At 40.0% G+C, this 230686-nt stretch carries 190 protein-coding genes, 1 other RNA gene and 6 pseudogenes (1 of these 197 running past the window's edge); 101 read left to right on the top strand and 96 right to left on the bottom strand.

Annotated features, from left to right (window positions below):
* Window positions 1-1271 carry the 3' portion of an McrB family protein gene (locus tag ACE1CI_RS06340; protein ID WP_413263767.1) on the top strand. 319 nt of this gene lie to the left of the window's left edge, so only the last 1271 of its 1590 coding nucleotides appear in the window; its start codon lies beyond the left edge, outside the window; it ends in the stop codon at window positions 1269-1271.
* Window positions 1268-2449, top strand: a complete 1182-nt coding sequence (locus ACE1CI_RS06345; protein WP_413263768.1) for an McrC family protein — start codon at window positions 1268-1270, stop codon at window positions 2447-2449. The genes ACE1CI_RS06340 and ACE1CI_RS06345 overlap by 4 nt, the downstream gene beginning before the upstream one ends.
* A 65-nt stretch (window positions 2450-2514) precedes the next feature.
* On the opposite strand, the gene ACE1CI_RS06350 is transcribed toward ACE1CI_RS06345, so the two are convergent.
* From ACE1CI_RS06350 to ACE1CI_RS06385, 8 genes are read right to left on the bottom strand one after another with little or no spacing between them, the layout of a single operon-like run.
* Entirely contained in the window at window positions 2515-2901 is a 387-nt protein-coding gene (locus ACE1CI_RS06350) for a hypothetical protein (RefSeq protein ID WP_413263769.1), read from the bottom strand.
* A 12-nt stretch (window positions 2902-2913) separates the two neighbouring features.
* Window positions 2914-3264: a papain fold toxin domain-containing protein gene (locus ACE1CI_RS06355; RefSeq protein WP_413263770.1), complete on the bottom strand. Its 351-nt coding sequence runs from the start codon at window positions 3262-3264 to the stop codon at window positions 2914-2916.
* A 60-nt stretch (window positions 3265-3324) separates the two neighbouring features.
* The gene (locus ACE1CI_RS06360; protein ID WP_413263771.1) at window positions 3325-3711 is read right to left on the bottom strand and encodes a hypothetical protein; all 387 of its coding nucleotides are present in this window, start codon (window positions 3709-3711) and stop codon (window positions 3325-3327) included.
* A gap of 14 nt (window positions 3712-3725) precedes the next feature.
* Complete coding sequence (locus ACE1CI_RS06365) at window positions 3726-4103, bottom strand: papain fold toxin domain-containing protein (RefSeq protein ID WP_413263796.1); 378 nt, start codon at window positions 4101-4103, stop codon at window positions 3726-3728.
* 33 nt (window positions 4104-4136) lie between these two features.
* Window positions 4137-4520, bottom strand: a complete 384-nt coding sequence (locus tag ACE1CI_RS06370; protein WP_496615277.1) for a hypothetical protein — start codon at window positions 4518-4520, stop codon at window positions 4137-4139.
* Window positions 4521-4531: 11 nt separating this feature from the next.
* Window positions 4532-4882 (bottom strand): papain fold toxin domain-containing protein, encoded by a 351-nt coding sequence (locus tag ACE1CI_RS06375; protein ID WP_413263773.1) that lies wholly within the window; start codon window positions 4880-4882, stop codon window positions 4532-4534.
* Between the two features lie 48 nt (window positions 4883-4930).
* A complete protein-coding gene (locus ACE1CI_RS06380) occupies window positions 4931-5191 on the bottom strand; it encodes a hypothetical protein (RefSeq protein WP_413263774.1) in 261 nt (86 codons plus the stop codon).
* An 11-nt stretch (window positions 5192-5202) separates the two neighbouring features.
* The gene (locus ACE1CI_RS06385; RefSeq protein ID WP_413263775.1) at window positions 5203-5592 is read right to left on the bottom strand and encodes a DUF6883 domain-containing protein; all 390 of its coding nucleotides are present in this window, start codon (window positions 5590-5592) and stop codon (window positions 5203-5205) included.
* 134 nt (window positions 5593-5726) lie between these two features.
* On the opposite strand from ACE1CI_RS06385, the gene ACE1CI_RS06390 reads away from it, so the two are divergent.
* Window positions 5727-7427, top strand: coding sequence for an AAA family ATPase (locus ACE1CI_RS06390; protein ID WP_413263776.1), 1701 nt, complete (start codon window positions 5727-5729; stop codon window positions 7425-7427).
* Window positions 7393-8646 (top strand): McrC family protein, encoded by a 1254-nt coding sequence (locus ACE1CI_RS06395; protein WP_413263777.1) that lies wholly within the window; start codon window positions 7393-7395, stop codon window positions 8644-8646. The genes ACE1CI_RS06390 and ACE1CI_RS06395 overlap by 35 nt, the downstream gene beginning before the upstream one ends.
* Window positions 8647-8764: 118 nt before the next feature.
* Here the strand turns inward: ACE1CI_RS06395 and ACE1CI_RS06400 are convergent, their stop codons facing one another.
* The 4 genes from ACE1CI_RS06400 to ACE1CI_RS06415 form a co-directional block, all read right to left on the bottom strand.
* Entirely contained in the window at window positions 8765-9025 is a 261-nt protein-coding gene (locus tag ACE1CI_RS06400; protein ID WP_413263778.1) for a hypothetical protein, read from the bottom strand.
* Window positions 9026-9068: 43 nt separating this feature from the next.
* Entirely contained in the window at window positions 9069-9977 is a 909-nt protein-coding gene (locus ACE1CI_RS06405) for an RpnC/YadD family protein (protein ID WP_413263779.1), read from the bottom strand.
* Between the two features lie 116 nt (window positions 9978-10093).
* Window positions 10094-10639: a Uma2 family endonuclease gene (locus ACE1CI_RS06410; protein ID WP_413263780.1), complete on the bottom strand. Its 546-nt coding sequence runs from the start codon at window positions 10637-10639 to the stop codon at window positions 10094-10096.
* 89 nt (window positions 10640-10728) lie between these two features.
* A complete protein-coding gene (locus tag ACE1CI_RS06415) occupies window positions 10729-11145 on the bottom strand; it encodes a Fur family transcriptional regulator (protein ID WP_413263781.1) in 417 nt (138 codons plus the stop codon).
* 146 nt (window positions 11146-11291) lie between these two features.
* Here ACE1CI_RS06415 and purS point away from each other — a divergent pair, with 146 nt between their 5' ends.
* The 3 genes from purS (at window position 11292) to ACE1CI_RS06430 (ending at window position 14686) form a co-directional block, all read left to right on the top strand.
* Window positions 11292-11567, top strand: a complete 276-nt coding sequence (purS, locus tag ACE1CI_RS06420) for a phosphoribosylformylglycinamidine synthase subunit PurS (protein ID WP_413263782.1) — start codon at window positions 11292-11294, stop codon at window positions 11565-11567.
* Window positions 11564-12235 (top strand): phosphoribosylformylglycinamidine synthase subunit PurQ, encoded by a 672-nt coding sequence (gene purQ, locus ACE1CI_RS06425; protein WP_413263783.1) that lies wholly within the window; start codon window positions 11564-11566, stop codon window positions 12233-12235. Before purS ends, purQ begins: the two co-directional genes overlap by 4 nt.
* Window positions 12236-12397: 162 nt before the next feature.
* Window positions 12398-14686, top strand: a complete 2289-nt coding sequence (locus ACE1CI_RS06430) for an ABC transporter substrate-binding protein (RefSeq protein WP_496615278.1) — start codon at window positions 12398-12400, stop codon at window positions 14684-14686.
* A gap of 20 nt (window positions 14687-14706) precedes the next feature.
* On the opposite strand, the gene ACE1CI_RS06435 is transcribed toward ACE1CI_RS06430, so the two are convergent.
* A complete protein-coding gene (locus ACE1CI_RS06435; RefSeq protein WP_413263785.1) occupies window positions 14707-15543 on the bottom strand; it encodes an Rpn family recombination-promoting nuclease/putative transposase in 837 nt (278 codons plus the stop codon).
* Between the two features lie 140 nt (window positions 15544-15683).
* On the opposite strand from ACE1CI_RS06435, the gene ACE1CI_RS06440 reads away from it, so the two are divergent.
* Together ACE1CI_RS06440 and ACE1CI_RS06445 are read left to right on the top strand one after the other, a co-directional pair.
* Window positions 15684-16391, top strand: a complete 708-nt coding sequence (locus ACE1CI_RS06440; protein WP_413263786.1) for a tetratricopeptide repeat protein — start codon at window positions 15684-15686, stop codon at window positions 16389-16391.
* Between the two features lie 373 nt (window positions 16392-16764).
* Window positions 16765-17151 (top strand): DUF5362 family protein, encoded by a 387-nt coding sequence (locus tag ACE1CI_RS06445; RefSeq protein WP_413263787.1) that lies wholly within the window; start codon window positions 16765-16767, stop codon window positions 17149-17151.
* Between the two features lie 111 nt (window positions 17152-17262).
* Here ACE1CI_RS06445 and ACE1CI_RS06450 read toward each other — a convergent pair whose 3' ends face one another.
* Window positions 17263-17844 carry a DUF4126 domain-containing protein gene (locus tag ACE1CI_RS06450; RefSeq protein ID WP_413263788.1) on the bottom strand — a complete coding sequence of 194 codons (582 nt, stop codon included), beginning with the start codon at window positions 17842-17844 and terminating at the stop codon, window positions 17263-17265.
* A gap of 265 nt (window positions 17845-18109) precedes the next feature.
* Between ACE1CI_RS06450 and ACE1CI_RS06455 the strand changes: the two genes are divergently transcribed.
* From ACE1CI_RS06455 to cheB, 8 genes are all read left to right on the top strand, one after another.
* A complete protein-coding gene (locus ACE1CI_RS06455) occupies window positions 18110-18406 on the top strand; it encodes a hypothetical protein (protein WP_413263789.1) in 297 nt (98 codons plus the stop codon).
* Between the two features lie 414 nt (window positions 18407-18820).
* Window positions 18821-20455: a CheR family methyltransferase gene (locus ACE1CI_RS06460; RefSeq protein WP_413263790.1), complete on the top strand. Its 1635-nt coding sequence runs from the start codon at window positions 18821-18823 to the stop codon at window positions 20453-20455.
* 354 nt (window positions 20456-20809) lie between these two features.
* Window positions 20810-21865, top strand: coding sequence for a chemotaxis protein CheW (locus ACE1CI_RS06465; protein WP_413263791.1), 1056 nt, complete (start codon window positions 20810-20812; stop codon window positions 21863-21865).
* A gap of 4 nt (window positions 21866-21869) precedes the next feature.
* Window positions 21870-23336 (top strand): methyl-accepting chemotaxis protein, encoded by a 1467-nt coding sequence (locus tag ACE1CI_RS06470; protein ID WP_413263792.1) that lies wholly within the window; start codon window positions 21870-21872, stop codon window positions 23334-23336.
* Between the two features lie 131 nt (window positions 23337-23467).
* On the top strand, window positions 23468-24871 hold the full coding sequence (locus tag ACE1CI_RS06475; RefSeq protein WP_413263793.1) for a CHASE3 domain-containing protein: 1404 nt from the start codon (window positions 23468-23470) through the stop codon (window positions 24869-24871).
* A gap of 137 nt (window positions 24872-25008) precedes the next feature.
* Window positions 25009-27531 carry a hybrid sensor histidine kinase/response regulator gene (locus ACE1CI_RS06480; protein WP_413263794.1) on the top strand — a complete coding sequence of 841 codons (2523 nt, stop codon included), beginning with the start codon at window positions 25009-25011 and terminating at the stop codon, window positions 27529-27531.
* Window positions 27532-27574: 43 nt separating this feature from the next.
* Window positions 27575-27739 carry a hypothetical protein gene (locus tag ACE1CI_RS06485; protein WP_496615279.1) on the top strand — a complete coding sequence of 55 codons (165 nt, stop codon included), beginning with the start codon at window positions 27575-27577 and terminating at the stop codon, window positions 27737-27739.
* 26 nt (window positions 27740-27765) lie between these two features.
* Window positions 27766-28911: a chemotaxis-specific protein-glutamate methyltransferase CheB gene (cheB, locus tag ACE1CI_RS06490; protein ID WP_413264386.1), complete on the top strand. Its 1146-nt coding sequence runs from the start codon at window positions 27766-27768 to the stop codon at window positions 28909-28911.
* Between the two features lie 360 nt (window positions 28912-29271).
* Here the strand turns inward: cheB and ACE1CI_RS06495 are convergent, their stop codons facing one another.
* From ACE1CI_RS06495 to ACE1CI_RS06505, 3 genes are read right to left on the bottom strand one after another with little or no spacing between them, the layout of a single operon-like run.
* Window positions 29272-31485 (bottom strand): Piwi domain-containing protein, encoded by a 2214-nt coding sequence (locus ACE1CI_RS06495; RefSeq protein WP_413264384.1) that lies wholly within the window; start codon window positions 31483-31485, stop codon window positions 29272-29274.
* Window positions 31482-32303, bottom strand: a complete 822-nt coding sequence (locus ACE1CI_RS06500; RefSeq protein ID WP_413264383.1) for a PD-(D/E)XK nuclease family protein — start codon at window positions 32301-32303, stop codon at window positions 31482-31484. Before ACE1CI_RS06500 ends, ACE1CI_RS06495 begins: the two co-directional genes overlap by 4 nt.
* Window positions 32304-32307: 4 nt before the next feature.
* Window positions 32308-32913: a methylmalonic aciduria and homocystinuria type D protein gene (locus tag ACE1CI_RS06505; protein WP_413264382.1), complete on the bottom strand. Its 606-nt coding sequence runs from the start codon at window positions 32911-32913 to the stop codon at window positions 32308-32310.
* Window positions 32914-33047: 134 nt separating this feature from the next.
* On the opposite strand from ACE1CI_RS06505, the gene ACE1CI_RS06510 reads away from it, so the two are divergent.
* The 4 genes from ACE1CI_RS06510 to ACE1CI_RS06525 all read left to right on the top strand — a co-directional run bounded on the left by ACE1CI_RS06510 (window position 33048) and on the right by ACE1CI_RS06525 (window position 35381).
* The gene (locus ACE1CI_RS06510; RefSeq protein ID WP_413264381.1) at window positions 33048-33398 is read left to right on the top strand and encodes a helix-turn-helix domain-containing protein; all 351 of its coding nucleotides are present in this window, start codon (window positions 33048-33050) and stop codon (window positions 33396-33398) included.
* 8 nt (window positions 33399-33406) lie between these two features.
* Window positions 33407-34057, top strand: coding sequence for an ImmA/IrrE family metallo-endopeptidase (locus ACE1CI_RS06515; RefSeq protein WP_413264385.1), 651 nt, complete (start codon window positions 33407-33409; stop codon window positions 34055-34057).
* 23 nt (window positions 34058-34080) lie between these two features.
* Window positions 34081-34905: an Rpn family recombination-promoting nuclease/putative transposase gene (locus ACE1CI_RS06520; protein ID WP_413264380.1), complete on the top strand. Its 825-nt coding sequence runs from the start codon at window positions 34081-34083 to the stop codon at window positions 34903-34905.
* Window positions 34906-35114: 209 nt separating this feature from the next.
* On the top strand, window positions 35115-35381 hold the full coding sequence (locus ACE1CI_RS06525; RefSeq protein ID WP_413264379.1) for a ribbon-helix-helix domain-containing protein: 267 nt from the start codon (window positions 35115-35117) through the stop codon (window positions 35379-35381).
* A gap of 172 nt (window positions 35382-35553) precedes the next feature.
* Here the strand turns inward: ACE1CI_RS06525 and ACE1CI_RS06530 are convergent, their stop codons facing one another.
* Both ACE1CI_RS06530 and smc read right to left on the bottom strand, forming a co-directional pair.
* On the bottom strand, window positions 35554-36546 hold the full coding sequence (locus tag ACE1CI_RS06530; RefSeq protein ID WP_413264378.1) for a PRC-barrel domain-containing protein: 993 nt from the start codon (window positions 36544-36546) through the stop codon (window positions 35554-35556).
* Between the two features lie 61 nt (window positions 36547-36607).
* The gene (smc, locus tag ACE1CI_RS06535) at window positions 36608-40273 is read right to left on the bottom strand and encodes a chromosome segregation protein SMC (protein WP_413264377.1); all 3666 of its coding nucleotides are present in this window, start codon (window positions 40271-40273) and stop codon (window positions 36608-36610) included.
* A gap of 349 nt (window positions 40274-40622) precedes the next feature.
* Between smc and ACE1CI_RS06540 the strand changes: the two genes are divergently transcribed.
* On the top strand, window positions 40623-41771 hold the full coding sequence (locus ACE1CI_RS06540) for a CAP domain-containing protein (protein ID WP_413264376.1): 1149 nt from the start codon (window positions 40623-40625) through the stop codon (window positions 41769-41771).
* Between the two features lie 122 nt (window positions 41772-41893).
* Here the strand turns inward: ACE1CI_RS06540 and ACE1CI_RS06545 are convergent, their stop codons facing one another.
* Together ACE1CI_RS06545 and petN are read right to left on the bottom strand one after the other, a co-directional pair.
* A complete protein-coding gene (locus ACE1CI_RS06545) occupies window positions 41894-42046 on the bottom strand; it encodes a hypothetical protein (protein WP_413264375.1) in 153 nt (50 codons plus the stop codon).
* 4 nt (window positions 42047-42050) lie between these two features.
* Window positions 42051-42140 carry a cytochrome b6-f complex subunit PetN gene (gene petN, locus ACE1CI_RS06550; RefSeq protein ID WP_413264374.1) on the bottom strand — a complete coding sequence of 30 codons (90 nt, stop codon included), beginning with the start codon at window positions 42138-42140 and terminating at the stop codon, window positions 42051-42053.
* Between the two features lie 75 nt (window positions 42141-42215).
* Between petN and ACE1CI_RS06555 the strand changes: the two genes are divergently transcribed.
* Window positions 42216-42653, top strand: coding sequence for a hypothetical protein (locus tag ACE1CI_RS06555; protein ID WP_413264373.1), 438 nt, complete (start codon window positions 42216-42218; stop codon window positions 42651-42653).
* Between the two features lie 119 nt (window positions 42654-42772).
* On the opposite strand, the gene ACE1CI_RS06560 is transcribed toward ACE1CI_RS06555, so the two are convergent.
* Complete coding sequence (locus ACE1CI_RS06560; RefSeq protein ID WP_413266867.1) at window positions 42773-43444, bottom strand: SDR family oxidoreductase; 672 nt, start codon at window positions 43442-43444, stop codon at window positions 42773-42775.
* Window positions 43445-43551: 107 nt separating this feature from the next.
* Here ACE1CI_RS06560 and crcB (ACE1CI_RS06565) point away from each other — a divergent pair, with 107 nt between their 5' ends.
* Complete coding sequence (gene crcB / locus ACE1CI_RS06565; protein WP_413266868.1) at window positions 43552-43953, top strand: fluoride efflux transporter CrcB; 402 nt, start codon at window positions 43552-43554, stop codon at window positions 43951-43953.
* 51 nt (window positions 43954-44004) lie between these two features.
* Window positions 44005-44424 carry a fluoride efflux transporter CrcB gene (gene crcB, locus ACE1CI_RS06570; RefSeq protein WP_413266869.1) on the top strand — a complete coding sequence of 140 codons (420 nt, stop codon included), beginning with the start codon at window positions 44005-44007 and terminating at the stop codon, window positions 44422-44424.
* A 70-nt stretch (window positions 44425-44494) separates the two neighbouring features.
* Here crcB (ACE1CI_RS06570) and ACE1CI_RS06575 read toward each other — a convergent pair whose 3' ends face one another.
* Entirely contained in the window at window positions 44495-45547 is a 1053-nt protein-coding gene (locus ACE1CI_RS06575; protein WP_413266870.1) for a mevalonate kinase family protein, read from the bottom strand.
* Between the two features lie 325 nt (window positions 45548-45872).
* Between ACE1CI_RS06575 and ACE1CI_RS06580 the strand changes: the two genes are divergently transcribed.
* Together ACE1CI_RS06580 and ACE1CI_RS06585 are read left to right on the top strand one after the other, a co-directional pair.
* Window positions 45873-46886 carry an aromatic ring-hydroxylating oxygenase subunit alpha gene (locus tag ACE1CI_RS06580; RefSeq protein ID WP_413266873.1) on the top strand — a complete coding sequence of 338 codons (1014 nt, stop codon included), beginning with the start codon at window positions 45873-45875 and terminating at the stop codon, window positions 46884-46886.
* Between the two features lie 177 nt (window positions 46887-47063).
* Entirely contained in the window at window positions 47064-47885 is an 822-nt protein-coding gene (locus tag ACE1CI_RS06585; protein ID WP_496615280.1) for a squalene/phytoene synthase family protein, read from the top strand.
* A gap of 294 nt (window positions 47886-48179) precedes the next feature.
* On the opposite strand, the pseudogene ACE1CI_RS06590 reads toward ACE1CI_RS06585, so the two are convergent.
* The 3 genes and pseudogenes from ACE1CI_RS06590 to ACE1CI_RS06600 form a co-directional block, all read right to left on the bottom strand.
* A pseudogene (locus ACE1CI_RS06590) lies at window positions 48180-48797 on the bottom strand (RNA-guided endonuclease InsQ/TnpB family protein); the annotation flags it as partial.
* A 94-nt stretch (window positions 48798-48891) separates the two neighbouring features.
* The gene (gene ltrA, locus ACE1CI_RS06595; protein WP_496615598.1) at window positions 48892-50703 is read right to left on the bottom strand and encodes a group II intron reverse transcriptase/maturase; all 1812 of its coding nucleotides are present in this window, start codon (window positions 50701-50703) and stop codon (window positions 48892-48894) included.
* Between the two features lie 600 nt (window positions 50704-51303).
* Window positions 51304-51840, bottom strand: a pseudogene (locus ACE1CI_RS06600) (nuclease/transposase family protein); the annotation flags it as partial.
* Between the two features lie 80 nt (window positions 51841-51920).
* Here ACE1CI_RS06600 and ACE1CI_RS06605 point away from each other — a divergent pair.
* The 3 genes from ACE1CI_RS06605 (at window position 51921) to ACE1CI_RS06615 (ending at window position 56095) form a co-directional block, all read left to right on the top strand.
* Window positions 51921-53579, top strand: coding sequence for a B12-binding domain-containing radical SAM protein (locus ACE1CI_RS06605; RefSeq protein WP_413265996.1), 1659 nt, complete (start codon window positions 51921-51923; stop codon window positions 53577-53579).
* Between the two features lie 32 nt (window positions 53580-53611).
* Window positions 53612-54625: a lysylphosphatidylglycerol synthase transmembrane domain-containing protein gene (locus tag ACE1CI_RS06610; protein ID WP_413265995.1), complete on the top strand. Its 1014-nt coding sequence runs from the start codon at window positions 53612-53614 to the stop codon at window positions 54623-54625.
* 420 nt (window positions 54626-55045) lie between these two features.
* Window positions 55046-56095: a lysylphosphatidylglycerol synthase domain-containing protein gene (locus tag ACE1CI_RS06615; protein ID WP_496615281.1), complete on the top strand. Its 1050-nt coding sequence runs from the start codon at window positions 55046-55048 to the stop codon at window positions 56093-56095.
* A 137-nt stretch (window positions 56096-56232) separates the two neighbouring features.
* On the opposite strand, the gene hpnH is transcribed toward ACE1CI_RS06615, so the two are convergent.
* Genes hpnH through ACE1CI_RS06630 form a run of 3 tightly spaced genes read right to left on the bottom strand, consistent with a single transcriptional unit; the run spans window position 56233 to window position 60885 of the window.
* Entirely contained in the window at window positions 56233-57249 is a 1017-nt protein-coding gene (gene hpnH, locus ACE1CI_RS06620; protein ID WP_496615282.1) for an adenosyl-hopene transferase HpnH, read from the bottom strand.
* A gap of 18 nt (window positions 57250-57267) precedes the next feature.
* Window positions 57268-58275 carry a hopanoid-associated sugar epimerase gene (gene hpnA / locus ACE1CI_RS06625; protein ID WP_413265992.1) on the bottom strand — a complete coding sequence of 336 codons (1008 nt, stop codon included), beginning with the start codon at window positions 58273-58275 and terminating at the stop codon, window positions 57268-57270.
* A gap of 3 nt (window positions 58276-58278) precedes the next feature.
* A complete protein-coding gene (locus ACE1CI_RS06630; RefSeq protein ID WP_413265991.1) occupies window positions 58279-60885 on the bottom strand; it encodes an efflux RND transporter permease subunit in 2607 nt (868 codons plus the stop codon).
* A 152-nt stretch (window positions 60886-61037) separates the two neighbouring features.
* Here ACE1CI_RS06630 and ACE1CI_RS06635 point away from each other — a divergent pair, with 152 nt between their 5' ends.
* From ACE1CI_RS06635 to ACE1CI_RS06650, 4 genes are all read left to right on the top strand, one after another.
* Window positions 61038-61862, top strand: coding sequence for a ferritin-like domain-containing protein (locus ACE1CI_RS06635; protein ID WP_413265990.1), 825 nt, complete (start codon window positions 61038-61040; stop codon window positions 61860-61862).
* Between the two features lie 76 nt (window positions 61863-61938).
* Entirely contained in the window at window positions 61939-62553 is a 615-nt protein-coding gene (locus tag ACE1CI_RS06640) for a phosphorylase family protein (protein WP_496615283.1), read from the top strand.
* Between the two features lie 63 nt (window positions 62554-62616).
* On the top strand, window positions 62617-63372 hold the full coding sequence (locus tag ACE1CI_RS06645) for a DUF4058 family protein (RefSeq protein ID WP_413265988.1): 756 nt from the start codon (window positions 62617-62619) through the stop codon (window positions 63370-63372).
* Between the two features lie 54 nt (window positions 63373-63426).
* Window positions 63427-64044 (top strand): type I restriction endonuclease, encoded by a 618-nt coding sequence (locus tag ACE1CI_RS06650; RefSeq protein ID WP_413265987.1) that lies wholly within the window; start codon window positions 63427-63429, stop codon window positions 64042-64044.
* A 38-nt stretch (window positions 64045-64082) separates the two neighbouring features.
* On the opposite strand, the gene ACE1CI_RS06655 is transcribed toward ACE1CI_RS06650, so the two are convergent.
* The 3 genes from ACE1CI_RS06655 to ACE1CI_RS06665 all read right to left on the bottom strand — a co-directional run bounded on the left by ACE1CI_RS06655 (window position 64083) and on the right by ACE1CI_RS06665 (window position 70473).
* A complete protein-coding gene (locus ACE1CI_RS06655; protein WP_413265986.1) occupies window positions 64083-65261 on the bottom strand; it encodes a glycosyltransferase in 1179 nt (392 codons plus the stop codon).
* Window positions 65262-65362: 101 nt separating this feature from the next.
* Window positions 65363-69664 (bottom strand): two-partner secretion domain-containing protein, encoded by a 4302-nt coding sequence (locus ACE1CI_RS06660; protein ID WP_496615284.1) that lies wholly within the window; start codon window positions 69662-69664, stop codon window positions 65363-65365.
* 536 nt (window positions 69665-70200) lie between these two features.
* The gene (locus ACE1CI_RS06665; protein ID WP_413267220.1) at window positions 70201-70473 is read right to left on the bottom strand and encodes a GlsB/YeaQ/YmgE family stress response membrane protein; all 273 of its coding nucleotides are present in this window, start codon (window positions 70471-70473) and stop codon (window positions 70201-70203) included.
* A gap of 241 nt (window positions 70474-70714) precedes the next feature.
* Here ACE1CI_RS06665 and shc point away from each other — a divergent pair, with 241 nt between their 5' ends.
* Window positions 70715-72631 (top strand): squalene--hopene cyclase, encoded by a 1917-nt coding sequence (gene shc, locus ACE1CI_RS06670; protein WP_413267221.1) that lies wholly within the window; start codon window positions 70715-70717, stop codon window positions 72629-72631.
* Between the two features lie 108 nt (window positions 72632-72739).
* Here shc and ACE1CI_RS06675 read toward each other — a convergent pair whose 3' ends face one another.
* The 6 genes from ACE1CI_RS06675 to ACE1CI_RS06700 all read right to left on the bottom strand — a co-directional run bounded on the left by ACE1CI_RS06675 (window position 72740) and on the right by ACE1CI_RS06700 (window position 80730).
* Window positions 72740-72919, bottom strand: coding sequence for a DUF2949 domain-containing protein (locus tag ACE1CI_RS06675; protein ID WP_413267222.1), 180 nt, complete (start codon window positions 72917-72919; stop codon window positions 72740-72742).
* Between the two features lie 144 nt (window positions 72920-73063).
* Complete coding sequence (locus ACE1CI_RS06680; protein ID WP_413267223.1) at window positions 73064-73489, bottom strand: DUF1824 family protein; 426 nt, start codon at window positions 73487-73489, stop codon at window positions 73064-73066.
* Between the two features lie 98 nt (window positions 73490-73587).
* Window positions 73588-75099: a hydroxysqualene dehydroxylase gene (locus ACE1CI_RS06685; protein ID WP_413266610.1), complete on the bottom strand. Its 1512-nt coding sequence runs from the start codon at window positions 75097-75099 to the stop codon at window positions 73588-73590.
* 73 nt (window positions 75100-75172) lie between these two features.
* Window positions 75173-75694, bottom strand: a complete 522-nt coding sequence (locus ACE1CI_RS06690; RefSeq protein ID WP_413266609.1) for a DUF1499 domain-containing protein — start codon at window positions 75692-75694, stop codon at window positions 75173-75175.
* A gap of 378 nt (window positions 75695-76072) precedes the next feature.
* Complete coding sequence (locus ACE1CI_RS06695) at window positions 76073-77533, bottom strand: polysaccharide deacetylase family protein (RefSeq protein ID WP_413265415.1); 1461 nt, start codon at window positions 77531-77533, stop codon at window positions 76073-76075.
* Between the two features lie 92 nt (window positions 77534-77625).
* Window positions 77626-80730 carry a PAS domain S-box protein gene (locus tag ACE1CI_RS06700; protein WP_413265414.1) on the bottom strand — a complete coding sequence of 1035 codons (3105 nt, stop codon included), beginning with the start codon at window positions 80728-80730 and terminating at the stop codon, window positions 77626-77628.
* A 384-nt stretch (window positions 80731-81114) separates the two neighbouring features.
* On the opposite strand from ACE1CI_RS06700, the gene ACE1CI_RS06705 reads away from it, so the two are divergent.
* Entirely contained in the window at window positions 81115-82491 is a 1377-nt protein-coding gene (locus ACE1CI_RS06705) for a cytochrome P450 (protein ID WP_413265413.1), read from the top strand.
* A 165-nt stretch (window positions 82492-82656) separates the two neighbouring features.
* Window positions 82657-83514: an ATP-grasp domain-containing protein gene (locus ACE1CI_RS06710; protein ID WP_413265412.1), complete on the top strand. Its 858-nt coding sequence runs from the start codon at window positions 82657-82659 to the stop codon at window positions 83512-83514.
* 120 nt (window positions 83515-83634) lie between these two features.
* Here ACE1CI_RS06710 and ACE1CI_RS06715 read toward each other — a convergent pair whose 3' ends face one another.
* A complete protein-coding gene (locus tag ACE1CI_RS06715; protein WP_413265411.1) occupies window positions 83635-86271 on the bottom strand; it encodes a methyltransferase domain-containing protein in 2637 nt (878 codons plus the stop codon).
* Window positions 86272-86398: 127 nt separating this feature from the next.
* On the opposite strand from ACE1CI_RS06715, the gene ACE1CI_RS06720 reads away from it, so the two are divergent.
* The 15 genes from ACE1CI_RS06720 to ACE1CI_RS06790 all read left to right on the top strand — a co-directional run bounded on the left by ACE1CI_RS06720 (window position 86399) and on the right by ACE1CI_RS06790 (window position 104958).
* Window positions 86399-86590 carry a hypothetical protein gene (locus tag ACE1CI_RS06720; protein ID WP_413265410.1) on the top strand — a complete coding sequence of 64 codons (192 nt, stop codon included), beginning with the start codon at window positions 86399-86401 and terminating at the stop codon, window positions 86588-86590.
* 47 nt (window positions 86591-86637) lie between these two features.
* A complete protein-coding gene (locus tag ACE1CI_RS06725; protein ID WP_413265409.1) occupies window positions 86638-86823 on the top strand; it encodes a hypothetical protein in 186 nt (61 codons plus the stop codon).
* A 10-nt stretch (window positions 86824-86833) separates the two neighbouring features.
* On the top strand, window positions 86834-87637 hold the full coding sequence (locus ACE1CI_RS06730) for a peptidylprolyl isomerase (protein WP_496615599.1): 804 nt from the start codon (window positions 86834-86836) through the stop codon (window positions 87635-87637).
* Between the two features lie 322 nt (window positions 87638-87959).
* Window positions 87960-90986, top strand: coding sequence for a peptidase domain-containing ABC transporter (locus tag ACE1CI_RS06735; protein ID WP_413265408.1), 3027 nt, complete (start codon window positions 87960-87962; stop codon window positions 90984-90986).
* A gap of 109 nt (window positions 90987-91095) precedes the next feature.
* Window positions 91096-93000, top strand: coding sequence for a beta-barrel domain-containing protein (locus ACE1CI_RS06740; RefSeq protein WP_413265407.1), 1905 nt, complete (start codon window positions 91096-91098; stop codon window positions 92998-93000).
* 192 nt (window positions 93001-93192) lie between these two features.
* Window positions 93193-95769 carry a hypothetical protein gene (locus ACE1CI_RS06745; protein ID WP_413265406.1) on the top strand — a complete coding sequence of 859 codons (2577 nt, stop codon included), beginning with the start codon at window positions 93193-93195 and terminating at the stop codon, window positions 95767-95769.
* Between the two features lie 38 nt (window positions 95770-95807).
* Entirely contained in the window at window positions 95808-97613 is a 1806-nt protein-coding gene (locus ACE1CI_RS06750) for a hypothetical protein (RefSeq protein ID WP_413265405.1), read from the top strand.
* A gap of 223 nt (window positions 97614-97836) precedes the next feature.
* The gene (locus tag ACE1CI_RS06755; RefSeq protein ID WP_413265404.1) at window positions 97837-97959 is read left to right on the top strand and encodes a hypothetical protein; all 123 of its coding nucleotides are present in this window, start codon (window positions 97837-97839) and stop codon (window positions 97957-97959) included.
* Window positions 97956-98501 carry a dTDP-4-dehydrorhamnose 3,5-epimerase gene (rfbC, locus tag ACE1CI_RS06760; RefSeq protein ID WP_413265403.1) on the top strand — a complete coding sequence of 182 codons (546 nt, stop codon included), beginning with the start codon at window positions 97956-97958 and terminating at the stop codon, window positions 98499-98501. Before ACE1CI_RS06755 ends, rfbC begins: the two co-directional genes overlap by 4 nt.
* A complete protein-coding gene (gene rfbD / locus ACE1CI_RS06765) occupies window positions 98498-99376 on the top strand; it encodes a dTDP-4-dehydrorhamnose reductase (RefSeq protein ID WP_413265402.1) in 879 nt (292 codons plus the stop codon). Before rfbC ends, rfbD begins: the two co-directional genes overlap by 4 nt.
* Window positions 99377-99379: 3 nt before the next feature.
* On the top strand, window positions 99380-100456 hold the full coding sequence (locus tag ACE1CI_RS06770; RefSeq protein ID WP_413265401.1) for a glucose-1-phosphate thymidylyltransferase: 1077 nt from the start codon (window positions 99380-99382) through the stop codon (window positions 100454-100456).
* Window positions 100453-101298: a glycosyltransferase family 2 protein gene (locus ACE1CI_RS06775; protein ID WP_413265400.1), complete on the top strand. Its 846-nt coding sequence runs from the start codon at window positions 100453-100455 to the stop codon at window positions 101296-101298. The genes ACE1CI_RS06770 and ACE1CI_RS06775 overlap by 4 nt, the downstream gene beginning before the upstream one ends.
* A gap of 37 nt (window positions 101299-101335) precedes the next feature.
* Entirely contained in the window at window positions 101336-102373 is a 1038-nt protein-coding gene (locus ACE1CI_RS06780; protein WP_459564084.1) for a glycosyltransferase family 4 protein, read from the top strand.
* A gap of 60 nt (window positions 102374-102433) precedes the next feature.
* The gene (locus tag ACE1CI_RS06785; protein WP_413265398.1) at window positions 102434-102814 is read left to right on the top strand and encodes a hypothetical protein; all 381 of its coding nucleotides are present in this window, start codon (window positions 102434-102436) and stop codon (window positions 102812-102814) included.
* Window positions 102815-102819: 5 nt separating this feature from the next.
* The gene (locus ACE1CI_RS06790; RefSeq protein ID WP_413265397.1) at window positions 102820-104958 is read left to right on the top strand and encodes a caspase, EACC1-associated type; all 2139 of its coding nucleotides are present in this window, start codon (window positions 102820-102822) and stop codon (window positions 104956-104958) included.
* Window positions 104959-105203: 245 nt separating this feature from the next.
* Here the strand turns inward: ACE1CI_RS06790 and ACE1CI_RS06795 are convergent, their stop codons facing one another.
* Window positions 105204-105605 carry an endonuclease domain-containing protein gene (locus ACE1CI_RS06795; protein WP_413265396.1) on the bottom strand — a complete coding sequence of 134 codons (402 nt, stop codon included), beginning with the start codon at window positions 105603-105605 and terminating at the stop codon, window positions 105204-105206.
* Between the two features lie 911 nt (window positions 105606-106516).
* Here ACE1CI_RS06795 and ACE1CI_RS06800 point away from each other — a divergent pair.
* Entirely contained in the window at window positions 106517-107593 is a 1077-nt protein-coding gene (locus tag ACE1CI_RS06800; RefSeq protein WP_413265395.1) for a formylglycine-generating enzyme family protein, read from the top strand.
* Between the two features lie 19 nt (window positions 107594-107612).
* Here the strand turns inward: ACE1CI_RS06800 and ACE1CI_RS06805 are convergent, their stop codons facing one another.
* The 7 genes from ACE1CI_RS06805 to ACE1CI_RS06835 all read right to left on the bottom strand — a co-directional run bounded on the left by ACE1CI_RS06805 (window position 107613) and on the right by ACE1CI_RS06835 (window position 114862).
* Window positions 107613-107807, bottom strand: a complete 195-nt coding sequence (locus tag ACE1CI_RS06805) for a hypothetical protein (protein ID WP_413265394.1) — start codon at window positions 107805-107807, stop codon at window positions 107613-107615.
* Window positions 107804-108472, bottom strand: a complete 669-nt coding sequence (locus ACE1CI_RS06810; protein ID WP_413265393.1) for an OmpA/MotB family protein — start codon at window positions 108470-108472, stop codon at window positions 107804-107806. The genes ACE1CI_RS06805 and ACE1CI_RS06810 overlap by 4 nt, the downstream gene beginning before the upstream one ends.
* Before the next feature lie 2 nt (window positions 108473-108474).
* Window positions 108475-110709, bottom strand: a complete 2235-nt coding sequence (locus ACE1CI_RS06815) for a hypothetical protein (protein ID WP_413265392.1) — start codon at window positions 110707-110709, stop codon at window positions 108475-108477.
* Between the two features lie 18 nt (window positions 110710-110727).
* Complete coding sequence (locus ACE1CI_RS06820) at window positions 110728-111054, bottom strand: hypothetical protein (protein ID WP_413265391.1); 327 nt, start codon at window positions 111052-111054, stop codon at window positions 110728-110730.
* A 335-nt stretch (window positions 111055-111389) separates the two neighbouring features.
* Entirely contained in the window at window positions 111390-111950 is a 561-nt protein-coding gene (locus ACE1CI_RS06825; RefSeq protein WP_413265390.1) for a Uma2 family endonuclease, read from the bottom strand.
* Between the two features lie 139 nt (window positions 111951-112089).
* Complete coding sequence (locus tag ACE1CI_RS06830; RefSeq protein WP_413265389.1) at window positions 112090-113304, bottom strand: DUF790 family protein; 1215 nt, start codon at window positions 113302-113304, stop codon at window positions 112090-112092.
* Window positions 113234-114862, bottom strand: coding sequence for a DEAD/DEAH box helicase family protein (locus ACE1CI_RS06835; RefSeq protein ID WP_496615286.1), 1629 nt, complete (start codon window positions 114860-114862; stop codon window positions 113234-113236). The genes ACE1CI_RS06830 and ACE1CI_RS06835 overlap by 71 nt, the downstream gene beginning before the upstream one ends.
* Before the next feature lie 108 nt (window positions 114863-114970).
* Between ACE1CI_RS06835 and ACE1CI_RS06840 the strand changes: the two genes are divergently transcribed.
* Window positions 114971-115381, top strand: coding sequence for a hypothetical protein (locus ACE1CI_RS06840; protein WP_413265387.1), 411 nt, complete (start codon window positions 114971-114973; stop codon window positions 115379-115381).
* Here ACE1CI_RS06840 and ACE1CI_RS06845 read toward each other — a convergent pair.
* Window positions 115368-115538 (bottom strand): hypothetical protein, encoded by a 171-nt coding sequence (locus tag ACE1CI_RS06845; RefSeq protein WP_413265386.1) that lies wholly within the window; start codon window positions 115536-115538, stop codon window positions 115368-115370. The two genes, ACE1CI_RS06840 and ACE1CI_RS06845, sit on opposite strands and share 14 nt — an antisense overlap.
* Before the next feature lie 83 nt (window positions 115539-115621).
* Between ACE1CI_RS06845 and ACE1CI_RS06850 the strand changes: the two genes are divergently transcribed.
* On the top strand, window positions 115622-116401 hold the full coding sequence (locus tag ACE1CI_RS06850) for an ABC transporter ATP-binding protein (protein WP_413265385.1): 780 nt from the start codon (window positions 115622-115624) through the stop codon (window positions 116399-116401).
* A 202-nt stretch (window positions 116402-116603) separates the two neighbouring features.
* Here ACE1CI_RS06850 and ACE1CI_RS06855 read toward each other — a convergent pair whose 3' ends face one another.
* The 3 genes from ACE1CI_RS06855 to ACE1CI_RS06865 form a co-directional block, all read right to left on the bottom strand.
* Window positions 116604-116858, bottom strand: coding sequence for a hypothetical protein (locus tag ACE1CI_RS06855; RefSeq protein WP_413265384.1), 255 nt, complete (start codon window positions 116856-116858; stop codon window positions 116604-116606).
* A 198-nt stretch (window positions 116859-117056) separates the two neighbouring features.
* Window positions 117057-117665 carry a DUF1802 family protein gene (locus tag ACE1CI_RS06860; protein ID WP_413265383.1) on the bottom strand — a complete coding sequence of 203 codons (609 nt, stop codon included), beginning with the start codon at window positions 117663-117665 and terminating at the stop codon, window positions 117057-117059.
* A 32-nt stretch (window positions 117666-117697) separates the two neighbouring features.
* On the bottom strand, window positions 117698-117994 hold the full coding sequence (locus tag ACE1CI_RS06865) for a hypothetical protein (RefSeq protein WP_413265382.1): 297 nt from the start codon (window positions 117992-117994) through the stop codon (window positions 117698-117700).
* A 170-nt stretch (window positions 117995-118164) separates the two neighbouring features.
* Between ACE1CI_RS06865 and ACE1CI_RS06870 the strand changes: the two are divergent.
* Window positions 118165-118650, top strand: a pseudogene (locus ACE1CI_RS06870) (aldo/keto reductase); the annotation flags it as partial.
* A 138-nt stretch (window positions 118651-118788) separates the two neighbouring features.
* On the opposite strand, the gene ACE1CI_RS06875 reads toward ACE1CI_RS06870, so the two are convergent.
* Together ACE1CI_RS06875 and lipB are read right to left on the bottom strand one after the other, a co-directional pair.
* Entirely contained in the window at window positions 118789-119148 is a 360-nt protein-coding gene (locus tag ACE1CI_RS06875; RefSeq protein ID WP_413265381.1) for an endonuclease/exonuclease/phosphatase family protein, read from the bottom strand.
* A gap of 99 nt (window positions 119149-119247) precedes the next feature.
* A complete protein-coding gene (gene lipB, locus ACE1CI_RS06880; RefSeq protein WP_459564083.1) occupies window positions 119248-119952 on the bottom strand; it encodes a lipoyl(octanoyl) transferase LipB in 705 nt (234 codons plus the stop codon).
* 515 nt (window positions 119953-120467) lie between these two features.
* On the opposite strand from lipB, the gene hpf reads away from it, so the two are divergent.
* Entirely contained in the window at window positions 120468-121109 is a 642-nt protein-coding gene (gene hpf, locus ACE1CI_RS06885) for a ribosome hibernation-promoting factor, HPF/YfiA family (RefSeq protein ID WP_413265380.1), read from the top strand.
* A gap of 208 nt (window positions 121110-121317) precedes the next feature.
* On the opposite strand, the gene ACE1CI_RS06890 is transcribed toward hpf, so the two are convergent.
* From ACE1CI_RS06890 to ACE1CI_RS06920, 7 genes are all read right to left on the bottom strand, one after another.
* Window positions 121318-122472, bottom strand: a complete 1155-nt coding sequence (locus ACE1CI_RS06890) for a glycosyltransferase family 4 protein (protein WP_413265379.1) — start codon at window positions 122470-122472, stop codon at window positions 121318-121320.
* Between the two features lie 183 nt (window positions 122473-122655).
* Window positions 122656-124308, bottom strand: a complete 1653-nt coding sequence (locus tag ACE1CI_RS06895; protein WP_413265378.1) for an MFS transporter — start codon at window positions 124306-124308, stop codon at window positions 122656-122658.
* A 6-nt stretch (window positions 124309-124314) separates the two neighbouring features.
* Entirely contained in the window at window positions 124315-125235 is a 921-nt protein-coding gene (gene recO, locus ACE1CI_RS06900) for a DNA repair protein RecO (protein ID WP_496615287.1), read from the bottom strand.
* Window positions 125236-125551: 316 nt separating this feature from the next.
* Window positions 125552-126232 (bottom strand): deoxyribose-phosphate aldolase, encoded by a 681-nt coding sequence (gene deoC / locus ACE1CI_RS06905; RefSeq protein WP_496615288.1) that lies wholly within the window; start codon window positions 126230-126232, stop codon window positions 125552-125554.
* Window positions 126233-126651: 419 nt separating this feature from the next.
* The gene (locus ACE1CI_RS06910) at window positions 126652-127971 is read right to left on the bottom strand and encodes a DNA cytosine methyltransferase (protein ID WP_413261729.1); all 1320 of its coding nucleotides are present in this window, start codon (window positions 127969-127971) and stop codon (window positions 126652-126654) included.
* 349 nt (window positions 127972-128320) lie between these two features.
* Window positions 128321-129145, bottom strand: a complete 825-nt coding sequence (locus tag ACE1CI_RS06915; protein ID WP_496615289.1) for a metal ABC transporter solute-binding protein, Zn/Mn family — start codon at window positions 129143-129145, stop codon at window positions 128321-128323.
* A 37-nt stretch (window positions 129146-129182) separates the two neighbouring features.
* On the bottom strand, window positions 129183-129317 hold the full coding sequence (locus ACE1CI_RS06920; RefSeq protein ID WP_496615290.1) for a hypothetical protein: 135 nt from the start codon (window positions 129315-129317) through the stop codon (window positions 129183-129185).
* 89 nt (window positions 129318-129406) lie between these two features.
* Between ACE1CI_RS06920 and ACE1CI_RS06925 the strand changes: the two genes are divergently transcribed.
* From ACE1CI_RS06925 to ACE1CI_RS06935, 3 genes are read left to right on the top strand one after another with little or no spacing between them, the layout of a single operon-like run.
* Complete coding sequence (locus ACE1CI_RS06925; RefSeq protein ID WP_413261727.1) at window positions 129407-130204, top strand: metal ABC transporter ATP-binding protein; 798 nt, start codon at window positions 129407-129409, stop codon at window positions 130202-130204.
* A 52-nt stretch (window positions 130205-130256) separates the two neighbouring features.
* Window positions 130257-131144, top strand: a complete 888-nt coding sequence (locus ACE1CI_RS06930; protein WP_413261726.1) for a metal ABC transporter permease — start codon at window positions 130257-130259, stop codon at window positions 131142-131144.
* A 31-nt stretch (window positions 131145-131175) separates the two neighbouring features.
* Window positions 131176-132159, top strand: a complete 984-nt coding sequence (locus tag ACE1CI_RS06935; protein ID WP_413261725.1) for an alpha/beta hydrolase family protein — start codon at window positions 131176-131178, stop codon at window positions 132157-132159.
* Between the two features lie 112 nt (window positions 132160-132271).
* Here the strand turns inward: ACE1CI_RS06935 and ACE1CI_RS06940 are convergent, their stop codons facing one another.
* The 3 genes from ACE1CI_RS06940 to ACE1CI_RS06950 all read right to left on the bottom strand — a co-directional run bounded on the left by ACE1CI_RS06940 (window position 132272) and on the right by ACE1CI_RS06950 (window position 133430).
* A complete protein-coding gene (locus tag ACE1CI_RS06940) occupies window positions 132272-132577 on the bottom strand; it encodes a type II toxin-antitoxin system RelE/ParE family toxin (protein WP_413261724.1) in 306 nt (101 codons plus the stop codon).
* Window positions 132574-132804, bottom strand: a complete 231-nt coding sequence (locus ACE1CI_RS06945) for an addiction module protein (RefSeq protein ID WP_413261723.1) — start codon at window positions 132802-132804, stop codon at window positions 132574-132576. The genes ACE1CI_RS06940 and ACE1CI_RS06945 overlap by 4 nt, the downstream gene beginning before the upstream one ends.
* A gap of 224 nt (window positions 132805-133028) precedes the next feature.
* Window positions 133029-133430 carry a hypothetical protein gene (locus ACE1CI_RS06950; protein ID WP_413261722.1) on the bottom strand — a complete coding sequence of 134 codons (402 nt, stop codon included), beginning with the start codon at window positions 133428-133430 and terminating at the stop codon, window positions 133029-133031.
* Between the two features lie 449 nt (window positions 133431-133879).
* Here ACE1CI_RS06950 and ACE1CI_RS06955 point away from each other — a divergent pair, with 449 nt between their 5' ends.
* Window positions 133880-134809 (top strand): CHAT domain-containing protein, encoded by a 930-nt coding sequence (locus ACE1CI_RS06955; protein ID WP_413261721.1) that lies wholly within the window; start codon window positions 133880-133882, stop codon window positions 134807-134809.
* Between the two features lie 17 nt (window positions 134810-134826).
* Window positions 134827-135837 carry a hypothetical protein gene (locus ACE1CI_RS06960; protein ID WP_413261720.1) on the top strand — a complete coding sequence of 337 codons (1011 nt, stop codon included), beginning with the start codon at window positions 134827-134829 and terminating at the stop codon, window positions 135835-135837.
* Window positions 135838-135956: 119 nt separating this feature from the next.
* Here ACE1CI_RS06960 and ACE1CI_RS06965 read toward each other — a convergent pair.
* Window positions 135957-138713: pseudogene (locus tag ACE1CI_RS06965) on the bottom strand (bifunctional acetate--CoA ligase family protein/GNAT family N-acetyltransferase).
* 773 nt (window positions 138714-139486) lie between these two features.
* On the opposite strand from ACE1CI_RS06965, the gene ACE1CI_RS06970 reads away from it, so the two are divergent.
* From ACE1CI_RS06970 to ppsA, 4 genes are all read left to right on the top strand, one after another.
* Window positions 139487-140110 carry a hypothetical protein gene (locus ACE1CI_RS06970; protein ID WP_413261717.1) on the top strand — a complete coding sequence of 208 codons (624 nt, stop codon included), beginning with the start codon at window positions 139487-139489 and terminating at the stop codon, window positions 140108-140110.
* A gap of 213 nt (window positions 140111-140323) precedes the next feature.
* Entirely contained in the window at window positions 140324-140677 is a 354-nt protein-coding gene (locus ACE1CI_RS06975) for a hypothetical protein (RefSeq protein WP_413261716.1), read from the top strand.
* 3 nt (window positions 140678-140680) lie between these two features.
* The gene (locus tag ACE1CI_RS06980; protein ID WP_413261715.1) at window positions 140681-141106 is read left to right on the top strand and encodes an HNH endonuclease; all 426 of its coding nucleotides are present in this window, start codon (window positions 140681-140683) and stop codon (window positions 141104-141106) included.
* 531 nt (window positions 141107-141637) lie between these two features.
* Window positions 141638-144100: a phosphoenolpyruvate synthase gene (gene ppsA, locus ACE1CI_RS06985; protein ID WP_413261714.1), complete on the top strand. Its 2463-nt coding sequence runs from the start codon at window positions 141638-141640 to the stop codon at window positions 144098-144100.
* A gap of 198 nt (window positions 144101-144298) precedes the next feature.
* Here ppsA and ACE1CI_RS06990 read toward each other — a convergent pair whose 3' ends face one another.
* The 3 genes from ACE1CI_RS06990 to ACE1CI_RS07000 all read right to left on the bottom strand — a co-directional run bounded on the left by ACE1CI_RS06990 (window position 144299) and on the right by ACE1CI_RS07000 (window position 145932).
* Window positions 144299-144652, bottom strand: a complete 354-nt coding sequence (locus ACE1CI_RS06990) for a cupin domain-containing protein (RefSeq protein WP_496615291.1) — start codon at window positions 144650-144652, stop codon at window positions 144299-144301.
* A 15-nt stretch (window positions 144653-144667) separates the two neighbouring features.
* Entirely contained in the window at window positions 144668-145372 is a 705-nt protein-coding gene (locus ACE1CI_RS06995) for a DUF4079 domain-containing protein (protein ID WP_413261712.1), read from the bottom strand.
* 185 nt (window positions 145373-145557) lie between these two features.
* Window positions 145558-145932: a hypothetical protein gene (locus ACE1CI_RS07000; protein WP_413261711.1), complete on the bottom strand. Its 375-nt coding sequence runs from the start codon at window positions 145930-145932 to the stop codon at window positions 145558-145560.
* A gap of 110 nt (window positions 145933-146042) precedes the next feature.
* On the opposite strand from ACE1CI_RS07000, the gene ACE1CI_RS07005 reads away from it, so the two are divergent.
* The 4 genes from ACE1CI_RS07005 (at window position 146043) to ACE1CI_RS07020 (ending at window position 148635) form a co-directional block, all read left to right on the top strand.
* Window positions 146043-146951, top strand: a complete 909-nt coding sequence (locus ACE1CI_RS07005; RefSeq protein ID WP_413261710.1) for a LysR family transcriptional regulator — start codon at window positions 146043-146045, stop codon at window positions 146949-146951.
* 219 nt (window positions 146952-147170) lie between these two features.
* Window positions 147171-147680 (top strand): photosystem I reaction center protein subunit XI, encoded by a 510-nt coding sequence (locus ACE1CI_RS07010; RefSeq protein WP_413261709.1) that lies wholly within the window; start codon window positions 147171-147173, stop codon window positions 147678-147680.
* 106 nt (window positions 147681-147786) lie between these two features.
* Window positions 147787-147903 carry a photosystem I reaction center subunit VIII gene (locus tag ACE1CI_RS07015; RefSeq protein ID WP_413261708.1) on the top strand — a complete coding sequence of 39 codons (117 nt, stop codon included), beginning with the start codon at window positions 147787-147789 and terminating at the stop codon, window positions 147901-147903.
* 108 nt (window positions 147904-148011) lie between these two features.
* Window positions 148012-148635 carry a MarC family protein gene (locus ACE1CI_RS07020; protein WP_413261707.1) on the top strand — a complete coding sequence of 208 codons (624 nt, stop codon included), beginning with the start codon at window positions 148012-148014 and terminating at the stop codon, window positions 148633-148635.
* A gap of 125 nt (window positions 148636-148760) precedes the next feature.
* On the opposite strand, the gene ACE1CI_RS07025 is transcribed toward ACE1CI_RS07020, so the two are convergent.
* The 3 genes from ACE1CI_RS07025 to ACE1CI_RS07035 form a co-directional block, all read right to left on the bottom strand.
* The gene (locus ACE1CI_RS07025) at window positions 148761-149075 is read right to left on the bottom strand and encodes a hypothetical protein (RefSeq protein ID WP_496615292.1); all 315 of its coding nucleotides are present in this window, start codon (window positions 149073-149075) and stop codon (window positions 148761-148763) included.
* A gap of 279 nt (window positions 149076-149354) precedes the next feature.
* A complete protein-coding gene (locus tag ACE1CI_RS07030) occupies window positions 149355-149642 on the bottom strand; it encodes a hypothetical protein (RefSeq protein ID WP_413261705.1) in 288 nt (95 codons plus the stop codon).
* A 42-nt stretch (window positions 149643-149684) separates the two neighbouring features.
* On the bottom strand, window positions 149685-150161 hold the full coding sequence (locus ACE1CI_RS07035; protein ID WP_413261704.1) for a hypothetical protein: 477 nt from the start codon (window positions 150159-150161) through the stop codon (window positions 149685-149687).
* A gap of 142 nt (window positions 150162-150303) precedes the next feature.
* Between ACE1CI_RS07035 and ACE1CI_RS07040 the strand changes: the two genes are divergently transcribed.
* Window positions 150304-150516 (top strand): helix-turn-helix domain-containing protein, encoded by a 213-nt coding sequence (locus tag ACE1CI_RS07040; RefSeq protein ID WP_413261703.1) that lies wholly within the window; start codon window positions 150304-150306, stop codon window positions 150514-150516.
* Window positions 150517-150531: 15 nt separating this feature from the next.
* Here the strand turns inward: ACE1CI_RS07040 and ACE1CI_RS07045 are convergent, their stop codons facing one another.
* The 6 genes from ACE1CI_RS07045 to psaA all read right to left on the bottom strand — a co-directional run bounded on the left by ACE1CI_RS07045 (window position 150532) and on the right by psaA (window position 157753).
* On the bottom strand, window positions 150532-151671 hold the full coding sequence (locus ACE1CI_RS07045; RefSeq protein ID WP_413261702.1) for a Holliday junction resolvase-like protein: 1140 nt from the start codon (window positions 151669-151671) through the stop codon (window positions 150532-150534).
* A gap of 82 nt (window positions 151672-151753) precedes the next feature.
* The gene (locus tag ACE1CI_RS07050; RefSeq protein WP_413261701.1) at window positions 151754-151969 is read right to left on the bottom strand and encodes a hypothetical protein; all 216 of its coding nucleotides are present in this window, start codon (window positions 151967-151969) and stop codon (window positions 151754-151756) included.
* Complete coding sequence (locus ACE1CI_RS07055) at window positions 151966-152310, bottom strand: hypothetical protein (RefSeq protein ID WP_413261700.1); 345 nt, start codon at window positions 152308-152310, stop codon at window positions 151966-151968. Before ACE1CI_RS07055 ends, ACE1CI_RS07050 begins: the two co-directional genes overlap by 4 nt.
* 32 nt (window positions 152311-152342) lie before the next feature.
* Window positions 152343-152975 carry a hypothetical protein gene (locus tag ACE1CI_RS07060; RefSeq protein ID WP_413261699.1) on the bottom strand — a complete coding sequence of 211 codons (633 nt, stop codon included), beginning with the start codon at window positions 152973-152975 and terminating at the stop codon, window positions 152343-152345.
* Window positions 152976-153142: 167 nt separating this feature from the next.
* Entirely contained in the window at window positions 153143-155368 is a 2226-nt protein-coding gene (gene psaB, locus ACE1CI_RS07065; protein ID WP_413261732.1) for a photosystem I core protein PsaB, read from the bottom strand.
* 129 nt (window positions 155369-155497) lie between these two features.
* Window positions 155498-157753 (bottom strand): photosystem I core protein PsaA, encoded by a 2256-nt coding sequence (psaA, locus tag ACE1CI_RS07070; RefSeq protein WP_413261698.1) that lies wholly within the window; start codon window positions 157751-157753, stop codon window positions 155498-155500.
* A gap of 626 nt (window positions 157754-158379) precedes the next feature.
* On the opposite strand from psaA, the gene ACE1CI_RS07075 reads away from it, so the two are divergent.
* Both ACE1CI_RS07075 and ACE1CI_RS07080 read left to right on the top strand, forming a co-directional pair.
* The gene (locus ACE1CI_RS07075; protein WP_496615600.1) at window positions 158380-160053 is read left to right on the top strand and encodes a hypothetical protein; all 1674 of its coding nucleotides are present in this window, start codon (window positions 158380-158382) and stop codon (window positions 160051-160053) included.
* A gap of 330 nt (window positions 160054-160383) precedes the next feature.
* Window positions 160384-161910, top strand: a complete 1527-nt coding sequence (locus tag ACE1CI_RS07080) for a thioredoxin-like domain-containing protein (protein WP_413261697.1) — start codon at window positions 160384-160386, stop codon at window positions 161908-161910.
* Window positions 161911-161964: 54 nt separating this feature from the next.
* Here ACE1CI_RS07080 and ACE1CI_RS07085 read toward each other — a convergent pair whose 3' ends face one another.
* The gene (locus ACE1CI_RS07085) at window positions 161965-162732 is read right to left on the bottom strand and encodes a circadian clock KaiB family protein (protein WP_459563987.1); all 768 of its coding nucleotides are present in this window, start codon (window positions 162730-162732) and stop codon (window positions 161965-161967) included.
* Window positions 162733-162811: 79 nt separating this feature from the next.
* Window positions 162812-164076: pseudogene (locus ACE1CI_RS07090) on the bottom strand (type IV pilus twitching motility protein PilT).
* Window positions 164077-165019: 943 nt separating this feature from the next.
* Here ACE1CI_RS07090 and ACE1CI_RS07095 point away from each other — a divergent pair.
* Window positions 165020-165400 (top strand): hypothetical protein, encoded by a 381-nt coding sequence (locus tag ACE1CI_RS07095; RefSeq protein WP_413261695.1) that lies wholly within the window; start codon window positions 165020-165022, stop codon window positions 165398-165400.
* A 210-nt stretch (window positions 165401-165610) separates the two neighbouring features.
* Complete coding sequence (wecB, locus tag ACE1CI_RS07100; RefSeq protein WP_413261694.1) at window positions 165611-166744, top strand: non-hydrolyzing UDP-N-acetylglucosamine 2-epimerase; 1134 nt, start codon at window positions 165611-165613, stop codon at window positions 166742-166744.
* An 18-nt stretch (window positions 166745-166762) separates the two neighbouring features.
* On the opposite strand, the gene ACE1CI_RS07105 is transcribed toward wecB, so the two are convergent.
* The 4 genes from ACE1CI_RS07105 to ACE1CI_RS07120 form a co-directional block, all read right to left on the bottom strand.
* Window positions 166763-168499 carry a pentapeptide repeat-containing protein gene (locus ACE1CI_RS07105; protein ID WP_496615294.1) on the bottom strand — a complete coding sequence of 579 codons (1737 nt, stop codon included), beginning with the start codon at window positions 168497-168499 and terminating at the stop codon, window positions 166763-166765.
* Between the two features lie 282 nt (window positions 168500-168781).
* Window positions 168782-170293 (bottom strand): hypothetical protein, encoded by a 1512-nt coding sequence (locus ACE1CI_RS07110; protein WP_413261692.1) that lies wholly within the window; start codon window positions 170291-170293, stop codon window positions 168782-168784.
* 141 nt (window positions 170294-170434) lie between these two features.
* Window positions 170435-171232 carry a TIGR03943 family putative permease subunit gene (locus ACE1CI_RS07115; RefSeq protein ID WP_413261691.1) on the bottom strand — a complete coding sequence of 266 codons (798 nt, stop codon included), beginning with the start codon at window positions 171230-171232 and terminating at the stop codon, window positions 170435-170437.
* A gap of 77 nt (window positions 171233-171309) precedes the next feature.
* The gene (locus ACE1CI_RS07120) at window positions 171310-172350 is read right to left on the bottom strand and encodes a permease (RefSeq protein ID WP_496615295.1); all 1041 of its coding nucleotides are present in this window, start codon (window positions 172348-172350) and stop codon (window positions 171310-171312) included.
* A gap of 360 nt (window positions 172351-172710) precedes the next feature.
* Between ACE1CI_RS07120 and ACE1CI_RS07125 the strand changes: the two genes are divergently transcribed.
* The 5 genes from ACE1CI_RS07125 to ACE1CI_RS07145 all read left to right on the top strand — a co-directional run bounded on the left by ACE1CI_RS07125 (window position 172711) and on the right by ACE1CI_RS07145 (window position 181186).
* Complete coding sequence (locus ACE1CI_RS07125) at window positions 172711-173187, top strand: hypothetical protein (RefSeq protein WP_413261689.1); 477 nt, start codon at window positions 172711-172713, stop codon at window positions 173185-173187.
* A 184-nt stretch (window positions 173188-173371) separates the two neighbouring features.
* On the top strand, window positions 173372-174370 hold the full coding sequence (locus tag ACE1CI_RS07130) for a diguanylate cyclase domain-containing protein (RefSeq protein WP_413261688.1): 999 nt from the start codon (window positions 173372-173374) through the stop codon (window positions 174368-174370).
* A 292-nt stretch (window positions 174371-174662) separates the two neighbouring features.
* Complete coding sequence (locus tag ACE1CI_RS07135; RefSeq protein WP_413261687.1) at window positions 174663-176009, top strand: ATP-binding protein; 1347 nt, start codon at window positions 174663-174665, stop codon at window positions 176007-176009.
* A 138-nt stretch (window positions 176010-176147) separates the two neighbouring features.
* Window positions 176148-177548, top strand: a complete 1401-nt coding sequence (locus ACE1CI_RS07140) for an ATP-binding protein (RefSeq protein ID WP_413261686.1) — start codon at window positions 176148-176150, stop codon at window positions 177546-177548.
* Window positions 177549-177823: 275 nt separating this feature from the next.
* Window positions 177824-181186: a PAS domain S-box protein gene (locus ACE1CI_RS07145; RefSeq protein ID WP_413261685.1), complete on the top strand. Its 3363-nt coding sequence runs from the start codon at window positions 177824-177826 to the stop codon at window positions 181184-181186.
* Window positions 181187-181195: 9 nt separating this feature from the next.
* On the opposite strand, the gene ACE1CI_RS07150 is transcribed toward ACE1CI_RS07145, so the two are convergent.
* Entirely contained in the window at window positions 181196-181822 is a 627-nt protein-coding gene (locus ACE1CI_RS07150) for a thiaminase II/PqqC family protein (RefSeq protein WP_496615296.1), read from the bottom strand.
* Window positions 181823-181957: 135 nt separating this feature from the next.
* Between ACE1CI_RS07150 and ACE1CI_RS07155 the strand changes: the two genes are divergently transcribed.
* A complete protein-coding gene (locus ACE1CI_RS07155) occupies window positions 181958-182347 on the top strand; it encodes a 6-pyruvoyl trahydropterin synthase family protein (RefSeq protein WP_413261683.1) in 390 nt (129 codons plus the stop codon).
* A 96-nt stretch (window positions 182348-182443) separates the two neighbouring features.
* Window positions 182444-183199, top strand: a complete 756-nt coding sequence (locus ACE1CI_RS07160; RefSeq protein WP_413261682.1) for an HAD family hydrolase — start codon at window positions 182444-182446, stop codon at window positions 183197-183199.
* A gap of 153 nt (window positions 183200-183352) precedes the next feature.
* Here the strand turns inward: ACE1CI_RS07160 and pgmB are convergent, their stop codons facing one another.
* Window positions 183353-186244 carry a beta-phosphoglucomutase gene (gene pgmB / locus ACE1CI_RS07165; RefSeq protein WP_413261681.1) on the bottom strand — a complete coding sequence of 964 codons (2892 nt, stop codon included), beginning with the start codon at window positions 186242-186244 and terminating at the stop codon, window positions 183353-183355.
* Window positions 186245-186457: 213 nt separating this feature from the next.
* A complete protein-coding gene (locus ACE1CI_RS07170; RefSeq protein ID WP_413261680.1) occupies window positions 186458-188869 on the bottom strand; it encodes a sucrose synthase in 2412 nt (803 codons plus the stop codon).
* Between the two features lie 356 nt (window positions 188870-189225).
* Between ACE1CI_RS07170 and ACE1CI_RS07175 the strand changes: the two genes are divergently transcribed.
* Together ACE1CI_RS07175 and petJ are read left to right on the top strand one after the other, a co-directional pair.
* Complete coding sequence (locus tag ACE1CI_RS07175) at window positions 189226-189849, top strand: hypothetical protein (RefSeq protein WP_413268398.1); 624 nt, start codon at window positions 189226-189228, stop codon at window positions 189847-189849.
* A gap of 40 nt (window positions 189850-189889) precedes the next feature.
* Complete coding sequence (gene petJ / locus ACE1CI_RS07180) at window positions 189890-190252, top strand: cytochrome c6 PetJ (RefSeq protein ID WP_413268397.1); 363 nt, start codon at window positions 189890-189892, stop codon at window positions 190250-190252.
* A gap of 345 nt (window positions 190253-190597) precedes the next feature.
* Here petJ and ACE1CI_RS07185 read toward each other — a convergent pair whose 3' ends face one another.
* The 3 genes from ACE1CI_RS07185 to ACE1CI_RS07195 form a co-directional block, all read right to left on the bottom strand.
* On the bottom strand, window positions 190598-191128 hold the full coding sequence (locus ACE1CI_RS07185; protein ID WP_413268396.1) for a hypothetical protein: 531 nt from the start codon (window positions 191126-191128) through the stop codon (window positions 190598-190600).
* A gap of 191 nt (window positions 191129-191319) precedes the next feature.
* Complete coding sequence (locus ACE1CI_RS07190) at window positions 191320-194334, bottom strand: DUF4912 domain-containing protein (RefSeq protein ID WP_496615297.1); 3015 nt, start codon at window positions 194332-194334, stop codon at window positions 191320-191322.
* Entirely contained in the window at window positions 194307-195371 is a 1065-nt protein-coding gene (locus ACE1CI_RS07195) for a substrate-binding domain-containing protein (RefSeq protein ID WP_496615298.1), read from the bottom strand. Before ACE1CI_RS07195 ends, ACE1CI_RS07190 begins: the two co-directional genes overlap by 28 nt.
* A gap of 450 nt (window positions 195372-195821) precedes the next feature.
* Between ACE1CI_RS07195 and ACE1CI_RS07200 the strand changes: the two genes are divergently transcribed.
* The 13 genes from ACE1CI_RS07200 (at window position 195822) to ACE1CI_RS07260 (ending at window position 217938) form a co-directional block, all read left to right on the top strand.
* Window positions 195822-196172 carry a DUF4342 domain-containing protein gene (locus ACE1CI_RS07200; RefSeq protein ID WP_413268394.1) on the top strand — a complete coding sequence of 117 codons (351 nt, stop codon included), beginning with the start codon at window positions 195822-195824 and terminating at the stop codon, window positions 196170-196172.
* A gap of 624 nt (window positions 196173-196796) precedes the next feature.
* Window positions 196797-197417: a DNA-3-methyladenine glycosylase family protein gene (locus ACE1CI_RS07205; RefSeq protein WP_413268393.1), complete on the top strand. Its 621-nt coding sequence runs from the start codon at window positions 196797-196799 to the stop codon at window positions 197415-197417.
* A gap of 454 nt (window positions 197418-197871) precedes the next feature.
* Entirely contained in the window at window positions 197872-198795 is a 924-nt protein-coding gene (locus tag ACE1CI_RS07210) for a S1C family serine protease (protein WP_413266895.1), read from the top strand.
* Between the two features lie 75 nt (window positions 198796-198870).
* Window positions 198871-199737, top strand: coding sequence for a S1C family serine protease (locus ACE1CI_RS07215; RefSeq protein ID WP_413266894.1), 867 nt, complete (start codon window positions 198871-198873; stop codon window positions 199735-199737).
* A gap of 45 nt (window positions 199738-199782) precedes the next feature.
* Window positions 199783-200379, top strand: a complete 597-nt coding sequence (locus tag ACE1CI_RS07220) for a LuxR C-terminal-related transcriptional regulator (protein ID WP_496615299.1) — start codon at window positions 199783-199785, stop codon at window positions 200377-200379.
* 245 nt (window positions 200380-200624) lie between these two features.
* The gene (locus ACE1CI_RS07225; RefSeq protein WP_413266892.1) at window positions 200625-203402 is read left to right on the top strand and encodes an ATP-binding protein; all 2778 of its coding nucleotides are present in this window, start codon (window positions 200625-200627) and stop codon (window positions 203400-203402) included.
* Window positions 203403-203420: 18 nt separating this feature from the next.
* The gene (locus ACE1CI_RS07230; protein ID WP_496615300.1) at window positions 203421-204857 is read left to right on the top strand and encodes a response regulator; all 1437 of its coding nucleotides are present in this window, start codon (window positions 203421-203423) and stop codon (window positions 204855-204857) included.
* A 48-nt stretch (window positions 204858-204905) separates the two neighbouring features.
* Window positions 204906-205304 carry a response regulator gene (locus tag ACE1CI_RS07235; RefSeq protein WP_413266890.1) on the top strand — a complete coding sequence of 133 codons (399 nt, stop codon included), beginning with the start codon at window positions 204906-204908 and terminating at the stop codon, window positions 205302-205304.
* 170 nt (window positions 205305-205474) lie between these two features.
* Entirely contained in the window at window positions 205475-207817 is a 2343-nt protein-coding gene (locus ACE1CI_RS07240; RefSeq protein WP_413266889.1) for a response regulator, read from the top strand.
* Between the two features lie 53 nt (window positions 207818-207870).
* The gene (locus ACE1CI_RS07245; protein ID WP_413266888.1) at window positions 207871-209844 is read left to right on the top strand and encodes a response regulator; all 1974 of its coding nucleotides are present in this window, start codon (window positions 207871-207873) and stop codon (window positions 209842-209844) included.
* 9 nt (window positions 209845-209853) lie between these two features.
* Window positions 209854-214311 carry a PAS domain S-box protein gene (locus ACE1CI_RS07250; protein WP_496615301.1) on the top strand — a complete coding sequence of 1486 codons (4458 nt, stop codon included), beginning with the start codon at window positions 209854-209856 and terminating at the stop codon, window positions 214309-214311.
* Window positions 214304-215836, top strand: a complete 1533-nt coding sequence (locus ACE1CI_RS07255; protein ID WP_413266886.1) for a diguanylate cyclase domain-containing protein — start codon at window positions 214304-214306, stop codon at window positions 215834-215836. The genes ACE1CI_RS07250 and ACE1CI_RS07255 overlap by 8 nt, the downstream gene beginning before the upstream one ends.
* An 83-nt stretch (window positions 215837-215919) precedes the next feature.
* Entirely contained in the window at window positions 215920-217938 is a 2019-nt protein-coding gene (locus ACE1CI_RS07260) for an adenylate/guanylate cyclase domain-containing protein (RefSeq protein WP_413266885.1), read from the top strand.
* Between the two features lie 2 nt (window positions 217939-217940).
* Here the strand turns inward: ACE1CI_RS07260 and ACE1CI_RS07265 are convergent, their stop codons facing one another.
* Together ACE1CI_RS07265 and ACE1CI_RS07270 are read right to left on the bottom strand one after the other, a co-directional pair.
* The gene (locus tag ACE1CI_RS07265; RefSeq protein ID WP_413266884.1) at window positions 217941-218132 is read right to left on the bottom strand and encodes a QAALIT motif small membrane protein; all 192 of its coding nucleotides are present in this window, start codon (window positions 218130-218132) and stop codon (window positions 217941-217943) included.
* Window positions 218133-218363: 231 nt separating this feature from the next.
* Window positions 218364-219143 carry a pentapeptide repeat-containing protein gene (locus ACE1CI_RS07270; protein WP_496615302.1) on the bottom strand — a complete coding sequence of 260 codons (780 nt, stop codon included), beginning with the start codon at window positions 219141-219143 and terminating at the stop codon, window positions 218364-218366.
* A 169-nt stretch (window positions 219144-219312) separates the two neighbouring features.
* Between ACE1CI_RS07270 and ACE1CI_RS07275 the strand changes: the two are divergent.
* Window positions 219313-220148 (top strand): annotated as a pseudogene (locus ACE1CI_RS07275) (metallophosphoesterase).
* Between the two features lie 1740 nt (window positions 220149-221888).
* Here the strand turns inward: ACE1CI_RS07275 and ACE1CI_RS07280 are convergent.
* From ACE1CI_RS07280 to ACE1CI_RS07295, 4 genes are all read right to left on the bottom strand, one after another.
* Window positions 221889-222635 carry a hypothetical protein gene (locus tag ACE1CI_RS07280; protein ID WP_413267217.1) on the bottom strand — a complete coding sequence of 249 codons (747 nt, stop codon included), beginning with the start codon at window positions 222633-222635 and terminating at the stop codon, window positions 221889-221891.
* 242 nt (window positions 222636-222877) lie between these two features.
* Window positions 222878-223585, bottom strand: a complete 708-nt coding sequence (locus tag ACE1CI_RS07285; protein ID WP_413267216.1) for a peptidoglycan-binding domain-containing protein — start codon at window positions 223583-223585, stop codon at window positions 222878-222880.
* 44 nt (window positions 223586-223629) lie between these two features.
* Window positions 223630-224943: a M16 family metallopeptidase gene (locus tag ACE1CI_RS07290; protein WP_413267218.1), complete on the bottom strand. Its 1314-nt coding sequence runs from the start codon at window positions 224941-224943 to the stop codon at window positions 223630-223632.
* A gap of 116 nt (window positions 224944-225059) precedes the next feature.
* A complete protein-coding gene (locus ACE1CI_RS07295) occupies window positions 225060-226355 on the bottom strand; it encodes a M16 family metallopeptidase (RefSeq protein WP_459564143.1) in 1296 nt (431 codons plus the stop codon).
* 301 nt (window positions 226356-226656) lie between these two features.
* Here ACE1CI_RS07295 and ssrS point away from each other — a divergent pair.
* A non-coding RNA gene (gene ssrS, locus ACE1CI_RS07300) (6S RNA) lies at window positions 226657-226845 on the top strand.
* Between the two features lie 256 nt (window positions 226846-227101).
* Here ssrS and ACE1CI_RS07305 read toward each other — a convergent pair.
* Window positions 227102-228265 carry a 5-(carboxyamino)imidazole ribonucleotide synthase gene (locus ACE1CI_RS07305; RefSeq protein ID WP_459564142.1) on the bottom strand — a complete coding sequence of 388 codons (1164 nt, stop codon included), beginning with the start codon at window positions 228263-228265 and terminating at the stop codon, window positions 227102-227104.
* Between the two features lie 104 nt (window positions 228266-228369).
* On the opposite strand from ACE1CI_RS07305, the gene ACE1CI_RS07310 reads away from it, so the two are divergent.
* Window positions 228370-229260 (top strand): FkbM family methyltransferase, encoded by an 891-nt coding sequence (locus ACE1CI_RS07310; protein WP_413267213.1) that lies wholly within the window; start codon window positions 228370-228372, stop codon window positions 229258-229260.
* On the opposite strand, the gene ACE1CI_RS07315 is transcribed toward ACE1CI_RS07310, so the two are convergent.
* Window positions 229232-229726 carry a pentapeptide repeat-containing protein gene (locus ACE1CI_RS07315; protein ID WP_413267212.1) on the bottom strand — a complete coding sequence of 165 codons (495 nt, stop codon included), beginning with the start codon at window positions 229724-229726 and terminating at the stop codon, window positions 229232-229234. The two genes, ACE1CI_RS07310 and ACE1CI_RS07315, sit on opposite strands and share 29 nt — an antisense overlap.
* Before the next feature lie 295 nt (window positions 229727-230021).
* Between ACE1CI_RS07315 and ACE1CI_RS07320 the strand changes: the two genes are divergently transcribed.
* On the top strand, window positions 230022-230567 hold the full coding sequence (locus tag ACE1CI_RS07320) for a peptidoglycan-binding domain-containing protein (protein WP_413267211.1): 546 nt from the start codon (window positions 230022-230024) through the stop codon (window positions 230565-230567).
* Window positions 230568-230686 lie beyond the last annotated feature (119 nt).

Below are 230686 nucleotides of genomic sequence, written 5' to 3' on the forward strand. Positions count from 1 at the left end.
CAGAAAATTCTTTGCGATTATTTATTTCAATATGGAAGGATTTTCTAGAATTTGGTATCTATGGAGCTTCGGCAAACACAAAGATATTTTTTGACAACTGTGAAGAATATAAAGAAGAATTAATCAAAAATTTCCAGCGAGAATTGGAAAAAGAAACCAAAATGGTTTATGGATTTTGGAATACAGTTGGTCAATCTCGTTACACTTGGGAAGATTTGCTCAAGCAACCTAGAAAAATTGGTGAATCTGTAGATGAATTTAATGGAGTTAGCAGTTTCCTTTATGCAGCTATACATATTAATAAGCAGGAAACTATAAGACTGTCTGCCGATGAGTTGAGTAATCAAATAGCTAAAACTTTTAAACTGCTATTTCCCTTAGCTCTGCTGGCTATTTATGACGATCCAATACCAGCGCTTCACCAATACATTTATATAAACAGAAAATACCCATTGGCGGAACTAGCCGAGCATACTAGTTATGAAGAATTTGAACTAGAACGCTATATAAGAGCTATTGAACGCAAGAAGCAAGCAATTTTCTATGGCGCACCTGGAACTGGGAAAACTTTTATGGCTGAAAAACTAGCCGCTCACTTAATCGGTGAGAATGACGGTTTTTCAGAAATTGTGCAATTCCATCCAGCTTATTCATACGAGGACTTTATACAAGGGATTCGTCCACAAAGTAAAGAGGGAAAATTAAGCTATTCAATGGTGCCTGGTAGATTCCGAGAATTTTGTCAAAAAGCCAAATCTCGTAAAGGTATTTGTGTATTGATTATTGATGAAATTAACCGCGCAAATTTAGCTCAAGTATTTGGTGAATTGATGTATCTGTTAGAATACCGAGATAAAGAAATTCCTCTGGCTGGCGGTAACAGTTTTAGCATTCCTTCCAATGTCCGAATTATTGGTACAATGAACACAGCCGATCGCTCGATCGCACTTGTCGATCACGCCTTACGTCGCCGCTTCGCATTCATCGAAATTCGCCCCAATTATAATGTACTGAGGAGATATCATGAAAACAAAAATACAGGCTTTCCAGTGCAAGGCTTGATTAACGTTTTGAAAGACTTGAATTTGGCGATCGCCGATAAAAATTATCAACTCGGTATCTCTTTCTTTTTAACAGAAAGACTAGCTGAATATATTGAAGAAATCTGGAAAATGGAAATCGAACCTTATCTAGAAGAGTATTTTTTCGACAGATTGGAAACTGTAGATGAGTTTCGTTGGGATAACATTAAGCGGCAGGTGTATCTATGAGTCCATTACAATATATCGAGTTAACTGAATACAGTTCGAGAAAGTTTGAAATAACTGAAGTTGAATATGCGATCGCAGAAAGTTTGTGGCGCAATTATGAGCAACAAATTACTGTAAATTTCCCCTCACCCAAAACTGGCGGCAAGTGGCAATTGGAAGCTAAAGGATGGGTAGGACATATCATAATAAACCGAAATTTTCACCTTTCTCTGTTGCCAAAAGTCCCGTTAGTTAATCTTTTCGGAATGTTAGAGTATGCTTACAAACTCAAGAGTTTTCGCTTTTTTCAAGGAGTAATTAAAAGCGAATCTCTTGAAGAATTTTATAATCATCTTGCATATATTTTAGCCCAACGAATTCTCGATCGATGTCGCGAAGGATTCTATCGCGCTTATATGCCAAAAACAGCTAATCTCCCTTGTGTTCGCGGTTGTATAGATATGTGCCAAGCTGTCCAAAAATCTTGGCAAGTAAAGCTAAAATGTCATTATCAAGAACACACCGCTGATATTGAAGAAAACCAGATTCTCGCTTGGACACTTTTTATAATTCTTCGTAGCGGTTTAGCAGAAGAAAAACAGTTAGTAAAATTGCGACAAGCATATCGCACCTTACAAGGATTGGTAACACTAAAACCATTTAAACCAGAAGATTGTATCAGGCGAAATTATCATCGCCTCAATGAAGATTATCAACCATTACACGCTCTTTGCCGCTTCTTTTTAGAGAATACAGAGCCAACTCATGAAAAAGGCGATCGCACTATGCTACCCTTTCTAATTGACATGGCACAACTCTATGAAATCTTCGTCGTTGAATGGCTAAAAGAAAACCTGCCATCTAACCTTTGTCTAAAATTTCAGGAACGGATAAATATCGTCAATAATATAACATTTATCCCAGACATCGTTCTTTACGAAATTTCAACAGGAAAAGCCCGCTACATCCTCAATATCAAATACAAAACTCCCACTTCGCCAGCATCCGACGATCTCGCACAAGTTATCGCACAGGCTGTTTCTAAAGAATGCCAAGAAGTAATTTTAGTTTATCCCAATCCCCTCAACAACCCCTTAGATAAATTTATTGGAAACATCCGAGTTCGTAACTTAACTTTCTCCCTCAATGGCAACCTTGAAGAAGCTGGTACAACATTTTTACAGAACTTATTTTCTTGATTCTTCCAAAGGTTTGAGCAAAGAGAATATTGCTGATATTTTAGTAGAATAATTATTAATCAATCCTACGCTTTCTCGGTGTGATTGATAACGACCTTATGTGGTAAAGGACTTTCTCCATTGCGGAATTTTTCAAATAACTCAAAAAACTTCTCTAAAGCATCTCTTTCATCTGCTGAATAAAAGAGAATAATACTATCCCATCCGTGAGATGAAGTAATATTATATCTTTCTTGTATCCATTCTTGAAAATTATCGAATTCGCATTCTTGTTTTGTTCTAGGCAAACCTAGTTCCATTCGCGCTTGGCTATATCCTATTAGTAACATATTAAGACGAGTAATTGAACGCTTACCTAAATACATACCAGGTCTTTCCTTAATTCTTTCCAGCAAGTTATACAAATATTCCGTTTTTACATCCAGTTTGCTTTGAGTAACTTCTATTGTCATAAATTCTTCCTTTTAAAATTCTTCCTCTGTCACTCGAAATTGTTGATTAAAATGCAATTTCCCCTGAAATAAGAGATTAGCCATCCACTCATTCCTGGTAATTCCATCAGGATGATGGTTATCAAAAATCAGTTCTATTCCATTTATTGTAATAGCTATTCCCTCATGGCGACCATTAGTAGAAATAGCTTCTGTCGGATTACTATCATCAAAAATGAAGCAGTCTGGGCCTGTAGCCTTGCCTGTGAATAGTTTAATGCGCTTACCGTGAATACCTTGAGATAGTAAGTAATCTTTGAGTTCTAGGGTACATTCAACACATTTAAGGTTTTCGTATTTGCTGGCGATCGATCTCAGTACCAAAAGTTGTTCAGCATTAATTTGGGTAATATCTAACTCCTTTTTAAAGCTATGAGTAACATCTTACGCTTTTTCGGAGTGATTTATAACGACCTGATGTGGTACAGGACTTTCTCCATTACAGAATTTTTCAAATAACTCAAAAAACTTCTCTAAAGCCTCTCTTTCATCTGCCGAATAAAAGAGAATAATACTATCCCATCCGTGAGATGAAGTAATATTATATCTTTGCTGTATCCACTCTTGAAACCCGTTAAATTCCCCTTCTTGCTCTGTTCGAGGTAAGCCAAGTTCCATTCGAGCCATACCATATCCGTCTAACAGCATTCGCAGACGGGTAATCGAACTTTTACCTAAATACATACCCGGTCTTTGCTTAATTCTTTCCAGCAGATCGTAGAGATATTCAGTTTTGACATTTAGAATGTTTTGAGTAACTTCTGTAGTCATAAAATTATTACCTTTTAAAAAGATTCTTCTGTTATTTGAAACTGCTGACCAAATAATATCTTACTATGAAATTGCAAATTTGCCAGCCATTGATTTTTAGGCATTCCTTCTGGATGATGGTTATCAAAAATAGTTTCTATACCGTCGATCGCAATTGCAATTCCTTCATGGCGACCATTAACTGAAATAGCATCTCCTGGGATACTATCATCATAAATACGGCTGTCCCAACTTGCGCCATCACCAGTGTATAGTTTGATGCGCTTCCCATGAATACCTTGAGATATTAAGTAATCCTCGATCGCACTAGCACATTCAACACATTTAAGGTTTTCGTGTTGGCTGGCGATCGATCTTACGACTAAAAGCTGTTCAGCATTAATTTGCGTAATATCTAACTCCTTTTTAAAGCTATGAGTAACATCTTACGCTTTTTCGGAGTGATTCATAACGACCTGATGTGGTAAAGGACTTTCTCCATTACAGAATTTTTCAAATAACTCAAAAAACTTCTCTAAAGCATCTCTTTCATCTGCTGAATAAAAGAGAATAATACTATCCCATCCGTGAGACGAAGTAATGCTAAATCTTTCTTGTATCCACTCTTGAAACCCGTTAAATTCTTGTTCTTGCTCTGTTCGAGGTAAGCCTAGATCTTCTCTTGCACCCATGTATCCATCTAAAAACGATCGCAGACGAGAAATTGAACGTTTGCCTAAGTACATTCCTGGGCGTTTTTTAATTTCTTGTAACATCTCATAGAGATATTCAGACTTAACTTCTGTGATTCTCTGAAGAATTTCTGTCATAATACTTTCCTCTAAAATTCTTCTTCTGTTACTTGAAAATCTTGATCCAAATGTAGTTTACCATAAAATAACAAATTATTCATCCATTCATCTCTAGGAACTCCATTAGGGTGATGATTATCAAAAACTATTTCTACTGCGTCGATCAAAATTACAATACCTTGATGGCAACCATTTAAGGAAATAGGTTCTCCTGGGACGCTATCATCATAAATGTAGCTACTTCGACCCATAGTTGTTCCTGTGAAAAGTTTGATGCGCTTCCCATGAATACCTTGAGATATTAAGTAATCTTCGATCGCACTAGCACATTCAACACATTTAAGATTTTCGTGTTGACTGGCGATCGATCTAACTACCAAAAGTTGTTCAGCATTAATCTGAGTAATATTTAACTCCTTATTTTATTTTCAATATTGCCTAACAACATCTGGCGATTCGACAGCAGGATTTATAACTACAAATTGTTCGGGAAAAAGGATCACATTTTCGTAGTCGAAACCTCCCACCCACCTGTCATCGGGAATGGCAAGATCGACGGCATAACCTTCTTGAGGTTCTTCATAGCATTCTACTATTGTTCCTAGTATTCCTTTGGGAATGATTCTATTGTCAAAATCTACAGAAATATCTACCAAAGTTTTGATTTCATCGTATATTTTTGCTTTCATTTTGATTTATCCTATTCTTGAGAAACTTTGAGCCAGTTTGTGATTAACCTGGGAATATCTCTGTTGTTATCAATCTGCCATTTAGTGACAAGGGTTCCTTCTCCTCCATTTGGCCCTTTAATTTGTACCATTACCTGAAATCGAACTCCAAAAACACTGGATTGATCTTCGGTAGCAGGTGCGTTAGACAGACTTTGACGTAGCTGATTAATTACGTCTTGTGCAGCAGCACTACGACTCTGCGAACTTTCCATATCATATCCAATTGCTGCAAATGCCATCCACTTGCCTTTGTTCTTAGGATTATTTGGGTTCATCGAATATTCCGCAAATTTGCGCGGATCTATTTCGGCATCCTGCGCCCTTGGTAAGGGGTCGCCAGGGTTCCAATTTTGACACATACACACCACCGCACCAAAACTTACCAGGTACTATAAGCTACACTAGGTTATTGTGCATCCTATATTAATATTAGGTAAAAAAAGCACTTACTTTTTAATAGCCCTGAAGTCAGTTTAGATTTTGAGTAGCTCAAATGAATCTAGCGAATAATGATAGACCCAAAATTTTAATAAATATAGACGTAGGTAATGAAATTATACCTGAAGGATATCTGCGAATAAAAGATATTAAAGTATTGCCTGAAATGCAACAAAGAGCTTTATTTAAGAATGTCGAAGAAATTAAGCAATTGACTCCTGACGAACAACTAGATGAGCTTACTAATAAGTATTATGTAAAGCTTTACGAACAAATGCTAGAACTGAGCGAACCTCCACCAGTAACAGTTTATTTGGTAGATGAAGATCTTATTTTAGTCGATGGTTTTAATAGACTCTTAGCTAGTAAAAACGCTGGTCGTCAAAGCATTCCTGCAATTGTTATGCAAGGCACGAAAGAAGATGCTTTAAGAGTAAGTTGTAGGAGCAATGGTTTCCATAATCAAAATTTGTTAGACGAAGACAAAAGACGTTGTTTTATTACTTATTTTGATACTTTGAGTAAAGAAGAACAAAAGGATTTATGTTCACCTTCACAGAGAAACAAGCGGAAATTATCTGGAAAAAAAGTTGATGAGCAGTCATCGGACGCTGAATTAACAGGTTTATTGTATTTTACACATAATGGCAATATCAGGAGATGGTGTGAAAAAATTGAAAAAGGGGAAGAACTAACGACAATGCTTGATCCAAAAAAGAAAGACGAATCCTATATGAAAAAGTGGGTGTACTTATGGGAAAATGCTCGCGTTCCTGAATATGGTCATAACACAATGAATAAAACTTACAGCATTTCATTGGCTAAAGCAACTTGTTTTGAAAACGAAAATGAACTAGATCGATGGATACGAATTATTGAACGTAAAAAGCAAGTGATTATATACGGTCCACCAGGTACAGGTAAGACCTTCTTGGCAAAAGAGTTAGCTAAACACTTAACTGAAACTGGGGACGAGGGCAAGGGCGATCGCTGGGATATAGTACAATTTCATCCATCCTATTCTTATGAAGATTTCATCCAAGGTATTCGTCCTGAAATAGATAATAACAATTCACAAAATGAAACAAATAAAGATGAGCAATTAACAAGACAAGCTAATGGGCTAATCAAGTATAAATGGGAAAATGGTAGATTTTTGAAATTTTGTGAACCTGCTAAAGATGAGAAAAATAAGACTAAGACTTATGTTTTAATCATTGATGAAATTAACCGCGCAAATCTTTCTAGCGTATTTGGTGAATTAATGTATTTGCTTGAATATCGTGATGAAGAAATCAAACTAGCTGGCAATGGCGAACTATTTGGAATCCCGAAAAATGTTCTGATTATTGGCACTATGAATACAGCCGATCGCTCTGTCTCTCCCATAGATAATGCTCTGCGGCGACGCTTTGCATTTCTTCATCTTCCTCCAAATACTAAGATTTTGTATTCCCATTATCAGGAAACAAACTTTCCTGTAGAAAAGTTAGAAGAAGCTTTAAATTTGGTGAATAGTAAAATTACAGATGAAAACTTTAAACTTGGAGTATCTTTCTTTTTAAATCTGGGGACTAAAAATAAAGACAATAAAGACAAAAACCAAGAAGATTACATCAAAGACATTGAGGATATCTGGAAAATGGAAATAGAGCCATATCTCAAAGCTAATTCATTTATTAATAAGGAATTAAGTAAATTAACATGGGATGAAAAAATTTATGAATATTTTCCTAAACAGAACAGAAGTGATTGAGTTAACAGAGTATCAAACTATAGAGTTCCCCAAAGACAAAGATCCATTTATGGATAGGGATCGCGCCTGGAATTTATTGTGGGAGAAATACCGAAAAGAAGTAGAAGTAGAATTTCCCTCACGAAAAACAGATGGGCAATGGCAAATAAAATCAAAGGGATGGGTAGGCTATATACCATTAACTCCAGAAATTATCCTCTACTTAAAACCGAAAGTAAAAGTATCAAATATCTTTGAAATGTGGGAGTATGCTTATAATCTCAATAGCTTTCAGATTCTTGAGGGAGAAATAAATTGTCAAACTATAGAGGGTTTTTACAGCCGGATAGCTAATGTATTGGCTAAACGAATTATAGACAGAGAACGTCAAGGATTATACCGCGCTTATGTGCCAAAAACAGATTATTTAACTTTTGTTCGCGGACGAATAGATATCCAAAATGCTATTCAAAAACCTTGGAGTATTAAGCTGAAATGCCATTACGACGAACAGACAGTTGATATTGAAGATAATCAAATACTTGCTTGGACACTTGATATTATTATTCATAACAGTTTGTGGACAGAACAAGTTCCAGTTCCACCATCAGTCCGCCAAGCATATCACGCTTTACAAGGATTAGTGACGATCAAGGAATTTCAGCCAGAAGATTGTATTGGGAGAAATTACAATTATCTTAACCAAGATTATCAATTATTACATTCACTTTGCCGATTCTTTCTTGAAAGTGCAGGGCCAAGTCATCAAATAGGCGATCGCACCATGCTACCCTTTCTAATTGACATGGCAAAACTCTATGAACTTTTTGTCGCTGAATGGCTAAAACAACGGTTCAACAAATGGCTAAAACAACGGTTCAACGAACACCTTGCCAACTACTCGATTGAATCTCAAGAAGAAAAAAGCCACGGTAATATAAAATTCAAACCAGATATAGTTATCTATAATCCAGCAAAAAAACCATGTTACATACTTGATACCAAATATAAAATCCCAGATTCCATTGAATTCCGTGATGTTGCCCAAGTAATAGCCTACGCCGTATTAATCGATTGTCCTGAAGCAGTTTTGGTTTATCCAAAGCACCACAAGCAACTAGATATACAAGTTGGAAACATTCGAGTTCGTAGCTTAACCTTTTCTCTAGATGATGACAATCTCGAACAAGCTGGTTATAAATTTCTTGACCAGTTATTTCCTAACTCTGCAAAAGATTGATTTAAGTGTTAGACGGTTGGCTCATAAGTTTATTAATGAGCGATCGCTTACTTTGTGAACAATTAAGCGATCGCCTTTTGGATAGTATGAAACTTTTACAACAAGTTCAGCTTTGAATTTAGGAATTTTGTTGTTCAAATCTAGCCAAAAGTTCCTCACGGGATAATTGCAGTAGCAAAGGAGTAAATTCTTCTGGTGGTAATAATAGTAGGCGATCGATCGCAGATGAAAGTTCAGCATCTAAAGAACCAAAACGTACTCGCAACAAGTTTTCCACCACCAAACGTTCTCCTTGCTGCATTCCTTGTTGCATTCCTTGCTGTATTCCTTGCTGCATTGCTTGTTCTCGATCTTGCTGATAAAGGGGTGCTAATCTCATAATTAACTCTCGATCTTCCTCTTGAATTTAATTTGCTTTCCCATTAGGAATTTTGTGATTCAAACCTAGCAATAAGTTCCTCACGGGATAAATTAGACAATTGCAACAAGATTGTGCTTAACTCTTCTGGTGGTAATGATAGTAGGCGATCGATTACAGATAAAAGTTCTGCATCTAAAGAACCAAAACGTACTCGCAACAAGTTCTCCACCACCAAGCGTTCTCCCTCCTGAACTCCTTGCTGCATTGCTTGTTCTCGATCTTGTTGATAAAGGGGTGCTAATCTCATAATTAACTCTCGATCTTCTTCGTCTTGAACTTGAACTTGATTTGCTTGCAAGTTTCGTTGCAAGTTGTATAACAATTCTAGCGCCGCTGCACGATATGGGTTATTAACAGGAAGTGATTCTAATTCATCAATTGCCCGTTTTTGTACATTTCCTTTACCGAGAATTCTTAACCATAGTGTGTCTGTGGTGGGGGGTAATTGGTGAACTGCGATAATTGCACTCCTGAAATAGGATGGTAGAAAGTAGATCCCTGTTACCCAATCTTGATTAGGAATTGCACCAAATTGTGATAACAAATTTTCTGATGCTGTGGGGGTAATAATCCATAATCTTGGTAAGTCTGATTCTTGTAATCGAGTGTTATTTCGATTTGCTTCTCGGCGTAATTCACCTCTGACTTCTAATATTTTTAACAAACAATCGCCTATTTCTTCGTCGCTTGCTGCATTGCGATATGGTTCAAAAATGGAGATAGTTGTTGCCAATCTTCCTAGTAAACCCAAAGCTTCTGGAGGAGAGTTTTGCTGAGAGTTGGGAGCAAACCAAACATCAATTTCTCTGACTTCTCCAGCTACTCGACGGGGTGCTTGAACTACTCCATAAGGTGTTAGTAATTTCTCTAAGTAATCTTTGGCAAATTGGTCGTGAATAAATCGGGTCATTGGGTGTAGATTTTGCGGGAAACTGCCCTGTTTATTAAATATTTTATCAAGTGAGATACGCGCTTCGCGCACAATTGTGAACGCCCTTTTTTAATCCACCCTTTACTTTGTCAAGCTTACTCAAATTCCGGCGACCACAAATCAGAAATTGCTAACTCCCACCCTGGTAATAAATCGGGGATAGTTAAAACGTCACCATCACCCAAAATTACCACATCTTGACCTAAGCGATATACTTCAACAATATGCTTTTCTGGATTAATTAAAATGCCAATTCTAGTTCCCAAACTTAGAAAGTCCTCAATCTTTTTTCTTAAAGCTTTGAGACTGTCGTTAGGAGATTTTACCTCTACCATTAAATCAGGAGCTAATTCAGCAAAAGAACGAGGACTTTTCCGCAATCTTTTTGCTAAAACAAAAGACACATCAGGTGCGCGGATATCTGAATTTGGCAGAATGAAACCAGCATTAGAACCAGTTACTCGACCTAGCTTACGCGGTTTCACCCAGTTTAACAACTGAGTAGCAAATTCAAAAGCAACTTCTGCTGATTCATAACCTGATGGACTCATAACAATGATGTTCCCGTCAACTAGTTCCATGCGATAATCTGGATGTTCTGCTTGTAGTTTCTCCAAGTCTTTAATTGTTAAAGAGGACATAGAAACTCCTTTAGCGATCGAATTTTATCTATACATTTTTTACCGCTTTTTTCTTTTGGTCGCAAGTTGTAAATGTTGTTTTTAGGAACCTAAACACGATCTAAACCCAGTGGATTCTCAGCTTGCCCCGCTTCACAGATGTTGCAAAGTCCAAAAAACTCTAATGTGTGATAGAAAATCTTAAATTTGTAAGAATTGTGCAGTTGAGTTTCTAATTCTTGAACTGGACATTCATCTAATGAAATAGATATGCCACATTGTAAACAGGTGAGATGGTGTTTGTCTTGGTGAACACAGCTATAAAGTGATTCGCCGTTGGATAGCATTCTTACCTGAAGTGCGCCTTCCCGTTTCAAGGCTTCTAAAGCACGGTAAACTGTAGCCAAGCTCATGCCTTGGTTCTGATTTCGCAATTCTACATAGATATCCTGGGCGGATATTGCTCGGTTGACGTTTTGGAGAAAATTTAATATTCTTTTTTGGCTGCGTGTATGTTGTGTTTTCATTCGTATTATCCCAGTTTGAACCAGACTCCGTGCCTTTTTTCTACGCTATCTCAAATAGCTTAGTTATTAGATTAACTATCGGGAGTCGAGTACCACTCTAAAATAAAAAGGCTGGCACATTAACTATTATCGGTGAGGATAGGATAATGAAATATCATGCTCGCATCTATGTTACCCTGCGACCTTCGGTTTTAGACCCTGCTGGTGTAGCGGTGCAGTCGGGGTTGAAGCACATGGGTTATGAGAATGTGGAACAGGTGAGAATAGGAAAGTACATTGAACTAACTATCACTGCTGAGTCGGAAGATGCTGCAAAACAGCAGCTTGATATAATTTGCGATCGCTTATTAGCAAACGTAGTGATTGAAAATTATCGTTTTGAGTTAACTGAGGTTTCTACTCCTGTGGAGGCGAAAGTATGAAGTTTGGGGTGTTAGTTTTTCCGGGTTCAAATTGCGATCGCGATGTCCTCTATGTTACTCGCGATTTGCTCAAGCAACCAACTAGAATGGTTTGGCATGAAGAAACCGATATTTCCGATTTAGATGTGGTGGTAGTTCCGGGCGGTTTCAGCTACGGGGATTATTTGCGTTGTGGGGCGATCGCACGCTTCTCACCAGTAATGCAAGCTACCGTAGAACACGCAAACAAAGGTAAGTTGGTACTGGGAATTTGCAATGGTTTCCAAGTGCTAACTGAGGCGGGTTTATTACCAGGGGCGTTGGTGCGAAATCGCGATTTGCATTTTATTTGCGATCGCGTTCCCTTGCGTGTTGAACGCACAGATACAACTTGGACGCAATTTTATCAAAAAGGGGAAGTAATTACTTTGCCGATCGCTCACGGTGAAGGAAATTACTACGCCGATGCTGATACCTTGGCACGTTTAGAAGATAACGGTCAAGTATTGTTCCGTTACGAAGGTGAAAATCCCAACGGTTCTTTAAATAATATTGCTGGTATTTGCAATGAAACAGGAAATGTATTGGGAATGATGCCGCACCCAGAAAGAGCATCAGATAAAATGTTAGGAGGAACCGATGGATTGAAGTTGTTTGAAGCTTTGTTAAAAGTAGCGGTGGCAGTGTGAGTTTAGAAACCCGGTTTTTGAGAAAAACCGGGTTTCTGAATCTAGTTTAGAAACCCGGTTTCTGAATCTAATGGTTTAAAAGTTTTGTTATTATATTGACGTGATCTAATATGCACTCATTAAATTGATTAAAATTTCTTGTTCAGGTATATTTAAATTACTATGCACCCTCGGAAAATTATAGTATTTCTAAGTCTTTTAGTCTTAGCTCTAACAGCGAGTATAGGTATTGCTATTTTCAATTCGCAAAACCAAGAAAAGATAACTATTGCGATCGCTGTTCCCTCCACTAATGTCGGGGAAACAATCCAAAGAACAGGCAACTCGATGTTTAGGGGAGCACAACTTTACATAAACCAAGTAAACAAGGCTGGAGGAATTCAAGGCAAGTTGCTGGAGTTAAAACGCTATGATGACCAACACAAACTGGAAGTAGCCGAAGAGGTAGCCAAAAAAATTGTTCAATCTAAAGCGATCGCCATCATCGGTCACTCTTCGAGTACCATATCTAAAGCTGCGGGAAAAATTTATCAAGACTCTGGGATTCCAGCCATCAGTGGTTCAGCTACAGCTGATACAGTAACCGAGGGCAATGATTGGTATTTTCGCACGATTTTTGCTGACAGTTATCAGGGGAGATTTATCGCGCATTACCTGAAACAGGTGTTAGGGTATTCCAAAATTTGCCTCATCCACAGTGACGATACTTATGGTTTAGGTTTAGGTCAAACAATTGAAGCAACTTTCCGAGAATTGGGAGGAAACATCGTAACCAAATGGCAGTTAGATCCTAGCCAAAATAAAGCTACAGATGAACTCATAATTCAGCAATTAAAAAAACTCAAAGAGCTGGGTCAAGCTCCAGAAGCAGTTGTCTTTGCTACTAATCGCGATCAAGTGATAAACTTGATTGCCCAAATGACACGGCAAAATCTGAAAATCCCCCTGTTTGGCGCTGACGATCTCGGTGATATAGGTAATGAAAAAACCTTTGCCAACCTGCCTGAAGAACGTAACAATAAAGGCTTCTTTACAAACGGTTTATATGCTACAGCCCCAATCATCTATGATGTGGCTAACGATCAAGCCCAAAAACTTAGGAGAACATTTGAAGAGATTCATAAAGATGCTCCAGGTTGGTATGTTGCTTCCTATTATGATACTGCCAGCGCAGTTGTAGAAGCAATTAAGCGGACTTTATTGACGAACAAAGACCTACCCAAAACGGCTTTTACTGGCAAAAACATCAAACAAGACCGCTACTTGGTAAGAGAAGGTTTAGCTGCTATCAACAGTCCAGAAACAGCGATTCAAGGAACGAGAATATTTTACTTTGATGCTCAACGGAATGCTGTTGCTCCTATGGCAGTAGGACGCTTTGACAAAACTAATCTAGTTTCGGCTTTTATCCAACTGCAAACCATTCCAAATCTCAGGACAGTTCCCAATCTAGAAGCACAAATCAAAGCTGGGAATATCTTGCAAATAGGACAGCAATACCTGCAAAAAACTGATGTCGTTTATGTAGGTATGGATATTAATCAGGTTAGCAACCTCGACGAAAAAACCTCTACCTATTTGATGGATTGTTACCTATGGTTTAGATATAAAGGTAACGTAAATGCTGAAAAAATAGAATTCCTCAACTATGGGGTAAATCGGCTAAATTCGGGACAAAAGTTAACTTTGGATGTACCAGTACAGGCATTGCCAGAGCAGGGAGTAAAGCATAAGGTATATCGGATAAAAGCCGATTTCCATGAAGAGTTTGATTTTCACAATTACCCTTTTGATGAACAGAATTTATCGATTAGATTTCGTCACGCTAACCTCACCAGAGATAAGCTGATTTATGCGATCGACTTTGTGGGAATGCGCGATAAATCCAGTCATAAAATAACTAAGGAATGGAAACAGCAGGTTTTTAACGAAATTAGCGCTTGGATTCCGCAAAATATATCCTTTTACCAGGATACCTTAATTAATGAATCTAGCTTAGGCTATCGCGAAGTTATCGATACCAACTCCAATTTGGAATACTCCCGGTTCAATGTCGTCATCGATATCAAGCGAGACTTACTCAGCTTCAGTATTAAAAATTTACTCCCCTTGTGGTTCTTTGTAGCTGTCGCTTACGCATTATTTTTTCTTCCCTTCGAGCATTTTTCTGCCGATCTATTAATTGGTTTGCTTCTCGCCATTGTCTTTTACCATTTAAGCTTACTACAAGCTTTGCCAGATGGAGTGGGTTATGTTGTTGCCCTCGACTATGCCTTTTATATAGTTTACCTATTACTAGGTTTAGAATTACTGATAGTAATAATAGGACATAAAAAGAGTTTTCAAAACAGTGAACTCAAGCTTAGTAAATTAATCATGCTTGGAAGGATAGTTTTTCCAGGAATTATTTTAGCAGCCTGTAGCCTGTTTTACTGGCTGTATTTCTTATAAATTTGATGATTTTAGAGTATTTAGTTAACTCTTAAATTTCGCACTTCCTCCAAATTTAATCCGGTTGTTTGACTGATAGTTTGGTCATCTAATCCTACATCAATTAATCGCTTGGCAATTTCTATTGATTTTTGTTTTACTGCTTGATTAACCGCCCTTGTAATTGCATTTCGCTGATCTTGAATAAAGATTTCTCGCTTTTCTAAATCTTCCAATTCATCACGAGTTAAATTTGCTTGGTTGGCAATTGTAAAAGCTTTCTGAATTTCAGGAACTTCTCCAATTTCCTCTGGTACTGTTTCCAAACTCCTAGCAGTTCTTAGGAAATAAATCCATTTATCAGTTAGAGTTTCTAATTCATCCAAATTTTTGTTAAACTTGGGCAATTCCACAAACACTAACTCGATATCATAGATTGAATAATCAACCAAGTAATCTTGTTCTTTAAGGGCAAAGCGAGAAATCACTTTATCCCAATTAGAAAACATTTCAAAATCGGTAATTGTCAAGGCAATTACAGGATTTAAAAGGTTATAGTTTTCTCCGGTATCAAGTTGAATTGAATAAGCTTTAGCTGCATTGTACAAGATTCGTTTTTCAAAACCTTCAACGTTCAATACTTGCATTTCAATAATTACAGTTTTGTCGCCTGTGATTTGGGCTCTCACATCTAAGTAAGTATCTTTAACGCCTCTAATTTTCGGTGCTAGATAGGGGTTGAGAATTTCTAAATCTTCAATGGTGGGATTGCTGTCATAAAGCAGAGCATTTAAAAAGCTGATTAAAATATCTTTGCTTTGTTCGGAACCAAAGATTTTCTTAAAAGCGAAGTCAGTTTTGGGATTGATAAATCTCATTGTTTATCCTCAGATTTGAGCTATTATTTTGATTTTGTCACATTTATCAAGAGGGCTACTAGTGCCAAATTTGTAGATAGATATTTAGATATCGCTACCCTGCCGACTTTATTGTAGAGGTCGTTTTAGTTAAACTAATCTTGTTTGCTTCTACCGAACGGATGAAATGGGAGGTAATCGTGCGAAAATTTTGGTTATTCCCTTTGCTGTTAAGTTTGTCTCTGGTAACAATGCCTCAGTTGGCAGTGGGACAGACGCTTGAGGAGTTGTTTGAGCAAGGCGAGGCGGCTTACAAAGCGGGAAACTACTCTCAGGCGGAAAGCATTTTTAGGAGAGTGATTCAACTCGACCCCAACAATGCTCTTGCTTACAACAATCTGGGCATTGTGCTGAGAACGCAGAAGAAACTGGAAGAAGCAGTAGCCAACTATCGCCGCGCTATCCTACTCGACCCCAACGATGCTAAAGCTTACTACAATCTGGGCAATGTGCTCTATGAGCAGAAGAAACTGGAAGAAGCAGTAGCCAACTATCGCCGCGCCATCCAACTCGACCCCAACTATGCTCCTGCTTACTACAATCTGGGCGTTGTGCTGGGAAACCAGGGGAAACTCGAAGAAGCAGTAGCCAACTATCGCCGCGCCATCCAACTCGAACCCAACTATGCTCCTGCTTACTACAATCTGGGCATAGCACTTGCACAGCAAGGCAAATTAGAAGAAGCCATTGCAGAATTTAAGAAATCTATTGCTTTAGACCCCAACTTTGCCCCAGCCCAAGAAGCCCTCAAAATAGTAGAAAGCCAGCTAACATTACAGCGCAATCCATCATCACCCAACAATAGATAATGTTTATGTGATAAAAAATCTAATCTATTGAATTAGGGAAAAGCCAAAACTTCAACAAAAAAGTTGGGTAATGAGCAAATGCAGCGCTCAATCGGGCGTTTCAATTAACGTAACTTTTCTAAATCAGAAGTATAAACCGCAAAATTAAAGTCGTCATTCACCAAGCAGAAGAAAGCAAAAATCCACTATATATGGGCGCACAGATTTCCATTATTAGATAATATGTCAATAGACAAATTTTAGCAAGAGGTTTTTTGGCAACTTTAAGAACTTTAAGATAAAAACTTATTTACAAAAATAGACTTTTGGGCGATGTATTCTCGAATTGCTAAATGCCGTAAAATCTTGGTATTTATTATCTGAGGCATAACAAATGGAATCTCGTGAATACGAATTTAGTAGTTCCCAAAACGAACTGATCAAAAACCTAGCTGATAAAATGCGCTTTGTAGCCTATTTTTTGATCGCTGCTGGGGTTCTAGGTGTGATTGGCGGAATATTCAATCTACGAGTAGGCTTAGGTAGTATCATCAATGGAGTTGTTTACATCTTAATCGGCGTTTGGACTAACAACGCTTCTTCAGCTTTCCGACGCATTGTTGAAACTACTGGAAATGACATCGAAAACTTGATGGGGGCGCTGGGTGAGTTGAGAAAACTTTACACTCTGCAATACTGGCTGTTAATAATTGCTTTGATCTTTATTGCGATCTTACTAGTGTTTACTTTGGTTTTCGGACTAGCCACTGTAAGTAGATAGAGTGTTAACAATTACCAATTGAAATGAGGTCAAACAAGTATTTTTTAGGAGTCAGAATACGGATAGTGAAAATTTTTACTTCCTGTATTCTGACTTTCAATTCCCGAAACTTTACTCCGTCGTTGTCAAACTTTGCTGTTTTACCCCGCGCATTTGCCAAATCTTCGTCACAGCAACTCCCAACAACATCGCCAATAAAATAGCAGTGAATATCGGCAACAAAATTCCTAAAATTGATAAAACAACGGAAGTTGCAGTTTCAAAGGTCGCTAAAACTGGATTACCCAAACCGCCAGTTGTAGTAGTGGAAAATAACCGAGTAATATTGGTGATTCCTTCTACAATAGCAGCAGAACCACCACCTGCGATCGCAGCCACACTCCACTGAAGTACGGGGTCAAAATGAGTAAACATTGAAGCAGTAATAATTGTCCCAGTAGCTACTGCAACTGGTGTTGCTAGAGTATCTAAAAAATGATCTAACAAAGGAATATAATAGGCAGTAACTTCGATTAAAGTAGCAATAGAAAATGCTACCAAAGCTTCATAAGTACCAATCCACTCAAACCCAGGCGAAGGTACCCAAACACCTGTCAAAGCAGCAATACTCATCGCTAAAGGTGGTACAAATACCCGAAAACCACAAGCAGCACTTAAACTAATTCCTAAACAAATTCCTAACAAAATATCCATAGAATTTTTCTCTGTAATCAGTTCAATACTAAGTGATTTTAACTTAGCAAAAATTTATTTAATTTTACATCTAACTGTTGATAGACTTATGTATAACCAATAGTACTTAATTATTCTTTTATTATAAGTAAGTTAGTGATGTAGCGGCTAAATCTATGATAGCAATCTCTTCCTATTTGCTTAATAATTTAGTCCGATAGAAAGAGTAAGCGGTGATACTAAATTGGCTAAGTTCATAGAAATAATGAAACAGCGGAGACAATCTATGACTAACCAACCTAATCCTACAATGCCAGAAGATCCCAAAGAAGCTGAACCCGGAAGAGGTGCACCTGGTAACGATCATTACGGCGTACAAACCGCACAAAATACTAATGTTAATCCACCAGATGCAGAGATTCCTTCTAATGTTGATGTAGAGCAAAACGTCGAGCAATTGGAAGCATTCAGAGACCAAGAAGAAGGTAGCGATTTAGACACCACTGCTGGTTATGTTATCGATGAATCTGGACGACTGGATAACTTTGCGATCGAACCTAAGATGTACGTAGAAGAACGCTAAAATTTAATTAATTTTGGCTGGGAGACGCGAACTCAAATTCCTCTCCCAGCTTGAGTAACAGCCATTAATTGAAATACACAGTAAAATAGAAAAGTGCATCTATCGGGATGATCAAACTCACAACAGACTAATCTGGTTACTTTGCAATACTTACTTGATCTGATTTTGCTCGCGTCTTCAAAACCATGCCAAAACTAGATTTGCCTCTGTTAATATATTTTGTGTAGTCTTCCCAGTTTCCGCAAATTCTAACGAAACGACTAACTTTACAGAGAAATATAAATTTTTGACTCTCAAATCTGTAATTTCGTTAAAGAATTTAATAATACCTCTGTGATTCTTAAGTTTTTTGACTACAGTAGTCCAAATTAGAGTATAAAATATATCATGTTCATTGCCCCAAGAGTAAGTTTAATGAATGAGGCGTTAATCAATTGTTTTAGCCAATTAATTACCAGAAATACGGGTTTGCACATTAGAGAGGAGGATAAAAATACATTAACCAAAAAACTCTGGCAAAGGATAAAATATTTACGAATATCAAATCCTGAAGATTATTATCTATTTTTAGAAGCCAAGAATGAATCTAAAACTCCTCAAGGTAAATTCGGACTCGGAAATTGGTCAGCCCAACAGGAATGGAAAGAGTTAGTATGCTTACTCACTACGGGAGAAAGTTACTTTTTTCGCGATCGAGGGCAATTTAGCTTACTTAGAACTAAAATATTACCAGAAATTATAGCGGCAAAACAGCAAAACTCAGAGGTAACAGCTAATCAAAAAAAATCTCTCAGGGTTTGGAGTGCTGGCTGTTCTACAGGAGAAGAACCTTATTCCTTAGCTATTTTAATTCAAGAATTAATTCCTAACTTAGATAATTGGAATATCTTAGTTTTGGGAACAGATATTAATTATAAAGCTATTGAGAAAGCCAAACAAGGAATTTATAATCCTTGGTCTTTTCGGTTAGTAGATCCTCATTTACAAATTGATTATTTTCAAGAGCAACAAAACGAATGGCAAATAGACGATCGAATTCGTCAGATGGTGAAATTACAACAGGGAAATTTACTAACAGATAACTTTCCTGACTATAATACAGAGATTTACGATATGGATTTGATTCTCTGTCGAAACGTTTTTGTTTACTTTGAACGCCAAGCTATTACAACAGTAGTTCAAAAATTTTATGATACCCTAGTGCCTGGTGGTTACTTAATGACAGCACACACTGAGCTTTATGGTCAGAATATGGGTGAATTTCAAGTCAATGTATTACCAGAATCAGTAATTTATCAACGCAGACAAAGTAAGCAATTAGAACCTAGTGATTCTGTGCAGCAAAAGAGCATAAAAACAGATTTATATAAAAGTTATCATTCTCATCATAGCCAAATATTTAAGAGTGAAACAGCGAAATACCAAGACAAACCTGCTGTATTAAAAGAATTACCGCAGAAAATCCAATCATCTAATTTTGCTCATCATTATGCAAATTCTCCGATCGCAAAACCAACAGAAACAGTTATCAAAAATGTATCTAATTCTGTTAATCAAAATTCATCCAATAATTTGCTCAAAGAAGCAGAAATACTATTTCAAGAAGAAGCTTATATGCCAGCAATTAACAAAGCCGAACAAGTGATTGCTTGCCATCCGCAACATTTTGCTGCTCATTACTTAATGGCGCAAGCTTATGCTAATTTAGGTCAACATAGTAAAGCTGTTTATTACTGTCAGCAAGCAATAGCAATTGATTCTTTGGCAGTACAGCCTTATCATTTATTAGCGCATATTGCTGAAGAAAAACAAGACATAGAAAAAGCCAAAATATTTTTGAGAACTATTATTTATTTGGCACCTTCTTCTGTTTCAGCATATTTGGAACTTGCGGCTATTTATGAAAAAGAAGGAAATACTAATAGAGCGAAAAAAATGTTAGCAACTGCTTTGGAACTACTCAAACAGCTACCATCCTCAGCTATGGTGGAGCAACAAAGCTCTGTAACTGCTGGTGAGTTGCTAGAATACGTCAATAAACTATTGTAAGAAAAGTTAATTGCTAATTAATTAGCGGAAACATACTATCCTAATTATACTAAAAGTCAAATCAGAAAAAATAGTTAAAAATAGGGAAGATGTGCAAACTTAAAGCAAAATCTTGTTAGGGGTGCTTCTCAAAGTGACAAATCAGCAACAAGTACAGGAATAGATTGCCACTCTGGTTAACTAAGTCCAATTATTGATTAAAGTAGAAATAGAAACCAGTATTAGTTGCTGAGCTACTGCGCTAACAGTTACTAGTAATAGTGTTTCTGCTGAGTTGGCAAATTGTAAACTTATATTGGTTCAGAAATCAAACTTTTATCTCATAAATTTAGTAAAAATACAAATAGGTTAACAATGACTAATAAACCTTATCTGATCTTTAGAATAAATAGTTCCCTCTATGGAGTGGAAGCATTTTGTGTGCAAGAAATTTTCTCTTTACCTAATTTGACACCAATTGCGGAAGCACCAGCTGATATTGTTGGTGTAGTCAATCTGCGTGGGGATATTCTACCAGTATTAGACTTAAATATGCGCTTGGGTTACGAGCAATTAGGGTATAGTTTAACAGACAGTATAATTGTTTTAGAATGGCAAGAATTTCGCTTAGGAATTATTGTGAATCAAGTCCTAGAAGTTCATAATATTTCCCTGCAAGAAATGACATCTGAACTATTCTATAAACAGGATTTGGATGTAAGGGAATCGCATTTAATAGCTGGCATTGGCAAAGTAGATGCAGATATTATCATGTTGCTGAATCATGAAAAGTTACTTTGTTATTCCGAAAATTATGAATCAATTTTAGGGAAAAGAACTTTAGAAAAAGGAGAATTTACTGAGAAATTCAGCAAAAAACAATTGCTATTTTGTCCTGAAGCAACACCAGAAGAAAAAGCAATATTAAGAGAACGTGCAGAGAATTTAAGGCAACCTACTCAAAAAGAAGATTTTACCGGATTAATTCCTTTAGCTGTGGTGGGATTAAATAATGAATATTTTGGGCTTGATTTAGCAATTGTGCGAGAATTTACTGATATTCGTCAAGTTACTCCGGTTCCCTGTTGCCCTCCGCATATTGTGGGAAATATGAATTTGCGGGGAGAAATTTTGACATTAGTTGATATTCGCACTGTGTTAAATATGCCAATATTAGGGATGGAAAATAGCAATAATATTAAAGTAATGATTATTAAAATGGATGATTTAATTGCGGGGGTGACAGTTGATGAAGTGTTTGATGTAATGTATTTGCAACCGTCGCAGATTTTACCTGTACCGACAGCAGTGCATTCAGCAAATAGTGAATATTTACGAGGTACGGCTAATTACCGTGAAAAAATGATGAGTATTTTGGACTTAGCCAAAGTTTTTCAGCAAGGTGATTTAATTGTAAATGAGGAAGTGTAATTTTATGAAATTTGATAGTATGTTTGGTAATTTAAAGCTAAGAGACAGAATTATTTTAGGGTATTCTGTACCTTTACTGTTTTCAGTTGCGATCGCCAGTGCAGTCTACTACAACGTGGGAAAAGTAGAGGCACAAAATAAAAGAGAAGTTTTGGGTTATGAAATAGTCAGAAATACAGACACGATCGCTTTGAGTTTAGCCAGGATTCAAAGGGCTGGTAGAGGTCACTTATTAAAAGCAGAACCACAAAATATTATCAGCTTTCAGGAAGCAGAAGCCTCTTTTAATAAATCAGCAGAATACTTGCAAGAAAAAGTAGAAGTTCTCAAACAGAAGCAGCGATTAGAACAAGTAATGACACTGGGAAAACAGTCAATTGAATTTAATAGAAACTTAATTAATCTAGTGAGAACTGGCAGGTTAAAAGAAGCATTAGAAAGTTATAATTCGTTAAATCGGCAAGAATTAAATCGAGAAATTGAGCAAGTGTTGAGAGAATTTGAAAAAGATGAAAAATTAATTCAACAACAAAAAAATCAAGAAACTAAAGATGCCTTAAATACTTTGAATTCAGTAGTAATTATAGGTACATTATTATCGATCGCTTTGGCTATTCCTCTAGGTTTATGGATTGCTTCTCGAATTACCCAAGCAATTAATGAAAGTGTGAGTGCGATCGCCACTTCCTCCACAGAAATTGCTGCCACAATTGAAGAACAAGAACGCGCCGCTTCCCAACAAGCCTCAGCAGTTCATCAAACTACTACCACTATTGATGAATTAGGTGTATCTTCTCGCCAATCAGCCCAACAAGCAGAAATGTCAGCTAGAGGCGCACAAGAAGCATTAGAAAAAGCTGAAGAGGGAAGTTCTGCGGTGGAATTATCTTTACAAGAAATGGCAAGTTTGAAACAAAAAGTAGAAGCGATCGCCTATCAAATTCTCAACTTAAGCGAACAAACAAATCAAATCGGCAACATTTCTACTTTAGTCAGCGAATTAGCCAACCAAACTAATATGTTAGCCTTGAATGCCGCAGTGGAAGCCGTGCGTGCTGGAGAACATGGTAAAGGTTTTGGAGTTGTGGCTAGTGAAATTCGCAAATTAGCCGATGCCAGCAAACGATCTGCTGACAAAATTAATGGCTTAGTGAGTGATATTAAAAATGCCATTAACTCTACAGTAATTGTCACTAAAGAAGGTACTAAAAGTGCTGAACAAGGAGAATTAATTGCTCAAAAAACTGCCGATGCTTTTGCCAGTATTATGGCAGAAATTAACAACGTTTATGAAAGTAGCCAACAAATTTCCTTGAACGTCAAGCAGCAAGCCACAGCGATTCAACAAGTAGCGTCAGCCATGAACTCTTTAAGTACAGCTGCTATGCAAAACGCCAGTGGAATCAGTCAAACTAAACTTGGTACTCAAAAACTCAACGAAGTTGCTGTAAATCTTAAATCAGTTGTCTAATAGTTGATACTTTTCTCGCTCAAAAAGGGCATCCTGAAATTAGACTAACAGATCGGACTATCTTGCGGTAACTGAGCCAAGTTACAGGTAAAAATACCATACTTAATATCAAGGTTGCTCAGGAGAAAGAAATGCTAAAACAAATCAGGTTAGGTTTAATTGTTCCTCTGGGATTTGGCACAATTTTTATAGTTATGTTAGGAATTGGAATCGTATCTAAAATAACTATGGAAAGATTGACTAAAGCGACTGAATTAGTTGCCCATACTTATGAAGTTAAAGCCGAATTGAAACAACTAGAAAAACTGTTAGTGGATGCGGAAACAGGGCAAAGGGGATTTATCTACACAGGGTTAGCAAACTTTTTAGAACCCTATAACCAATCGAGAATATTAATTCCCCGCACTTTGGGTAATTTAAGTAAACAAATGGCAGACCCTTTGCAACAAAGAAAATTGAATACAGTTGAAGAATTAGTGCGGCAAAAAATGGATGAACTAGCAACAACTATTGTTTTAAAAAATACGAACAGAGAAAAAGAACTAAGAGCCTTGGTAGTCTCTGGTAAAGGTAAGAGAATTATGGATCAGATCAGAGCAAATATTGAGTTAATGATTAAGCAAGAAAATGCTCTGCAAGCCCAAAGAATTGAAGCCGCAAAGCAAGCAGAATTTTTAGCTCAAGTTGTTTCGATCGGTGGTACAGTAATTGCGGTGTTAATCGGTTCATTTATTGTACTTTTTATTAGTCGTCAAATTATTCAACCAATTAATCAGGTAGCTACTGCGATCGCTACTTCTAGCAATGAAATTGCCACCACAATTGTTCAGCAAGAACGTACAGCTGCTCAACAAGCAACAGCTGTTAATCAAACAACTACGACAATGGACGAATTAAATATATCCTCACAAAGATCGGCAGAACAAGCAGAAGCAGTAGCTACAGGAGCAAGGCAAATATTAAACCTAGTTGATGGTAGATACGAAGACAATTCAGGATTACATCAAATTAGTTTGAAACAGAAGATTTCTACATTAGCTGAACAAATTCTTAATTTGAGTAAACAAACTCACCAAATTGGCAGAATTTCCACTTTAGTTAGCCAATTAGCCAACCAAACTTATATGTTAGCTCTCAATGCAGCTGTAGAAGCAGTGCGTGCTGGCGAACATGGCAAAGGTTTTGGTGTTGTAGCTAGCGAAATTCGTAAATTGGCAGATCAAAGTAAACAATCAGCTGAGCAAATTAATATCATTGTCTTTGACATTCAATCAGCAACCAATTCCACAATAATCGCAGCTGACGAAGGAAAAGTAACATTAGAAGAAATTGTCGCAGTAATTAACGATGTAGTTGTTAGTACCCAACAAATCTCTTTGAATGCCAAGCAACAAGCAACTGCGATCGAACAAGTAGTTGAAGCTATGAATAACTTGAATCAAGGAGCAGCTGAAGCTGCTAGTGGAATCAGCCAAACTAAAGAAGGTACCCAAAGGTTAAATGAAGCAGCCATAAATCTGAAAAGAATAGTTTAAAGAGTAAAAAATCTGGTAGATACTAACAGAGAGAAAATTATGATTACTAAATTAAAATTACATAATCGAATGTTATTAGGCTTAGAAATTTACCTGTAACCAAACATAAATAAACAATAACAAAGGAGAAAATTATAATGTATATCGACGATGAAGAACTGAGAGTTATCTTTAAATCAGCAAGCGAAGAACATTTACAAAAATTAGAAGAAGGTTTGCTGCACTTAGAAAAAAATCCTCATGAGCAAGCAAATTTAGAAGAACTCATGCGGGAAGCACATAGTCTCAAAGGTGATGCTGGGATGTTGGGATTAAAAGATATTTCCACTCTCGCCCATCAATTAGAGCATATTTTAGGTACAATAAAACGAGATGAAGCAGAACTATCGCCTGATGTTAGCGATCGACTTTACCAAGGATTAGATGCCATTAGCCAATTAGTAGTAGAAGCAGTTACAGGCACTCCACCCCGCATTGATCCCTTCCATGTTTTAGCTTATATGATGGGAGGAAATAGCCCAAAATCTTCAGCTAATTCAACAGAAAATCAACCATCATCAGAAACAGAAACAGCAGCAGAAACTCACGAAGAAGACACCCTATCTTTAGAGCAACCAACGGAAAATTTAGCAGCAGAAACTCCAACTACTGCCACTGATGTAGATGTAATTCACCCAGAAGTAGAAGATCCGCCAACCGTTAATATTCCAAATATTACATCCTCCGTAGTTCCCCTCAACGAAATTCAAAAACTAACCTTTAGCATTTCCCCAAGTTCAGAAAACTCTCCAGAATCTCTAAAAGAAGCAACCAACAAAACTCCCGTTGAACAAACTTATCGCATTGAAAGCGTGCGAGTAGAAACTCGGCATTTAGACTCCTTAATGACTCAAGCAGGTGAACTTACAGTCACGAAAATTCGGATTAATCACAGACTAGCAGAAATTGAAGAAATCACCAATTTCTGTGAAGAATATAGCCGCATTAAATCCCAATCTTCTAGAACAACAGTCACAACTGAATCAGCACAAAACGCCTTTTTTCCCGTTGCAGCTTCTCTGTTTTCTCTGCCGCAAAGCTCCGATTTAGCACTAAAAAAAGATTCATCCAGAACTAAAGAAAATTTTCTGGAAAAGCTGGGAATGCTAGTTAACAAATTACGAAATTCTCTTTATGAAGATGTCCAAAGACTAGAAGTAATTTCTGATGAACTTTCCGATGGAATTAGAACTCTGCGACTGTTACCATTATCAACTATTTTTAGTTTATTTCCTCGCATGGTACGCGACTTAGCTAAACAACAAGGTAAAGAAATTAATTTCATTATTGAAGGAGGAGAAACTAAAGCCGATAAACGCATCATTGAAGAAATGAAAGATCCTTTGATGCACATGATTCGTAATTGTGTCGATCACGGAATTGAAACTGTAGAAGAAAGATGCCGCCTTGGTAAACCTCCCCAAGGAACAATTATATTGCGATCGAAACAAACAACAACGAATGTAGTAATAGAAGTTATCGATGATGGTAGGGGATTAGATATTGAAAAAATCAAACAAACAGCATTGAAACGCCGTGTTTATCGCGAAGAAGAACTGATCACAATGACACCATCCCAAATTCAAGCTTTAATTTTTATACCGGGATTTTCTACCCGTACATTTGTCACCGAAGTTTCGGGTAGGGGTGTAGGTTTAGATGTAGTGCGGAATAATGTAGAACATTTGAAAGGCAATATCCAAGTTGAATCTGATTTCGGAATGGGTTGTACAATTCGGATGTTGTTACCCACAACTTTAGCGACAGCGCACGTATTAATTGTTTCAGTTGATAACATTTCTTATGCAATTCCTGTGGAATATGTGATGATGGCGCGGTTAATTACACAGGAAGATATTTTTCCCATTGAAGGACAAGATACAATTCTTGTCGATTCTCAACCTATTTCAGTGACTCACTTAGCTGATTTATTAGAAATAAATCATCAGCAGGGATGGGCAACTCTGCCGCTTCAGCAAGTAGCTACAAATTCTCAACATTTGCCTTGTATTATTATTAAAGTAGGAGATGCTACTTTGGGATTAATCGTAGACGCATTACTAGATGAACAGGATGTAATGCTCAAACCCCAAGGTAAATTGCTCAAGCGGGTGCGGAATGTTTCTGGTGCGACAATTTTGGGTACTGGGGAAGTTTGTATGGTGTTAAATCCCCAAGATTTAATTAAATCTGTGCGTAAGCAAGCGGTGTCAAAAGTTGCAAGACGCTCTGTAAAATCCTTGCCTGCAACAGAACGCAAACAAGCTATTTTGTTAGTAGAAGATTCGATCGCCATTCGTACCCAAGAAAAACGTATCCTAGAAGGAGCAGGTTATGAAGTAGTAACTGCCGTCGATGGCATGGATGCACTTACCAAATTAAAATCTCGCTCTTATGATGCTATAGTCTCCGACATTCAAATGCCGAATTTAGATGGTTTATCCCTCGCCGCCAAAATTCGTCAAAATAAAGAATATAGCGAAATACCGATTATTTTGGTAACTTCCTTAGCCAGCGATGAAGATAAAAAAAGGGGTGCAGAAGCAGGTGCCAATGCCTATATTACCAAAGGCACTTTTAACCAACAGGTGTTATTAGATACGCTCAGAAGACTCGTTTAAAAGTCATTAGTCATCGGTGATTAAGTAGGTGCAAATAAATAAAATGAAAATAGTTATCTATCAATGGGGCGGGCAAGATGCCCACCCCACAAGAAAGCTGAAAATCTTGTGGGGTGGGCATCTTGCCCGCCTTTATTTTACTTTATTTAGATCTACCTACTTAGTCATGAGCAAAAAAGACCAAAAACAAATGACCAATGACGAATGACAAATGACAGATGACAAATGAACAAAATGCCAATTCGAGTTTTATTAGTTGAGGATTCACCAGTAGCATTGGTAATCTTGAAACGCATTTTAGCCGCATCTCCAGACATCGAAGTTGTGGGAACTGCTCGTCATGGTCGAGAAGCCTTAGAATTAATTCCCAAACTTCAGCCACAGGTGATTTGTACAGATTACCATATGCCACAAATGAATGGGTTAGAATTTACTGAAGAAGTAATGATACGGTTTCCTCGACCAATTTTGGTAATTAGTGCTTCTGTGCAAGCGGAAGATAGCCAAACTACTTTTAAAATGCTGAATGCGGGTGCGGTTGATGTTTTTCCGAAACCTCGATCTCCATCAATTGAAGAATATGAATTGCTCAAACAGGAGTTAATTAGCAAAATCAAAATTCTTTCTGGGGTGACTGTATTTACTAGGCATCGCCGCAATAGTAATATTACAATGCCAGTCGATCGCACTGCACACACAACCGCAGGTAATCATCAATCAATTAAGTTAGAAACTAAAACAAATTTTCCCATTTCACGACCTCCAGCAATTAATTTACCATTTCAAAATCATCATTCCAAACCTAAAATTGTCTCTATCGGTGCTTCTACAGGAGGGCCACAAGCACTCAATACTATTCTTTCTCAATTACCGATGAATTTCCCCTTACCAATCCTTTGTGTACAACATATTAGTGAGGGATTTTTGCAAGGTTTAGTAGATTGGTTGGGAACAGAATGTCAGCTACCAGTAAAAATTGCTAAATTTGGCGAAATACCTCAACCCGGAGTAGTTTATTTCCCTCCAGAAGGTAGACATTTAGAATTAGATGGTTTCGGTAGATTTCTCTGTACTAATTCGCCGCCTGTTTCTGGTCATCGTCCTTCAGTTACAGTTACTTTTAATTCTGTAGCTAAATGTTATGGTGCCGCAAATATTGCGGTTTTGTTAACAGGTATGGGGCGCGATGGTGCTGATGGAATGTTAGCGATCGCGCAAGCAGGAGGTATAACTATTGCTCAAAATGAAGCAAGTTGTGTAGTGTTTGGAATGCCGAAAGAAGCGATCGCTTTAGGTGCGGCAAAACACATTTTACCAGTGAATCAAATTGCCTCAATGTTACTCAAACAATTGAATATAGTGAATGGGGGTGGTGGGTAGGGTGCGATCGATCTTTTTTATTGAACCGCAAAGAACGCAAAGGACGCGAAGGAAGAGAAGGGAGAGAAGGGCTTTGGGGAAGTGCGTTGGCGTAGCCTGCCGTAGGCATATCGCTATTTACCCATCTTTACACGAACCTTAAATCATGATGCCCAGCAAGTTTTTTCCGGGAATTTTCCCTGTTTCCAATGCTGGCAGATTTTGATTGCTGCTCTCAGAAATACAGCTTGTGAGTTATTAGTAGGAACTGGCTCAATTTCTTTAACTACACTATTGGACAACAAATTCTTTCTTTCCGTTTTTGCTTAAATACTCTGGCTGTAATTCAATTATCATTGTGTTCCTCTTTTATTGATGTTTTTATAGCCAAAATTGGCGATCGCCCTCCATTAAACTAGGACGAATACCTTGTAATCGCAGATAAGCCATACGATCAGATCCATACAATGGCATAGGTAAACGAGGCTCTTTTAATGCACCATGATGTAGTAGTGTTAGTTTCAGCGTAGTGTTTAGAATATCTACAATTGGAACTTGATGTCCTAGCTCATGAACTGTTAAACGTATGGGACGAGCTAAACCTACTTTATAAGAAACTTTAGTTGTCACTAGAATCGCTTCACGAGATGATAAAAGAAGTGCCAATCCTTTTGATGGTGCTATCACCACTTTATCGTTCAGATTGTACAGTCGGGGAACACCAGACTTTTTACATTCCACCAAAATAAACTGAGAGTTAATTGCTTTAGCTCGCTCTACTAAATAGTTAGCTTCCTTGCCAACAAAAGAGCCATCTCGGTAAATCAGGACAGTCTTATTTTCTAATTCTGCTGCTGGTAACAATCGTTCTAACAATCTTTGGGGAATTTCTTCACCTGGTATTACTTCATCTTCTAATCGATAACGAACAAACTCCCCTTGTCTCCCATAAAGGCGCACACTTGCACAAGCATTCATCGTACCAGCTTGCCTTTTTTTAGAAACTCTGGAAATGTCCAAACCAATAAAATAGTCAGCAATTTCTAAAGGTTCAGCCAGAACGAAAGGTAAGTTTCCTAATTTTGCCAAAATTCCCGGAATTACCTGATTTAGAACATACTGATAGTTACCAGGATTACTCAAAGTATCCTCATAAATCATTTGACTAGCAATCTGACGACGCAGCAACAACGAGTAAATTTGATAATAAAAGCTACCTTCCTCTCTGTTATCAGCATAGCGATCGCTTTGAGGAAGAAATGACAAAACAATATCATGCGGTACAGCAACTAATCCATGAACAGCTTTTTCAATAGCCGCTCTTGCCTCAGTTATACTCAAATTATTGATTGACAAAGGTTGTTTAGTAATTATTTCACTCTCAAATCCATAGCTGCGAAGACGTTGCTTAACTTGCTCCAAGAACAGATTTACCTTCACATCACAAAGTTTCAACGCTGCAATTTGGATTACTCGCGATTTATCCTGATAATCATCGTGACGTTTATAAACACCTCCTTTTTTAAGACCTGTTAGTATATTACCTCTCTTTCCTTCAAAGTTATTTCCAAACAATAGAGTAGTTTCCTCAAGTGGCTTTTCTGGTTCCCAAAATAAAGATGGATGCTCAATCCTATTAATACTACGTTCTATTTCAAATCCATAAGCTTTTAAAGCATTTTTAGCTGTTGTTTTGTATTGACTTAAAAGATTTGTCCTATCTTTATGAGAAATTTTAGTTTCCTTGAGTAACTTCCCATATTCCACCTCAAATTGGTCAGCAGTGTCTGAGGTAACGCAAGGACGTAAAGCTGCCATAGCATAATAATATTGGTTTGAACTTTTACCGAATTGTACAGCAACTACAGGTTGAGCGTCAGGAGCCTCTTTTAGTGCTTGTTTACTAATAGAACCAGTGGCTTTTTCCAGCAAGTCTTTTCTATATTCCTCCATAGTTCCGACAATACCGACAATTGTGGCGTTACTACCCCGTTCAATACTTTGAACTTTCAAACCGATTAAAAGTTGTTCTGGGTTTTGCCTTTGAGGATGATTTTCATAGAAATCAGCTAAATTTTCCCGAAATACAATACTGCTAAAAACAGTTAAAGTTATAGCTGGCTGTAACTCACCTTCTAATTGAATAATTTCAGTCCAAAAATCCGGTTCTCTCCTAACTTCAACTCCTTTATCTGAGAAAACAACTGGATATGAAAATTGAGTTTTATTCAAAATCTGAACAGCCAACTGGGAAATAATCGAGGGTGTTTCTTGTGGCTGACGTACCCATTGGAATGAAAAAAAACGCTCCTGAAAACCTTCCACTTCATCTTGAATAGTTGTTAACACTTCTTTTAATTGATTTTGGCTAGGTAGGTGATTATTACTTGCTGCTAAAACCCAAAAATAAGGCTTGTGCCATATAACAACAGTTTCTGGTAGCTTTCGACTAAAATGGTAGCTTAAACGATTACCATCTTTTTGTTCAATTTCAGGAGTTAATCGAAAACACATTAATTTGAGTTGTGAGTATTTCAAAGGAAAAACTTCACTGAAAGATGTCACAGCTTGGGTGGATGAATCAGTAGCAGTCATGCTGGAACCTCAGAAACAGAAAATTTACAAATTGAACTAAATTGACAGTAGCGGCAGTTAAAGCCAGGATTGGCAGGAAAAATTTGGGCAAAGTCACCTAGATTTTTCTTGTAACGGCTTAACTCTGCTTGATGCCGTTGGGCGATTCGTGCTAACTCATTCTGAATGGCGTTAAGTTGAGCATTTGTTGCAGTAATTGGCTCAGACCATTTACTACTTTCCAAGTTATAGAATGAGGCAACAGCTTTCTTGTCTGGGTAGAGGTAGGTAGCAGCTAGAAGGTAAACAAATGCTTGTCTTCTGTCAAAATCAGATTTACCAGTTTTAAAATCTAAAATGTGTAACTTGCCGTCTGATTCAAGGAAGATGCTGTCAATAGCCGCAAACAAATTGAACCAATAATTACCATGTTTAATCTGTATCGGTTCAGGAAAACCTTCATCTCCTCGGCTCAATTTGACGATATTTTTTCCGAGTAAAATAGGATTTTTATGGTAGTTTTTGATAATTCCAATAAGTCGCTGCTGAACCTCTATTGACTCTTGGCTTAATTTTAGATTTTCTGCTATTTTTTCCACCCCATCTGAGTGTTGCAACAGTTGGATATCCTGATGAAATTCGTAAACAGCCATCTGTGCCAGCAAACCAATATGTTGAATTATGGTATCTTGCTCTAAAAGTGCTTTTACCAATGGTTCTTTCTTTTGCGCCCTCGCAAAACCACGCTTCATGTCACAGTGGTAGTGTTCTTGCCCAATAGCCGGAACAAACTGTGACCAAATATTAAAACTTGCATAGGGTAGCCAAGGTGTTTTCATAAGTTTAAACTCCTGAAATAGATAGCTGTAATTCTGTCTTTAGTGTCTTCCAACCATGCTGAGTTGCTACTTTTTTCAGTACAGGCTTGATGGTTTTTGGGGAAGCAGAAGACATTAAGATACTTGGATAAACTGCGGTTCCCCAGTTGGGATGTTCTAGTACACGACAGTTATTCTGAATTACTGGGAAACCCAAGAGTGCTTCTACCGCAGCTGTATCATCATGGCGGATTTCTCCTATGCGTGAGAGCAAAGGATAGCCAGTTCTAGGGTCAATCAAATCTGCCAAAAATCCGCGATCGCGCAAATCAAATGCCACATCAAACCCAAAGCGCATGAACTTTTCCCGAAGTCGTTCTTTTTCCCTCTCAATGTGATCTGTGCTTTCTAACATCTGGTATCGAGATTGCTGCAAGACAACGACAACCCACGAAACAGATAAATTCCAATCTGGGATGACTCGCTCCAAGTTTTGAATCATGAATGGACTTGGCTGATGAATGGAAATCTCAACTCTCTGTCCTGTTTGTGTGGTCAAATTTATCAGATTGCCTTGCTGGGTGGTGTTCATCTGCTCTACATAAAGTGTTTTGTAATCGCCTGAGTCCATATATAGCGCCTTTAATTATGTTGGCTTTTTATTCAACTCTATATATCCTATCACAGATGTTGGCTTTTTCGTCAACAAAACTTGATTTTTTCGTCAAGTCCTAGTATGATTCATGAGTAAGTAGGGAAAAAAACGTGGAACACACTTTTGGCAAGCTTATCCGTGAAGCTCGCAAGGATAAGGGCTACAGTCAACGCGAACTGTCGAAGCTGCTAGGATTGGATTTTACATACCTGTCCAAGTTAGAAAATGACCGTGCAGACTATTCACCTAAAGAGGAAGTCATTAGATCGTTAGCACGCAATTTGGATTTGGACGAAGAAGAGTTAATTTTCCTTGCTGGTCGTATCCCTCAGCGTGATGAAGATTTTCTGAAGCAGCATTATAAATTTATGCCTGCTTTGTTCCGCAGAATGCAAGAAAATCCCGAATTTGCCAACAAGATATTTCGGGAGGTTAGACAATCAGAAAATGAGGAGAACTAATGTTGGATATAGATATTATCAAGCCTTATCGCCCTATTCCTGAGCGTGAAATTGAACGTCAGGCTAATGACATTCTCAGGCGAATGCAAAAAACGCCCAAATATATTCCAAAGTGGCCTTTGGATGCTACCCGTGTGGCTGAGTTTTTGGGGCTGGATGTTGTTTGGGATAGGATACCACCCGATCCTCAAGGAAAGATAGCGGCTCGGATTTTACCTCTGGAGCGTCTGATAGAAATTAATGAAGATATTTTAGAACTGCCTAAAGGTTTTGAGGAATCAACAGTAGCCCATGAACTTGGACACTGGGTTTTTCACATCGACCAAAAAGCTGCTGGCATTTTTCAGGAAAGGTTAAAACAGGGGATTGACATAGATGTGCAGCCGTTTTTGTGTCGGGCTGTCAGTGGTCAGCTGCAAAAAATGGAGCGGCAAGCTCAACTTTTTGCCAGTTATTTACTCATGCCCCAATACATTTTAGAAGAAATGCAGATAGGAAAAGATTTAACAAAATGGCCTCACCTTTATGCAATGGCTAAAGATATTGGTGTTACTATATCTAATCTTAAAAATCGTTTAAAACAGCTAGATTGGATTATTATTCCTCCTGATTCTAAGATAATTTACTTGGGTAAATCCGCACCTTGTCGCAAAAAATAAGCTTTTCGTTATGAGGATGAACAATGAGATTCATCAATCCCAAAACCGACTTTGCCTTTAAGAAAATCTTTGGTTCTGAACAAAGCAAAGATATTTTAATCAGCTTTTTAAATGCCTTACTTTATAACGGCAATCCCACCATTGAAGATTTAGAAATACTTAACCCTTATCTAGCACCGAAAATTAGAGGTATTAAAGATACTTACTTGGATGTCAAAGCCAAAATTACAGACGACAAAACTGTAATTATCGAAATGCAAGTATTGAATGTTGAAGGTTTTGAAAAGCGCATTTTATACAACGCCGCTAAAGCTTATTCAATTCAACTGGATGCTGGAGAAAATTACAACCTTTTAAATCCTGTAATTGCTCTAACAATTACCGATTTTGAAATGTTTTCCAATTGGGATAAAGTAATTTCTCGCTTTGCCCTCAAAGAGCAAGATTACTTGGTTGATTATTCAATTTATGATATTGAGTTAGTATTTGTAGAATTGCCCAAATTTAACAAAGAATTGGCTCAGTTAGAAACCCTTACCGATAAATGGATTTATTTCCTGAAAACTGCTAGGAGTTTGTCAACTGTACCAGAAGAAATAGGGGAAATTCCCGAAATTCAAAAAGCTTTTGCAATTGCTAATCAAGCGAACTTAAGTCGTGATGAGTTGGAAGATTTAGAAAAGCGAGAAATTTACATTTACGATCAGCGCAATGCGATTACAAAGGCGGTTAATCAAAACAGACGAGAAATTGCCAAGCGATTAATTGATGTAGGATTAGACGACCAAACTATCAGTCAAACAACAGGATTAAACTTGGAGGAAGTGCGAAATTTAAGGGTTAACTAAATACTCTAGTTACATCATCCTAAATTTAACGACATATAGCGAGAGAGGTTTTATTGTGGAGAAATGCGATCGCTTTTTTTTATTGAACCGCGTTCGCGTAGCACCGCTACGCGAAGATCGCGAAGGAAGGGAAGAGAAGATCGATCGCAAATTGTAGAAAATCTTATTTAGTTTTACCATTAATTTAAGTACATAAGGGGCAAGAAGCAATGAATATTACTCTCAAGCCAGAACAAGAACAGTTTATCCAATCTCAAATTGAACGAGGAATTTTTGCTAATGCAGAAGAAGCGATCGCAGTAGCATTAAACTTATTAGAAGAACAAATCAAAAGTTACGAACAGTGGTTAAAGGAAACTCGCAAAAAAGTAGAAGTTGGACTAGCAGAACTGGAACGAGGCGAAAATTTCCCTCTAGAAATCGCGTTTGAAAGATTAGATCAAAAACTTACTAAATTATGTGAGACACAACAATAAAGCTAGGTTAACATCTGCGTTCATCTGCATTCAGATGGGTTCAAAAAAAGCCTAAAATTACCACACCAAAACTAAATAATGGTGCGTTACGCTGCGCTAACACACCCTACAAATAAACCAAAAGCGGCGACTCCCTAAAGAAACCACCGCTTACTATTAAAAACCCAAATTTTTAGTACCGTTCTTCCTCTTCGTATTCCGGCGCTTTCTTCTTCTCAGGAATATTTATCTTCGGAGCTTTGTAAGGTTTAGGCGCTTCATCATCCGCCCAAACGTCTTCCTCCTCATCATCGTAATTCCGGTTATCAAAACGTGGCGGTTCTGGTTCGGGGTAAGCTTTTTGCGCGAAAGTCCGTTGGGGTGGTTCGCTCCAATTTGCTTCTTCTAACTCTTCCTCGTAAACTGGTTCTGCTTGCGCCATTTTGCGTAAAGGTTGCGGACGCTCTGCTTCCCAGTTATCATCATCCCATTCTTGTTCGACAACAGGTTTGTTGATGCGAACTGGTTGGGGGTTAGCAGCACGCAAAGGTTCTCCTTTAGGCAACTGATTTTCTGGTCTAATAGCTACAGGAGGCGCAAATTCGTCTTCTTCCCGTTCCCAAGGTGCTCTACCAATACCCAGGCGTTCCATTACACCAACGGTTAATTGTACCAGTCTTTCTTCGGAACCTTCAAATACTATTAACCGATTTGGGCCACTGCTGACAATTTCTTCAATGGGTAACTCATAAGTACTAATTGTCTCAAAACCCGCTATGCGATCGGGAATTTGTGGTAAACCTACAGAAGCAATGATTAAAGAAGTCAGTTTACCGTCTTCAATATCAAACTTAAAACCTCTTACCTTACCTAAAGGTTCGCCTGTTTCTGTAATTACTTCACAGTTGACTAGATTACTATATGCTTCTACATCTACATCATCTTCTAGGACGCTATCATCATCTACCAAAATAACGTCACCTATTTGACGGATGCGTTCTAAAAGCATATTTCTGGGTATACCACCGATCCCAAGTATATTATCTCGTAAACTGAGCGCGACTATCTCTCGGCGATCGATATCTACCCAAAGCTGACTTACTACACCCAGGCGTTTACCCGTGTCGCGGGTAATTACCTGTGTACCTAATATTTCTGAGCGAAGGCGGATCTGATCAGATGTCATTAACTTATCCCGAATCCTGGTTAAAAATCCTTTTATAATACCAATCTTAATGAAACAAAGTTTAGTTAGGTTTGGTCGCAGTTTGCAACTTAATTCCCAAAACTTGGGTGTATGCTCCCCTTGCTTGAGTCACTCCAATTACTCTCTCTGCTGCTTTGATCATAGGGCCTTTATGACTAACCACGATAAACTGTGCTCGATCGGCCTGTTGTCTAATCATTCTAGCTAATCGTTCGACGTTTGCTCCATCTAAAAACATATCTACTTCATCAAATGAGTAAAACGGTGATGGGCGATAGCGTTGTAAGGCGAAAATAAAGCTCAATGCGGTTAAAGATTTTTCTCCTCCTGACATGGAAGCTAGTCTTTGCACTGGTTTTCCTTTAGGATGTGCTACTAAGTTGAGTCCCCCAGCAAAAGGATCTTCTGGGTTATCTAATGTTAAGCTACCATCACCTTCGGAAAGTTCGGCAAAGATTTTCTGAAAGTTCTCGTTTACTGCGTCGAATGCTTCTTTAAAAGCTCGATATCGCAAGGTTGTAAAGTTTTCAATTCGCAGTAAAAGTTCTGTACGTTCTGCTTCTAAAGTTGTTAGTTTTTCCGTTAGTTCATCTAAACGCGCTTGCGTGCGATCGTACTCTTCCAACGCTAACATATTCACAGGTTCCATCGCTTGCAACCGCTTTTGCAAACTCCGCATTTCTTTCTGCAATTCTTCTAAATTCGTATTCTCTGGTACGGTTGGCAAAGGTTCGGGTAATTCGCTTTCTTGAGTTTGTCTTTGCGTTTGGACATTTGTCAATTCTTCCCGACGTGCAACTTGAGTTTCTTGCAATTTTTGCAATTCCCATTCGGTTTGTTGTTGGGATTTTTGTAACTGACGCAATTTATTTTCCCTGGCATCTCTTGTCTTTTTCTCTTCTCCTAATTTCGCTTCAGCTTGAATCATCGCCACTCCAGTTTCGGCAATCTTAGCATTAATTTCCAAGTCTTGATTAGTTACAGTATTTAACTGTTCTTGTTGCAGATTTCTTTGGGTTTCGTATTCTGCTACTCGACGCTGAGATTCGTCAATTCTTGATTGTAAAAGTTGACTTTGATTCTCTAAATCTTTCAGTCTTTGTTCGGCATTTCGCAGATTTTGTTCCCGTTGATTGAGTTCTGCTTCCTGCACTTTAATCGTTGCTTGCATTTGTTGCCATTCGCTGTGAATTTGCGACTGTTCCAACTCGGCTAAACTTTGTCTTAATTGGGCTAAGTTCGCTTCGTTGGCGGGTAATTCAGTTTCTAAAACTTGCAAGCGAGATTTGGCACTAGCTAATTCTAAGGTATTTTTGGCGATTTGGGAGTTCAGTTGCGATCGCTGTTCGTTCAACCCATTAATTTCTCTCTTCAACTGTTCAAAATGTAACTCCTGTTCCCGGCGTTCTTGTCTCGCTTCACTTAACTGCTGAGTCAGTTGTTTAATATCTTGAGTCAGTTTCCCAATACTCTGTTCGCATCTCTCCAAAACTAACTCGATATCATGCAATCTATTCTTCAAACTGACTATTTCTACCGATTCAGTAGAATGACCTGTCCCAAAGTGTAACCCAGAATTATGACTAACACTTCCACCAGTCATCGCCCCGCTAGATTCCAACAAATCCCCATCCAAAGTTACCATACGGTATTGACCGATATATTGCCTCGCATCACTCAGGGTTTTAAATACGATCGTACTCCCAAAAACGTAAGCAAAAATATCTCGATATCGCGGTTCACATTCTATCAGATTAATCGCATAATCAATGAATCCGTTAGCATATCTTAACGCCACAATCGGCGTAACTTTTTGTGCATGGATTTTGTTCAAAGGTAAGAAGGTAACTCTTCCCGCCTTCTTCTGTTTTAATAATTCAATTCCCGCCGCCGCAATGCCGTCATCTTCAACCACTAAATGTCCTAAACGCGCACCAGCAGCAGTCTCCAAAGCTAATTGATATTCGGGAAAAGCTCTACCCAATTGAGCAACTAAACCACAAATTCCTGGCATTCCCGACTGTAAAATTAACTTAGTCGCGTAAGTTCCTTGAGCTTCTTGTTGCGCTTGTTGTTGCGCTTCTAATTTATCGAGTTGACGTTGCTTTTCTCGCTGTTCTTGAGACAGGCGTTTTTGCGTGTCTTGTTGCAGTTTTAACTCTTGTTCTGAGTAAGATAATCTCTCAGCTAACTGTTGAACTCTTGACCCAGATTCTTGTAATTGATTTTCAAAATCCACCGATCGAGATTGTTTACTTTCTAACTGCGGTGCTAGAGATTCTAAAAGTTGGGTTTGTTCTTCAACTAGTCTTTCTAAATTAGTAAAACGTTCCCTTAATTGTGCTTGTTCTGTACGTTGCGGATCGATGATTGCTAAGAGATTTTCAACTTGGCGATTTAGGGAAGTTTGTTGTAACACCCAAGCTTCTGAAGAAGATGCGATCGCACTAGCACTTTCCCGACTCTGATTAACCGCCAACTGTGCCGCATCTCGCAGCGCAACCAATCCCACCAACTCATTTCTAACAACTTCCTGCTCTTCAGAAATTCGAGCTAAATTTTGTTGATGTTGCTCAATTTCCTGCCGAGTTTCCCTTAATCGCTTTTCCGTTTCATTAAAACTTGTCGTTAATTCCGTTTGGCGTAATTGTAATTGTCGTTTTTCAGCTTCTTGAGTTGCTAAAACCGCTTGTAATGATAAAAGTTCCTCTTCACCCAAAGCTTTAACTTTGGCATTCAACTCTTCTAATTCAGCGCTAACTTCCCGAATTTGTTGATTGAGAGTTTCCAGTTGTTCAGTTAATTGGGTAGAATTGCGATCGCCTAATGCAATTTGCTCCCTTAACTGAAATTCTTGATTTCGGAGAGTTTGCCAAACTAAGACAACCTCCCACTTTTCCTTTTCCTGTAATTCTGCCCGGAGTTTCTGATACTTTTCCGCCTTAATTCTATCTTGGGAAAGGCGATCGCGCTGCGAAATCAACTCCCTTTCCACAATCCGACAACTATCTTCCCTTTCCTTAACCGATTCTAAAGTCTCCTTCGCCTGAGAAATCTTCCGATCAAAAGCAGCAACACCCGCCAACTCATCAATAATTTCCCGACGTTCCTTAGCATTCATCGAAATAATGCTAGTCACATCCCCCTGCAACACCACATTGTAACCTTCCGGGTAAACCCGCAAACGGTTCAACTGCTCGTGCAACTCCGTCAGCGTACAAGACTCGCCATTAATGAAGTAAGTCGAGGTATAACTCCCCTGCTTCGTCACCCGCAACTTCCGCGTCACACTCCACTCCTTCGGGGACTGGGAATCAGAGGTGGGGGGGTGGGGAGGTAGGGAGGTAGGGGGAGTATTTTCCCCCATCTCCCCATCTCCCCATCTCCCCATCTCCCCATCTCCCCCGCTTTCTTCCTCTGCGACAAAAAACCCAGGTTCATCGGACAAATCAAAAGTCACGGTAACGCTAGCTTCAGCAGTTCCGCGATTAGTTTGGTGATTGTGGTTAATCAAATCAGGTAAACGTTCCGCACGCATACCCTTAGAACTAGCAAGACCTAAACAAAACAGTAGCGCATCCAAAATATTCGATTTTCCCGAACCATTTGGCCCAGAAATAACCGTAAACCCCGGCAGCAGAGGGACTTGGGAAGTGCCGCCGAAGGACTTGAAGTGAGATAATTCCATGCGCTTGATATGAACCATAGACGCTGGGCGAACCAAGCATGAAAATACAACTGTATCAGCCAGTGTAGCGATTCTCAACAGGTTAGCATAGTTACCTTTCGGAAAGCCAACCTTCCTTGTTAAAAAAATTGTGCCGAATTTTCCTGTTTACTTCCAGTTCCCCTGCTCTCTAGTTTTGTCAGAGTACGTACAGTTTGGTAAAAATAAAAATTTTTGCTTCCCTACTGATATTTAGATCTTTTCTGGGAATTATAAATCTAGTGAGGATTAAACCATTGCTGTGAAAACAATCACCAGCACACTGGTATAGATTGTTATTTTACTTAGGGTACATTTGCCACTGTTTGGCACTTAAGGAGAAATTATTATGGCAGTCAATATTTACTCAAACCTACCCGGAGACGGTTTTGAATCTGAAGAAACCAAGCTTTACAATCTCATCAATGAATATCGCACCCAAAATGGACTAGCACCAATAGCAGCATCCAAAGCGTTAAGCATCGTTGCTAATCGCCATGTCCAAGATTTAGCAGAAAACATTGGTACTCTAACTCACTCTTGGAGCGATGCTGTTTACGACCCCAACAACCCTAGCACTTATTCTGCAATGTGGACAGCACCGCAACGGTTCAACACAGGGTACTCTGGTAATGGTTACGAAAATGCTTTTGGCGGTTCAGGAAATTATGTAGCAACAGCGACGGATGCGCTACAAGGTTGGAAAAACAGCCCCTCACATAATGCAGTCATCCTCAACCAAGGAATGTGGCAAAATCTTAAATGGAATGCTTTGGGCGTTGGTCTTTACAAAGGATACGCAGTTATATGGTTTGGTGAGCAAACAGACCCTACAGGAACTCCGGCGCTAACTACCGCCAGCAATCCAATTTTAGGTACCGAAGGCAATGATACGCTGTTTGGAACTATTGGCAATGATACAATTCAGGGTTTAGGAGGCAATGACCAAATTTTTGGCAGTGATGGTAACGATGTTTTGTTCGGCAATCTGGGAAATGATCTCCTCAATGGTAATTTAGGCAATGACACCCTATATGGCGGTCAGGATAGCGATAATCTTTATGGTGGTAAGGGTGAAGATGTTTTATATGGCAATTTAGGCAATGATTTCCTCTACGGCAACATCGGTAAAGATACTCTCTACGGTGGTAAAGAAAATGATATCCTTTACGGCGGTCAAGACAATGATGTTTTATTTGGTGATGTAGGTAAAGATACTCTGTTTGGTGATTTCGGTGCTGATATTCTAACTGGTGGCGAAGGAAGCGATATTTTTGGTTTGCAATTAGATAAAGGTACAGATGTAATTACTGATTTCGCTGATGGGATTGATTTTCTGGGATTAAGTGGTGGTTTAAGTTTTGCTAATCTCTCAATTACTCAGGGTACTGGAAGTGATGCGGCGAATACTTTGATTTCCAGTAATGGGCAATTGTTAGCTGTGTTGCAAGGGGTTCAATCTACTAGCATTACTCAAGCAGATTTCACTATTTTGTAAGGCAGAGGGTAGAAGGTAGAAGGCAGAAGGCGGAAGGCAGAAGGAGAAAGTCAAAATTCCCCTTGTCCCCTCTGCCCCTCTGCCCCTCTGCCCCTCTGCCCCCCTGCCCCCCTGCCGCAGTTTCAGCGACGACGAGAAGAACGTTTATCGCTGTCTTGTCGTCTGCGATCGCGCCAATCTGCTAACGTTAAGTAGATAACGCCACCAGTGACGGTAACTAGTAGCACTAAGGCTGCTACGGCGAGAACATTGTAAATAGGTATTGTTGATTCCACTTTTCTACAAACCGTTACGCGCCCAAACTACCATCGAAATTGAATAGGTAAAGAGAACTAACAGAGCAACCCAACCTAAAGAGAGAATATCCATAAGCTTTGTTTACAACCAAAAGATCGAAAATGACTCCAAGGATTATCATACTTCGTTAGTGGTGGGATCTGAACTTTGGACGACTTAAACGCAGAACGGATAGAATCTCTCAAGGCTGGTATTTGTGGCGCTTTGTCTCTGTCGCTGGCATTTAGCGTCATAACGCTGTTACATCTGTTTTTGGCAAAGCAGTTTCCGGCTGTTGCTATTTGGCAAACTCCAACAGTAATTAATCTTTTATTTAGCGGCGGAGTAGCTTTTTTAAGTGGTTTTCTCTTTGGAATCACTTACCGCTACATTATTCGCCAAGATGAAAATTCCCATCTCCAAGAAGGTGCGGTGTTATCCTTTGGGCTAGTACGAGGTTTAGCCCAAGTGGATATCGGGTTAAAGTGGGAAAATACCTTTTGGTCTTTAGGTTTTCTCTGTGTTGAAAGTCTTTTACTATTCGCTTTCGCCCGCTTTATCCTCGATTTAGCAATTTACCGTCAATGGGTTAAACCTGCAAGGTAGCTGGGGAGGTGGGGGGATGGGGGGATGGGGAGGTGGGGAGGTGGGGGGATGGGGAGATGGGGAGATGGGGAGACAGTTTGAAACTCAAAACTTTCCCAGTCCCTAGTCCCTAGTCCCTGTTAAACTATAAATTCGGTAAATTCTGGTTGTCCGTAGATCATGTTGCGATCGATCGCTGAGAGAATTCTATTATCGGCAAGTTGGGAAAATAGGCAGCGACACACTAATTTTGCTACATCAGCGCGGTGAATTGTTCCGGCAATTTTGTAGTCTTCTGTGAGTACTCCATTGCCAGTGCTGGGTTCTGATTTTAGTCCCCCTGGTCGGATAATTGTGTAAGTTAGTCCACTTTCAATTAAATGTTGTTCTGCTTTTTCTTTTTCTGCTAAAACTGCACCCAAGGTTTGCATTGCTTGGGGTGGTAAGGCAACTGCACTATTGCCAGTGCCAATTGAAGTGACTAAAATAAATTTTTGTACTCCGGCTTTGACTGCGGCATCAATGAGGTTTTTGTTACCTAAATAGTCTGCACGTTCGCCGTCTTTGGGTAAACCGCCTATTGTGCTAATTACTGCTTGAATGGTGTCGCTTTGCATTGCTTGTTCCATTGCAGTTTTGTCTAATGCGTCTCCCATGACAATTTTAACTCCCATCGCTTCCAGTTCTGGGCGAGTTGCTTCTGAACGCAGTAGTGCTTTTACTTTTTGGTTTTGTTCTGTTAAATTTATGGCAATTTCTCGTCCTACGCCGCGACTTGCCCCTGCTAGAAATATATAGGATGCTTCTGTCATGTTGGTTCCTAAAATTTATAATTGACCTTAATTATAAGGCATATTGCTTTATTATTTTTTATAAATAAATATATGTTGCTGATTTTGATTATATAAGGAGAGGTTAGTTGCTGCAAAATGTTACTTTGTCTGGTGTAATTGCGATCGCTATTGGTGCGATTCCTGGTGCTTTAACTCGCTATTATGTGACTGAATTGTGTAAAAGTGCGATCGGGAGAAACTTTCCTTACGGCACTTTTATTATCAATTTTACAGGTTGTTTACTAATCGGTTTTTTCTTCACTTTATTTCAGGGAATTCCTGGCTTTCCGCCTGAAATAGATTTGCTGATTAGAACGGGGTTTTTGGGTTCTTATACAACTTTCTCAACTTACGGATACGATACCTTATCATTGTGGCGAAATGGCAAGAATGGAGCTACCATTTTTTACTGGTTAGGTAGTGCATTTTTAGCGGTTATTGGTGTTTTAATCGGTCGTTATTTCGCGCAGCTAATCGTAGGATATTAGCACAGAAATCATCAAAGTATGTCCAATAATTTAATTACTGGGGGTTGAATCATGCAAAATAGTTTTAATCGCACGATATTAGCAATTTCTGTAGGTGCCATTCCGGGTGCAATAGGGCGCTACTTAATCGCTGAATTGACCAAAGATTTAATTGGTAAAGATTACGCTTTCTATGCCACGTTTTTTATTAATGTAACTGGTTGTTTTATCATTGCCTTGTTTTACACTTTAAACGAGAGAAAGTTTAGGAGTATTCCAATTGAATATCGATTGGCGATCGCAACTGGTTTTTGTGGTGCTTATACCACTTTTTCAACTTACGGATTAGAGACTGTTTTACAAATAGATAAAGGTGCTACAACAGTGGCTTTAATCTATTGGTTAGGCAGCATAATGTTGGGAATGGTAGCTGTAAAATTGGGCGTAATTTTAGGTAGCCTTAATTCTAATTACGAAGGATTTGATAGCTGAGGCAAAATATCATTTGCTCAGCAAACAGAAACCGGGTTTCTGCGATTTAAAGTATTTATCAAAGCGATGGCTATTTATCTTTAGTTTGGAGAGTCAAATTTAAACATGGTAAACCTAAATCTTTTTCAATAATTGACTGGGTTAATGTTCTAGCTTCGGCGCTACGAGTTAGTAATTGGGCAGTTCCATCGCCTTGAGAACCGACTCCTTTGCCACCCCAAATTAGGTTTTGAATGGGGGAATAGTTTAGTAAATTATGCAGTTTTGGCGCTTGTAATTCTGTGGGAGATGCGGGGGCGATTAGGCGATCGAATATTTCTTGCGCTTCTTTCATTAATTCCCCTATTTTTTCCGCATTTCCGGCAATTAATGCTTGCTTTGCTTGGGCGGTAATTTCTTGATTTAAAGAACCAAGGGCGCGGCGAATTCCTTGGGTAAATTCACCTTGTTCGGCACAAAATTGAGCATTCAAATCTCGGAGAATTGTCACTGTGTCTTTTCGCCCTTTCAAATCTACAATTAAATAGTAAAAGCTACCATTTAAGGGAATTGGTTCAATTTCTAATGCTTTGCCATCGAATGTAAGAAACGTTGGGATTTGTCCAAAGGCACAAATTTGATCCATTCTGCCACAACGGGAAGGTGTTAGGGTTTCGCCGCGATAAGCTAAGTCCATTTCTTGTTGTTTGGCAAGATTTAAATTATAAATTTGGTTGCAAGCTTGAGCGACTAAAACACAAATTGCGGCTGAGGATGAAAGCCCTTTTTTTAAGGGTAAATCCATGCGATAACAATCTATTTCTAATCCGTTAATTGGGTAGTTATGCAAAATTTCGTGAAAGGTTCCGGCAACGTAACTCCAGAAATTACCTTTTTTCGCTTCTGCTAATAATTGTTCTGATTCTAATGGTAAAAACAGGCTTTGTTGTTGGTTATTGGGAAGGATGGAACGAACTATTAATTGATTTTCTTGCTGACGAACACGAGCATAAATTCCTTGGTTAGTACCAACGGCTATGCAGTAACCGGGGGTTTCGCGAAACTGAGGGTAAGCACCAGCCCAGTCTGAGTGTTCGCCAAATAAGCAAAGCCTACCAGGGACAAATAAGTTTAGCTCAGACATTTGCTAGGAGGTAAAGTATAAATATAAACATAGATACCATTTATTGCCGCTAAATTTCTAGCTTTTGCCTTTTCAATTAGTTTATGACTAAATTCCACAAAACAGCATCAAGTTTTATCAAGGGCTCGAAGACACTGCCGGGAAAATACTAACGCAAGTTGCTAGTTATTTACATAAAGGTACGTTGTTGGGCTTTAGCCCTCTTAGGAAACGTGGCTTTATGAGGGCTTTAGCCCAACAACGTACAAAGAATCAGACTAATCTTATAACTAGCAACTTGGGTTACTATACTTCTGAGGAGATTTTTGCCTAGGAGTGCGATCGCATTTTTGCCACTCGTTGGCTATGTGTTGGGCGCGAGGAACAAATCCCTAATCCGGGAGATTACTTTCTGCAAGATATCGGTGGGGAAAGTTTAATTGTATTGCGTGATTCAAAACAGGAAATTCAGGCTTTTTATAATGTTTGCAGACATCGAGGAACCAGGCTTTGTGTTGAAGCAAAAGGTCATTTCGCCGGAACGATTAACTGTCCCTATCATGCTTGGGCTTATGGCTTAGATGGACAGTTAATGGTTGCGCCTTTGATGAATGAACTGGCAGATTTTTGTCGCGAAGAATACCCATTGCATCGCGTGAATGTCATTACTTGGGAAGGATTTATTTTGTTAAATTTATCCCAATCTTGCGAACCCTTTACTAGTGCTTTTGCCCCTTTAATTGGGAAATTCGGTCAATGGCATTTACCACAGCTAAGGGTAGCATATCGTATTGATTACAAGGTAAAAGCTAACTGGAAGCTGATTTTTCTAAATTACTCTGAATGCTATCATTGTCCAGTAATTCACCCTAACTTGGCGAAATTATCCCCTTACCGCAGTGGAGAGAATGATTTGTTTTCTGGGGCTTTTTTGGGAGGGTTCATGAAACTAAAGCAGTCAGGAACCAGTCTAACTATGAGTGGCGATCGCTGCGGGTTAGTTTTGGGGGAATTGAGTGGAGAAGACTTAAACCGAGTTTACTATTACTCAGTTTTTCCCAATCTGTTATTGAGTCTATTTCCTGATTATGTGATGGTGCATCGACTATTGCCGCAAAGCAAGAGTGAAACGATGATTGTTTGTGAATGGCTGTTTAGTCCAGAAAGCTTTAACCAAACTGGGTTTAATCCATCGGATGCGGTGCTGTTTTGGGATCGAGTCAATCAACAAGACTGGCAGGTGTGGGAATTGATGCAAGCTGGTGTAAGTTCTCGCGCTTACACTCCTGGGCCTTATTCTAGTGCAGAAAGTTTGCTGGCACAATTCGATCGGGAATTTCTCCGACTAATGGGACACTAAGTATAACAGGGAGTCGTATTGCGTCATCAAAACATGATTTTATTTTTCTTGAATTCCTTAATTTTCGGGCAATTCCTGCCTTTCTTTAAGAGGGTGTTTACTAACTGTCAGCTATTTGGGCTGCGTATTTTTTCGGCATTGGTTTAAACTCCATACATATTCAGAGGAGTGAACAGAATGGATTTACGTAGAGATGCTTTGGAGATTCTTAAAGAAACCAGCCGGACTTTCTACATCCCAATAAGTCGTCTACCGCTAGAACTACAAGCAGCTGTGGTTTCTGCTTATCTATGTATGCGTGCTATTGATGAGATTGAAGATCATCCAGAATTGGCAAATTCGGTCAAGGCAAGATTGTTACGCAGTATTAGTCTGAGTTTACAGGGTGCAGCTGATGGGGTGATTCCTGATGATTTTTATCAGGAGTTCCACTCTCAGGATGTTTTGCTACCAGAAGTGTCCCTGCGGGTGAAGGAATGGGCTTTGCTGGCACCAGAAAGTATTGCGCCTCGTGTTTGGGATGCTACTGCGGCTATGGCCGATCGCATGGCTTACTGGGCGGAACGCAACTGGGAAATTCACACGGAGGCGGATCTCGATCGCTATACTTTCAGTGTCGCTGGTGCTGTGGGTTTGCTGCTGTCTGATTTGTGGGCTTGGTACGATGGGACTCAGACTAACCGGAGTCATGCGATCGGTTTTGGTCGCGGTTTACAAGCTGTCAACATTCTTCGCAACTACAAGGAAGATTTGCTGCGTGGGGTAAGTTATTTTCCTAATGGCTGGACTGCTGACGATCTGCAAATCTATGCCCGTCGTAATCTCAAGCTGGCTGATGCCTACACTAGGTCTTTACCTCATGGCCCAGCTTTGGACTTTTGCCGCATTCCTCTGGCTTTAGCTTATGGCACTTTGGATGTGCTGGCTCATGGCGAAAGTAAACTGACTCGTAGCGCAGTTATGGCTCTCATTGAGCAAGTAACTGGCTCGAAAAAGTAGTTGCTAGGGAACAGGGAACAGGGACAAGGGGACAAGGGGACAGGGGGGCAGGGGGACAGGGGGGCAGGGGGACAGGGGGACAGGGGGACAAGGGGAATTTTTTTACTTTCTGCCCCTGGAGTCCCTGGAGTCCCTGGAGCCCCTGGAGCCCCTGGAGTCTACAGCAGCTAAAAGGAGAAAAAGGCGATAAACTAAAGCCATTTGCTGCTTTATGGGGCTAAAACTCTAAATAGCATCATCGCTTGTGAGGAGAAAATTTTAGGTAAGCTTACTCCGGTCTAAAGACACGGAGCTTTAGCCACAGATTTGAAATGTCGGAAAGAGAGATAATTGTCCCTCTAATTGACAACTCATGCCCGGACTTTCGGGACTGATTACAGAAGCCCCCAAAGCAGCCATAACATTAGCCGCATTTACATCAGCATCATGCTCAAACCCACAATGCCCACACTTAAAAACCTTCCCGTTGCGATACGACTTCCCTTTAACTGGGTGAATGTGATGGCAGCGAGAACAAGTTTGACTTGTGTATGCAGGTGGCACAAATACAATTTGAACTCCCGCAATATTGGCTTTGTATTGAGTGAACAACCTCAGTTGATAAAACGCCCAGTTGTTAGTCCTGCGACGTTCAGTTTTATTCCTTGGTTTTTGATTCAAGGATTCTCTGATATTGGTCAGATCTTCAAAAGCCAATGCCGCATCAAATTGTTTAGCTTCCTGAACAATTTGCTTAGAAATGTTGTGGTTCAACCACTTTTGAAATCGCTGTTCTCTCCCGGAGAGCCTTCTAAGAAGTCTTCTCGAATTCCTAGTGCGTTTGGATTGAACGTTAGCTCTAACTTTACTGTATCGATCTCGAACGCTTTGAATTTGTTTCCCACTCCACGATTTACCCGTAGAAGTAGTAGCATTAAACTCAGTGAGACTGTCACCAGTCCCACTGGTCTTCAAAACGGAACGTGAAAGTTTCCCTTCATTCCGCTCCTCTGTGATATGGTGCTTTTCACGCATACCTCATTACCCATTTATCCTCGACTTTTTCAAGTCTCCTGGTGGGCTTAGGCTCGGTACTATTGCAACCGGATTTTTTGCCCAGACTACTATCGTTGGTAGTCTTTGTGTCGTGGCAATGTCTGTGTAGAAGTTGCCAGTTATCGTATGAATCCTTTCCACCTTGCGATTTGGGGATTCTATGGTCAACTTCCATTACATCGTCTTCTCGGAATGTTAGTCCACAGCAGGTACACTTCCCTTTCTGTTTCTTCAAGAGTGTTGAAACCCTCTTGGGTATTTCAGGGCTGTTTCCCATTCTTGTACTCCAGTAAACCAGGTTTCCGTCGTATGGTGACGATTCGCCTTTAACTTTTACATGGCGCTTGATTTCGGTGGCGCTATGTTTTAGTAACCGCATTGGGTTTTTACCCTCTGACCTGGTTGCGAATACCCAATTTACGCCTCCTATTGTTTGCCAATATTTCTTTGCCACCCATCCTAATGATTTGTTTGGGTGTCGGCGTTTTGCCCAAGCGGTAAGTTTAAGGTAGGCGAGGTTGTCTAAATCTGAAAATGCCTCACTGCTTACTACGGTTGAGTAATATTTAGCCCACCCCTTGATGATGGGGTTTATTCGACTGATGAGCGCCGCTTGAGGTGCTGTCTTATGGGCTTCAATTACTTCTGCTATTTTTTTGTAATGTACCTTAATCTTCTCTTTACTTGGGGTGATGATGGTTTTAAAGCCTAGAGGTCGGTTTCCTCTTGAGGTTTTCCCAGTATGGTATTTTCCCACTGGAAACTGACGTATATTAAAACCGAGGAAGTTGAATCCTGGTTGCTCTTGCCCACATTGACTAAGGGTGTGGGCAAGCCTTGTTTTGCTTGGCTTTAATTCCAGTCCCATGCCTTTTAACCATTCAGAGATAATTTCCCTGCATCTTTGGACAACGGTTATGTCTTCGTGGAGAATCACAAAGTCATCGGCGTAACGAATAAGGTTGAGAGCTTTTCGGTTGTCTCTTTTGCCAAAACCACCTCTGGTGGGTAAAGTATCGGCAAATTCTTTTACTCGTTCTTCCATCCCGTGAAGGGCGATATTTGCCAATAGTGGAGATATGACCCCCCCCTGCGGCGTTCCCTCAGATGTATCAAGGTACTGTATATCATCCATCACTCCCGCTTTTAACCACGCTCGTATTTGTCGGCGAAGGGTGGGGAATGTATTTAATTTGTTGAGCAGTGCCTTATGGTCGATGCGGTCAAAACATTTGGCAATATCGGCATCCAGCACAAATTTAGACTTGCAGTGGATACTTTTGTAAATTGCCTCTATCGCATCATGGCATGAGCGTCCGGTTCTGAACCCGTATGAATTCGGTTCAAATCGCGCTTCCCATTCTGGCTCTAATGCCAGCTTGACTATCGCTTGCAAGGCACGGTCTTTCATTGTAGGTATACTTAGAGGTCGTTTCTCATCCGTTCCCGGTTTTGGAATCCATACTCGTCGGGTCGGGCTGACCTTAGTCCCCAGTTTTAATTCACCTGTTAGAGTCAGACGTTGCTTTGGGGTTAGACTCTTCTGCCCATCCACACCTGCCGTCTTTTTCCCTTGGTTATCTTGGGACACTCTACGAACCGATAATGCTCTTGCTGACCAGGACTTCATCAGTATCTTCTGGAGTCCACGAACTAACTTCACATCGCCACGTTGAGAGGCTTGATAGATGCGTTTTTGTAATTTAAAGACTTTACGCTCCAGCTTGCGCCAAGGTATCGCCTTCCATTCAATCATCGGAGAAAATCCCCGTGCTTTTGACATTTCCATTACTACTTGAACCTCTATCTTCCATTTCACCGTGAGTCTGTCTGCATATCCTTAGAGTTACCCAAGGCGTTCGCTTCTGACTCTATCTTTCCTACTCGCGGCATCCGGTTAGCACCTACTCAGGAAATCGACCATCCTGAGAGCATACGAGAGGTTACTTCGTTCCTGATAGACATTGTTTGAACCTTTAGAGTGACACTGTACACCGGGTTTATTGGAAGTGCATAATGGTCAGGATATCACTGCCATTTCCCTTATCCTTTGCCTTTTGGCTCCAGCGCATAAGCCTTATTTCGCTGGTTACAGCCTGACGATGTTTACCGTGTCTTCACCTTATGTTACTCATGGGTTCTTGCTCGAAGGGAACCAACTTAGGCTGTCAGTTTTACCTCCTTTCATCCCCGCTTTACGGATTGATGGCTAGTCGCTACCGTAGGGGAAGTGCTTTCACCACTGCACCTGTGGGAAAGGACTTGAGTTTTCTAGGATACTTCCTCTCACCTTCATGTCTATCAAGTTGTCAAGGTATAATTAACCTAGCGACTAATCCCCCGAATCCTTGGTATGAACTGGTTTCTAGTCAACGAATCGCACAATATCTCTTCTACCCAAATCCACACCAATAACTTTAGGTGTTTTACCTGTGGGCTCGGTAGGCAGATCGACACCAATATTAATGTAGTAGTCGCCTTGCTTGGTTTTATTGAGAGTAGCAGCAGTTGGGGACTGCCCTTTAAGCAACGCCAACTGGTAATTGCCAATACTCAACTTAAACTTAACTCGACCACACATCAAAGTAACGCCAACAGTTTGCAAGTCCTCAATATATTGAAATGTCCGAGCATCCAAACTAATAGATGTTGGTCTAAACTTGTGAACTTGTTTAACAGCTTTGGCGTTCCCAACAACCCGACGAATTGCTTGACAAACATGATTGGCTTTCAATCCTGTAGATGTTCTCACTGGTTTATAAACCAAGTGATGCAACTTAGTCGTATTCCAGCAATTTTCTGCTGTAGCTACTTCGTATATCTGATTGCAAGCATCAGCAAACCCCCGCAAAGTGCGGTCTATTTCTTGCCGCAACTCAACAGGGACTTGGAGCTTACATTTTACAGATATAATCTGCATTGTACATGGGTGTTAACTCATCCCATCATTGTAACACAAAGCCGTGCTAAAGCACGGGGTTTCAGACCCAAGGAGTTTTGATGACTGTTAAGGTCAAATCTTTTGATTCGCCTGTGCCGGAGATGACTACTGGGAGAAAGCGCTACGTTCCCCGAAATCATCGGCGTATTCTTTGTGCTTTTCCTAAGTATGCTCCTTCGTTTGGTACTTTTTATCATGCTTACCCACTTTCAGGTCGTCGGGTGAAGGCGATGATGCCTCCTCAAGGTCTTTTAATTGTGGCTGCTTACTTGCCTCAAGAGTGGGAAATTCGTTTTATTGATGAGAATGTTCGACCTATTAAAAAGTCTGATTTTCAATGGGCGGATGTGGTAGTTGTCAGTGGAATGCACATTCAACGCCAAGAGATTAATTATATAAATGAACGGGCGCATCAAGCTGGTAAAATTACGGTTGTGGGGGGGCCTTCGGTTTCTGGTTGTCCAGAATATTACCCAGATTTTGATATTCTAAATCTTGGGGAATTGGGTGATGGGACCGATCGCTTAATTGAGTATTTAGATCAATATAAGGAACGTCCAAAAAGTCAAATTCGCTTTGAGTCTAAGGAACGTTTACCTTTAAGTGAATTTCCGATTCCGGCTTATCATTTGATAGATTTAAGTAATTATTTTATGGGGGATATTCAGTTTTCAAGCGGTTGTCCTTACCGTTGCGAATTCTGTGATATTCCTGAGCTTTATGGACGCGATCCCAGGATTAAATCACCAGAACAAGTGTTGGCAGAATTAGATGCGATGTTAAAGCTGGGAAGTCCGGGGGGAATTTATTTTGTAGATGATAATTTTGTGGGCGATCGCCAGGCGTTAATGCAGTTATTACCTGCGTTAATTGACTGGCAAAAACGCAATGGTTATCCGGTACAATTTGCTTGTGAAGCTACTTTGAATTTAGCCCAAAGCCCGAAGATTTTAGAAATGATGCGACAGGCTTATTTTACTACGGTTTTTTGTGGAATTGAAACGCCCGATACCAAAGCTTTGCACTCAATTTCTAAGGTACAAAATTTGAGTATGCCGATTTTAGAGGCGGTAAAAATTTTGAATAGTTACGGCTTGGAAGTGGTATCGGGAATTATTCTGGGATTGGATACGGATACTCCTGATACGGGCGATCGCATTTTAGAATTTATCCGACTTTCTAATATTCCAGTTTTGACAATTAATTTACTTTACGCTTTGCCCAAAACTCCTTTGTGGCGCAGATTAGAGGCGGAAGGTAGATTGGTTTTTGATGAGAAACGAGAATCGAATGTTGAATTTTTAATGCCTTACGAACAAGTGGTGGAAATGTGGCGGCGCTGCATTACTACTGCTTATGAACCAGAGTTTTTATATCAAAGGTTTGCTTACAACATGGAACACACTTATCCCAATCGGATTAAAGTGCCAAATAGCCCGCAGCGTGCTTCCTCGGCAAATATTAAAAGAGGTTTATTTGCTTTGGGAAATATCCTAGTGCGCGTTGGGATATTTGGTAATTACCGAGAGACTTTTTGGAAGTTTGCCAAGCCAGCTTTAAAAGCGAAAAAAATTGAAAGTGTAATTCATGTGGGGTTAATTGCCCATCATTTAATTACCTTTGGTCAAGAGTGTGGTCAAGGTAAAGAGTCTGCTTCTTTCTATTCTCAGAAAATTCGCAAAGCGGAAATGTCACTAATCAAAATTGGTTCTCGATAATTAGCGGGAAATCTTCCCAAGGATGAAGGAAAATGAGAAAATTCACCTCTGGTATTAGAGCCGACATTCGCTGGGCAATTCTTACAGGAATCCAATTTTTATTTAGCAAAATTAAGCGATTGATTCGCTGGTTGATTTTTGGGGGAATTCTGTTTTTCTTAATAGGAATGCTGCGGAACAATTGGCAACAAGTAGCAGCAATTCGGATAGATAAAACAGGTTGGTTGTTTTTAATAAGTTCCCTAATAGTAACGATTTTAGCTCAGACTTGGGCGGGTTGGGTTTGGAGTTGGATGTTGCGGGAGTTCAAACAACCAAGAAATAGTTTATGGATGATTAATGTTTATTTGAAAACTAATATTGCCAAGTATTTACCGGGGAATGTTTGGCATTATTATGGGAGGGTGAAAAAACTCAGAGATTCGGGTGTTCCTACTTCTCCTGCTACTTTGAGTGTGTTGATTGAACCAATTTTACAAGCAGCGGCTGCGGTTTTAATGATTATTATTGGGCGGCAAATCAGTGGCTCAATTTTAGAAGAAACAAGTATTTGGAGTTGGCAATTTTTTGGCGCGATCGCAGTTTTAATGCTACTACATCCTTGGGTTCTCAATCCGATTTTGCAAATGTTGGGTAAGTTTGAAAAGCCACCTCAAGGAGCAGAAAATTTCTCTCCTTTGAGTTGGAAAATAGATAATTACCCGGTTAAACCTTTGGTAGGATCTATCGGATTTTTGAGTTTACGGGGTTTAGGTTTTTGTTTGATTTTATCGGCTTTTACTAGCTATAATTTGAGCCAATTACCCATGTTGCTGAGTGCTTTTAGTATTGCTTGGGTAACAGCTTTAGTTGTTCCGGGGGCACCGGGAGGTATTGGGGTGTTTGAAGCAACGGCGATCGCACTTTTAGCTCAACCTTTTTCCACTGCTGTCGTTTTTAGTGCCGCCGCACTTTACCGTTTGATCAGTATTATTGCTGAAACTTTAGCAGTTGGCATGGTTTGGTTAGATGAAAAGCTCAATAAATACAAAAAAGCAAATACTTAGACAATAGATTAGCAATAGGTATTATTGCTAATTGAATCCGATCGTTGCTAATTTTTAACCTAGTCTAAAGAATCTATAAAAGTTCTTGATTCTAGACAGGAATAGGTTAATCATAGAACTAGACCAGGTAACTAATTAATCATTTCTTTACCTATTGATAAAGAAGGTTAATGCTTGCTCGCTGTTGCTTAGTACTTAGTATTGGTGTGAACTAAGTAGTATTTTAGACATAATTGTTTTCTGTTCAGCTTGCCTACCTTAAGGCAGATGAACTGAGAAAAGTAATAGTTATAAATAGTTCAAGTTCAGCGAATTAAACTGAAGCAACAGCAGTTTAACCGCAAATTCTATTAAGGAAAATTAACTGTAAAATCTAAACTAGAAATTTTTTCAGATTTGTGATAAGGTCTGTTAGTTAAAGTGGCAAAAACTTCTGTAGAACTCAATTTGATTAAAATCATGAACCAAGTGTGGTCTAAAGCAAAACGTTACCTGCAATGGGTAATGTTAGGAGGAGTGCTATTTTTCTTCGCCAAAGCATTCAGCCGTCACTGGCAAGAAGTAGCAGCGATTAGAATAGATGGTTCAGGGATGCTATTTTTGGGGCTAGGTGTTACTTTGAGCTTATTAGCTTTTGCCTGGTCTGGTATAGTCTGGCATTGGACGTTAGGGGAGTTTAAGCAAAAACTTAAGCCCTTTTGGTTAGTCAAGCTTTACTTAAAAACTCATATTGCGAAATATTTACCTGGGCACGTTTGGCACTATTGTGGGAGAATTTGGGGCGTTAAGCAAGTGGGCGTACCCGGAGAAATTGCCACTATCAGCGTAATTATTGAACCTTTCTTGATGATAGCGGCGGCTTTAACGACTGCGATCGTCAGTTGTCTGATAGCGCGGGAAGGAACAAAAGATTTCCAGCATTTAAGTAATTCGGGTCTACAGATTCTTTCTTTGCTGGGTGTAATGTTAATTGTACATCCCAAGTTTTTAAATCCAGCACTGGTATTTTTGGGGAAAATTAAAGCCAAGAAAAATGGCTGCACTGGTATAGATTTGACACATTGCCGCATTCAAAGATATCCGATCAAGCTGCTAATTGCTGAATTAATTTTTGTTGCTTTTAGATGTAGCGGCTTTATCTTCACTTTCATGGCTTTACACCCAGTTGCACCTCATCAAATACCACTTTTGGTAAGTGGTTTTAGTTTAGCTTGGTTAGCAGCTTTGGTGTTACCTGGGGCACCCGGAGGCGTGGGGGTATTTGAAGCGGCGGCGATGATGATTTTGAGTAAATCATTTTCACCTGGAATTGTTTTGAGTGTGGTGGCTGTGTTCCGTTTAGTCACTATTTTAGCGGAAGCGATCGGTGCAGGTTTAGCTTATTTAGATGAACGTCGCACCAGAGAAACTTACCAATTAGCTTTAGTTGAAGAACGAGTTTTAGACAGGGAATTTGTTGGACTCAAATAAGGAAACATCCTGGTTCGTTGTGAGGACTTCAGTCCTGATTATTTAAGAATGTACGACTAAAGTCGCCACAACAAACTGTACGACTAAAGTCGTTACAACAAACTGTACGACTAAAGTCGCCACAACAAACAGTTTGACTAGATTCCGAAGACGCTGGTGATGGCACGTCCTACGTTGTTCGGCTGCATTGCGTCTACTGCTGCTGTGGGTTCATAGCCGCAATGTACCATGCAATCTTCACATTTGGGATTGCCGCTTTTGTGACCGTATTTACTCCAGTCTGTGTTGTCTAGCAGTTCTTGGAAGGTGGCGTAATGACCTTCGTTTAATAAGTAACAGGGTTTTTGCCAGCCTAAAACGCTGTAACTTGGACTTCCCCAAGGGGTGCATTCGTAATCTTTTTCCCCTGTGAGAAAGTCTAAAAATAGGGGGTTGTGGTTAAAGTTCCATTTCTTTTTCCCGGCTTTGTAGGGGGCTAAGATTTCCCGGAATAAGGCTTTTGTTTGTTCCCGTTTCAAGAAGTGTTCTTGATCTGGTGCCCATTCGTAACTGTAACCGGGAGAAATCATCATTCCGTCGATATTTAGGGTTTCGAGGAAGTCGAAAAACTCCTGCATTTCTTGAGGGTTTGCACCTTCAAAAACTGTGCTGTTTGTAGTTACCCGGAAACCTTTGGCTTTGGCGGCGTGAATGGTTTTTACTGCGGTGTCAAATACACCTTTGCGATCGACACATTTATCATGTAATTCCCGTAACCCATCTAAGTGAACGCTGAATGTTAGGTAAGGTGAAGGTTCAAATTTATCTAAGCTTTTTTCTAGTAAAATGCCGTTTGTACAAAGGTAAACGAATTTTTTCCGTTCGACTAATCCTTTAACTATTTGGTCAATTTGTGGATGTAAAAGTGGTTCTCCGCCCGGAATAGAAATTACTGGTGCGCCGCATTCTTCGGCAGCTTTGAAGCATTGTTCTGGGGTGAGGTTTTGCTTGAGAATGTCGGTTGGATGTTGAATTTTTCCGCATCCAGGACAAGCTAGATTGCAGCGAAACAGGGGCTCTAACATTAAAATTAAGGGATATTGTTTGCGCCCTTTCAATCGCTGACTTACAATATATTTGCCAACTTCAAAAGCTTGTAATAAGTTAATTGCCATTAAGTGTTTCTCTCCTCGTCACCTTGCGGAATTATACTTTAAATCTAACGCAAAATTTTTACTAAACCAATCTACGGCATTTTTTAATGCTGTGGGAATTGATGTTTGGGGTAAACCTAATTCTCGGACAGCTTTAGAAGCATCATAGTACATTTTTTGGGTGGACATTCGCACACCATCCAAGGGAACAAAAGGAGGTTTACCTAATGGTGCTAACACACATTCATCAATCCAAGCCACTGTCAAAGGTAGGAATGGGGGAACGGTGGTTTGTGGTGCGGGTATTCCGGTAATTGTTGAGAGTTGATCTAGCAATTGTTTGAGGGTGAGGTTTTGGTTTCCCAGAATATAGCGATCGCCCGTCTTCCCCTTTTCTAATGCTAACAAATGTCCTTGGGCAACATCTCGCACATCAATAAAGTTTAACCCAGTATCTATATAAAAAGGCATTTGTCGGCGGAGGAATTTTAAAATTATATCACCTGTGGGAGTGGGTTTGATATCCCAAGGGCCGATCGGACTACTAGGGTTAACAATTACCACATCTTGTCCTAATTTTACTGCTTTTTGTGCTTCTTGTTCTGCCCAAAACTTTGATTTTTTGTATTCGCCAATTAGCTTCTCTACTGGACTTTGGTACGTTTCGTCAGCGACTCCGCCTTCTTTTACGCCTATGGCGGCGACGGAACTGGTGTAAACGGTGCGATCGATCTTCGCTTTTCTGGCAGCAGCTAAAATGTTCTGGGTTCCTAACACATTTTGCTGATAAAGTGGCTCTTTATCTGATTGCCAAAGGGAGTAAAGGGCGGCTACGTGAAATAATACCTCACAACCAACCATTTTATCAGCAAGGTCTGGGTCGTTGAGGTCGCCTTTGACAATTTCGATATCTAAGTTTTGCAGGTTATCTAATTTGCTATTCGGACGAACTAAGGCTTTTACTTGATATCCCGACTGCAAAAGTAACCTGACTAAATTTGCGCCGATAAAACCAGTTCCGCCTGTGACAAAAGCTGTTTTAGTCATGGGTTATTTTAATTTAAAGCGCGATCGAAAATCATCTAACAAAGTGTAGACTACGGGAACAACTATTAAACTGAGTATAGTTGATGATACTAAACCACCTGCGATCGCAATTGCCATTGGTACTCGTAATTCTGAACCTGCACCTCTACTTATAGCTAAGGGCACCATACCCAAAATTGTCGATGCTGTTGTCATCATAATTGGGCGGAAACGGACTGGTCCTGCGGTTAAGATTGCTTCATTTCTTTCCATCTTGGCGTTGCGTAATTGGTTGATGTAATCTACTAGCAAAATAGCATTTTTGTTGCTAATTCCTAACAGAAAGACGAACCCAATTAAAGAGATCATTCCGAAGTCGCTGTTAGTTAAAAATAGTGCAAGTAAAGCACCCACCAATGCTAATGGTAAAGATAAGCCAACTACAAAAGGATCGCTCCAATTTTTAAACAGTAGCAACAATATTACTAGAATACAAAGCGCTGACAAAATTAAGGTTGTCCCAAAACTAGTAAATATTTCATTGCTGCGTGCAGAATCTCCACCTAAACTCAAAGTAACACCAGGGGGAATTATTGGTTCAGCAATAGCCAAAATTTTATCGGTAGCTTCACCAATGGTAATTCCTTGACCTAAATTAGCGCTAATATTAACTACTCGTCGTTGATCCTTGCGTTCGATTTGGAAAATAGCACCTTGTTCGTCAGTAGCACCTATTAAAGATACATCTTCTAGTCCGGGAATTTTGGTAATTTCGGCTTGAATTTCCCGCGCTGCTTTACTGCTGAGTGCTAAATCTTTGCCAATTAAACCAATTTGTAGGGGTTTTTGTCCACCTGTATCGATAAATTGAATATCCTCAATGCTGGTAGAAACTCCTGGTATTTCTGGTAATTGTTTACGAATTTTATCTTGAAATTGGGCGGTTGTAATTTGGCGTTTTGGCTTTAATTTAACGTAAAGATTGCCGCGATTTGGTTGTTGGGGACGAAGACCAACAATGGTGTATACTGTTTCTACTTCGGGCGCTTTTCTTACTACTGCTTCGAGTTGTTTAGCGACATTTAAAGAATCTTGCAAAGGATTGCTTTGTTCTCCGGGAACTTGTAACCAAGAAGGAAGTAGGGAAGAATATGATTGCGGCGCTGTGTAACTAATATTAAATTCACCGCGATCGAGTTTTGGGATAAAACCTTTAGGAATAAATGGAATTAACGCCACACCTCCAATTAAACTTAAAGTTGCTATTCCCACCACAATGCGTCGATGACCCAAAGACCATTTTAAAACCTGACGATAAGCAGCAGCGAACTTTAACCAAATTCTTTGTTCTCGACGAGTTCCTTTGTTAGCTGGACATTTAATCCAATAAATTGCTAACACAGGTGATAATGTTCTGGCGACTAGCCAGGAAGCGATCATAGCAGCGGAGACGGTAATACCGAAAGGCTGGAAAAATTGACCGATCACACCTCTCATCAATGCGATCGGCAAAAACACGGCTACAGCTGTTAAAGTGGTTGCTGTTACTGTTAAACCTATTTCTCTGGTAGCGTTTAATGCAGCGTTGCGGGGAGTTTCGCCGTTTTCAACGTGGCGAGTAATGTTTTCCACATCGACGATCGCATCATCGATAATACTCCCAATAACTAAGGCTAAAGCTAACAGCGTAATTGTTTCCAAATTAAAGCCAAAAAATGCCATCACGATGAAAGTTCCCAACAAAGAAATTGGGATCGCTAAGGCGGAAATAAAAGTTGCTCGCCAGTTCCACAAAAAGGGGTAAATTACGATTACCGATAAAACGATCGCTTCAATTAAAGCATCGATCGTGGCTTGGGTGGCAGCTTTAATGTAATCTGCTTGCGTGGTGGCTAAAAGAATTTTGACATCGGGTAATTGCGATCGCAACTTCTCCACTTGCTTTTCCACATCTGCCGTTAATTCTAAGGCGTTAGCGTCACCTTTTTTCACTACTTGAAAAGCTAGTGCATCGTTTCCATTAAACCTAACTGCGGAAGTTTGTTTGTTGGCATTTCCCGTTGTTCCGCCTAATAGGTTAACTGTCTGCACTCCTGGTAATTTAGCAATACTGGGAACAATTTGTTTTTGGGCTATTTGTGTTAACTGGGTGGGATTTTTTGTCGAACTGTCAATGGCGTAGCTAACGACAGCAGACTCATTTAAGTTAATCGGAATTACATTTAGCTTTGTCCCCGATGGAAAAGCCAAAGGTTTAAGTTTAGCTTCTACTTGCTGTTTCGCGTCGTCTAAATTTGTCCCCACCTGAAAAGCTAAATTAACTAATGATTGTTGAGGATAGGAAGAAGAGTTAATGTTTTTTAACCTGGTAATATCTTTTACCGAGTTCTCAATAGGTATGGTGAGTGAAGTTTCGACTTCTGTCGCTTGGGGGAGAGAGGAAGAAGCACTGACGACGACTACAGGAAAAGTGATATTAGGGAAAAGGGCGTATTTTAGGGAACTAAAAGCCAAAAGTCCCGCTACCACAACGGCGATCCAAAAGCCGATCGTGAGGCGAGGATGAGCGATCGCTACCCTAGAAATGTTAAACTTTTCTCTTTTTGACACTTTGGGAGTTGGCTTTTGCATAGGGAAAATATAGCCCACACTGGATAAGCTTACTAGCAATCCTTTTTTTCCCATCCTACCTGCGTGACAGTTGATAATCTGTAATAATCGCCATGTAGTTAACAAGTCTACCTAAAGGTATAGGTTAGAGAGACGATGAGGGAGTGTAACGGATGAAAATCGGTTCTGAGGCGCATAAGCAGCTATTTTGTCGATCGTTCATGGATAGCCATTTAAAGTATGAACCCGAAAAGTTACCTTGGCCCGCATTGGATGAGGAAGCTTTACAACGCTTGCGGGGTATTCCCTTTTGGGAAGAAGCGCTGTCTACGGAACGGAATGCTGGGACAATGGTGAAAGCTTTTGCGGATACGATCGAAGATCCGACAATACGAGAAGCGATCGCCCTACAAGGCATGGAAGAAGCCCGTCATGCCAGACTAATTGAATTCATGGTAAACCATTATCAAATTGAAACTCCCATGCGTCCAGCCAAAGCTGTACCGGAAAATATTGAACAGGAATTTATCAAATTTGGTTATGGTGAATGTTTTGATTCCTACTTTGCTTTCGGCTTATTTGGTATTGCCAGAAATTCCGGCTTTGTCCCCGAGCAATTTTTCGCCATTTTCGATCCAGTAATTCACGAAGAAGCCCGTCACATTGTCTTTTTTGTGAATTGGATTGCTTATAAACAAATCAAAGAAGGTAGAGGCGCAAAAATTTTCCGAAGTGCCAATTCTTTATGGCAATATGGCAACGCATTAAAGCGCAGATTGGGCAGTTTTAAAGGTACTAAAAAAGGCAGTGGCAAAGGTTTTACCGCTAGTGGCGCTAAGTCCGTAACAACTGGGTTAACTTTTGAAAAATTCCTCGCTACTTGCATTCAAGAATATGACAAACGCATGAGTGTTTTTGAACCAGAATTATTACGCCCTGAGTTTCTTTTATCTGCTACAAAAACCGCTTACGGTACTCTCAAACTTCTACCAACTTAGTAATTGTAGGGTGCGTTACGTTATCACTAACGCACCATCCACTGACAAATGACTAATCACAAATGACAAATGACAAATGACTAATCACCAATTAATCATTTTAGTTCCTAAAGGAGCCGAATATAATGCTGTTTGCCGAGGTGTAAAATACCCAGATCCCCGACTTCTTCAAGAAGTCGGGGATCTAGAATCCAAGGTTTTCTCAATTCCTGTGGGTGTGAAAGCTTTAACTCAATATTTGGAAAATGATTTTTCTGCTTTTCCATCTAAAGTTTTAATCATGGGGTTGTGTGGTAGCCTCTCACCTAAATATAAGGTGGGAGATGTGGTTTTGTATGAAAGTTGTGTTTATGGGGGAGAGGTGTGGGAGTGCGATCGCAATTTCACCACCCAACTTTACCACCACCTCAAAACCAAAGCTACTTTAGTTAAAAGTTTAACCAGTGATTCAGTTGTTTACTCAACTTCCGAAAAACGCCGTTTGATGGAAAATTTTCCAGCAGAAGTAGTTGATATGGAAGGTTTCGCTGCTTTAAAGGTTTTGAGTCAAAAAGGAATTTCTGTAGCAATGTTAAGAGTAGTGAGTTCACAACACAACATTCCTAACCTTAACTCAGCAATTGACGATCGGGGAAATCTACAACCTTTGCCTTTAGCTTGGGAAATGATTACCACCAATCGCTGCATTTAACTTAGTTAAAGGTTCGCTGCAAGGGCTAAAATTATTACAGCAGGTAGCAAGTGAATTAAACAAATGTCATCTCCTTTCCCTGGAATGAATCCTTATTTAGAACTTCCGGTTTTATGGTCTGAATTTCACAACCGTTTGATTGTGGCACTTTCAGATGTGCTAACACCGCAACTGCGACCAAAATATTATGCAGTAGTAGAAAGTCGGACATATTTAGATGATGGAGATTCGGATTTACTAGTAGAGATTCCAGATACAATTGTGTTATCAGTGAAAGGAAATGATACACCTTCCCAATCTCCCAATGTTACCACTAAAACTCAGCCAAAGCAAATTCAATTGCCGATGCCAACAGAGGTAAAAGAACGATTTTTAGAGATCCGGGAAGTTGGAACTCATGCAGTTATAACGGCGATCGAAGTATTGTCGCCTAAAAATAAGCGTCAGGGAGAAGGGCGATCGATCTACCAAAAAAAACGCCTGCGAATTTTAGGCAGCAGTTCTCATTTTATTGAAATTGATTTACTGCGCGATCATTCACCAATGCCGATGATTGGTGTTGATGAAGCAAGCGATTATCGAATTGTTGTCAGTCGTGCAAATACTCGTCCATTAGCAGATCTTTATGCTTTTAAATTACAGGAAACTATTCCCAATTTTGCTTTGCCATTGAAACCAGAAGATGCAGAATTAGAGGTAAATTTGCAATCGATTTTGCTTGATGTGTACGATCGCGGCAGCTACGATTTCCGCATTGATTACAATCAACCTGTACCACCACCTAAATTATCTGAAGCCGATCGAATTTTGGTCGATTAATTATTAGCTATAATACGGTAGAAAAACCGCAACTTTAGTTGCAGGGACACGATCATGGTACAAACAATTACAGCCAAAGAAATCACATTACGTTACCTTATCGATAATTTCGGGATTCAATTAGTCACTAACGATGAATTCTTTCGAGAATGGCAAGATGAATTACCAGAAATTAGCGATTTAGAAAGACAACTTTTAGACAAAGTAAAAGCGGGATATTTCAATCTTCTTACTTACCCACCCTTGCTAGAAGATGGAATTAGAATGGCAATTTTAGACCCTATTCTTTTCATCGGAGATTTCTACTTATCTCCTTTCAATGTTACTTCTGAAAAATCTGTAGAATTAGCAGTAGAAGATCAAGGAGTTATCATCACCGGAAGAATTGATACTTTAATCTTGAAAAACCAATTTTGGGTGATGGTAATTGAGTCAAAAAGGGCTTCTTTTTCCATCGAAGCCGGACTCGCCCAAATCCTTAGTTATATGCTGACTAATCCTCATCCAAATCAACCTTGTTTTGGCTTAATTACCAATGGGGGAAGTTTCATTTTCATCAAGTTAGTTAAAGGAGAAACTCCCCGATATGCTACCTCCAATATATTTGAAATTCGCAATCAAGGAAATCAACTATATGACGTTTTGAAAATATTTAAACGCCTGAGTCGCTAAACTACCCAGATCCCCGACTTCTTTAAGAAGTCGGGGATCTAGATTCGGTAAACTCTACCTTTCCAAGCGCCACCTTTTCCGCGCCAATGTCGCCAAGCAGAGTCGATCGTCATTAAGTTGTAAAGTAGAGCAATTATTGGTAAACAAAAAGCGAAAATTGGGGAACAATGGTATAATTTGATGGTGGGGAAATAAGCGATCGCCATCAGCAACCAAGTTATTAAGCCTGGGAGTGCGATCGCCAAATTCCCCGTCAACAACCCACCAATTAAAGCCAATGGTGGAACCAAATAAACTAAAGTCATCCCCAGCACAGTTCCCAACAATAAAAACGGCGAATAATTGAGTTGAGTATATGCCGTTCTCGCTACCATATCCCAAATACTTTCTAAAGATGGATAAGGGCGTAAACTGCGAGTTGATTGAGTTAAACCTAACCAAATTTTACCAGGATTTTTCACCGCAGCAGCTAAAGCACAATCATCAATTAAGGCTTGTTTCACTCTTTCAATTCCGCCAATTTGGGTTAAAGTTTCCCGCTTAATTAAAATACAGCCTCCCGCAGCAGCAGCAATAGATTTATTAGGATTATTTACCAAAGGAAAGGGGTAAAGCTTTTGAAAGAAAAACACAAAAGCCGGAATTAACAGCTTTTCCCAAAAACTCTCACAACGCAGCAAAACCATTAAAGAAACTAAATCTAAATTTTCTTGTTTTGCTTTAGTGACTAATTCGTAAAGATTTGTTGAATGATGTTGAATATCCGCATCGGTTAAGAGAAAATAATCAGGTAATGGGTTGAGAGTTTCGGCGTAACGAATCCCTTGTTCCATTGCCCAAAGTTTGCCACTCCAACCAGCAGGTAAAGGGGTGCCAGAAATAATATGTAATTGTTCGGTTTTATTTAATTGTTTAGCAAGTTCTTGGGCGATTATTGCCGTATTATCGGTGCTATTATCATCAACTAAGACGATCGCGAAAGAACCGGGATAGGATTGTTGAAAAAGCGATCGCAAACTAAAAGCAATCACCTCCGCCTCATTCCGTGCGGGGATGACAGCACAAATTGTCGGATAATCTTTTAATAGCGGTGCTTCTGGAGAGAGAACAGGTAACAGTTGATTACAACGCCAAAACTGACCCCGAAAAGCAAGTAAGAATATCCAAATTAGCAAAGAGAGAAAGGTTAGGAGTGAGGGAAGATTTGCGATCGGCATAAGTTAAAATAACTAACATCAAAAAGCAGGATACAACATTTCCCAAGTACGTAGTTGCGCTTCAGCGCTTTATTTAGCGCTGAAGCGCAACTACGTACTTGCTACTGCGGACATTCCCAACCTAAAACCATTTGACCATTTTCCAACTTATAAACCCCTTGCGCCTCAATAATTCGCCCATTAACTTCTGACCTTTCAGAAGAGTTATTTTCCGGGATAGAACGCACTTCACCAGTAGGCAAAGGCGACATCAAACCATCCCCCGGACGATATTGAAACCCATCATTCCCAGTAATATAAAAAGTTCCAGTTTCCTTTCTCCTAGCAACACAACCTTTAGGAACTAATCGCGAAACATCAACCGCATTTTCTGGTAAATTCACCAACCCCGAACTAGGGTCAACTTCAGGAGTATTAATTTCAACTGTACCGCTAAACTGAGGGCCGAGTTTAGAAGTAGCAGTAATATCACTTTCAGGTGTGCTATCAGGACGAAACTTAGTACCAAAAATGCCTTGAGCATTGATAATAACTCGTCCACCAAAACTATCTTCAGCATTGGCGCTAATATCGCTATTTTCTAAAGCAGCTAAAACATCAGTGTTGATAATAATATTGCCGCCTGTAGCTTTACCTGTAGCGTTGGTAGAAATTTCGCTGCCACGACGCATAATTAAAGAAGAAGTTTGCACGTTAATATTACCTTTAGAACCTGCTGTACTTGTAGCTCTCAATACTCCCCCATTGTTAATTAAAATAGAACCTGCTGTCACCTGTATATTGCCAGCTGCCCCAGTGCCAAAACTGCCAGCACTAAGACTTGCCCCATCTCGCACAATTAATCGCCCAGTATTTATTATCAAGTTTCCCCCATTGCCAGCGCCTTCAGTGCTAGCGAATAAGCCGGAAAACCGACCATCTGTACCTTTTCCTGTTAATTCGACTATTTCAGCTGTAACCTTTAAATCACCTGCCTTTCCTGTACCACGAGTACCAGACGATATTTGTGCCCCATCTCGGACAATGAAACTTCTGGCATTAATATTTAAAATTCCGCCATTGCCAGTCCCACCAGTTTCAACAGATAAATTACTTTTTGTTCCCATTATCTCAACTACATCGGCTGTAATTGTTAAACTGCCTCCTTTTCCAGCATCTAAAGTGCCAGCTATTATTAATCCCTCGCTTTGAACAATTAATGACTTAGTTTTAATACTTATGTTTCCAGCATCACCAGTTCCTAGAGTACTAGCTGATACCATCGCATCATTACTAACAACTAATTGCCCAGTTTCAAGTATTATGTCTCCCCCATCGCCATTTCCATAAGTATTAGCCGACAGAAGACTACCGTTAATTTCTATTGACTCACTGGCAGTTACCGTCAATGTTCCCCCTCGTCCTTGACCAAAAGAGGAATTTACTATGTAAGACTGATCATTAAGCAGCAACTTTCCGGTTTCAATGGTAATTTTTCCACCATTGCCAGTCGCTTGTTCCATTGGAACAGTATTAGCAAATATATAGCTCTTATTGTTCAATTCCACTGCTTCGGTTGCTTGTAGCAAAATGTTACCAGCGTTTCCCTCTCCACCAGTAAAAGTAATAATGTTGCCTTGTATGAGAGTTAATCTTTTAGTTTCTACAGTGATGTTACCACCATTGCCTTTCGCCCCAGGTAGAACAGTAGCTCTTAGTCTACTTCCAAAGGGTTCAGGGTCGGCTGATTTTCCTAATAGTTCTACTGCTTCTGTTGCCCGAATGTAAATATTGCCCGAATTTCCTACACCAGAAGTTCCAGTAGATATTTCACCTCCATTACGAATGCTTAACTGCTTGGTATTGATACTGATATCTCCACCTTGCCCTACTCCAAAGGATACTGAACTAGAAATTCTGCTAGGAAAATTTTGGCTATCGGTTCCCACGACCTCTACCAGTTCGTTAGCTTGTATCCGAACATTGCCAGCATCTCCTTTACCATAAGTATTGGCAGAAATACTTCCACCGTCGCGGAGGCTCAACACCTGAGTATCAATATTAATATCACCCCCGGAACCTATACTATTTACTGACACATCTGTATCAATGCTGCTAGAAAATCTAAAAGTTTTACCGTCTTCAAAGTTTCTAGTTCTCCCGGTTCCAACTACTTCTACCTGTTCACTGGCTTTTATTTGGATACTCCCGCCCTTCCCTTGACCAAATACTCTTGCCGAAACTTGACCACCATCTCGAATACTTAATCTTTCAGTTTCAATAGTCAAATTTCCACCGTTACCAACTCCACTGGGTGAAACATTAGAATCTAGGCTACTGGATAAGCCCGGTAATTCAGGAGTGACTAGCCCTTCTCCCACAACTTCTACTAAATCTCTTGCTTTCACTAGTAGATTACCTGCATTTCCCTGACCAGAGGTTGCTGTAGAAACATTGCCTCCATCGCGAATGCTCAATGTACCCGTTTCAATTGTTAGATTACCACCTAACCCTCTGATGCCTTCCCCTAGACCAACTCCAGCTGATAGCTCTGTTTCAAGTCCATTGGGCATCGTTCCCAAAACTTCCACAGAATCTTTAGCTTGTACCAGTAAATTTCCGCCGTTTCCAGTTCCTCTAGTTTCTGTTGAAACAAATGCACCATCTTTAATAATTAATCGTCCAGTTTCAATCGTCATGTCTCCAGCATTTCCCGCACCACTGGTTAAGGTTGTTAAAGTGCTGCGAAAGTTTCCATCAGCAGAAGTACCATTCACTTGTACCTCTTCTCTAGCATTAATAAATAAATTTCCCGCCTTACCTTCACCAGAAGTAAAACTGGAAACTTCTGCACCATCCTGAATAATTAATTTTCCCGTTTCAATTCTCAAATCTCCAGAATTTCCCGACCCATTAGACCCAGAAGTAAGTAAACTGCTAGATTTACCATTAGCAGAAATACCACTCACTTTTACTTCTTCGGAAGCGCGAACAGTTAAGTTTCCTCCCTCTCCTTTGCCCGAAGTCCGAGTTGAAACAAATGCACCATTTTGGACAATTAATCGACCTGTTTCAATAGTCATGTTTCCGGCATTTCCGGCATTATTTGTCTGTGTTGCTAAAGCGCTGCTAAACTTTCCATCAGCAGAAATGCCATTAACTTGTACTTCTTGGGAAGCTTGAATGTTTAAGTCTCCTCCCTGTCCTTTGCTGGAAGCCCCAGTTGATATAAATGCTCCATCACGAATAGTTAATCGCCCAGTATCAATGGTTAAATTCCCGGCTTTTCCACCCGCATTACTAAATGTTTGCAAACTAGTGCGAAACAAACCATCAGCAGAAATTCCACTTACTTCTACTGAATCTTTTGCCTTAACAATCAAATTCCCAGCATCACCCGAACTAAATGTACCACTAACTAAAAACGAACCACCAAAAAGACTTAACTGTTCTGCTTCAACAGTGACACTTTTCCCATTTTCATTCCCAATTGTATTTGCACCAATACTCGATATTTCATTAAGACTTATCTTTCCCCCACGAACTCGAATCTCTCCCGCACCTTCTCCTGATGCTGCTACCGCAGATAACTGCGACATTTGAATTTCACCAAAGTTGGAAATATTTTCATATCCCAAAACAAATCCGGTTTCTGTGGGATTTAAATTAACCACACCGGAATTAACACTTCCGATTTCAATTCGTCCTTGCCTAACTGTAACTAATCCACCATTAAATGTTAAATTTCCCCCAACTAAGGCTATAGTTTTTCCTGGTTGTACAAGCAATCCTTGAGGATTGTTGAGAAAATCCTGTTCAAATGCTATCAATCTAGCTGCTTGTTGTTCGAGTGTTTCTCCTTCTACTGGCAAAGGGCGATTTAATCCGGTTCCATTAACTGTAATATTGCCTGGATTTGTACCCATTTGCAAGCCAATGGGTACATTAATACTTAGTAAAGGTGTAGCTTGGGGATTTGTCGCACTAAATTCTGTGCCATCGGCAAATTTAAAACTATTAGCAGTAGTCGCTAAAAATGAACCGCCGATATTTAATCTGGCATTTGGCCCAAAAATAATTCCATTAGGATTGAGTAAAAATAAGTTTGCAACACCATTAGCACGAATTAATCCGTCAATGTTAGAAATTGACCGACCTGTGACTCGACTAAATATATTTCGGATATCGAATGCGTTGTTGAAAAATGCTTCTCCCCCTGTGGGAATAGAGAATTCTTGAAAGCTATGGAATAGATTAGTACCTGCTCTGGTTCCACCTTCAATTACATTAATATTACCATTTGGTGTAACAGTAGTGTTAACTGTATTATCTGGGATAATTTGTGCTGTCGCTGGGTAGGCGGCTAATAATGTTAAGAGAGTGCTGGTTTGGGCGATGTAGAATAACGAAGGTGAGGGTTTCATTTGGGTTGGTAGATGGTTTTCTCAAATATACAATGTTATTAAGGGCGATTGAAATCGCGGCTACACATACAAAGTCCGCCTGCGCGGACTAAGGAAATTTTATTGTGAAACCGAAGGGGCGAGTTTTGATTTTAATCTTGGTTCTGGGGATTTGAATTTTTTGGCTAAACTTGCTCCTAGTTAGGTTGTATTAATGTTAGTTGGTAGTTGCAAATATTGAGATCCCCCCTAACCCCCCTTAATAAGGGGGGAACTGGATTTGGATTTGAAGTTTGCCTTTTTCCATCGGGGAAATTCCTTCAAAGTCCCGCTGTTCAAATCAAAGTCCCGCTGTTCAAATCAAAGTCCCGCTGTTCAAATCAAAGTCCCGCTGTTCAAATCAAAGTCCCGCTGTTCAAATCAAAGTCCCGCTGTTCAAATCAAAGTCCCCCTTGTTAAGGGGGATAATGGGGGATCTTTTCCTTGACTATAAATAACAAAAGCGCCCCGACAAATTGAGGGGCGTTTAATGTATTTCAAGTAGGATAAATGTTCGCTTAACGATATGCTTTGCGATTGAAGTAATTCCAAATCCAAATGGCAACTATAGCGCCTAAAACTGCGAGAAAAAGTCCAGGGAGACTCAGAGTTGCAGCCGTAAGTTGCAGACTTCCTGTTTGCAATAAAGTGGCTAAAGTTCCGCCAACGAAAGCACCAACAATACCGAGAAGTAGCGTAGCTAAAATCCCACCGCCTTGATATCCGGGATAAATAGCTTTAGCGATCGCACCAGCCAACAAACCTAAAATTACCCAAGCCACAATATTCATGATTAACTCTCCTTTTTAACTTCTTTATTTCATGTTTTTAGATTAACAAATACTCATCCATGCACCATCACCCCAACGATATAATCTACTAGATAGAACTTTCAAATTAACAACAATAAAGTATGTAAAAAACTAATCTAATAGTGATTACTGTTGCCATTGAAAGGCAAATTCTGTTATAAAACGCAACAATCCTTTATGCTGAATTAAAGCAGAAGTGAACTAGAGTGAACGGTCAATTATGCAAACTCAAGACAAAACAACAGTGTCCCGCAATAGTCTAGAAGCAGCGATTAAAGCTTCTCAGGACTATCTACTTTCTATTCAATATCCCGACGGCTACTGGTGGGCGGAATTACAATCAAATGTCACGATTACCTCAGAAGCGGTGTTACTGCACAAAATTTGGGGAACAGACAGCAGTAGACCATTACACAAAGTCGAAACTTACTTGCGAAAAGAACAGCGCGAACACGGAGGCTGGGAATTATTTTACGGCGACGGGGGCGAACTAAGCACCACAATTGAAGCTTACATGGCGTTGAAATTACTCGGAGTATCGGAAAATGACCCCGCCATGATCAAAGCGCGAAAATTCATTTTAGCCAAAGGTGGTATTAGTAAAGCCCGGATTTTTACCAAACTTCACTTAGCATTAATTGGCTGCTACGACTGGCGAGGTATTCCTTCCATCCCACCTTGGATAATGTTTTTACCAGAATTTTCACCCGTCAATATTTACGAAATGTCGAGTTGGGCGAGAAGTAGCACAGTACCTTTGTTAATTGTATTCGATCGCAAACCCGTTTTCATCACCAACCCCGCCATTAATTTAGACGAACTCTACGCCGAAGGTGTGAGTAATGTTAAATTTGAATTACCTAAAAACAACGATTGGAGTGATATATTTATTCACCTCGATAACGCCTTCAAATTAGCCGAAACTTTCAACTTAGTTCCTTTCCGGGAAGAGGGAATTAAAGCCGCCGAAAAATGGGTATTAGAACGCCAAGAAGATACCGGAGATTGGGGCGGCATCATTCCCGCCATGTTAAATTCCCTCTTAGCATTGAGAACTTTAAATTACGATGTAGCCGACCCAATTGTAGAACGAGGATTGCAAGCATTAGATAACTTTTCCATCGAAACTGAAGATACCTATCGAGTCCAAGCTTGCATTTCACCAGTTTGGGATACTGGATTAGTAATGCGAAGTTTAGTAGACTCAGGAATCGCACCCAATCACCCCGCATTAGTTCGCGCCGGAGAATGGTTAATCCAAAAACAAATCCTTGATTATGGCGATTGGGCTGTTAAAAATAAAAAGGGAAAACCCGGTGCTTGGGCGTTTGAATTTGTCAATAATTTCTATCCCGATGTAGATGATTCCGCAGTGATAGTCATGGCATTAAATCAGGTCAAACTACCCAACGAAAAACTAAAACAAGCAGCAATAAATCGCGCCGTAGATTGGATTGCATCCATGCAATGTCAAGATGGAGGATGGGCAGCTTTTGACCTTAATAATAATGCCGATTGGTTAAATGCGATTCCCTACGGCGACTTAAAAGCGATGATTGACCCCAACACCGCAGATGTCACCGCTAGAGTTTTAGAAATGTTAGGAAATTGCCAAATTTCCCTTGATGATTACAACATGAATCGCGCCTTAGAATATCTCAAAAAAGAACAAGAACCCGAAGGTTGTTGGTATGGTCGTTGGGGAGTAAATTACATTTATGGAACTAGCGGCGTATTAGCAGCATTAGCTTTAGTTGCGCCAAAAACCCATCGAAACAATATCGAAAAAGGTGCAGCTTGGTTAGTCACTTGTCAAAATGCCGATGGTGGATGGGGCGAAACTTGCTTTAGCTACAATGACCCCAGCTTAAAAGGCAAAGGAGACAGTACCGCCTCTCAAACAGCTTGGGCTTTAATCGGCTTAATCGCAGCAGGCGAGGCGACGGGGAAATTTGCAAAAGAAGCAATAGATAGGGGAGTAAACTATCTTTTGGCAACTCAGCGATCGGATGGCACTTGGGACGAGAATTTTTTCACTGGTACTGGTTTTCCTTGCCACTTCTATATTAAGTACCACCTCTATCAACAACACTTTCCACTCACAGCCTTGGGTCGTTATCGTGCATTAAACCTTTAAAACATTAACAGCAGAGGGGCTTAAGGAGTTAGCGATTTTCGGTGAATAAATCGTTTCCTTGGCTTCTCTGCTGTTTTTGGGCTTAACCATACTTAATGAATTGTCTTCCTATACTGTTTCTAACCAATCAAAAATTTGGTCTAACTGTGGCAGTGTCACAAGTCCATATTGCCAAAGAATCATGTGTAGGAAACCAGGAGTTCCTTCATTGTGCCGTAAAGCAAACTCAATTGAGGAAGAAGGAATCGCCAACTCGTCTGTTAAGAATTTAATCATTTTTGCTTGCATAATAGCTCACCTCGCCTTGGGTGGCTAACTTACTCCCACAACCCAAGATATAAATAATATGCTTTAGAGAAAGTCGGGTTAGCGTGATTGAACTCAAATTTAGTCGTGATATTGATCACATTTACTTGATGATGAATGATACTTCTAGTCAAATAAATCTAAGGGCAGATGACCGTAAGTACCACTGATATCTTCTCGCGCCGAAGACTGGCATGAAACAAGCACTCCACGATAATTTCCGGTGTAAGAGTCTAAGTAAAAACTCTGTTTATTGGTGTTAAATTTGATGTACACCGAACCGGGAATCTCCATAGCTTTTTGCGTATCTAAAGAAACATTATAACCTAAACCACTTAAGTAGTTTTTGAGAGCCATAAAACCTTGTTCTGTCGTCTCGGCGCAAATGCCAAGGTTCAAGTAATCTGCTAAATCAGCTATTAGCTTCAATGCTTGACGCAGCAACGCTTTCTCTGCTTCTGATTCTACGACCTTGATATTTGTACAACTGTATTCTTTAAGTATTTTTTCCGCTTGTTCTACGGTTAAGTTCGTTGGGTTTTGTTCATTCATAGATTTTGCCAAGCCAGGGAACGAAAAACTTTTTAGGTACGTTGTTGCGCTTCAGCGCTAAAGATGGCGCTGAAGCGCAACAACGTACATTTTTTGGGTTAGGGTAGCCAGAAGTTGGGTAGGAGAGTTTTACTTAAATCTCGCGCCCACTGATTCACAGTTCTTGCTACTTGAATGTGTGGTTCGTCGGGTTCAACTGGGAGAATTTCGGCTTTGCTTCCTAATTTAAATTGTTCAATGACTAAATTTGCTGCTTCTAAACCAGTAACGTAAGCTTTCTCCTGCGACCATGAACCGTGACGGTTAACAATCCAATCGCCACTCATAAATACATTAGCGAAACTCGTCTTCGTTGGCAACATATATTGATAGCTACCGGGGAAAAAATGAGTCACAGCTTTGGGTAAACGAATCACGCTGCTATCAATTACTTTTGCTTCCCGAAATGCTGGAACACAAGTGGCTAAATATCGCTGCACAATGGGAACTATTTCTTCACTGCTTAAAGGTAAAAACTGGTTGGCGTGGTAAAAGTCTGCTTCAATAACTGTTCCAGGTTCGTCTCGGTATTCGTCATGAATAGCATTTAAATCAAAAAACGTCCAACCTGTAGTATTGTCAAATCCAAAGCAGGCGTTAGAAGGTAGGGGAATGTCAATTTTTCTGTCAAACCAGAGGCGGGTTGCTAAAACATCAACTGCTGATAAGTTATTAATATCGCGAAATTCTTGACGGTTTTGTAAAGTCGAACTTCCGCTGAGAATTTTCTGCATTCCGCTAATTCCAACGGCAAAAATTACCGCATCTGCATCAAATACTTCTTCGCCACAAACAACTGCTGTCGCCCTATTGTTACTATCAACTATTAAATCGCTAACTCGGCGTTGAGTTAAGACTTTTCCACCAACTTTTTCGATTTGTTCTACCCAAGGACGAAAGATTTTTTCTCCCACTGTTCCCCGACACCAAACTACATCAAAGTTGGGTTGATGCGCCAAGATGAAATAATACAACATTCCTAAAGCAGCAGCAGCGGAACATTGTTCGCCGGGGGCGAATAATCCAACTAATAACATTGGTTCAAAGGAGTCTTTGTACAGTCTGGCAGAAACTCCAAATTGTTTGAACATTTCTCTGGCGGTTACTGTGTCGTAGCGTCGCCAAGCTGCATCAGAATTATCAAAGTCTACTAAGGTATAAAGTAAAGGTAAGGCGGAAAGTCTGTCGATTAAAGGTAGGCGTTTAAATTTAGTGTAAATAAATGTTCCTAAAGGTGTGGGAAGTAATGGTTCTTGCTGAAAAATGGGAGATTCTACTTCTAAACCTGCGGGGGAATATTGGGAAGAACGAGTCCAATTTGTAAAGGGATTTATTTCTAGTTCGTTAACTAGGGAAAAGATGTTTTTATAAGGATACCAAAAGCCGTGAATTCCGGCTTCTACGGAACGCCCCCCTGGAGTTTTCCAACCTGCAACTAAACCTCCGGGATAAGCGCCTGCTTCTAATAATGTTACATCATATCCTTGTTTTGCGAGGTGATAAGTTGCTCCTAATCCTGCCCAACCTGCACCAATAACTACTACTTTTTTATTGTGGGTTTCTGTTACCATTATTTGACCTTGTTTTTTTGCGATCGCAAATCTCCATTCCCATATAAGGTGGGAAAATCCCACCCTAGTATCCTTAGCCTTTCAATGTATCAAATGCGGCTCTAATTGTTTCAATCCGGTTCCGATTTACACCTAAATCCGATTGTCCTAATCTGGAAGCAGAACGCACATGAATTACTTTGGCTGCTTCATCTAAGTAAAATTCTACATCATCCACAAATCCCATTAACTTAGTTTTAAATTCAGCGTAGATGTAGTTAGGAGATTCGGAAATAATCGTCGTTCTTTCTTGGGATTCAATCACCTTTTTTAAATCCGCCATTGCTTCTGTCGCAGAGGTATTATAGGTTAGTGGCTCAATTTTGTGCAGCGTATCTGCGCTTTGGCTACTAACACAATTAGGCGAACTGGGACAAGGTGCTAATTTACCGTCTTGCACACCAAGATTAGTAGGTCTTTTCCCTGCAAACATCGTCATTCCTCCGGGAGAAACTATATTGATTCCAAGCAAAAGAATAGTCGCAATTAGCAGAGATAACAAGCTGATAATTAAACGGTTTAGAGGCGATCGTTTTTCTACTTGGCTTTGAACCATAAACTACAATAACCTGGATGCAACTATTAGATTATCCCACATCCCACACCAAAAAACCATAGAAAAATCCCAATGAATCCCATAAAACATTAAGTTCATAATCGTTCGTTGTGACGACTTCAGTCGTTCTCTTTTCTAAAGAATCGCACTAAAGTGCTCACAACAAACCTGTTCGTTGTAACGACTTCAGTCGTTTTTTTTCAGCTAAGTAGGTAAATGTAAATAAACTGAAAACTGGGCGGGCAGGATGCCCACCCCACAATAAAGCTGTAACTTTTGTGGGGTGGGCATCCTGCCCGCCCCATCTTTAAATAACTATTTTCACTTTATTTATTCGCACCTACTTAATCGCACTAAAGTGCTCACAACGAACCTTTATTACAACTTATTTACGGCTACTTCTCCACGACGATAAATTTCCTTCGCAAAATCAGTCCACATTCCTTGTCCCCAATACCGAAAACAACTAGTTTGCAACAACAAATTATACATTAAAGCTTCTCGATAATCAGCTTCTTGAGTTACTTTTTCCGGCAAAGAATCAACTTTTTGATGAAATAAAGCACTCAATTGATTCATCGGAGACAAAACATTTTCGTACCCTTTCACCCAACTAATATGATTTGTCCAAGAAGCGCCATCTACGTGAAAATTATGATTGGTTTCTTTTAACTCTTGAATTGCCTTGCTTACTGCTTCAGGAGTACAATTTTCTGGCGAAACTTTCTGCCAAATCAAATGTTGATTTATCGGTTGACAAGTGGGATAACTATCAGGATGACAGCCTGCTTCTTCAATTAATTCTAAATATTCAGTGCCATTCATCGCCACAATTCCCGATTTTCCGCCGCCATTATCCTTAATTTCATAACAAGCGCGGAAGAAAGCACTAGGAAATTCATTCATCATCACTCCGCCATTTTCCCCATCACCAATTTGACTAACTATTGGCGGAATTTCTACACCACCTAATGTCTGTCTAGATAAAGTTTTTGCTTCATAATAAGGCTGCATTTGTCCAACTAATTTAGTATCCGAACCTTGGGTTTTAATTAAAGCGGTAATGCTGATTTCTTCCCCTTGGGAATTTCGGGCAATTAAACGATGGGGTAAATGGCGATTTTGTAAAGGTTTCCCATCAAGAGTTTCGACGGAATGTTCTTGTACTAATAACCACCGATAGCCGCATTCTTTTAAAGCTTTGACAAATTCAAACAAGGTATCGGGATGATTTGGTAAGTGCATTTCTGGCGGGGAAAAACCTTTGACTCTGGCTAAAGCTTCCCAACCAAATATTGTGGCAAAATGATGTTGCCAAGCTTGAATGTGTAATTTAATATCTGGAATGGGGGTGGAAGGAACAACTGAATGACTCCACATTGTACCTAACCATTCTACATAAGGTTGATAGTTAGGATCGATCGCAATTCGTTTAAGATTTTCTAATATATCTCCTCCCCATATTTGTCGCAATCCCCATAAAAGATTGCCAGAATAATCTAACATTATGCGAGGATTGCAGCCATTAGCTACTAATTCGGGGATGAAATTTGCCATGCGTTTGTAACAATTAGCAAAGGGTTCTGCGTTGTGATTATCTCCTTCGTTGGGATGTTCAAACATATATTGTAAATTGCTAATTAATTCGCCATTTTGTCCAGCCGGAATGGTGGGCTGGTGTAGGTGTAGGGCTATGGCAAATACAGCTTGGATTTGGGATAAATTAAGATTCGTTTTAGGCAAGAATACTGGTTTATTTTGTTGCGTTACTGTGAGAAGTTCGCTTTCGCAACCGCAAATGTTAGGAATTCCGTTAATGTTTTCTGGTAAGTTTTGCATGAGTTAATTTGTTAGTAGGAGAGGTTGATTTTTTTTAAACCGCCCAGACGCAGAGGGCGCAGAGGAAAGAGGAAAGAGGAAGAGAGGGTTTTTTAGTTGAGTTCTTCTGTGAGAATTAGGGAGGGATTTTCTAATATTGGTAATTTTACTGTAAATGTTGCTCCCTGGTTGTTACCAAGGCTTTCTGCTTGAATTGTTCCTCCGTGCATTTCGACTAATTTTCGCACAATTGATAAGCCTACTCCTAATCCTCCATGTCTTCTGGTAATTGAGGCATCTGCTTGGCGGAAATGTTCAAAAACATAAGGTAAAAAGTCTGAGGAAATGCCAATTCCTGTGTCACTGACTTGAATTTGGCTGTAGGTTTTGGGTGAGGATGTTTGACTGTCTTCTCTCAAGAGCGAAAATTTAATTTCTACTCTACCCTTTTCTGGGGTAAATTTGATTGCATTGGACAGTAAATTCCAAAATACTTGTTGTAAGCGATTGGGATCTCCTTTAATTAGAATAAGTTCATTATCGGCTAATGGCAAATCTAAAATTGTTAATTTTAATTCAATAGATTTGGCTTCTGCTGATAGTTTTACATTTTCGATCGCAGCTTCAATTGTTGCTAGTAAGTTGACCTTGGTAATATTCAAGCTCAGTTTACCACGCAAAATGCGAGAAACATCAAGTAAATCATCAATTAGTTGGGTTTGTAATCTTGTGTTGCGTTCAATTGTCTCTAAAGCTTTATCAACTGTGTCTTGATTAAACTGGCGAGTTCTAAGTAGTCTTACCCAACCTAAAATGGGGTTAAGAGGGGTTCGCAATTCGTGAGATAATACTGCTAGAAATTCATCTTTAATTCTATTGGCTGTTTCCGCTACGTTACGGGCTACTTTTTCGGCTTCTAAAAGTTGTTCTCGTTGTTGTTCGGCTATTTTGCGATCGGTAATATCATAAAAAGCAGTTACTCCAGCTATTATTTGCCCATTTCTATCTTTAATTGGCGCAGAATTAACATAAATAATTGCCCTACTACCATCGTTTCTTTCAATAGTAATTTCTTCTCCGGTAACTACTTCGCCTTTAATGATAGAACGTGCTAAAGGCATTTCTCTAGCTGGGTAGCGATTACCATCACCATCAAACAATTTCCACTCACTATATTCTTCTAAATTTTCAGAATACAAAAAAGAATGCCCAAACATTTCTTCAGTTAATTGATTACCAAAAACTATCTTTCCTGAAGGTGCTTCTGCGAGAATTACACCTGCGGGAAGTTGCTGTAAAATTACTTCTAAAAGTTCTTTTTGGCTTTGTTGTTGAATTAGTAATCTTTCCCTTTCTGCTTCTATTCGTTTACGTTCGGTTAAATTTAAAACAAAACAAACACATTCATCTTCGGTAGTTTCCAATTTAGCTACACCTAATAAAATAGGAATGCGACTACCATCTTTACGAATGTATTCCTTTTCAAAAGGGTTGCAAGTTCCGGTAGCTTTGACTTGCGCGATCGCTTGTTCATCCAAAATTTGATATTCTGGAGGAGTCATCGCCATCCATCTCATTTTACCCGATCGCAAATCTTCTAACGAGTAACCTACTAATTCTAAAAAAGCTTGGTTAGCATCTATAATTTCACCTTTAAAATTAGCAAATAATACCCCAATTAAATTAGAATCTATTAACCGTCTTAATCTAGATTCACTTTGGCGCAAAGCTGCTTCTGTTTGCTTTAATTTAGTAATATTCCGAGTGACAGCTAAAACTGATGCGATCGTACCATCAGGCGCAAATTCTGGAACTAGCCTTGCTTGATGATAACTAATTCCTTTTGATGTCAACAGTTCAAACTCTATTTCCTGTTCTTCACCCGTTTCAAATACTTCTTGAATATTGCTTTGCCACAGGCGAGATTTAGTTTCAGGAAACCCCACTTCTAAGAGAGTTTTACCGATATATTCTTCAGGAAAATTTCCGGTTACTTGTTCAATTGCGGAATTAATATAAAGATGACGTAGTTGGCGATCGAACCTAGCAACAATATCCGGCGAGTTTTCGACTAAAGCTTTGAATTCCTGTTCTCGCTGGTAAAGTTGTTCATGGGATGCTTCTAACTGGGTATTAGCCTTCAGCAAATCTTGATTTAATTTAATTAATTGATCTGATAATTGCGCTTGTCTTAGATACTCCACCGCCCGCACTTGTTCTATAGCTAAAGCTACTTGAGTAGTTGCTCTTTCTGTACTAGCAGAACCAATTAATAAACTAGTAGCACACTGAATTAAAAGTGTTAATTTATGAACGTGCATAACCTCGTAAGAAACTGGCAATTCCCCCAAAGAAATAGCTTGAGGATTGAACATTAAATAATTTAATAATGTGACTAAAACGCAAAAAGTAGTAGTCAACATTCCCCCGGTAACTCCAAAGCGACTAGCTGCCCAAATAATTGGTACAAAACTCAATAGGGAAAACTGCTGAAAAGCAAAGCCTCCTTTATGAGCTAAAGACACAGTAAAAGTCGCAATAAATATAGTTAACAACAGAATAATTATAATTTCTGCACGTCGATAAAATTGAGAAGGGAAAGGCCAAATTTCCGCAATATTATTCGGATTATTATTACTACTTGTTGAGGTTAATTTTGAAAAACAATTTTGAACTTGAGGCGTAAAAACTAACAAAATTGTCGGAGCAATTGCCATAGTTCCCAAAGCATTACCTAACCACCAATTAGGGATACTAATACTCAGCTTAGATATAGGCATTTTGTCTATGGCTACCAAAGTTAAACTACCAACTACAGCAGAGGTAGCACAAGCTGCTAATGGGGCACTCAAAATGAAAGTAGCAGCATCACTAAGTCGGCGGAATGATAATTCACCTCTGGCAAATTTTCTATAAAGTAACCATGCCACTAACGGTTCTAAAATATCAATTAACCCAACTAACCGCTCCCAACCTTCAAAACCCCAAAATGGTGCCATTAAGACGGAAGTAATACCTGTAATAATTATACCGATCGGACCAAACCAAAGTGTCAATGCGATCGCTATTCCCGAAGGCGGAAACCACAAAGATACAGCTGGCTGAATCCGGTAGATTAGCGCCATACCATGAGCTAACATCAGAGCTAATAAACTTAGGACTATTACTAGCCACCATTTTCTCCAAACATTGAATCTTAAGCTTGATAATAAAAGCATAGATGTTAAATTAATTCCGTATCACTACTGTATTATTTAGGTTTGTTTCTATTATTTTAAATCCTGAAAGCTATCTCCAAAAACTTTTAGCTTAACAGACTTATTAGTAACTTAAGTTAAACTTATTAACCTTAACACAGCAAAACTGACATCGGAAATCCTCTTAAGAGGTATTTTGCTAAAACTTACCTCTATTGTTCCTCAGCATTTTAAGGTAGCAATAATTACCCTTATTAATTTTATAACTCCAGAAATATTCTAGCTTTCATCAGATCGATCGCTTTTCCCCTTCCCCCTTTACCATTGAATTTGCCATAGTTATGATAATAGGTACAAAATAAAATAGTTAGGTTAAAGAGATCGTTCCCCACAGGAGAATTGAACATGGTAACAATGTCAGAAAGTGGGCAAGCACAACCCATTAAAAATCTACCTGATGGCCCGAAAGTTTCCCGATTTATTCAAACAATCCGTGCCGTTTTCCAACCATTTAAATACCTAGAAAAATACGCCCAAGAATACGGAGATTTTTATACATCAAAATTTGCCGGATTTCCCACCCAAGTAGTTATTAGTAATCCCCAAGCAATTCAAGAAATCTTTACCGCCGACTACAAAATCTTTAATTCTGCTAAAGGGAACGAAGTTGTCCGCCCTTTACTAGGCGATTATTCTCTCACCTTGCATGATGGCAATTATCATCAACAGCAAAGAAAACTGTTGCTTCCCTCATTTCATGGCGAAAGAATGAAAGCCTATGGTAACACTATTTGCGAACTTACCGAACAAGTAATTAACCAATGGCAAGTTGGGCAACTTTTTTCAGCGCGGGAAGCAATGCAACAAATTTCCTTAAGGGTAATTTTACGCAGCATCTTTGGTTTAGATGAAGGAGAACGTTACTACCAACTCCGCGAACTAATGGGGACACTTATAGAAACAATTGGCTCACCTTTAAGGTCTACTTTTATTCTGTTACCATTATTGCAAAAAGACTTAGGTGCATGGAGTCCTTGGGGTCAATTTATCCGCCAAAAACAGCAAATTAACGAATTACTTAATGCGGAAATTCGGGAAAGAAAAGCAGCTAACGACTTCTCAGGCGAAGACATTCTCACATTAATGATGTTGGCAAAAGACGAAGCCGGACAACCAATGACAGAAGCCGAACTAAGAGATGAATTAATGACGCTTTTGTTTGCCGGACATGAAACCACAGCCACAGCCTTAGCTTGGGCATTATACTGGATTCATCATCTCCCAGAAGTTAAAGAAAAATTACTCAATGAGTTAAATTCCCTTGGCGAAAATCCAGACTTAATGGCAATTACAAAACTACCTTACCTCAACGCTGTTTGTTGCGAAACCCTGCGAATTTACCCAGTAGTTTTATTTAGTTTTCCTCGCATTGTCCAAGCACCAATCAAGATTATGGACTATGAATTTCAGCCGGGAACTATACTCGCACCCTGTATTTATTTAGTCCATCATCGAGAAGATTTGTACCCACAATCCAAACAATTTAAACCAGAACGTTTTCTGGAAAGGCAATTTTCACCTTATGAATTTTTCCCCTTTGGTGGCGGAAATCGCCGCTGTATAGGAATGGCATTTGCCATGTTTGAAATGAAATTAGTTTTAGCAACAATATTGCGCCGCACTCAACTAAAACTTGCCGAAAATCGTCCCGTATTACCTGCACGTCGCGGCATCACAATGGCACCAGCCGGAGGTGTAAAAATGGTAGCAACTAAGTTGTGAAATAAATGTTTGTTGTGAGGACTTTAGTCCTTTTAGTCATTGGTCATTAGTTGGGCATTAAATGCTTAATGAACAATGACCAATGACAATTTAAGTCTATATTTAAATAGACTTAAGTACAAATTAAGTGAAGTTTAACAATAGCACTTGGGCGAGGGTAGCTGGATGATTAACTGGATTCTAGAGGATGGTGTATTTGGCTGTTCTATGGCTCCACTTGCAAATGAGATCGAGAAGCAAGGACACAATGTTAAGATCATTGACTACACCAGAGGCATCACAGACTATCAACGCTTCTTTCCCAAAACAGAGTGCATCATCTTCTATGGATCGCTCCATATTGCTCAACAGATTCTAAGCCGCAATTTGTCTTGGATACCAGGAATTATCGGGACTATTGAACAATACCGTTGCACAGCCTATTATCCTCATCTTAAACCTTGGCTGTTGAATGCCGAGTGTCAAATTCTGCCCCTGTCCGAGTTGTCTTCCTCCACCGTTGACAACCCTAAGTTACTCCTTAGCCTTGAGGAGAACAAATCTTTGTTTATCCGTCCCAACAGTCCGCTTAAACCTTTTGCAGGTGGGCTTTATTCTCCTGAAGAATTGACTGACTTAGACAGTTTTATGAAGCGCCACTATCTCGAAGACCCAAACATATTGGTAATTGTTGCACCAGAAAAACCGATCGAAGCAGAGTGGCGAGTAATTATTGCCCAAGGACAAATCTTATCTGCTTCTCAATATCGGCAGTTTGGGAAACCTTACTATCAATCTGGAATGCCTGAAGTTGTCCAAAAAGTAGCCGAAGCGGTGGCACAACAACAATGGCAACCTGACCCAATTTGGGTTTTAGATCTCTGTTTCTGTGATAATTTGGTTTACGTTCTAGAAATTAATTTTCTATCCTGTTCAGCCTTTTATAAATGTGATTTGAGTTCAGTTGTCACAGAAGCATCAAATATTGCCTGGAAGAAGTGGGTTGAATGCCGTAGGGGAGGTAGAACCTCCCAGAACTCGTGAACTCGTTCCCAGGTTCAACCAGCGAACGAAAAACAGAGGCTCCCGCCTCTAGGCGTAAGATTTCAGTATACGCACCCGACAAAATAGAACTAATCAGTATACGCACCCGACAAAATAGAACTAAACAAACAATTCTGGTACTCTACTTTTTAATTCAGCATTCAACCTGGGTAACTCTTCCCGCATTTTTAAATACCAGTCTCGGCGTTGGCGGTAATGTTGGGAAAGTAGGCGATTGTTTTTCACCCAATTATATGCGTTTTGGGCAATGTTTTGTCGCCATTGGGTATCAGAAATTAGCTTTCTCAACTTCTCTTCAAACTCTGCTACAGAACAGTAAATTAATCCGGTTTCTCCTTCAATAATTGAAGCTTCATAAACTGTTGGACTTGCTAAAACTGCTACTCCATGTCCGGCACATTCAATGAATTTGAGGTCGGATTTCATGCTGTTAAATCTGGTGGGATTCAATGGTAAGATACCAATGTCACAACTATGAATAATTTCTTGATATCGATCGTAAGCACAGAAAGATTCAAATTGTTTGTGGGGTGTTTCTAAGGCATCGAAAAACTTTTTATCGTAGATGACTTTTACGCGAATCCGATCGCAAAATTCCCCCAACACCCCATTAATCGCAGGCATAATTTCTGCCCAATCTTCTTCTCGATTCAAAGCCCCAAAAAACAAAGTAACTGGCGCATCTGATTCATAATTTCTGGCTGGCGGTAGATAAGCTAACTGATTCTGAAAAACCGCTACATTTGGATTTATTCCTCGTAAAAATTCTGCCAAAGGTTCGGTAGAAGTTTGTACACAATGACAAGCAGCGTAACTGAAAAATTGATTCTCTCCATGAGCAGGCCAACGTAGTGGATCGTCGTCAATTTCTGCGACAATTAAATAACCTCGGCGCAGTAGTTCTTGGAGTTTGGGAATATCATTTTCTTTCTGTAAAAATGCCCTTTGCCAAATAAAGACTTTCTCTTCTTCCGGTTTACCAATGCTTAAATTAGCTGTTTTTACTGTTGCTAAAGTTCGTACTCCGGGAATTGTAGCACTTAATTGGTCTGGTTCTAGGATTCGCACGCGATCGCACGCCAAAGGAGCCATTAAAATAGTTTGTATTAGCAAGGGTTTAGATGCGATCGGAGTTTTAGTGCTTCTAACTACATATTGTAACGCTGATGTCCTCTGAGCAAAATCACTTTCAGACAAACCTAAACTATTAATAACTGGAGCCATTATTTGCTGGAATTTCTGAAAAGCTTCCCCTTGTTGTCCTCTAGGTTGCACATCGTTAATTTGCAATCCCACATCAGCAAATAATTGCTTAATTGTATCCAAAGCAAAAAATCTTAAGTGAGTTTTATCTAACAAACCTTCTTCTTCATAAGCCCAATTTCCCCGCAACAATCTTAGAATTAAACTCCAATGTTGCACGTTAGGAATACAAGCTAAAACTTGACCATCTGCTTTCAACCATTTTAGATGATTTCCCAGCACTGCCCAAGGATCAACTAGATGTTCTAACACATCGCCATAAACCAAACAATCTGCTACATCTTCGCCAATTTCATCAGCTATATTGGGCTCTTCTACACTTCCTATTACTACACGATCTAACCTAGTCGCCGCAATTTTCGCCGCAGTTTCATTTAATTCAATACCGATATATTTACAATGGGGATTAATTCTTTTATACTGTTCTCCTAAAGCTCCTGCTCCACAACCAACTTCTATAATTACTTTGGCATCAGCTGGCAAAAGTCTGAGTAAATCAGGGTTAACTCGATTGTAATAATCAGGTATGGACGCAGAACTAACAATTGTGGGTTGAATAGCTAAATTTGATGGCGCACTAACTTTAATTTCCTCCCCTGCACTTTTGTTCCCCTGATCCTCAACTGGAATTTTTAACAATCTTTGAGTCCAAGCATTGCCGTAATGTTCAACTTCTAAAAAGTTAGCCTGTTGAGGCACAGATTTATAAATGCGAAAAGTCCGCATGATTCCCAGAGTAGCCGCACTTTCTAAAGAGCTAAAAAAACTGGAATTGCGATCGAGAAAATGCGGTTGCTGTACCCAATAATTCATTTGGGCGACATTGAGAAAATAACAGCCAGAATGCGGATTAGTCGCACGGCGAAAAATCACAGGTTGTCCCAGAATTTGTGCCTGTAATTCCGGTTGTTCTTCTAAATTTTGAAAATTAGCAGTTAGCAATGGTGACAAATTACCATCTATGTAAATCTTTTTGCTGTTTCCTGGGGGAGAAAGTTCGTAACGATTTGGTTGGAGTAAGGCACGATCTCCCACTTGTTTGTTAAACCAATTCAGTTTGACAAATAACCAAGGGTCATGCAAAATTATATCGTCTTCTAAAAAGCAAAAATAATCATAAGCACCAAGGCAATCACGGAGTAATGCTTGACACTCAAAACCAAGTGACATTGGTTCTGCGTCAGTGCGGTAGTGTTTGTATAAGTCGGCAGGTAAGGAAAGTTGGTCGAGGAGGTGCTGATTTTTAGTAGTACAAATCACAATATCTATGTTGTTTACTTGGGATTGATTCGCTGGTTTTGCTGCACCTTGAGCAATATCAAAGCTAGCTTGTGATTGACCAAACAATTTATGTAGAGAAGTGATACAAGCGGTAAGTGCTTGTATCCGAGGTTGAGGATCTTTACCCTGCGAACCGTACCGACTGCCATCGCTGGGTTGGAAAAAGTGGGGAATTGTAAACAGAATTCGCATGAAATTTTGTTAAGTTCGTCTGAAGCCTGGATAATTGCAAATAAATTGTAAAGAATTTTTCGCTAATTTTGGCAATTATCCAAAATCAAGATGTCCTGTGGAAAGTTGAGGAATTACTTTTTAGCAGATGAGTCGATCGGACTTGACCGAAATCCTAGAATGGGATCGGATAGGGGCTTGGTTTAACTTGCTGCAAAAAATTGTTAAAAATTTACTTACCGAGTCGCAGGTAGTCGAGTTAGGATCGTATAAAGGTGAGAGTAACGTAGCGATCGCAGCCGTTTTACCTGCCGAGAGCTCAAACCAAGGCATCTGCTAACTTTAATTCAGACTGTGTAGACTTAGTTCTTGTGGATGCTACCCACGATGATGAATCTGTCAAAGCCGATTTGCTCAACTGGTATCCCAAAATCAATTTGGGCAGATTTTTGGATCTGCGATCGCGATCGATTAGCATGGTCGGGAGTGTTCGCTGTTAGAAGGGTTGGTTTAGAGGGTACTTTAATAGCAGAATCATTTATAGATACACCAACAGCCAAGGAAAAAGTATAACTCGGAAATGATGACAACACTATTTAAAGCAGGCGAGGAAAAAATTCAACCTACAGAGATGCTGGAAATGATGACTCGTTACCAACTAATGCCGCAATTTTTGCGAGGGTTGATTATCGATAGAGCGATCGCAGACATTCCATATACTGAGGAAGAAATGCTCTTTGCAGTTTCTCAAATTGAAGCTCAGTATCAACTCAATTCCCCAGAAGCTAAAGCAGCTTGGCTGCAACAGCAAGGAATAACAGCCGAACAGTTACAAGAATTATCAGTGCGCCCCCTGCGAGTGGAAAAATACAAACAAGCCAATTGGGGAAACAAGGTAGAAAATTATTTTCTCACCCGCAAACCCTATCTAGATCAAGTAGTTTATTCCCTAATTCGGACTAAAGACTTGGGTTTGGCAAACGAAATTTATTTCCGCATTCAAGAAGGCGAACAATCCTTTGCGGAATTAGCCGAAAAATACTCCCAAGGGCCTGAAGCTAAAACTGGAGGCTTGCTCGGGCCAGTTCCTATTAAGCAACCCCATCCCCTGATCGGTCAATTACTAGCCGTCAGCCAACCCGGTCAACTTTGGCCCCCCAGAGCTTTGGCAGAATGGTTTGTGATTATTAGACTAGAAAAGAATATCCCTGCCCAACTCGACGATGCGATGCGTCGCCGCTTATTGGACGAGATGTTTGAGAACTGGTTTGGGGAACAAATTCAAGAAATGGGGGGGTTGCAAGTAGTAGATAATCAGAAGGAAACAGGAGAAACAGAAGAAAATCAAGAAAATTCAGACGATCAAAACCCCAGTTCTCCTAACTAGTGCATCTGGGCATAAATTTCCCACCAGTTCCGCAGTAAAGATGAGGAGGTGGGGGGATGGGGGGAAAGAACTGATGGGAAATTTATGCCGTGCTGCACTAGTTAGGCATAAAAGACTTGGGGACAAGGCTTCGACGTGAGCGAGATCCGAACGGAGACTCTTGAGACAAGGAGAAGTTGATTAACTCAAAACGCAAAAATTTCTTGCCGCCTTCTGCTTTCCTGAATAAAATATGCCGTTAGGCAAATAGACCCATGACCGCATAATATTAAGCAAAAAAACCCAATCAAAAATCTAAAACCGAAAATCTAAAATTCATACCATGACCCAAGCAGTTTCTCGATCGCAAATTCAAACATTTCTCGCCCAGACAGAACCGTTTAACCAACTGTCCCAAAGCGCCTTACAAAACCTATCAGCCGAATGCCAATTATTGCGGTATCGCATTGGGCAACCAATTATACAAAAAGAAGTATCACCTACTCAAGTAGCCATAGTTTACATGGGACAAGTGCGGGTGTTAGCCTACGACCAACGCACCCAAACCCCTGTTAGTTTGTACATGGCGGGGCCAGGGAAACTGTTAGGTTGGGCGGCACTAGTGCGAGGGGAAGGGTGTGAGACAGCGATCGCATCAGACGAAGTGATCTGCATCACCATTCCTAGCTCAGTATTTTCATCCTTCATCAATCAAGAACCAGTCCTGCGCCAAGCTTATCGCGAACAACCAAGCATCAGCGAAGTATTTGAACTCCTAAGTTTAGAATTACAACGTCGGGCGATAGCCACAGTAAACCTAAAAGAACTTACCGCAGAAGTTTTTCCCCACGCCAAAGTAGTCAACCTCGCCAACGGTCAAGCCACCTTGCCAGAGTTCGATCGCGAAATGTTGTGGATGGTTAGCAGTGGCATGATCGGCGCATTCTCCAACGGTAGCCGTTTTCCCATCCAGGAAGTAGGCAGTTGGGTACCCGTCAAAGGCAAACAAGGCGGTAGGTTATTGGGAGTACCCATTTCTGCATTACCACAGGCAGCAAAAATAGTACAAATAATAGAAGCAGCCACAGAAACAGAGACAAAGGAACAACCAACAGATTCCCACTCACCAGCTACAGGTCCCCAGTCACCCTACGATCAAATTCCCTACGCCTCGGAAACACCCGCCAAAACCGAACCAGTCATAGTCTCAGAACGTCCCTTTCAATTTTTTAAAGGACGTGGCCCAGTGGAAGCACCCTTAGCTTGCTTTAAAATGCTAGCTAAGTATTTGGGCGTGACTTTCCGGCGAGACATCATCCATAAAATAATTGATAACCAAAATAAAACCAAAGGCGGACTAACACTCCTTACCTGTGGTGGTATAGCCGAAATGATGGGCATTAGCGCCCAGTTAGTTCAAGTCCAAGCCGCCGCAGTTCCCCGGTTAAAAGCACCAGCATTGATTCAATGGCAAGATAGCTTTGCCGTACTCCACAAAATTAGTGAAAAAGAATTGGTGCTGGCAGTTCCCGAAGAAGGAATCCGCCGCCGCACACCCAGAGAATTTGCCGAAACTTGGGGCGCTGAAGGACAAGTACTGTTACTGCAACCCCGTCCCGAAGGACAAAGAGAAAAATTCAGTCTCCGCTGGTTTTTACCTGCGATTAAGAAACATAAAAAAGTTCTGATTGAAGTATTTATCGCTTCTTTCTTGGTACAGCTGTTTGCTTTGGCAAATCCTTTAGCCACTCAGGTAATTATTGACCAAGTAATTAAGGATCGCAGCGATAGCATTCTGCATAGCGTGGGGTTATTGCTGTTAGTCGTGGCAGTTTTTGAAGCGTTACTGACATATATCAGGACGACTTTATTTGTTGATACTACCAACCGAATTGATATAAGTTTGGGTTCAGAAGTAATTGACCATATGTTGAAATTACCTCTGCACTACTTTGATAACCGTCGGGTAGGGGAACTAGCCGGACGGGTAAACGAGTTGGAAAATATTCGACAATTTTTGACCGGGACAGCGTTAACTGTGGTGTTAGATGCGCTGTTCTCTGTGTTTTACATTGCCTTCATGTTGGTGTACAGCGTACCACTGACTTTGGTAGCTTTATCAACCATTCCGTTATTTGCCATTTTGACTTTAACAGTTGCACCGATCGTCCAACGTCAATTACGCACCAAAGCCGAACGCCACGCCGACACCCAATCATATTTAGTAGAAGTGCTCTCCGGGATTCAAACAGTTAAAGCCCAAACAATTGAGTTAAAATCTCGGTGGAATTGGCAAGAAAAATACGCCCGTTATGTGTCAGCAGGGTTTAAAACCGTATTAACTTTTAGTACCGCTAGTTCTCTGTCTGGCTTCTTTAATAAATTGTCTGGTTTATTGCTGTTGTGGGTAGGTGCTGCGATGGTAATTGCTAACCCACCGCAATTGACTTTAGGACAATTAATCGCTTTCCGCATCATTGCAGGGTATGTTACCAGTCCTTTGTTACGTTTAGTGCAGTTGTGGCAAAACTTCCAAGAAACAGCCTTGTCTATTGAACGACTCAGCGACATCTTGGATGCTCATCCCGAAGCGGATGAATCTAACACTACTAATATTGCCATGCCACCAATTCAAGGTAGTGTCACCTACGATAATTTGTCGTTCCGGTTTAATCCTAATGGCCCATTGCAACTGGTGAATGTTAATTTAGATTTTGCACCCGGAACTTTTGTGGGCATTGTGGGTCAAAGTGGTTCCGGTAAGAGTACTTTGATGAAATTGCTACAACGGCTGTATGAGCCAACTGCGGGCAGAATTCTCGTGGATGGTTACGATATTGCTAAAGTGGAGTTGTATTCCTTACGTCGTCAGATTGGGATGGTGTTACAGGATACGTTGTTATTTAATGGCACGATCCGGGAAAATATTAGTTTAACTAACCCAGAAGCAACGGACGAGGAAATTATCGAAGCCGCTAAAATTGCCGCCGCCCATGATTTTATTATGTCTTTGTCTAATGGGTATAACACGATCGTCGGGGAACGGGGTTCCTCGCTTTCCGGGGGACAAAGACAAAGGTTAGCTATAGCACGGACTGTGTTGCAAAACCCCAGAATGCTAATTCTGGACGAAGCTACCAGCGCCCTCGACTACCACTCGGAACGCTTAGTTTGTGAAAACTTAAAAACGGCATTTAAAGATCGCACAGTCTTCTTTATTACTCACCGCTTGAGTACTGTCAGAAGTGCAGATTTAATACTCATGATGGATCAAGGTGCAGTTGCTGAACAGGGAACTCACAAAGAACTGATGGCGCTGAAAGGACGTTACTATTGCCTCTACCAGCAACAGGAATCAGAAATAATGTAAGTTATTGCTCATTAGTCATTACGAAAAACTAATGACTAATGACAAGTAACAAATGACAATCAAAAAATCTAAATTTCAAAATTTAAAATTGACAAGGAGACAGTAGCAAATGAGCACTAAACAAACAACCGAACATCATGGCAATGGCAATGGTAATGGTAATGGGAATGGCAATGGGAATGGCAATGGGAATGGCAAGCATAATGGTGCTACTCAACTGAAAGAATTGGAGACAGTTTGGGAACCGAAAGCACAACCAATAATTAGAACTCCTTTACCTTTTCGCCCAGATGACCAACCTGTTATTTTAGAAAGACCATCTTGGTGGTCACACGCATTTGTGTGGATGATTATTGGTGTGACTGGTGCGGGTTTACTGTGGGCTGGTTTTGCACCGCTGGATCAAAGTGTGCCAGCACAGGGTAAGTTGGAAGCAGAGGGAGCAGCTAAAGAATTACGTGCGCCTAATGGTGGGGTAGTTAAAGAGATTAGATTTAAAGAAGGCGAGCGCGTCAAAGAAGGTGAAGTATTACTAGTACTGGACTCCATAGCACCCAAAGCCGACTTAGATGCCCTGACCAGACAACGGGAAATGTTGCTCCGGGAAAATCAGTTTTACAATGGACAATTTAATGGACAATTAGCTAGCTCGAATATCAGCAACGCTAGCCCCGAATTCCAAGAATTAATCAAGTCAAAAACAGCTTTAGTATCAGAAAATGAATACCTCACAGCATTGGCAAATGGCAGAGGTACACCCACACAAGCTAGCGGTGATGCGTTTTCCACTAACCAACAAGAACTTTTAGCAGCTAGTCGCGCTGAATCTCAATCTCGTGAGGAAGCAGCTAGATTGCAAATTCAAGGATTGCAAGCACAATTAGCTCAGGTGCAAACTCAATTGGATGCAGCGCAGTCACAAATTCCTAAGCTTAATGAGCAAATCCAAACTTCCAGAGAGCGGGTACAGGCGGCGCAAAGGCAATTAGCAACGGCTCAACAGCAGTTACCAGGTGCGGAAAATCGGGTGAGAAATGCCAAAGAGTTGTTGGCTTCAGATGAAGCATTAATGGAAAAGATTAGACCTGTTGTACAGTCGGGGGCTTTGTCGGATTTGCAAGGTAGACGGCAAATGCAACAGATATTAACTCGCAAAAATGAAGTAGTAAGTAGTGAAGCGGAAGTGCTATCACGCAAGGATCAAATTGCTAGCATTGCCGGGGAAATTGCCGAGCGACAAAATGAACTCACGCTGCGGGAAAGTGAATTATTGAAAATGGAGGCGGAAGCTAAGCGTTTGAGAGAAGAGCAACAACGCTTAAATGCAGAAATTGACAGAGCGAACAAACAATGGCAAAATGCTGTTGCTTTTTCCCAAAAAGATGTGCGGACAAAAATTGCTGACAACCAGAAACGAATTGCAGAAATTGATAGTCAGTTAGCTAGATTGCGCTTGGAAAATAAGAAAAAGCTAGATGAAATTGAAGCCCAAATTACTAAAGCGCATCAAGCTGTAGAATTCCAAGAAATTAAAGCACCTGTGAGTGGTGTAGTATTCAATTTGAAACCCACAGGCCCCGGATATGTGGTCAGACAAATTGACAACGAACCTGTGATGACAATTGTGCCCGATGATGACTTGGTGGCAAAAGTTTACCTCACAAACCGGGATATCGGACAGGTGGTTGATAGATTGACTAAGGAGAAAGATGGTTTAACAGTAGAGGTGAATGTGGAGTCTTTCCCATCTACTGAATTTGGTACTTTGCAAGGTAAATTGACTTCTGCTTCTCTGGGATCGGATGTTTTACCACCTACTCAAGAACGTCCTTTCTATTCATTCCCAGCCAAAATTCAGCTGACAAATCAAATGTTAAAAATTAATGGCAAGGAATTTCGCGTCCAGTCTGGGATGGCGGTGAATGCTAGCATTAAGGTGCGGAAGCGAACTTTACTGTCTATCTTTACCGAGTTGTTCCAAAAACAAGTTGATAATTTAGAAACTGTGCGTTAAGGGCGATCGGGGAGATGCGATCGCACAATCTCTGCCGCTGTATTTCTTTAGATTATTGAATTTAATCATCAGTGGACTAGAGTTAAACTTTGCTTTGCTGATGATTCTTTTTTTAGTTACAAGTTTGATTACCAGATTAGTTAACTATTTTAAGTGTAAAATGGTTAATTAATCGAATTAAGGTTGCTGAAAATGACAGAAAATCTCCGTAAGTATGGGAAGATATGGATGCTAGGGATATTTCCATTAGCATATTGTTTCCTAGCTTTTTTACCAATACCTCAAGGAATACAAATAGGGCTAGATCCATCCTGGCGATATGCTCTTAGTCGTGCATCAGAAGATGGACTGATTTTTGGACGAGATATCGTATTTACTTATGGTCGGTTAGGATATTTAATTACTGGTGCGGCGTTAGATTCAAACTTTTTTCATATACTATTTTTTCAAGTTTTAGTATACTTTGTCTTATGGGCTTTAGTAATTATAAAAATTTTTAAAGAACCCAGATTATTGGTAAAAATCCTAATCATTTCCAGCCTGTTATCTGCATATTTATTTTCATATATATTTATCCTCGATCCCAGCTATCAAATTTTATACATAATCATAATTATGCTGTCATTTTATGACAGTAAATCAATCAGACAGTGGTCTTGGGCATTAGGAATAGTTGCTAGTATTTGCCTGAGTATTAAGTTAAATTTAGGGGTAGTTGTAATAGGTTCTCTATTTTTCTGGCTTTTGGGGGATTTATGGTTAAGTATAAAAGAAAAAAGCCAAAATACAAATACTATATTATTAGCTTTTTTAGATTCAGCTTTAATAATGATTTCTGGACAATTTGTACTGGGAAATCCCAACTTTATAGACAGTATAAAAAAAATAGTAATTTGTCTGTTGCTCTCAGTAATTAGCGGTATATTTACTTGGTGGTGCGTTAAGATTGGCAGAAAAGATTTAGTAAAAACTCAGTCAGGCAAGCTAAAAAACATCATATTAAATCCCAAAATTGCAGGCTGGAGCATATTTTATCTAGTCTACAGTTTGGCGTTAATATTCATGTTATTTTATTTTTCTCATCCATTAATAGACTATTTGAAGGGGAGTTTAGAAATTTCTTCTGGCTACTCTGAAGCAATGACTGTAGTCGGCCCTTTAAAAAGGGAACTCATAATTGGAATTTCTGAATTTGTTTTAGTCTTGGCAGTTTTAGTTTTAATAGCCAGGGAAAATTCTTTAGTTTTTTCCCTTTGTCTAGCATTTATCCTCTGGATGACTTTCAAACATGGGTTTATTCGTCAGGATGGTCATACTCTTTTCTTAATAAGTTCTACGCCTCTGATAGTCGCTATATCTCTTACTAAAGCTAAAAAAATTAGTACTATCAGAAAAGGGGCTGTAGTCTACATATATCTGTTGTTCATTATGCTAATATATGGTTTCACTGCTGCACCATTTGACCATAAAGAATTTGCTCAAGGTACTAATAGGCTTGCGGAGTTGAATCCTTCGCAGGTAGTTGGTAAACTGTTAGCTTTCGCTAACTTAGGCAAACTGCGAGAAGAAGTTGATGCAAGAAATCAGGTTAATTTATCTAAAGTAAAACTACCAGAAAGTATAAGAAAGGTAGTAGAAAATCAAGAGATAGATATTATTCCTTGGGAAACATCTTTAGCAGAAGCTAACAAACTTAATTGGAAACCAAGACCTGTATTTCAGTCATATAGTGCTTATACGAAGTATCTTGATAACTTAAATTGGAATAGCTTATCAAGAAATCCTAGAGACTACATTTTTTATAATTTTGAAACTATTGATAAAAGGCATCCTTTTTTTGACGAACCGAAAACTTTTTTCTATGTTTTTTGTAATTACAAACCTGCGGATAATGTACCTCAATTGATAGATATGCCGGGGCTATCAAAATTGATAGTATTGAAAAAACTTAATTCCAGTAGGTGTTCCCCAAGTAGTCAAGCAAATAATTTGTCCGTTCGTTGGAATAGCGATCGGAAAATAGAAGTGGGTGATGGTCAGGTGGTTCGTTTAGCCGTTAATTTTAAATATTCTGTTTTTGGTAAAATATATAAGACTCTTTTTAGAAATCCACCTGTAACGATCGATGTAACTGATGAGAATGGGGGTAAGCGTAGTTATAGAATTGTGCCGGGAAATGCCCAAAATGGAATATTGATCGGTCACTTACCCAAAGATAGTAATGATGCTTTATTGTTTTTGAAAGGACAGCTACCTATTGCCATAACGTCAATCAAATTTACTACACTTAACTCTTTAGTGTATAAACCAGATATAGATCTAAGTTTTACTTCATATAATATTGCTGAGTATAAGCTAAAAAAAGCTAAGGATTTTCCAACTAATGTGTTTTTTGTGAATGACACTACTAAAGTGTATGGATTTATGGATAATCCATCTACAATAAAAACCAATTTGAGACTCAAGCGACGTACAAGTTTAGTAGCAAATGGATGGGCTATCCTGCCAGAGGGTTCGGCTCTCCCGACAAAGGTGCTACTATCTTATGGTAAAGAAAATACTTTTTTTGCTAGTGCGCCTGTAAATTTGCCCAGTCCTGATGTAGCTAAGGCTTTGAAGTCTAGTCGGTATAGTCAAGTTAGATGGAGTGTGAGATTTTCAGCCAAATCTCTGCCAATGGGAGAATCAGTCATCAAAGCTTGGGTGTATGATTCTCAAAAAAATCAGGTTTTTAAGTTGATCGGTGAGCCAAAAATAGTAGTAGAGTAGTGAGACAATTTGCTTTTAATTACTGGAAAGCTTTAGAGATGAATAAGCGTCCCCAAATCTGGTATTTGACAGGATTTATTTTGACAATCATCCCAGCTTTTTTAATAGCCCTATCAATTTATCAAAATAGAGTTAATATACCTTTTATGGATGATTGGGAGATTAGCTTATTGTTAGATAAAGTCTATCCTGAGTTCAGATTAACTTTTCAATATCTCATTTCCCAGCAAAATGAAGCTAGATATGCGTTTCCCAGATTTATTTTTATAGGGTTGGCTTATTTTAATAATTGGAATTGGGATATTAGACATCTAATGTGGGTGAGTTTAGTCCTAGCCTGCATAGTTTCAATTAACGTATTTCGCCTAATAAAATGGACAATAGGGGAAAGTTTAGTTAAGGTAATATTCCTGACGTTTCTCTGTAATTTGTTAATTTTTTCACCAGCACAATATGAAAATTGGTTATGGGGACATCAATTAATTGTATTCATGCCAATTGCTTGTATTACAACTTGTTTAGTAGCAATTTATTCAGGCATAAACAGGAAAGTTAAGTTAGTAATATGTCTGATTTTATGTACGGTTAGTACTTATTCTTTTGGTAATGGAATGTTGAGTTGGATACTTGTATTTCCGGCTTTGGCTATTTCAAAAAATTGGCGATCGCCAGATATTATTCCAGAAAAATGGTTGTATATTCCTTGGATTGCTACCTTTACAGCTAATATGGCTGTATATTTTTATAATTACCAAAAACCACCGGGGACACCTGGTATTAGTTATGGTCTGTTGCATCCAAATGAAGCATTACTATACTTACTTTCTTTTTTAGGTGCTCCTTTGGCTTGGGGAACAGTTAAATATAATGGGAACGTTGCAGTTTTAATTAGAAATAATATTTGGATAGGAACGATATTAATAATTTTATTGTTGGGAGTTTTTAGTTATTTTATTAAGCAGCGAAAAGATCCAACAGTAATTTATAGGATGACTGGTTGGCTAACAATTGGTTTTTACGTTGTAACTAGTGGATTAATTACTTCTTTAGGTAGGTCAGGTTTCGGGTTAGATACTTCTATTGCTTTTAGATACATGACTTTCTCTGTGTATCTTCCTTTGGCTTTAATCAATCTGGTTGCGATCGTTTATGATGATGCCAAAACAAAAGGGTTTTTGCTCTCAAAAAACCAAAGAATTGCTCAAGCCGGGATTTTCATATTATTAGCCGGGTTTTTATACTTTTACATTATTACTGCGGAACTTACAATTCCGCGAATGTATACGACTAGACTCGATCGCTTACAAGCCAAAGCCTGTTATATATTTCTCAATGTAGCACCAGAACAAAAGTGCATTAAAGAAAAAGTTTACCCCAATTTTGAAGGGCTAAAAAAGAGAGCTAAATTGGTTGAGTTTCTGGGAATAATAGATGCGAAATTTATTAATAGTAAGAGGATACAAGATATTAAGGGAACAGATAATGCGACTAATCAAGCTGGGGGATATGGGTGGTTTGAGCAAGTAAAAAAGGTAGAAAATAATAATTATTCTGCTGTAGGATGGGCAATTTTACCAGAGAAAAAAGAACCAGCAGATGCGGTAATTTTAAGTTATGAAAAAAGTCCGGGCGCAGACATAGTATTTGCTGTGTTTGATAAGAGGGTAGAAAGACCAGATGTGGTTAAAGCTGGGAAGACAAAAAACTATTTGATGTCTGGCTGGCAAAAAACTTTCCCAGCTAGTAGATTACCAAAAGGTCTGGTGAAAATAAATGCTTGGGCATTTGACACGGAAAAAGCCAAAGCTTATAAAGTAAGCGGTACTCATTTAGTAAAAAATTAACTAGGCTGAAAATCAAGATGGCAGTTAGCTTTAGTATTAATCTGGCTATCTTGACCAAGTTATTCCTAAATTAAGTCCAAAGCCAAATACTTAAATTCAGATATGTGGACGCTGTTGGTTTAATCGCTTCTTTAGGTAATCAGTTAGCATTAAAAAGTTTTTATGAAGATGGAAAGTTAGATATTGTCAAGGCGACAAGAAACCAAGTATACTTGATGGCTGGATGGGAAAAATCATTCCCATCCATGAATTACCAAAAGGCTTGGTAAATATTGAAGCTTCGGCTTTTAATGGTGAAACAGGAAAAGCTTTTCCTCTAGGTAGTCAACAAATTAACAATGTATGAAAACTACAGCTACTGAAATACCTGATGTATTGCTGATTGAACCCAAAGTTTTTGGAGATAGCCGGGGTTTTTTCTTTGAAAGTTTCAACCAGCAGGCTTTTTCCGAAAAAACGGGTGTAGAAGTTAATTTCGTCCAAGATAATCACTCACGTTCTAGTAAAAATGTGCTGCGGGGTTTGCATTATCAAATTGAACAAGCACAGGGAAAATTAGTGCGGGTAGTGTCGGGCGAAATTTTTGATGTGGCGGTGGATGTGAGAAAAAATTCGCCGACTTTTGGGCAATGGGTGGGTTATTTGTTAAGTGCGGAAAACAAGCAGCAGTTGTGGATTCCGGCTGGTTTTGCACATGGTTTTCTGGTAGTCTCAGAAACAGCGGAAGTTTTATACAAAGCTACGGATTATTATGCACCACAACATGAAAGGTCTATTTTATGGAACGATCCAGATTTAGCGATCGCATGGCCTTTAGACTCCGAACCGATTTTATCTGCAAAAGACATAGCTGGCAAACCCTTTAAAGACGCAGAAGTATACCAATGAAACGCATTTTAGTTACTGGAGTTAACGGTCAATTAGGGCAAGAATTAAGCGGTGTTCTTCCCACTATTGGCGAAGTTATCGGAGTCGGAAGGGCAGAGTTAGATTTAACTCAACCAGAGGCGATTCGTCAGGTAATTAATGAAGCGAAACCTGATGTAATAGTGAATTCTGCGGCATACACCGCTGTTGATAAAGCGGAAAGTGAACCAGAATTAGCGAATGCGATTAATGCGATCGCACCTGGTATCATAGCCCAAGAGTGTGAAAAGTTAGCAATTCCCTTAATTCACGTTTCCACCGATTACGTTTTTGATGGTAGCAAAGGTTCGCCTTATCAGGACACAGACCCCACCAATCCCTTGAGTGTTTATGGGAAAACTAAACTCGCTGGGGAAATCGCCATTCAAAAGGGTTGCCAAAATTATATTATTGTGCGAACTGCTTGGGTTTATGGCGTAGGTGGCAAAGGGAACTTTGTCAAAACTATGTTGAGATTGGGGAAAGATAGACCAGAAATTCGGGTAGTTGCAGATCAAATTGGTAGTCCAACTTATACGTTAGATTTAGCCAATGCAATCACTCAATTAATTACCTTATATCAGCCCGAAATTGCCGGAATTTATAGCTACACAAATAGTGGCGTTGCTAGTTGGTATGACTTTGCAGTTGCTATATTTGAAGAAGCTAAACTATTAGGATGGGATTTGCAAATTGGGCGAGTAATTCCGATTACTACACCTGAATATCCCACTCCCGCGACTCGCCCTGCATATTCGGTGCTTGCTGGCGAGAAAATATCAAAAGTGTTGGGAACTTTTGCCCCTCACTGGCGGCAAGGATTGAGAAAAATGTTAACTGAACTATACGCTCAATAAATTATGAAAGCACTAATTCTGTCCGGTGGTAAAGGAACAAGACTTAGACCTTTGACTTACACAGGTGCAAAACAGCTTGTTCCAGTAGCAAATAAACCAATTCTTTGGTATGGAATTGAAGGAATCGTAGCAGCAGGAATTACAGATATTGGGATTATTATTAGCCCGGAAACTGGGGAAGAGGTAAAAGCGAAAACGGGAAATGGCGATCGCTTTGGTGCTAACATTACTTATATTTTACAAGAGCAACCTGCTGGGTTAGCTCACGCGGTAAAAATCGCCCAGCCATTTTTAGGAGATTCACCCTTTATTATGTATTTGGGTGACAACTTAATTCAAAGTGAGTTAAATCTGTTTCTCGATCGGTTTAAAGATAAACAAACAGATGCTTTAATTTTGTTAAGACAAGTTCCCAATCCCACCGCTTTTGGGGTGGCACAAGTTGATGAAAATGGGCGAGTTCTGCATTTAGTAGAAAAGCCGAAAGTTCCACCATCTAATTTAGCGTTGGTGGGAATTTACTTTTTTGCTAAGACTATACATGATGCGATCGCAAATATTCAACCCTCGGCGCGTGGCGAATTAGAAATTACCGATGCCATTCAATACTTAATTACCCAACAAAAACAAGTTGAAGCTTGTCAACTAGAAGGTTGGTGGTTAGATACCGGGAAAAAAGACGATTTACTCGAAGCAAATCGGATTATTCTGGATACAACTTGCCTGAGTGCATCTATTTTGGGTGAAGTAGATGAGAAAAGTCAAGTAACTGGTAGAGTGCAAATTGGCGCTGGGACTAAATTAGTTAATTGTACAGTTCGGGGGCCTGTTGTAATCGGTGAGAATTGTTATTTAGAACATTGTTTTGTTGGCCCTTACAGCAGCATTGGCAACAATGTGAAACTAGTCGATGTAGAAATCGACCATAGTGTAATTTTACAGGGGGCAAAAGTAGTAGAAATTCATCAGCGAATTGTTGATAGTGTAATTGGACAGCGAGTGCAATTAGTTGCTGCACCCCAACGTCCAAAAGCCTTAAGATTTATGATCGGTGATGACAGTCAAATTGAGTTAACGTGATCTACCTTTTGGTAATTAACTATTATTCCAACCAGTTAATTGCCAAGTTAATTAACTCAATTTCTCCTAACCAAGCTGTTGACTACCAAATTATAATTGTCAACAATTCTCCAGATGAACAATCTATTCAGGATTTAAAAACTGACAAAGTTGTGATTCTGGAATCAGGAGAAAATCTGGGTTTTGGGAAAGCGTGTAACTTAGGATTAAACTGGATTTATCAGCAAAATCAAAAAGCGATCGTTTGGCTGATAAATCCAGATGCTTATTTATTACCCGAAGCATTAGAAAAAGTTCCAGCACTTTTCCAAAACCATCCCGAACTTTCGATTTTGGGTACAATTATTTACACCACAACAGGCGAAATTTGGTTCGCTGGCGGTGAATTTATCCCTAAGAATGGCGCAATTATTCCTAAAACAATTGACAACCAAAATTCAAACTTTGCGTATTTAAAAACTGATTGGATTAGCGGTTGTAGCTTATTAATTAATCTCCAAAAATTTCCTGTTTGTCCGCAATTCGATCCAGAATATTTTTTATATTACGAAGACTTTGATTTTTGCCAACGCTATGCTAAAGAAGGACATTTGATTGCCATCACTAATCAAATTGGTGTAGTTCATCAACCTTCAACGATTACCGGGAAAAATGCGTTTTTAAAATTTCAACATAGTACTTACAGCTATTTGCTGACTCTCGAAAGATATACAAGTAAAATTGTCCTATTATTAAGATTGGTTCGTTTGTTTTTAAATGCGATATACTTAATTCCACTCAAACCAAAAATCGCCTTGGGAAAATTTGGGGGAATATCGCTTTATTTAAGGAGAGTGTTTTAACTTGGTAAACGAACTACTAATAAACTTATCATTTTTAATGGCTAAACCAACGGGGATTAGTACCTACGCTTTTAATCTTTTTCCCCATTTAAAACCCCTCAATCCGACTTTGTTATCTAGCCGAGTTATTCCAGATTTTAACTGTTATCCAGTACCGTCGAACTTAACACCGGAACAAGGAACCAAAGGTAACTTTTCCCGGATTTTGTGGACGGAATTTCAACTGCCGAAAATTTATCAAAAACTGCAAGCTAAACTGTTATTTTCGCCTTTACCAGAAGCACCAATTTATGCTGGTTGTCGATATGTTGTGACAGTTCATGATTTAATTCCCTTGCGATTTCCCAAGGGATTTTCGCCTTTAACTAATTACTATCGTTATTTTTTACCTTCGGTATTACAACAAGCACAACATATTCTTTGTGATTCGGTTTCCACTGCTAACGATGTAATGAAATTTTACCGCATTCCCGAACGGAAAGTTACACCTGTTTTGTTAGCTTATAATGAAACGCACTTTCGATTTTTGGATTTGCCAAAGCGCAATTACTTTTTATATATTGGTAGACATGACCCTTATAAAAATATCGATCGATTAATTACAGCTTTTGCTAACTTACCTAATAAAAGTGACTATGAATTGTGGATAGCTGGTTCTTTTGATTCACGCTTTACTCCGACATTGAAAGCAGCAGTAAGCCAGTTAGGAATCAGTAATCAAGTCAAGTTTTTAGAATATGTTTCTTATATTGAATTACCGACAATAATTAATCAAGCAATTGCCTTAGTTTTTCCTAGCCTTTGGGAAGGTTTTGGACTTCCGGTATTAGAAGCAATGGCTTGTGGAACTCCGGTAATTACTTCCAACGTTTCCTCTTTACCTGAAGCAGCAGGGGATGCGGCGATTTTAGTTAATCCTTATAATGTGGGAGAAATTACGGAAGCAATGCAATGTTTGGCGAATGATGAAACTTTGCGGATGCGTTTGCGGGAAGCTGGTTTTGGGAGATGCAAGTTATTTAGTTGGGAGAAAACGGGAGAAGCTACGGCGGCGGTGTTACGAAGATTTCTTTAAAATTTTCCCATGAGCATAGAAGTTGAGTAAAATTGACGATAAATACTATTAAATATGTACATGAGTAGCCAATCTAATATTGAAATTACCATTTCCCTGGTAGATGCTAGTTTAAGTGACGAGGAGTTACAAGAGGAAGTAGAGAATTTGCTCCCACAGCTTGAAAAAGTGGATGGTGTTGAACAAGTTAATTTGGTGCCAGTTGAAGAAGCGCCACCAAACTCAAAAGCTTTAGGTGGCTACCTTTTAGGAACGCTCAAAACTTTAGTCGATGTGGCAAGAGTGAAGCCTTTGTTTGACTTTCTCTCTGGGATGGTGCGTTCTAAAACTATTGAAACAACTGTCAAAAAACCAGATGGTACAGAACTTACCATCAAAGTCAGCAGTCGAGAAGATTTTGATTTTGCCTATCAAAAAGCCCAGGAATTCCTTAAAGGCTAGACTGCATGGCTAAGATAGCGTTGCTGATTGGGGTTAGTGAATACGAACCGGGATTAAACCCTTTGCCTGCGGCTGTTAAAGATGTGGAGGCGATGAGGCGTGTTTTGGCAGATTCGGAAAAGGGTGATTTTACAGAAATTCAGGTGTTAGAAAATCCCAAGAAGCGAGAGATAGAGTATGCCATCTATAAACTATTTGCCAATCGCCAAAAGCATGACTTACTGCTATTTTACTTTTCTGGGCATGGTGTTATGGATGAAAAATACAAGTTTTACCTGTCAACCCGTGAAACCCTTAAAGAGAATGGAACATTGGTTAAGCCATCAGTACTTCCGGCGAGTTTTCTGCACGAAAGCATGAACGAGAGTAAATCTGAGAGACAGGTGATTATTCTTGATTGTTGCTTTAGTGGGGCAATTGCTAAAGGGTTAACCGTGAAAGATGACGGCGCGGTGAATTTGGAGGAACAGCTAGGCGGTAAGGGACGGGCAATTCTCACTTCTTCCAGTTCTACTCAATATTCCTTTGAGCAAGAGGGTTCAGAACTTTCGATTTACACTCGCTATTTAGTAGAAGGAATTGACAAAGGTGCGGCTGACTTGGATGGCGACGGTTGGATTTCTGCTGATGAGTTACATGAGTATGCCAGCAGCAAGGTGACAGAAGCGGCTCCAGCTATGACTCCTAAGTTTTACCCAGTGGAGGAAGGGTACAAAATTCTGCTGGCGAAGTCGCCCAAGGATGACCCGAAGCTAAAGTATCGTAAGGAAGTGGAACGATTTGCTAAACGGGGAGAGGGTAAGTTTTCTGTCTTTGCGCGAAGGCTGCTAAATGCCAAGCGGTTTGAGTGGCGGCTTTCAGAGGAAGAAGTAAAGGCAATTGAAGAAGAGGTTTTGCAACCATTTCGGGAGTATGAACGCAAGTTACATGAGTATGAACAGTGTTTAATTGAGGCAGTCAATGAAGAGTATCCGTTTAGTGAGTCTACGGAAGCTGACTTGAAGGAATACCAAACATATTTGGCATTGCGGGATGAGGATATTGCTGCTATTGAAGTAAGGGTCATCGCCCCCAGACAAGCACTATTTTCCCAGCCAAAGCCAGAGTACCGAGAAGGGTCAGATAATTTCAGTACTGTAATCCGGGATGATTTCGGTACTGTAATCCGGGGGCGTGGTAGAGGGAAAGACATACTGAGAGATTGTGAAATTGATTGCTCTTCCTCAAGCGTCTATTTACAGCCGACTTTTCCAACTCAGCGTTTTGATTTTGAGATGGCAACTATTTCTGTTGTCAAAAAAGGTAAAGAACTCACTCACAAAATCAAACGCAGTCGTAAACAAGCAGAATTTTTTTCTGAAGACTTTGGGAATGGGGTAATTTTGGAAATGGTTGCGATTCCTGGTGGCACATTCCTGATGGGTTCACCAACTGATGAGCCAGAATCGTTAGATGATGAAAAGCCACAGCATTCTGTGACTATCAAACCCTTTTTTATAGGTAAGTTTCAGGTTACACAAGCTCAATGGCAAACAGTCGCAGGTTTTCCCAAAGTCAAAATTGATCTCAATCGTGAGCCATCTAATTTCAAAGGTGCAAATCGTCCGGTAGAGCAAGTGTCCTGGTATGAGGCGGTGGAGTTTTGTGAACGACTGTCTCAGAAAACCGGGCGAAATTATCGGTTGCCGAGTGAGGCGGAGTGGGAATATGCCTGTCGTGCGGGAACTACAACACCTTTTCATTTTGGCGAAACGATTACAACCGATTTAGCCAATTACTGTGGTGAAGATAGGACAATTGACGGAAAACTGTATCGAGGGTCTTATGATAATGGCCCTAAAGGAATTTATCGAGAACAAACTACAGAAGTAGGCAGTTTTCCTGCTAATGCTTTTGGGCTTTACGATATGCACGGCAATGTTTGGGAATGGTGTGCTGACCATTGGCATCGAAATTATGAAGGCGCACCTACCGATAGGAGTATATGGTTATCTAGTGATGAAAGCTCAATAAGGCGGCTGCGCGGTGGTTCTTGGTTCGTCAATCCTGTACTTTGCCGTTCGGCGGTTCGCAACAACAACATTCCGGGCAACAATAACGACAATATCGGTTTTCGAGTTGTCTGTGGTGCTGCGTGGACTTAGAGCCTCTTTATACTTTTACCCTTTTGCCCTTTTCCCTCTTTTCTTTTCCCTGCGCGAAGCGCTTTAAAAATTTTTTTAAATATAAAACCTTTTAGGCACAAGTTTACGATCGCCCTAAATCCCCCTTAAAAAGGGGGACTTTGAAGCTGATTTGAATCTTGAATCCGGTTCCCCCCTTGTTAAGGGGGGTTAGGGGGGATCTAATCTCTGGCAAAAAATCAGAGAATTTGAATATATTTCCCCCCTTAATAAGGGGGGTTAGGGGGGATCAAACCCTCGATTTCCTCACACACCGCCTCAAAATTATTCAACACCTGATCGTTGGTAAATCTCACCACTTTCAACCCATATCCTTGTAAAATTTGTGTTCTTTCTCGGTCATATTCCTGACCTTCATCAGTAAAATGGCTTTCTCCATCAACTTCAATTACTAACTTCAATGCAGCGCAGTAGAAATCAACTATGAAGTTATCAATTGGTCGCTGACGTAAAACTCGAAATTTAAAGGTTCTGAGGTAATTTTGCCAAAGCTTTTTTTCTGCGGGTGTTGAGTTTTTACGAAGTTCTTTTGCTCTTGCTATTAGTTGAGGGTTGTAGGGTAGGTGAAATTCGGTGGTATTGAGGTTTTGGTGATGTGATGATGGCATTTGATCCCCCCTAACCCCCCTTATTAAGGGGGGGACAGGTATTAGTTTTATTCCGGTTTTGGTGATGTGATGATGGCATTTGATCCCCCCTAACCCCCCTTAACAAGGGGGGAACAGGTATTAGTTTTATTCCGGTTTTGCTGATGTGATGATGGCATTTGATCCCCCCTAACCCCCCTTATTAAGGGGGGGACAGGTATTAGTTTGATTCCGGTTTTGGTGATGTGATGATGGCATTTGATCCCCCCTAGCCCCCCTTAACAAGGGGGGGACAGGAATTTTTATTTACAAGTTATTGTACCCCAAACGGATGCACGGCAATGTTTACAGAAAAGGGTAAAACTATAGAAAAAAATATCCAGATAGTAAAAGAAGCTATTCGGCAGCGAGTGAAGGGAGAAAATTTGTTGCCTTAGAAGCTGGAGGATGGGCGGGTTATTGAAGTTATTAGGTGGGAAATTGGTTTGGGGAAGTCGATCGCACCTCCCCACCAAGGAAACATAGGCTGTGCGATCGCGCTTAAAAAACCCGCTTTTACTGCACCAGATGCTTAAAGTGTCGCTGAAAAATTAGAATAACAAAGTACCTACAAATTTTTACTTGTCTTTTCCGCTAACCTTCACAAAAGAACTGCAAAATATATCTACTGGCTGAATACAGTATCTACCTATAGCCTGGAGACAAATCTAGGAGATGAAATGTTAATTTAAGTAAAGATGTTCCTTATATATACGGAATCGGATACTGAGTTTATGAATAAAGCATTAGAGGTAAAAGTACTAAATTAAAGAACACCCGAAGAAGAATATTTAAAAGCTCAGATGGTAAAGAAATTGCCATCAATTTCAGCATCGCCAGTATTTTGAGTTCACCTGTCAGAAAGCGGAATCATTTATTAGGGGTTCAGCAGCATGGATAACAGAAAAATAGCATCAGTGATTCAAATTAGAGAATACGAATCGGAATTCAAACCTTTTGAGGAACGAGTGCTCGATCCGAAAAAAGCAGAATATGAATTACGACACCGAGAAGATGAACGATTGAAGCAACAACAGGTAAAAAAATCGCAGACAGCTAACTTTTCCTTAACTCCTAAATCAGAGGCGACAGGAGAAAAAGAAAGCTTTGAATTTGAAACTGTAACTATCATCAACAAGAGAAATTTTCGCTGGATTGGATTAGGTGAAGAAATCACTCAACAGATCAAACGCAGTCGTCAACAAGCAGAGTTTTTTACTGAAGACTTGGACAATGAGGAAATTCTGGAAATGGTTGCCATTCCTGAAGGCACATTCCTCATGGGTTCACCAAATGATGAACGGAAATCATTAGAGAGTGAAAAGCCACAGCATTTAGTGAGAATCAAACCCTTTTTTATGGGTAAGTTTCCGGTGACACAAGCACAATGGCGCACAGTTGCAGGTTTTCCCAAAGTCAAAATTGACCTCAATCCTGACCCATCTAAATTTAAAGGTGCAAATCTTCCGGTAGAGTTAGTGTCTTGGTATGAGGCGGTGGAGTTTTGTGCGCGACTGTCCCAGAAAACCGGGCGAAATTATCGTTTACCTAGTGAGGCAGAGTGGGAATATGCTTGTCGTGCGGGAAGTACAACGCCGTTTCATTTTGGCGACAGCATCAGCCCTGATTTAGCAAATTATAATGGCAACCAAACTTACGCTCATAGTCGCAAGGGAATTTATCGAGAGCAAACTACAGAAGTTGGTAGTTTTCCGGCAAATGCTTTTGGACTTTACGATATGCACGGCAATGTGTGGGAATGGTGTGCTGACCATTGGCAGGAAAATTATGGAGGTGCGCCTATTGATGGCAGTGCATGGTTATCTAGGGATGAAAGCTCAAGAAGGGTGCTGCGCGGTGGTTCCTGGCTCAATGCTCCTGACCGCTGTCGATCGACTTATCGCTTCCTCAACCAGCCTAGTGTGCGTAACGGTTCGATCGGTTTTCGGGTCGTATGTGCTGGGGCGTGAATTTAAAGTTTTTGTGTAGCTAAATGATAATATTCAGGGTCAGAATTTTGCTTCGCGTTCCAGCCTGTTTATTTGCGATCGCCAAAATATCCGCCAACTTATGTAATTCAGAATAATTACTTGACTCATTTAATTGATTGACAATTTTAGCCAATTTAGTCGGCTGTTGCTCAGATAATTCTGGTAAATGTAAGGTTTTAAATTGAATTTTCATGGTTTTTGTTCGGGTAAAGACTGGTTTTTTTGATACCATTCAGAGAAGTTTTCGCCGCGAAATTGGAAGCGGAAAATTACTTTGCGATCGTTCGGCTCATCTTGTTCTTGTTTGGCTTCCATTTCCCCGCGTCCTGCCGCCATAATTTTTGTCCTCAATTCCGATTTTGTGGAAAAATCAAGCTCATTGGAAAAGATGAATTTAGCTACGGAAAGCGATCGTAATAAGCTCAATTGCAAATTGCTATTATAATCTCCTTTCGAGCTAGTATGCCCTTCAATAACCACTCTCGCAATCTCTTTTTCAAAGTCTTTTTTAGAAAAAATGACGCGACTGTAAACTGGAATAAATTGTTGCAAAAATATCTTACCTGCGGGCTTTAATTCAGCACTATTTTCATCAAAAAGAATCTTATCTTGAATGCTGACCTCACCCGTTTCCGGGTTAACTTCTACATTAATGTTATTACCTTTCATCTCTTCAACTACAGTACCAATTACAACACGACGCGGTTCTTCTCGGTCTTTTAGTTGAACGAGAACTGTCACGAATAGAAGGGCAAAAATCATCAGTAGCCCTGACATTAAATCGCCAATTGATAGCAAAACGCTCGATTCTTCTTCCTCTAGATCTTGTTGCTGTTGTAAGTCAGTGAAATTAAACATAGTTAATGTTCGCCATTGTTAATTTTGCGAGTGTTTTCAGCAGCTACTAGATAGTTAGCAGCCTGTAATAATTGCTGACATACTTTTTCCGTTGCTGCATCTGCTTTGGTGAAGAAAGTAGTTTCAAAATTAGATTTTTCTTGGAAATAATTCAATATTTCTTTATTCCAACTTGTTAAAGCTTGATTGAACTCGTCAGTTAAATTTTTATACTCTTTCTCTACGCGAGATGCTTCACCGCCTATAGTTCTAGCTAACTCTTGAAGTTGTGCTAATCTCTCACTTGAACTCAATCCAATTGTGTTAGCTAAATTGCTGACAACTTTAGTAGTTTCTTGAATTTCTTGGAAAAAAGCTGTACGTCGATGGTATTCTTCTTCAAAAACTCCCTTAAAGTTTTCCACTACATTCGCTAATCCTTGGCGTTGTTCGCCTAATGTTCCTTCTAACAATTGGTTTTGCTGGATAAAGAATTCTTGCAAAGCAGCTTGATAGTTTATGCGGAAATTCTCTAACTCTCCTTGCACAGTTAGGCGGGTATTTTGGAGAACAGTATCGATATTACTGAGAGTAGCATTTAAGTTTTCTCTGGCTTGATTCATCTGTTGAGAAGCTGCGTTTCCAACTAAACTTAAATTGGTAGCTTGGCGATCAAAAATTTCCAGAGAACGGTTTTGAAATTCTTGAATTAACTCCCGTTCTATTTGTGCTTGAGTTTGCAGAGATTGTTCTAGTTCTTCCCGAATGCCGATAAAAGTGTTAACACTTTGTTTGGCAATTTTAGTTAGGGCATCACGTTGTACCTGCATTGCCTGGGAAGTTTGCTCGCCTAATTGTTGCAGGTTGTTATTCTGTTCAGCAAAAATTTCATTAATGTAGGTTTGAAATTGTTGAATAGACTGCTGTTGAATTTCTGCTTGAGTGTGCAGAGATTTTTCTAATTCTTCACGAATGCCGACGAAAGTATCAGCCGCTTTTTCGGCGCTAACTTCAAAGGCAGTTCGCTGATTTTGCATGGCTACAATACTTTCATCTACAGCACTTTTAACTTCGATCGCTACTTGTTGCAGGACGTTTTTAGTATCTGTTCGGAAATCACCTAAAATTCTTTCTAAATTGGTAGCGAACTGCTGAAGTTTGCCCAGAGTTTCTGCTTGAAATTGTTCAATGGTAGCGATCGATCCTGATAAACTCCGAGAAATGCCCCCCAATTCATTTTTCAGATCCATAACAGCCTCGGAAGCTTGTTTGGTAAGATTGGCACTATTACTTAATTCGCTAATAATTGGTTTAATTAACTGTTCGCGTTGTTCGGCGATTAAATTTTTCAATATTTCTTGCCCTTGCTCAGCCTTTATTTCTCGTAATGCTGACAGTTCAACTCGAATCTCTTGAAATACTGGGTTGATTACATTTCCTAATTCTTGTCCGATTGATTGCGGATTTAATTGGCGCTGAATTTCGAGCAATTCTGCAAATTTTGTTCCCATCGTTTCCGCAGCGTTGGCGAGTGCTTGAGAAGCTTTTAAATTGGCTTCAGGATTAATTCTTTCAAGCAATCGCATCGGTGTTTCTAATATTGTAATTGCGTCTAACTGTTTTTTTAGGCGATCGCGATATTTCTTTCTTACCCACTCCAAACAAGCTAAAACTAATGTAAAAAGACTTGAAGAACCCAATCCAACTAGTGAGGTAGAAAAAGCTGTTTTCATTCCTTCCAGCAATTGAACGCTTGACTTGAGTAAGTGTCCGCTATTTGCCCCAATATCACTTAAGGAAATGCCGCTTAATCCTACTTGAATTCCGTAAAAAGTTCCCAAAACTCCGAGCGCAATCAGTATGCTTTGGATGAAGCGCAAAGAACTGCGAGGCACTGGCTTTTCGAGAATTACCGGATACTGTAAAAGCATGAAGTATCCAGACTGTAATTGCGCTTGAAAAGTATCGTTTAATTCGCTTCCGGCTAGATGTTTGTTCAACCAGTTAAATATTTTTATTCGACTATCTTTAGGGAGATTTTTATAATCCAACCTAAATGTTTCTCTGCCGATTTCTGTTACACCTTTTCGGCTTTGTGATAAGTATGCGATCGCCTCACTTGTAGTGCTATTTTTTAATTTATTGATGTACATTAATGTAGAGTACAACTCAAGTAAGCAAGCTAAGATCAACAGCAACAAAGTTACCCAATGGAATAAACTGTTCTGCCAAATTATTCCTAAAAAGTCATTAATCATAATTTGTTCCTTTGTGTATTACGCTTTTACCAACTGCTTAAACTCTTCATCAGATAGCATTTCTTGAGCTACTCGCACTGGCAAATGTTCGGCATTCCATCGGTTGCCTATAGGTTGCCGAAGGCATAAACTGTAAAGTGCTTCTTCACTTTCGGTTACTGTGTCTAATTCCAAATAAACTCGAGCTGGTGCATATTTGCGGAGGAGCCGCAATTGCAAGCGGTTTTTTAAGTCTTTGAGGGAATTACCCAGAGTAGGAGATAATTCCGCTGATACTTTCCAGGCTTGATTAATTGCAGCAATTTCTTGGACTAAATCCTCGAAATTTGGAGTTAAACTTTCCATATTTTGCTATTTGATATTAGTGATATTTTTTGGCAGATATTGATAGATAATCTCTGCTTACGGTTTGGCGGCTATACTAACAGAGAACAGTCAAAGAATGTTATTTATTACCATCTGCACTTTATTATTATTTTATTTTTTATGTCTTTTCGCATCAGTGTTACTACTTAAATTAGTTTATTTTGAAACAGAATAAACTTGTTTTAATATTCTACCCTGCCACCTGCCGTCCGGCGGCTTCAATAGGTGTGTAATCTCTGACTCGGAACGCAATAAAGTAATTAATGTAGAGACGTTGTATACAACGTCTCTACTCTACAAATTTAAAATTATATTTATCCCAATACTTCATCTACACTTATAATCATCTCAGGAAAAGCGAGTATAGATAAATTTTCTCCCCGCACAAACCTCTGCACATTCTGATAACCATTTGCTGAAGGTTCCCGATAAACCTCAATACATTGCTCGTTAATATCCACTAACCAAACTTCAATAATTCCGTTTTCGGCATAAAGGGGAATTTTGATTTGGCGATCGCTTTCCACCGTTGTATCTGCCACTTCCACTAATAATAGAATATCCCGTGCTTTTGGATGCCCTGACTCATAAAAATCAGCTTTTCGTCGCAATAATGATATATCCGGTTGTGGTTCCGAAGTATCATTTAATTCTACTGGATTTTGGACTCCTACTGTTACCAACTGTGCCAAACGTAAAATAAATAACTCATTTAAACGATTGACATGGGCGGAATGTCTTCTATTAATTGGTGTCATTTCAACAATCTCTCCTCGAATCAATTCTACTCTGTCAATTTCTGTCAAAATACCAGCTTCAATCATTTGATGATACTGGTTTACTGTAAATTTTCGCCTCAGTAATTGCACAGACATTGCTACCTCCAAATATTTCCGTTATTTCAGATTTTGCTCCACAAAGGAGGTAGAACCTCCCAGACCTTGTTCCCAGGTTCAACCTGGGAACGAGAAATAGAGGCTCCGCCTCGTGGTGCTCTTATCTCAGTTATGCAATTTATTCTAAAACTTCTAACACTGCTTTGGGTGAAAGTTTATCTTTAAACCAAACAATTTTTGCTGGGGTATTACTGACTTTAACTCCGGCTTTTTCTAAATTCAATCTTTCGGAAACTGCCAAAATTAAATTGTCACATTCAGCTTTTCTAGCTTGAGCAAATTTCTTTTGTAAATATTCTGGTCGCCAGTAACCAACTATTTCTAATAAATAACTTCTACCATCAGGATGAACTAAGCGAAAATCGGGAATCATCACACTTCCGGGAATGGGAATTAAGTCAACTTCTCGTTCTAAAACCCAATCAGTTTTTAGGGAATCCCAACGATTAGCAAAACCAGCTTCTAACATACTATCGTAAGGTTTTCCGGGTGGATAATGAGTGACTAAACCGCAATCAGAATTGAGTGTAAATCTGCCAATTTTTTCCTTTCCGCTGTAGATATCTCTTGTTTGTAATGTAGCGCTGAGACTCCATTTTGTGACGTGCAAAAGTGCGGGGATTAGTTTTGCGATCGCCAATCCATATCTCGTGCTAGCCTTAAATAAACTAGTTGGCCCATCAATAGTAATAGTAAAACCGTGATCGGCATCACCTTCAATATAAGCCATTAATTGAAACAATTTTAAATAGCGAAACAGCAGTTTATACTCACCGGGAACATTACGATGAGCATTAATTGTAATCTGACTGGCGCGATAAAAAACTCCCTGAACTTGCGAGATATTATAACGATGTATGATATCTTCTGGTGCTGGAGGATCGAACTGAGTTAAAATGCGATTTTCCTGTAAATCTGCATACAAACCAGTGCGAATTTGTTGGGAAGAAACCTCTTTATTTAACTCCTGAGTTAGTTGATCTGCCAAATTATTCAACACCCTTTGAGATGCCAAAGGATTAGGAATTGATTGTGCAGATAAACTAAAAACTCGCTGACGTAATTCCTGCGGTTCCAAAGGACTAACAATTTCAAAAGTAGAGAAACTACTCTTCAACAAATGAGCAAAACCCCGCTTTAAACGATAATCTGGACTATCACCTTCCATCTCCAAAAGCTGCTTATCCAACTCACCTTGACTTTGACCCAAATTCTCTTCAAAACAACTAATTATATCCGTCGCAATCTCCAAATTCTGATCGTCAATCTTCAGGCGTTTCGGGATGATCGACTCCCCATTTTGGCGATGAATCAGCAACTCGCTTGGTAACATTTTTCTTCCTAGATTTTCGACTTTCCTTAGAATAACTTATCTCTGAATTTCCCTGCTTCTTAACCGAATCATCAACCCCAACCTCCGCCGACTCAGCAACCTTATAAATCGGTTCAGAAGGCAAAAGTTCCAACTGAACAAACTTCTCCTTTTTCTCCTCTCTGCGTTCTCTGCGTCTCTGCGGTTCAAATTCCTCTCCCTTTCTCCGCTGCGAAACCCTTTCCTCACTCGTATCTTCCGTCACCACCTCATATAAAATTGCCCGCTTATTATTATCACCACCCTTACGCAAAATTCGCCCCAATCTTTGAATATATTCCCTTGGCGAAGCAGTACCAGAAAGTATAATAGCAATACTCGCAGCTGGAACATCAACACCCTCATTTAAAACATGAGAAACCACCAAACTTTTATATACTCCCTGCTTAAAATTGGTAAGAATTTCGTGTCTTTCCTTAATTGGAGTTTGGTGAGTAATTGCCGGAATTAAAAACTCTTGAGAAATGCGATAAACTGTGGCATTATCTGTAGTAAATATCAAAATTCGTTCCGGGAAATGTTCGGCTAATAAATCAGCCAAAACGCGAATTTTTCCCTCTGTTCCGATCGCAATTTCCCTCGCTTCTCTATGGGCTAACATAGCACGTCTTCCGGCTGGCGATCGCGCACTCACCATCACAAATCTTTGCCAACCTTCCAAACCTGCCAATTGAATTTTTTCCGCCTTCAAAAAGTCATTGCGAATTTTAATTAATTCATTATATCTTTCCCTTTCCTGTTGCGATAACTTGACTTTTATCGGAATAATTTGATGGTCAGCAAGTGCTTTACCCGCCAATTCTTCAGGAGTTTTACGGTAAACTTCTGCGCCAATTAAAATGTCTAATTCCTTATGTTTGCCATCAGTTCTTTCGGGAGTTGCGGAAAGTCCTAAGCGGTAGGGTGCGATCGCAAATTCCGCAATCACCCGATAAAATTCCGTTGGTAAATGATGGCACTCATCAAAAATTAACAAAGCATAGCGATTTCCTAAACTTTCGGCATTAATTGCTGCACTATCATAAGTAGCTACTAAAATTTGGGTTTTATCCCTCGATCCACCTCCCAATAAACCAACTTCCGCATCAGGAAAAGCTGCTATTAAATGTGCGTACCATTGGTGCATTAAATCCAAAGTTGGAACTACAATTAATGTGCTGCGTGGCGTAGCTTGCATTGCTAATTGCGCCAAATAAGTTTTTCCCGCAGCAGTTGGTAGCACCACAACTCCTTGTCTTCCTGCTAATTTCCAAGCCATTAAAGCTTCACTTTGATGAGGGTAAGGTTCCATTTCTAAACTCGGAACTAATTGCAAAGGTACAAATTCTTTTGCCTCATCAATAAAGTCAATTTTTTCTGCTTGTAAAGCTTCTACCAAAGGACGGTAATGAATAGCCGGAATGCGAAATTTTTCTACTCTGTCATCCCAAGTGGCGAACTCCACCCAGCTTTTGCCTCTCGGTGGTGGATGCAGAATTAAGGTGCCGCGATCGAAAGTTAAAGTAGGAGTACGAGGCATTGATTATCTAATACAGTGATTCCCCTCGTTAATTTTAGGTGTTTAGTGGCAATTTGTAACTAGTTTTGTCTGTGTTACCCTTTTATTTGTAATAGTTCAAATATTTCTATGGCTTTATCCAAGGATATGCTTTCTGATAGCAGTAGTCACAGTGATTTTTTTAACTTTACTATTACTGTGAAAAGAATTCTCGAACTTTTGGATTTAGAAGCAGAAGATGATTATGGAGTTTTGCAGCCAACAGACTACGCTTTTAAGACAGTAATGAATTTAGTTTTAGAAACTTATGAAATCATGGGTAATAACTTTCCTAAAGCTTGGGTTTATACAGATGAATTCGGCGGAATTACTCTCGAATGGTCTAACCGAAATAAAGATTGTGCTATTCACTTATTCTGTCCCGCAACTTCTGATAAAAAAGCTCACATTTATCATCAAAAAGATAACGATTATGCTGTAGATTATGAGGTTTCATCATCAAGATTAATCTATTGGTTAAACTGGTTTAACGAAGCATGACAGAATCATGTACTGGAAAATTCAAAGGCGATCGTTCTTTCTTTGTTTCCGGCTTCTCTGTCTTGATATTTTCATCAATCACCAATACGACTTGATGTTCTCCGGGTGTAATATCTGGCGGTAATTGCAGCGTAACTTTGCCATCTGCTGGTAGCAATAGTAGTAATAGTTTTCACGATCGCTTCTCCTAACTGTACATTTCAAATATAGTAAAATTATTCCTTAAATTGAGGATTACTCATGGTACAGAATAACGAAATTGCTGTTGAATTTCACGATGTCGCTTATTTACTTAACGAGCGACCTTTAGTATCTAACCTCAATTTCACAGTCCAACGGGGAGAAATTTTGGTATTACTGGGACGTAGTGGTTGTGGGAAAACTACCACTATGAAATTAATTAATCGGTTGCTGACTCCTAGTAGTGGGGAAGTAAGGGTAGAGGGAATTTCTACTACTGAATGGAACCCGATTAAATTGCGGCGCAGTATTGGTTACGTAATTCAAGAAACTGGTTTATTTCCCCATTTTACAATTGCTCAAAATGTGGGATTAGTGCCTAGTTTGGAGGGTTGGAACCGCGATCGCATTTCCCAAAGAGTCAATCAACTTTTACAACTTGTCGGACTCGACCCCAAACAATTTGCCCACAGATATCCTGATGAATTATCAGGCGGTCAACGTCAGCGAGTTGGTGTAGCCCGTGCCCTCGCAGCTGACCCCCCATTATTATTAATGGATGAACCTTTCGGCGCACTCGATCCCATTACTAGAATTGAAATTCAAAAAGAGTTTCGTCAACTACAAAAACAGTTAGGTAAAACTGTCGTTTTTGTCACCCATGACATTCAAGAAGCTTTTCTATTAGCATCAAGAATTGGCTTAATGGAATCAGGAAAAATGTTATTAATTGATACTGCTTCCGAGTTTGTCAAATCCGAACAAGAAGAAGTGAAACAATTTTTACAATGTTTACCTTTTTTCAATCAATCTAAATCTGAAAATTCTGATACTATTTAAAGCGATCGCAAATCCTCTATGACCCAAAAATCAATATGAAAAAACTGGACTTCATACTACTTTGCGTGCTTGGATTTAGTTTAGTAATGTTAATTGCCACCTATACGGGTTAATTAAAAATTAACAAGGCAAAAGAAAAAACCTCCTCTTAATTACTTTTGCCTTCTGCCTAAATCCTGAAATCTCTTGGAAACATTCAGATTTAGGCTACCTCTGCATCGGGATTTACAAATCTAACTTGCTGTGCTTCAGAGGTGGGTACTAACATCCAACCTGCTCTGAATAACTTCTGATATGTCGCCCAACCTTTGGAACCCCCTGGTTCCCGATAATCAGGAACAGAAAATTGCGGAAAAGCTGTATATGGTCGCCAATTTTCATGAGATGCAGTCCGCAAATGTAAAACTTTATTGCCGCCTGTACCAATTCCAGGCAACCAGCACATCTGTCCAGCCATAATAATCTCCTTTACTTTCAATTGTGGGAGGTGAAGCTGTAAGCAGGCTGTGTGAGGATGCGCTCCTTAGCTTCTGGTTCCAGCTACCCTACCTTATCTTGTGTAATTTGTCAACTATCGTGGCATAATTTTCCTTTGTACAACATCACCCTTAGTGGGTAACTTTACTCTTCTGCCAGTATCCGCCGAAAGAAATAATTAATTCTTAGGCTGATTCAGTATGTGAGAGGCTGAAGGATTGGCGATTAAGTTGCGAATTACACTTGTGCGTTTATTGTATTCAGTATCAGTTAGTACTGGTGTAGCATTGGCAACAGAAATCTCTTCCTTAAGATCGATCCAAGATTTGCAACCACCGTATTCTGCACAGTAAGGTATTTCTTGAGGTTGACTGAGTTTGTAAGTGCGTAAAAGTAAAAGGTATATTGGCTGACTTGGCTTCCATTTTAAGCGATCGCTCACAAATTGCTCATTCCAAACATGGAACGGCAACAGCGCTTTAATACTAGGTTCAAAACTAACCATGAAAATATCAGTAATTTTTGCCCAAGCGCCAATCCGAATAGTTTCTGGATGCCAACCTGATGGTACTGGTGTTACTACATCGGCATATTCCGGCTTTAACAAATCAGGCTGTTGATGTTCAAAAGTTGGGTAAAGCAACACTTCATTATGGGCAACCTTAAAATGATTCCCTTCTTCCCGAATTCCACCTTTACGAAGCAATAAAATAGTTCTTCCCGCTTCTAAAGCATCAACAGCAACCGCCCATTCTTTCAACGCATGATTAATTGTTGTTAATTCCATTGAAATTTTATCCCATTGCAGCTAAGGCTATTCTAGCGACTGTAAATAATTTTCCACGCCGCATAAATTACGCCTCCCACAATCACAAAACCCAGCATCATAGAAACAAAAGATACCACCGTAGTTAGTACCCAAACTCCTGCTAATGCTACCGCAGAAAAGGCGATCGCTTTACCCATTCGCCCCATTTTTTCTAATCTTCCAGGGGATTTTTTACCCGATGACTCAGCAGTTACAGGTATAGTTGGATTCTGGCGATCGAGTTCCGTTTCAATTTCTCTGAGTCGCCGTTCTATATTGTCTTCGGGGGAATTGTTTTTATAATTCATCTAAAATATCACCCTATCTTTGCTTACAGACCAATAACTTTACTAATCTAGCTTGATTCAGCCAACAGACAGTTACTCTCAACCTTGTCAAGGTATAGCATTTCACTGTTGAGACGGCAAGAACATTAAGTAATAAAATTAGTCATAATTGGATAAAATTGGAGATAATCATGGAAAAAAGAAAGTTAGGGTTATCTGATATTGAAATTACGCCCATTCTCATGGGAACTTGGCAAGCTGGCAAAAATATGTGGGTGGGAGTTGAAGATGCGGAAACAGTTAAAGCTATTCGATCGGCTTTTGAAGCAGGAATTACTACAATTGATACTGCCGAAGTCTACGGTAACGGACACTCGGAACAGATAGTAGCACAAGCTTTATCAGACGTGCGAGAGCAAGTAGTTTATGCCACAAAAGTTTTCGCCAATCATCTTAAGTACGATCGATTGATTGAGGCTTGCGATCAATCTTTGCAAAACCTCAAAACTGATTATATCGACCTTTACCAAATTCATTGGCCCTCTGGTTCTTTTAACAGTGAAATCGTCCCCATTGAAGAAACAATGAGGGCATTGAATGACTTGAAACAACAAGGAAAAATTCGCGCCATAGGTGTTTCCAATTTCTCTTGCGCCCAACTAGAAGAAGCTGCCCAATAAGGGACTGGGGACAAGGGGACAAGGGGACAAGGGGACAAGGGGACAAGGGGAAGATCATTGAATTAACTCTTCAACTCTCCCTACCTCCCCACCTCCTTACCCCCCCACTTCTTCCCAGTCCCCAGTCCCTAGTCCCTAGTCCCCAATCCCTAACCCCCGATTGTTATATAAAACATTAGATTGAAAAACTCGTAATTGTCCGGTTGTGTTTTCCGTTGCGATCGCACTTTGAGGCAAATACCAAGGAACAATTTCCATTAAGTTCAATAAAATACAACCAAGGCTAATCACCAACCAAAGCTTGTTTTGCCCTAACAAAAAAAAGAAAAATGTACAAAATCCTATGACCAAATATTGTAATTTAAAATGGGCAGTCAGATCTAAAATAAAGTTAAACTTGCCCAAATATCCAGTAATACTAAATATGGTAATCAAAACAGTTACCAGAATAAAGCTACCAGAAATAAAATCCTTAAATTTATATTTGTCAATCATATTTCCGGCTAATTAATTACCAATATAGTTTGTTGTAGCGACTTTAGTCGTACATTACTCGCATAGTAGAACTGAAGTTCTCACAACGAACCTAGTTTATTACAAGTGATTTATTTCTGCTTCCACTAGCTTAACTCCAAAGACTTCAGCAAAAGCGATCGCCACCCTTCCCCGCACCTCCTCTACACTAATATCAGGAATAAATTGGGCTAAACTGCCCACAGGTTTATCAACAATTCCACAAGGTACAATCTTGGTAAAACCAGTCAAATCAGGACAAACATTTAAAGCAAAACCGTGCATTGTAATCCAGCGACTTACTTTAACACCGATCGCTGCCACTTTGCATCCCTCCAGCCAAACTCCTGTATAACCCGGAAGTCTTTCCCCTGGCAAATCATAACTCGCCAACACCCGAATTAACACCTCCTCCAATTGGCGCAAATACCAATGTAAATCTTGGTGGTAATGTCGCAAATTCAAAATCGGATAACCAACCAGCTGACCTGGACAATGATATGTTACCTCACCGCCGCGCTCAATGCGGTACACCTGATAATCGCTATTGTCAAGGTCAAATTTAACAAACTCTGTTTTTGCCCCTGTCCCCAATGTGTAAACTGGGTAATGCTCCAACAAAATTAACAAATCTTCTAAATTTGGTTGTTCCCGACGTTCTGCAACTAGCGATCGCTGCCATTCCCAGGCAACTTGATAATCCACTAATCCCCGATCAAATAGCCAACAAAAACGAGGCTTTCCTTTAATATCCAAGGCAAACATTTCATTATTACTCGAAGTCATTACCAAAATCAAGACCAAATTGAGCAAATTTCCCAAAAAAGTCTGACAATTAAATCAAGAAATGTCAACAGATGCAAAAGATTTTAAACTTAAGGCAAATTAGTATGTACTCCAGAATACAAAGTGCTACTGTTTTATGTAGAAGGACTTTTGAAATAGGAGGAAGCCTAATCAAAGTAAAAATGCCCATTTACAAGAGCTCAGCTAAGTTGATAAATTGATAAGCAAAACTTTGAGTCTCAAGGTGGGCGAGGTAAGATAGCGCCCTGTAGCAGAGAATGTAGGCGCTTCACATACCAAAAAACAGATTTTTAGGCGATTAACCCCGAAAAAATTCGGCAATATATCCAGCTGATCTCTAGATAACAGATATCAGCATTTTCGCACCTAAAAACAGATAAAAAATTTCCATTTGGAAAGTAGGAATCTCTGAACTAACTTTCCTTCTACCCAAAGATAGATGCAGGCGAAAGGTAAGCCTGTACAGCATAAAGAATTAAGCGGGAGAATGTGGTATGAAGCTCGTTATTCACGGCAAAAACATTGAGATCACAGATGCAATTCGTGAGTATGTACATCAAAAATTGGAAAAAGCCGCAAGTCATTATCTAAATGTAACAAATGAGATTGACGTACATCTTTCAGTAGCCCGCAATCCTCGAATTAACGAAAGACAGATTGCTGAAGTTACAGTTTATGCGAACGGTACAGTAATCCGTGCAGAAGAAGGTAGCGAAACTCTATATGCAAGCATTGATTTAGTCGCTGATAAAATTGCCCGTAAACTGCGAAAATACAAAGAGAAACGCCTAGATAAGAAAACCCAAACTAAAACAGTTGAAGTTGTAGAACAGCAGCCAGTTACATCGGATTTAATTGGCGATCGCACTCCCGAACTACCAAGCCAAGTAGTGCGTACCAAATACTTTGCCATGCCCCCAATGACGATCGACGAAGCATTGGAACAGTTGCAATTAGTAGATCACGACTTCTATATGTTCTGCAATGCAGAAACAGGAGAAATCAACGTTATCTACGAACGCAATCACGGTGGCTACGGCGTAATTCAACCCCGCCGCAATAACGGTCATACTGGACATAAAAACGGCAAAACTGCCCACAGCACCCCCGTTACCGAAAAGACACAAGCCAAGTAAGAAGAAGTGGGGAGGTGGGGAGGTAGGGGGGTGGGGGGAGTTTCTAGTTCTAGATCTTTCCCCATGCCCCCATCCCCCAGAGCTAATTCATGTTCGGAGGAGAAAATAATTTGGTCGGGATTGAGATATACCTTGCGATTCTTCCAAAGGAAGAATCATCAAGAATCTCTTTCCCCCCATCCCCCCATCCCCCCATCTCCCCATTCCCTCAAGCGCGACGCTTCATTGGAAAAACGGGCTTTTCTAACACTTGTTGATAAAGTTCTTCCAATTGCAGGATGTTGCGACCCAGAGTGTATCGTTCGACGATTCTGGCTCTGGCATTTCGACCTAAACTAGAGGTGAAATCTTTGTGGTCGCGCAACAGGGGTAACACAGTTTGTAACTCAGTTTTAACTCGCTGCGGGTTAACAACTATGCCAGCGCCTCCTTCTAAAACTTCGCCATCTGCGCCGACATCTGTGGCGACACAAGCTACACCACAAGACATCGCTTCCAACAGAGATAGGGAAAGACCTTCAGCTAAGGAAGGGAGAATGAATACATCTGAGCCTCGCAGGATGTCGATTCGGCGCTGTTCATCTGCGACAAATCCCAACCAGATAATGCCAGATTCCGAATCATAAAATGGCTCTAAAGATGTCCTTAAAGGCCCATCGCCCACTATCAGTAATTTGCAATCTGGCCCCATATTTGCTTTTTGCCAAGCCCTAAGTAAAGCTTCGACATTTTTTTCCGGGGCAATTCGGCCTTGATAAACAAAAATACGTCTAGCATTAAACTGAGATTTCAGGTGAGAAGTTCCGGGGGAGTACTTCGTTTCATCCACTCCGTTAGGAATTACAGCTACCTGTGAAGGGGAAACTCCCATACGGGCGAGTAATTCCCGTTGTACCTCAGAAAATACAATTACGCGATCGTAGTTTGCTAAGAAAGGTGAATATAGCTGATAAGCCAGATATTGAGTTCCCGATTTCAGTTTGTCTCCTTTCCGGGCATAAGGAGTATGGAAAGTTGCCACTAAGGGCAAATTTAGCTCCTGACAGATTTCTGGAAGTAAAAAATCTAAAGGAGACAGTGTAAGAGATGCGTGTACTATGTCCGGTCGCAAATCCCGCAGGGATTCAATCAAAATTTTTCTTGATTGTAATGTGGGGATAGTGTAAACCTGGGACTTGTATAAAAAGGGCAGGGAAACTTCTCGATATTGCGGCCATTTGTCTGAGTCGGATTCTTCTTCTGCAAAGTGCAGGAAACTAATCTTATGCTTACCCATTAAAGCATTAGTAATTTCCCGACTGTAGGTGACGTTGCCGCAAAAGGGTGTTTTTTTTCCCAACCAAGCGATGTGAAGCTGACTCATTCAGGTTTTGCCAACTGCTAATTGCCACTAGCTAACTACGACATTTGTTAACTCAAAAGTCAAGAGTTTGTGAGGGATGACCTCTGGCATTCTGACTTGTGAACTTTGGTAGTTGGTAGTTGGTAGTTGGTAGTTGGAAAAACCCATTACCTATTACCCATTACCTATTACCATCAGACGTTGTTAGCACTCTTTGTTAAATTGTGTGTTTGTGTGAGAGCTAGTACGGCAACTATACCAGGTAAATAGACCTCCTGCGATCGCAGCGGCAGCCAAAGTCAGAAAAACAGCTTTTAAACCAAAAAAGGTTTCTGCCACACCAGCTAAAGCCAAAGGTAAACTCATGGCAATATTAATGGCGTTGTTCTGCAATCCAAACACTTTACCACGCATTTCTGGGGGAGTTTCCTTCTGAATTGTGGTTTGCATTGGTACAGCTACCAAAGCGCCAAAGGTTCCCATAATCATCACTAGTAATAACACCAGCCACAAATCATGGGGAAGTAAAGCTAATCCAGTTAAAGCTGCTGCAACTCCCAGCGAACCGAATAAACTCAAAACTGTGTGGGATAATCTTTGACCGAAGTGCCCCAACAGTGCGGAACCTAATCCAATCCCTACTCCGCCTGCTGACATTAAAAAGCCGAACTGGGAAGGTTTCAAGCCAGGAATTAATTCGGCAAGGCGCACTGCTAAAACTGAGAGGGCGGCAAATACAGAGAATAAAATAATTAATTGTAAAAGGGCGCTCTTGACTCGCTTTTCATGGCTGAGGTAACGCCATCCTTCCTGTAAATCTGCGAGAACGTGGGGTGCTTCGTGGTCTTGGGGGTTGACTTTTTCGTGGGTTTTCATCCAGATTAGCAGTAGACCTGCGATCGCATAAGACCCACCAACCAACAACTCTTTCCCAATATTTCCTTCGCCACCCAAGTTTAACCATATAGTATCAGCCAGTGCTAACAGTGGTTCCCCCACTGCAAAACCAATCACCACCAGCGCCATCATTGTTGTAGTGTAAAGCGAGTTCGCTGATAGTAAATGGCGACGTTCGACAATCATGGGAATGGCGGCTTGTTCTGCGGGGGCAAAAAACTGGGTTAGTGTAGAAACCAGGAAAGTCACCAGTAACAAAATGCAAAAACCTGCTGGCAAACTAGCTAGAGGCATCCAATCGTGAGATAACCAAAGCAAGGGGGGTAAAGCCAGCACCAAGACACCGCGAAACAGATTGGTGGATACTAATACTGTACGCTTCGACCAGCGATCGACAAATACACCCGCCAAAGAACTAAACAACACAGCGGGAATCGTAAAAGCCATCATAATCGCTGACACCCAAGCACTGATTGTCTGACTCCCAACTTGAAATTGAGTATCAATCAGCGCAATCATCAGCACCAAATAAACCTTATCCGCCAGCTGGGAAAAAACTTGACCACTCCAAAGCGCCAAAAAATTACGATTTTTCAGAACTGGAATAAAACCAACAGTTGATTCTTCCTCTTCCTCGATTTCCGTAGTTTTTGGCGCAACTTGAGCCTCAGTCACCGCCACAGCATTACCCGGAGAAACTGACGGAATCAAACCATTATTTCCCGGAGCCACAATTTGCTGATTAGAATTTAAGGATTTACCAGAAGTAGGAATTAGAGTTTCCGATGCTAAGAAGTCTTTTAAGTCTCCCTTTTTTTGCATCTGAGTCTCTTCTTTCCCATTCTGAGATTTCCCATTTCCATTTTGCTGTTCCAGCTTACCCGATTGGGGTTTCGCCTGGGACGAAGGAGCGTGAGTTGGCATTATCAGTGTTTCTCTATCAGAATCAAACCATTCCATGATTTATCAACAGGAAGTGGACAGGGAGTTTAAATAAGTATCCATTAAAACAGCCGATCGAATCAGCCGTCCAAAATGATATTGACTGTACTGGCGTAAAACCTTTTCTACAGATAGCCAGTTAGGTTGTCCAAAAAAACCGTCATCTCCATTTTCGGCAGCTGGCGGTAGTTCAGGATTCGCTAACTGCTGAAATAGGGATAATTCGCTAGCTGAAAGTTGAGCATCTATTTTGGGAATCTCCTTTTGTTCAATAAAAGCTGTAGGAACATGAGAATCTTTGAATTTTGAATTTTGAATTTTGAATTTTGAATTTTCTCTGCCTTCTGCCCTAGCCCTCGCTAACGCCAGTAAATTGACTATACCTCCAGCAGAGTTACTAAAACCGACTCGCCATTCAGAGGTGCGCCAGTCTGGTGCCAGAGGTTGCCCAGTTAGGCAACAAAGGCGAACTTGGGGGGCTATTCCAGCCAGAGCTAAAGTATGAAATACCGCATGAGCAAGATACGCTAAGACAATTAAAGACCGATTTACGGTATTTTTAGGGATTTGCTCAATGCGTCTCAGGTGTTCTGTCAATAAACAAAACAGTTCTTCTTGGGGTTGTTCGCTCAAGGCGTGACAGAGTACTAGTTCTGCTAGGTATTGACTAGCTGAGAGTTTCAGCAGATTATCACCTAACTTAGGGTAGGTTTCTACAGTTTCCGCTTGAGTTATTTTATCTAGCGATCGCCCCGATGCAATCAATAATTCATTTACCACAAATAACTCACTCCTACCACCTAGCTTTGAGTGATGCTTCCGCGCCCCAGGTGCTACTGCCTGAATTAAGCCAAACTCCCTTGTCAAAATTGTCAACAAGCGGTCTGTCTCACCCAAAGGCATACTTTTAAGATTTATACCAGTTGCTTTATACGTTCTACTCATCAAATCTAGGGATTAGGGACTAGGGACTGGGGACTGGGGACTGGGGACTGGGGACTGGGGACAAGAGGACAAGGGGACTGGGGACAAGAGGACAAGGGGACTGGGGACTGGGGACTGGGGACTGGGGACTGGGGACAAGAGGACAAGGGGACAAGGGGACAAGGGAAGTTTTGAGTTCTGAGTTTTGAGTTTTGAGTTAGGGAGAGAGTTTGGAGAGTTTTGAGTTTGGAATTCTCCTCTCCTGGAGTCCCTCTGCCCCTCTGCCCCTCTGCCCCTCTGCCCCTCTGCCCCTCTGCCCCTCTGCCCCTCTGCCCCTCTATTCCTCTTCTTCCAGGTTATCGCGTTGCCGGAGCAAATCGACACCGCGAGAAGTACCCAAGCGAGTTGCTCCTGCCATAATTAGGTCAACTGCTTGTTCTAAAGTACGAATGCCCCCTGATGCTTTAATGCCCACACTACCTTTGGTGATTTCTTTGAGCAGTCTGACATCTGCAACTGTGGCACCAGCGTACCACCCTGTACTTGTTTTCAAGTATGCTGCCCCGGCATCCATACAGACCTCTGCCGATAGTCGTTTTTCCGTCTCTGTCAATAGTGCGGTTTCTAAAATTACCTTGACTACTTGACCTGTTTCTTCACAAATCTCGGCAATTTCTCGGTGGACTGCCTCTGTTTTACCACTTTTTAGCCATCCGAGATTAATTACCACATCTAATTCAGTAGCGCCATTTTCTACTGCTTCTTGCGCTTCGTAGAGCTTGACTGCGGATGTGGTAGCACCCGAAGGAAAACCAATAACTGTACAAACTTTGGGCGCTTTGTTCTGAAGCAGTTCCGCTGCTAAACGCACATGAGTAGGATAAACACAAACTGCTGCAAAGTTATATCTTTCTGCTTCTTCACACCACTGCTGTACTTGCTCTCTTGTGGCGGTGGGATTTAGCAGTGCATGGTCGATAAATGGCGCAATGTCAATTTCTGGTTCAACTCTCGCCATCTCTGTTTTCCCCTGACTATCCTTCGGTTCACTTCTATCACAAAATTGGAGCAGAGGGGCAGAGGGGCAGAGGAGCAGAGGGGCAGAGGGGCAGAGGGGCAGAGGGGCAGAGGGGCAGAGGGGCAGAGGGGCAGAGGGGCAGAGGGGCAGAGGGGCAGAGGGGCAGAGGGGCAGATTTAAAGGTTTTTCCGCAATTTTACCAATATAAAAATTAAATCTCTACCAGCTTAAAGGCTCTCAGAAAGGCAGAAGAAATTTTAAGTTTTTAAAGGCGAGTTTAGCAGTTAAATCTGTACTCAGAACAGAGAACTTAACAACAAAAGCCACTCTTCCAGCATTTTGACTTTTCTCCCCCCTGCCCCCCTGCCCCTCTGCCCCTCTGCCCCTCTGCCCCTCTGCCCCTCTGCCCCCCTGCCTTCTTACGCTGAGGCGGGTTGCAGTTTTTTGTAATCTCGCTTTCTTGGTTCTACAATACGAGGATTGACTTGGTATTTTTCAGCTGCTTGGGTCATGGTTAATTCTAGTAATTTTTCATCTCCTAATTGTTGTTTTTTTGTAGGTTTAATTGGGTCAGTTCCTAAAGCTTGAATGATTTGGGATGCGATCGCCTTTGCCAATAAAGGCGGTACGGAATTTCCTACTTGTCTAAAACCATGCCATTTTGTGGAATGAAACCGGAACCAATCAGGGTAAGAATGCAATCTCGCTGCTTCTCTCACTGTAATACACCTGGGACTAAACGGGTGAATTGGGCGAGGTGATGTAAAAGCACCTTGATTACTGGGTGTTCCGGCTCTTAATGTGTTACAAATTCCTTCGGGATGCAATTTATAAAAACGGCTAACTGGTTCAATTTTGCCGTGATTTGTTTTTTCAAATCTTTGCATTGCTTCTTCCGAATGTTTGGTACGCAAACTTGCAGTAATGATTGTAGAATCGAATTCTCTAAGATAGCTGTAATTATCCTCTTCTACTATTAAGCTGCGAAGTTTAGCGGCATATTCGCTGGGAATACCGTACTTAGCAACTACCCAATCTTGAGTTAGTAATTCTGGGTGATTTTGCACTTCTGGTAAATCTCCGATCGCGTCCCAAACTGTGGCAACTAAAGGTAAGGTTGAAGTAGTAGTTTGTTTAGTTTTTCCGGCTCGTTTGGAGTTGGTTGCGGTGATTGGTTGAGGATATTTCGGTAAGGGTAATCCGGGGCGACAACCTAACAGGAATACTCGCGATCGCGCTTGTGGTACTCCATAATGAGCCGCATTAAGAACTTGGTAATTTTCTGTTATTTGATAGCCATTCGCTTGAAATTCTTGAATAATTTCTCCGAGCAAGTCTTGGTGTTTCCCTATAGTCAAACCTCGGACATTTTCTAAAACAAAATATTTAGGCTTAAGTTCTAATACTAATCTCACGAACTGTTTCAACAAGGCATTGCGCGGATCTCCTAAATCTCGTTTACCAATCAAAGAAAATCCTTGACAAGGAGAACCACCAAATACTACGTCTATTTCGCGATCGCCAATTTGCGAAAGCTCTCTAATTTCTGCGCCAGTTATGTTATTAATATCCCGGCATATAGTAGTCCAAAAAGGAAAGTTATATTCGTGTGTGGCGCAATGAATTGGATCGATTTCTACAGCAGCTAATACATCGAATCCTGCTTGTTCAAAACCAAGCGTCATTCCACCAGCACCCGCAAATAAATCCACACCAACAGGTCGTTTTTTGCTATTCATGCCATATTCTGCTCAATTTTTTATGCCCAAGAATAAGCTGCACATCAACTTAATTCTTCGGATAGCTAACCCATTATTCGGAATAATACAGCAAAATCTCTGGCGATAGCTGATTTTTTCCCGTCAAGTTACAAGAGGTATACTTTAATGTGTGTTTCTGTAATCTATTCAGGAAATTTTGTTACTTAAAGTCAGGTAAACGGCTGATATTAATCCGCATAAATACTCTAAGTTAATTCTGGCACAAACAGGCGGCTATGCGGCTTCAAGGGTAAATTTTATGATAATGATTAGCTGGACTTTATAGGTCAGCATTTGGGTGCAGAGATGGATAAAATGCGATCGCTGATTACGACTGAATTTTCTGATTAGGTTGAAATGGTGTATACTTTCCACCTAAAGCTTCGACGATCGCTTTAGTATTAGCAACCATCATCTTAATATAAGTGTCTCCATCGCTACCCGCTGCACCAATTGAATCAGAGTAAAGTTGCTTCGGTGCTAATTTAACTCCCGCTTCCTGCGCTACAGTTTTAATCAAAGCTGGATTAATTGTGGTTTCAGCAAAAATCGCTGGTACAGCTGATTTTTTTAGAGAGTCCACTAATTTTTTAACAGTTTGAGCACTGGGTTGTTCTTCCGTACTAATCCCAATTAAAGTGCCAAAAATAGCCAGCCCATACCCACGACCATAATATTGAAAAGCATCGTGGCTGGTGACTAATTTACGTTTATCTGCCGGAATAGTGTTAATCTGTTGAGCAATCCAAACATCCAACTGTTGTAATTCTTGGGTTAATTTTTGGGCATTTTTAGTAAACTTTTCTTTATCTTCTGGTGATAATGCAATCAAAGCGTCGCGAATTGCATTTACCATTTGAATTACATTTTTTACATTACCCCAAACGTGAGGATCTGGGACTACTTCCCCTTGACCTTTGTCCAATTGTAAGGGTTTGACTACCTCCCCCGCTGCCAATTTTCGCGCCTGAATACCGGAAGCATTCATTAATTTAATTAATCCCGGTTCTAAGTTATAGCCGTTGTAAACTATTAATTTGGCTTTTTCTAACGCCACACTGTCAGCGGGAACTGGTTCATAAACGTGAGGATCTGCACCTGGTTGTAAAATTCCTTTTAACTGAATTTCGTCTCCCCCTACTTCTGCTGTCAAGTCCGCGAGGATGGTGCTAGTCGCGACAACATTGGGTTTACCGTTTGTCTGTGTCTGGGGCTTGGGGGTTACAACTCAATAAGCCAAAAGCTAGGAAGGACAAGGAAAGGGCTAAAGCTGTGGTGGAAAACTTAACCTGCGTCCGGTTAGCGGTATGAATAATTAGTGCCATTTATCTTTTGTATTCAATCCTTTTATAGATGTTTTCATAATTGTCTCATTTTTATACTATGCTCAGATAAGTACGATCGGATCGAGATTATGAAAACTATTAGCTTACCCACCGATGAACATTGGACGCAGCAAGTTTGCCAGATTAGGGATATTCCCAGGATTACGGTTAATCGCTTAGGGGTCAAGTATCGCACGGTAGAGGCGTTGCGCGACGTTAGTTTTACCTTGAATTGTGGTAGAGTGGCAGGAATTATTGGCCCTAATGGAGCGGGAAAGAGTACCCTGTTAAAAGGGATGTTGGGGTTAATTCCGGTTAGTAGTGGTACAGCAATATATCAAAACCAACCTTTGATGGATCAGTTGGCGAAAGTTGCTTATGTACCGCAGCGATCGCAAATTGATTGGACTTATCCTGCTACAGTTTGGGATGTAGTAATGATGGGTAGAGTCAGAAAAACCGGATGGTTTCGCCGCTTTTCCAATGTGAGTCGTCAAGTTGCCCAAACCGCATTAGAAAGAGTGGGAATGAGTGCGTTTCGCGATCGCCCGATCGGACAACTTTCCGGCGGACAACAACAAAGGGTATTCTTAGCTAGGGCGTTAGCGCAAGAAGCCGAAATTTTCTGTTTTGATGAACCCTTTGCTGGCATAGATCAAAAAACTGAAGCTGTCATATTTGAAATTTTCCGCGAACTAGCTAACGAAGGCAAAATTGTCTTAGTGGTTAATCATGATTTAGGCGAATCTATCACTCATTTTGATGATTTGATTTTATTAAACCAAGAATTAATTGCCGCAGGTTCTAGAGAAAAAGTATTTACCCAAGAAAACCTTTATCGCGCTTATGGTGGACAAGTAATTTTCTTCCAAGGAAAAGCAGCTTAAGCTCTTTCCTTTGCGTTCTTTGCGTCCTTTGCGGTTTAATAATAAATAATCTATGCTGGAAGCGTTAATCGAACCATTGCAATATAGCTTCATGCAACGATCGCTAATTATCGCCATATTAGTTGGCTTAATTTGTGCGGTTGTTGGCAGTTATTTAATGGTACAAAGACTAGCTTTGCTAGGAGATGCTATTAGTCATTCGGTGTTACCGGGGTTAGCGATCGCTTTCATGTTAGGTGCGAATATTTTCATTGGCGCTTTTATTGCGGGAGTGATTAGTACGATGGCGATCGCATTTATAAAAACTCGATCGCCCATCAAAGAAGATGCCGCAATGGGCATAGTATTCTCCGCCTTTTTCGCCCTTGGTATAACCTTAATTACCATCATCCAAAAAAGCAACAAAATCGACCTAAATCACTTTTTGTTCGGTAATATATTAGGAGTCACATTTGACGAAGTTTGGGACACCGCAATTATTGCCGCAATCATCTTATTCGTAGTAGGATTAATTTACAAAGAACTACTTTTTTACACCTTCGATCCTTTAGGCGCACAAGCAGCGGGTTTACCAGTTAATATCCTCAACTTTGGTTTAATGCTACTCATCGCTTTAACCATAGTTGCCAGCATGAAAGCAGTCGGAGTAATTCTAGTTTTAGCATTATTAATTACTCCAGGTGCCACAGCATATTTATTAGTAAAACGCTTACATCAAGTAATGATTTTAGGTGCAGGAATTGGGATTTTTTCCAGTATTTCGGGAATGTATCTCAGCTACTTTTATAATTTACCTTCCGGCCCTGCCATTGTCTTAGTCGCATCAGGATTTTTTATCTTAGCATTACTCTTTAGTCCCAATTACGGCATCTTCACTCAGAAAGGGTTAAACTTGGGACAATCATCGTTGTGGCGAGAATTAAAGCAATTATTTCGGTAAAATTCCTCGAAAATTTAAAATCTAAAATCCCATGACTGTTCGTGCTTTTTTTCGATCGACAAAAGTCAAAACTGCTACCTCACCTTACGACACAATTCATCTTAAAGTATTCTATCCCGCCCAGATATCGGGGAGTGACTTAGAAAAAACTCAGGTTATCATTCCAGCAGACTCAGAAAAAGCGCCATTTCCAGTAGTCATTTTCTTTGGAGGAGTCAACTGTGGGCTGGAAAATTACCAGTGGTTAGCAGTTAAACTAGCAGAAAGAGGAATAGTAGTTGTCACCTTTGCTTGGGTAGCAGAAAATTTCCCAGGAACTATCGCTTTAACTCCCGGAGTTGATACTAAAATATTAGCATCTAACACTTACGGTACTGCACCAACTGCCACAGCTTTACCTGCTTTATTAGCTGAATTAGAAAGCTTACAAACCGAAGGATTACTAGCAGGAATGTTAAACTTACAACAGGTAATTTTAGGTGGTCATTCTGCTGGTGGAAGAGTCGCTTTAGAAAATGCTAAACCGGAATTTTTTCCGCAAGTTGCTGCATCTTTTGCTTATGCTGCCCATAGTGCTGCCCCAATAATGTTAGGTTTTCCGGCAGATACTTTTTTACCCCTACCTTCAGCATTACCAATGTTGTTAATAGGTGGCACTTGCGATGGTGTGATTACTAATAGCAGGCACATTTATGGTATTAAAGAAGATAGTCCTACAAGGTCATTGATACGGACTTTCCGGGAAGCAATTACTGCAAATCGAAATGATGCCTATTTAATCATAATTGAAGGAGCAAATCATTATTCAATTGTTTATCCTCAAGACCCTACTACGGACAGGGCATTTTTAGATTTTCTCACTACCCAACCGCAAGAAAATATCCGCTCTTTAATTGAAGAATCAATTTCTTTGTTTATTGATGCTCATGTTAGCCAACAACCAAAAGCATTAGCAGCACTTGATAAAATGAAAAATGAATTGCACCCTTTAATTGCCTCTTTTGAGCGTAAATGAGCGATCGATGAAATTTAGGGTAGTCAGTTTCACCTAATTTTGTTTTACAAATTTGTTAAAAGCGTTTTTTGTTTGAGAAAGTAACCCTAAAACTGGAATTAAAAATAATTTACTAAATTTCAATATTTCTTTGTTTCCAATAATTCGGTTTACGCTTACCATGTGCGATCGCAATAATCCAAATCACTTCTTCAAGCTCCGTATAAAAAATCTGATACGGAAAACGTTGAATAGCATAACGACGTATTCCTTCTATCTTGTGTGGAGTTCCTAAATTCGGGTTTTGCTGAATTTTCCGAATAACTTTTTCCACTTCAGACAGTAAATCTAGTCCCAAGCCTGCTGTTTGAGCTTCATAGTAAGCTATTGCAGCATCAAGCTCCTTTCGAGCTTCAGTGTGAATAACAATAAACTTCACGAATACTTTTCTCGTAACTCAGAAAAAACTTGAGATGATGGTTCTCCAATAGCTGTTTTGCGATTAATATCTTCCAACCTTTGGGTTAATTCCACATCCCAAGCAGTTTCTAGATTATCATCTATACCCTCTTCAAGAGAATGAATTAAAAAGTATGCAATTTCAGCCCGCTCTTTTGCAGAAAGCTGAGAAAGTTCGAGTTTAAGTTTTTCCGCAGTTTCACTCATGCTTTAGAGTCTCCCCAACAATTCTAATTACAGACTCAACTATCCGATCTTAAATGGTTTACGAGTATATTGCGATCGCATCCAAAAACCCACATAACCTTACAACAGAGCGCTCCCCCTATTACATAATATAAGCACGTAAATCATTTTAAAGAATTGCCACGTTTGAGCGCAAATGAAAGACCGATAAAATTTAGGCTAGATCAGTTTCACCTAATTTTGTTTTACAATTTATTAAAAGCGCTTTTTGTTGGAGAAAGTAACCCAAAAACTGCGATTAAACCTAACCCTAATACCATCGAAGATTCGGGTATTCTTCTCGGTGTTTGGGCAGTAGAATCGTAGATTACAGCACTATAGCCTGAACCTGTAGCTGACGATCTGGCTGTATCTGAAAAGGAATAATTTACAGTACCAGTACGCAGAGATGCTGCGACAGAGGAGGAGTTTGCTAAAGCTACGCTCTTTATTTGTTCAGTTGCAGTTCCCTCAGTTGTTATATTTGTTAGCGTTGGTTGGTATGCAGCATTATCAATAAAGCTTGCTGCATTAGCATTTGCGGTAGTGGCAAGAATAGCAGTAAATATACTACCCGTAGTTATCGCAGATAAGACTGTTGCTTTCATTACCTTATCACCCTTCAACTCGCTTAAAGTATAATTCAGTTTTTTTGAATCTTCTTTAAAGATTCGATGAAGCCAAGCAAAAAATATGGCTGTAATGCTTGTTTTATAAGGATTTTAGGGTTTTATATTTTTTACGTAACTTCCGAGATGTGGAAACTACTGTTATAAGTAATATTTGTTTGACAAGGAAAATGTCCAGCTTGATGTGATTTGAAACTTTTTGACCGGATTAAACAAGAAACTTCCAAGGCACTCTACCAAAGAGTGCTTTTACTTTTTAAGTAGTGTTTTTCCGGAATCACTCTTTTGACAGATGTATATTCCGAAAGAATTACGTGCTAGTACGTAACCAATTTAGACAAATGCAAATATCATTACTCGTCTGGCAACTGGTTTTCCCAGTTGAGAGAGAAATCTTGTCAATTTATATAACTGGAGTCTAGTACAGGATGCAAACCATCTTAATTTTGACAGCAAATCCTCAAGGCACTTCACAACTACGTTTAGATCAGGAGGTGCGAGATATTGAACAAGGATTAGAGCGGGCAAAACAACGCGATCGATTCGTTGTCAAGTCAATCTTGGCAGTGCGACCAAGAGATATTCAGCGGGCTATGCTGGATCTAAATCCTTCTATAGTTCATTTTTCTGGGCATGGAACAGGGGATGAGGGTTTAGTATTTGAAGATGAAACAGGTTCGGCAAAGCTAGTTGATGGAGAAGCTTTAGCGGGACTGTTTGAACTGTTTGCAGAGCAAGTTGAGTGTGTTGTTCTTAACGGTTGTTTTTCGGAAGTGCAAGCAGAGGCAATCCGTCAACACATTAATTATGTGATTGGGATGAAAAAGGCGATCGGAGATCGAGCAGCAATTGAATTTGCTGTGGCTTTTTACGATGCTCTAGGAGCAGGACGCACTGTTGAGTTTGCCCACAAATTAGGTTGCGCTGCCATTCGTTTGGCAGGTATTCCAGAGCAACTAACCCCGATTCTTAAGAAGAAGCCAAATATTGGTGAGACGGTTGTGATGAATTTGCCCCAAGAGCAGCTTTCAATCCCGAACGAACCTGTGTCTGAGGCATCTCAGGAACTAAATGACTCTGACAGAGAAATACTTACAGACCTTTTAATACGTAGCGGGCGTGCAGGATATTCGACACGAAAAGCACTTTGTATAAAAATTGGAATTGAACCAAATTACCTGGAATTTTTAAGACAATCAACTGATGCTGACTTTGCCTTAGAGCTTATTAACTATTTACATACTACCGATGATAAACAAGCTCTTTGTAAAATCTGCAAGGAACTTGAAGTTGTGTTTAAAAGAGGGAAGTACGCGGCTGATTTGGAAAATATTAAGTCAAAACTGAATTGTAAGTAATCTGGTAAGTTAAATATATGTCACAATATTTAAACCAAGATGAAATTCTCCGTCTAGCAGATCTATTAGTTAGGAGCCAGAAAGTAGAAGCACGAAAAGCACTATGTAGAAAAATTGGAATAGAACCAAATCAACTTGCGTTTATATCGGATCAGACAGATGAAAGTTTCGCTATTAATCTGATTAGCTACTTAAATGAAGTAGGGAATACAACAGCTATTTGTCAACTTTGTTGTCAGGAACTAAGACCTATTTTTCAGAGAGGACAACATGAATTGATTTTAAAAGAAATTGCAATAAAACTTAATTGCAAGTCTCAGTTTTTTTCACGATATAGTCCAAGCGAACCAACAGATTTAAATGAAAATTCTCTGCCTACTTCAGGTGTTAAATCACTGTTTGATAAAATAGTCAAAGCTAAAAATAAATTAATTACAGGTGGTATAATTATTCTACTTGTGTTAGCCGCAGGATATCCAACGTATGAATATCTTAAACAGCCATCTCAATTAGTCGAAGTTCAGATGCTAAAACAGAAAGCGGCACTTGCTGTGTCTGAAATTGAGGGGAATATAGGAGAGTATAAAGAAGGAGTAATACCAGTAAAACCTACAAAGGTCAACCTTATTAATTTTATTGTTGAAGCTCAATTTGATAACCCCTATGATGGTGCAACTAATAATTGGACTTATGGTTTCGCATTTCAAGAAAATACAAGTAATCAGCTTAACGATCCTCAACGCAAATCCTTTGATTTATGGGTTAGTTCAATGAAAAAAGAATGGCGTTTCGGTACTACTAGTAGCGGCAAGTTACCAAATCTTAATCTCTCAGATAAAAACTCAAATACATTAACTTTAATCGTTAAGGATAAAAAAGCTACATTTTTTGTAAATGATAGGTACATTGAAACATTTGATGTTTCAGAGTTCAAAAATAAAGGAGATGTTTTTTTATTAGCAAAAGACGGGATAAGTGGAAAATTGGTTCAATATAGAAACCTCAGAGTTTGGTCGCTAGATAACTAATGCTCATAATGATATCAGAGGAAGCTGGAATAAGACTGGCGATAAGGAAATAAACAAAAAACGCGAAGAATTATCTGAAAAGTTCTCCGCGTTTGTTAATTCTTGATGCCGTGATTCTTTTACAAATCAAGAATCATTTTCACCATTGGTTCACCCAAAATACGTTCTGCCCGGAAACCTAATTTTTGACTTATGCGTTGCATTGCCATATTATCAGTGAGGATATCGGCAGTAACTCGACTTAAGTTTTCATCACGGGCTATTTGCAATAGTCGCCGCAGAAATTCTGTACCTAAACCTTTATGTTGATATTTGTCAGCAATTAACATGGAAAATTCGGCTTCTTCGGTACCATGTAATTTACTTAATCTGCCGATACCAATAATTTGGGTTTGTCCAGTTTCGGGGTTATTGTATTCTGCTACTAATGCCATTTGGCGATCGTAATCAATAAAACACATCCGCGACAATCTTTCGTGAGTCGTTCGCTGACTAAGTTTTACTAAATGTGCGTAACGCAGATAAACCGACTCTTCGGAAACCATTCTATGATAATCGACCACCAAAGGTTCATCTTCGGGACGGATAGGACGAATGGTAACTTCTGTACCATCTTTCATTGTCCAAGGTGTAACATATTGGGTGGGATAAGGTCGAATGGCTGGTTTTGGCAGTTTATCTTCGCTAATTTCTCTTTCTTCGTGCAGAACTACGCGAGCGTCAAGGGCAATTAATCTATCTGGTGAAGCAAGTAGCGGGTTAATGTCAATTTCCTTAATCCAAGGTTGTTCGACTACTAACAAGCTAAATTGTACTAATAACTGTTCGAGTTTTGCTAAGTCAACTGGTGGACGACCGCGAACTCCTTTCAGGGCAGTGTAGATTTTGGTTTGTTCCATCATCCGCCTTGCTAAGGTAGAATTCAAAGGCGGTAATGCCAAAGCACGGTCTTTGAAAACTTCTACTAGTTGTCCGCCTGTACCGAACAGTAGCACGGGGCCAAATTGTGGGTCTACACTACTACCAATGATAATTTCGTAACCTTCGAGGTTTAGCATTGGTTGTACGGTTACGCCTAAGAAGTGTTCTGCACCAACTTTTTCGGCTACTGATGTTTGAATACCATGATAAGCACCTCTAACTGTTTCGGCATCTTTTAGTAATAACCTGACTCCCCCCACGTCTGTTTTGTGAGTAATGGTTTCGGAATATAGTTTGAGAACTACTGGATAACCAATTTTTTCGGCAAGACTAACTGCTTCTTCTTCAGTGGTGGCTATTTCTGTGGGAACTGTGGGAATGTTGTAACTGGCGAGTAGTTGTTTAGATTCGTATTCGGTGAGGATGGTTCTACCAGTTTGTTTGACTGAGTTTATGATTGATTTTGCTAAGATACGATCGCACGCCTTTTCCCCACAATTGTCTGGTAATATCGGAGTCTCATATATACCCCGCAAATTATAACTGTACCGCCACATCAAGTTAAATACATGAGCCGCTGTGTCGGGATAGGGAAAAGTGTAAATACTGGCGCGGTTGAGAATAGCTTCCCCTGCGGCGACTTCTTCGCCACCCATCCAACTAGCAAAAATTGGTTTGCCCTTAACAGGAGTTGTCTTCAGTTGTTCTACCACATCCTGGGCTGTTTTTGTCGGGTCAGACATAGCTTGAGGTGTGAGAACTATCAACATTCCATCACTGTTAGGGTCTTTTAGCGCTATTTCTAGAGATTTGCTGTACCGTTCTGGGTCTGCATCTCCTAAAATATCGATCGGGTTGTGAGTACTAGCTGATGCTGGCAATATTGGTTTGAGTTTCTCAACTGTTTCCGAAGAAAGTTCCGCCAGTTCTCCCCCACCTGTAATTAAAGCATCAGTGGCTCATACTCCGGGTCCTCCAGCATTAGTGAGAATAGTTAAGCGTTTGCCTTTGGGACGTGGTTGTTTGGCTAAAACTTCTGCCATATTAAACAAGTCGTCAATGGTGTTGACTCGCAATACTCCACTGCGACGGAATGCGGCGTTTAATACTTCATCGCTACCTGTAAGTGAACCAGTGTGAGAGGCGGCAGCAATGGCTGCGGCTTCAGTTTGTCCGACTTTAATCACTATAATTGGTTTACTTAAGGCAACTTCTCTAGCTGCGGAAAGGAACGATCGCGCATCGCCGATCGACTCCATATATATTACGATGCTCTCAGTATGGGGGTCATCGCCTAAATAATAAATTAAGTCGCCCCAACCTACATCTAGCATGGAACCAATGGAAACGAAGGCACTAAAACCAACGTTTTCTTGAAAACTCCAATCTAAAATTCCGGTGCAAAGTGCGCCACTTTGACTGATGAAACCGACGTTTCCCGGCAAAGCCATTTTACTGGCAAAGGTAGCGTTTAATCCCGAAACTGGATTCATTACGCCCAGACAGTTTGGCCCAATAATTCGCATTCTGCCGCGACGGGCTTGTTCGAGGACTTGCCGTTCTAATTCTACTCCCTGTGCGCCAATTTCTTTAAATCCTGCGGAAATTACGATCGCACCCTTAACTCCCGCATCCACGCATTCGCTAATTACTCCTGGTACAGTGGCAGCAGGTGTAACTATTACCGCTAAATCTACTTTTTCGGGAACTTCTCCGATGCTGGGATAAGCTTTAATTCCTAATACGCCGGGACGTTTTGGGTTAACCGGAAAAACTGTACCGCCAAAAGGACTACTAATTAAATTCCACAGTATTGTCCGTCCGACACTGCCTAATTTTTCCGTTGCGCCAATTACGGCAACATTTTTTGGCGCAAAAATAGCATCTAATGGTTGATGTTCATATCTCAACACATCATGTGCTGGGTCGGTAGTTGGTTTTATATAAGTTTGCATTGAGCTTTCCTCTTTATCAACTCATTGTTTTGAGTCGCCGCCTCTTCTCCAATTTAACTATTTTGTTTTACCATTGTCGGTTGGATAGAATACTTTACTAATAAGTTAACAAATCAAATAAAAACGCCACCTTCTAGTAGCGTTAAGTTGGTAAATTATACAATTTTCAAACAGGATTTCTTGAATTTTTAGGGAATTTCTTTAGGTTTGCTGATTAGCTAGTGTTCGGTTTTGTGACGAATTTTCGTAATCGGCTGCAAATTTCACGAGTCCTAGATTGCAACCTTTCCACTCACCTCTTACTGATACTCCCAACTTTTCACAATATCCACCACGTCTTCCAGTTAATTTGTAGTAATGACAACACCGACAGGTTGAGGCTGTACTGTTTGACGCTTTCATCTCTTGGATTTCCTGCTTATTTTTTTGTGGAAATTAATTTATTGTTCTTGAGTAAATTATGCAAGAGCTTTTTGAGAATTAGGGATAATTAGTTGGGTTTGTATGCAAAATATTATATTAATTTATAAAACTTTACATATCCAACTAACAAATGTATTAATGTTGACAAACTCCCGAAAAATAGCTTTGACAATATTAATTTTTCATACTGCAAAACCATAGCGAATGTCAGTATTACAGGATACTTTTTGGGAGATAATGATGACTGGGAATTGGTAATAGGTAGTAGGTAGTGGGTAGTGGGATTCCTACTAGCTACTAAAAGCCTGAATCAATTTGAGTTATTAGCAGCGATCGCAAAGGTGTAAACTATGCTATACAGCAGCTTTACGTTGGCGAAAGTTAAAAAAGAGTTTGGTTTAACCACCATCGAAGCAGGACGGTTTTTGCCAGAGATAGATCCGATCGCACCAAGTTCTCGGTTGCAAGCAGTGTTGGAAGATTTGCCTTGGGCGTTCGCGCTAGCGTTGCGGAGCAATATCGCAGTTGGCTCAGAAAAAGCCAAGTCTGAGGGGATTATTTATCCAGTTTTGCAAGAGGTGAGACGGATTGTAAATCAGCAGGTGAGTCTCTTCTCAGGTCGAGATTTTACAGTAGATGTAGACAAAGGACTGACTGGGTATCTGGATTATTTGATTAGCCGTTCTTCAGAACAATTGGAGATTGAAGCACCCGTTGTGATTGTTGGGGAAGCGAAACGAGATAACTTAAATGAAGGATTGGGACAGTGTATTGCAGAAATGGTAGCGGCTCAATTGTTTAATCAAGCGAATCAAATCAATATTCCCACAATTTATGGGGCGGTGAGCAATGGGACGCAATGGCGCTTTTTGAAGTTGGAGGGGACGACGGTGGCGATCGATCTGATGGATTATGCGCTACCTCCAGTGGATCAGATTTTGGGTTTTTTGGTTTGGATGGTGCGAGAGGGGTAAGCTAATTGTTGAGAATGCGATCGCCCCACTATAATTTTTTATTTTTGTGGTGATGTTGAATTAAATCCCAAAAAAAGTAGGTTGGGTTGAACTTCGTTTAACCCAAAAAATCGATATAAACCGAGAAAAAGTAGTGTTGGGTTTTGTTACCTCAATTTACAAAATTAATGCTACGATTAACACAAATATTTTTAAGTGTTGCAAAGCTCGATCATGCAGATTAAAGTGGAAGTTCCAGATGAATTGGCGATGCGGTTAAGTCCACTGCAAGAGCAGTTAACACAAATTTTGGAACTGGGTTTGCGGGAATGGAGTGCAGATGCTCAATCTGGATTTTCTGGGTTGGCAGATGTATTAGAATTCTTGGCAAATCTTCCCACCCCAGAAGAAGTTTTGGCGTTGAAGCCGTCGGAAGCATTACAACAACATATCAACAATTTGCTGGAAAAAAATAGAACAGTTGGGTTGACGGCCCAAGAGGAACGTTTATGGCAACAATATGAATATGTTGAACATTTGGTGCGGGTGGCTAAGGCTAAAGCATTGCTGAAACTTAAGGAAGCCTAAAGAATGAGCAAGGCTTATGTTTCTGCTGCTCTCAGACGCTTGGTTTGTAATCGCGCTAATTTTGCTTGTGAGTATTGTTTGATGCCAGAAGTTTCTGTTCTTGTACCCCATGAAATCGATCATATCATTGCGGAAAAGCACGGTGGACAAACGAACGAAAATAATTTGGCTTTGGCTTGTACAATCTGCAACAAATATAAAGGAAGCGATCTGGCTTCAATCGATCCAATGAATGGGGAAATTGTGAGATTGTATAACCCTCGTCGCGATCGCTGGCGGGAGCATTTTAAAGTAGAAAAAGGCGAAATTATCCCGTTAACTGCGATTGGACGAGTGACAGTAAAATTGTTACAGATAAATCGTCCAGAGCGAGTTGAGGAACGAAGGTTACTATCACAAGCAAATATTTTGGATGTTCCAGAATCCTAACTTTACTATAAAAACTTTGTTGGGTTAAACGAAGTTTAACCCAACAAACTCACAGAAAAAGCGAAACAAACACAGGCATAGGCATTTTCACCCTGTATTAGATGTCTGAGGAACTGGGTTTTAGGTGGACGCAAAGGCACAATTACCAGTTGTCACGATTTCATTACCTGTTGATCCCCAAGCTGTTAACGCTTGATTCCCTATCTTTCCCACTGTAAAACCAGGGAGTTGGCAAAAATCTGTATAACAGTATACCATAGAAACAGAACTAGACAGCGATCCCAAAGAAATTACAAGAAAAATTACAAAAGATGCTTTTTTGATGCTGGTTTCTGTATCGATCGCTACACTAGGGCTATAAGGACGATCAATTTGCGATCGTCATTTCAAAACAAACTGTTATTAACAAAATAAGAAGCTATAAGTGTGTTTCCTAATAGTTAGGAAGCATTTACTAGGAGTTTTTTGTGCCTAAAATTGGCTGACTTCATAAATTCCAAAATTTTACTTGACTAGCAAGAGGAACTATTCATGGTGAAAGCAATTCAGGAAAGACTTTTCCAATTCGCTAAGGAACAATCTTTAATTCTGTGGTTTGATGAAGTGGGAATTAATGATATTGGTTTAGTTGGGGGGAAGAATGCTTCTTTAGGGGAAATGATTCGGGAATTAACTGCTAAAGGAATCAATGTTCCCAGAGGTTTTGCCACTACCGCTTATGCTTATCGTCATTTTATCCAAGCCGCAGGAGTTGGAGAGAAACTGCAAGAACTTTTTGCTGAATTGGATGTGGAAGATGTGAATAGTTTGCGGGAAACAGGGAAAAAAGCCCGGACATTGGTGTTAAATACTCCTTTCCCGACAGACTTGAGAAATGCGATTACTAAAGCTTATCAGGAAATGTGCGTTAGCGAAGCTCCTCTGAAAGAGGCTCGCTACGGAGAAAACACCGAAGTAGCCGTGCGTTCTTCCGCTACTGCTGAAGATTTACCCGATGCAAGTTTTGCAGGACAACAGGAAACTTACCTGAATGTACAAGGATTAGCTAGTGTATTACAAGCTTGTCATAAATGCTTTGCTTCTTTGTTTACCGATCGGGCTATTTCCTATCGTCATCAAAGAGGCTTCGATCATTTTAGCATTGCTCTTTCAGTCGGCATTCAAAAAATGGTACGTTCCGACCTAGCTTCTTCGGGAGTTATGTTTACCATTGACACAGAAACAGGCTTTAAAAATGCCACCTTAATTACAGCAGCTTATGGACTCGGAGAAAATGTCGTCCAAGGTGCCGTTAACCCTGATGAATATTTAGTTTTTAAACCCACATTAAAAGATGGCTATCGCCCAATTTTAGACAAAAGATTGGGAAGTAAAGAATACAGATTAGTCTGTGATGACGGTGGCTGTAAAGACATGAAAAATGAGCGCGTTCCCGATGTGGAACAGCGGCAATTTGCTTTAGAAGATGACGAGATTTTACAACTAGCGAAATGGGCTTGTGTCATTGAAAACCACTACAGCAGCGTGCGTGGAACTTACAGCCCAATGGATATTGAATGGGCGAAAGATGGAATTACCAAAGAATTATTTATCGTTCAAGCTAGACCAGAAACCGTACAATCTCAAAAAGCCGCAAATCTGATTCGCAGTTATGAATTGAAAGCACACAGCAATGTATTAGTAACTGGACGAAGTGTTGGCGAGGCAATTGGACAAGGAAAAGCCCGAATCATGCTAGATGTGCAGAAAATTGACTTGTTCCAACCAGGGGAAGTTTTAGTTACAGATAAAACCGACCCCGACTGGGAACCAATCATGAAAAAAGCCAGCGCCATTATTACTAATAAAGGTGGTCGTACCTGTCACGCTGCAATTATTGCGCGAGAAATGGGCATTCCGGCAATAGTGGGTTGTGGCGATGCTACGGAAGTTTTAAAAACAGGTCAAGAAATTACCGTTTCCTGTGCGGAAGGGGAAGAAGGAAGAGTTTACGAAGGTTTATTACCTTTTGAAGTGAAGGAAGTTGCTTTAGAAAATTTGCCCCATACTCGCACGAAAATTATGATGAATGTGGGCAACCCAGAAGAAGCTTTTCGCTTTGCATCTTTACCCAATGATGGTGTTGGTTTAGCACGGTTAGAATTCATCATCGCCAATCATATTAAAGCGCATCCTTTGGCTTTAATTAATTACGACAAAATTGAGGATGATGAAATTAAAGTTCCCTTAGCTAAACTCACAGCACTCTACGAAAATAAACCCGATTACTTTGTGGATAAATTAGCCCAAGGTGTAGGAAGAATTGCTGCTGCTTTTTATCCCAAACCTGTAGTTGTGCGGATGAGCGATTTTAAGAGTAATGAATACGCCAATCTTTTGGGCGGTCAATTGTTTGAACCTGAAGAAGAAAACCCGATGTTAAGTTGGCGAGGTGCGTCTCGTTATTGTGACCCGAAATATCAGGAAGCTTTTGCTTTGGAATGTCGGGCGATGAAACGAGTCCGGGATGAAATGGGTTTGACGAATGTGATTCTGATGATTCCTTTCTGTCGCACGCCTGCTGAAGGTCGCAAAGTGTTAGTTGAAATGGCGAAACATGGTTTAGAAAGGGGTGTGAATGATCTGCAAGTTTATGTAATGTGTGAATTGCCCAGTAATGTGATTTTGGCAGATAAATTCAGCGAAGTTTTTGATGGTTTTTCTATTGGTTCTAATGATTTGACCCAATTAACTTTAGGTTTAGACCGAGATTCCGGTTTAGTTGCTCATCTGTTTGATGAAAGGGATGAAGCGGTGCGAAGAATGGTAGAATTAGCGATTACTTCTGCGAAGAAACATCATCGCAAAATCGGTATTTGTGGTCAAGCACCTAGCGATTATCCTGAGTTTGCTCAGTTCTTAGTTGAGTTGGGAATTGATTCTATGAGTTTGAATCCTGATTCACTTTTGAAAACGCTGTTAATGGTCGCCCAAGTGGAGAAAAGGCAGGGATAAAACCAGTTTAAAAGTTTGTTTGAGGACTAGAAACTTCAATGGGGAGATTACTGGTAGTAGTCACCCCATTTTCTTTTTTTGATTTCTATTAAACTCCCCGGAAACCGATCGCTTTTTCCATAGCTTCACGAGGACTAAGTTTAGCTAATTCTCGATTTGTTTTAGCTTCATAGAGGTTGGCAACTTTCATGCTGTTGATTAAGGTGATGCTATTTCATAGCCAATTTGGGGAGCAGAATAAATGGAGACAAACACAGCATCTTCATTATTTTCATTCACCGCCCCATGAATCTGGTTTTTTTCCGCTATAGCGACTTCACCAGCATTCAAACTTTGGCTTTGATTATTACCTAAATAATAGGTCAAACTACCTCGAAGCACCACCCAAGTATCTTGTCCATTGGGGTGAGAATGAGCTTGTACAATTTGTCCAGTTTTGACTCCCCAAATAGCGATACTAGAATTTTCAGTCTGAATAATTTCAGTCACCGTAGCGGCTTCTTCGGAGAAACGTACATGAGCTTCTAGGGCAAAAATTCTGGGGTTGAGCATTTTTTAATCACCATTTTATTTGAGTTGAGGACAAGTTTTGTTAGTAAAATCACATTTATAGATATATTGCTGTTGCCAATGAAGGGGAATCTCTAGTAAATCCCTTGCACCAGTGATTCCTTGACCGATAAACAGCAGTAGAGCAAAACAATTAAGAATTATATGAACGGTGCGCCAGCGATTTTGTCTATCCTGATAAATATCTTGGACGATCGCCACAGAAAAAATCATCAATAAAGCAGCTATTATACCATAATAAAAATGCGAGACAAACCATTCATTATCCCGTCGGAATATTTCGGGCTGAAAGCCTAAAATAATCAATCCCATGCCCGTGATACTGGCAAAAATACCCCGCCATAGTTTCCCCTTTGCTTTAAAAACCAAGGCAAAAGAAGCAATGGTTAACAGGAAAATAGCAATGATAAAAAAGGCTCTAAAAGGTTCTTTAGTCAGGCTGTTATTACTGAGCATTTTTGAGAAGATGGGATAAGCCATTCCTAATAGAGTCACCCCGACTACTGAGCCACTTAACCAATTACCGATCGCTACGTGCTCCGAACCTACTATTGGCGGAATTTTACTTTTTTGCCCATTAGCAACTTGCAGACGGCGTTGCCGAGTCAGCAGGGCACGATTCGACACAATTCCGATTAAGGGAAAGACGACAATAATGGCGATCGCTGGATGTAATAAAGCAAAAATATCTTGAAGTTCCATGTTTAAATCTCCCTTAGTTCACTATTTATAGGGTAAGTTTTGCACTCAAAGGAGGTGGAACCTCCCAGATCCTCGTTCCCAGGTTCAACCTGGGAACGAAGAATGGAGGTTCTGCTCAGGAGTGCAAGAAAATTCTTCAGAAGTTCCCTTATAGCAGTAAATTTTATTGCTTTATTAATAGCTAATTACTTAACTTCATTGGCGGGAAACATCGCTACTCTTCCTTTTTTTATAGCTACAACCACATCATAAGTTGCACAATAAGAGAAAGTAATATCGTTGGCTTTGTTATAAAGATTTACCACCATACCTGCTCCACCAGGTTGTACTGCTAATGGTAATAAATCGCCGTAGAAAAATCGGCGCAATTGATCGCCACTACCAACTTGTCCTTTGCTTTTATTAATGATGTCGATCTTTTGCTGCGCCGTCATTTCCTGAGCAACAGCTAAATTTTGACTGTCGAGCAAAAAGCTATTTATCGCTACATCTCCCACACTAATCACACTAGCGAGGGCTAAGGGAGCGAACAAAAAACTGAGGGACTTGAGTTTTAACATCTACGTATTAATGGTGAGAACGCCTGATTACCATATCATCATCTATTTAAATTTCTTTGAGAAGTAGGCAAAATAGAATATGCTATATGCCATTTTGGAATAGGTGCAGTATGGATCGAATTGCCTGTATGCAAAGCTTTGTTCGGGCGATCGAAATGAATAGTTTTTCTGCGGTGGCGCGGGAACAAAAGACAACCCAACCGACGATTAGTAAACAAATTGCAGCTTTAGAGAAATATTTAGGAGTGCAGTTAATCGCTCGTTCTACTACCAATTTGAGTTTGACGGAGGAGGGTAAAAAATACTATCAATACTGTCAGCGAATCTTAGAAACTGTTGCGGAAGCGGAGGCAAGTTTAACGGGGAAAGAACAAGCAACAGGAATTTTACGCTTGGGTTGTCCTGTACTTTTTGGGCAAATGCAGATTGTTCCCCGGTTAAAAGCTTTTATGGCACGCTATCCTGATGTGAAAATCGATCTGATGATGGCAGATCATTTTGTGGACATTGTAGAGAATGGTTTAGACCTTTTAATCCGCATTGGTAATCGTTTGGATAGTTCCCTAATTAGCGATCGCATCGGCACAACTCGCCGTGTCACAGTGGCAACAAAAAGTTATTTTGAGCAAGCAGGAGAACCGCAACACCCAGATGATTTAGTGCATCATAATTGTCTGGTTTATACTCGTCTGACAACGGGCAATGAGTGGCATTTTCAAGGAAAAAACGGCATTATTAAGGTGCAGGTTGGGGGCTGTTTTCAAACTAATAGTTCTGTTGCGATTCGCGCCGCAGTGTTGTCGGGTTTGGGGATTGCGATCGCGCCTGTCTGGATGTTTGGGGATGAGATTTACCGAGGCGATCTTAAGGTGGTGTTACCAGATTATCAGCCAACTCCCTTACAAATTCATGCGGTTTATCGCCGTAGTCGTTTTTATCCGGCAAAAATACTTTGTTTTAGAGACTTTTTAGCCGCAGAATTCCAGATCGATCCTTGGGTTTCGGACTACGGGGTTTGAGTCGCAAACAGGGTATTTGCGATCGACTCAAATCAATCGACTCACAAACTACCATTTTTGTCAATGTCTAAATCGTAAAGTTTTGCGAGTTGCTCAGTCCGTAAGATTAACTTTTTTAAAGCTGAACACTCATTCTGTAATGAAATAACCTCCATTTGCTTAGAATATGAGCTTAAGTTCTTCTGTAGATTTCCAAACAAACAAAGAGGAATATTAAGTATGGCCGATCCTAGAGATGCAGAGGTCGTTAAAGCCTATAATGGTGATCCTTTTGTTGGTCACTTGTCCACCCCCATCAGTGATTCCGCTTTTACCAAAACTTTCATCGGTAATTTGCCAGCCTACCGCAAAGGCTTATCTCCAATCCTCCGAGGTTTAGAGATTGGCATGGCTCACGGCTACTTCATCATTGGCCCTTGGATTAAGTTTGGGCCATTACGTGATTATGGCGAAGCTGCTAACTTAGGCGGATTAATCTCTGGTTTAGCGTTGATTCTCATCGCTACTGCTTGTATGTCTGTTTATGGACTGGCTTCTTTCCAAGAAAATACCAGCACTATTCCTAGCAAGAATCCTCAAGCTCCTGAACCACTTAAAACTGCTGAGGGTTGGAGTCAGTTGACTGCTGGTTTCTTTGTTGGTGCAATGGGTGGCGCTTTCGTTGCCTTTTTCCTCTTGGAAAACTTCAACGTTGTAGACGCTATCTTTCGTGGTGTAGTCCATCACTAAACCTCTGTCTCTGGTAAACTGACGGAGATTTTTTTATCTCTTGTCAGTAACATGGTCAGATAATCAATTTGGCAAAAATCACTTTAACCTTTTTGGAGATTCTGAAATGACAGGTTCATACGCAGCTTCTTTCTTGCCTTGGATTCTCATCCCCATCATTACCTGGCTCTTACCTGCCGTAGTAATGGGTCTGTTGTTTATCTACATTGAGAGCGAAGCTTAATTCTAGCTCTCTCTAAAGGCAGACTCGAATCTAACTTTCAATTTCTGAAAATCCCTTGCCAAACGGTGAGGGATTTTTTACCCTTTAAATAGTTGTTACTCCTGACCTATGGTTATTGATATTTCGGTTATTGATATTCCTATCTTTGTCAAATCTTTTGTGGCTGTATTTGTCTTAGCTGATGCTTTGGGAAATGCACCTGTTTTTTTGATTTTAACCAAAGGAATGGAACCGGAGCAAAAAAATAAAGTGTTTAATAAAGCAGCTTTGTTTGCTACAGGGGTGCTACTTTTGTTTGCTCTGGTTGGACAAACAGTTCTTAATTATTTACATATAAGTATGGGTTCTTTGCAAGTAGCTGGAGGTCTGTTATTGCTGTTAATTGCTTTGCAAATGTTGGAAGGAAAAATGGATGAACCAATTGTGGAGCCTGAACGAGATGTGGCTATTACTCCTTTGGCTTTCCCTTTGTTGGCGGGGCCTGGTACACTTTCAACGGTCATGGTGTTAATGTCGGAATCTCCTGAAGCGGGTTTAAGTGTTGCTTTGGGAATAGTTTCTGCGATGTTTATCTCTTGGGTAATTGTCAGGCAATCTACTCGCGTTGATCATTTATTAGGTGCGGAAGGGGCAATAATTATTACTCAAATTTTAGGCTTTTTGTTGGCAGCTTTGGCGATCGAAATTGGCAGTGCTGGAATTCGGTCTTTGTTTTTCATTTCGGCTCCTTAATTTATTCGGCTATTGTGCAAAGTTGGCGATCGCACTCTATTTCCCCCCTTTTCAACTAATCCCCTTTACCTCCGGTGCCAAGGAAATTTTGTACACTAAAGAAGCTGCGAGTTGAGAATAAGGACTCAGGCTAAAATTCCAAGTACAAAAACCATTTTCATCAGGTGCACTCCCTCAGTAGTTTGAGCGGCAATTACCTCTATTTTCACCTGTTCTAACTCGGAAACTGGCAGCCATTCCGTAGTTTTAATTATCCTCGATTCTGCCCCAATATTAGATAGATATAACCTGACTGTTTTTGTGACAATATTCCATTTTGTCAGATGATCCTGTTCTTTTTTCTGGATTGCCGCTCTGTCTTCTAGGAGTGTGACAACAGAGACGGGTGCATCGAAAGTTAGTTCTTGGACGATCGCATTTTCTGATTGAATTGTTTGCATAAATATTGAGATCGCTTTTATATGGTTATTAATTGCTGCTGCTCAGATCCCCGACTTCTTCAAGAAGTCGGGGATCTAGATCTGCTCAGATCCCCGACTTCTTCAAGAAGTCGGGGATCTAGATCTGCTCAGATCCCCGACTTCTTCAAGAAGTCGGGGATCTAGATCCACAAACTATTATTCTCGACGATTTCCTCCTATTAATTCGCTATCCACAAAAGTTTTAATTTTGTAATCAACTGCCAAAGCTTTTTGCTCTTTTGCAGGTACTTCCACCTGCTAACGATAACCACCTTGGATTGGTGTTCCCCGTTCTTCTTGCTTATATTCTTCCCATTCCGGTGAAACTTGCTCTATTTTTACTTCAACTTTTGCACCTTCTTGGGGAATGGGGAGGCGTTCGCGCACCTCAATTTTTGCATTTCTCTTGAGATGATTTGTAATCTCAATTTTGATTTGATGACACAGTTCATTAAATGCCACTATTGTCTCGCCAGAACGCACTTCCCAATAGGAAGTATTCCGCGCTACTTTGATTGCTTGTTCAACTCCTAATCCTAATTCCATCTGTCCTGTTGCTGCGTACCTTGACGGTGCGAGTGTCCATAGTTAAACTAGGGACAAATTCAGCAAACTTTGTTGTTTGGCGGCAACTTCTCTGAGGGTTTCTATTACTGAGTTGGTAAATAGAGTTTTGACTTTAGCTACCAGGTTACTCCACTCCCACAATTGTGCTGCACAAACCGCTCTCTCGAACTGATAGATATAGAATTTTTTCCAGAATTCTTGGGCTGGTTTCTTTCTCCAGCGTTTATGCCAAAAGTAAAAATCTAATGGTGTGGGCAAGGTGACGTTTACAATCGGCGGAAAGTCGGCATAACTGACAAATCTGCTGATTCTTTTGCCGTGAACGTGGACAACATAACGCAAGCAAGTGATTTTGTAGATTTCCTCAACGGAAATGTTGAATAGTAACGCTGCTGCTTCTTCGGTGACGAACCGCGCTAAGGGATGAATAACTGGAGATTTGTGGACAATTTTTGATGCTGGGATTTTGAGCGATCGAATTGGGTTAAATGTTTGCATTTCTTTCTTGGATGTTGCTAAGATCTTTTTGACTCTTTTTAGGGTTTTTATGCGATCGCCCTTTTGTTTGTCACACGCCGGGGCGATTGCTTTTACATTGCTAAGTATTTATTATCAGGTGGAGTTGCACCATTAGTCAAGCATGGGTCTAGTAAGACTAAGAATTCGGGAACTAGCAGCGGAGAAAGGCTGGACACTTAAGGAAGTTGCCGATCGCTCTGGAGTGGTTTACAACACAGTTAAGAGTTATGCCCGTCGTTCGGAATTGGCTATGGTTGATTATACAGCTATATATAAATTGGCGAGGACGTTTGATGTAATGATTGAAGATTTGGTGGAGATTTTGGAGGAGTGAGTGCGATCGATCTTGTCAATTCCTTGATTTTAACGCTTGATTTGCCGCTCTACTTACATAACCAATAGGATCTTCTAAAGCAAGTTTCAGAAAAGGTAAAACTTCATCTAAAGGGATTACACTTAATGCCTTCACTGCATAAACTCGTACTTGCGGCTTTTCATCTTGACTCAGTTTTCCTAATACTGGTATTGCTTGTTTAATCTCTTGTCTCAATTTATGAGATGCCGCAATTTTGCCAATAGCTGATGCTGTTAATCTCCGAACATTACCGTTTGGGTGATATCCATAACTAATTAATTGGGAAATATACTCAATTTTTCGGGTATTACCCCAAGCGACAATTTGCTGGCTTAAATCAAGAGAGCTTTCATTAGTTATATTATCTACATTTTCCGCAACAACTGATGATTTTACAGGAATTTGACTTTGATTGGAAGTGGAAATTTGCAGGTTTTTATCAATCCATATTGTTTCCCAACGCACTCGCCCAGCATCAACAGCAGCTTTGATTTTTAATTGTATAGGAGAGAGTTTGGCGCGATTACCTGTTTTGACATCTGCCAGAATAATCGATCGAATTTCCCCTAGATTTTCTTTGGCTTCATCATAACCGTCAATGATAATATAATCTATGGGCGAACCGATAAATCTCATATCTCCCGGATGATATTTTAACCCAGGCAATAAGGGTAACAATTGCTCAAAAACTCTACCTTTGATTACACTTCGACTACTCTTCAAGCTTGATTCACGAATCGATTTTTCGTATAGAGTTTTCCATTTAGTAAGTTCTAAGCGGTACTTTTCTTCAAAGGTCTTTTCCAGCCTATCTTTCTCTGATTGAAAGTCTGTTAAGGCTTTAACTCTAGCGTTTTCCTCCAGAGTTTGCTGCAAATTCAAAGCCTTTACTTCAAATTCTTTTTGTAATAGTTCGGTAGCTTGATTTAACTGGTTGTCATAATGCTGCCTTAATGAGTTAATGGTTGTTTGCATTCGAGATTCATGAGCTTTTTCTAATTGCTCAACTGTCTTTTCTATTTGTGTTGTTTGAGCTTCTTTTTGTTGATTAATTTGTTGTTTCAAGAGCGAGTAAGTTAGACTGACTCCGGTGAGGAAACTTAGTGCGATCGCTAAAACTAAAACCCAAGTCATCACTACTTTTTGAGATAAAACTCCCACGACCTGTTTATTATTCCCAGGAATAGAGCCTGACTAACAGAGTGAATAAAAAAATTTAGCTCTCTGATACCTGATTAATTGATTCAGCTAAACGTTTAGCCTTTTCCCGACGATAAACATTTATTGGACTGTTGCGAATCTCAGCTTCTACCATTGCAATGAGTTCTTCTATTTCTAAAGCTACAGCCTCAAGCTGGTGATTGCTGTCTCGTAGCATCGCAACAGTTTTTTTAACTTTCTCCGGGTCGGGAAGTTTTGGTTGTTCAGTCATAGTATGTTCCAATCCCTTTTAGCTTCTTGAACACTTGCTGAGGAAGCATCGGCGGCAGCTTGCGCTCTCCCAATTGTTTGAGCCAATGAATTCAGCATAGCAGGAGGAGCAGTAGGTTGAGCTTCAGCAATCCTGAGCAACAGTTGGAATAGACCTAAGTAAGGAGTTCTCAAGCGTTCTGCCGCATTTTGCAGCTGCTCTAACACTGTAGCAGTTGCCTCTGTCTCCCCATATTGTTCAAAAATAGCTATTTCTGCTGCTTTGGCTTCATCAATTCCTTCCAACAGCCTTCTTTGTAAATTTAACACCGTCGTTATGATGTCGTCTGGCAACCTGACCATACAGATTACTTTACTCCAGTTTTTGAGTTATTTTATAAGCTACTCAATGCTGGCGAAAGGGAAGACAAAAAATTAATTAATTCAGCAATCAGAGGATGCTGCCGTAAAATATGCAGTTGTTCTTGATTGAGGTTATTTAGAATATTTTGAATAGCTTGAGCGTATGAAGCTTTAGTTAAGGATTTTAAAAATTGTTTGGGGTTAATTTTGGCAAATTGCCATTCTATATCGGATAATTGTCGATCGCTAATTGTTTCTATTAAAGCCTGGTCTTGCACCAGAATAGCTTCTAATTCTGGAACAGCTAAGAAAACTGAGAAGGGAATTCCAGGGGAAGATTGATAAAGTAATTGATGCAATAAAGCTGACTGTTCTTTAACAGCTGATTCATCTTCTGTATCAGCATCAATTATCAAAGCTACGGGTAATAATTTAATCGCCAGAATAGTGCTAGCGAGAGATTGAGCACTATATTTACCTGCACCTGCTACAAACTTAGTCTGATTTACTAAATTTTCCGGGAGTATTTTTTGCAAAATTTCGCGATCGAGTTCGCCTTCTGTAATCACATAAGCCCGTGTCATTTCAATTTGACTCCACAAATCAGCAAGTTGTTTCCAATCATAGGTTTGTATTCTTGCTTCATATTCTGCACCAGTTGTCATAGAAAGTTTTAGCCTTTATCTGTGTCCAATCTGTGGTAAAAAAATCCCAAATTTTCAACTTTTACCAAAAGTCTTTTTACCAAAAGTCTATTAATCAAAAATCCCCCACCCAAAGGGCAGGGGATTTATTAATTACCTAACTACGAGGCTATTTCAGTTAACTCTCATCAACCGAACTTACCAGCAGTAGAGGCAATTACGAAAGCTGCGTAGGTGAGGACATAACCCACAGCGAAGTGAGCTAAACCAACCAAACGAGCTTGAACGATCGACAGAGCAACTGGCTTGTCTTTCCAACGAACTAAGTTCGCTAGAGGAGTACGCTCGTGTGCCCAAACTAGGGTTTCGATCAACTCTTGCCAGTAACCGCGCCAGCTAATCAGGAACATGAAGCCAGTAGCCCAAACTAGGTGTCCGAAGAGGAACATCCAAGACCAGACTGCCAGGTTGTTCATGCCGTAGGGGTTATACCCGTTGATCAACTGAGCAGAGTATAGCCAGAGGTAATCACGTAACCAGCCCATGAGGTATGTAGAAGACTCATTGAACTGAGCTACGTTGCCTTGCCAAATACCCAGATGCTTCCAGTGCCAGTAGAAAGTTACCCAACCAATGGTGTTCAGCATCCAGAACATAGCGAGGTAGAAAGAGTCCCAAGCAGAGATGTCGCAAGTACCACCACGACCAGGGCCATCGCAAGGGAAGGCATAGCCGAAGTCTTTCTTGTCGGGCATCAGCTTAGAGCCGCGTGCATCCAACGCACCTTTAACCAAGATTAAGGTGGTGGTGTGCAAGCCGAGTGCGATCGCATGGTGAACCAAGAAATCGCCAGGGCCAATTGTTAGGAATAGAGAGTTGGTGCCAGCGTTGATTGCATCCAACCAGCCAGGTAACCAAACGTTGGCGTGGTTAGGCCAAGCGGTAGAAGCAATGCTATCTGGGTTGGACAGCAAGGTGTGCATACCGTAGAGCACCTTACCGTTAGCAGACTGAACGAACTGAGCGAATACAGGTTCGATCAAGATTTGCTTTTCAGGAGTTCCGAAGGCAACTACCACGTCGTTGTGGACATACAAGCCCAGCGTGTGGAAGCCCAGGAAGAGAGATACCCAACTCAGGTGGGAGATGATCGCTTCTTTGTGTTGCAGTACGCGATCGAGTACGTTGCCTTTGTTTTGCTCAGGGTCATAGTCCCGCACCCAGAAGATTGCTCCGTGGGCGAAAGCACCGACCATGATAAACCCGGCAATGTATTGGTGGTGGGTGTACAGCGCTGCTTGGGTTGTGTAGTCCTGCGCTATGAAAGCGTAGGGAGGCATCGAGTACATATGTTGAGCCACCAAGGAGGTAATTACACCCAAGCAAGCTAGGTGCCAACCCAACTGGAAGTGCAAGGAGTTGTTGTAGGTGTCATAAATGCCTTGGTGAGGCATATTGAACGGCCCTTCAACTTTGGTGCCAAAGAAATCCTTGGCATTCATCATTTCCTTGATACTGTGACCAATTCCGAAGTTCGTCCGGTACATATGACCTGCGACGATAAACAGAACTGCGATCGCCAAATGGTGATGTGCAATATCTGTCAACCACAGAGATTGAGTCTGAGGATGGAAACCACCCAAGAAGGTCAAAATAGCGCTACCTGAACCTGTAGCTGTACCAAATACATGACCAGCAGTATCGGGGTTTGCCGCGTAAACTCCCCAATTTCCAGTGAAAAAGGGTAGTAGACCAGCTGGGTGAGGCTTGATACTCAGGAAATTATCCCAACCTACGTGCTGTCCGCGAGCTTCGGGGATGGCAACGTGGATCAAGTGACCTGCCCAAGCCAGAGAGCTCACACCGAACAGACCAGCCAAGTGGTGGTTCAGACGAGATTCAGCGTTTTTGAACCAAGACAAGCTGGGGCGGAACTTAGGCTGTAAGTGCAACCAACCTGCGAACAAGAAGATTGCTGAGAGTACTAGCAGGAACAACGCACCTTGGTACAAGTCATTGTTTGACCGCATCCCGATGGTGTACCACCAGTGGTATAGACCGGAGTAGGTGATATTCACTGGATAGTTAGCACCAGCTTGGGTGAAAGCTTCAACTGCTGGTTTACCGAATTGGGGGTCCCAAATCGCGTGAGCAATGGGACGGATATTTAATGGATCTTTTATCCACTGTTCAAAATTGCCTTGCCACGCAACGTGGAACAGGTTACCGGAGGTCCACAAGAAAATGATCGCGATGTGACCGAAGTGGGAGGCGAAGATCTTTTGATAAAGATTTTCCTCCGTCATGCCATCATGGCTTTCAAAGTCGTGGGCTGTAGCAATCCCGTACCAAATCCGACGAGTAGTCGGGTCTTGAGCAAGGTCTTGGCTAAATTTGGGGAATTTTGTTGCCATAAGCCTTGATGAATGCTGGATCTTGCTTAAATCATCAACGACGTACTGAGCTTCTGGGTTCTGAATTCTGAAATTTTGAGGAAAGTGCAAAACTTGGTAACTCAAAACCCAGAAGCTTTTTCCGTGCTCTTATCCTAAAGACAGCGAGCGAGCTAGGAAGAATGCCCAAGTAGTGACAATTCCTCCTAAGAGGTAGTGAGCCACCCCTACTGCGCGACCCTGAATAATACTCAGAGCGCGAGGCTGAATCGAAGGAGCCACTTTTAGTTTATTGTGAGCCCAAACTATCGATTCGATCAACTCTTGCCAGTAACCACGACCACTGAATAAGAACATTAGGCTGAATGCCCAAACGAAGTGAGCGCCTAAGAACAGTAAACCGTAAGCTGACAGAGCAGAGCCGTAGGAGTTAATCACTTGTGAGGCTTGCGCCCACAAGAAATCGCGCAACCAACCGTTGATTGTAATCGCGCTTTGAGCAAAGTTACCACCTGTGATGTGAGAAACTGTGCCATCTGGGTCTACAGTACCCCAAACATCTGATTGCATTTTCCAGCTGAAGTGGAAGATGACAACCGAGATGCAGTTATACATCCAGAACAGTCCTAAGAATACGTGGTCCCAACCAGATACTTGGCAGGTGCCGCCGCGACCTGGACCGTCGCAGGGGAAACGGAAGCCCAAGTTTGCTTTGTCTGGAATCAGACGAGAGCTACGAGCGAATAGTACGCCCTTGAGCAGGATCAGCACGGTGACGTGGATGGTAAACGCATGGATATGGTGTACCAAGAAGTCTGCCGTACCCAAAGCAATTGGCATCATTGCCACTTTGCCACCTACGGCAACGACATCGCCGCCGAAGGCATAGCTAGCAGGTTGTAAAGCGTTAGGAGCAGTACCACCTGGAGCCAAAGTGTGGATATTTTGTACCCACTGAGCGAATACTGGTTGTAGTTGAATGCCAGTATCAGAGAAGGTGTCTTGGGGACGACCAAACGCACGCATGGTGTCGTTGTGGACGTACAAACCAAAGCTATGGAAGCCCAAGAACATACATACCCAGTTTAAGTGGGAAATAATTGCGTCCCGATGACGGATTACGCGATCGAGCAAGTTGTTCTGATTCACAACTGGATCGTAGTCCCGCACCATGAAGATAGCGCCGTGTGCAGCACCACCCACGATTAAGAAGCCGCCAATCCACATATGGTGAGTGAAGATTGACAACTGCGTTGCATAGTCCGTTGCCAAGTAAGGATACGGTGGCATCGAATACATATGCTGGGCGACGATGATGGACAGCGAACCCATCATGGCTAAGTTAATTGCCAGTTGTGCGTGCCAGGAAGTTGTGAGAATTTCATACAGTCCCTTGTGACCTTCGCCAGTGAAGGGGCCTTTGTGGTTCTCTAAAATTTCCTTCATGCTGTGACCAATGCCCCAGTTTGTCCGGTACATATGGCCTGCAATGATGAACAGAACTGCGATCGCTAAGTGGTGATGTGCTGAGTCAGACAACCACAAGCCGCCTGTTACGGGGTTCAGACCACCTTTAAATGTCAGGAAGTCGGAATAAACTCCCCAGTTCAAGGTAAAGAATGGAGCCAAACCTTGGGCAAAGCTTGGATACAACTCTGTCATCAAATCCTTGTTCAGGATGAACTCATGAGGCAAGGGAATATCTTTTGGTGCTACCCCAGCATCTAAGAGTTTGTTGATTGGCAGAGAAACGTGGATTTGGTGTCCAGCCCAACCCAAAGAGCCGCAACCCAGCAACACTGACAGGTGGTGGTTCATCATCGACTCCGCATTCTGGAACCATTCCAGTTTGGGAGCGCGTTTGTGATAGTGGAACCAGCCAGCAAACAGCATCAAAGCTGCCATTACTAGCCCACCAATCGCGGTGCAGTATAGCTGGAAGCTATTGGTAAAGCCAGCAGCCCGCCAGATATAGAAGAATCCAGAGGTAATCTGAATCCCGTGGAAACCACCGCCTACATCGGCATTTAAAATTTCCTGACCTACGATCGGCCAAACCACCTGAGCACTGGGTTTAATGCCAGTGGGGTTGGCTAACCAAGCTTCGTAGTTGGAGAATTTAGCGCCATGAAAATACATGCCGCTTAACCAGACAAAAATAACTGCCAAGTGACCGAAGTGAGCGCTGAAGATCTTCCGAGATACATCTTCTAGGTCACTGGTATGACTATCGAAGTCGTGGGCGTTAGCGTGTAGGTTCCAAATCCAGGTTGTGGTTTTGGGCCCTTTGGATAAGGTGCGATCGAAATGTCCAGGCTGAGACCACTTCTCAAACGAAGTAGGCACCGGATCATTATCAACTACCACCCTTACCTTTGCCTCTCGCTCTGGAGGACTTATCGTCATGAAGACTCTCCTCTCTCTTTAACTAAGGCACGAGGTTTACCCCGTTGGAATTTATCTTGAGGTTTTGTTAGGTGTCGTGCTACCCTCCCTCACCCTGAAAGGGTTTCGTTCGGGCTTCTCGCTTCTTTGTCCCGGCGCACCGTCGGACTCCACGAGCTTTAACCACGAATTGCACTTCCGCAGTTTTCTCACCTCTAGACTAAAGTATTTTCCAATTTTTTCGGAAATTACCTAGACTTTCGGTTTCTCCAGGCCACCCCTGCTGTAGGAAAGATTTTACCAAATCAGTACTTTTAGCTTGTAGCTCGTCTGTGTTTGGTAGGGGGTAGTTCCTTTTGATGAATTATAGGACTAGGTTCCTATTCTTTCTAAAACTAGTTAACAATAATTCAAATATCCTGGAGCATAGACACTTACTAGCTTTTACCCTATAACTCTTGGTAAAAAAGTCAAGGGGTGTTGCGATTTAGTTTACAAAACTCAAAGATTAGCAAAGTTTAACTATTAGGTTAATCAGTGATTAATACCTAAACCGTAAGGCACTGAGCCGTTTTGGGCTATAGTCTCAAATGAATAGCTTACTGAGAAGTCTATTATTGGTTGTTTAGGAGTATTAAAAGGTGTATATGCAAAAATGGCGACAAGGAAAGGCAAAACAGCTATTAAGTTTCTTATTGGCAGCATTGGTAATTCTTAGTTTAGTAAGTTGTGCCAATGGAGCCTCTACAAAACAAAATGAGAAAAATAGATCTGAGTCTGGGTTAAGCATAGAAAAAAACATTGTAGAAGTTTCCCCTCCGCAAACTATTCAAGAACTGCGACAAGGATTAGAAAGTTACCAACCCAAAGTCAGCATACTTAGTCCGCAATCCGACGAAATTTTACAAGACAACAACGTGAGAGTAAAATTTCAGGTGGCAGATTTACCCATATTCAAAAATTCTGAACTAGGATTAGGGCCACACCTGCACGTTTTTTTAGACAACCAACCTTATCAAGCAGTTTATGACCCTAACCAACCTTTAGTTTTTTCCGACGTAGCCCCAGGTACTCACACCATCAGGGTTTTCGCCTCTCGTCCTTGGCATGAAAGCTTTAAAAACGAGGGTGCATACGCCCAAACTACCTTCCATGTTTTTACCAAAACCGAGGAAAATAACCCGAATGCTACCCAACCCCTGTTAACGTACAGCCGTCCTCAAGCTAGCTACGGTGCGGAACCTATCATGCTGGACTTTTACCTCACCAATGCGCCCTTACATTCAATAGCACAAAAAAATCCTGATGATGAAATTGCTGATTGGAAAATTCGCTGCACGGTCAATGGTAAAAGCTTCATCATTGATAAATGGCAACCAATTTATCTCGAAGGCTTTAAACCGGGGAAAAATTGGATCAAATTAGAATTGCTAGACGAACAGGGCAAGCCATTAGAAAATGTGTATAACAGTACAGTGCGGGTGTTGAGTTATGAACCGAATGGCGCAGATACTCTATCAAAATTGGTACGAGGTGAACTTTCAGTTGCCGATGCTCGTGGGATAGTTGATCGCAATTACATTCCAAAACCACCAGAACCGGAAACCATACCAACCCCTGAACCAGAAGTTACACCAACACCAGAAACTAAAGCAGAAGTTCCGGTAGTTGAAGAAACACAACCACCAGCAGAAGTTACCAAAGCCGAAGAAACACCAGTTATTGAAGAAGTAGAACCAGAAACTGTACCGGAAGTAACAGAAACACCAACCCCGGAACCGGAAGTCACACCAGTTCCAGAAACTAAAGCACAAGCCGAAGTAGAACCAGAAGTTGTACCGGAAGTAACAGAAACACCAACTCCTGAACCGGAAGTCACACCAGTTCCAGAAACTAAAGCACAAGCCGAAGTAGAACCAGAAGTTGTACCGGAAGTCACGGAAACCCCCACCCCGGAACCGATAATTAAGGAAGTATCAGCACCTTCAGAAGAAACAACAGAGGAACCCAAGGTTGAAGCTACACCTATTTGGGAAGAGAAAAGTCCAGCAGAAATAACTGAGACACAACCCATTAGCAAACCAAAAAGGTTGAATTTTAGAAAGCTGTTGGAACGCTTCGAGTTACCTGGTGGTGGCAAAAAGGTGAAATCTCCACCCAGTTTGCCAATTATTACCGTAGAAACGCCAGTTCTGGAATTAGAATCACCACTACAATCGGAAGAAACTTCTGCAACTGCGGGGGAAACAGAGGTGGAACAGACAAGTTCTGAGGTTAATGCTTCTGAAACAGCAGTACAAACAAGTGTTCCTGTGGAATAGTTAGTTACTGAAGCAACATTTTTTGCCTACCAAGCTGGGAAGACAGTAGAGACGTTGTATACACAGTAGAGACGTTGTATACAACGTCTCTACAGAAAACCGAATAATTTTCAGTCACATTCCGAGTACGAAACTCTAAAAGAATATGCAAAAAGCACAGACACAACGGTATCAGAGGTAGTCCGCGACTGGATTAAAAAGATCAAGAAAAAGCCGTACTTCTAGGACGGGGCTTGTATCCCATTATTTTCGGTCAGATTGAGTGATAGGCTTAAGAATGGAGTAACTTGGATGCGATCGCGCTTACAAAACTTTACATAAGGAGAAACTATGGCACCTCGCGTCAGAGCGCCAGAATTACCCCAAAACTTTACTTGGCTAAATACCGATCGACCCTTATCCTTAAAGGAATTAAAAGGGCGAATAGTAATTCTAGACTTTTGGACTTATTGCTGCATTAACTGCCTGCACGTCCTACCCGAATTAAAATATTTAGAGCAGAAATACAAAGACACTCTTACCGTTATCGGCGTTCACTCCGCCAAATTCGACAACGAACAAGAGATCGAAAATATTCGTCAAGCGATTCTGCGTTACGACATCGAACATCCAGTAATAGTAGATCAAAACTTTGAAATTTGGCAACAATATGCCGTGCGTGCTTGGCCTACTTTAGTGATCATCGATCCCGAAACTTATTGTATAAGTAGTGTATCTGGAGAAGGCCACCGCGACGCTTTAGACGAATTAATTTCCCAAATGATTCAAGCATATCAAGAAAAGGGAAGCCTCAACTTTCAAGAGTTCTCAGTAAATTTAGAAAAACAAAAACACCCCTTAACCACACCATTAGCCTTTCCCGGAAAAGTACTAGCTGACGGAGAAGGAAATCGACTATTTATTGCTGATACAGGACATCATCGCATTATTATTAGTACCTTAGAAGGGGAACTATTACACATAATTGGTAATGGTAAATCTGGTTTAACTGATGGTGATTTTACCCAAGCACAATTTTTTGCCCCCCAAGGCATGGCATTAGATGAAGAACAACAACTTCTCTACATTGCTGACACAGAAAACCATACTTTACGGCAAGTAGACCTAAAAAATCAACAAGTAAAAACCATAGCCGGAACAGGCGAACAAGGTCATTATATCAGTCCTCAGAGTGGTCAAGCTTTAGAAACTGCCCTTAATTCCCCTTGGGATTTAGAAAAAATCGGTAATAGCTTATATATTGCTATGGCAGGGCCACACCAAATCTGGGAAATGGAACTAGAAACAGGTCTAATTCGCACTTATGCTGGTACAGGTGGAGAAGGTTGCGTTGATGGTTCTCTAAGTAACTCAGCTTTTGCCCAACCTAGTGGAATCACAACTGACAAGAGAGAATTGTATATTGCTGATAGCGAAATTAGTTCAATTCGGGCAGTTGGTTTAGCTGATTTAGACGAAGTACGGACAGTCTGTGGTAGTGGAGAATTATTTGGATTTGGGGATGTTGATGGTATTGGTTCCGAAGTCAGATTACAACATTGTTTGGGAGTAAAATATATCCCAGATTATCTTTGGATAGCCGATACTTACAATCATAAAATTAAGCGCGTAGACCCTCACACAGGTAAATGTCAAACTATGTTAGGAGATGGAGTTGCCGGACATCAAGATGGTCAAGGAAAAAACACCAGGTTTTTTGAGCCAAGTGGTTTAAGTGCAGCAGGTTTTCTCCTATTTATTGCCGATACAAACAATCATGTAATACGGCGGGTAGAACTAGATACATTGAAAGTAACTACTATGGAATTTCCCAATTTATGTTCCCCCGATCTGTGCATCCCCAAAACAATCATTTAGGTTCGTTGTAACGACTGAAGTCTTAAGCACTGAAGTGCTTACAACGAACTATTTTTAAACATCTGGAGGTAACAACAAGCGTAAAATTTTATTCATATCTTCTATTTCACCAACAATTCTTTTAATAGGTTTAGGCCATACTTTTACCAAAGTCGGGGTAGCAGAAACTTGGTCTGCTTCTGCTTGTTCTGGATGTTTAAAAACATCAATTACTTTTAATGTATAGGGACAATTAAGAGATTCTTCTAACAATTTATATAAATTTTGCAGAATCCTTTCTGTGGCTACACTGTAATTTGACACAAACAAACGCAACACATAACCTTGAGATTCTGGAGGTAAAAGATGAGAGTCATCGGGTTTTTGCTGAAAATAATTAATTAAACCATTCCTTTCAAACCGCACTACTAAGTCATTTTCTTCCCAAAGTTGAGGAAATTGTTCCCGATAAGTACCCAAAACAATTGAGTCACAAAGACCTTCTTGCCAAGGTGCAAGTTGCCAAACTAAATTATCAATGCCAAAGACTGCATTTAGTAATGCTTGATGTCGCATTACTAAAGGGTAAGCTTCGGCAGAAATGCGTAATTTTTGACTGCGCGGGTCTAACCATTTATCAATAGTAGCGGTGTAGCAAGGTACTAAAAAATGTGGAGGTTCTGATAGTCCCAGCATTTCTTGTAACCCGGCACATAAATCTAAATGCCATCGACCTTGTTTATTTGGGTCAATGCAATAAATGAGATCTCCACCTGGAGTAAACAGTGCAATGCCTTTAAAAAGTTCGGGTAACTGGGGATGATTTTGGTTCAAGGCAAAAATTCAAAAAGGATGGAAGGAGAAAGGCGAAAGGCAAAAGAATAGATAATTTATCATTCCTTTTGCCTTTCTAATTTTAGTGTTAAACACGACCTCGGAGGAATTGAGCCATTTCGTTAGGTGTGGGTGATTTTTCCAAAGCTTCTTCTTCAGTAATTCGACCTTCTTGATACAAAGCTAAGAGTGCTTGGTTCATAGTTTGCATTCCGTCGAATTTGGACTTCAGCATGATGCCACTAATTTCTTCGTATTTACCTTGGACAATGTACTCTTTAATAGCCTCGGTATTGATGAGGATATCGTGATAGGCAGCACGTTTGCCGTCTGTGGTTTTGCACAATCCTTGAGCGATAATTGCGACTAGGGATTCTGCGATCGCAACTTTCATTGAGGGTTGTTCTTCTGCGGAGTATAGGTTAAGAATCCGCTCAATTGTTTTCACCGCGCTATTTGTGTGCAGGGTACCTGCGACTAAGTGACCTGTTTGGGCAGCTTTGAGAGCGGTGTTCACAGTTTCTTTGTCCCGCATTTCACCGACTAGAATCAAGTCTGGGTCTTCCCGCAAAGCTGCTTTCAAGGCGTTGTCAAATTTACGGGTATGTTGTCCGACTTCGCGGTGTTTAATCAAAGACATTCGACTGGTATGCACAAATTCGATCGGGTCTTCGATCGTGATAATGTGCTTAGCCATATTCTTGTTAATGTAATCGATCATCGCTGCCATCGTGGTGGATTTACCCGATCCAGTTGGCCCTGTCACCAAGATCAAACCTTTGTGGTAATGGCAGATATCTTTAAACACTGGAGGCAAATTTAACTGCTCCATTGACAAGATATTGTTGGGAATTAAGCGCATTACCAAGGTTCCGGGCCTTTCATTGAGCCGAAAACGTTGATCCGGGCGCGGGAGAACTCGTACTGAGTTACGCCGTCAAAATCCAGATGTTCTTCAAATTTCTGAATTTCCTCGTCTGTCATCACCTCTTGTAACCAACTCATAAAGGTGGGGTAATCAGTTTCGGGGTAATCCGTAGCGTTGATGTCGCCCCGCTTACGGAAACGGGGCTTTTCTCCCACACCAGCGTGAATATCGGAAATCCCGTTGTCAAAGGCGTTTTTCACTATTTCTGCTAGGGTGGGTTGTCCAGGTGAAGGGCCAAAACCATTGCCAGAAGATGCAACTGAAGCCAGTTGTGCTGGTGCAGTTGGTGGTGCTGATGGGGGAGGAGTTTGCTGTGTTCTTGGTGGTGCTGAGGGTGGTGCTGAGGGTGGTGCTGAGGGTGGTGCTGAAGGTGGTGCGGTGCGTGGTGCTGAAGATAGCGGTTGTGTAGCAGCGGTATCTGGCATTCCCGCCATTGGTTGTGTTGCACCTGCACCCTGAGTCCGCGCCACTTGCTGTGTTGCTCCGTTACCCTGAGTCCGCGCCACTGTCTGTGTTGCCCCTGGGTTTGGGGTGCGCGGAGGTACACCTGGGTTGGTTGGTGGTACTCCGGGTGGTCTGGCACCGGGAGGCAAGGGCATGGTTTCATCTGTATACCGCTGGGCTGCTCCGGGAGTTGCTTGTGCGGGTGGCATTCTCCTGGCAGCGGGCGGCATTCCTCCGGGAGGAAGGGGGCGAGAACCGGGTGGAGGAGGCGTTTGTGGGCGGTTTGAATCTGTCATAAGTCTGTTGGATTTATGAGAATAGGAAACTTTGGTCTTGGGATAGAGCCGACAGCCCATATCTCTTCTATATGAAGTTTTCCCAAAAATTTCTGTTGAGCAACATTAATTTTTAAATTTTAGGTAAAGTTGGCCGATCGTTTGTTGCTCAGGTAAGGGAACGGGGAACGGGGACGCTCCTGACGCTCCTGATGCGGTGAAAGAAGGATTCTCAAGAGTCCTCTTGTCTGCTCTGCTCTCTGTTGCGGCTTGGGTTGGTTGTTGTAATTTTCATAAACAAATTATGAGAACAACTGTCACCAAGTATAAGAAATGTTAAGTAAATAGTTTGCCAATGATTGCTGGATGGCGGGGGAAATAAATTTAAGGCAGGGTCTATCTGTAGAGAGATGCCACACAGAAGCGGTACTTTTAAATTTAATGGTTTATCAGCATCTTAATCTGAAAATTTCTGACGGTTTTGCAGGAACATAAATGTCAACTGGTGAATGTAAAGTTTGTTGAACGATCGCTCATCTTCATCAAAACTTTAATATATACTTAGAACCACCTGGTAAAGAAGCTGGGATGCACAGTACGAGATTTTAGCCAAGTCCAATAATTTGAGATTACTCAAGGAGAGATGGGTATGGTTTTAGCAAAAAGCCTCAACTCAACCAAGTCTTATTCATTTGGCACAATTAAAAGTTTTCTGATTTGGACGTTTACGTTATCGGTTTGCTTGTTGGTAGTAGGTTTCCCGATCGTGATGTTGATGGTGGTTGTGGGATCGGTGTTGTCGATCGCTCTGCAATCAATCATGCCAGTTAGTGCGGTATTGTTAGTTGCTGGCGGTTTAATTGGTTTGAATGTGTTAACAATTATTGCTGGCGCAGCGATGCTTTCTTTTAAAGGAGTGAATCCTCAAGAAGTATCTTGGTTAAATTGGTTGCGTGGAGATGAAAACCCAAGTCATAGTTCTGTGTATGCAGCTTGTCCTTTGACTTGTGATGTTGATTCTTCCATCTAAGGACCCTAGCTAGCCGTTTCTGATAACGGTTCTAAGGCCCGGTAGCAGCCGGGTTTTTTCATGGGAAATTTTAGGCAGAAGGCAGAGGGCAGAAGGCAGAAGGCAGAAGATGAAGGGATAGGGTAATTAATAATTTCAAGAGTTAGTTTGGTAGTTGTTATAAGATATTACATCGGGTAATTTACCCGATGTAATTAACTTGTGATTTTTATGCCTGAATCTGTCTACAAAGTCTGTATTATTTTGGGAACGCGACCAGAAGCGATTAAATTAGCTCCGGTTATTCAACAGTTTAAGCGATCGCCTGCTTTTGAAACACAAGTGGTGTTAACAGGTCAGCATCGAGAGATGGTGGCACAAGTGATGGAGTTGTTTAAAATTGATGCCGATCGCGATTTAGCGATTATGCAACATCAGCAAACGCTGACGGATATTACTTGTCGTAGTTTGTCAGGGTTGGAAAGTTTATTTGCTGAAGTACAGCCTGATTTGGCGATCGTTCAAGGAGATACTACCACTGCTTTTGCTGCTGCATTAGCGGCATTTTACCAAAAGATTCCTGTTGGTCATGTGGAAGCGGGATTGAGAACGGATGACTTATTTAATCCCTATCCAGAAGAAGCGAATCGAAGGTTAATTTCCCAAATTACGCAATTACATTTTGCGCCGACTGCTTTAGCTGTAGAAAATTTGCAGCGATCGGGAGTTGTAGGAGAAATTCACCAAACTGGGAATACGGTAATTGATGCGTTATTAACTGTAGCGAAGCAAAATCCTACTTGTAATATTCCGAATTTAGATTGGCAGAAATATCGGACTTTATTAGCCACAGTTCATCGGCGGGAAAATTGGGGTGAACCTTTAAAAGATATTGCTCAAGGTTTCTTGTTAATTTTAGAGAAGTTTCCTGACACAGCTTTATTATTACCTTTACATCGTAATCCGACTGTTCGAGAACCGTTAAAAGAAATTTTGGGGAATCATCCGCGAGTTTTCTTGACAGAACCTTTGGATTATACAGAATTAGTGGCAGCGATTCAGGGTTGTTATTTGTTATTAACTGATTCTGGTGGACTTCAGGAAGAAGCGCCGAGTTTGGGGAAACCTGTTTTAGTTTTACGAGAGACTACAGAACGTCCAGAGGCGATCGCCGCCCGAACAGCTAAGTTAGTTGGTACTAATCCCTTACGGCTCTTTTCTACTACTACTGAATTATTGTGTAATCGGGAGTCATACCAAGCAATGGCAACAGCTGTTAATCCTTTTGGTGATGGTCATGCAGCCGAACGGATTTTACAGATAGTTGAAAAGTATTGTCAAACAATTTCAAGACTAAAGTCTTGACAACGAACCTAATTAAATTTATTGGGATTCTTGCCAGAGGATGGCGATCGCCGATCTGATGGCGGAACCTATTGGAGAAAGCCGAATTGGTGGTGCAGCGCTTTTTTCCCACTGTATGAGTTGTTTTTGAAAGGGTTGATCTTGTTTGGCGCGACGCAGGATTGCTTGACCAATAATTTTGTTGGTAATTTCTTCGGTGGAAATGCCTTTTACATTAAGAAAATTCAGTAACCTTTGGATACTTTCTACTAATTTTTCTGGTGGTTGAGACATAATAATTATTTCAATTTGCTGGACTACTTCCCGGTACAAATTAAGATTTTCTTCGTTCATTGGTTCTGGGGGTGGTGTTGTTACTATTGGAGGTTTTGTTGTTACAATATTCTGATTCTTGTCTTCTATTATATTTAGTAACTTGAGGATTTTCTGGCGTTTTACTTGAAGTTTTTGAAACATATTTAAGTAAATATCTGCCCAACGCGATCGCAAGCTTTTGCTATTTACGGGGCGATTGCAACTAATTTTTAATAGATAACCGCCTGATACTGATTCAAAAGATTTAATTGTGAGTTTTAGGTTAGGGAAATCTTGTTCAAGTTTAACTATTGAAAAAATTAAGGCTTCCCAAGATGGTGCTTCTTTAAAGTTAATTTTGATGTAGGAATTATCTTCACGATATTGCTGTGCTAACTCTCCGAGTTTTAAATTGCGCCCGATGGGATAGCGATCGATTGGGCTTTTAGTAGCATAATTAAACCCAGTATAAACATATTCACAATCAATTTGGGAAAGATCCACATCTTCTAGTTGCCAATTATAAATACAACAGCCTGTCATTTGCGATCGATCCAATTTTACCCGAATCAAACTGCTTTCCAAGAACAAAGCCTCTGTTAAATCAGTTTCACTCAAAGTTGTATCACACAAATAAGCACCACTGAGATCGGCTCTTTTTAAGTTAGAACCGCGAAAATTTGCTTCACTTAAATCAGCGCGTAACATTAACACATTTTCCAGAATAGCCCTTAATAAATAAGCTTTTCTAAAACTAGTTTTTAATAGATAGGAACCAGCTAAATTAGCCCGACTTAAATCTGCACTATTCAAACAAGCATCACTCAAATCTGCACCAGTCAGAATTACCCGATGTAAATCTGCTTCGCTCAAATCTGCACCCCGCAAACAAACGCCATTTAAGTTGGCTTCAGTTAAATTACTCCCAATTAAAGTTGCATCTCGTAAGTCGGCTAATTCTAAATTGGCTTCCCGCAAATTAGCCCCATTTAAGTTAGCATTAATTAACTGCGATCTTCGCAAGTTTGCTTCCATTAATTCGGCTTGGATTAATTGCGCTTGAATTAACTTTGCTTGTTCCAAATTACTTTGATCTAGTTTCGCGCCTTGGAGATTGGCGCTAGTGAGATCGGTTTGTTCTAAGACTGCCCAATTTAAATCAGAATTTGACAAATTAGCGAAATGCAAATCTGCTTTAGTTAAGTTTACACCACTTAAAATTGCTTGACTGAGATTAGCACTAGTAAAAGTAACATGGCGGAGATCTGCTTGGCGAAGACAAGCGTTAGCTAATTGAGCACGATTAAAAAATGACCAGCTGAGATTAGCACCTGTGAGATTAGCGCCAGTGAGGTTGATGTCAGTTAAGTTGATACCTGTAAGAATAGCTCTACTTAAATCGACACCAGCAAAATCGCGTTCTCCCTGTTTATAGCGAGTGAGAAATTCCTGTATTTCCATTGCTTCCCTTGAAAAAGAAAAGTTTCTAGCTTTGATTATTTAGTTCTCAGAGGGAAATTTTTGCTGAAATCTAAAAATGCCAAACCAAAAACTTTCCTGATACCGTAGGTCAACTTTAGTCTACCCGTACTCCTGAGTTTTATTGATGTAGGGTGTTATACCTAATTTTAGAGAATGAGGGAACAGGCAACAGGGAACAAATATTTGTTACCCTTACCCGATGATAGTTGGTAGCTCTATCAATCATTTGGCTAAAGGATGTTAGGGAAAAGATTTTTTTAATCAAGGTAGCCAAACAGGACGAACTCCTGTGATTGGGAGTTCTTCTGGTTGGGGAATTGTTGATGCGTCGGTGGTATTAATTGCAGAAATCGGTAGTAACCATAAACGACTAGTAATAATTGCGGCGTTATCATCTGTTCGCACTGCGTCAGAGATTCCGGCTGCGGGTTGAGGTGAGATTAATGGTTGATCGAATAGTAATGCTATACCGTCAGGAGATAAATTTATTTGCACTTGTCGCTGGTTAGGGGAGAATTCTAAGAGTTTTTTAGTTTCTCCGGTTTTGAGGTTGATAGCGACAATATATGGTTGTTCTTGATATTGTTCGCTGGTGACAAGTTTAGTCAATAGACAATAAAGAGTTTCGCCTGTGGGGTCGAATTGAGCATTGAGTATGGAACCATTAATGCGTTGTAATTCTTTTTCTGTACCTTGAGTGTTGACGAGAAATAGCGATCGCGTAAAGTCCTGGTTAAATTTTACTGTTGCTGCGGCTAAACCATCTCTAGAAAAGGCTAAAATTGAGCCATATTTGGGCAGAAAATCTAATGGTTGAGCTTGGGAACCTGTTAAGGGAACGATCGCTAATCCTTGTCCTTGAGTAACAGCTAAAGCTTTGCTATCTGGGGTAATTAAAAATTCGCCTCCTGGTTGTCCTGGTAAAGGTTTTGGTGCAGAATTAGGTTGTAAAGTCCAAATACCAAAATCGCCGGGGTTGCGCCGACTTACCAGTTGCATAACGATTGTTTCCCCATCAGGAGATAAGTCGAATTTCAAGATTTGATAATCTTTATTGTCTAAAACTAACTTTAATTTTCCGGCTGGTTCTTTAGAGACTGGTTCTGGCTCTGGTGAATTAGTATGAATACCAGTTGTAACTTCATAAAGTTTTTGTTGTAGAGTTCCTTGACGTTGGGAGTTGCGATCGTTGGCGAGAAATAATATGCGATCGCCTTCGGGATAGGGTTTAAAGTCTGATACTACTAAATCTGGTGGTGTTAAGACTATTGGTTTAGGATCGGGAGAACTGAGATTAACTAACATTAATTGCCCGGAATTTTGTCCTTCTACACCTATATAGGCAAAGGCGCGATCGCGGGTGCGAAATTTCGCATTAAATGGTTGTAAAATTGCTCCGGCTTTTCCCGATTTAGCATATTTATCAGTAGCGTTTTGTAAATTGAGTTGATACTCTGTCCCATAAGGTGCCGGGGAAATTACAGTGTAAACTAATCTGCGTCCTGCCCAACTAAATTTTCCTGGTAAAGGTGGATTAATGTGTAAATTTGTTTCTACGCTGACGCGATCCATTGGACGAGTAAAGGTAATCACAAAACGATCGTGTTCTACACCAATTTGTTTATCTTGCCAGGTGAAACTTCGCACGCGAGGTACAGAGTGATCGCCTTGAAATAGGAGAATGAATATTGCTATAGTCAGTCCCGCGATCAGTGTAATGGCGATGCGATCGAGGGATTGAATAGATTTGATTTTGATCGTTCGATTGATCATTGGTAATTGGTTATAGAGGACGACGCAAGAGGGCAGAAGACGGAAAGTTCCAAGACTCCAAGGCAAGAAAGCCAACACTAAGCTTTTTCTACAGTGGTCGAATTTATAGTTTTTTCAGCGACGTTGCACTAATTTTTTCGTCTAATAATCGTAAGGATTTTTCGGTTCAGGAATAGGAGTTAGGGAGTTAGCATTGATAACCAACTGACGTTTACCTGATAGAGTTTCTGTAATCATTTCTCCTTGGACATTTAACCAGGTATCTGGAGCAAAAGTGCTGCGGGATGAGGTAAGTTTAACTGGTAAACCTACGGGATAGGCATCGGCGGCACAGCAAGTAATTATAAACCGAGATATTAGCAGATAATTATCTGGAAGTTGTGGGGGATGAATGACAAATCCTTCTACTTTTACTTTTTGTCCGGTATAAGCGTCTGGTTCGGGATAAACATTTAAGGTTCTTACCCAATCTATTAAAGTACGTTGTTCGGGACTTTTGGCGGTTTTAAATTCTCTAGGTTGAGCGCGAGTCATTAACAAAGTGTCAGTAACTCCTCGTTGTAAGGCAATTTGGCTAGTAAATATCCGGGGGGAAATTAAAAATCCTAACATTGCCGCTGCGATCAAGATGATACTACTTACACCAGGGGCAAATAGGGTGATATGCTGCTCTGATTGTGGGGGAATAAAATTTTTCCGATAGGGTCTTTGTTTCAGATATGGCTTGAGCATTAGCCATGCTTTCCAGCCACCGATCGTCAATAACCCAAAGCCACCGAAAATTACTAACCAAAAATAATCGGGGTGAATTAGTAAACCGAGTTGGTCTGTGAGCCAATATTTTAACAGCAAAATGCCCCAAGCGATAATGGCGATTACATCTAGCCAGGGTACAAGAGATTGATTGATTTTCTGTTTTTTGTTGAATGTGGAAGTCATCGGGGAACAGCTGATAGTTAGTAGGACGAAATGAGTAGGTGATTGAGATAGATGCTCCTTAAATTAAGTATGAGTTTTTAGTAAATCATTTGATAAATTAAGGTGAACAGAAATGTCAGTTGCGCTGCTAAAGCAAAGATATAAATTACGGCTCTCGACTTAAAGATTGACAACATTAAGCCAATGGATTTGAGGTCAATCATCGGGCCAAAAACTAAAAATCCTAATAGGGAAGCGGGGGTGAATGCTGAGGCGAAGGAGAGGGCGAAAAATGAGTCTACTGTGGAGCATATAGAGACGACTGCGGCTAATACCATCATGGCAACGATGGAAGTAATTGGCCCTTGTCCTAAGCTGAGGATGAGTTCGCGGGGGGCTGTAACTTGAATGATGGCTGCGATCGCACTTCCCACAATTAAAACTGCCCCAAGTTCGCGCAATTCTTGGACGCTATTATCTAAAAACAAACCTAGCCGATATTTCACCGATTTAAAAGATTTCGTAGTACCGACAGCAGCGGTCATGGGGAGGGTGGCGGCATCCATCCGAATAGTTTGACCTGAACCGGAAAGTAAGAAGGTTCCTGACTGCAATAAAGCTGGGACAGGTTCTTCCTGCCCAGACTCTGACCAATAACCACGAGGTTTTTTGGTTGGGGTAGGCATGGAGTTGGCGATCGATGTTTGTAGTAGAGGTCGCAAGTCGGTTTGGGCGCTAAATACCCAGCCAATAATAGTGGCAATGGTAAGGGAAAGGATGACGCGCAGGACGACGATTTCTGGTTGATCGCGGAAAGCTGTCCAAGTTGCCCAAATCACAATGGGGTTAACAGTAGGTGCTGCTAGCAAAAAGCCGATCGCTACTGGTGCCGATACTCCTTGGGTGATTAACCTTCTGGCTACGGGTACGTTACCACACTCACAAACTGGAAACAGGAAACCGATTAAACTGCCAACGAAAGCACCTAATAGGGGGTTCCGAGGTAAAGCATTTGCCAGTTTGCGTTCGTCAACAAACAGCAGTAGCAAACCGGAGAACAACACTCCTAGTAGTAAGAAGGGTAGGGCTTCTACTAGCAAGCTGAGAAATAGGGTAAAAGCATTGTGCAATTGATTCATTGGGTTCCAGGCGGAGGGCGTTGTTTACCAGTGGAGTTTGTCAAGATATTTTAACTAATCCAGTCTTAGTCTCAAAACGGTATATCTGCTGACAACGGCAATATAGTAGGAAATAGAAATTCCTGCAAGGAGAGAGGATTGATTAAAGGCGTTTCCAGGCTGAAGATGAGCATGGTGGTTTTCGGTTTGTGATTGGTTTAAGTGTAAATCTTCACCCTTACGAGGGATCTATTTCTCTGTCATAGGGTAGATAGTACTTTTAGACGTGACTGTTGTCACAAAAATATATTGACGCTGGTCACTAGAAATTATTACCTTAGTTTGTGTAAGTATCTGAAAAATTTTTACATTCAGAATATTATGGCGCAATTAGCTGAACTGAATCGCAGGTCTTCAAGGCTGATTGAACTCAGTTTCGATCAATTAAAGCTATTTGAGCCTGTCATGGCTCAATATAAGCACTTGGGGGTGGAATTTCAAGGGGCGATCGCCTTAAAACCGTCTAATCCAGAATTTTTTCCCCTGTCTGAGGGTGTGGTACTGATGCCCCAGGGAAATAAAATGCTCATAACTACCTATTTCAAAAATCCCGTTGCTTTAGTTCGGGCTTTAGTATGTGGTAGTGGTTCGATCGTTTTAACTACTTATGACTCTGATGATAACTTACTCGATCGGATCAGTAAGCCAGCTGATGTTCCGCTAATGGTGTCATCTACTACACAAACAAAAATTCGCTCTACCTGGTTAAAATCAAAGCAAAGAGGCATTACTAGAGTGGAGATACACTCTTGTACTCCATTTACTTTGTCAGATTTTTGCTTTCTGGGGATAGCTTAAACGGGTATTGGTTGATTCAATGGGTGCTTCTACTAAATTATTAATTTGTTAAATTAGTCAATTACTTAGGTATCAATCTCTAGAAAAAATTCTCCCCAAAGCATTCTCAGAACTAATGGCAAGGTAATCGTAAAGCTAGTAAATCAGCCTTTTTTACTAACTAATCACTTTTTCCCTATCTGAGATGCAACCTTTAATTTTAGAATCTACTTTGCAAGACCTAAATCTATATGATTTCACTGTAGAAAGTAGTACTTTAAGCAGTACAGTAACCAAAGCTTTTGAAACTAATTATTTACTACCTGGTGTAATTATCACTGAACAAGGTCAACTTTGGGGGATGATTTCGCGTCGGGAATTTTTAGAACGAATGAGTCGCCCTTATGGTTTAGAATTATTCTGGCGACGACCAGTTACAAGTTTATATACTTTATCTAAACAAGAACCTTTGATTTTACCGAGCGATACTCTAATTGTGGCAGCGGCGAAGCAGTCTTTGTGGCGATCGCCAGAATTAGTTTATGAACCAGTTATCGTAGAGATAAAACCGAAGGAATATCGACTGTTAGATGTACATCAATTATTGGTAGCACAATCAGAGATTCATGAATTAGCTAATTTACTAATTAACGAACTTTACCAAAAACTAGAAACAGCTAATCAAGAATTACAGCAATTAGCAACTGTTGATAGTCTAACTAATTTGGCTAATCGCAGGCAATTCGATCGATATTTATCCCAACAATGGCAACAAATGCGACGGCAGATAGAGTGGCTATCGCTGATTATTATAGATGTGGATTATTTTAAACTTTACAATGATAGTTATGGACATTTGGCGGGTGATTTTTGTTTACAACAGGTAGCCAAGACAATCAAAAGTAGCGTGCAGCGTGCTACTGATTTAGTAGCAAGATATGGCGGAGAAGAGTTTGCTGTGATTTTACCTGCAACTTCTGCTGAAGGTGCGCTTCATTTGGCAGAAAAAATAATTAGGAATGTGAGAAAGTTAGAAATTGTCCATGAAAAATCTGCTGTTTCATCTTTTGTAAGTGTTAGTTTAGGTGTGGCTAGTGTAATTCCTGAAAAAGAAATGACTCCAGCTAGTTTGATTGCTTTAGCAGATGCGGCACTTTACGCAGCGAAGTCTTCGGGGCGCGATCGCTATATCTTACACTCATGAACTACCCGCCGCTCAACGTTAGTAGCGGCGGGTATGGAGTCTTTTCTCACTAAGAGAATAGAAAATAAATTTATAATAAATTTATTTTTTTTAGGTATTTTTTACAATTTTATATATACAACCAAATAATATAACTTTACTTTAAATTTGGGTTAAGAAAAGTTTGTCTGGAATTTAAATTTAAGTTTGCATAAAATTTAACAAGTCAATTATCTATTTATTAGCTGAAGGTGCTAAATTAGATCCAATATATGATGACAATTTTTAGGTAAACCAATTAACAGATTTGCTCATGTTTACATTAGAACATTTAGCCGACAAATTACCAAATTTATCATTACCAGGAATGGAGAAATTGTCTTTAGATTCTACTCTCCAAGAGTTATCGTTATATGATTTTACTATCCAAAGCAGTCAACCAGGAAAAGATGTAGCAAAAGCTTTAGAGGAAAATCCGTTACTACCTGGAGTTATTGTCTTAGAAAAAGGTCAGCTTTTAGGGATGATTTCCCGACGCAAGTTTTTAGAATGTATGAGCCGACCTTATGGGCTAGAAATATTTATGAAAAGACCGATTAAATCTTTATATTCATTAGTTCCTACCGATGCTTTAGTTATTCCTTGTAATACCTTAATTGTGGAGTCAGCTAAACGGTGTTTGCAGCGTTCCCCAGAGTTAGTTGATGAACCAATAGTAGTAGAAATTGAGCCGCAAGTTTACTGTTTGTTGGATATTCATCAATTACTCGTTGCTCAATCGCACATTCATGAACTAGCAACTAATTTAATCAATGAACAAACTAAGTCGCAAATGTTGCAAACAGAAAAAATGGCAAGTTTGGGGCAAATGGTAGCGGGAGTTGCTCATGAAATTTTAAACCCTGTTAATTTTATTGCGGGAAATTTAGAATATTTAGCCAATTACAGTCAAGATTTAATTGAATTGATTGCCGCTTATGAAACAGAAGTTAATCCTATGCCTGAAACTGTGAGAAACTTACGGGAAGAAATAGAACTTGATTTTTTAAAAGATGATATAAAGCAAATTGTTAATAGTATGCAATTGGGTACAGAAAGATTAGTGAAAATAGTTAATAGTTTGCGAAACTTTTCTCATATCGGGGATGGACAACAAAAAGCTATAGATATACATGAATGCTTAGAAAGTACGTTTTTAATATTACAGAATAGGATTAAGTACAGCATTAAATTAGTTAAAAATTACGGCGAATTACCGCCTGTTAGTTGTTATTCTGGGCAGTTAAGTCAAGTATTTGTCAATATTATTAACAATGCTGTTGATGCGTTAATGGAAAAGGTGTCTATTGCTCCTAAGACTTGGCAAGCACAGATTACTATTAGTACAGAAGTTGTGGAAGCGGAAGGTAAATCGTGGGTACTAGTTCGCATTAGTGATAATGGCCCAGGTATTCCTTGGGAAATTCAGGGGCGAATTTTTGAAACTTTTTTTACTACTAAGCCAGTAGGTAAAGGCACTGGGTTAGGATTGGCTATTAGCCATCAAATTATTACAGAAAACCATAGTGGTAAGTTGAATGTGCGATCGCAAAGTAACAAATTAGAAGATTTTTCTGGCAGTATTAATACTGAGTTCGAGATTATGCTGCCATTAGCTTGAGAAAGCAGGCGAGAGCTAGCAAAACAAATATTTTAAAACTCAATAATTTATCGGTAGCTAAAATAGGTGAAAGTGGTAGGCTATTGGCTGGACTAGTGATAGCTTGTCATTAGAGTTATTTAACTTTCATTAGAGATTGTGTCAAAAGAATTTATTTCGTCTCCTTATTTGTCGGAAGGAGACAATCAGGATCTCTCTATTGACTCCACCTTGGGGGTACTACCTTTATACTCATTTGCAGCAGATGTCAACTGCCATTGTGCTGAGGTTGTAGAAATTTTTGAGAAACACAGCAAACTACCGGGAGTTATTTTATTAGATCGAGGTAAGTTTGTGGGCATGATTTCACGGTTGCGTCTGCTAGAAACTTTAGTTTTATCAGATAAACAAGACTTGTTTCTCAAAAAAACACTACAATTTCTTTATAACTACGCTCGTACTGATGTTTTAATTCTGACTGAGACTACGCCAATTTTAGCAGCTGCACAAATGGCACTGCGGCGATCGTCAGAACTTTTGGGAGAACCGATCGTTGTGCAATCAGAAACACAAAAGCATCAATTATTAGATATTCATGAGTTAAACATTGCTCATTGGCAAATTCGGGGAATTGAAACTCAAGTACGCTACGAAAGGACACAGGTGCAATTAATTCAAAGTGAAAAAATGGCTAATTTAGGACGTTTGGTGGATGGAGTAGCTCACGAAATTTTAGATCCGGTAGGTTTTATTTGGGGAAATTTAAGCCATATTTCAACTTATACCGAAAGTTTATTGAATTTAATTGCTGGGTATGAAAGGTCTTTTAACGAAGAAACAGAAGAAATTCAGGAATTAAAAGAAAAGATAGAATTTGACTTCTTAAAACAAGACTTGCCTAGAGCAATTAAAAGTGTCAAAGGTGGTGCAGAGCGATTAAAAAAGTTAGTCAGTAGTTTACAAAACTTTTGTCATATTGATGAAGTTTATCCTAAACCAGCTGATTTACACGCTATGTTAGATAGTATAGTTTTATTGTTACAAAGTCGCTTGAAGAGTGAAATTGAAATTGTTAAACAATATGGTGATTTACCGCCAATAAGTTGTTTTGCCGGACAATTAAATCAAGTATTTATGAATATTCTTAGTAATGCTGTGGATAATTTATTAAATCAAGCAGCTTACCAAGATTTTACAAAAGAATTGCGTGGTGATAGACAAAAATTTTTCACGCACAAACCCTGTATTTTAATTAAAACTACAGTTTTTTCTCCTCAAGCAGCATCTAATTCTGAATCTTTAGCATCGCGTTGGATTTCAATTATTATTGCAGATAATGGCCCTAGTTTATCGCCTAAAGCACTGAAGCAAATTTTAGATTCTTTTTCTGTGGAGAAACGGGCGGAAAAGGAAACTAGCTTAGCAGTTAGTTATCAAATTATTACTGCTAAACATGGGGGGAATTTGTTGGTGCGTTCGCTAGACAGGGAAAATAATTTAAGCTCAGAACTATTTTCTACTATGGGCAGAGAGTTTGAAATTCTCTTGCCGCTAGTCTAAAGTTATCAACTTTAATATGTCAAGTTTAAACAAAGTTAAGAGGAATATTACAATCAATAACGGCAAATAGTTTGTGCTGAGTTTGAGTGAATACAATAAATATCTAAACATTTTTATTAAAAATCATTAAATATTAAGCATTGCTATAAAAATGTTTTATAATTTTTGTTAAAGTGTAAATTAAATTAATTTACAGTCATAAATTAAATACCGAGTATTAAAAAAGACATAAAATTAATAAGCTATTTTTAGGTAATTAATTTGAGGTTAGAGAAATGACCTTTGTCAAGAGAATCAATGAGCGAAAAATAGCAGAATCAGTAAATAAAGAGCGCAAATTGTCAGTAGAAAGTCTGATTAATAATATACCAGGAGCAATTTATCGGCGGCTATACGATCGGGATTGGACGATCAAATTTATTAGTGATGCGATCGCAGATATTTCTGGCTATGCCGCTCTTGATTTTATAGATAATCAAATTAGAAGTTTTGCTAGTATTATTCATCCTGGGGATAGAGAAATTATAGAACAAAGTATGTACGAAAGTATTACTCATGGCAAACCCTATATTTTAGAATATCGAATTATTCATGCAGATGATAGTATTAAATGGGTTTATGAAAAAGGACAGGCGATTCTTTCTCATTTAGGAGAAGTTGAATATTTAGACGGGGCAATTTTTGATATTACTGAGCGCAAAATAGCAGAATTAGCCTTACAAGAAAGTGAGTATCGCTATTACACGCTGACTAAATTCTCACCAGTGGGGATATTTCGCATTGACATAGAAGGAAATTTTTTATATGCCAATCAAAGATGGTGTGAAATAGCAGGTATTAGCCTGGAAGAAGCATTACAAAAAGACTGGATAAAAGCTATTCATCCTGATGATAGAGAGCGATTTTTCCAAGGATTTAACCTAGCTAGGCGTAAAAATACCTCCTTTAAATTACAGTTTCGTTTACAGCGAAGAGACAGAAAAATTATTTGGGTATTAGGGCAAATAGTAACAGAAAAGGATAGCGATGGTAAAATTTTAGGGTATGTAGGAACTTGGACAGATATTAGTGAAAATAAACAAATTGAAGAAGAGCTTAGGCACAGGGAAGAAAAAATTAAGGCTTTGTTAGATGCCATCCCAGACTTAGTAATTTCTCTTAATCAAGATGGGACAATTTTAGAATGTAAAACCGGAAAAAATAGCTCAATGCCACTGTTATCCCAAATGAAAGTAGGTAGTAATATATATGAAATATTACCAACCCAGTTAGGGGAACAATTCAGAATTAATATAGAAAGAACTCTAGCTACAAACGAGATGCAAACTTGGGAGTATAAAATTCCCATTAATGGTAATTGGTATTGCCGTGAGTGTAGAATGATTCTGAGTAGCGAGAAGGAAGTAATAGCAATTATTCGTGATATTACAGAGAAAAAAAAATCGGAAGCTTCGTTACTACAGCAAGCACAGATTATCAATCAGATCCATGATGCTGTAATTTCCATGAATTTAAGTGGATATATTACTACTTGGAATCAAGGTGCTCAAAGACTTTATGGTTACTTAGCTGCGGAAGCGTTGGGCCAGCATATATCAATATTTTATCCGAATAAATCTGAGAAAATTGTCCAAGAAGAGCTATTTATCCCAGTTTTAGCCAAGGGAAATTATGAAATAGAACAAAAATTACGCAAAAAATCTGGGGAAGAAGTAGATGTACATTTATCTCTTTCATTAGTGAAAAATAGCCAGGGTTTAATCACGGGAATTATCAGTTATGGGATGGATATTACTCAGCGTCGGCAAGCGGAAATAGCACTGCGTCAATATCAACAGGAATTAAAGGAATTGATCGAAAATGCTCCAGATATTATTACTAGATTCGATCGCCAATTACGCCATCTCTACATTAATGCTGCGGCGCAAAAAGTAACGGGAATGTCTCCTGAAATTTTTATTGGCAAAACTAATCGAGAATTAGGGATGCCAAGGGAATTAGTAAATTATTGGGACAAATGTATGGAGGATGTATTTGCTATAGGTAAAGAAGCAGAGATGGAATTTAATTACAATACTCCGGCAGGAATGAGGTACTATCACGCCAGAATAGTGCCGGAATTTTCTGAGCAAGGAGAAGTGGAAACTATATTAGCTGTAACTCGCGATATTACCGAGCAAAAACTAACAGAAAGAGCTTTAGAACAATCAGAACAAAAACTTTCTCTCCATGTGCAGAATACTCCTATAGCTGTAATTGAATACAACTTAAATTTTACAATTGTCGAATGGAATCCGGCAGCAGAAAAGATTTTTGGTTATAAAAAAAGTGAAATAATTGGATATCCTGGTTGGATACTTGTACCAGAAAATGAGCAAGCTTTAGTAAGTGAAGTTTGGCATGACTTACTTGAGCAAAAAGGGGGAAACCGCTCTACTAATAAAAATATTACTAAAGATGGCAGAATTATTACTTGTGAATGGTATAACACACCTTTGATTGCCGAGGATGGTAACTATATGGGTGTTACTTGTTTGGCACAGGATATTAGCGATCGCGTCCAAGCAGAATTAAGTTTACGTCAACAAATAGAAAGAGAGAAACTATTAGTAACTATTACCCAAAGAATTCACCAATCTTTAAATTTAGAAGAAATTTTAAATACGACAGTCAGAGAAGTTAGAGAATTACTTAATAGCGATCGAGTTTTAGTTTACCGCATTTGGTCAGACGGAACAGGTTGTGTAGTAACAGAAGCAGTAGTTTCTGATTGTGAATCAATCTTAGGCAGAACTTTTCCTGTAGAAGTGTTTCCTGAAGAATATCATCAACTTTATTCCCAAGGTAGAGTTTATGCGATGAGCGATCGCAATTCAGCGCAAATAGCACCTTGTTTAGTGGAATTTTTGCAAGAATTAGCAGTCACAGCTAAATTAGTAGTGCCACTAATGGCAGGAGAAAATTTGTGGGGATTATTAATTGCTCATCACTGTAGAGAAGTGCGCCACTGGCAACCCTCAGAAATTAGTTTACTGCAACAATTAGCCACTCAATTAGGTGTTGCTATTCAACAAGCTTTATTAGTAGAACAAATGGAAATAGCTAACGCTGAATTAAAGCGATTAGCTTGTTTAGATGGGTTAACTAAAGTAGCAAATCGCCGTCACTTTGATGAATATTTAGAAAGGGAATGGCGACGCATGATTAGAGAGCAAAATCCCATAGCTTTAATTTTATGTGATATTGATTATTTCAAACTTTACAATGATACTTATGGTCATTTACCTGGAGATTCATGCTTGCAGCAAGTTGCTGATGCGATTAAGCGTGCAGTTAAACGTCCAGCGGATTTAGTAGCACGTTATGGTGGCGAAGAATTTGCCATAGTTCTGCCTAATACTAACGCTGAAGGCGCATTAACTGTAGCAGAACAAATCCGCGCTTATGTAGCAGCATTGCAGATTGTTCATGCAGAATCTAAAACTAGTAAATATGTCACTTTAAGCTTAGGTGTAGCTGTGACTATACCTACTTTGGAATCTTCATATCAAGAATTAATTATAACGGCGGATTTGGGACTTTATGAAGCTAAATTCCAGGGACGCGATCGCATTGTGCTTAAAACTTTTGCTTTATAGGAATTAATTTTATTCAGAATACTCCCATGCTGATTGAAAAAATTCATATTCACATAACATGGCATAATGATAGATTGGTTCTGCTGTTTCTTGAGTTTCGACGTAGCGATCGACTAAAGTTTCTAATGCTGTTGCTAGCGGTACAAATTCCGTAGAACTATAAGTGCTAATCCATTCACTATACTGATGTTCAGGAATACCATTTTTGGCTAATTCTTGCCCTAAAAAAGCATACAATCGCATACAAGGAAGCATTGCTACAGCTGTTAAACCTGCGGCATTATTCCAAGCAGTAGCTAATAAGAAATCTGTGTAACGACGAGTAGCTAAAGAAGGAAAAACTTTTTGCAAATTTACTCCCCATTGTGTAGCATAATTCTGATGTAATTTTAGTTCTTCGAGAACCCCATCAGCTAAGTTATGAAAAATTAGGAAGCTTTCCCAATTAGGCGATCGCACTGCGGCTATACTATAAGCTCTGGCAAAAGCTTCTAAGAAAAAAGCATCCTGTCCTACATAATAAGCAAATCGATTTTTCGGTAATGTACCTGTGGCAATTCCCTGCACAAATGGATGGACTAAACAAGCTTGTGCTAATTCTTGATTGGTTTGCCACAATTCTTCAGAAAGAGTCATACTTTTTTAATCAACCGCAAAGAACGCGAAGGAAATAGAGAAGGTTGTGATAATCATTTTAATAGTTTTAGACACGATCGCAATTTTTCCCTTTAAAATCTTATTGTAACTTTGGCTATAAACAAGGAGAACAAAGTGCCAAAATGGAAACTTGTAACGGAATTTACCTTTGATAGTGCCCATTATATCAAAGATTATGATGGCCCTTGCGGTCGGATGCACGGACACACTTATAAAGTGCGAGTTGAAGCTACATCATCAAAACTTCATTCATCGGAATTTTGTCCTCATCCGGTGATGGTAGCTGATTTTCGCACTTTACGTTGGGCGAAAAAAGATGTTACTAAAGGTGGATTAGATCATGGTATTTTAAATGAAGTAATGCCAGAAGATTACGCAACTACGGCAGAAATGATTGCTAAGTTTATTTATGAACGAACTAAGGAGAAATTGCCGGAAGATGTGCAATTAAAAGTAGTTGTATCGGAGACTCCTAATTCTTGGGCTGAATACGAAGATGACTAAAGTAGCTTGTACACTTGCCATCAATGACCATAACCTTGTAAATTTTTAAATGTTGGAGCGATCGCAAAACCTAGCCAAACTTAGCCAAAATCAAACATGACAAAATTACAAGCTTTAATTTTTGATGTAGATGGTACTTTAGCTGATACAGAACGAGATGGTCATCGAATTGCATTCAATCAAGCTTTTGCTGAACAAGGTTTTGATTGGCATTGGTCAGAAACATTATATGGCGAATTATTAACTGTTGCAGGTGGAAAAGAAAGGATTCAATACTATTTAAAGCAACATCATCCAAATTTTCAGCCTCCATCGGAATGGTCAGAATTTTTGGCAACTTTGCATAAACTGAAAACGAAACATTACCAAGAATTGCTCAAAGCTGCGGCAATTCCCCTAAGACCTGGAGTAAAACGGTTAATTAAAGAAGCAAAAGAGCAAGGTTTACGTTTAGCTATTGCCACTACTAGTGCTTTACCAAATGCAACTGCTTTGTTAGAACAAACTCTCGATCCTGATTGGTTTGAAATTATAGCTGCTGGCGATATTGTTCCAGCGAAAAAACCCGCACCCGATATCTATAATTATGTATTGGAAAAAATGGGATTAACAGCTAATGAATGTCTAGTTTTTGAAGATTCACATCATGGTTTACAAGCGTCTGTTGGCGCGGGGTTAAGAACTATTGTTACGGTTAATGATTATACTAAAAATCAAGATTTTAGTGCAGCTTGTTTGGTAGTAAATCATTTAGGCGAACTGGATTTATCATGCGAATTTTTAGCAGGAAATATTCCAGAGATAACAACTAATTATGTAGATTTGGCGTTATTACAACTTTTACATAAGTAAGTGTAAATAAATAAAGTGATAATAGTTATCTAAGCATGGGGCGGGCTCTCCTGCCCACCCCACAAGAGTTACAACTTTCTTGTGGAGTGGGCAGGAGAGCCCGACGAGAGTTTTCACGCTCAGATAAGAGCGCTAAAGCGCAACAACGTACCCTTATCCAGGAATCACGCCATTAAGTTTAGTTTTCAGGTCTGCCCAACTAACTCCTGCTAGATTGGGAAGCACGACATGAGCATCTTTTACTCGTTCAGAAGGGCCAAGTCCTACAGCCCACATTCTAGCGGCTAAAGCTGCTTCAATACCTGCGGCTGCATCTTCGACAACTAAACAATTTTCTGGGGGAATTCCTATTAGTTTGGCGGCGTGTAAAAACAAGTCAGGTGCGGGTTTTGGGGTTTGGACACTGTAGCCATCTGCGATCGCATCTACACGATTAGCAATTCCCAATTTTTCTACAACAGGACGGGCATTTTTACTAGCTGAACCAATGGCTATTTTAATACCCGCTTGCTTCAATTCATCTAATAAATTTAAGGCTCCCGGCAGTAAATCAGCAGGGGAAATATTCTCGATCGATTCTACATAATAACCGTTTTTTCGCTCCATCATTTCCAGTAATTTCTCTTCCGAAAATGGGTGATCTCCGGCAATTAATAACAGCGACTCTCGCCGTGATATACCTCTTAATGCTTCATTTGCTTCTCGATTAAAAGGTAATCCTTCTTCATCCGCTAATCTTTGCCAAGCACGGTAATGAAATTCTGCGGTATCAGTAAGAACTCCATCTAAATCAAATATTACACCTTGAATATTAGGAGTTTTTTTCCTAGTAACTGAGGCACTATTGGGAGAAACAAGATCGAATTCTTGCCAATTACCTTGCCAATGTAACTTAAATTTTAAGCGGTTCCAACCAGGGGGTAATTGTGGTTGTGCTACGGGGCCATTTTCGGCAAATTGAACCCCACCAAAACCTAAAACTACAGCTTGCCAAATGCCTCCAGCACTAGCACCATGAATGCCATCATTAGCATTACCTCGGACATCTTCTAAATCTACTAAAGCTGCCTGCATAAATCGCTCATAAGCTTCTTCATTTTTGCCTAAATCTGAAGCTAAAATTGCATGAATTGCTGGGCCTAAAGATGAACCGTAAGTTATATCTGTGCGAGGTGCGTAGTAATCCCAATTTTGCTGCAAGGATTCTTGATTGTAAGGAATTTCTTTTGATTGGCGCATCAAGTAAAGCAGCATTAAAACATCTGGTTGCTTCAAGACTTGTCGCCTATTTCCTCCTTCAATACCCAAAATTGCTTGTATTGATTTATTCCGAGGTTCATAATCCTCTAAATTGATATCTTCTAACTGGAAAAATCCTTCAAATTGTTCAATCAATGCACTGGAATCGTCGTAGAGAATCCAGAGATTTGTAGCGATATCTTGCCAACGCGATCGCCTTTCCGCAGTCAGCTTTAATTTATCTTTCAATTGGGCAAAGCGTTCTGGAAAACTGCTATTTAACCAATCATAAACCATCAGCGCTTTTTCTAAATGCCATTGCGCCATACGATTAGTAAAAATATTGTTGCTGACGTGCTCGTGATACTCATCAGCACCAATTACTTCTCGAATTTCGTAGCGCTCATGTTTGGTATTCCACTCAACTCGACTCATCCAAAAAATAGCAGTATCGAGAATAATTTCCGCTCCATAATCTCGCATCCATTCATCATCGCCAGTCGCTTTCCAGTAATACCAAACTGCATAAGCTACATCAGCGCTAATGTGAATTTCCCTATCCCGGCACCAAATTCTAATTTCTTCACCATAAGGTTGATTAGGAAGTGCCCAACGCGGCGTTACTTCATCCCCAGTATCAGCACTTTCCCAAGCATACATTGCTCCTTTATATCCATAATGTGCTGCTTTACGTCTGGCTCCATTTAAAGTGTAATAACGATAGGTTAATAAGTTACGCGCAATCTTTGGTTGGGTAAAAGTAAAGAAAGGCAAAATAAATATTTCTGTGTCCCAAAAAACGTGACCGCGATATCCAAAACCGGAAAGAGTTTTGGCAGGAATACTCACTTTATCATCATAACGAGGCGCACTAATTAGCAGTTGGAATAAGTTGTAACGTACAGCTAATTGTGCTTTTGTATCTCCCTCGATCGCAATATCGCTTTGATGCCAAACTTCTCGCCAAGCCTCTTCGTTTGCATTTAATAATGTTGCGTAATTAGGTAATTGAGTAACTTTTGTTTGTGCTGATTCAACAGGTGTTTCTGTTTCCCGTGACGTGAAAATTGTCACCAGTTTTTCTACTTTGATATTGGTTCCGGGACTGGCTATAAAAGTCGAGCTAATTGTTGGATAACCGGGAGCATTTGTAACTTGTAATGCGGCATCTATTCCCGAAATTGCCATTTTAAATGCTATGGCTAATTCAATTCGGGAAGCGCGAGTCCGAGCGTTTAACCAAGTTCCTTGGTCAATTTTTCCTTGATTAAGTAATTCCCAGTGATTATAACCTTGATTTTCTGGGTAGCCGTTAATGCTAGCCTGAATTTCTACAGTTACTTGTGAGTCTAAAGGCGTAATTTCAAAACGCAATGCTAGAACATTTTGCTCTGCTAAACTAGCGAAACGTTCCCAATAAAGGTCAACAGTTTTGTTACTAGGACTGCGCCAACGTACTCGACGAGCGAGGATACCACGACGTAAATCTAATTGTCGCTGATAGCTGAGGATTTGTCCTTGATCTAAGCGAAAACGATCGCCATCCACAATCACTAAAAATGGCAACCAATCTGGACAGTTAGCTAGTTCCGTATAGACGATCGGAACATCATCATAAACACCATGAATTAATGTTGATGGTGATGAGCGTGGATAGCCTTCCTCAAAACTACCCCTAGTACCTAAATAACCATTGCCAATAGTAAAAACAGTCTCTCTAGAATGTAACTGTTCGGGCTCAAACTGGTTTTCGGTTAAAGTCCAGTCAGTGTAAATTAATGATTGAGTTTGTCGCGGTCTATCCATCGGTTCTCGTATTAGTTTATGGAACTATTAATTTTCGATTTTAGATGGGCAATTTCAACTTGACACCCCAGAGAATTCTTGAATTATTCTGATTTTAAATATTGGCTGGAAAAACAACTTCATACCTTAGTAGCATCCTCTATCTAAAATCTACAATGAACCCCTAGATCTCAAGGTTTCCCTGTCATAAATTCCTGACTTCATTTTCCGAGATCAGTGTTTTTGATGCTGCTCCAGGATAATTTCTGCTCTAGGTTTGTAAATTAAGTAGAATAGCGCTTCTAAATAGCGCAGTAGAGATCCTTTGCTATTGCGGGAAATGTAGTTCCAAAATTGGGAAATTTTGGCGATCGACAAAACTTTGGTAGTATGCAATTGCCAGTTAAATTCATGACGCACTCTCTGAATCGCTTTTTCAGATACTTGTTCCCAGTATTGAGGATTTTCTTTACAACGGTCGAGAAAATCAATAATTTTTTCCGCAGTTCCCGGTAAATCTGTAGGATTGATTAAGAATCCACTTTCGCCATCTTGAATAATTTCTAGCGCACCGCCAAACTGGGTGGCAAAAGTTGGTAAACCAGAAATCATGGCTTCTAAAATCGTCATTCCAAAGGCTTCAAACCGAGCAAAATGAACAAAGATTCCTTGAACATCTGCGATCGATCTATAAACTTCTCCCAACTCCGCATTTGGTAAACGCATTCCTAACCAACGAATACAACCATGAAGTTGATATTGTTGAATAATTTCATGTAATCTTTCTATTTCTCTAGCTTCTTCCGGGTTATTAGCTTCATAACTATGCAACTTGCTAGTCACTAATATTAAATTACAACGTTCTTGCAACTCTTTACTCATGCCAAAACACTCAGCTAACCCCGCTAAATTCTTAATGGAATTAATTGGTGCTAAAGCGAAAATGGGTCGTTTATCTGGGTTTTCTAAATGTCCCAAAACTTGCGGATCTTCACTGGTAAAAAGTAATTCTCGAATCTTTTTACTGATTTCACTTGAGCGATTCTCGGTCTGATTGTAGGGAAAAAAGAAAGTTTCATCAACTCCCGGAACTACTACGTTAAATTTGGGACTAAACAAATTAACTCCATTTACCACATGATATAAATGTGGCATGGTAAAACAACTGTAAGACTCATACTGCCCTATAGTATCCGGTGTGCCAACAATTTCTTGAAAGGAAGAAGTAATAATAAAATCAGCAGCATTCATGCTAATTAGATCTGCTGTAAACTGTGCTGAAAAATGGTACTCTTCTTCTAAATCTTGCCAGTACAAGTTACTAAACAAATACTTGGGTTTTTCTAAAGAATGAGCAATATTGCATTGAGTAACATCTAAACGACTTGCTAACAAGAAAGCCACTAAATTACCATCGCTGTAATTACCGATAATTAAATTTGGTTTACCTCCCATTTCTTTCAATAACTCTTGTTCTGCATCCAACGCAAAAGTTTCTAAATAAGGCCAAATTTCAAACTTTCTAATCCAGTTTTGCGTAACCTTGGGGTTAAACTCCCGGAAAGGAACGCGCAAGATCCAAGCATTTCCGGTTCCGTTAATTTGTTCTAAACGTAAGTTACATTTTGTCCCTTCGCAATTAGGAATTAGTCTAGTTAAAATAATTACTTGTGGTTTAATTCCTAAACATTCCAAACCCGCCTGTTTAATCTCTTCTGTGAGTCGGTTTTCTAAATTTCTCGCTTGGTTAAGTACATAAACAACTTGACCTGCGGTTTCTGGTCTTCCTAATACTTCTTCTTGACCTACCCAACCGTGAATCGAGATTAATACTACTCGAAAAACGGCAGGAATTCGAGCGACAAATGCTTCTAAAATAGCTGGGTCTGGGGTGTCAATTAAGCGTTGTAAAAGGGCGAAAGTTTCACGTACACGGGATGCAGTATTTCCCCAACCTGGTTCAAAACCCAGTGCTTGTAATTGGGTATTAAATTTTTCGTAAGGTTCGTCAGATGGTCTTTCACTAATTAACTTTAAAGCTTGTTTGACTTGTTCTAATAATTCGGTTCCTGATTTAATTTGCGCGTTGATTAGTAAAGGGATATTATCATATTGATGTCTTTGCAGAATTTCCCACAAAGTTTCTAGCCAATAAGTAGGGTTAGTTGCTATTTGATTATGTAAATATCGATGTAAAACTGCTAAACCTTGACCAATATTTCTGGCATCACTAACTAGTGGAGAATTTTCATAAAAGGGAGCAAAGTCAAGTTCTAAAATTCGGGGTTGATAGCTGTTCACTAAGCGATCGCGCACATCCAACAAAACTTTTGGCTCTTCTTGTTCCCAACTGCTTAAATCTGCGGCGATTCGCCAAACTTGTTGACTAGCAATTCTCGGTCGAACTAAAAACCAAATACTGCCATTTTCTAAAATTATTTCATGAGTGTAGTTGATTAACTGCCCTAAAGATGAAGAATGGTAAAAGTAAGCAGGCTTTTCTGCTTGCTGACAGTAATCGGCAAAAGTTTGTAAAATCTCATTTCTCAGGAAATAATGTTTTCCCGAAGTGCTTAAAGCGTCCACTACTTTTTGCAAATCTGTTCTTTGCTCACTGTTTAAGACAGCTTGAACCATTTCATACATAGCAATTTCCTGGTTGAAGGCAGAAGCTTTTAACCTTTTTAAATAGACTTACAGATAATTTAAGCCTTAGTAACGAATTTGCGATCGCGCTAAAGATAGATTAAACTGTAGATTAATTATTTGTTACATTTGCTGTCAAATCAAATTACTTTAGCAGAGCTTGTTCAATATCACCCTGTAATCACTACGTTGTTGCGCTTCAGCGCTAATAACAGCGCTGAAGCGCAACAACGTACCTTTTTTAATTTGTTTGTTGCGTAAGTCCTGAATTTATTTTGCTTTCCCGCTCTCAAACAGTCGAGTATTAGTATTATTTAAGCTATAGTATTGATGGTTATGGTTAATCTATTCGTCTTATGTCAACTAATCTAATATCGCCTACCTCACCGGATTTTTTAGAGACTTTAACTAAAGCAGCAGCTTGGGAGCAAAAAAGCGATCGCCCCAAAGCAGCAGAGGTCGTTCAAGCTTTATTAGAAGCCGAAAAACTTACCAAACAACAACGAATAAATTATCCTTTAGAAACTTTAATAGGTTCCTGGCGACTGCATTTTGTTGTCTCACCGAAAAAATCAAGTCAGCGATCGGGAATTAAAATGGGGAATGGCTTTTATTTACCCAGGTTTATCAAAGCTCAAATTTCCTTTTCTCCAAGCGAAGCAGATGCTAACCTCAATCCAAATCAGCTAAAAATTGGCAATCAATTGCACGTTGGCACGATCTCATTTAAGTTTAACGGGCCAGCCAAGTATTTGGGCAAAAAAAACCTTTTAGCTTTTGACTTTACCCAAATTCAAGTAGGCTTCTTAGGTTTTACTGTTTATAGTGGCAACTTTCGTGGTGGACAAAAGAAAAACCAAGAATTTGACCAAAAGCATATCAGAGATTTACCTTTCTTTGCATTCTTCGCCATTAATGAAAATTACATTGCGGCGCGGGGAAGAGGTGGCGGTTTAGCAATTTGGGTTAAAGAAGCTTGAGGGTAAATTAGGATTGAAGTTCAGAAGAAACAGATTTAAAATGAAAGCAAAAAATTGGCTAAGTTGGATTCAGAAAAGCGGGCTATATTTAATAATATGTTGCCTACTGTTTTTGAGCATTGTACCCCAAGCTTGGGCAGCTGATTTAGAAAATGGCAAAAAAGTGTTTGAAGTTAATTGTGTAGGTTGTCATGTTAATGGCGGTAACATAATTCGCAGAGGAAAAAACTTAAAGTTAAAAGCTTTGCAAAAAAATGGTTATGCTGATGTGGAAGCGATCGCATCCATTGTCACCAACGGTAAAGCCAATATGTCAGCTTACAAAGACCGTTTAACTCAACAAGAAATCGAAAATGTAGCCGCTTACGTATTAGCACAAGCCGAAAAAGGTTGGCAGAAATAAGTTTCAGGCAGGTCAGGCAGAGGACTTTTTTCTACGACCCTGTAGAGACGTTATATATAACGTCTCTACAGGGTGGGTAATTTCTCGTGACCAGGTTCAACCTGGTCACGAGATCTTGGAGGTTCTACCTCCTTTGTGGAGCAAGATAACGTCTCTACAGGGTGGGTAATTTCTCGTGACCAGGTTTCTCGTGACCAGGTTCAACCTGGTCACGAGATCTTGGAGGTTCTACCTCCTTTGTGGAGCAAGATAACGTCTCTACAGGGTGGGTAATTTCTCGTGACCAGGTTCAACCTGGTCACGAGATCTTGGAGGTTCTACCTCCTTTGTGGAGCAAGATTTGAGTTAAGCTGCTTGATAAGGATGTAATAATCGAGAGGCAAATTTCATCACTTCGCCAAGGTCTACATCACTATCTTTTTCTGCATTTAAAAACGCATTCAAAATTTGATTTTCCCCACCTTGAATTCCTGGTTTACTTGCTCCCATATTCAGCAAACTGATGACCCCTGAAATTAGTATAGGTAAAGCTGTTTCAATTTGAGTTGTGCTTAATTCACTTGTTTGAGCAATTTTTTCAACCATTTGTTGCTGCACTTGAGGCGGGATTAAAGATGGCAACGTCGCTACATTACCATTAGCACCAATAACGTGATTCATGCGACTTTCAAAACCGCCACCTGCTAGTGATTGTTGTTTTAGTACTGGGCGGAGTAAACTGCCTAAAGTTGACATTACTTTTTGCATTTGAGAAGGATTAACTCCGCGATTCGCTGACAACTGGTTTACAGTGTTGAGAAAGTATTCTAACTGAGAAACACTACCTTGCTGGTGAGGATTGTTGAGCGAGCTAAGAATCTCAAAGAAGAGTCCCATTTTTTCATTTCCTGGCTTAAATAATTGACTAAATTTTTAGGAGATGCTGATGATAGTTCGGTTAATTACATATTATGTAGAGACGTTATATGTAACATCTCCAAACCAGGTTTTTAGCCTTGGTGCAATTATGTAGAGACGTTATATATAACGTCTCTACATAATTTACAACGTTTCTACAATGTCCGGCTTTAGACGGATACCCATTTGGATTTACCTTCTAGAGGTATGCGAACATGGAAAGAGCGAATTAAGCGCAACCAGCGACCATCATCGGTATAGTAACCGACTTCTGCAATGTAGTCGCGATCGCGTGCCGGAACCGAAACGTGCCGATCTTGTTGTGTTTCTTGGCACAGATACTCTTGAGTGTTGTGCGGTTGCTGACGATCGATATCCAAATCAGTGGCATCATGAACGCGCAGCATAAAGGTTTTGCCACCTTGTTGCCTCAGAGCTAGCTTATAATCTTCGGAAACTTCCCAATAAGCGTAAGCATCCTTAGCATTAAAAGGTACTAAGATAATCCGACATTCGCTCTTGCTCGCAGCTTTACCATTTGTGCCAGTATTATTTGTAGCAGCTGTTCCCAGTTCCGCAACTGCGGCTTTACTTCCGTTAACTGTGGCACCAACTGTTTTGGCATTTCCATTTAAATTGGTGGTTGTTTTGCTGGGATCTGCCACTACATTGGTTATTACTTTGGCAACATTGCTCACTCCTTCGGAAATGACTTGCGCGACGTTACCGATAAAACCGGATGGTGCTTTTGGGGGTGTGATTTTCGCGTCGATCGATTCTACAGAAACTTCTTTTCGTGGACTAACAATTCGCAGGGAAGCAGAACGCGCAAATTTTAGCCATTCACCATCATTAGTAATGTAGCCTAACTCGGCGATGTAATCGCGATCGCTCTGCGGAATCACCACCCGTAAATTCGTAGAGTTGGGATCGCATTCGTACTCCTGCAAGCTATTCGCTGGTTGTTTGTTGAAGTCAATCCCTGTAATGTCGTAAACTCGCAACAGCAGTGTTTTCTCAACTGTTTGCAACTCGGCTTTTTGTGCTTCGGAAATTTCCCAGTAAACATCTGCACTTTTCAAGTCACGGACTATTAACCATACTTGAGTTTCTGTGGTGATGGGAGTTGGTTTGTAAACTACGGGAGTTGCATCTGTGGCGGGAATTTCGCTATCTTCGACTTCGCTTTTGATTTGCACTAGTGAAGAACGGGCAATTTTTTGCCATCTTCCATCAACGGTAATGTAACCTAACTCAGCTACATAATCGCGATCGATCTGGGGAAGTGCAATATGTAATTCTGTGTTTTGTTCGTTGCACTCGTAATCTCGCACACAATGAGCTTGTTGCCGATCTAAGTCAATGCCTCCAGTGGTGTCATAAAGTCGCAATACTAGTTTTTTCTCACCCAATGTTGGTAATTCTGCCTGTTTCTCTGGTGGAATTTTCCAGGAAGCGTAAGCATCTTGAGAGTTTCTTGGTACTAGAATTAACCAATTTTCTTGTGTTACAGGAGTTTCAGAAGTTGGTTGTTCTACGATCGGATCGGCTAACGCAACTTCAGCAGCGGTGGAAATTCCACTATCTTGAACTTCGCTGTTGATTCGCACTGGTGAAGAACGGGCAATTTTTAGCCATTGTCCATAATCGGTAATGTAACCGATCTCGGCTATGTAATCGCGATCGCTTTGAGCAATTGGAATCTGCAAATTCGGACTTTGTTCGTCGCAGTCGTATTGCCACTGACTATTGGCTGGTTGCAGATCTAAGTCAATGCCTCCAGTGATGTCATAAAGGTACAATACTAATTTTTTCCCACCCAATTCTTGCAGTTGTGCCTGTTTTTCTCTTGTAATTTCCCAGGTAGCATAAGCTTCTTGGGAGTTTCTCGTGAACAGAGTTAACCGACTTTCTTTTTGGACGGGAGTTTCAGAAGCAACGATCGGATCAGCTAACGCAGCAGCGACAGGAGTTTCATTATCTTGAACTTCGCTGTTGATTCGCACTGGTGAAGAACGGGCAATTTTTAGCCATTGTCCATAATCGGTAATGTAACCGATCTCGGCTGTGTAATCGCGATCGCTTTGAGCAATGGGAATCTGTAAATTCGGATGTTCGTTGCAGTCGTAGTGCCACTCACTATTAGCTGATTGCAGATCTAAGTCAATGCCTCCGGTGGTGTCATAAAGGCACAATACTAGTTTTTTCCCACCCAACTGTTGTATTTCTGCCTGCTTTTCTGGGGAAATCTCCCAGCAAGCATAAGCTTCTTGGGAGTTTTTCGGTACTAGAATTAACCGATTTTCTGGAATGATGGGAGTTTCAGCAGCGACAACGGTGGGAATTTCACTATCTTTAACTTCGCTGTTGATTAGCACTGGTGAAGAACGGGCAATTTTTAGCCATTGTCCATCTTCAGTAATGTAACCGATCTCGGCTGTGTAATCGCGATCGCATTGAGAGATCAGAATATGCAAATTAGAGCTTTGTTCATCGCAGCCATATTGCCACATACTATGAGCTTGTTGCCCATCTAAGTCAATGCCTCCAGTGGTGTCATAAACTCGTAATGCTAGTTTTTTCCCACCCAATTTCTGCAATGCGGCTTTACGTTCTGCGGGAATTTCCCAACAAGCATAAGCATCTTGGGAACTTTGGGGAACTAAAATTAATCGACTTTCGTCTACAACGGGAGATGGTTGATTAGCGGTTACATCTGCACCTACTGGGGTTGTTGCGGGTGTACTGCTATCTGTTGGTACCGCAGCTGGAATTCTGGCATGAAGAGAACGAATTACACTCAGCCAGCGATGATCGTTGGTGAGATAACCAAGTTCGACAATATAATCGCGATCGGGAAGTTCGATCGGCAAATGTAAATCCTGTTGCTGTTCGCTACAGTCAAATTCCTTAACGCTGTGAGGTGGTTGCCGATCCATGTCAATATCAGTGACATCATAAAGACGCAGCTTCATTTTTTGCCCACCTTGTCGCCGCATTTCTTCCTTGACGCGAGCGGGAACTTGCCAATGGGCGTAAGCATCCTGAGATCTACCAGGTGTAAGAGTAATTCGGCTTTCAGGAGTATGGGGTGGAACTACAGGCGGAACAACAGGGGCAGCACCTCTGCCACCTCGACCTTTGAACAACCACCAAACTAACCCACCAAACAGGGGCAGCAGCAACAACCAAAGCCAAGGTGAAATTCCACCCTTTGATTCCTCAGTGGCGACTGCATCAGCTGTAGGTTTGGGTTTAGGTTTTGCCGCTGGTGGAGAGGAACCTTCGGCTTGACGGCTGGAGGTTTGGCGGTTGTGCTCCCATCAATAGCCGCCATTGCCCCATCCACTCTACTAGCTTCAACTAACTTTTGGTTTTGCGAAGATGTGGCATTACCCAAAAATGCCGTTACTGCTGGAGTTAAGTTAGATTTTCTGTAAACGTAGCTGAGTGGTTGAGAGAAGGGATAGCGAACGCTGTTCGGTAGAGCATTGTGCATTGGCACAACTCGCACTCTGCGGTTGTTGACTACCTGATCGGAAATTGCATACCCAATGCCGTTGTTTCCCAGGTTCCTAATTACTGCTTCGGTGCTATCTTTAGCAACTTTTTTGCTGTTTGGGCTAATTTTAGAGCGGTTGTTTTGGAAGATGGAATAGGTGAAAAATGCTTGCCGAGTGTCGCTACTCTCTGGGCGATCGACTATGCGAATTTTCCCTGGATTTCCACCAACTTCTGACCAGTTGGAGACTTCACCGCGATAAATTCTCGCAAACTGTTGGGCGGTAATACTTTTGTTAAATTTGTTATTCCGTCCGACGATGATGGCGATTTTGTTGCGAGTTACAGGAACGGCAACTAATCCTTGCGCTTTTTCTTCTTTTGTCAAGGGGCGACCAATGGCAGCTAAGTCTATTTTTCCTTGTCTTAAAGCTTTGAGTGCGGCATTGGTGCCTTGATAAGAAAATTTAATATCTGTACCCGGATATTTAGTTTTAAAATTTTTCTTCAAGGCTTCATTGATTTTGGTCATGCTGGTAGAACCAGCAATTCGTAATGATTTGCCACGAGGAAGTTCCTTGGGAATCGGAAAGGAAGTAGTACTTGATGATTGCGCTAACAGGGGACGGGCTGTAGAATTAGCTGCGATCGGAGCCGAGGTAGTTGCCAAAGCTAGCATTATAGCTAGTGCCGCTAACGGTTTTTCTTGTTTACCAGACACTTATCTAACCCTTCGTATACTAGAAAACTTTACAGGGGACAACCAAAATTAAACACGATCATAACCTGTAAGTTAATATCTTTTGACCAATGGGTTTTTGTCAACTCTGCTCTAGTTAACATTTATCAACCTATTGGTTGCCATTAACTTTACCGCAATAAGTTGATCTTTAATATGTAATTTTTAACTGTGTAATTGTAACTACTTATACCTTTAAATGTATGATTTTTGTAAATTGTTTTTAACTATAGGACAGAACGCTCTCAGGAAGGGGAAAGGATACAGGTTAAATTAAAATTTCCCTATTCCTTGCTTCCCACTTACCAGTCAGTACTTGTAGTAGGGTAAACACCACTTTCAACAGTGTGGTTTTCCCACTGATTTTCCCGCAAGAAGCAGGCATGATCGAATTAATTGAATTCGGAAGTGGGTTTAAACCTGCACAGAAAAATGAATGCACAATTTGAAAAAATTGAAAACCAAGCACCAACTGTAATTGTTGATCCAACCATTGTTGAAGAAGTGGAAACTGCTACTGAAACTGAAGAAAAAGTGCGGGTAGAAGAAGTTAAAATTAACCGTGATACAGTAGCTAATTTCTACAAAAATGTAGTTGGTAAAACTGAGAATCGTTACCTAGTAGTTAAAAACAAACAGGGTCGAGTTTTGACAGAAGTTCCTCTGTTAGTTGGTGTTCCTGGCTTAGTTGTCGGTACAGTTGTATTTCCCTTGGCGGCGGCGGTAGTAGCTGTAGCAGCAACAGTAGCTAACGTGACTGTAGCGATCGAACGTAAGCAATAAAATTCCCTTTTGTTAAGTATTTAAATCTCACAGCGCTATTCCGATTTGATTGCCGGAAAGCGCTGTTTGCTTATGATAGAAGAAAGGCGGAAGGTAGAAGCATAATATAGTTCATAAAACCATAGACAAATATCTCAGGTCTTATTTTGTAGGTGTTACCCTAACTGGGTGAACTACTACACCCTCTATCCCATTGCTCGCAGAGCGTTTGGGACTGCTTGTAGTCTTTTACTCGTCCCCTTTAGTTGTTGATTATCTCGCTGAGTTAATGTATTGCTTGGGAGCTATCCAGTGGCATTGAAACTTAGGTTCTAATGGTACTAGTGGTTGCTTAGAGTCCCGGGACATTTCACCCTGATAACTCAGGTCATTGATTCAAGAGGGTTAAAGTAAAATAATTGTTGACTATTTTAGCTTATAAATGACTACAAATTAAGTGAAGTTTTACAATACCAACTCAAGTTGCTAGTTATAAGCTTAGAGGTTTTCGATCCCCCCTAACCCCCCTTACCAAAGGGGGGAAATAGATTCAAGTCCCCCTTGGTAAGGGGGATTTAGGGGGATCGAATCATCTTGCACGTTGCTTTAAAATAATCCAAACTCAAAGTTAAATTTTTCTTGGTAATGGAACAAATTCAAGCTATTACTTACTTAAAGCAATCCGATCCGATTTTGGCTAAAGTAATTGAGCTAATTGGAAGTGAAACTTTAGAATTAACTTACTACCAAGAAAAGTTAGATTTACTAACTGCACTTTCCCAAGCAATTATTTTCCAACAGATTTCTACTACAGTAGCGACAAAAATCTTTCAAAGGTTTGTGTTATTGTATGAACAATCCGATCGCCAATTAACAGCCCAAGCAATTCTCGAAACTCCAGATGAGATACTTCGCAGTGTAGGGATTTCCCGCCCGAAAATTAGTTATTTAAAAGATTTAGCTTTAAAAATTGAGCAAGGATTACCGACTTTACCAGAATTAACATTAATGGAAGATGAGGCGGTAATTGAAACTTTGACGCAAGTTAAAGGGATAGGAAAATGGACAGCACAAATGTTTTTAATTTTCCATTTGCATCGCCCTGATGTATTACCAGTGAATGATTTAGGTATCCGAAGTGCGCTCGCCAAACTATACAACTTAAACACATTACCAGATCCCAAAACCATCGAACAATTAGCCCAAAAATGGCAACCTTATCGTAGTATTGCTTGTCGCTACTTGTGGCGCAGTTTGGCACTTTAGGCGATCGACTATTGTAGAAGCAGAAAATTAAATTTTACCTTGACTGAGATCAGAGTACCAAGAGGCAGAGCCTCTGTTTTTCGTTCCCAGGTTGAACCTGGGAACGAGACAAAGGCGGGCAGGATGCCCACCCCACAAGAGTTACAGCTTTCTTGTGGGGTGGGCATCCTGCCCGCCCCACAAGAGTTACAGCTTTCTTGTGGGGTGGGCATCCTGCCCGCCCCACAAGAGTTACAGCTTTCTTGTGGGGTGGGCATCCTGCCCACCCCACAAGAGTTACAGCTTTCTTGTGGGGTGGGCATCCTGCCCGCCCCATCCTTAAATAACTATTATCACTTTATTTATTTACACCTACTTACTAGCCATTTTTCTAGGTAAGTTACTCGCCATTTATCCGATGTTGCTAAAGGGGATAATTCTGCATTCTAGAATTAAGCGACATCAAAGGAATGATATGGTAACTTCAGCAACAGAGAGTGGGAATTTATTACAACAACTCTCGAACAATTTGGCGGATATTGTAGAACAGTCGGGAAGTTCTGTAGTGGCGGTGAATGGGCGCAGGCGGATGTCTTCTGCGGGTGTGCATTGGCGATCGGGAATTGTAGTCACAGCAGATCATACAATTAATAGAGATGAAGATATTACGGTTACTTTGCCGGACGATCGCACAATTTCCGCTACTTTAATTGGGCGCGACTCTGGCACTGATTTAGCATTACTAAGATTAGCAGAAACCGAGGCTTTACCTACAGCAAATTTGAGCGATGGTACAGAATTAAAAGTAGGAGAAATGGTGTTAGCGATCGCACGTTTCCCAGACAGCGGCATTAGCGCCAGCTTAGGAGTAATTAGCGCTTTAGGCGGCACTTGGCGCACTTGGCATGGCGGAAAAATAGACCAATTTATTCGTCCTTCAGTCATGCTTTATCCCGGTTTTTCTGGCGGTGCATTAGTTAACGCCCAAGGCAAAGTTGTCGGGATTAATACTGCTGGCCCTCGACAATTAGTATTAACCATTCCTACTTCTACTGTCAACCGAGTTGTTGAGCAAATATTAACCGGAAAACGCAGCAAACCAGGTTATTTAGGTTTAGGAATGCAACCAGTACAACTACCTCAACCTCTGCGAAAACAATTAAATATTTCCGGGAATGGCGGAGTAATTATTGTTAGCGTTGAACCAGATGCACCAGCAGACAAAGCAGGAGTATTAATTGGTGATATTTTGGTGGCGCTAAATGACAAACAAATTAATGATGTTAGCGATGTTCATGCCATGCTCGATCCCGATCGAGTAGGTAAACCTTTGAATGCTCAAATTATTCGCGGTGGCACTTTAACGCAATTAACAATTATTGTCGGGGAAAGGGAATAATGGGGGACTGACAGGCAAGATGCCTGTCCTACGGGATTGGGAATTTTCACCTTTAGAATCACGAGGTAAATAGAGATGATTTGGGCAAACTTAGCTGCGGAATTAACAGCAGTAACGGAAGATTTGCGGCGTTCAAATGTGCAAGTACGAGGCAGTAAAAGGGGCGTTGGTTCTGGGGTAATTTGGAGTAGTGATGGAGTCATCATTACTAACGATCATGTTGTTAGCAGTAGAGGAAAGACAGAAGTAGAACTCGCTGATGGCAGAGTTTTCATGGCAACTATTACTGCTAAAAATCCCCAGCGAGATTTAGTGGCATTAAAAGTAGAGGCTACCGACCTTCCAGCAGCAAAAATAGGAGATTCCGAAAACCTCCGAGTTGGGGAAATAGTATTAGCAATAGGTAATCCTTTGGGATTAATGGGGGCGGTAACTACGGGGATTATTCACAGTGTTGGATCAACTGAATTTAGTCGGCGCAATTGGATACAAGCAGATATTAAACTCGCGCCGGGGAATTCAGGAGGGGCTTTAGTAAATGTGCAAGGTCAGGTAATAGGAATTAACACCATGATTGTGAATGGTCGAGGGTTTGCTGTACCTAGCAATGTGGTGCAACAATTTGTGAATAATTATCCCGATCGTCCTTATTTAGGTGTAACTTTGCAACCTGTTTTAGTTGCTTTTAATTGTAGACCTGGTTTTGGGTTGTTAATTACCGAAATTGAGGCGGGAAGTCCAGCGGAAACTGCGAAACTGCAAGTTGGTGATGTGTTAACTGGTGTCAGGGGGATTCCTTTTCATAAGCCAAATGAGTTATTTCGCATCCTGGAAAATTCTCATGTTGGTGATGGAATAACGCTGAATTTTCAGCGTGATGGTAGGCGAATGGTAGCGGATGTGGTGTTATGCAGCAGAGTTTCTTCGGCGGAGGCGGCGTGATTCGCGTTTTGATAGTTGCGAACTCTGTAGTGATGCGGGTCTGGATTGGAGGCGCTGATTACTACTAATTCTAATTTGGATGTAGTGGGCAGTTTCTCTAGTTCAGATTCTTTGGCGCAACAGGTGATGCAACTTCAGCCGGATGTTTTGTTATGGGAGTGGGATGAGTCGGAAAATGATGGTACTCCGACTCTATTTTCTTTGGAACCGGAATTGGCTAATTTGGCGATCGTTTTGTTAGTAAATAATGGGCAAATTGTATCTTTGGCAGAAATTTTGCGTTTTGGGGTACGTGGCGTTTTACCCATTGAAGCGACGGCTGAGGAAATTATTCAGGCAATTACGGCAACGGCAACTGGTTTAACAGTTTTACATCCAGATGTGGTAGATTCTTTAGTATCAGTTTTACCTACCAATACTCGACCTATACCTACTAAATTAAATCATGCTTTAACTAGTCGCGAGATTGAAGTTTTAACTATGCTGGCTGAAGGTTTGGGTAATAAAACTATTGCTCGTCGGCTAGGGATTTCTGAGCATACAGTGAAATTTCACATTGCCTCAATCTTTAGTAAACTCAATGCTTCTAGCCGCACTGAGGCAGTAATTTTGGGCGCTCGTCAAGGGCTGATTTTATTGTAAGTTACCATATTAATGAATAGTTCCCTAAAGCACCAAAAGGTAAGGTTTTTGGTGTTATATATTTGGTATTATCTAATCGAATGGAAAACAAAATTTTATTTACCTAAGTTTAACGAAAATTAAGTACAATATAATTTTACTAAGTTTTTAGGTTTCTCTTAACCTGAAAAAGAGAAACTAATACCGATTTGAGATCGGGGTAAGTTCTATGTCTCCTTAATAAATGAAAGAGCCGTTAATAAAGTATGTTAATCAAATCGATCGATCGCTGGATGAGCAAAGCTGCGGGAAGAGTTCCTTTAAGGACTGTATTAATAGTTCCTTTTGTGTTGCAAATTCTCGGAACAGTGGGAATAGTTGGATATCTTTCTTTTAGAAATGGTGAACAAGCAGTCAACGATCTAGCTAGTCAATTAATGAATGAGGTTGGCGATCGCGTTAAGCAAAACCTGCAAGTTTATGTAGGAACTCCGCATTTAATCAATCACAATAAGCTCGATATGATTAAATTGGGCTACTTAAATATGACAGAATTCGATGCTTGGGAAAAGTATCTTTGGCATCAAGTGCAATTATATCCTTACATTAATTTTACTGCTGTAGCTAATGAGAAAGGAGAGTATCGTTCTGGGGAAAGAATGTCGAATGGTGATTTAATGATGAATGTGGGAGGAACAGCGGTTAATAATAATTTCATTTCTTATCATACTAATGAATTGGGCGATCGGACTTCTGTTGCTGCAATGACTAAGGGAGATTTTGATCCCCGCACTTGGTTATGGTATAAAAACGCAGTCAAAACAGGCAAATCAACTTGGAGTGATGTTTTTATTTCGCTTTTAGAACCAACTTTACTAATTAGTGCTGTCGAACCAGTTTACAACCCCAAAGGAAATGAATTACAAGGAGTAGTACATACTGCTTTACGTTTAGATCATGTTGGTGACTTTCTCAACAGTTTAAAAATTGGTAAAACTGGACAAGCATTTATTATCGAAAGAAATGGCACACTCCTAGCAACTTCTACCGCAGAAAAACCTTTTCGGATTGAGACAGACAAAACTAGAAAATTAATCAGAGCCGAAGATAGCAGTAACCTATTAACTAAAGCAACGGCTCAATATTTATTCAGCAATTTGCCAAAATCAAACCAAATCCAATTGCCTCAACAAGTAAACTTTCCTGTCAATGGTAAGCAGCAATTCGTAAAAATTTTGCCCTTTCAAGATGGAAATGGTTTAGATTGGTTGATTGTGGTAGTAGTTCCCGAAGCAGATTTTACGGAACGAATTGATGCTAATAACCGCATGACAATTATGTTATGTTTAGCAGCTTTAGGATTAGCCATAATTACTGGGATTTTAACTGCTCGTTGGGTGACTAAACCAATTTTGCGCTTAAATAAAGCAGCTAAATATATTGCTAAAGGTGAGTGGGAAAAAACCATAGAAGTAGAACGTTCTGATGAATTAGGGGAATTAGCTAAATCTTTTAATTCAATGGCAGAACAACTACAAGAATTATTTACAAACTTAGAACAACGAGTGGCAGAACGGACAACAGAATTAGTTAAAGCTAAAGAAGCAGCTGAAGTGGCTAATCAAGCAAAAAGTACATTTCTGGCTAATATGAGTCATGAGTTAAGGACACCTCTAAATGCAATTTTAGGATTTTCCCAAATTATCACTCGCCAGAAGAATTTGCACCCCGAACAAAGAGAAAACATTGGTATTATTATGCGGAGTGGAGAGCATTTATTAACTCTAATTAATAATATCTTAGATTTATCTAAAATTGAAGCTGGACGAACTGCCTTAAACGAAAAAAGCTTCGATCTTCATCGTCTGCTTAACGATTTGGAAGATATGTTTTACCTGAAGGCTGACGATAAAAATTTACAGTTAGTGTTTGAACTTCATCCCAATTTACCCCAGTATATTCGTACTGATGAAGTTAAGTTACGCCAAATTTTAATTAACCTGCTGAATAATGCACTCAAATTCACTCAAGAGGGTGGTGTGTCAGTCAGGGTGTCATTAGAAAATAGTAATTGGCAATTTGTTGAACAAAAAATTACAAGTGATGACGGGGAAAAAATCAAGATTTACTTTGAAGTTGAAGATACTGGTTCTGGTATTGCACCAGAGGAGTTAAAGAATTTATTTGCCGCTTTTGTGCAAACTAAAACCGGAAAAGATTCTCAAGAAGGAACAGGGTTAGGCTTAGTTATTAGCCAACAATTTGTGCAATTAATGGGTGGAGAAATCAGCGTTAATTCCGTAATCAATCAAGGGACAATTTTTAAATTTTATATCCAAGCTCAAATTGTTGATAGTGCAGAAGTTCCAACTTATAAGTCTAGTCGCCAAGTTATTGGTTTGGAGGCGAATCAACCCTGTTATCGAATTTTGATTGTTGATGATAAAGCGTTAAATCGCCAACTTTTAGTTAAATTGTTAAATCCGCTGGGTTTTGCATTGCGGGAAGCTTGTAATGGTGAGGAAGCGATCGCCATCTGGGAAAAATGGGAACCGCATTTAATTTGGATGGATATGCGAATGCCAGTCATGGATGGCTACACTGCTACCAAGCATATTAAAGCAACCACAAAAGGTCAAGCTACCGCTATTATTGCTGTAACTGCTAGCGTTTTTGAAGAAGAAAGAACTGTTGTGTTATCCGCAGGTTGCGATGACTTTCTGCGTAAACCATTCCGGGAAGCAGAGATTTTTGAAATCATGAATCGTCATATCGGAGTACGCTATATTTATGAGGATAAGAGTGATGATTCACCTTCATTATCAGAGGTTACTAATCATGTACTGACAGCAAATGATTTAGAGAATATACCTAAGCAATTACTCGCCAATTTAAAGCAAGCAATAATTAGTATTGATCTAGATTCAGCTATCAGTATAATTGCAGAAATTTCTCAGTATAATCCCGGTGTAGCAAGCTCAATTAAGCATTATATGGATAATTTTGAGTATGAAAAAATCTTGCATTTAATAGCAGCAGGTTAAGGAGGAATATAAGTAGCGATGAATCAGGAATTTAAAAAAACTAATCAGGCTAACATTTTAGTTGTTGATGACACTCCAGCTAATCTGCGTCTTTTAGTAGGAATGTTAACCGAAAAAGGTTATAAAGTTCGTCCGGTTATGGATGGCGAACTAGCATTAACAGGTGCTAAAGCTATGCCACCAGACTTGATTTTACTGGATATTAATATGCCGAAAATGAATGGCTATGAAGTCTGTCAAAAATTAAAAGAAGATGAATTAACAAGGGAAATACCCGTAATATTTATTAGTGCTTTAGATGATGTGTTAGATAAAGTACAAGCCTTTCAAGTTGGGGGAATAGATTATATCACTAAACCATTTCAAGTAGAAGAAGTTTTAGCCAGAGTTGAAACCCATTTAGCAATTCGTGAGTTGCAAAAAAGTCTGACCATTAAAAATCACGATTTAGAAGTAATTGTCCAACAACTACGAAATACTCAGGAACAGTTAATCCAATCAGAAAAAATGGCGGTTTTAGGACAACTTGTGGCGGGAATAGCACATGAAATTAATACTCCTTTGGGTGCCATCCGTTCATCAGTAGAAAATATTGCTGATTTTTTGAAAGAAAACTTGTTGGAATTCCCCGATTTTTTCCACTCTTTAACGCCGGAATATCAGCAATATTTCTTAGAGATATTACAGAGATCGAGTCAGCAAAGAACTAGTTTATCTAGTAAAGAAAAGCGCCAGTTAAAAAAAGTTTTGATCCAAGAATTAGAAACAGAGGAAATTAGCAACGCTGATACTATTGCCGATACGTTAGTGGATTTAGGGATTTCCGATCGCATCTCACCCCTAGTTCCTCTGCTTAAAGACGAAAATGGATCGCAAATATTAGAAAAAGCTTACCAAGTCGCCAGTATTCAAAAAAGTACAGATACAATTAGAACAGCGACAGAAAAAGCCGCCAAGGTTGTATTTGCTTTAAAAAATTACGCTCGTTACGATCATTCAGGGGAAAAAGTGCGATCGCAAATTACAGAAGGTATAGACACAGTTTTAACTCTCTATACTAATCAACTAAAACATGGCATAGAAGTCACCAGAAACTATGAATCTAATTTACCATCTTTATTATGTTACCCCGATGAATTAAACCAAGTATGGACAAATTTAATTCATAACGCAATTCAGGCAATGGACTACAAAGGTCATTTAACTATTAGCGTCACTCATCAAGGTGATAGCTTGTTAGTTAGTATAACTGATAGTGGCAAGGGAATTGCTCCCGAAGTAATGCCAAGGATCTTTGAACCATTTTTCACTACTAAACCTCCCGGAGAAGGTAGCGGTTTAGGATTGGACATTGTGCAAAAAATAATTCAAAAACATGAGGGAAAAATTTTAGTAGAAAGTGTTCCAGGAGAAACCACTTTCACTGTAAATTTACCATTCAATACTAACAACTAAGCCAAAGGTTTACTAACAAAATTACATCAAATTAAGGAGCAAATAATCATGTCTAAACCAGCAATTTTGTGTGTTGATGATGAAGCCGTAGTATTAAACAGCTTAAAAATTCAACTAAAAAAAGAATTTGGCGATGCTTATACTTATGAAGTAGCCGAAAGTGCCGATGAAGCCTTAGAAATTATCGAAGAATTACAATCAGAAGAAACGGATATTTTAGTAATTGTTTCTGATTGGTTAATGCCTGGGATTAAAGGCGATGAATTTTTGATTCGCGTGCATGAAAAATATCCCAACATCATTAAAGTTATGCTGACTGGACAAGCTGATGAAACAGCAATTCAACGTGCTAAAGAAAAAGCAGCATTACACAATTGCTTATACAAACCTTGGAGTAGTGATGAATTAATTGACACGATTAAATCTGGTTTGGAACGACTATACTGAGATCTTGCACCAACGGAGGTTCCACCTCCTGTGTCCTCGTTCCCAGGTTGAACAAATGGAACGAAGAATGGAGGCTCTGCCTCAAGCGTGCAAGATCTGAGTATAAGCAAAGTTACTAAAAAATTACTTGGGTAGTTTCAAAAAATAAGATAAATAAAGCAAATTTATAAATGGGAGCTACTATGAAAAAACCGATCGTCCTCTGTGTTGATGATGAAACAACGATCCTCGATAGTTTAAAAATAGAACTCAAGGCAATATTAGGCAATGATTATTTGATTGAAACGGCGGAGAATGGCGCTGATGCTTTAGAGTTAATTGAAGAATTATTAGCAGATAACTATCAGATTCCTTTGGTTATTTGTGATTATATCATGCCCGATCTAAAAGGAGATGAATTATTAAAGCTGATTCATCAAATAATTCCTAAAACTCTCAAAATTATGCTCACTGGTCAAGCAGATTTGGAAGCAGTGGCTCATGCGATTAAATATGCTCGATTGTATCGTTATATCGCCAAACCTTGGCAAAGCGAAGATTTAAAACTAACTGTTAAAGAAGCCGTACATAGCTACTTGTTAGAAGAACAGCTGGCAGAGCAAAATGCTCAACTCCAGCGCATGAATCAAAAGTTAGAAAGTATTGTTGAAGAACGTACAGCAGCATTGCGTCTTTCCGAGGAAAAGTTTGCCAAAGCTTTTCGCTCCTCTCCAAATCCAATTACTATTACCAGGCTCAGTGATGGTCGTCATATTGAAGTAAATGATGCTTTTTGCCAAATGATTGGTTATAGCAGCAAAGAGATCATAGGTAGTACAGCGATCGACTTAAATTTATGGGTGAACTTATCCGATCGCGTCGGCCTGTTTCAGCTGCTAACGGGAAAAAGCAGAATTCGCAACTTTGAGTTTGATTTTCGCACCAAAGATGGAGATATTAAAACTGCATTACTAGCAGCAGAAATCATCGAAATAAGTGGGGAAACTTGTGTGATTGCTGTTAGCCAAGATATTACCGATCGCAAACAAGCCGAATTAGCATTACAACAAGCAAAAGAAGCAGCCGATCGAGCCAACCGCGCCAAAAGTGAATTTCTCTCCAATATGAGTCATGAATTACGGACTCCGTTGAACGCGATTTTAGGCTTTACTCAATTATTATTGCGCGATTTATCTTTAAAACCTCAGCAACAAGAACAATTAGGAATTATTAACCGCAGTGGAGAACATTTACTTCAACTAATCAACAATATTTTACAAATGTCTAAAATTGAAGTGGGACGGGTAACAGTAGATAAAAATACTTTTGACCTGTATCACCTGTTAAATAGCCTAGATGAAATGTTAGAACTACAGGCTAAGAAAAAAGGCTTACAATTAATTTTTGATTGCGATCCGAATCTGCCTCAATATATAGAGAGTGATGAAAGTAAACTGCGACAAGTATTAATCAACCTTTTGGGGAACGCGATTAAATTTACCGCCGAAGGTGGGGTAACATTGCGAGTCAAATTGGCAGATGAAACTGGAAATAAAGAAAATGAGCATGCCCTAAATTATTTATTTTTTGAAGTTGAAGATACAGGAGCCGGAATTTCTGGGCAAGAAATCGAGAATTTGTTTAAACCATTCATGCAAACTGAAACTGGGCGGCGATCGCAAGAAGGAACTGGTTTAGGTTTACCAATTAGCCGCCAATTTGTTCAACTTATGGGAGGAGACATTACTGTTAGCAGCATCTTGGGTAAAGGAACTATTTTTAAATTTCATATTGCCATTAGTATTGCCGATCGAAGTCAGATCCAAACTACTCAAGAAACCCGTCGAGTAGTAGCGATCGAACCAGGACAACCTGAGTATCGTATCCTCGTAGTTGACGATCGCTTAGAAAGCCGTCTTTTATTAGTAAAACTATTAGCATCCCTTGGCTTTGCTGTGCAGGAAGCAGAAAATGGTCAGCAAGCAATAGAAATGTGGTCAACTTGGGAACCGCACTTAATTTGGATGGATATGCGAATGCCTGTAATGGATGGTTATGAAGCTACTAAATACATCAAAAGCCATTTAAAAGGTCAAGCAACCGTAATAATTGCTTTAACAGCAAGTGCTTTTGAAGAAGAACGTTCTGTTATCCTATCAGTAGGCTGCGATGATTTTGTCGCTAAACCATTTCGCGAACAGGTAATTTTAGAAAAAATGGCTCAATATTTAGGGGTGCGTTATATTTACGAGCAACCAATTTCATCATTAACTAGTGAAGAAAACCTCGCCGCAGGTTCAAATGGAAACATGGGTTCATCCCATAATCTTGAGTCTTTCTGTTTACAAGTAATGCCTCCAGAATGGATTGACCAGCTATATCAGGCGGCTGATGCTGTGGATAATGAACAAATTTTTCTCTTACTGGAACAAGTACCCCCAGAATATGCCCATATTAGTCGGTTAATTGCTGATTTAGCTGACAATTTCCGCTGTGATAAAATCATCGACTTAATCGAAGAACAAAGAAAGTAGTTCAGCATAATTAACAAGTTAAATTTGGGTTTTTAAATAGCGATTTGAAAATAATGGATAGCAATAACATAGTTCATAAAGGAAACATTTTGATTGTTGACGATACGCCAGAAAACCTACAAGTTCTCTCAGCAACTTTAACCGATTATGGATATAAAGTTCGGGGAGTAATTAATGGAAAAATGGCACTAAGAGCAGCGCGATCGGCCCAACCAGACCTAATTTTACTTGATATTAGAATGCCAGATATGAATGGCTATCAAGTGTGCGAACAACTTAAAATTGATTCTTCAACTTGGGAAATACCCGTAATTTTTATTAGTGCTTCTGATGAAGTATTAGATAAAGTTAAAGCTTTTCAAGTTGGGGGTGTAGATTATGTCACCAAGCCATTTCATGTAGAAGAAGTTTTAGCCAGAGTTGAACATCAACTAACAATTCGTAGATTACAAAAACAACTAATTGCCCAAAATCAGCAATTACAAGAAGAAATAGTTGAACGCAAAAAAGCAGAAGAAGCCGCCGCCGCAGCTTCTAAAGCTAAAACTGAGTTTCTTGCCAATATGAGTCATGAGTTGCGTACTCCCCTGAATGCAATTTTAGGTTTCGCTCAAGTAATGATGCGCGATAGTATGCTGAGTAGCGATCAAGCTGAAAACCTGAGAATTATTAATCGTAGTGGCGCACATTTATTGGAATTGATTAATGATGTTTTGGAATTATCTAAAATAGAATCAGGAGTGGTTTCAATCGATGAAAACAGCTTTGATTTTTATAGGCTTTTAGATGGTTTGGAAGAAATGTTTCAAATCAAAGCTGAAAGAAAGAAATTAAAAATGATGTTAATCGTACCACCAGAAATTCCTCAATATATTAGAAGTGATGAGAAAAAATTACGCAGCAGTTTAATTAATTTGCTCAGTAATGCTATTAAATTTACCCAATCTGGAAGTATTACTTTGCGCGTCAATTTAATTGGTGAAAATGACTCTAACTTACATCAATCATGCAGGCTTGAATTTGAAATTGAAGATACTGGAGTAGGCATTGCACCAGAAGAAATTGAGAGTTTATTTAATGCTTTTATGCAAACAGAATCTGGAAGAAAAAGTGCTGAAGGAACTGGTTTAGGTTTAACAATTACTCGCAAATTTGTGCAATTATTAGGGGGAAAAATTAATGTTAGTAGTGTTTTAGGCAAAGGAACAACTTTTAAATTTGATATTAAAGTTTCCCTGGCGAATGCTGCGGAAATTATGCCGCAAACAAGGCAAAGAGTAATTGGATTAGAGAAAGAACAAACACCTTGTCGAATTTTAGTGGTTGATGATAATAGAGAGAACCGTTTGTTGTTAGTTAAATTACTGCAACCGATCGGTTTTGAAGTGCAAGAAGCAGAAAATGGTCAACAAGCAATTAACCTGTGGTCAAATTGGCAACCGCACTTAATTTGGATGGATACGCGAATGCCTGTAATGGATGGTTTGCAAGCTACTAAAGCTATTAGAAACCTGGAAAAGCAAAGGATAAAAACCGAGACGCAACTAGAAATGGGCGATCGCCAATTCTCCATGTTTGATACTTTATTTTGTGTACCTCATACAATAATTATTGCTTTAACTGCTAGTGCTTTTGAAGAAAGGAAAGAAGAGTTTTTAGCAATTGGTTGTGATGATTTTGTCCGCAAACCGTTTCAAGAAGAAGTAATCTTTGCCAAAATCTCAAAATACTTAGGAGTCCTATATATTTATGAAGATCTACCTCAAATAAATAACGTTTTTTATCGCAAGCGTTATTCTGTTAACCAAAGATCGGATTCATTCTTTTTACCCTTACTGGCTAAAGTACCTCAAAATTGGATAGTGCAGTTGCATCAAGCAGCTAATGAACTGAACGAAGAGTTAATTTTTCAGCTAATTGAGCAATTGCCAGTTGAGTCTGCTACCCTTGCCGATGCTTTAAGGGATTTGCTTAATGATTTTAGGCTTGACATAATAGTTCGTATAACAAACTCAGCTATAAAGTAATTTAAAGGTATGTTGCCATCAGAAAACAGGTATAACCACAGAAAAACTGAAAATGCCAAGACAAAAATCTTAATAGTTGACGATCAACCTAGTAACCTAAGATTCTTGTCTGATGTTCTCAATCAAAAAGGATACAGCGTTAAAAGAGCTATTTCAGGAGAATTGGTTTTAAAATATGCGATCGCCTTTCCACCAGACTTAATACTTTTAGATATCATGATGCCAGAAATTAATGGCTATGAAGTCTGTCGGAAACTTAAAGAAAATTTCCAAACTAAAGATGTACCAGTAATTTTCTTAAGTGTATTAGACCAAGTTTCTGAAAAAGTTAAAGCTTTTCGCGTTGGTGGCACAGATTATATTACCAAACCATTTCAAGTAGAAGAAGTATTAGCTCGCATCGAAAATCAACTCACTATTAAAAACTTACAAAAACAACTCCAAACACAAAATCAACATCTCCAAGAAACCCAATCTCTTATAGCTAGTATATTAAACAGTTCTTTAGATGGAATAACTGCCTTAGCTTCTGTCCGCGATTCCCAAGGAAATATTATAGATTTCAAATATCTGTTACTAAATAAAAGTGCCGAAAAAATTAAGCAGCGTACAGGTGATTATCTGGTAGGTAGATACCTATTAAAAGAATTTCCTGGTCATCGAAAAAACGGTTTATTTGATGCTTACGTAAAAGTAGTGGTAACAGGCGAAACTCTGAATACAAAAATTTATTATAAGCACGAAAATATCCAAAGCTGGTTGCAAATTATTGCTGTTAAATTAGCTGATGGTTTAGCTATAACTTTCCGCGATATTACCTCAGAGAAACAAGCACAAGAAGCACTCAGAGAAAGCGAAGAGCGTTTCCGCGCCATCTTTGAGCAAGCTGCGGTAGGAATGACTCAGTTATCTCTCACTGGTCAATTTCTCCGAGTCAACAAACAGTTTTGTCAAATTACAGGATATTCAGAATCCGAATTATTACAACTGTGTTGGCAACAGTGGACTCTTCCAGAAGAAATATACAGATGTTTAATTTATATCAATCAACTTTTAGCAGGAAAAATTGGCAACTGTTCGGTAGAAAAACGTTTAGTTAGGAAAAATGGTCAAATTAAGTGGGTAAATATTAGTACTTCATTAGTGCGAGATTGCGAAGGAAATCCTCAGTATTTTATCGGGATAATTGAAGATATTTCCCAACGCAAAGAAATAGAAGAAGCATTGCAAAAAAGTCAACGTTGGTTGCAAGCAATAACAGATGCTAATCCAAATCTTTTGTATATTTATACCTTACCTGAAATCAGCAGTATTTACAGTAATGCAGAAGTAGTGAGAATACTTGGTTATACACCAGAAGAATTACAACATTTACAAAGCAAAGATTGGTTGAATCTGATTCATCCAGACGATCGCCAGATGATGCGAGAACGATTTACCAAACTGGAAAGAATTAAAGATGGTGAAACGATTAATTTTGAGTACCGAATTCGCCACAAAAACAACCAATGGCGTTGGCTATTTAGTCGAGAAATTGTCTTCAGTAGAACCCCCGATGGTAAGCCGGAACAAATTCTTGGTGCAGCCACCGATATTAGCGATCGCAAAACCACAGAAGCAGCCTTAAAGCAAAGCGAAGCCAGATTTCAAAAATTAGCAGACAACGTACCAGGAATGATTTATGAAATCATTCAAAAACCAGATGGAAATTTTAATTTAACTTATATAAGTTCGGCTTGCCGAGAAATTTACGAATTAGAACCAGAGCAAATTCAAAATAATTTAGAATTAGCTTTCAATAAAATTCATCCCGACGATCGCAAAATTCACGATGAAACCATCCAACTTTGTACCCAAACCTTAGAACCTTGGCGCTGGGAAGGTAGAATAGTTACCTCATCAGGAATTAAATGGATAGAAGCAGCTGCTAAACCAGAAAGTCACCCAAACGGAGAAATTATTTGGCATGGTTTAATGTTTGACATTACCGATCGCAAACTCTCCTCTTCCAAACTCAGAGAATCACAAAAAAGGCTATCATTTTTTGTTCAGCAAACTCCCGTAGCCATCATTGAATGGAATAAAAACTTTGAAATAGTCGCCTGGAATCCAGCAGCAGAAGCGATTTTTGGATACCAAGCCGAAGAACTTAAAAATATTAATGCGATCGCATTATTAGTACCGCCAGAGCAACGGGAAAATGTTACTGATTTTTTAGAACAATTAATGCAAGAAGGTAGCGAAAACACTAACATTAATGAAAATGTAACTAAAGATGGTAAACGAATTATTTGTCAATGGTATAACACAGTTTTAGTAGACAATCACAATCAAGTAATTGGTGGTGCAGCAATGGCAATTGATATCACAGAACGCCAGCAATCAGAAGCCGCTTTACGAGAAAGCGCCGAACGTTCTAAAGCGATCGCCAAAACCATCGAAAGAATCCGCCAAACATTAAACCTAGAAACAATATTTAAAGCCACCACCTCAGAACTACGGCAAGTTCTCAACTGCGATCGTGTCGCCATTTACCGCTTTAACCCTGACTGGAGTGGAGAATTTGTTGCTGAATCTGTAGCTAGTAATTGGGTTTCTTTAATCACATCACATCAAGGAAATCCCGGCATGATGACTAATTCATTAGAATCAGATAGATGCGTTGTCAAAACCTGGGGTACCTCCGAAGATATCATCCAAGACACCTACTTACAAGAAACCCAAGGCGGCGCTTACACTCGTGGTGCTAGCTATCTAGCGGTAGCAGATATATATCAAGCTAACTTTCCTCAATGCTACATCAATCTTTTAGAACAATTTCAAGCTAAAGCTTATCTCACCGTACCTATTTTTCGTGGCAATAAACTTTGGGGATTACTCGCCAACTATCAAAATTCTAGCCCTCGACAATGGCAAGAAGCAGAAATTGACATAGTAGTACAAATTGGCACCCAACTAGCAGTCGCCTTGCAGCAAGCAGAATTATTAGAACAAACCCAAAGACAATCATTAGAATTAAGAAAAGCCAAAGAAGCCGCCGACGCAGCAAACAAAGCCAAAAGTCAATTCCTCGCTAAAATGAGCCACGAATTGCGTACTCCTTTAAATGCCATCCTGGGATTTAGTCAACTCCTGGCTCGTTCTCCTTCACTCTCTTTAGAACAGCAAGAATACATAGAAATTATTAATCGCAGCGGCGAACACTTGCTCGATTTAATCAACGATATTTTATCGATGGCAAAAATTGAAGCTGGAAAAATTACCTTAAACGAAAATTCTTTTTGCCTCCATGAATTACTCAATTCAATTGAGGAACTGCTGCAACTCAAAGCAAATGCCAAAGGTCTACAACTACTATTTGAAATTGCTCCCCAAGTACCGCAATATATCCAAACAGATGAAAGTAAATTACGACAAGTTCTCCTGAACCTACTAGGCAACGCCATCAAATTTACCCACACTGGCATTGTCAAATTGCAAGTTCTTTTAGACGAAACAGAAACTACTCATCTCTCTTATTCCACCCCGGAAACTAAAATAGTCTTTATAGTCCAAGATACAGGCCCAGGAATTGCCCCCAACGAACTTTCATATTTATTTCAACCCTTCGTCCAAACCCAAACAGGTCGCCAGACAGAACAAGGAACAGGTTTAGGTTTACCCATTAGTCAACAATTCATCAAATTAATGGGAGGAGACATAACAGTTTGCAGCCAACTTAGTCAAGGAACTACTTTCACCTTCCACATTTTTGCTCATGTAGTTTCACATCTTGAGCAAAATGCCATCTCTTCCACAAAGCAAATTATTGGTTTAGAACCCAATCAACCCATCTACCGTATCCTCATAGTTGAAGATATTAAAGAAAATCGACAATTAGTAGTAAAATTACTCACACCTTTGGGATTTGAAATCCGCGAAGCAGAAAACGGTCAACAAGCAATTACCTTATGGGAAAATTGGCACCCCCATTTAATTTGGATGGATATGCAAATGCCAATCATGGACGGCTATGAAGCCACTAAATACATTAAATCTCAATCCCAAGGTCACGATACCGTAATAATTGCTCTCACTGCTAGCGCCTTCCAAGAGCAACAATCAGAGATCTTAAAATCAGGATGTGACGACTTTCTACCTAAACCTTTTCGGGAAGAAATGCTATTGGAAAAAATGGCTAAACATTTAGGATTGCGTTATCTTTATCAAGAAGATTCATCATCTACTACCGCTATTCATCCACCACCAGCAAAAATCATTAACCCCAATGACTTACGCATCATGCCAAAAGAATGGTTAACAAAATTACACAAAGCAGCACTCGCTATCAACGACCAAGAAGTAACTGAACTGATTCAAAAAATACCTGCAACTCAGTCCGAGCTAATTCAGGGTCTAGTAGAATTAGTGGATAACTTTCGCATGGATATAATTATCGAACTAAGCAGAGAATGCCCTGATGAGTAAATCAAAATCAACAGAGTATAAAGCAGATATCTTAATTGTTGATGACACCCCGGACAACTTACGGCTTTTGTCCAATATGCTCATGTCCCAAGGTTATCAAGTAAGAAAAGCAATCAATGGTCAGTTAGCTTTAAAAGGGGTAGAAGTAAGCCAACCAGACCTGATATTGCTAGATATAAATATGCCAGAAATCAACGGTTATGAAGTTTGCAAACAACTGAAATCTGGAGAAAAAACTCGTCATATTCCTGTGATTTTTATTAGTGCTTTAGATGAAGCTTTAGATAAAGTCAAAGCTTTTCAAGTCGGAGGAGTAGACTATATTACTAAGCCTTTTCAATTGGAAGAAGTATTAGCTCGGGTGGAAAATCAATTAACTATTCATCAACTGCAAAAGCAACTTTATCAGCAAAATGCTCAACTACAGTTGGAAATTATTGAAAGACAGAAAGTAGAAGAAGAGATTAGATTTCTATTTACCACTACTCAACTAATTAGTAAATCAATAGATTTTAATGATGCTCTAAAAGTTACACTTCAGCAAGTTTGCCTTGCCATTGGCTGGGATTTGGGAGAAGCTTGGGTTCCTAATAATAAAATTAGTAAATTAGAATATAGTACTGGTTGGTATACTAGTGAAAAAAGCCTGGAAAAGTTTATTGAAAAGAGTAAATCTTTAACATTACCTCCCAATAATGGATTACCGGGAAGAATTTGGACTTCCCAAAAATTTGAGTGGGTTGAAGATATTTCAGTCGAAATTAACCGGAAGTTTATTAGACAAAAAGATGCTCTGGAAGTCGGGTTAAAAACAGCTTTTGGTATTCCCATTTTAGCTAATAATAAACTTTTGACTATTTTGGTATTTTATAAAAAAGAATTAAGCCAACCGGAACAAAGGTTGGTTGATTTGGTTCATACTGTAGCTACCCAATTAGCTTCCCTAATTCAGCTAAAAAGAACCGAAGCAGCTTTAGTGAAAGCTAATCAAGAACTAGAGCGACTTGCTACTCAAGATGGTTTAACAGGAGTTGCCAATCGTCGTTTATTTGATGAATATTTAGGGATAGAATGGTTACAGATGTATCGGGAACAATTACCCATATCTTTGATTTTATGTGATGTAGATTTTTTCAAACTTTACAATGATACTTATGGACATCTTGTAGGAGACTTTTGTTTACAGCAAGTAGCATCAACAATTAATAATTGTATTAAACGTTCAACAGATTTAGTAGCCAGATATGGAGGTGAAGAATTTGCCGTGATTTTGCCCAACACTGATGCTAAGGGTGCGCTAAAAGTAGCAGAATCAATTAGACAGAGAGTTCAAGCTCTTAAAATTTCCCATAGAACCTCTAGTGTCAGCGAATTTGTTACCCTAAGTTTAGGAGTTACCACTGTTATTCCTAATTCAGAAATTAATCCCGACATTTTAATTGCTATAACTGATAAAGCACTCTATGCGGCTAAACAGCAAGGAAGGAATCGGATTGTTGTAGAAAATTTAGTTGAAAAAAGTTAAAGAAAGTTTTCCGATCGGGGGCATATTTAGGTGAATAGTTAATACTACCCACTTAGCAAGTTAAGAATAAGCGATCGCTTCTGATGAATCAGCAACAAGAACCACAAACAATTCCAGAAACAACAGCTAATATCCTGATCGTTGATGATACCCCGGATAACTTACGACTGTTATCTACTATGCTGACTGGGCAAGGGTATTATGTCCGAAAAGCAATTAACGGACAAATGGCTTTAAAAGCAGCAGAAATGTCTCCGCCAGATTTAATTTTACTGGATGTGAATATGCCGTTGATGAACGGTTATGAAGTATGTCTTGCTTTAAAAGCCAATCCGAAAACTTGCAAAATACCTGTGATTTTTATTAGTGCTTTGGATCAGGTAATAGATAAAATAAAAGCCTTTGAAGTAGGAGGAGTGGATTATATTACAAAACCATTTCAACTAGAAGAAGTTTTGGCAAGAATTAACAATCAATTAAATCAAAAGAAATTATCAGAACAACTAGAATATAAAAATCAGCAGTTGCAAGCGGAAATTAGCGATCGCAAAAAAGCCGAAGTCAAAATCCGTCTCTTACTAGCAGCAACTCAAGCCATAAGTCGCGCCGAAAAGTTTGACAGTGCTATTGAAGTAATATTACATTTAATTTGCAAAACAATTGGCTGGGATTTTGGCGAAGCTTGGATTCCCAATGAAAATCGCCAAGTCTTAGAATGTTCTCCCGCTTGGTATGCTAGTGAACCAAGTTTAGAAATATTTAGACAAAAAAGCCTTAATTTTACCTTTCCTTACAACGTCGGATTACCTGGAAGAATTCGCATACATCGGCAGCCAGAATGGCTCGAAGATCTTAGATCTGAATCAACAGAGACTTTTTCCCGCCAAGAAATTGTTGTTGCCGCCGGATTAAATTGTTGTTTTGGCGTTCCGATCGTACTTGCCGATGAAGTATTAGCAATTTTAGTTTTCTTCAAGAAAACTCCCACCAAAATCGAACCAAATTTACTAGAACTAGTTAATGCTGTGGCTACACAATTAGGTTCACTAATTCAACGTAAACGTGCAGAAGAAGCTTTAAGATTAGCTGAACAAAGATATCACAGCATTGTCGAAAACGCCGTAGATGGAATTTTTCAAACCACACCTTCAGGACGTTATCTCAGCGCTAATCCGGCTTTAGCGAAAATTTATGGTTATGATTCGCCTGCGGAATTAATTGCAGTTTTGAGTGATATTTCCCATCAACTTTATCTCGATCCCGATCGCCGCCAAGAGTTTGTTTCAAGAATGGAAAAAAATCATGCTGTTTATGGGTTTGAATCATTAATTCGGCGTAAAGATGGCAAAGTAATTTGGATTAGTGAAAATGCACGAGCCGTGCGTGATTCTACAGGAAACTTGCTCTACTATGAAGGTACGGTTTCTGATATTACAATGCGTAAAGTTGCTCAAGAAGCTCTACGTTACCAACAAGAACAAGCCGAAAAACTATTACTCAATATCCTTCCTGAACCCATTGCTCAGAAATTAAAATTAGGACAAAGTACGATCGCTGATAATTTTGAAAATGTCACAGTTTTATTTGCTGACTTAGTAGGTTTTACCGAATTGTCAGCTAACACATCTCCTCAGCAACTAGTAGAAAACTTAAATATAGTATTCTCGGAATTTGATCTCTTAGCCGAACAGTATGGGTTAGAAAAAATTAAAACCATTGGTGATGCTTACATGGCTGTAGCCGGATTACCTGCTTCTCGGTCCGATCATGCAGAAGCCGCAGCTGAAATGGCATTAGGGATGCTAATAAAAATTGCCGAATTTAATAGCAAAACTGGTACAAGTTTTAGCCTCAGAATTGGCATGAATACAGGCCCAGTTGTAGCTGGTGTAATAGGAATTAAAAAATTTAGTTACGATTTATGGGGTGATACAGTTAACACGGCTAGCCGCATGGAATCTCAAGGTATTCCTGGTACTATTCAAGTTAGTAATACTACATACCAATTGTTAAAAGCTAAGTACAAGTTAACTAAGCGGGGTTCTATCCCTATTAAAGGTAAAGGAGAAATGGTAACTTATCTACTCACAGGTAAAAAGTAAAATTAGTGCCGAGAATCTGTAGGTTGCCAAATTTCAGCTACCAATTGTTTATTTACTATATTTGTTTGTGTTGTTGTTGTCTTTCTTGCCGAATAAACTTGCCAATCTGTCTGAGCAATATCTGAGGAATGTGCTGGTAAAAGAAAATGTATCGCGAAAGTAACTGTGGCTGCTAATAAAAGTTTTTCTAACATCTCTAACTCCCCCCAAGAGTGGTAAAAACACCGCTCTAATGCTGATAGTAATACTATCTGTTCTTTCCGGGTTAGATCGAGTGATTCAACTCGCTAAAAAACTGTGACTATTTTCCACTAATTAAGTGATTGAGGTCACACTTAGGTAATCAGTTGAACAACTAAGGAAACAGGGAATTTGAAACAACAAAAAGAAAAATAATTGATTCCTTGTTCCCTCAGCAATACTACTTAGAGCAACCCAGACTGAAGGGCTAAAGCTGCTAAACCTTGAAGCAGGCCCAGCACATTGTCGCCAAAACTGGGACGGCGCTCTTTCGGGTTATTAAGTTGTTCAATTCCTGCAATTACCTGTTGCGCTGCTTTAGCACCGTCTTGATTGCCTTGAGCAGTGAAGAGTTCAGCTGCTTTTTTGGTATCAGCCAGCGCTGCTAGGCGATCGCCCTGATTAAACTGTACCATCCCCCTACCTAAGTAAGCATTGGCATAATCAGGTTTCATCACCAAAGCTTGATTAAGCAGTTCCAGCGCCCTTTGGTGATTATCTCTCTCTGCTTCTGCCATTCCCCAACGGTAAAAATCTTCAGCATTACCCGTATAATTTGGTAATCCAACGGCACCCAGCAAATTAGCATTCACTAAATTTGTCCCGACTAAATTTGCCTGAGATAAATAAGCACCTCTTAAATCAGCAGCAGTGAGATTAGCACCGCTAAGGTTAGCACCTGTGAGATTAGCACCATGCAGACTGGCACCCATCAGGTTAGCACCCCTGAGATCGGCACCCATCAAGTTAGCACGGCTGAGGTTAGCCCGACTTAAATCAGCACCAGTCAAATCGGCACCCACTAGATTAACCATTACTAATCCAGCGTCAGTTAAATCGCATTGAGAACATTTTCTGGTGGCAAGTAGCTGTCTGGTATGTTCAGGATTAGCCGCAAATGCGGGATTGATCGTCAGACTAAATGTGGTTAGTAAAGTGGCGCTAGCTATGGGCGTGAATTTCATAAGCTTATCGATCGCGAGGTTATGGGAACTTTTTTGCATAACAGAATTTTGCTCAATCAAGGCGATTAACACAAGTCTTTTCCCCAACTAAATTTTACTTTTTCCGGTGTGAAGCTCCTTTCTGTAGAGGTTTTATTATGTTACACCTAAATATAAAAGAGATAAATTTATGCACAGATTACTTACCGGAAAGTTAAAGCTAGAACAATTAACAGTGCCGATCGCTAATTTACCACCATCCTTACAAGGCATCAAAATCGTCCAACTTTCGGATTTTCACTATGATGGTATCCGCTTGTCAGACAATTTGCTAGAAGAAGCGATCGCAACAAGTAATCAAATTCAACCTGATTTAGTATTTCTCACAGGCGACTATGTTACCAGCGATCCCGCCCCAATTCATAAGTTAGTACTCCGACTTAAACATTTAACAAGTCGCTTTGGTATCTACGCCGTTTTAGGCAACCACGATCTTTATCATTCCCACTCAAAAACTACCATTATTCGAGCTTTAACTAGCATTGATATTCATTCCCTCTGGAATCAAATTGTTTATCCTTTTGGCCCTGAATTAGCCATAGTCGGATTTGCCGATCTCCGTTCTCATCAATTTAACCCAGGCGCAGTCATGCCGCAAATAGATTCTAAAATTCCTCGCATTGTCTTATCTCATAATCCCGATACTGCGGAGCAATTACAATCTTGGCGCGTCGATTTACAATTGTCTGGTCATACTCATGGCGGTCAAGTTATTATCCCTAAAATGGGCCCACTTCCCGGACTATTACCAGAAATCTATCGTTTCGTCCCTCAACCTTTGCGTCAACATTTGCCTTACGCTAGAAAAAAATGCTACAAAGTGTTTCAACATTGGGAGTGGTCCCAGGTTTACACCAAGTAGGAAAAAATTTGCTTTATGTAAATCGAGGATTAGGGAGTTACTTACCTGGGCGATTGTTTTGTCGCCCAGAAATTACTCTAATTCAGTTAGTTGCTCAGGATTGATTTTGCTGAGAAATTTTTAAGCGTTAATTTTCTCTTCGATTTTGTGCGATCGATTTTCCACAATTCCTGAGTTTTTCACCGCAAGCGCTGCCAGAAACTCGGTTTTTAGCCGGACCTTTCGCCTAAACAACTGGAAACCCGCCTCGCTAAGGAAAATACTGGTAGCTCAAGGCGGGTTATTGGGATTACAAACAGTCGAATTAAATGAACCGACTGATAACGAACAGTTTCCAAAAAGAAAGAAATTTAACTCCAAAACATGGACTATACTCGCAACAGGCCGGACGCTCGCTTTGCATCACCTCCGATCATTAGACACTTGCCGATCGATTTGCGTTCTTAACAAGAACAAGCAAGTACTACAAGACTGAACGCAAATATAACTCTCAAAAATGAAACATCATTCCGGTTATCTGCTGCACTAGGCATCGAGCAGGAAGGCACAGGCTCGAAACCAAACCAAGATGTGAAAATTGAATGAAGATCTACTTGATTGTTATAGTCGATGAAGATATCGCTATCTTTCACCTCTAATTCAGAACCGAACTTGAGAGTTTCCAACCTCATTCGGCTCCTGCGCGTGGTTGCTTGTCAGCAATAGTTCGTTGGATTACTCCGTTAAACCTTAACTCCTATTGGTTCGCTCCTATCCTGTTACCGCCTTGATGACTACTAGACCGTTCGACGCTTTGCTATCGCCTTTACATCCGGGCAATTGCGGGAATGTCAGTCGTTGGTCATTGTACGCATAACGGTTTTCATCCCACTCTCAGTCAAAACTGGAGTCTTAGGCATATCTAGAGTTACTCCTTTGGAAGCCTCCACAACGCTCATCCTACGTCTGCATATCTATGGCATTACCCATAGCTTTGGCTTCTTAGGATATCCCTCCCTTTAATCCATGCGGTCTGGTTGACCTGCTACTTGGTTTTAGTTGTAAGATAGATGAAACTTTGACACTGGTTTCTATTTAATTGTCTGGGGTATATCCTACAGACTCCCCTTTCGGGGGCTTTTACAGAGAGATTAAGGGGTTACTTCGTTTCTCATGTTCATTTCGCGTCAGATTTAGGTTCCTAGTATCCACCGGGGGCTTTTATCACCACGACATTCATACCACACAAAATATGAACAGTCTAACCTCCCTTTTTTCTCCGTGCTGGTGAACCCAATATGGTTGGCTCAGTTGCTCAGTAAATGAACCTGTTGCGACCACCCACCCTCTAAGGGAGACATCGATTTAGATGTCATTTTACAGCTAATTTCCAATGCACGTAGTATAACGATGGTTCGTACTAGATTCACTATACGTTAACCTTGTCTGACTCCACTAGCCGGGATTCTCTATTAGCTTCGAGTTACCGTCATTTAGCCCATGCACCGCAAGTCCAGGATACCATCCCTGAAAATGTGGGACTACGTATTCACTCCTGTGGTTTGGAGGAAGGGAATTAAACCCTCATGAACATGAAATTATCAAGGTTCAGAAACCTAGTCTCTTTCCCCATCTACTATTAGTAGTGTTTTAAGAGAACGAATCGCACTGTGCCTTACTTAATAAAGTAGCATCTGTTTCTCAGTAATGCGTGAAATTTTACTAAACTTTAAAGAGCTTTATTTTTTGAAACAGTCTCTAACGCTTTTTAAAAGAATGATTGAGTCTTACTCCTGTTAGTAAATTCAAAGTAAAAAACCCCTCAAATTTGAGGGGATTGGTTGCAGATTCGGAGAATTGTACTTTTATTGTCCAGCAGGACTGCTATCACCAGTAGCAGACGGTGAAGCATTATCACCAGATGTTGTGGTGTCGGTTTGATCTCCAACATTAGAATTAGTATTACCGCTGACTCCCGGAGATGGAGAACCTTGAATCGAAGGTAATTCTTGAGTTGAAGTTGCAGGCGATGAATTGTCAGACGATCGCTCAGTTCTATTACGAGACTGCTGCTGTGGAGAAGCAGGTGGAACAGTGATATTAACGTTTGGTGTTGGTTGTGGCGCAGGTGCAGGCTGTTCGATATTAATATTTGGTGCAGGTGTAGTTGTAGTTGGTGTTTGTCCTTGAGGAACTGGAACTACCCGCACTTCAGGATTCCTTTCAATTACTCTTTCTCTTTGAATAATTGTTCTTTCAGGTTGTGGAGAAGGTACAACTACAGGCGCAGGTGCAGGCTCAGGTGTAACTACAGGTTCCTGATTTTGCCGATTCCATAAATAGTAAGCTAAAGCCGGAATAGCAAGCAAAGAACTCAAAACAATTCCTAATATCAAACCACGAGCCGCATTATTATTATCGCGGACTACTTGGCGACCATCGTTATAGCGACGTTCAGCAACTCGACCATGAACATAACCATCTCTGTACTCTTCGGGCGGTATCCTGTTAATAGTTTCGGTGTTTCTTGGTACTTCCCTGTAATTGTTTCCCTGAGAGTCGGGATTAACTTCACGATTGTATGATGTGCGTTTATCGTTGTCGTTATACATGATTTTTACCAGAACTCATTAAAATCTTTTTCATTTTGAGAATAGCCCTTGTTTTGGAGAGTCTGGCTCTATCGCAAGTGAGGATCGTCTTTCTATCAAAAGATAGTCTTCTTTAGATATACGAGTTAAGGATTAGGAAGAAAAACATATTGTATAGAGGTTTCATGACATGAATTGTAGAGAGGTTTGATGACCTCAATTGTAGAGAGGTTTCATGAAACGTCTCTACAGTTATTTAGAAGTTAAGGTACAATTGCTTGCCAGGTAGCAGCACCAACAATTCCATCAGGTTTTAGTCCATATTTTTCCTGTGCAGCGATAACCGCAGCTTGGGTATCTTTGCCAAAAATTCCGTCTACAGAACCTTGAAAAAATCCGATCGCTTGCAATCGTTTTTGTAACCAAAATACTTCGGGACTTCGCATTCCAATTTTCAGGGTTGGTAAATCGGCAACTATTGATTCTGAATTTTCTGTGTTGGGATTTTCTGTGTTGCTATTATCAGTTGGAGACTCTTGTTTAGTAGATTGATTTGTCGAAGATGTGATTCTGTTTCTGGGATTATATCTGTTAGCTAATCGAGAGTTATTAGCTGAGGGTGGTGTTAGGGGAAATAGTTTTTGCCAAGTTTCTCGATCGACTATTCCATTAGGATTTAAGCCAGCCGCTTGCTGAAATTGGGTAACTGCGATCGCAGTACTCTGATTATAAACTCCGTCAACTTCACCTTTATAAAATCCCAAAAGTTGTAAAGCTGCTTGCAATTCCGAGACGGCAACCCCAGTGCTACCACTTTCTAAAACCGGACGATTGACAATCAAACCTGTTGCAGGTTGTGCAGTTCTCTGCACAGATTCTACTTTTTCCTGTGCGATCGCTGCTGAATGAGGATACCACATCAACAGAGAAACTGGAAATAAAAACACCGAAATCCTAGCCAGTCTTAACATCTGCAATTTTCACTCCTCAATGCTGATGAAAGCTATTTTGGGGATTAATTTTCCCAAGTAGATTCTATCAGTCCTGCTACCGCAGATTCCGGGCCAACTAGAGAAATGTAAGGTTCAACAAAATATCGATTTGCCACTTCCTGAATTTCTTCTGTAGTCACAACTGCAACTGCTTTGGGAAAAACGCGATCGAATCCCACACCCAAACCTAAAGTTTCATACCATCCAAAAACTTGAGCAATTTGAGCATTAGTTTGTTTACCCAAAGCATATTGACCTAAAAGTTTATTTTTAGCCGCTTGCAGTTCATCAGATTTCAGAGGAATTTTGCATAACCTTTCTACTTCTGTTCTTAAACTATATAAAGCTACTTCGGTATTTTCCGGCGCAGTTCCCATGTACACTGCAAATTGAGAAGCATCTAAACGAGTCGGATAAAAAGCGGAAACTTCGTAAGCTAAACCGCGTTTTTCGCGTAATTCCACAAACAAACGACTAGAAAGACCATTTCCCAAATATGTATTAATTAACTTCAAAGCTGCATAATCAGGACTAGTCACAGATGGAGTTAAATAACCCAACATTACAATTGATTGTTTTGTAGGAATTGGTGTAATTCTGGGGTGAGGAAAAGCCAGAAGTTCGGGTAATTCTACACTAGGAATTGGTGTATCCGGTATTTCCCAATCACCGAATACTTTTTCTATTTGGTTAACTACTTCTTCCGGGGTTATCCGACCGACAATACAAATTATGGTATTATCTGGACGAAAATAAGTGTGATGAAAACTATCTAATTCACCTCGACCCAAATTAGCGACAGTTTCTACTGTTCCCAAAGTCGATAAAGCATAAGGATGGTCTTGATACATTGCTTGTCGCAGTTGTTCAAAAGCCACAGTAAAAGGTTGTTCTTGTTGCGATTTAATTGCTTGCAAAGTCATGCGCCGTTCTAATTCTACTTCAGCTTGGGGGAAAGTAGGCGATCGCAACAATTCCCCGGCTAACTCCAACATCTCTGGAAAATCAGCCGAAACAGTCTTCATGCTGAGTAAAAAATAATCCGTAGTGGTATCTGTGCCCAAACTTGCACCCAAAGATTCTACTCGTTCGGCAATTTCAGCAGCACAGAATTGCTCAGTTCCTTTAGTAATTACCGATGATAATAAATGAGATAAACCTGCTTGATATCTAGGCTCACAGCGACTACCAGCTTTTATAAAAATCCTTGTGGCAATAATATCCGCCGCTGGATTTTCTAGCGCCAGGATCACCATACCATTATTAGTTACTATTCGCTGCATTGTTCGCTCTGGTAACGACGAACTGCTGACACCTGGATTAAAAGAATCTTCCATTGTAACTTCGGAATTCATTAGCTAATTATAAAAATGGTAATTGAGCAATTTCAGAAGAAAATTTCCCAGGAAAACAGGGGGGAAAGAGGTCAATTGGCTACTGACTATCTTTTATCTTACCTTTCCGATTCGCCGTAAGGTTTTAACTCTGTTACTACATAATGGTGAGGTGACAGAAATTCGGTGGCTATTTGTTGCACGTCTTCAGCGGTAATTCCTTGAATTTGCTGGGGATAGGTTACTGCTACTTCTGCTTGTGCGATCGTATTATAGTAACCATACAAACCAGCTAGCTGACCGGGCGACTCCGTAGAAAACGCAAAATCATTACACAACAAACGTTTACACCTTGCCAATTCTATCTCTGAAATTGGTTCAGTTTGTAAATCCAACAAATGTTTACTGATCAACGCTTCCACTTTCTCTATATTTTCCGCTTCCAAGTGAGCCGTAATTGTAAACAAGCTCGAATCTTGCTGTAACGAGAAATTACCACAAATCCCATGCACCAACTGTTCTTCTTCCCGTAACTTACTCACCAATCGAGAACAGCGTCCTTCTGCCAAAAGCACCGAAATTAAATCCAATCCATAAGCTGTACGAACTTGGTCTACTCCTGGCCCTGTCCACGCCATCAACAAGCGAGACTCTTCTATTCTGTCTAAAAACAGTTCTTGGCGACGAACTTCTTTAATCGGTGACAAAATTTTGGTTGAGAGTGGCGGACAACTAGACCTTGGCTTAAAACCACTAAACGAATTACTCACCAACTCTAATGCCATTCCTTGCGGCACACCACCCACAATTACCACCGTCATATTTTCCGGTTGATAATGGCAAGCATGGAAACAGCGCATTGCTTCTGGCGAATGCTGTAATAATAACTCTTCTGTACCCAAAACCGGACGACTATAAGGATGGTTTTGGTAGACAGTCTCCATCATCACTTGGAAAGCCAACCAATCAGGATTATCCTGTGATTGGTGAATTTCCTCCAATACTACATCTCTTTCTCTAAAAAATTCCTCGTCAGGAATGGAAGCATTTAGTAACAATTCTGCCAGATAAGGCAGAGTATCTTCCAAGTACGAAACAGCCGTAGTGATGTAGAAATGAGCATAATCATGACTAGTAGCAGCATTGGTAGTGCCGCCCCAGTATTCCACCACTTGATCGAACATCCCCGGAGGAACTTGTTCGGTGCCTTTAAAAATCATGTGTTCTAGAAAGTGCGCCATTCCAGACCATTGTTCTGGCTCTCTAGTCGCACCTGCACGCACCCAAACATCTACAACAGCTACAGGTGTAGCCGGAATGTACTGATGAATAACCGTCAGCCCATTATTTAGCCTGAATACATCAGCCGAGAAGTCTGACAATTTCGGCAATTGAGAAGTCGCGCTTAATCTCAAATCCGGTATACCATTCGTTTTCACTTAATGGTAACTCTTTCTCAAGGAATAGAAGGAACATTTTTGTACAAATTTCCTGACAATCTTTGTTGGGGACTCTTGACTGGGGACAAGGGGACAAGGGGACAAGGGGACAAGGGGACAAGGGGACAAGGGGACAAGGGGACAAGGGGACAAGGGGACAAGGGGACAAGGGGACAAGGAGTTCATTAACTCAAAACTCAAAACTCAAAACTCAGAACTTTCCCAGCCCCCAGTCCCCTGTACCGAATTTGAAAATAGAGTATAGAATAAGAAACAGGTTACTCTGCGGCGTTGGTGACTGCCAATAATGTTTTGTGATCTATGCTTTTTCGATAAGGGAGTTTTGAGAGCTTAGCGGCAGTAGACCGGGCTTTGTTACTCGGAAACTTTTAAGCTAGAGCCAAAGACACCCACCTGGATTTAGTCCAGGTCAAAAACTGAGGCAAGACGGCGTTGCGGAAACCCACAAGAATCAATTACCTCTGTCTGTAGACAGGGGTAATTTGTTATTTGGGTACTGGGGTACGGGCGATTCATGAATCGCCGCTACTATTGAGGATTGGGGAAGTTTTGAGTAGTGAGTTATCACCTTGTCCCCTTGTCCCCTTGTCCCCTTGTCCCCTTGTCCCCTTGTGCCCTTGTGCCCTTGTCCCCTTGTGCCCTTGTCCCCTTGTCTCCTTGTGCCCTTGTCCCCTTGTCCCCTTGTCCCCAGTCAAGAGTCCCTAACTATCGTACCAGATGGATTCTACTTGTTGGGCGAGTTTTTGGAGTTGTTGGGTGGTGGTCGATCGATCGCTATGATTTAACAGTATGGTAACGTGACCGAGTTTGCGACCGGGGCGAGATTCAGTTTTTCCATACCAGAGGACGTGACAGTTAGGTATTTGGGCGAGTTTTTGGCGTTTTTCTTGGTAGTCGCTGTGGGAATGTTCGTATCCCAAAAGGTTGACCATTACTGCTGCGTCGCATTTTAAGGCCCGATTGCCTAAAGGTAAACCGCTGACGCTTCTTAGGTGCATTTCAAATTGGGAGGTGTAGCTGGCATCGATGGTGAAGTGCCCGGAGTTGTGAGTTCGGGGGGCGATTTCATTGACTAGGATTTTGCCGTTAGGGGTGAGGAATAGTTCGATGCCGAATAGACCGATCGCTTGTAAGCTGTTGAGGAGGGTGTGTGCGATCGCTTCCACCTGTAATTGTACTGCTCCATCGATGTCTGCTGGCACTAATACCCGCCGACAAACTTGGTCTTCTTGTTGCGTTTCTACAACTGGATAAGTAACAATTTCCCCATCAACAGAACGTGCTGCAATCACAGCTAATTCTTTACTAAAGGGAACGTATTCTTCTAATAAAACCGGAGTTTCCCCAATTTTCTGCAAGGTCGCTTCTAGAGACTCTCGATCTTTTAAAATAAAAGTCCCTTGACCATCATAACCATGCCTTCTAGCTTTCAAAACTACGGGAAATTCCTGTGGAAAATCCTCTTGTAGGACAGGCATCTTGCCTGTCACCGCCTCCCCCTCAACTGCAACGAATTTGGGAACTGGCAATCCAATATCTTTGAGATAGCAACGTTGATGATATTTGTCGAGTAATGGTGCTAAAACTTCTAACCTGGGACGAAAGCAGATACCTTGTGATTGTAGGGGCATCAAAGCTTCCAGGTTAATAAACTCATTCTCGAAGGTAATTACATCACATTTTTTTGCCAATAATGCTGTAGCAGCAGCGTCGTCTATTGGTGCCAAAATAGTTTCTGATGCTATTGCGGCAGCTGGGTCTGTTGCTTGGGGAGTTTGTACTATTAGTTCAATATCTAATGCTTTGGCTGCATCTCCCATCATCCAAGCTAACTGCCCTCCGCCAATTACGCCAACCCGTTTTATCTTGTTCATTGGTAATATTTTTCTCGTTCGCCTAGCGTGTGCGTAGCACGTATCGCCAACCATCGGTCTTTGGTAATTCCATCACCCAACACCTAATCACTATTATGAAACAATTTTGGCTATTTATAGTTAGTTATATTTACCGATTGATTGTTAGAACAATTTCTCTGTTAACGGGTAGAGGTGCCGGAAAATTTGCCACTATTTTACCGAAAGGTCAAAGTTATCTAGTAAAAAATTATTGCGGTCTTTATAATTTTAATGTTGATACTACTTATCCGATCGAATCTTCCGTTTGGCTTTGTGGTGTTTATGACATGGTTACGACTAAATTTTTACGTAAAGTAATCCATCCGGGTGATGTTTTTTTAGATGTTGGTGCTAATTGTGGCGCTTTGACTTTAGTGGCTGCAAGTTTAATCAATGATGGCAAAATTTATGCTTTTGAACCTGGGGCTGAGATTCGCGCTCGTTTACAAGCAAATATAGATGCTAATGGGGGATTAGGCGATCGCATTAAGGTTGTACCATTAGGTTTGGGATTAACTAAAAGTCAACTTTTTTACCATGAAGACCAAAACTACAGAGGTAATGGTTCGCTGCACATTAGTTATGGTGTCCCGGTAGAAATCATTTCCTTAGATGAATGGGTGTTACAGGAAAATATTAGCCAAATCGATGTAATTAAAATTGATGTAGAAGGGATGGAATATGATGTGCTTTTAGGTGGTAAGGCAACTTTGGAAAGGTTTCGTCCGCTGATTTACTTTGAAACAATTGAGTTATTTTATGGGGAAAAACAGCATAATATCCGAGATATTTACGAATTTCTCGGTAATTTGGGATATAAGATTGTTAGACCTACATCACCTCACTTAGAAGTGAATTTTGCTGGGGAATATCCGGCAAATTCTGTGGCAGTTCCAATGAGTAAATTAGACCGCTTAAAAATTAAATCAGCCAGTATCAACGACAACCTAAAGACTCACGGGTAGACACTCCAGTTTGAGAATTTACCCCCGTTGCTACTTGGCAGAGTTCTCTAATTTGTCCTCCATCTAACAGCGCATCTGTGAAGTCTGCACCAGCGATATTTGTATTTTGAAAAGTGGAACGTAGCAAAATTGATTCGACTAAGACAGCATCGCTTAAATCAGCATCGGTAAGATTAGCTTGATCGACCATTGCATTAGTTAAGTCGGCGGCGTGTAAATTCGCTTTAATCATTACGGACGCACTCATCACTGCACCACGCAAGTCAGCATTAGCAAAATTTGTTTGGAAGAGATTGGCGTTGGAAAATTCTGCTGCTGGTAATGTTTGCCCGGAAAAATCTCGCCCAGGAAGTTGAGCATTACTAAATGATAAGGGAGGGGCGTATTTTGTTGCTGCTTGCGCTGGTAAAGCAGAGAAATAAAGAGTTAGCGCCAGTACAAATGTTACCAATTTTCGCAAAATCATAAAAAACACTAGGATTAACGAGCTTTTCCTTGACATTTATAGAATATAGCATTTTAGCTCATCTTTAGTTTCAATTATTTTAGTTCGTTCAATCAAAAAACAACTGATTTTTGCTATTAAATTTTGCTGCTCATCTATCAAATTGCTGAAAATAATTTTAGTTCATTCTCAAGTGATATAAATGCTGATAACAATCTCTAACTTCAGCATTATGATTTGCTTTTTGAAACTGATCTAACCTAAAAACATAGCAAAAGCAAATTTCAGAAATCAGCCAGCAAGGAGCAACTCAATTATGGCTAATAACCTGTCGAAATCTAATCTTCTTTCCATTGGTGTAATATCTGCAATTTCTGCTGCGGGACTGTTGTTTGGTGGATTAGAAGCAAAGGCACAAACTACTGATTCTAATCAAATGAATCAGTCACCAACTCAGCCATCTCAGAATAATTCTACACCCGCTGGATCTAATTCTCCATCTACAATTCAGCCATCACAAAATGTATCTCCTTCGACAAATACTTTACCCGCTACACCTTCGACAAATAGCACACCTTCTCTGGGTCAATATTCTCCAAATCAAGCTCCTATCTTAAGAGTAGGTAGCCAAGGTCAAGCAGTTAGAGATGTGCAGGCTTTGTTGAGTCAACAAGGTTTGTATAGAAATGCACCTGATGGTGTTTATGGGCTTCAAACACAGGCTGCTGTGAGACAATTTCAACAATCACAAAACTTGCCTGTAGATGGTATTGTAGGGCCACAAACTTGGGGCGCAATGCTTAACAGTGGTAATGCAGGCGGTAACACTGGCAATCTTGGTACCAGCGGTCAATCTCAGTAATCTGAGTAAAAGATTTAGCAACTGAATTTTAAGTGTTGTAAATAAGTCGGAAGTCGGCGGAATGCTGACTTCTGACTTTTTATTTTTTGTTGATTATATTAATTAAAAATTTCGTATAC

The organism is Floridaenema flaviceps BLCC-F50 (assembly GCF_041929275.2).
GTDB classification, from domain to species: Bacteria; Cyanobacteriota; Cyanobacteriia; order Cyanobacteriales; family Aerosakkonemataceae; genus Floridanema; species Floridanema flaviceps.

What these genes read in the sequence shown, in the direction of transcription:
- ACE1CI_RS06345 (WP_413263768.1), top strand. Translation starts at nt 1,268, where the DNA reads ATGAGTCCATTACAATATATCGAGTTAACTGAATACAGTTCGAGAAAG.
- ACE1CI_RS06350 (WP_413263769.1), bottom strand. Translation starts at nt 2,901, where the DNA reads ATGACAATAGAAGTTACTCAAAGCAAACTGGATGTAAAAACGGAATAT.
- ACE1CI_RS06360 (WP_413263771.1), bottom strand. Translation starts at nt 3,711, where the DNA reads ATGACTACAGAAGTTACTCAAAACATTCTAAATGTCAAAACTGAATAT.
- ACE1CI_RS06370 (WP_496615277.1), bottom strand. Translation starts at nt 4,520, where the DNA reads ATGACAGAAATTCTTCAGAGAATCACAGAAGTTAAGTCTGAATATCTC.
- ACE1CI_RS06380 (WP_413263774.1), bottom strand. Translation starts at nt 5,191, where the DNA reads ATGAAAGCAAAAATATACGATGAAATCAAAACTTTGGTAGATATTTCT.
- ACE1CI_RS06385 (WP_413263775.1), bottom strand. Translation starts at nt 5,592, where the DNA reads ATGTGTCAAAATTGGAACCCTGGCGACCCCTTACCAAGGGCGCAGGAT.
- ACE1CI_RS06390 (WP_413263776.1), top strand. Translation starts at nt 5,727, where the DNA reads ATGAATCTAGCGAATAATGATAGACCCAAAATTTTAATAAATATAGAC.
- ACE1CI_RS06395 (WP_413263777.1), top strand. Translation starts at nt 7,393, where the DNA reads ATGAATATTTTCCTAAACAGAACAGAAGTGATTGAGTTAACAGAGTAT.
- ACE1CI_RS06400 (WP_413263778.1), bottom strand. Translation starts at nt 9,025, where the DNA reads ATGAGATTAGCACCCCTTTATCAGCAAGATCGAGAACAAGCAATGCAG.
- ACE1CI_RS06405 (WP_413263779.1), bottom strand. Translation starts at nt 9,977, where the DNA reads ATGACCCGATTTATTCACGACCAATTTGCCAAAGATTACTTAGAGAAA.
- ACE1CI_RS06410 (WP_413263780.1), bottom strand. Translation starts at nt 10,639, where the DNA reads ATGTCCTCTTTAACAATTAAAGACTTGGAGAAACTACAAGCAGAACAT.
- ACE1CI_RS06415 (WP_413263781.1), bottom strand. Translation starts at nt 11,145, where the DNA reads ATGAAAACACAACATACACGCAGCCAAAAAAGAATATTAAATTTTCTC.
- purS (WP_413263782.1), top strand. Translation starts at nt 11,292, where the DNA reads ATGAAATATCATGCTCGCATCTATGTTACCCTGCGACCTTCGGTTTTA.
- purQ (WP_413263783.1), top strand. Translation starts at nt 11,564, where the DNA reads ATGAAGTTTGGGGTGTTAGTTTTTCCGGGTTCAAATTGCGATCGCGAT.
- ACE1CI_RS06430 (WP_496615278.1), top strand. Translation starts at nt 12,398, where the DNA reads ATGCACCCTCGGAAAATTATAGTATTTCTAAGTCTTTTAGTCTTAGCT.
- ACE1CI_RS06435 (WP_413263785.1), bottom strand. Translation starts at nt 15,543, where the DNA reads ATGAGATTTATCAATCCCAAAACTGACTTCGCTTTTAAGAAAATCTTT.
- ACE1CI_RS06445 (WP_413263787.1), top strand. Translation starts at nt 16,765, where the DNA reads ATGGAATCTCGTGAATACGAATTTAGTAGTTCCCAAAACGAACTGATC.
- ACE1CI_RS06450 (WP_413263788.1), bottom strand. Translation starts at nt 17,844, where the DNA reads ATGGATATTTTGTTAGGAATTTGTTTAGGAATTAGTTTAAGTGCTGCT.
- ACE1CI_RS06455 (WP_413263789.1), top strand. Translation starts at nt 18,110, where the DNA reads ATGACTAACCAACCTAATCCTACAATGCCAGAAGATCCCAAAGAAGCT.
- ACE1CI_RS06460 (WP_413263790.1), top strand. Translation starts at nt 18,821, where the DNA reads ATGAATGAGGCGTTAATCAATTGTTTTAGCCAATTAATTACCAGAAAT.
- ACE1CI_RS06465 (WP_413263791.1), top strand. Translation starts at nt 20,810, where the DNA reads ATGACTAATAAACCTTATCTGATCTTTAGAATAAATAGTTCCCTCTAT.
- ACE1CI_RS06470 (WP_413263792.1), top strand. Translation starts at nt 21,870, where the DNA reads ATGAAATTTGATAGTATGTTTGGTAATTTAAAGCTAAGAGACAGAATT.
- ACE1CI_RS06475 (WP_413263793.1), top strand. Translation starts at nt 23,468, where the DNA reads ATGCTAAAACAAATCAGGTTAGGTTTAATTGTTCCTCTGGGATTTGGC.
- ACE1CI_RS06480 (WP_413263794.1), top strand. Translation starts at nt 25,009, where the DNA reads ATGTATATCGACGATGAAGAACTGAGAGTTATCTTTAAATCAGCAAGC.
- ACE1CI_RS06485 (WP_496615279.1), top strand. Translation starts at nt 27,575, where the DNA reads ATGAAAATAGTTATCTATCAATGGGGCGGGCAAGATGCCCACCCCACA.
- cheB (WP_413264386.1), top strand. Translation starts at nt 27,766, where the DNA reads ATGCCAATTCGAGTTTTATTAGTTGAGGATTCACCAGTAGCATTGGTA.
- ACE1CI_RS06495 (WP_413264384.1), bottom strand. Translation starts at nt 31,485, where the DNA reads ATGACTGCTACTGATTCATCCACCCAAGCTGTGACATCTTTCAGTGAA.
- ACE1CI_RS06500 (WP_413264383.1), bottom strand. Translation starts at nt 32,303, where the DNA reads ATGAAAACACCTTGGCTACCCTATGCAAGTTTTAATATTTGGTCACAG.
- ACE1CI_RS06505 (WP_413264382.1), bottom strand. Translation starts at nt 32,913, where the DNA reads ATGGACTCAGGCGATTACAAAACACTTTATGTAGAGCAGATGAACACC.
- ACE1CI_RS06520 (WP_413264380.1), top strand. Translation starts at nt 34,081, where the DNA reads ATGAGATTCATCAATCCCAAAACCGACTTTGCCTTTAAGAAAATCTTT.
- ACE1CI_RS06525 (WP_413264379.1), top strand. Translation starts at nt 35,115, where the DNA reads ATGAATATTACTCTCAAGCCAGAACAAGAACAGTTTATCCAATCTCAA.
- ACE1CI_RS06530 (WP_413264378.1), bottom strand. Translation starts at nt 36,546, where the DNA reads ATGACATCTGATCAGATCCGCCTTCGCTCAGAAATATTAGGTACACAG.
- smc (WP_413264377.1), bottom strand. Translation starts at nt 40,273, where the DNA reads ATGGTTCATATCAAGCGCATGGAATTATCTCACTTCAAGTCCTTCGGC.
- ACE1CI_RS06540 (WP_413264376.1), top strand. Translation starts at nt 40,623, where the DNA reads ATGGCAGTCAATATTTACTCAAACCTACCCGGAGACGGTTTTGAATCT.
- petN (WP_413264374.1), bottom strand. Translation starts at nt 42,140, where the DNA reads ATGGATATTCTCTCTTTAGGTTGGGTTGCTCTGTTAGTTCTCTTTACC.
- ACE1CI_RS06560 (WP_413266867.1), bottom strand. Translation starts at nt 43,444, where the DNA reads ATGACAGAAGCATCCTATATATTTCTAGCAGGGGCAAGTCGCGGCGTA.
- crcB (WP_413266869.1), top strand. Translation starts at nt 44,005, where the DNA reads ATGCAAAATAGTTTTAATCGCACGATATTAGCAATTTCTGTAGGTGCC.
- ACE1CI_RS06575 (WP_413266870.1), bottom strand. Translation starts at nt 45,547, where the DNA reads ATGTCTGAGCTAAACTTATTTGTCCCTGGTAGGCTTTGCTTATTTGGC.
- ACE1CI_RS06585 (WP_496615280.1), top strand. Translation starts at nt 47,064, where the DNA reads ATGGATTTACGTAGAGATGCTTTGGAGATTCTTAAAGAAACCAGCCGG.
- ltrA (WP_496615598.1), bottom strand. Translation starts at nt 50,703, where the DNA reads ATGTCAAAAGCACGGGGATTTTCTCCGATGATTGAATGGAAGGCGATA.
- ACE1CI_RS06605 (WP_413265996.1), top strand. Translation starts at nt 51,921, where the DNA reads ATGACTGTTAAGGTCAAATCTTTTGATTCGCCTGTGCCGGAGATGACT.
- ACE1CI_RS06610 (WP_413265995.1), top strand. Translation starts at nt 53,612, where the DNA reads ATGAGAAAATTCACCTCTGGTATTAGAGCCGACATTCGCTGGGCAATT.
- hpnH (WP_496615282.1), bottom strand. Translation starts at nt 57,249, where the DNA reads ATGGCAATTAACTTATTACAAGCTTTTGAAGTTGGCAAATATATTGTA.
- hpnA (WP_413265992.1), bottom strand. Translation starts at nt 58,275, where the DNA reads ATGACTAAAACAGCTTTTGTCACAGGCGGAACTGGTTTTATCGGCGCA.
- ACE1CI_RS06630 (WP_413265991.1), bottom strand. Translation starts at nt 60,885, where the DNA reads ATGCAAAAGCCAACTCCCAAAGTGTCAAAAAGAGAAAAGTTTAACATT.
- ACE1CI_RS06635 (WP_413265990.1), top strand. Translation starts at nt 61,038, where the DNA reads ATGAAAATCGGTTCTGAGGCGCATAAGCAGCTATTTTGTCGATCGTTC.
- ACE1CI_RS06640 (WP_496615283.1), top strand. Translation starts at nt 61,939, where the DNA reads ATGACTAATCACCAATTAATCATTTTAGTTCCTAAAGGAGCCGAATAT.
- ACE1CI_RS06645 (WP_413265988.1), top strand. Translation starts at nt 62,617, where the DNA reads ATGTCATCTCCTTTCCCTGGAATGAATCCTTATTTAGAACTTCCGGTT.
- ACE1CI_RS06650 (WP_413265987.1), top strand. Translation starts at nt 63,427, where the DNA reads ATGGTACAAACAATTACAGCCAAAGAAATCACATTACGTTACCTTATC.
- ACE1CI_RS06655 (WP_413265986.1), bottom strand. Translation starts at nt 65,261, where the DNA reads ATGCCGATCGCAAATCTTCCCTCACTCCTAACCTTTCTCTCTTTGCTA.
- ACE1CI_RS06660 (WP_496615284.1), bottom strand. Translation starts at nt 69,664, where the DNA reads ATGAAACCCTCACCTTCGTTATTCTACATCGCCCAAACCAGCACTCTC.
- ACE1CI_RS06665 (WP_413267220.1), bottom strand. Translation starts at nt 70,473, where the DNA reads ATGAATATTGTGGCTTGGGTAATTTTAGGTTTGTTGGCTGGTGCGATC.
- shc (WP_413267221.1), top strand. Translation starts at nt 70,715, where the DNA reads ATGCAAACTCAAGACAAAACAACAGTGTCCCGCAATAGTCTAGAAGCA.
- ACE1CI_RS06675 (WP_413267222.1), bottom strand. Translation starts at nt 72,919, where the DNA reads ATGCAAGCAAAAATGATTAAATTCTTAACAGACGAGTTGGCGATTCCT.
- ACE1CI_RS06680 (WP_413267223.1), bottom strand. Translation starts at nt 73,489, where the DNA reads ATGAATGAACAAAACCCAACGAACTTAACCGTAGAACAAGCGGAAAAA.
- ACE1CI_RS06685 (WP_413266610.1), bottom strand. Translation starts at nt 75,099, where the DNA reads ATGGTAACAGAAACCCACAATAAAAAAGTAGTAGTTATTGGTGCAGGT.
- ACE1CI_RS06690 (WP_413266609.1), bottom strand. Translation starts at nt 75,694, where the DNA reads ATGGTTCAAAGCCAAGTAGAAAAACGATCGCCTCTAAACCGTTTAATT.
- ACE1CI_RS06695 (WP_413265415.1), bottom strand. Translation starts at nt 77,533, where the DNA reads ATGCAAAACTTACCAGAAAACATTAACGGAATTCCTAACATTTGCGGT.
- ACE1CI_RS06700 (WP_413265414.1), bottom strand. Translation starts at nt 80,730, where the DNA reads ATGCTTTTATTATCAAGCTTAAGATTCAATGTTTGGAGAAAATGGTGG.
- ACE1CI_RS06705 (WP_413265413.1), top strand. Translation starts at nt 81,115, where the DNA reads ATGGTAACAATGTCAGAAAGTGGGCAAGCACAACCCATTAAAAATCTA.
- ACE1CI_RS06710 (WP_413265412.1), top strand. Translation starts at nt 82,657, where the DNA reads ATGATTAACTGGATTCTAGAGGATGGTGTATTTGGCTGTTCTATGGCT.
- ACE1CI_RS06715 (WP_413265411.1), bottom strand. Translation starts at nt 86,271, where the DNA reads ATGCGAATTCTGTTTACAATTCCCCACTTTTTCCAACCCAGCGATGGC.
- ACE1CI_RS06720 (WP_413265410.1), top strand. Translation starts at nt 86,399, where the DNA reads ATGAGTCGATCGGACTTGACCGAAATCCTAGAATGGGATCGGATAGGG.
- ACE1CI_RS06725 (WP_413265409.1), top strand. Translation starts at nt 86,638, where the DNA reads ATGATGAATCTGTCAAAGCCGATTTGCTCAACTGGTATCCCAAAATCA.
- ACE1CI_RS06730 (WP_496615599.1), top strand. Translation starts at nt 86,834, where the DNA reads ATGACAACACTATTTAAAGCAGGCGAGGAAAAAATTCAACCTACAGAG.
- ACE1CI_RS06735 (WP_413265408.1), top strand. Translation starts at nt 87,960, where the DNA reads ATGACCCAAGCAGTTTCTCGATCGCAAATTCAAACATTTCTCGCCCAG.
- ACE1CI_RS06740 (WP_413265407.1), top strand. Translation starts at nt 91,096, where the DNA reads ATGAGCACTAAACAAACAACCGAACATCATGGCAATGGCAATGGTAAT.
- ACE1CI_RS06745 (WP_413265406.1), top strand. Translation starts at nt 93,193, where the DNA reads ATGACAGAAAATCTCCGTAAGTATGGGAAGATATGGATGCTAGGGATA.
- ACE1CI_RS06750 (WP_413265405.1), top strand. Translation starts at nt 95,808, where the DNA reads ATGAATAAGCGTCCCCAAATCTGGTATTTGACAGGATTTATTTTGACA.
- ACE1CI_RS06755 (WP_413265404.1), top strand. Translation starts at nt 97,837, where the DNA reads ATGGGAAAAATCATTCCCATCCATGAATTACCAAAAGGCTTGGTAAAT.
- rfbC (WP_413265403.1), top strand. Translation starts at nt 97,956, where the DNA reads ATGAAAACTACAGCTACTGAAATACCTGATGTATTGCTGATTGAACCC.
- rfbD (WP_413265402.1), top strand. Translation starts at nt 98,498, where the DNA reads ATGAAACGCATTTTAGTTACTGGAGTTAACGGTCAATTAGGGCAAGAA.
- ACE1CI_RS06770 (WP_413265401.1), top strand. Translation starts at nt 99,380, where the DNA reads ATGAAAGCACTAATTCTGTCCGGTGGTAAAGGAACAAGACTTAGACCT.
- ACE1CI_RS06780 (WP_459564084.1), top strand. Translation starts at nt 101,336, where the DNA reads ATGGCTAAACCAACGGGGATTAGTACCTACGCTTTTAATCTTTTTCCC.
- ACE1CI_RS06785 (WP_413265398.1), top strand. Translation starts at nt 102,434, where the DNA reads ATGAGTAGCCAATCTAATATTGAAATTACCATTTCCCTGGTAGATGCT.
- ACE1CI_RS06790 (WP_413265397.1), top strand. Translation starts at nt 102,820, where the DNA reads ATGGCTAAGATAGCGTTGCTGATTGGGGTTAGTGAATACGAACCGGGA.
- ACE1CI_RS06795 (WP_413265396.1), bottom strand. Translation starts at nt 105,605, where the DNA reads ATGCCATCATCACATCACCAAAACCTCAATACCACCGAATTTCACCTA.
- ACE1CI_RS06800 (WP_413265395.1), top strand. Translation starts at nt 106,517, where the DNA reads ATGGATAACAGAAAAATAGCATCAGTGATTCAAATTAGAGAATACGAA.
- ACE1CI_RS06805 (WP_413265394.1), bottom strand. Translation starts at nt 107,807, where the DNA reads ATGAAAATTCAATTTAAAACCTTACATTTACCAGAATTATCTGAGCAA.
- ACE1CI_RS06810 (WP_413265393.1), bottom strand. Translation starts at nt 108,472, where the DNA reads ATGTTTAATTTCACTGACTTACAACAGCAACAAGATCTAGAGGAAGAA.
- ACE1CI_RS06815 (WP_413265392.1), bottom strand. Translation starts at nt 110,709, where the DNA reads ATGATTAATGACTTTTTAGGAATAATTTGGCAGAACAGTTTATTCCAT.
- ACE1CI_RS06820 (WP_413265391.1), bottom strand. Translation starts at nt 111,054, where the DNA reads ATGGAAAGTTTAACTCCAAATTTCGAGGATTTAGTCCAAGAAATTGCT.
- ACE1CI_RS06825 (WP_413265390.1), bottom strand. Translation starts at nt 111,950, where the DNA reads ATGTCTGTGCAATTACTGAGGCGAAAATTTACAGTAAACCAGTATCAT.
- ACE1CI_RS06830 (WP_413265389.1), bottom strand. Translation starts at nt 113,304, where the DNA reads ATGTTACCAAGCGAGTTGCTGATTCATCGCCAAAATGGGGAGTCGATC.
- ACE1CI_RS06835 (WP_496615286.1), bottom strand. Translation starts at nt 114,862, where the DNA reads ATGCCTCGTACTCCTACTTTAACTTTCGATCGCGGCACCTTAATTCTG.
- ACE1CI_RS06840 (WP_413265387.1), top strand. Translation starts at nt 114,971, where the DNA reads ATGGCTTTATCCAAGGATATGCTTTCTGATAGCAGTAGTCACAGTGAT.
- ACE1CI_RS06850 (WP_413265385.1), top strand. Translation starts at nt 115,622, where the DNA reads ATGGTACAGAATAACGAAATTGCTGTTGAATTTCACGATGTCGCTTAT.
- ACE1CI_RS06855 (WP_413265384.1), bottom strand. Translation starts at nt 116,858, where the DNA reads ATGGCTGGACAGATGTGCTGGTTGCCTGGAATTGGTACAGGCGGCAAT.
- ACE1CI_RS06860 (WP_413265383.1), bottom strand. Translation starts at nt 117,665, where the DNA reads ATGGAATTAACAACAATTAATCATGCGTTGAAAGAATGGGCGGTTGCT.
- ACE1CI_RS06865 (WP_413265382.1), bottom strand. Translation starts at nt 117,994, where the DNA reads ATGAATTATAAAAACAATTCCCCCGAAGACAATATAGAACGGCGACTC.
- ACE1CI_RS06875 (WP_413265381.1), bottom strand. Translation starts at nt 119,148, where the DNA reads ATGATTGACAAATATAAATTTAAGGATTTTATTTCTGGTAGCTTTATT.
- lipB (WP_459564083.1), bottom strand. Translation starts at nt 119,952, where the DNA reads ATGACTTCGAGTAATAATGAAATGTTTGCCTTGGATATTAAAGGAAAG.
- hpf (WP_413265380.1), top strand. Translation starts at nt 120,468, where the DNA reads ATGAAGCTCGTTATTCACGGCAAAAACATTGAGATCACAGATGCAATT.
- ACE1CI_RS06890 (WP_413265379.1), bottom strand. Translation starts at nt 122,472, where the DNA reads ATGAGTCAGCTTCACATCGCTTGGTTGGGAAAAAAAACACCCTTTTGC.
- ACE1CI_RS06895 (WP_413265378.1), bottom strand. Translation starts at nt 124,308, where the DNA reads ATGGAATGGTTTGATTCTGATAGAGAAACACTGATAATGCCAACTCAC.
- recO (WP_496615287.1), bottom strand. Translation starts at nt 125,235, where the DNA reads ATGAGTAGAACGTATAAAGCAACTGGTATAAATCTTAAAAGTATGCCT.
- deoC (WP_496615288.1), bottom strand. Translation starts at nt 126,232, where the DNA reads ATGGCGAGAGTTGAACCAGAAATTGACATTGCGCCATTTATCGACCAT.
- ACE1CI_RS06910 (WP_413261729.1), bottom strand. Translation starts at nt 127,971, where the DNA reads ATGAATAGCAAAAAACGACCTGTTGGTGTGGATTTATTTGCGGGTGCT.
- ACE1CI_RS06920 (WP_496615290.1), bottom strand. Translation starts at nt 129,317, where the DNA reads ATGGCACTAATTATTCATACCGCTAACCGGACGCAGGTTAAGTTTTCC.
- ACE1CI_RS06925 (WP_413261727.1), top strand. Translation starts at nt 129,407, where the DNA reads ATGAAAACTATTAGCTTACCCACCGATGAACATTGGACGCAGCAAGTT.
- ACE1CI_RS06930 (WP_413261726.1), top strand. Translation starts at nt 130,257, where the DNA reads ATGCTGGAAGCGTTAATCGAACCATTGCAATATAGCTTCATGCAACGA.
- ACE1CI_RS06935 (WP_413261725.1), top strand. Translation starts at nt 131,176, where the DNA reads ATGACTGTTCGTGCTTTTTTTCGATCGACAAAAGTCAAAACTGCTACC.
- ACE1CI_RS06945 (WP_413261723.1), bottom strand. Translation starts at nt 132,804, where the DNA reads ATGAGTGAAACTGCGGAAAAACTTAAACTCGAACTTTCTCAGCTTTCT.
- ACE1CI_RS06950 (WP_413261722.1), bottom strand. Translation starts at nt 133,430, where the DNA reads ATGAAAGCAACAGTCTTATCTGCGATAACTACGGGTAGTATATTTACT.
- ACE1CI_RS06955 (WP_413261721.1), top strand. Translation starts at nt 133,880, where the DNA reads ATGCAAACCATCTTAATTTTGACAGCAAATCCTCAAGGCACTTCACAA.
- ACE1CI_RS06960 (WP_413261720.1), top strand. Translation starts at nt 134,827, where the DNA reads ATGTCACAATATTTAAACCAAGATGAAATTCTCCGTCTAGCAGATCTA.
- ACE1CI_RS06970 (WP_413261717.1), top strand. Translation starts at nt 139,487, where the DNA reads ATGCTATACAGCAGCTTTACGTTGGCGAAAGTTAAAAAAGAGTTTGGT.
- ACE1CI_RS06975 (WP_413261716.1), top strand. Translation starts at nt 140,324, where the DNA reads ATGCAGATTAAAGTGGAAGTTCCAGATGAATTGGCGATGCGGTTAAGT.
- ACE1CI_RS06980 (WP_413261715.1), top strand. Translation starts at nt 140,681, where the DNA reads ATGAGCAAGGCTTATGTTTCTGCTGCTCTCAGACGCTTGGTTTGTAAT.
- ppsA (WP_413261714.1), top strand. Translation starts at nt 141,638, where the DNA reads ATGGTGAAAGCAATTCAGGAAAGACTTTTCCAATTCGCTAAGGAACAA.
- ACE1CI_RS06990 (WP_496615291.1), bottom strand. Translation starts at nt 144,652, where the DNA reads ATGCTCAACCCCAGAATTTTTGCCCTAGAAGCTCATGTACGTTTCTCC.
- ACE1CI_RS06995 (WP_413261712.1), bottom strand. Translation starts at nt 145,372, where the DNA reads ATGGAACTTCAAGATATTTTTGCTTTATTACATCCAGCGATCGCCATT.
- ACE1CI_RS07000 (WP_413261711.1), bottom strand. Translation starts at nt 145,932, where the DNA reads ATGTTAAAACTCAAGTCCCTCAGTTTTTTGTTCGCTCCCTTAGCCCTC.
- ACE1CI_RS07005 (WP_413261710.1), top strand. Translation starts at nt 146,043, where the DNA reads ATGGATCGAATTGCCTGTATGCAAAGCTTTGTTCGGGCGATCGAAATG.
- ACE1CI_RS07010 (WP_413261709.1), top strand. Translation starts at nt 147,171, where the DNA reads ATGGCCGATCCTAGAGATGCAGAGGTCGTTAAAGCCTATAATGGTGAT.
- ACE1CI_RS07015 (WP_413261708.1), top strand. Translation starts at nt 147,787, where the DNA reads ATGACAGGTTCATACGCAGCTTCTTTCTTGCCTTGGATTCTCATCCCC.
- ACE1CI_RS07020 (WP_413261707.1), top strand. Translation starts at nt 148,012, where the DNA reads ATGGTTATTGATATTTCGGTTATTGATATTCCTATCTTTGTCAAATCT.
- ACE1CI_RS07025 (WP_496615292.1), bottom strand. Translation starts at nt 149,075, where the DNA reads ATGCAAACAATTCAATCAGAAAATGCGATCGTCCAAGAACTAACTTTC.
- ACE1CI_RS07030 (WP_413261705.1), bottom strand. Translation starts at nt 149,642, where the DNA reads ATGGAATTAGGATTAGGAGTTGAACAAGCAATCAAAGTAGCGCGGAAT.
- ACE1CI_RS07035 (WP_413261704.1), bottom strand. Translation starts at nt 150,161, where the DNA reads ATGCAAACATTTAACCCAATTCGATCGCTCAAAATCCCAGCATCAAAA.
- ACE1CI_RS07040 (WP_413261703.1), top strand. Translation starts at nt 150,304, where the DNA reads ATGGGTCTAGTAAGACTAAGAATTCGGGAACTAGCAGCGGAGAAAGGC.
- ACE1CI_RS07045 (WP_413261702.1), bottom strand. Translation starts at nt 151,671, where the DNA reads ATGACTTGGGTTTTAGTTTTAGCGATCGCACTAAGTTTCCTCACCGGA.
- ACE1CI_RS07050 (WP_413261701.1), bottom strand. Translation starts at nt 151,969, where the DNA reads ATGACTGAACAACCAAAACTTCCCGACCCGGAGAAAGTTAAAAAAACT.
- ACE1CI_RS07055 (WP_413261700.1), bottom strand. Translation starts at nt 152,310, where the DNA reads ATGGTCAGGTTGCCAGACGACATCATAACGACGGTGTTAAATTTACAA.
- ACE1CI_RS07060 (WP_413261699.1), bottom strand. Translation starts at nt 152,975, where the DNA reads ATGACAACTGGTGCAGAATATGAAGCAAGAATACAAACCTATGATTGG.
- psaB (WP_413261732.1), bottom strand. Translation starts at nt 155,368, where the DNA reads ATGGCAACAAAATTCCCCAAATTTAGCCAAGACCTTGCTCAAGACCCG.
- psaA (WP_413261698.1), bottom strand. Translation starts at nt 157,753, where the DNA reads ATGACGATAAGTCCTCCAGAGCGAGAGGCAAAGGTAAGGGTGGTAGTT.
- ACE1CI_RS07075 (WP_496615600.1), top strand. Translation starts at nt 158,380, where the DNA reads ATGCAAAAATGGCGACAAGGAAAGGCAAAACAGCTATTAAGTTTCTTA.
- ACE1CI_RS07080 (WP_413261697.1), top strand. Translation starts at nt 160,384, where the DNA reads ATGGCACCTCGCGTCAGAGCGCCAGAATTACCCCAAAACTTTACTTGG.
- ACE1CI_RS07095 (WP_413261695.1), top strand. Translation starts at nt 165,020, where the DNA reads ATGGTTTTAGCAAAAAGCCTCAACTCAACCAAGTCTTATTCATTTGGC.
- wecB (WP_413261694.1), top strand. Translation starts at nt 165,611, where the DNA reads ATGCCTGAATCTGTCTACAAAGTCTGTATTATTTTGGGAACGCGACCA.
- ACE1CI_RS07105 (WP_496615294.1), bottom strand. Translation starts at nt 168,499, where the DNA reads ATGGAAATACAGGAATTTCTCACTCGCTATAAACAGGGAGAACGCGAT.
- ACE1CI_RS07110 (WP_413261692.1), bottom strand. Translation starts at nt 170,293, where the DNA reads ATGATCAATCGAACGATCAAAATCAAATCTATTCAATCCCTCGATCGC.
- ACE1CI_RS07115 (WP_413261691.1), bottom strand. Translation starts at nt 171,232, where the DNA reads ATGACTTCCACATTCAACAAAAAACAGAAAATCAATCAATCTCTTGTA.
- ACE1CI_RS07120 (WP_496615295.1), bottom strand. Translation starts at nt 172,350, where the DNA reads ATGAATCAATTGCACAATGCTTTTACCCTATTTCTCAGCTTGCTAGTA.
- ACE1CI_RS07125 (WP_413261689.1), top strand. Translation starts at nt 172,711, where the DNA reads ATGGCGCAATTAGCTGAACTGAATCGCAGGTCTTCAAGGCTGATTGAA.
- ACE1CI_RS07130 (WP_413261688.1), top strand. Translation starts at nt 173,372, where the DNA reads ATGCAACCTTTAATTTTAGAATCTACTTTGCAAGACCTAAATCTATAT.
- ACE1CI_RS07135 (WP_413261687.1), top strand. Translation starts at nt 174,663, where the DNA reads ATGTTTACATTAGAACATTTAGCCGACAAATTACCAAATTTATCATTA.
- ACE1CI_RS07145 (WP_413261685.1), top strand. Translation starts at nt 177,824, where the DNA reads ATGACCTTTGTCAAGAGAATCAATGAGCGAAAAATAGCAGAATCAGTA.
- ACE1CI_RS07150 (WP_496615296.1), bottom strand. Translation starts at nt 181,822, where the DNA reads ATGACTCTTTCTGAAGAATTGTGGCAAACCAATCAAGAATTAGCACAA.
- ACE1CI_RS07160 (WP_413261682.1), top strand. Translation starts at nt 182,444, where the DNA reads ATGACAAAATTACAAGCTTTAATTTTTGATGTAGATGGTACTTTAGCT.
- pgmB (WP_413261681.1), bottom strand. Translation starts at nt 186,244, where the DNA reads ATGGATAGACCGCGACAAACTCAATCATTAATTTACACTGACTGGACT.
- ACE1CI_RS07170 (WP_413261680.1), bottom strand. Translation starts at nt 188,869, where the DNA reads ATGTATGAAATGGTTCAAGCTGTCTTAAACAGTGAGCAAAGAACAGAT.
- ACE1CI_RS07175 (WP_413268398.1), top strand. Translation starts at nt 189,226, where the DNA reads ATGTCAACTAATCTAATATCGCCTACCTCACCGGATTTTTTAGAGACT.
- petJ (WP_413268397.1), top strand. Translation starts at nt 189,890, where the DNA reads ATGAAAGCAAAAAATTGGCTAAGTTGGATTCAGAAAAGCGGGCTATAT.
- ACE1CI_RS07185 (WP_413268396.1), bottom strand. Translation starts at nt 191,128, where the DNA reads ATGGGACTCTTCTTTGAGATTCTTAGCTCGCTCAACAATCCTCACCAG.
- ACE1CI_RS07200 (WP_413268394.1), top strand. Translation starts at nt 195,822, where the DNA reads ATGAATGCACAATTTGAAAAAATTGAAAACCAAGCACCAACTGTAATT.
- ACE1CI_RS07205 (WP_413268393.1), top strand. Translation starts at nt 196,797, where the DNA reads ATGGAACAAATTCAAGCTATTACTTACTTAAAGCAATCCGATCCGATT.
- ACE1CI_RS07210 (WP_413266895.1), top strand. Translation starts at nt 197,872, where the DNA reads ATGGTAACTTCAGCAACAGAGAGTGGGAATTTATTACAACAACTCTCG.
- ACE1CI_RS07215 (WP_413266894.1), top strand. Translation starts at nt 198,871, where the DNA reads ATGATTTGGGCAAACTTAGCTGCGGAATTAACAGCAGTAACGGAAGAT.
- ACE1CI_RS07225 (WP_413266892.1), top strand. Translation starts at nt 200,625, where the DNA reads ATGTTAATCAAATCGATCGATCGCTGGATGAGCAAAGCTGCGGGAAGA.
- ACE1CI_RS07230 (WP_496615300.1), top strand. Translation starts at nt 203,421, where the DNA reads ATGAATCAGGAATTTAAAAAAACTAATCAGGCTAACATTTTAGTTGTT.
- ACE1CI_RS07235 (WP_413266890.1), top strand. Translation starts at nt 204,906, where the DNA reads ATGTCTAAACCAGCAATTTTGTGTGTTGATGATGAAGCCGTAGTATTA.
- ACE1CI_RS07240 (WP_413266889.1), top strand. Translation starts at nt 205,475, where the DNA reads ATGGGAGCTACTATGAAAAAACCGATCGTCCTCTGTGTTGATGATGAA.
- ACE1CI_RS07245 (WP_413266888.1), top strand. Translation starts at nt 207,871, where the DNA reads ATGGATAGCAATAACATAGTTCATAAAGGAAACATTTTGATTGTTGAC.
- ACE1CI_RS07250 (WP_496615301.1), top strand. Translation starts at nt 209,854, where the DNA reads ATGTTGCCATCAGAAAACAGGTATAACCACAGAAAAACTGAAAATGCC.
- ACE1CI_RS07255 (WP_413266886.1), top strand. Translation starts at nt 214,304, where the DNA reads ATGAGTAAATCAAAATCAACAGAGTATAAAGCAGATATCTTAATTGTT.
- ACE1CI_RS07260 (WP_413266885.1), top strand. Translation starts at nt 215,920, where the DNA reads ATGAATCAGCAACAAGAACCACAAACAATTCCAGAAACAACAGCTAAT.
- ACE1CI_RS07265 (WP_413266884.1), bottom strand. Translation starts at nt 218,132, where the DNA reads ATGTTAGAAAAACTTTTATTAGCAGCCACAGTTACTTTCGCGATACAT.
- ACE1CI_RS07270 (WP_496615302.1), bottom strand. Translation starts at nt 219,143, where the DNA reads ATGAAATTCACGCCCATAGCTAGCGCCACTTTACTAACCACATTTAGT.
- ACE1CI_RS07280 (WP_413267217.1), bottom strand. Translation starts at nt 222,635, where the DNA reads ATGTATAACGACAACGATAAACGCACATCATACAATCGTGAAGTTAAT.
- ACE1CI_RS07285 (WP_413267216.1), bottom strand. Translation starts at nt 223,585, where the DNA reads ATGTTAAGACTGGCTAGGATTTCGGTGTTTTTATTTCCAGTTTCTCTG.
- ACE1CI_RS07290 (WP_413267218.1), bottom strand. Translation starts at nt 224,943, where the DNA reads ATGGAAGATTCTTTTAATCCAGGTGTCAGCAGTTCGTCGTTACCAGAG.
- ACE1CI_RS07310 (WP_413267213.1), top strand. Translation starts at nt 228,370, where the DNA reads ATGAAACAATTTTGGCTATTTATAGTTAGTTATATTTACCGATTGATT.
- ACE1CI_RS07315 (WP_413267212.1), bottom strand. Translation starts at nt 229,726, where the DNA reads ATGATTTTGCGAAAATTGGTAACATTTGTACTGGCGCTAACTCTTTAT.
- ACE1CI_RS07320 (WP_413267211.1), top strand. Translation starts at nt 230,022, where the DNA reads ATGGCTAATAACCTGTCGAAATCTAATCTTCTTTCCATTGGTGTAATA.